The sequence below is a fragment of the Streptomyces sp. KL109B genome (genome assembly GCF_030766935.1).
In the GTDB taxonomy this organism is placed as follows: domain Bacteria; phylum Actinomycetota; class Actinomycetes; order Streptomycetales; family Streptomycetaceae; genus Streptomyces.
The window spans coordinates 1-230,686 of the sequence record NZ_JASERL010000002.1; the positions used below are offsets into that span (position 1 = coordinate 1).

Annotated in this window: 181 protein-coding genes, 1 tRNA gene, 6 pseudogenes and 1 riboswitch (1 of these 189 cut by a window edge); of the genes and pseudogenes, 86 read left to right on the top strand and 102 right to left on the bottom strand. The window is 70.9% G+C overall.

From position 1 onward, the window contains the following. Together RBJ65_RS06085 and fabV are read left to right on the top strand one after the other, a co-directional pair. A partial coding sequence (locus tag RBJ65_RS06085) for a beta-ketoacyl reductase (RefSeq protein WP_306332114.1) occupies nucleotides 1-1,884 on the top strand: 1,884 nt, incomplete at its 5' end. Further along, nucleotides 1,871-3,070: an enoyl-[acyl-carrier-protein] reductase FabV gene (gene fabV, locus RBJ65_RS06090; RefSeq protein WP_306316693.1), complete on the top strand. Its 1,200-nt coding sequence runs from the start codon at nucleotides 1,871-1,873 to the stop codon at nucleotides 3,068-3,070. The genes RBJ65_RS06085 and fabV, both read left to right, overlap by 14 nt. Before the next feature lie 75 nt (nucleotides 3,071-3,145). Here the strand turns inward: fabV and RBJ65_RS06095 are convergent, their stop codons facing one another. Beyond that, complete coding sequence (locus RBJ65_RS06095; protein WP_306316692.1) at nucleotides 3,146-3,985, bottom strand: NAD(P)H-binding protein; 840 nt, start codon at nucleotides 3,983-3,985, stop codon at nucleotides 3,146-3,148. Between the two features lie 234 nt (nucleotides 3,986-4,219). On the opposite strand from RBJ65_RS06095, the gene RBJ65_RS06100 reads away from it, so the two are divergent. Both RBJ65_RS06100 and RBJ65_RS06105 read left to right on the top strand, forming a co-directional pair. Then, entirely contained in the window at nucleotides 4,220-6,013 is a 1,794-nt protein-coding gene (locus tag RBJ65_RS06100; protein ID WP_306316691.1) for an ABC transporter ATP-binding protein, read from the top strand. Continuing rightward, nucleotides 6,010-7,926: an ABC transporter ATP-binding protein gene (locus RBJ65_RS06105; RefSeq protein ID WP_306316690.1), complete on the top strand. Its 1,917-nt coding sequence runs from the start codon at nucleotides 6,010-6,012 to the stop codon at nucleotides 7,924-7,926. Before RBJ65_RS06100 ends, RBJ65_RS06105 begins: the two co-directional genes overlap by 4 nt. A gap of 356 nt (nucleotides 7,927-8,282) precedes the next feature. On the opposite strand, the pseudogene RBJ65_RS06110 reads toward RBJ65_RS06105, so the two are convergent. Both RBJ65_RS06110 and RBJ65_RS06115 read right to left on the bottom strand, forming a co-directional pair. Continuing rightward, nucleotides 8,283-8,519: pseudogene (locus RBJ65_RS06110) on the bottom strand (transposase family protein); the annotation flags it as partial. Nucleotides 8,520-8,586: 67 nt separating this feature from the next. After that, nucleotides 8,587-9,033, bottom strand: a complete 447-nt coding sequence (locus RBJ65_RS06115) for a DUF3500 domain-containing protein (protein ID WP_306332126.1) — start codon at nucleotides 9,031-9,033, stop codon at nucleotides 8,587-8,589. Between the two features lie 82 nt (nucleotides 9,034-9,115). Between RBJ65_RS06115 and RBJ65_RS06120 the strand changes: the two are divergent. The 6 genes and pseudogenes from RBJ65_RS06120 to RBJ65_RS06145 all read left to right on the top strand — a co-directional run bounded on the left by RBJ65_RS06120 (nucleotide 9,116) and on the right by RBJ65_RS06145 (nucleotide 18,745). After that, a pseudogene (locus RBJ65_RS06120) lies at nucleotides 9,116-10,217 on the top strand (integrase core domain-containing protein). Nucleotides 10,218-10,766: 549 nt separating this feature from the next. Then, nucleotides 10,767-15,488: a DUF6531 domain-containing protein gene (locus tag RBJ65_RS06125; RefSeq protein ID WP_306316688.1), complete on the top strand. Its 4,722-nt coding sequence runs from the start codon at nucleotides 10,767-10,769 to the stop codon at nucleotides 15,486-15,488. Between the two features lie 32 nt (nucleotides 15,489-15,520). After that, the gene (locus RBJ65_RS06130; protein ID WP_306316687.1) at nucleotides 15,521-16,270 is read left to right on the top strand and encodes a hypothetical protein; all 750 of its coding nucleotides are present in this window, start codon (nucleotides 15,521-15,523) and stop codon (nucleotides 16,268-16,270) included. Next, complete coding sequence (locus RBJ65_RS06135; protein ID WP_306316686.1) at nucleotides 16,267-16,614, top strand: hypothetical protein; 348 nt, start codon at nucleotides 16,267-16,269, stop codon at nucleotides 16,612-16,614. The genes RBJ65_RS06130 and RBJ65_RS06135 overlap by 4 nt, the downstream gene beginning before the upstream one ends. Nucleotides 16,615-17,038: 424 nt before the next feature. Beyond that, nucleotides 17,039-18,136 (top strand): integrase core domain-containing protein, encoded by a 1,098-nt coding sequence (locus RBJ65_RS06140; protein ID WP_306316685.1) that lies wholly within the window; start codon nucleotides 17,039-17,041, stop codon nucleotides 18,134-18,136. A 72-nt stretch (nucleotides 18,137-18,208) separates the two neighbouring features. Further along, nucleotides 18,209-18,745 carry a hypothetical protein gene (locus tag RBJ65_RS06145; RefSeq protein ID WP_306316684.1) on the top strand — a complete coding sequence of 179 codons (537 nt, stop codon included), beginning with the start codon at nucleotides 18,209-18,211 and terminating at the stop codon, nucleotides 18,743-18,745. 773 nt (nucleotides 18,746-19,518) lie between these two features. Here the strand turns inward: RBJ65_RS06145 and RBJ65_RS06150 are convergent. The 4 genes from RBJ65_RS06150 to RBJ65_RS06165 all read right to left on the bottom strand — a co-directional run bounded on the left by RBJ65_RS06150 (nucleotide 19,519) and on the right by RBJ65_RS06165 (nucleotide 27,135). After that, complete coding sequence (locus RBJ65_RS06150; protein ID WP_306316683.1) at nucleotides 19,519-20,022, bottom strand: RHS repeat-associated core domain-containing protein; 504 nt, start codon at nucleotides 20,020-20,022, stop codon at nucleotides 19,519-19,521. Beyond that, complete coding sequence (locus RBJ65_RS06155; protein ID WP_306316682.1) at nucleotides 20,006-20,545, bottom strand: hypothetical protein; 540 nt, start codon at nucleotides 20,543-20,545, stop codon at nucleotides 20,006-20,008. The genes RBJ65_RS06150 and RBJ65_RS06155 overlap by 17 nt, the downstream gene beginning before the upstream one ends. A 76-nt stretch (nucleotides 20,546-20,621) precedes the next feature. Continuing rightward, complete coding sequence (locus RBJ65_RS06160; protein WP_306316681.1) at nucleotides 20,622-20,855, bottom strand: hypothetical protein; 234 nt, start codon at nucleotides 20,853-20,855, stop codon at nucleotides 20,622-20,624. 37 nt (nucleotides 20,856-20,892) lie between these two features. Next, nucleotides 20,893-27,135 carry an RHS repeat domain-containing protein gene (locus RBJ65_RS06165; RefSeq protein WP_306316680.1) on the bottom strand — a complete coding sequence of 2,081 codons (6,243 nt, stop codon included), beginning with the start codon at nucleotides 27,133-27,135 and terminating at the stop codon, nucleotides 20,893-20,895. 435 nt (nucleotides 27,136-27,570) lie between these two features. On the opposite strand from RBJ65_RS06165, the gene RBJ65_RS06170 reads away from it, so the two are divergent. Next, a complete protein-coding gene (locus RBJ65_RS06170) occupies nucleotides 27,571-30,663 on the top strand; it encodes an FG-GAP-like repeat-containing protein (protein ID WP_372341176.1) in 3,093 nt (1,030 codons plus the stop codon). A gap of 115 nt (nucleotides 30,664-30,778) precedes the next feature. Here the strand turns inward: RBJ65_RS06170 and RBJ65_RS06175 are convergent. Further along, a pseudogene (locus RBJ65_RS06175) lies at nucleotides 30,779-31,139 on the bottom strand (transporter); the annotation flags it as partial. On the opposite strand from RBJ65_RS06175, the gene RBJ65_RS42065 reads away from it, so the two are divergent. Then, entirely contained in the window at nucleotides 31,117-31,419 is a 303-nt protein-coding gene (locus RBJ65_RS42065) for a histidine phosphatase family protein (protein WP_372341182.1), read from the top strand. The pseudogene RBJ65_RS06175 and the gene RBJ65_RS42065 sit on opposite strands and share 23 nt — an antisense overlap. Here RBJ65_RS42065 and RBJ65_RS06185 read toward each other — a convergent pair. Together RBJ65_RS06185 and RBJ65_RS06190 are read right to left on the bottom strand one after the other, a co-directional pair. Next, complete coding sequence (locus tag RBJ65_RS06185) at nucleotides 31,338-32,216, bottom strand: phosphotransferase family protein (protein WP_306332115.1); 879 nt, start codon at nucleotides 32,214-32,216, stop codon at nucleotides 31,338-31,340. The two genes, RBJ65_RS42065 and RBJ65_RS06185, sit on opposite strands and share 82 nt — an antisense overlap. Nucleotides 32,217-32,417: 201 nt before the next feature. Continuing rightward, complete coding sequence (locus RBJ65_RS06190; protein ID WP_306316735.1) at nucleotides 32,418-33,728, bottom strand: AAA family ATPase; 1,311 nt, start codon at nucleotides 33,726-33,728, stop codon at nucleotides 32,418-32,420. 155 nt (nucleotides 33,729-33,883) lie between these two features. Between RBJ65_RS06190 and RBJ65_RS06195 the strand changes: the two genes are divergently transcribed. The 3 genes from RBJ65_RS06195 (at nucleotide 33,884) to RBJ65_RS06205 (ending at nucleotide 35,979) form a co-directional block, all read left to right on the top strand. Beyond that, the gene (locus RBJ65_RS06195) at nucleotides 33,884-34,753 is read left to right on the top strand and encodes a hypothetical protein (protein WP_306316677.1); all 870 of its coding nucleotides are present in this window, start codon (nucleotides 33,884-33,886) and stop codon (nucleotides 34,751-34,753) included. Between the two features lie 13 nt (nucleotides 34,754-34,766). Then, nucleotides 34,767-35,240, top strand: coding sequence for a hypothetical protein (locus tag RBJ65_RS06200; RefSeq protein ID WP_306316676.1), 474 nt, complete (start codon nucleotides 34,767-34,769; stop codon nucleotides 35,238-35,240). A gap of 154 nt (nucleotides 35,241-35,394) precedes the next feature. Further along, nucleotides 35,395-35,979, top strand: coding sequence for an HD family hydrolase (locus RBJ65_RS06205; RefSeq protein ID WP_306316675.1), 585 nt, complete (start codon nucleotides 35,395-35,397; stop codon nucleotides 35,977-35,979). Between the two features lie 730 nt (nucleotides 35,980-36,709). Here the strand turns inward: RBJ65_RS06205 and RBJ65_RS06210 are convergent. Then, a tRNA-Pro gene (locus RBJ65_RS06210) sits at nucleotides 36,710-36,783 on the bottom strand. 137 nt (nucleotides 36,784-36,920) lie between these two features. Here RBJ65_RS06210 and RBJ65_RS06215 point away from each other — a divergent pair. Further along, a complete protein-coding gene (locus RBJ65_RS06215; RefSeq protein ID WP_372341175.1) occupies nucleotides 36,921-37,652 on the top strand; it encodes a transketolase in 732 nt (243 codons plus the stop codon). Between the two features lie 55 nt (nucleotides 37,653-37,707). Then, nucleotides 37,708-38,658 carry a transketolase family protein gene (locus tag RBJ65_RS06220; RefSeq protein ID WP_306316674.1) on the top strand — a complete coding sequence of 317 codons (951 nt, stop codon included), beginning with the start codon at nucleotides 37,708-37,710 and terminating at the stop codon, nucleotides 38,656-38,658. Here the strand turns inward: RBJ65_RS06220 and RBJ65_RS06225 are convergent. The 8 genes from RBJ65_RS06225 to tdh all read right to left on the bottom strand — a co-directional run bounded on the left by RBJ65_RS06225 (nucleotide 38,591) and on the right by tdh (nucleotide 46,269). Beyond that, nucleotides 38,591-40,105: an MFS transporter gene (locus RBJ65_RS06225; RefSeq protein ID WP_306316673.1), complete on the bottom strand. Its 1,515-nt coding sequence runs from the start codon at nucleotides 40,103-40,105 to the stop codon at nucleotides 38,591-38,593. The two genes, RBJ65_RS06220 and RBJ65_RS06225, sit on opposite strands and share 68 nt — an antisense overlap. A 101-nt stretch (nucleotides 40,106-40,206) precedes the next feature. Further along, nucleotides 40,207-40,566 carry an MmcQ/YjbR family DNA-binding protein gene (locus RBJ65_RS06230; RefSeq protein WP_306316672.1) on the bottom strand — a complete coding sequence of 120 codons (360 nt, stop codon included), beginning with the start codon at nucleotides 40,564-40,566 and terminating at the stop codon, nucleotides 40,207-40,209. Nucleotides 40,567-40,621: 55 nt separating this feature from the next. After that, nucleotides 40,622-41,578 (bottom strand): alpha/beta fold hydrolase, encoded by a 957-nt coding sequence (locus tag RBJ65_RS06235; protein ID WP_306316671.1) that lies wholly within the window; start codon nucleotides 41,576-41,578, stop codon nucleotides 40,622-40,624. A 121-nt stretch (nucleotides 41,579-41,699) separates the two neighbouring features. Continuing rightward, entirely contained in the window at nucleotides 41,700-42,263 is a 564-nt protein-coding gene (locus tag RBJ65_RS06240; protein ID WP_306316733.1) for a GNAT family N-acetyltransferase, read from the bottom strand. Between the two features lie 32 nt (nucleotides 42,264-42,295). After that, nucleotides 42,296-42,886 carry a helix-turn-helix domain-containing protein gene (locus tag RBJ65_RS06245; protein WP_306316670.1) on the bottom strand — a complete coding sequence of 197 codons (591 nt, stop codon included), beginning with the start codon at nucleotides 42,884-42,886 and terminating at the stop codon, nucleotides 42,296-42,298. Between the two features lie 134 nt (nucleotides 42,887-43,020). Beyond that, nucleotides 43,021-43,923: a LysR family transcriptional regulator gene (locus RBJ65_RS06250; RefSeq protein WP_306316669.1), complete on the bottom strand. Its 903-nt coding sequence runs from the start codon at nucleotides 43,921-43,923 to the stop codon at nucleotides 43,021-43,023. Between the two features lie 45 nt (nucleotides 43,924-43,968). Beyond that, nucleotides 43,969-45,165, bottom strand: a complete 1,197-nt coding sequence (locus RBJ65_RS06255; RefSeq protein WP_306316668.1) for a glycine C-acetyltransferase — start codon at nucleotides 45,163-45,165, stop codon at nucleotides 43,969-43,971. Between the two features lie 72 nt (nucleotides 45,166-45,237). Further along, nucleotides 45,238-46,269, bottom strand: a complete 1,032-nt coding sequence (tdh, locus tag RBJ65_RS06260) for an L-threonine 3-dehydrogenase (RefSeq protein ID WP_306316732.1) — start codon at nucleotides 46,267-46,269, stop codon at nucleotides 45,238-45,240. A 322-nt stretch (nucleotides 46,270-46,591) separates the two neighbouring features. Between tdh and RBJ65_RS06265 the strand changes: the two genes are divergently transcribed. Beyond that, on the top strand, nucleotides 46,592-48,022 hold the full coding sequence (locus tag RBJ65_RS06265) for an amino acid permease (RefSeq protein ID WP_306316667.1): 1,431 nt from the start codon (nucleotides 46,592-46,594) through the stop codon (nucleotides 48,020-48,022). A 31-nt stretch (nucleotides 48,023-48,053) separates the two neighbouring features. Here the strand turns inward: RBJ65_RS06265 and RBJ65_RS06270 are convergent, their stop codons facing one another. The 5 genes from RBJ65_RS06270 to RBJ65_RS06290 form a co-directional block, all read right to left on the bottom strand. Further along, nucleotides 48,054-48,635 (bottom strand): GAF domain-containing protein, encoded by a 582-nt coding sequence (locus tag RBJ65_RS06270; protein WP_306316666.1) that lies wholly within the window; start codon nucleotides 48,633-48,635, stop codon nucleotides 48,054-48,056. Continuing rightward, entirely contained in the window at nucleotides 48,632-49,228 is a 597-nt protein-coding gene (locus RBJ65_RS06275; protein ID WP_306316665.1) for an ATP/GTP-binding protein, read from the bottom strand. Before RBJ65_RS06275 ends, RBJ65_RS06270 begins: the two co-directional genes overlap by 4 nt. After that, nucleotides 49,206-49,577 (bottom strand): DUF742 domain-containing protein, encoded by a 372-nt coding sequence (locus RBJ65_RS06280; RefSeq protein WP_306316664.1) that lies wholly within the window; start codon nucleotides 49,575-49,577, stop codon nucleotides 49,206-49,208. The genes RBJ65_RS06275 and RBJ65_RS06280 overlap by 23 nt, the downstream gene beginning before the upstream one ends. A gap of 2 nt (nucleotides 49,578-49,579) precedes the next feature. Beyond that, complete coding sequence (locus RBJ65_RS06285) at nucleotides 49,580-50,014, bottom strand: roadblock/LC7 domain-containing protein (protein ID WP_306316663.1); 435 nt, start codon at nucleotides 50,012-50,014, stop codon at nucleotides 49,580-49,582. 248 nt (nucleotides 50,015-50,262) lie between these two features. Then, nucleotides 50,263-52,308 (bottom strand): sensor histidine kinase KdpD, encoded by a 2,046-nt coding sequence (locus RBJ65_RS06290; protein WP_306316662.1) that lies wholly within the window; start codon nucleotides 52,306-52,308, stop codon nucleotides 50,263-50,265. Nucleotides 52,309-52,645: 337 nt separating this feature from the next. Here RBJ65_RS06290 and RBJ65_RS06295 point away from each other — a divergent pair, with 337 nt between their 5' ends. Continuing rightward, the gene (locus RBJ65_RS06295) at nucleotides 52,646-53,293 is read left to right on the top strand and encodes a bifunctional 2-polyprenyl-6-hydroxyphenol methylase/3-demethylubiquinol 3-O-methyltransferase UbiG (protein ID WP_306316661.1); all 648 of its coding nucleotides are present in this window, start codon (nucleotides 52,646-52,648) and stop codon (nucleotides 53,291-53,293) included. A gap of 504 nt (nucleotides 53,294-53,797) precedes the next feature. Here the strand turns inward: RBJ65_RS06295 and RBJ65_RS06300 are convergent. Next, the gene (locus RBJ65_RS06300; RefSeq protein WP_306316660.1) at nucleotides 53,798-54,973 is read right to left on the bottom strand and encodes an MBL fold metallo-hydrolase; all 1,176 of its coding nucleotides are present in this window, start codon (nucleotides 54,971-54,973) and stop codon (nucleotides 53,798-53,800) included. Nucleotides 54,974-55,233: 260 nt separating this feature from the next. Here RBJ65_RS06300 and RBJ65_RS06305 point away from each other — a divergent pair, with 260 nt between their 5' ends. From RBJ65_RS06305 to RBJ65_RS06320, 4 genes are read left to right on the top strand one after another with little or no spacing between them, the layout of a single operon-like run. Then, nucleotides 55,234-56,391, top strand: a complete 1,158-nt coding sequence (locus RBJ65_RS06305; RefSeq protein ID WP_306316659.1) for an acyl-CoA dehydrogenase family protein — start codon at nucleotides 55,234-55,236, stop codon at nucleotides 56,389-56,391. Further along, nucleotides 56,388-58,142, top strand: a complete 1,755-nt coding sequence (locus RBJ65_RS06310; RefSeq protein WP_306316658.1) for a thiamine pyrophosphate-dependent enzyme — start codon at nucleotides 56,388-56,390, stop codon at nucleotides 58,140-58,142. The genes RBJ65_RS06305 and RBJ65_RS06310 overlap by 4 nt, the downstream gene beginning before the upstream one ends. Next, nucleotides 58,139-59,356: a glutamate dehydrogenase gene (locus RBJ65_RS06315; protein ID WP_306316657.1), complete on the top strand. Its 1,218-nt coding sequence runs from the start codon at nucleotides 58,139-58,141 to the stop codon at nucleotides 59,354-59,356. Before RBJ65_RS06310 ends, RBJ65_RS06315 begins: the two co-directional genes overlap by 4 nt. Further along, entirely contained in the window at nucleotides 59,353-61,503 is a 2,151-nt protein-coding gene (locus RBJ65_RS06320; protein ID WP_306316655.1) for an acetate--CoA ligase family protein, read from the top strand. Before RBJ65_RS06315 ends, RBJ65_RS06320 begins: the two co-directional genes overlap by 4 nt. A 31-nt stretch (nucleotides 61,504-61,534) precedes the next feature. On the opposite strand, the gene RBJ65_RS06325 is transcribed toward RBJ65_RS06320, so the two are convergent. Further along, on the bottom strand, nucleotides 61,535-63,106 hold the full coding sequence (locus RBJ65_RS06325; RefSeq protein ID WP_306316654.1) for an APC family permease: 1,572 nt from the start codon (nucleotides 63,104-63,106) through the stop codon (nucleotides 61,535-61,537). A gap of 204 nt (nucleotides 63,107-63,310) precedes the next feature. Between RBJ65_RS06325 and RBJ65_RS06330 the strand changes: the two genes are divergently transcribed. Beyond that, nucleotides 63,311-63,931 carry a TetR/AcrR family transcriptional regulator gene (locus RBJ65_RS06330; protein ID WP_306316653.1) on the top strand — a complete coding sequence of 207 codons (621 nt, stop codon included), beginning with the start codon at nucleotides 63,311-63,313 and terminating at the stop codon, nucleotides 63,929-63,931. Nucleotides 63,932-64,126: 195 nt separating this feature from the next. On the opposite strand, the gene RBJ65_RS06335 is transcribed toward RBJ65_RS06330, so the two are convergent. Further along, nucleotides 64,127-64,954 (bottom strand): SGNH/GDSL hydrolase family protein, encoded by an 828-nt coding sequence (locus RBJ65_RS06335; RefSeq protein WP_306316652.1) that lies wholly within the window; start codon nucleotides 64,952-64,954, stop codon nucleotides 64,127-64,129. A 174-nt stretch (nucleotides 64,955-65,128) separates the two neighbouring features. Next, nucleotides 65,129-65,929: a peptidoglycan DD-metalloendopeptidase family protein gene (locus tag RBJ65_RS06340; RefSeq protein WP_306316651.1), complete on the bottom strand. Its 801-nt coding sequence runs from the start codon at nucleotides 65,927-65,929 to the stop codon at nucleotides 65,129-65,131. Between the two features lie 4 nt (nucleotides 65,930-65,933). After that, a riboswitch (cyclic di-AMP (ydaO/yuaA leader) is annotated at nucleotides 65,934-66,103 on the bottom strand. Between the two features lie 384 nt (nucleotides 66,104-66,487). On the opposite strand from RBJ65_RS06340, the gene RBJ65_RS06345 reads away from it, so the two are divergent. Continuing rightward, nucleotides 66,488-67,285, top strand: coding sequence for a tyrosine-protein phosphatase (locus RBJ65_RS06345; protein WP_306316650.1), 798 nt, complete (start codon nucleotides 66,488-66,490; stop codon nucleotides 67,283-67,285). Here RBJ65_RS06345 and RBJ65_RS06350 read toward each other — a convergent pair. Further along, nucleotides 67,216-68,166 carry a DMT family transporter gene (locus tag RBJ65_RS06350; protein WP_306316649.1) on the bottom strand — a complete coding sequence of 317 codons (951 nt, stop codon included), beginning with the start codon at nucleotides 68,164-68,166 and terminating at the stop codon, nucleotides 67,216-67,218. The two genes, RBJ65_RS06345 and RBJ65_RS06350, sit on opposite strands and share 70 nt — an antisense overlap. A gap of 91 nt (nucleotides 68,167-68,257) precedes the next feature. On the opposite strand from RBJ65_RS06350, the gene RBJ65_RS06355 reads away from it, so the two are divergent. Next, nucleotides 68,258-69,187, top strand: a complete 930-nt coding sequence (locus RBJ65_RS06355) for a LysR family transcriptional regulator (protein WP_306316648.1) — start codon at nucleotides 68,258-68,260, stop codon at nucleotides 69,185-69,187. Here the strand turns inward: RBJ65_RS06355 and RBJ65_RS06360 are convergent. The 20 genes from RBJ65_RS06360 to RBJ65_RS06450 all read right to left on the bottom strand — a co-directional run bounded on the left by RBJ65_RS06360 (nucleotide 69,181) and on the right by RBJ65_RS06450 (nucleotide 90,481). After that, nucleotides 69,181-69,360: a DUF6126 family protein gene (locus tag RBJ65_RS06360; RefSeq protein WP_306316647.1), complete on the bottom strand. Its 180-nt coding sequence runs from the start codon at nucleotides 69,358-69,360 to the stop codon at nucleotides 69,181-69,183. The two genes, RBJ65_RS06355 and RBJ65_RS06360, sit on opposite strands and share 7 nt — an antisense overlap. Beyond that, a complete protein-coding gene (locus tag RBJ65_RS06365) occupies nucleotides 69,353-70,045 on the bottom strand; it encodes a helix-turn-helix domain-containing protein (protein WP_306316646.1) in 693 nt (230 codons plus the stop codon). The genes RBJ65_RS06360 and RBJ65_RS06365 overlap by 8 nt, the downstream gene beginning before the upstream one ends. 99 nt (nucleotides 70,046-70,144) lie before the next feature. After that, on the bottom strand, nucleotides 70,145-71,530 hold the full coding sequence (locus RBJ65_RS06370) for an aspartate aminotransferase family protein (RefSeq protein WP_306316645.1): 1,386 nt from the start codon (nucleotides 71,528-71,530) through the stop codon (nucleotides 70,145-70,147). Then, a complete protein-coding gene (dxs, locus tag RBJ65_RS06375) occupies nucleotides 71,527-73,461 on the bottom strand; it encodes a 1-deoxy-D-xylulose-5-phosphate synthase (RefSeq protein WP_306316644.1) in 1,935 nt (644 codons plus the stop codon). The genes RBJ65_RS06370 and dxs overlap by 4 nt, the downstream gene beginning before the upstream one ends. Nucleotides 73,462-73,494: 33 nt before the next feature. Further along, complete coding sequence (ispG, locus tag RBJ65_RS06380) at nucleotides 73,495-74,658, bottom strand: flavodoxin-dependent (E)-4-hydroxy-3-methylbut-2-enyl-diphosphate synthase (RefSeq protein ID WP_306316643.1); 1,164 nt, start codon at nucleotides 74,656-74,658, stop codon at nucleotides 73,495-73,497. 7 nt (nucleotides 74,659-74,665) lie between these two features. Next, nucleotides 74,666-75,688, bottom strand: a complete 1,023-nt coding sequence (hpnH, locus tag RBJ65_RS06385; protein ID WP_306316642.1) for an adenosyl-hopene transferase HpnH — start codon at nucleotides 75,686-75,688, stop codon at nucleotides 74,666-74,668. A gap of 6 nt (nucleotides 75,689-75,694) precedes the next feature. Continuing rightward, on the bottom strand, nucleotides 75,695-76,351 hold the full coding sequence (locus tag RBJ65_RS06390; RefSeq protein ID WP_306316641.1) for a 1-hydroxy-2-methyl-2-butenyl 4-diphosphate reductase: 657 nt from the start codon (nucleotides 76,349-76,351) through the stop codon (nucleotides 75,695-75,697). Beyond that, a complete protein-coding gene (shc, locus tag RBJ65_RS06395) occupies nucleotides 76,351-78,357 on the bottom strand; it encodes a squalene--hopene cyclase (protein WP_306316640.1) in 2,007 nt (668 codons plus the stop codon). The genes RBJ65_RS06390 and shc overlap by 1 nt, the downstream gene beginning before the upstream one ends. Before the next feature lie 101 nt (nucleotides 78,358-78,458). After that, complete coding sequence (locus RBJ65_RS06400; protein ID WP_372341174.1) at nucleotides 78,459-79,526, bottom strand: polyprenyl synthetase family protein; 1,068 nt, start codon at nucleotides 79,524-79,526, stop codon at nucleotides 78,459-78,461. A gap of 89 nt (nucleotides 79,527-79,615) precedes the next feature. After that, complete coding sequence (gene hpnE, locus RBJ65_RS06405) at nucleotides 79,616-81,055, bottom strand: hydroxysqualene dehydroxylase HpnE (RefSeq protein ID WP_306316639.1); 1,440 nt, start codon at nucleotides 81,053-81,055, stop codon at nucleotides 79,616-79,618. Beyond that, nucleotides 81,052-81,225, bottom strand: a complete 174-nt coding sequence (locus RBJ65_RS42070; protein WP_372341173.1) for a DUF6380 family protein — start codon at nucleotides 81,223-81,225, stop codon at nucleotides 81,052-81,054. The genes hpnE and RBJ65_RS42070 overlap by 4 nt, the downstream gene beginning before the upstream one ends. Continuing rightward, the gene (hpnD, locus tag RBJ65_RS06410) at nucleotides 81,225-82,187 is read right to left on the bottom strand and encodes a presqualene diphosphate synthase HpnD (RefSeq protein ID WP_306316638.1); all 963 of its coding nucleotides are present in this window, start codon (nucleotides 82,185-82,187) and stop codon (nucleotides 81,225-81,227) included. The genes RBJ65_RS42070 and hpnD overlap by 1 nt, the downstream gene beginning before the upstream one ends. After that, nucleotides 82,184-83,050, bottom strand: a complete 867-nt coding sequence (gene hpnC, locus RBJ65_RS06415) for a squalene synthase HpnC (RefSeq protein WP_306316637.1) — start codon at nucleotides 83,048-83,050, stop codon at nucleotides 82,184-82,186. Before hpnC ends, hpnD begins: the two co-directional genes overlap by 4 nt. 417 nt (nucleotides 83,051-83,467) lie before the next feature. Beyond that, the gene (locus RBJ65_RS06420; RefSeq protein WP_306316636.1) at nucleotides 83,468-84,253 is read right to left on the bottom strand and encodes an ABC transporter ATP-binding protein; all 786 of its coding nucleotides are present in this window, start codon (nucleotides 84,251-84,253) and stop codon (nucleotides 83,468-83,470) included. Continuing rightward, the gene (locus RBJ65_RS06425) at nucleotides 84,246-85,175 is read right to left on the bottom strand and encodes an ABC transporter permease (RefSeq protein ID WP_306316635.1); all 930 of its coding nucleotides are present in this window, start codon (nucleotides 85,173-85,175) and stop codon (nucleotides 84,246-84,248) included. Before RBJ65_RS06425 ends, RBJ65_RS06420 begins: the two co-directional genes overlap by 8 nt. An 88-nt stretch (nucleotides 85,176-85,263) precedes the next feature. Continuing rightward, nucleotides 85,264-86,136, bottom strand: coding sequence for a glycosyltransferase family 2 protein (locus RBJ65_RS06430; protein ID WP_306316730.1), 873 nt, complete (start codon nucleotides 86,134-86,136; stop codon nucleotides 85,264-85,266). A 17-nt stretch (nucleotides 86,137-86,153) separates the two neighbouring features. Next, nucleotides 86,154-86,933: a CDP-alcohol phosphatidyltransferase family protein gene (locus RBJ65_RS06435; protein ID WP_306316634.1), complete on the bottom strand. Its 780-nt coding sequence runs from the start codon at nucleotides 86,931-86,933 to the stop codon at nucleotides 86,154-86,156. Continuing rightward, complete coding sequence (locus RBJ65_RS06440; RefSeq protein ID WP_306316633.1) at nucleotides 86,911-87,978, bottom strand: iron-containing alcohol dehydrogenase family protein; 1,068 nt, start codon at nucleotides 87,976-87,978, stop codon at nucleotides 86,911-86,913. Before RBJ65_RS06440 ends, RBJ65_RS06435 begins: the two co-directional genes overlap by 23 nt. Next, entirely contained in the window at nucleotides 87,966-88,718 is a 753-nt protein-coding gene (locus RBJ65_RS06445; protein WP_306316632.1) for a phosphocholine cytidylyltransferase family protein, read from the bottom strand. The genes RBJ65_RS06440 and RBJ65_RS06445 overlap by 13 nt, the downstream gene beginning before the upstream one ends. Further along, nucleotides 88,715-90,481, bottom strand: coding sequence for a DUF5941 domain-containing protein (locus tag RBJ65_RS06450; protein ID WP_306316729.1), 1,767 nt, complete (start codon nucleotides 90,479-90,481; stop codon nucleotides 88,715-88,717). Before RBJ65_RS06450 ends, RBJ65_RS06445 begins: the two co-directional genes overlap by 4 nt. Nucleotides 90,482-90,792: 311 nt before the next feature. Between RBJ65_RS06450 and galE the strand changes: the two genes are divergently transcribed. The 4 genes from galE (at nucleotide 90,793) to idi (ending at nucleotide 94,154) form a co-directional block, all read left to right on the top strand. Next, entirely contained in the window at nucleotides 90,793-91,785 is a 993-nt protein-coding gene (gene galE / locus RBJ65_RS06455; protein WP_306316631.1) for a UDP-glucose 4-epimerase GalE, read from the top strand. A 148-nt stretch (nucleotides 91,786-91,933) separates the two neighbouring features. Beyond that, the gene (locus RBJ65_RS06460) at nucleotides 91,934-92,875 is read left to right on the top strand and encodes a cation diffusion facilitator family transporter (RefSeq protein ID WP_306316630.1); all 942 of its coding nucleotides are present in this window, start codon (nucleotides 91,934-91,936) and stop codon (nucleotides 92,873-92,875) included. 13 nt (nucleotides 92,876-92,888) lie between these two features. After that, nucleotides 92,889-93,494, top strand: coding sequence for a GNAT family N-acetyltransferase (locus RBJ65_RS06465; protein WP_306316629.1), 606 nt, complete (start codon nucleotides 92,889-92,891; stop codon nucleotides 93,492-93,494). A 66-nt stretch (nucleotides 93,495-93,560) separates the two neighbouring features. Further along, a complete protein-coding gene (gene idi / locus RBJ65_RS06470) occupies nucleotides 93,561-94,154 on the top strand; it encodes an isopentenyl-diphosphate Delta-isomerase (RefSeq protein ID WP_306316628.1) in 594 nt (197 codons plus the stop codon). On the opposite strand, the gene RBJ65_RS06475 is transcribed toward idi, so the two are convergent. Further along, complete coding sequence (locus RBJ65_RS06475) at nucleotides 94,129-94,656, bottom strand: ATP-binding protein (RefSeq protein ID WP_306316728.1); 528 nt, start codon at nucleotides 94,654-94,656, stop codon at nucleotides 94,129-94,131. The two genes, idi and RBJ65_RS06475, sit on opposite strands and share 26 nt — an antisense overlap. Nucleotides 94,657-94,898: 242 nt before the next feature. Between RBJ65_RS06475 and RBJ65_RS06480 the strand changes: the two genes are divergently transcribed. Then, nucleotides 94,899-95,654 (top strand): enoyl-CoA hydratase/isomerase family protein, encoded by a 756-nt coding sequence (locus RBJ65_RS06480; RefSeq protein WP_306316627.1) that lies wholly within the window; start codon nucleotides 94,899-94,901, stop codon nucleotides 95,652-95,654. Between the two features lie 23 nt (nucleotides 95,655-95,677). Here the strand turns inward: RBJ65_RS06480 and RBJ65_RS06485 are convergent, their stop codons facing one another. Together RBJ65_RS06485 and RBJ65_RS06490 are read right to left on the bottom strand one after the other, a co-directional pair. Beyond that, entirely contained in the window at nucleotides 95,678-96,301 is a 624-nt protein-coding gene (locus RBJ65_RS06485; protein WP_306316626.1) for a DJ-1/PfpI family protein, read from the bottom strand. A gap of 86 nt (nucleotides 96,302-96,387) precedes the next feature. Next, the gene (locus RBJ65_RS06490; RefSeq protein ID WP_306316625.1) at nucleotides 96,388-97,350 is read right to left on the bottom strand and encodes a GlxA family transcriptional regulator; all 963 of its coding nucleotides are present in this window, start codon (nucleotides 97,348-97,350) and stop codon (nucleotides 96,388-96,390) included. Between the two features lie 107 nt (nucleotides 97,351-97,457). Between RBJ65_RS06490 and RBJ65_RS06495 the strand changes: the two genes are divergently transcribed. Together RBJ65_RS06495 and RBJ65_RS06500 are read left to right on the top strand one after the other, a co-directional pair. Continuing rightward, nucleotides 97,458-98,333, top strand: a complete 876-nt coding sequence (locus RBJ65_RS06495; RefSeq protein ID WP_306316624.1) for a hypothetical protein — start codon at nucleotides 97,458-97,460, stop codon at nucleotides 98,331-98,333. A gap of 176 nt (nucleotides 98,334-98,509) precedes the next feature. Then, the gene (locus tag RBJ65_RS06500; protein ID WP_306316623.1) at nucleotides 98,510-100,948 is read left to right on the top strand and encodes a Tex family protein; all 2,439 of its coding nucleotides are present in this window, start codon (nucleotides 98,510-98,512) and stop codon (nucleotides 100,946-100,948) included. A gap of 237 nt (nucleotides 100,949-101,185) precedes the next feature. Here the strand turns inward: RBJ65_RS06500 and RBJ65_RS06505 are convergent, their stop codons facing one another. Both RBJ65_RS06505 and RBJ65_RS06510 read right to left on the bottom strand, forming a co-directional pair. Continuing rightward, nucleotides 101,186-102,826, bottom strand: a complete 1,641-nt coding sequence (locus tag RBJ65_RS06505; protein ID WP_306316622.1) for an ABC-F family ATP-binding cassette domain-containing protein — start codon at nucleotides 102,824-102,826, stop codon at nucleotides 101,186-101,188. A 166-nt stretch (nucleotides 102,827-102,992) separates the two neighbouring features. Beyond that, a complete protein-coding gene (locus RBJ65_RS06510) occupies nucleotides 102,993-104,075 on the bottom strand; it encodes an oxidoreductase (RefSeq protein ID WP_306316621.1) in 1,083 nt (360 codons plus the stop codon). A 76-nt stretch (nucleotides 104,076-104,151) separates the two neighbouring features. Here RBJ65_RS06510 and RBJ65_RS06515 point away from each other — a divergent pair, with 76 nt between their 5' ends. Beyond that, complete coding sequence (locus RBJ65_RS06515) at nucleotides 104,152-105,093, top strand: FAD-dependent oxidoreductase (protein ID WP_306316620.1); 942 nt, start codon at nucleotides 104,152-104,154, stop codon at nucleotides 105,091-105,093. A 123-nt stretch (nucleotides 105,094-105,216) separates the two neighbouring features. Here the strand turns inward: RBJ65_RS06515 and RBJ65_RS06520 are convergent, their stop codons facing one another. The 3 genes from RBJ65_RS06520 to RBJ65_RS06530 are packed head-to-tail and all read right to left on the bottom strand — an operon-like array spanning nucleotide 105,217 to nucleotide 110,267. After that, on the bottom strand, nucleotides 105,217-106,932 hold the full coding sequence (locus RBJ65_RS06520) for a BCCT family transporter (RefSeq protein ID WP_372341172.1): 1,716 nt from the start codon (nucleotides 106,930-106,932) through the stop codon (nucleotides 105,217-105,219). Between the two features lie 39 nt (nucleotides 106,933-106,971). Beyond that, on the bottom strand, nucleotides 106,972-108,270 hold the full coding sequence (locus RBJ65_RS06525) for a M14 family metallocarboxypeptidase (protein ID WP_306316619.1): 1,299 nt from the start codon (nucleotides 108,268-108,270) through the stop codon (nucleotides 106,972-106,974). Beyond that, nucleotides 108,267-110,267, bottom strand: a complete 2,001-nt coding sequence (locus tag RBJ65_RS06530) for a Xaa-Pro dipeptidyl-peptidase (RefSeq protein WP_306316618.1) — start codon at nucleotides 110,265-110,267, stop codon at nucleotides 108,267-108,269. Before RBJ65_RS06530 ends, RBJ65_RS06525 begins: the two co-directional genes overlap by 4 nt. A 216-nt stretch (nucleotides 110,268-110,483) precedes the next feature. On the opposite strand from RBJ65_RS06530, the gene RBJ65_RS06535 reads away from it, so the two are divergent. After that, entirely contained in the window at nucleotides 110,484-111,968 is a 1,485-nt protein-coding gene (locus RBJ65_RS06535) for a M1 family metallopeptidase (protein ID WP_306316617.1), read from the top strand. 36 nt (nucleotides 111,969-112,004) lie between these two features. Here RBJ65_RS06535 and RBJ65_RS06540 read toward each other — a convergent pair whose 3' ends face one another. After that, complete coding sequence (locus tag RBJ65_RS06540; RefSeq protein ID WP_306316616.1) at nucleotides 112,005-113,465, bottom strand: MFS transporter; 1,461 nt, start codon at nucleotides 113,463-113,465, stop codon at nucleotides 112,005-112,007. 207 nt (nucleotides 113,466-113,672) lie between these two features. Between RBJ65_RS06540 and RBJ65_RS06545 the strand changes: the two genes are divergently transcribed. Further along, complete coding sequence (locus RBJ65_RS06545; RefSeq protein WP_306316726.1) at nucleotides 113,673-114,320, top strand: TetR/AcrR family transcriptional regulator; 648 nt, start codon at nucleotides 113,673-113,675, stop codon at nucleotides 114,318-114,320. 122 nt (nucleotides 114,321-114,442) lie between these two features. Here RBJ65_RS06545 and RBJ65_RS06550 read toward each other — a convergent pair whose 3' ends face one another. From RBJ65_RS06550 to RBJ65_RS06565, 4 genes are all read right to left on the bottom strand, one after another. After that, nucleotides 114,443-115,300, bottom strand: a complete 858-nt coding sequence (locus tag RBJ65_RS06550) for an oxygenase MpaB family protein (RefSeq protein ID WP_306316615.1) — start codon at nucleotides 115,298-115,300, stop codon at nucleotides 114,443-114,445. 25 nt (nucleotides 115,301-115,325) lie between these two features. Beyond that, on the bottom strand, nucleotides 115,326-115,595 hold the full coding sequence (locus tag RBJ65_RS06555; protein WP_306316614.1) for a hypothetical protein: 270 nt from the start codon (nucleotides 115,593-115,595) through the stop codon (nucleotides 115,326-115,328). Nucleotides 115,596-115,674: 79 nt separating this feature from the next. Next, complete coding sequence (locus RBJ65_RS06560; protein WP_306316613.1) at nucleotides 115,675-117,147, bottom strand: amino acid permease; 1,473 nt, start codon at nucleotides 117,145-117,147, stop codon at nucleotides 115,675-115,677. A 208-nt stretch (nucleotides 117,148-117,355) separates the two neighbouring features. Beyond that, nucleotides 117,356-118,372, bottom strand: a complete 1,017-nt coding sequence (locus RBJ65_RS06565) for a LysR family transcriptional regulator (protein WP_306316612.1) — start codon at nucleotides 118,370-118,372, stop codon at nucleotides 117,356-117,358. 314 nt (nucleotides 118,373-118,686) lie between these two features. Between RBJ65_RS06565 and RBJ65_RS06570 the strand changes: the two genes are divergently transcribed. The 5 genes from RBJ65_RS06570 to RBJ65_RS06590 all read left to right on the top strand — a co-directional run bounded on the left by RBJ65_RS06570 (nucleotide 118,687) and on the right by RBJ65_RS06590 (nucleotide 122,963). After that, nucleotides 118,687-119,562, top strand: coding sequence for a hypothetical protein (locus RBJ65_RS06570; RefSeq protein ID WP_306316611.1), 876 nt, complete (start codon nucleotides 118,687-118,689; stop codon nucleotides 119,560-119,562). Next, nucleotides 119,559-119,846, top strand: coding sequence for a hypothetical protein (locus RBJ65_RS06575; RefSeq protein WP_306316610.1), 288 nt, complete (start codon nucleotides 119,559-119,561; stop codon nucleotides 119,844-119,846). The genes RBJ65_RS06570 and RBJ65_RS06575 overlap by 4 nt, the downstream gene beginning before the upstream one ends. Next, nucleotides 119,843-120,904, top strand: a complete 1,062-nt coding sequence (locus RBJ65_RS06580) for a fumarylacetoacetate hydrolase family protein (protein WP_306316609.1) — start codon at nucleotides 119,843-119,845, stop codon at nucleotides 120,902-120,904. The genes RBJ65_RS06575 and RBJ65_RS06580 overlap by 4 nt, the downstream gene beginning before the upstream one ends. Beyond that, nucleotides 120,901-122,070, top strand: coding sequence for an FAD-dependent oxidoreductase (locus tag RBJ65_RS06585; protein ID WP_306316608.1), 1,170 nt, complete (start codon nucleotides 120,901-120,903; stop codon nucleotides 122,068-122,070). Before RBJ65_RS06580 ends, RBJ65_RS06585 begins: the two co-directional genes overlap by 4 nt. Nucleotides 122,071-122,228: 158 nt before the next feature. Continuing rightward, complete coding sequence (locus RBJ65_RS06590) at nucleotides 122,229-122,963, top strand: helix-turn-helix domain-containing protein (protein WP_306316607.1); 735 nt, start codon at nucleotides 122,229-122,231, stop codon at nucleotides 122,961-122,963. Between the two features lie 33 nt (nucleotides 122,964-122,996). On the opposite strand, the gene RBJ65_RS06595 is transcribed toward RBJ65_RS06590, so the two are convergent. The 4 genes from RBJ65_RS06595 to RBJ65_RS06610 all read right to left on the bottom strand — a co-directional run bounded on the left by RBJ65_RS06595 (nucleotide 122,997) and on the right by RBJ65_RS06610 (nucleotide 128,819). After that, complete coding sequence (locus tag RBJ65_RS06595) at nucleotides 122,997-125,180, bottom strand: 3-hydroxyacyl-CoA dehydrogenase NAD-binding domain-containing protein (RefSeq protein WP_306316725.1); 2,184 nt, start codon at nucleotides 125,178-125,180, stop codon at nucleotides 122,997-122,999. 44 nt (nucleotides 125,181-125,224) lie between these two features. Next, the gene (locus RBJ65_RS06600; protein WP_306316606.1) at nucleotides 125,225-126,439 is read right to left on the bottom strand and encodes an acetyl-CoA C-acetyltransferase; all 1,215 of its coding nucleotides are present in this window, start codon (nucleotides 126,437-126,439) and stop codon (nucleotides 125,225-125,227) included. A gap of 80 nt (nucleotides 126,440-126,519) precedes the next feature. Further along, complete coding sequence (locus RBJ65_RS06605; protein WP_306316605.1) at nucleotides 126,520-127,662, bottom strand: acyl-CoA dehydrogenase family protein; 1,143 nt, start codon at nucleotides 127,660-127,662, stop codon at nucleotides 126,520-126,522. Between the two features lie 8 nt (nucleotides 127,663-127,670). Then, nucleotides 127,671-128,819, bottom strand: a complete 1,149-nt coding sequence (locus RBJ65_RS06610; RefSeq protein ID WP_306316604.1) for a CaiB/BaiF CoA-transferase family protein — start codon at nucleotides 128,817-128,819, stop codon at nucleotides 127,671-127,673. 175 nt (nucleotides 128,820-128,994) lie between these two features. On the opposite strand from RBJ65_RS06610, the gene RBJ65_RS06615 reads away from it, so the two are divergent. After that, the gene (locus tag RBJ65_RS06615) at nucleotides 128,995-130,176 is read left to right on the top strand and encodes a trans-acting enoyl reductase family protein (RefSeq protein ID WP_306316603.1); all 1,182 of its coding nucleotides are present in this window, start codon (nucleotides 128,995-128,997) and stop codon (nucleotides 130,174-130,176) included. On the opposite strand, the gene RBJ65_RS06620 is transcribed toward RBJ65_RS06615, so the two are convergent. The 5 genes and pseudogenes from RBJ65_RS06620 to tatA form a co-directional block, all read right to left on the bottom strand. Further along, complete coding sequence (locus RBJ65_RS06620) at nucleotides 130,148-130,861, bottom strand: endonuclease V (RefSeq protein WP_306316602.1); 714 nt, start codon at nucleotides 130,859-130,861, stop codon at nucleotides 130,148-130,150. The genes RBJ65_RS06615 and RBJ65_RS06620 overlap by 29 nt on opposite strands. 20 nt (nucleotides 130,862-130,881) lie before the next feature. Further along, nucleotides 130,882-131,946 (bottom strand): acyltransferase family protein, encoded by a 1,065-nt coding sequence (locus RBJ65_RS06625; RefSeq protein ID WP_306316601.1) that lies wholly within the window; start codon nucleotides 131,944-131,946, stop codon nucleotides 130,882-130,884. Beyond that, the gene (locus tag RBJ65_RS06630) at nucleotides 131,943-132,524 is read right to left on the bottom strand and encodes a TerD family protein (RefSeq protein WP_306316600.1); all 582 of its coding nucleotides are present in this window, start codon (nucleotides 132,522-132,524) and stop codon (nucleotides 131,943-131,945) included. Before RBJ65_RS06630 ends, RBJ65_RS06625 begins: the two co-directional genes overlap by 4 nt. Before the next feature lie 47 nt (nucleotides 132,525-132,571). Next, the gene (locus RBJ65_RS06635; protein WP_306316599.1) at nucleotides 132,572-133,147 is read right to left on the bottom strand and encodes a TerD family protein; all 576 of its coding nucleotides are present in this window, start codon (nucleotides 133,145-133,147) and stop codon (nucleotides 132,572-132,574) included. A 64-nt stretch (nucleotides 133,148-133,211) separates the two neighbouring features. Continuing rightward, nucleotides 133,212-133,373, bottom strand: a pseudogene (gene tatA / locus RBJ65_RS06640) (Sec-independent protein translocase subunit TatA); the annotation flags it as partial. A 93-nt stretch (nucleotides 133,374-133,466) separates the two neighbouring features. Here tatA and RBJ65_RS06645 point away from each other — a divergent pair. Further along, the gene (locus tag RBJ65_RS06645) at nucleotides 133,467-134,960 is read left to right on the top strand and encodes an LCP family protein (protein WP_306316597.1); all 1,494 of its coding nucleotides are present in this window, start codon (nucleotides 133,467-133,469) and stop codon (nucleotides 134,958-134,960) included. A 33-nt stretch (nucleotides 134,961-134,993) separates the two neighbouring features. Here RBJ65_RS06645 and mgtA read toward each other — a convergent pair whose 3' ends face one another. The 7 genes from mgtA to RBJ65_RS06680 form a co-directional block, all read right to left on the bottom strand. Beyond that, nucleotides 134,994-137,555 carry a magnesium-translocating P-type ATPase gene (gene mgtA, locus RBJ65_RS06650; protein ID WP_306316596.1) on the bottom strand — a complete coding sequence of 854 codons (2,562 nt, stop codon included), beginning with the start codon at nucleotides 137,553-137,555 and terminating at the stop codon, nucleotides 134,994-134,996. A gap of 10 nt (nucleotides 137,556-137,565) precedes the next feature. Beyond that, complete coding sequence (locus tag RBJ65_RS06655) at nucleotides 137,566-137,928, bottom strand: metalloregulator ArsR/SmtB family transcription factor (RefSeq protein ID WP_306316595.1); 363 nt, start codon at nucleotides 137,926-137,928, stop codon at nucleotides 137,566-137,568. A 176-nt stretch (nucleotides 137,929-138,104) separates the two neighbouring features. After that, nucleotides 138,105-138,650, bottom strand: a complete 546-nt coding sequence (locus tag RBJ65_RS06660; protein ID WP_372341171.1) for an MSMEG_1061 family FMN-dependent PPOX-type flavoprotein — start codon at nucleotides 138,648-138,650, stop codon at nucleotides 138,105-138,107. Nucleotides 138,651-138,702: 52 nt separating this feature from the next. Next, nucleotides 138,703-139,521, bottom strand: a complete 819-nt coding sequence (locus RBJ65_RS06665) for an ABC transporter permease (RefSeq protein WP_306316594.1) — start codon at nucleotides 139,519-139,521, stop codon at nucleotides 138,703-138,705. Nucleotides 139,522-139,549: 28 nt separating this feature from the next. Next, entirely contained in the window at nucleotides 139,550-140,416 is an 867-nt protein-coding gene (locus tag RBJ65_RS06670; protein WP_372341170.1) for an ABC transporter permease, read from the bottom strand. Between the two features lies 1 nt (nucleotide 140,417). After that, nucleotides 140,418-141,632 carry an ABC transporter substrate-binding protein gene (locus RBJ65_RS06675; protein WP_306316593.1) on the bottom strand — a complete coding sequence of 405 codons (1,215 nt, stop codon included), beginning with the start codon at nucleotides 141,630-141,632 and terminating at the stop codon, nucleotides 140,418-140,420. Nucleotides 141,633-141,661: 29 nt separating this feature from the next. After that, nucleotides 141,662-142,762 carry an ABC transporter ATP-binding protein gene (locus RBJ65_RS06680; RefSeq protein ID WP_306316592.1) on the bottom strand — a complete coding sequence of 367 codons (1,101 nt, stop codon included), beginning with the start codon at nucleotides 142,760-142,762 and terminating at the stop codon, nucleotides 141,662-141,664. Between the two features lie 259 nt (nucleotides 142,763-143,021). Here RBJ65_RS06680 and RBJ65_RS06685 point away from each other — a divergent pair, with 259 nt between their 5' ends. The 5 genes from RBJ65_RS06685 (at nucleotide 143,022) to RBJ65_RS06705 (ending at nucleotide 149,569) form a co-directional block, all read left to right on the top strand. After that, nucleotides 143,022-143,381 carry an SsgA family sporulation/cell division regulator gene (locus tag RBJ65_RS06685; protein ID WP_306316722.1) on the top strand — a complete coding sequence of 120 codons (360 nt, stop codon included), beginning with the start codon at nucleotides 143,022-143,024 and terminating at the stop codon, nucleotides 143,379-143,381. Nucleotides 143,382-143,651: 270 nt separating this feature from the next. Next, the gene (locus RBJ65_RS06690) at nucleotides 143,652-145,274 is read left to right on the top strand and encodes an ABC-F family ATP-binding cassette domain-containing protein (RefSeq protein WP_306316591.1); all 1,623 of its coding nucleotides are present in this window, start codon (nucleotides 143,652-143,654) and stop codon (nucleotides 145,272-145,274) included. A 61-nt stretch (nucleotides 145,275-145,335) separates the two neighbouring features. Then, nucleotides 145,336-147,645, top strand: coding sequence for an excinuclease ABC subunit UvrA (locus tag RBJ65_RS06695; RefSeq protein WP_306316590.1), 2,310 nt, complete (start codon nucleotides 145,336-145,338; stop codon nucleotides 147,643-147,645). 75 nt (nucleotides 147,646-147,720) lie between these two features. Then, the gene (ddaH, locus tag RBJ65_RS06700; RefSeq protein WP_306316589.1) at nucleotides 147,721-148,497 is read left to right on the top strand and encodes a dimethylargininase; all 777 of its coding nucleotides are present in this window, start codon (nucleotides 147,721-147,723) and stop codon (nucleotides 148,495-148,497) included. A gap of 94 nt (nucleotides 148,498-148,591) precedes the next feature. After that, nucleotides 148,592-149,569, top strand: coding sequence for an acyl-ACP desaturase (locus RBJ65_RS06705; RefSeq protein WP_306316588.1), 978 nt, complete (start codon nucleotides 148,592-148,594; stop codon nucleotides 149,567-149,569). Nucleotides 149,570-149,615: 46 nt separating this feature from the next. Here RBJ65_RS06705 and RBJ65_RS06710 read toward each other — a convergent pair whose 3' ends face one another. The 3 genes from RBJ65_RS06710 to RBJ65_RS06720 all read right to left on the bottom strand — a co-directional run bounded on the left by RBJ65_RS06710 (nucleotide 149,616) and on the right by RBJ65_RS06720 (nucleotide 154,225). Further along, nucleotides 149,616-152,975 carry a hypothetical protein gene (locus RBJ65_RS06710; protein ID WP_306316587.1) on the bottom strand — a complete coding sequence of 1,120 codons (3,360 nt, stop codon included), beginning with the start codon at nucleotides 152,973-152,975 and terminating at the stop codon, nucleotides 149,616-149,618. A gap of 57 nt (nucleotides 152,976-153,032) precedes the next feature. Beyond that, nucleotides 153,033-153,275, bottom strand: coding sequence for a WhiB family transcriptional regulator (locus tag RBJ65_RS06715; RefSeq protein WP_306316586.1), 243 nt, complete (start codon nucleotides 153,273-153,275; stop codon nucleotides 153,033-153,035). Between the two features lie 158 nt (nucleotides 153,276-153,433). Next, on the bottom strand, nucleotides 153,434-154,225 hold the full coding sequence (locus RBJ65_RS06720) for a VOC family protein (protein ID WP_306316585.1): 792 nt from the start codon (nucleotides 154,223-154,225) through the stop codon (nucleotides 153,434-153,436). A 247-nt stretch (nucleotides 154,226-154,472) separates the two neighbouring features. Between RBJ65_RS06720 and RBJ65_RS06725 the strand changes: the two genes are divergently transcribed. Further along, entirely contained in the window at nucleotides 154,473-155,693 is a 1,221-nt protein-coding gene (locus RBJ65_RS06725; RefSeq protein WP_306316584.1) for a glycoside hydrolase family 64 protein, read from the top strand. Between the two features lie 47 nt (nucleotides 155,694-155,740). Here the strand turns inward: RBJ65_RS06725 and RBJ65_RS06730 are convergent, their stop codons facing one another. From RBJ65_RS06730 to RBJ65_RS06745, 4 genes and pseudogenes are all read right to left on the bottom strand, one after another. Beyond that, nucleotides 155,741-157,327, bottom strand: a complete 1,587-nt coding sequence (locus tag RBJ65_RS06730) for a GMC family oxidoreductase (protein ID WP_306316583.1) — start codon at nucleotides 157,325-157,327, stop codon at nucleotides 155,741-155,743. 196 nt (nucleotides 157,328-157,523) lie between these two features. Further along, nucleotides 157,524-157,919: pseudogene (locus RBJ65_RS06735) on the bottom strand (ABC transporter permease); the annotation flags it as partial. Beyond that, entirely contained in the window at nucleotides 157,916-158,125 is a 210-nt protein-coding gene (locus RBJ65_RS06740; protein ID WP_306316582.1) for a hypothetical protein, read from the bottom strand. The gene RBJ65_RS06740 and the pseudogene RBJ65_RS06735, both read right to left, overlap by 4 nt. 411 nt (nucleotides 158,126-158,536) lie before the next feature. After that, on the bottom strand, nucleotides 158,537-159,967 hold the full coding sequence (locus tag RBJ65_RS06745; protein ID WP_306316581.1) for a cytosine permease: 1,431 nt from the start codon (nucleotides 159,965-159,967) through the stop codon (nucleotides 158,537-158,539). A 71-nt stretch (nucleotides 159,968-160,038) separates the two neighbouring features. On the opposite strand from RBJ65_RS06745, the gene RBJ65_RS06750 reads away from it, so the two are divergent. Both RBJ65_RS06750 and RBJ65_RS06755 read left to right on the top strand, forming a co-directional pair. Next, nucleotides 160,039-160,668, top strand: coding sequence for a TetR/AcrR family transcriptional regulator (locus tag RBJ65_RS06750; RefSeq protein WP_306316721.1), 630 nt, complete (start codon nucleotides 160,039-160,041; stop codon nucleotides 160,666-160,668). 114 nt (nucleotides 160,669-160,782) lie between these two features. Further along, complete coding sequence (locus RBJ65_RS06755; RefSeq protein WP_306316580.1) at nucleotides 160,783-162,408, top strand: amidohydrolase; 1,626 nt, start codon at nucleotides 160,783-160,785, stop codon at nucleotides 162,406-162,408. 6 nt (nucleotides 162,409-162,414) lie between these two features. Here RBJ65_RS06755 and ligD read toward each other — a convergent pair whose 3' ends face one another. Then, nucleotides 162,415-163,482 (bottom strand): non-homologous end-joining DNA ligase, encoded by a 1,068-nt coding sequence (gene ligD / locus RBJ65_RS06760; protein ID WP_306316579.1) that lies wholly within the window; start codon nucleotides 163,480-163,482, stop codon nucleotides 162,415-162,417. A 73-nt stretch (nucleotides 163,483-163,555) separates the two neighbouring features. Between ligD and RBJ65_RS06765 the strand changes: the two genes are divergently transcribed. The 3 genes from RBJ65_RS06765 (at nucleotide 163,556) to RBJ65_RS06775 (ending at nucleotide 167,519) form a co-directional block, all read left to right on the top strand. Next, nucleotides 163,556-164,620 (top strand): ATP-dependent DNA ligase, encoded by a 1,065-nt coding sequence (locus RBJ65_RS06765; protein ID WP_306316578.1) that lies wholly within the window; start codon nucleotides 163,556-163,558, stop codon nucleotides 164,618-164,620. A 141-nt stretch (nucleotides 164,621-164,761) separates the two neighbouring features. Then, nucleotides 164,762-166,555, top strand: a complete 1,794-nt coding sequence (locus RBJ65_RS06770) for an FAD-dependent oxidoreductase (RefSeq protein WP_306316577.1) — start codon at nucleotides 164,762-164,764, stop codon at nucleotides 166,553-166,555. A gap of 49 nt (nucleotides 166,556-166,604) precedes the next feature. Further along, nucleotides 166,605-167,519, top strand: coding sequence for a DUF3048 domain-containing protein (locus RBJ65_RS06775; RefSeq protein ID WP_306316576.1), 915 nt, complete (start codon nucleotides 166,605-166,607; stop codon nucleotides 167,517-167,519). Nucleotides 167,520-167,828: 309 nt separating this feature from the next. On the opposite strand, the gene RBJ65_RS06780 is transcribed toward RBJ65_RS06775, so the two are convergent. Next, nucleotides 167,829-168,299 carry a MarR family winged helix-turn-helix transcriptional regulator gene (locus RBJ65_RS06780; RefSeq protein WP_306316575.1) on the bottom strand — a complete coding sequence of 157 codons (471 nt, stop codon included), beginning with the start codon at nucleotides 168,297-168,299 and terminating at the stop codon, nucleotides 167,829-167,831. A 249-nt stretch (nucleotides 168,300-168,548) separates the two neighbouring features. Here RBJ65_RS06780 and RBJ65_RS06785 point away from each other — a divergent pair, with 249 nt between their 5' ends. The 8 genes from RBJ65_RS06785 to RBJ65_RS06820 all read left to right on the top strand — a co-directional run bounded on the left by RBJ65_RS06785 (nucleotide 168,549) and on the right by RBJ65_RS06820 (nucleotide 176,316). Then, complete coding sequence (locus RBJ65_RS06785) at nucleotides 168,549-169,304, top strand: CoA transferase subunit A (RefSeq protein ID WP_306316574.1); 756 nt, start codon at nucleotides 168,549-168,551, stop codon at nucleotides 169,302-169,304. A gap of 2 nt (nucleotides 169,305-169,306) precedes the next feature. Further along, the gene (locus tag RBJ65_RS06790) at nucleotides 169,307-169,957 is read left to right on the top strand and encodes a CoA transferase subunit B (RefSeq protein ID WP_306316573.1); all 651 of its coding nucleotides are present in this window, start codon (nucleotides 169,307-169,309) and stop codon (nucleotides 169,955-169,957) included. Between the two features lie 11 nt (nucleotides 169,958-169,968). Next, a complete protein-coding gene (locus RBJ65_RS06795; RefSeq protein WP_306316720.1) occupies nucleotides 169,969-171,171 on the top strand; it encodes an acetyl-CoA C-acyltransferase in 1,203 nt (400 codons plus the stop codon). A 15-nt stretch (nucleotides 171,172-171,186) separates the two neighbouring features. Then, the gene (gene pcaH / locus RBJ65_RS06800) at nucleotides 171,187-171,960 is read left to right on the top strand and encodes a protocatechuate 3,4-dioxygenase subunit beta (protein ID WP_306316572.1); all 774 of its coding nucleotides are present in this window, start codon (nucleotides 171,187-171,189) and stop codon (nucleotides 171,958-171,960) included. A gap of 9 nt (nucleotides 171,961-171,969) precedes the next feature. Next, entirely contained in the window at nucleotides 171,970-172,572 is a 603-nt protein-coding gene (gene pcaG, locus RBJ65_RS06805) for a protocatechuate 3,4-dioxygenase subunit alpha (protein WP_306316571.1), read from the top strand. Further along, entirely contained in the window at nucleotides 172,569-173,900 is a 1,332-nt protein-coding gene (gene pcaB / locus RBJ65_RS06810; protein ID WP_306316570.1) for a 3-carboxy-cis,cis-muconate cycloisomerase, read from the top strand. The genes pcaG and pcaB overlap by 4 nt, the downstream gene beginning before the upstream one ends. A gap of 452 nt (nucleotides 173,901-174,352) precedes the next feature. Further along, on the top strand, nucleotides 174,353-175,471 hold the full coding sequence (gene pcaD / locus RBJ65_RS06815) for a 3-oxoadipate enol-lactonase (RefSeq protein ID WP_306316569.1): 1,119 nt from the start codon (nucleotides 174,353-174,355) through the stop codon (nucleotides 175,469-175,471). A 29-nt stretch (nucleotides 175,472-175,500) separates the two neighbouring features. Beyond that, a complete protein-coding gene (locus RBJ65_RS06820; protein WP_306316568.1) occupies nucleotides 175,501-176,316 on the top strand; it encodes an SDR family NAD(P)-dependent oxidoreductase in 816 nt (271 codons plus the stop codon). Between the two features lie 86 nt (nucleotides 176,317-176,402). Here RBJ65_RS06820 and RBJ65_RS06825 read toward each other — a convergent pair whose 3' ends face one another. Beyond that, entirely contained in the window at nucleotides 176,403-179,078 is a 2,676-nt protein-coding gene (locus RBJ65_RS06825; protein ID WP_306316567.1) for an AAA family ATPase, read from the bottom strand. Nucleotides 179,079-179,318: 240 nt separating this feature from the next. Between RBJ65_RS06825 and RBJ65_RS06830 the strand changes: the two genes are divergently transcribed. Next, nucleotides 179,319-180,323, top strand: a complete 1,005-nt coding sequence (locus RBJ65_RS06830; protein ID WP_306316566.1) for a DUF2510 domain-containing protein — start codon at nucleotides 179,319-179,321, stop codon at nucleotides 180,321-180,323. Nucleotides 180,324-180,471: 148 nt separating this feature from the next. Here the strand turns inward: RBJ65_RS06830 and RBJ65_RS06835 are convergent, their stop codons facing one another. Continuing rightward, nucleotides 180,472-181,113 carry a TetR/AcrR family transcriptional regulator gene (locus tag RBJ65_RS06835; protein ID WP_306316565.1) on the bottom strand — a complete coding sequence of 214 codons (642 nt, stop codon included), beginning with the start codon at nucleotides 181,111-181,113 and terminating at the stop codon, nucleotides 180,472-180,474. A gap of 102 nt (nucleotides 181,114-181,215) precedes the next feature. On the opposite strand from RBJ65_RS06835, the pseudogene RBJ65_RS06840 reads away from it, so the two are divergent. Both RBJ65_RS06840 and RBJ65_RS06845 read left to right on the top strand, forming a co-directional pair. Further along, a pseudogene (locus RBJ65_RS06840) lies at nucleotides 181,216-181,956 on the top strand (phosphatase PAP2 family protein); the annotation flags it as partial. A 281-nt stretch (nucleotides 181,957-182,237) separates the two neighbouring features. Then, nucleotides 182,238-183,155, top strand: a complete 918-nt coding sequence (locus tag RBJ65_RS06845) for a DMT family transporter (RefSeq protein ID WP_306316563.1) — start codon at nucleotides 182,238-182,240, stop codon at nucleotides 183,153-183,155. Nucleotides 183,156-183,175: 20 nt separating this feature from the next. Here the strand turns inward: RBJ65_RS06845 and RBJ65_RS06850 are convergent, their stop codons facing one another. From RBJ65_RS06850 to tgmA, 4 genes are all read right to left on the bottom strand, one after another. After that, nucleotides 183,176-184,156 carry a phospholipid scramblase-related protein gene (locus RBJ65_RS06850; RefSeq protein WP_306316562.1) on the bottom strand — a complete coding sequence of 327 codons (981 nt, stop codon included), beginning with the start codon at nucleotides 184,154-184,156 and terminating at the stop codon, nucleotides 183,176-183,178. A gap of 28 nt (nucleotides 184,157-184,184) precedes the next feature. Further along, the gene (locus tag RBJ65_RS06855; protein ID WP_306316561.1) at nucleotides 184,185-185,651 is read right to left on the bottom strand and encodes a carboxylesterase/lipase family protein; all 1,467 of its coding nucleotides are present in this window, start codon (nucleotides 185,649-185,651) and stop codon (nucleotides 184,185-184,187) included. Nucleotides 185,652-185,787: 136 nt separating this feature from the next. Further along, on the bottom strand, nucleotides 185,788-186,798 hold the full coding sequence (gene tgmB, locus RBJ65_RS06860) for an ATP-grasp ribosomal peptide maturase (RefSeq protein WP_306316560.1): 1,011 nt from the start codon (nucleotides 186,796-186,798) through the stop codon (nucleotides 185,788-185,790). Nucleotides 186,799-186,812: 14 nt separating this feature from the next. Further along, the gene (tgmA, locus tag RBJ65_RS06865; RefSeq protein ID WP_266715696.1) at nucleotides 186,813-187,004 is read right to left on the bottom strand and encodes a putative ATP-grasp-modified RiPP; all 192 of its coding nucleotides are present in this window, start codon (nucleotides 187,002-187,004) and stop codon (nucleotides 186,813-186,815) included. Between the two features lie 307 nt (nucleotides 187,005-187,311). Between tgmA and RBJ65_RS06870 the strand changes: the two genes are divergently transcribed. From RBJ65_RS06870 to RBJ65_RS06885, 4 genes are all read left to right on the top strand, one after another. After that, a complete protein-coding gene (locus tag RBJ65_RS06870) occupies nucleotides 187,312-188,166 on the top strand; it encodes a hypothetical protein (RefSeq protein WP_306316558.1) in 855 nt (284 codons plus the stop codon). A 234-nt stretch (nucleotides 188,167-188,400) separates the two neighbouring features. After that, the gene (locus RBJ65_RS06875) at nucleotides 188,401-189,762 is read left to right on the top strand and encodes an MFS transporter (RefSeq protein WP_306316557.1); all 1,362 of its coding nucleotides are present in this window, start codon (nucleotides 188,401-188,403) and stop codon (nucleotides 189,760-189,762) included. Nucleotides 189,763-189,847: 85 nt separating this feature from the next. After that, nucleotides 189,848-190,648, top strand: coding sequence for a thioesterase family protein (locus tag RBJ65_RS06880; RefSeq protein ID WP_306316556.1), 801 nt, complete (start codon nucleotides 189,848-189,850; stop codon nucleotides 190,646-190,648). A 58-nt stretch (nucleotides 190,649-190,706) separates the two neighbouring features. After that, the gene (locus RBJ65_RS06885; RefSeq protein WP_306316555.1) at nucleotides 190,707-191,981 is read left to right on the top strand and encodes an MFS transporter; all 1,275 of its coding nucleotides are present in this window, start codon (nucleotides 190,707-190,709) and stop codon (nucleotides 191,979-191,981) included. Nucleotides 191,982-191,996: 15 nt separating this feature from the next. Here the strand turns inward: RBJ65_RS06885 and RBJ65_RS06890 are convergent, their stop codons facing one another. Further along, entirely contained in the window at nucleotides 191,997-192,872 is an 876-nt protein-coding gene (locus tag RBJ65_RS06890; protein WP_306316554.1) for an FkbM family methyltransferase, read from the bottom strand. Between the two features lie 185 nt (nucleotides 192,873-193,057). Between RBJ65_RS06890 and RBJ65_RS06895 the strand changes: the two genes are divergently transcribed. After that, the gene (locus tag RBJ65_RS06895; RefSeq protein ID WP_306316553.1) at nucleotides 193,058-195,130 is read left to right on the top strand and encodes a glycosyltransferase; all 2,073 of its coding nucleotides are present in this window, start codon (nucleotides 193,058-193,060) and stop codon (nucleotides 195,128-195,130) included. A 21-nt stretch (nucleotides 195,131-195,151) separates the two neighbouring features. Here RBJ65_RS06895 and RBJ65_RS06900 read toward each other — a convergent pair whose 3' ends face one another. From RBJ65_RS06900 to RBJ65_RS06910, 3 genes are all read right to left on the bottom strand, one after another. Continuing rightward, entirely contained in the window at nucleotides 195,152-195,847 is a 696-nt protein-coding gene (locus RBJ65_RS06900) for a DUF2470 domain-containing protein (protein WP_306316552.1), read from the bottom strand. Nucleotides 195,848-195,941: 94 nt separating this feature from the next. Further along, a complete protein-coding gene (gene yicI / locus RBJ65_RS06905) occupies nucleotides 195,942-198,161 on the bottom strand; it encodes an alpha-xylosidase (RefSeq protein WP_306316551.1) in 2,220 nt (739 codons plus the stop codon). After that, nucleotides 198,158-200,980, bottom strand: a complete 2,823-nt coding sequence (locus RBJ65_RS06910) for a glycoside hydrolase family 3 C-terminal domain-containing protein (RefSeq protein ID WP_306316550.1) — start codon at nucleotides 200,978-200,980, stop codon at nucleotides 198,158-198,160. The genes yicI and RBJ65_RS06910 overlap by 4 nt, the downstream gene beginning before the upstream one ends. Nucleotides 200,981-201,213: 233 nt before the next feature. Here RBJ65_RS06910 and RBJ65_RS06915 point away from each other — a divergent pair, with 233 nt between their 5' ends. The 6 genes from RBJ65_RS06915 to RBJ65_RS06940 are packed head-to-tail and all read left to right on the top strand — an operon-like array spanning nucleotide 201,214 to nucleotide 209,809. Next, the gene (locus tag RBJ65_RS06915) at nucleotides 201,214-202,905 is read left to right on the top strand and encodes an extracellular solute-binding protein (RefSeq protein WP_306316549.1); all 1,692 of its coding nucleotides are present in this window, start codon (nucleotides 201,214-201,216) and stop codon (nucleotides 202,903-202,905) included. Continuing rightward, nucleotides 202,905-203,948, top strand: coding sequence for a sugar ABC transporter permease (locus RBJ65_RS06920; RefSeq protein WP_306316548.1), 1,044 nt, complete (start codon nucleotides 202,905-202,907; stop codon nucleotides 203,946-203,948). The genes RBJ65_RS06915 and RBJ65_RS06920 overlap by 1 nt, the downstream gene beginning before the upstream one ends. Then, nucleotides 203,945-204,868: a carbohydrate ABC transporter permease gene (locus RBJ65_RS06925; RefSeq protein WP_306316547.1), complete on the top strand. Its 924-nt coding sequence runs from the start codon at nucleotides 203,945-203,947 to the stop codon at nucleotides 204,866-204,868. The genes RBJ65_RS06920 and RBJ65_RS06925 overlap by 4 nt, the downstream gene beginning before the upstream one ends. After that, the gene (locus RBJ65_RS06930; protein ID WP_306316546.1) at nucleotides 204,865-206,862 is read left to right on the top strand and encodes a beta-galactosidase; all 1,998 of its coding nucleotides are present in this window, start codon (nucleotides 204,865-204,867) and stop codon (nucleotides 206,860-206,862) included. The genes RBJ65_RS06925 and RBJ65_RS06930 overlap by 4 nt, the downstream gene beginning before the upstream one ends. After that, nucleotides 206,862-209,072 (top strand): glycoside hydrolase N-terminal domain-containing protein, encoded by a 2,211-nt coding sequence (locus tag RBJ65_RS06935; protein WP_306316719.1) that lies wholly within the window; start codon nucleotides 206,862-206,864, stop codon nucleotides 209,070-209,072. The genes RBJ65_RS06930 and RBJ65_RS06935 overlap by 1 nt, the downstream gene beginning before the upstream one ends. Nucleotides 209,073-209,092: 20 nt before the next feature. After that, a complete protein-coding gene (locus RBJ65_RS06940; protein WP_306316545.1) occupies nucleotides 209,093-209,809 on the top strand; it encodes a hypothetical protein in 717 nt (238 codons plus the stop codon). Here the strand turns inward: RBJ65_RS06940 and RBJ65_RS06945 are convergent. From RBJ65_RS06945 to RBJ65_RS06960, 4 genes are all read right to left on the bottom strand, one after another. Further along, complete coding sequence (locus RBJ65_RS06945) at nucleotides 209,790-210,668, bottom strand: alpha/beta hydrolase (protein WP_306316544.1); 879 nt, start codon at nucleotides 210,666-210,668, stop codon at nucleotides 209,790-209,792. The two genes, RBJ65_RS06940 and RBJ65_RS06945, sit on opposite strands and share 20 nt — an antisense overlap. A 28-nt stretch (nucleotides 210,669-210,696) precedes the next feature. Next, nucleotides 210,697-211,713: a LacI family DNA-binding transcriptional regulator gene (locus RBJ65_RS06950; protein ID WP_306316543.1), complete on the bottom strand. Its 1,017-nt coding sequence runs from the start codon at nucleotides 211,711-211,713 to the stop codon at nucleotides 210,697-210,699. A gap of 148 nt (nucleotides 211,714-211,861) precedes the next feature. After that, nucleotides 211,862-212,503 (bottom strand): hypothetical protein, encoded by a 642-nt coding sequence (locus tag RBJ65_RS06955; protein ID WP_306316542.1) that lies wholly within the window; start codon nucleotides 212,501-212,503, stop codon nucleotides 211,862-211,864. Beyond that, nucleotides 212,500-213,204 (bottom strand): hypothetical protein, encoded by a 705-nt coding sequence (locus RBJ65_RS06960; protein ID WP_306316541.1) that lies wholly within the window; start codon nucleotides 213,202-213,204, stop codon nucleotides 212,500-212,502. The genes RBJ65_RS06955 and RBJ65_RS06960 overlap by 4 nt, the downstream gene beginning before the upstream one ends. A gap of 184 nt (nucleotides 213,205-213,388) precedes the next feature. Here RBJ65_RS06960 and RBJ65_RS06965 point away from each other — a divergent pair, with 184 nt between their 5' ends. From RBJ65_RS06965 to RBJ65_RS07000, 8 genes are all read left to right on the top strand, one after another. Beyond that, the gene (locus tag RBJ65_RS06965) at nucleotides 213,389-214,921 is read left to right on the top strand and encodes a carboxylesterase/lipase family protein (protein WP_306316540.1); all 1,533 of its coding nucleotides are present in this window, start codon (nucleotides 213,389-213,391) and stop codon (nucleotides 214,919-214,921) included. A gap of 391 nt (nucleotides 214,922-215,312) precedes the next feature. Next, nucleotides 215,313-215,534: a type A2 lantipeptide gene (locus tag RBJ65_RS06970; protein ID WP_306316539.1), complete on the top strand. Its 222-nt coding sequence runs from the start codon at nucleotides 215,313-215,315 to the stop codon at nucleotides 215,532-215,534. Between the two features lie 145 nt (nucleotides 215,535-215,679). Beyond that, a complete protein-coding gene (locus RBJ65_RS06975; RefSeq protein WP_306316538.1) occupies nucleotides 215,680-216,477 on the top strand; it encodes a DUF2118 domain-containing protein in 798 nt (265 codons plus the stop codon). Then, nucleotides 216,474-218,705, top strand: coding sequence for an NHLP family bacteriocin export ABC transporter peptidase/permease/ATPase subunit (locus tag RBJ65_RS06980; protein WP_372341169.1), 2,232 nt, complete (start codon nucleotides 216,474-216,476; stop codon nucleotides 218,703-218,705). The genes RBJ65_RS06975 and RBJ65_RS06980 overlap by 4 nt, the downstream gene beginning before the upstream one ends. An 8-nt stretch (nucleotides 218,706-218,713) precedes the next feature. Beyond that, nucleotides 218,714-221,518 (top strand): NHLP bacteriocin export ABC transporter permease/ATPase subunit, encoded by a 2,805-nt coding sequence (locus RBJ65_RS06985; protein WP_306316537.1) that lies wholly within the window; start codon nucleotides 218,714-218,716, stop codon nucleotides 221,516-221,518. Nucleotides 221,519-221,639: 121 nt separating this feature from the next. After that, entirely contained in the window at nucleotides 221,640-222,698 is a 1,059-nt protein-coding gene (locus RBJ65_RS06990) for a hypothetical protein (protein WP_306316536.1), read from the top strand. A 69-nt stretch (nucleotides 222,699-222,767) separates the two neighbouring features. After that, a complete protein-coding gene (locus tag RBJ65_RS06995) occupies nucleotides 222,768-223,544 on the top strand; it encodes a hypothetical protein (RefSeq protein WP_306316535.1) in 777 nt (258 codons plus the stop codon). A 58-nt stretch (nucleotides 223,545-223,602) separates the two neighbouring features. Continuing rightward, nucleotides 223,603-225,048, top strand: a complete 1,446-nt coding sequence (locus tag RBJ65_RS07000; protein WP_306316534.1) for an amidase — start codon at nucleotides 223,603-223,605, stop codon at nucleotides 225,046-225,048. 15 nt (nucleotides 225,049-225,063) lie between these two features. Here the strand turns inward: RBJ65_RS07000 and RBJ65_RS07005 are convergent, their stop codons facing one another. Further along, nucleotides 225,064-226,320 carry a lipase family protein gene (locus tag RBJ65_RS07005; RefSeq protein WP_306316533.1) on the bottom strand — a complete coding sequence of 419 codons (1,257 nt, stop codon included), beginning with the start codon at nucleotides 226,318-226,320 and terminating at the stop codon, nucleotides 225,064-225,066. A 301-nt stretch (nucleotides 226,321-226,621) separates the two neighbouring features. On the opposite strand from RBJ65_RS07005, the gene RBJ65_RS07010 reads away from it, so the two are divergent. Together RBJ65_RS07010 and RBJ65_RS07015 are read left to right on the top strand one after the other, a co-directional pair. Then, entirely contained in the window at nucleotides 226,622-229,498 is a 2,877-nt protein-coding gene (locus RBJ65_RS07010; RefSeq protein WP_306316532.1) for a peroxidase family protein, read from the top strand. Then, a protein-coding gene (locus RBJ65_RS07015) for a hypothetical protein (RefSeq protein ID WP_306316531.1) crosses the window boundary here: on the top strand, nucleotides 229,485-230,686 show its 5' portion. 196 nt of this gene lie beyond the right edge of the window; 1,202 of the gene's 1,398 nt are visible here — the first part of the coding sequence; its start codon is at nucleotides 229,485-229,487; its stop codon lies off the right edge, out of view. The genes RBJ65_RS07010 and RBJ65_RS07015 overlap by 14 nt, the downstream gene beginning before the upstream one ends.

The following is a 230,686-nucleotide window of genomic DNA, read 5'->3' on the forward strand; positions in this document are numbered from 1 at the left end:
CACGCCGTGCGCCCCGAAGGCCTCCGGCTGGCGACAACGTGGCGCGGAGTCGCCGTGCACGCGGTCGGCGCGTCTGCCCTGCGGGTGCGGATCGGCCCGGACCGCGACGGGTTGGTGTCGGTGACGCTGGCCGACGCCGTGGGCGATCCGGTCGCCGAGTTCACCGTCGGCACCACGCCCGTCGAACCCGGGCAGCTGCGCGCCGCCGGGGTCGTACAACTCGGCGTGCTCCACCGTGAGGCATGGGTCGACCACCTCGTGAAGGCGTCACCCCGGAAGGCGCACTGGGCCGTCGTGGGAGCGGATCCGCTCCGCGCCGCGGCGGGGCTGACGGACGCGGGCGTGTACGTCCGGGCATATCCGGGACTCGACGCCCTGGCCGAAGCGGGCGGGGACTCGCCCGACTATCTGCTGCTCACCGTGTCGGCGGGCGCGGAGGTCGTCGACGCCGTGCGGGAGACACTGAGCCGGCTGAACGAGGTGCCTTCGGCCGAGAGGCTCACCACGACGAACGTGGTGTTCCTGACCACCGCCGCCGTGCCGGCCTTCGACCCTGCCGACTCCGACCTCGCGGGCGCCGCGGTGTGGGGGCTCGTACGGTCCGCGCAGGCGGAGAACCCCGGACGGTTCGTCCTCGCCGACATCGACACCGATGAGGCGTCCTGGCGTGCGCTGCCGCGGGCCGTCATGTCCGGCGAGCCGCAGATGGCCCTGCGCGAGGGCCGGGTCAAGGTGCCACGGCTCGCTCCGGGTACACCGGCGGGTACGACGGAGCGGTTCGCCGGCCACGAAGGCACCGTGCTGGTCACCGGCGGGACCACACCCAGGGGCGAGCGACTGGCGCGGCATCTCGTCGCCGTGCACGGGGTACGGCATCTGCTGTTCATCGGCGCCGAAACCCCCGAGCCCGCCGCGGAACTCACCGCGCTGGGCGCCACCGTCACCACCGCGGCGTGCGATCCGGTGGACCCCGCGGCGCTGCGGGAACTGATCGGCCGTCTGCCCGCGAAGCGTCCGCTGACCATGGCCGTACACGTACCGCAGGCTCCGCCGCCCACCAGGATCCTGTCCGCGCCGCCGTCCCAGGCCCCGGACCCGCTCGCCGAGGCAGTGGGTGCGGCGGTCGCTGCCGCGGAGGTCCTCGACCAGGAGATCGGGGAGGCCGCCCTCGTCCTGTGCTCGTCGCTCGCCGGAACCGTCGGTGGTTCCGGTCTCGCCGCCACTGCCGCGTCGGCGGCCGCGCTGGACGCGCTGGCCCGACGACGCCGGGCACGTGGCGCCCCCGCGCTGTCGCTGGCTTGGGGGCCCTGGACGGTGGACGACGCACGGTCCCGTGGCGAGAACGCGGGAGTGGGCGTACTGGGGGTGCGGGAGGCCGGAGCGCTGTTCGACACCGCCTGCCGCGCGGACGAACCCGTGTGGATCCCGGCCAGGCTGGATCTGGCCGAGCTGACCAGGCGGGCCGAGGCCGGGGAAGCGCCGCCGCCGCTGTTCAGGTCGCTGGTCAGGACCAACGGCAAGCGCACGGCGAGCGGCGGCGCGGTCCCGGTCACAGCACTGCGGCAACGGCTCGCGTCGATGGCCGAGGCCGAACAGGACCGGACGCTGTCCACCCTGATCACCGCACAGATCTCGGCGGTGCTCGGTCTTGAGCCGGCCGACGTGGTGCAGCCGAACCAGATTCTGCTCGACTTCGGCTTCGACTCGCTGTCCATCCTGACCCTGCGGAACCGCCTCGACTCGGCGACCGGTGTGCGTCTGGACACCACGTCGATGTCCCACCGCTCGACACCGGACGACCTGGTCCAGCACTTCAAGCAGGCACTGCTCGACAACCGATCCGGAAGAGGAGTCGATAATGCGCCCGCCGATGACACAGTCTGAGCGCGTCGTGGAACCGACAGGACGTGGCCATCTTCTCCTCGACGCGCATCCAGTCGGATGCTTCCGCAGCGTGGAGCTGATGCGGGCCGAGGTGTCGACCCAGGAGAAGCCACCGGCCCGGCGGCCGACGGCGCTGATCATCGGAGCGAGTTCGGGCTACGGTCTGGCGAGCACGATCGCCGGGCTGGTGCGGTACGGCATCGATGGCGTGGGGATCGGCCTCGAACGGTCGGCCGGACATCGCAGCGCGAGCGCCGGGTGGTACCGCACGGTCGCCGCCGACGCGATCGCCCGCGAACTCGGGTCGGACTTCTCGTTCCGCAACGCCGACGCCTTCGCCGACACCACGAAGACCGAGGCGCTGGATCTGTTGGCTGAGCGGTTCGGCGGTGTGGACTACCTGATCTACAGCGTCGCCGCACCCCGGCGCACCGACCCGCGGAGCGGCACGACCCATCAGTCGGTGCTCAAGCCGCTCGGCTCTGCGCACACCACCCGGAACCTGGAGTTCGCCGACGACGGAGCCGCACGGGTGCGGGAGGTCACCGTCGCCCCGGCGACCGAGGCCGAGGCGGCCGCGACCGTAGAGGTCATGGGCGGCGAGGACTGGTCCCGCTGGATCACGGCACTGGCCGGGCGCGGGCTGCTGCGGACCGGTTTCCGCACGGTCGCCCTCACGTACATCGGGTCGCCGCTGACCTCGGCGATCTACCGCAGGGGCACGATCGGCGCCGCCAAGGCCCACCTGGAGTCCACCGCGCGCGTCCTGACCGAGCGGCTGGCCGCGGTGGACGGCCGCGCCTTCACCTCGGTGAACGGGGCCCTGGTCACCCCGGCGCTGACCGCCATCCCGGGCATCCCGCTCTACGTGAGTCTGCTCCGCGGCGTTCTCGGCGACCGCTTCCCGTCCCCCGTGGCGCAATCGCTCGACCTGTGGCATCAGCTCACCGCGCGCCGGCCCGACGTGGACGACTCCGGCCGCATCCGCCTCGATCGCTGGGAGCTGTCCGAGCCGGTCCAGGCGGCGGTCGCCGAACGGTGGCGGTCGACCACGCCCGGGTCCGGGGCCGCGCTGGCCGACACCGCGTGGTTCCGGACCCAGTGCCGAGCCCTGTACGGCTTCGACGTGCCCGGTGTCGACTACACCGTCCCGGTCGAGACCGACCTGCCCTGGCCGGGGTGGTAGACACCGGAGTCCGCCCATGGGCATCCCCGTTCCCCTCGGCCGACCACCGCCCGGCGGTCAGCCGAGGAGAACGGCTCAGCGGAAGTCGTCGGCATGGTCGGCGGCCCACTGCGCGAACGTGTGCGAGGGCCTCCCGGTGACCCTTTCGACGATGACGGAGACCGGGGCCGGAACCCCGTCGGCCGCGGCCCACATGCGCAGCAGGGCTTCGGCCACATTCGACGGCGCCTTCTCGGCGAACTCCTCCCGCGCCTGCTCGACAGAGACCGTCTCCACCCGGATCGGGCGCCCGAGTGCCTCACCGATGTGTTCCACCTGGCGCCGCAGCGTCAACGACTCGGCCCCGTGGACGGTGTACGCCTGTTGGGAGTGGCCTGGCTCGGTCAGCGCGGTCACGGCGAGCGCGGCCATGTCCTTCTCATGGACGGGTGCGTTCTGCGCTTCCGGGTACGGAAGGCGCACGACACCCTCCCCGCGGATCGACTCCCCCCACCACCAACGGGCGTTGGTGGCGAACATGCCCGGCCTGATGAACGTCCAGTCCAGCCCGGATCGTTCGACGGCCAGCTCGACCGTCCGGTGCATCCGGGCTATCGGGTTCTGTTCGGAGGTGGCCATCACGACCGCCACCGACGACAGCAGGACCACCTGCCGGACACCGGCGGACCGCGCCGCCTCGACGAAGGCCTCGATCTCCTCGGGTTTGGCGTACAGGAACACCTTGTCGGCACCCGCCAAGGCTGCGGGCAGGGTCTCGGGGCGCTCCAAATCGGCCTGGACGACGTCCAACGTGGCCGGGAAACCGCCCGCTTCCGGGTCCCTGCTGGTGCCCCTGACCTTCTCGCCGGCAGCCAGCAGACCAGCAGCGACATTGCGGCCGACGTTTCCACGTGCTCCGAAGACAACGGTAACCATGATCCGACCTCCGCGTGCGGTTTTCGGGGTCCGCTCATCGACCTCCGACCGGCGACCGAGGCTGGCACGGGTCGCCGGAAAACACAAACCGCGTACGTCGTACCTTCTTTTGCTATCCTCGATCCGTGGGGCTCACCCGTGAACCATCGAACACGCCCTGTTCCACGTGCAGTTGATGCTGCCCGAGCAGGCCGAGTGGGTCGCCCACGAGGGCACGCGAAGAGGGGAATTCAGGTGACCAAGACGTATCCACCGCCCAGCGCGGCGATCGACCCCGACCCGAGCAGGTCCTGGTTACGACGAGCGTGGCCACTGGTCCGGGCACACCGGTGGATGTTCAGCGCGGCCCTGGTGATGTCCGGGGCCAGCATGTTGGTGGCCGTACAGGTGCCGAGGCTGATCCAGGACGCGGTGGACAACTCGATCGTGTCGGGCAGGGTGCCGCTGTCGCACTACATGTGGTGGCTGGTCGGGATGACGGTGATCATGCTGGTCGTCGGCTACCTGTCGAAACAGCTGCTCTTCCGGGCCGCTGCCAGGATCGAGTACGACCTGCGCAACATCGCGTACGAGCACCTGACCGCCATGTCGTTCCCGTTCTACGACCGGATGCAGAGCGGGCAGCTCATCTCCCGCGCCAACTCCGACATCCGCGCGGTGCAGATGTATCTGGCGTTCGCTCCGTACCTGCTGGTGCAGTCCGGTATCTCGCTGGTGTCGTTCGCGTACATGCTGGCAATCGACGTGCCGCTGGCCATCTTGGCCATGCTGCCGATGCCGCTGATGTTCGTGGCCAGTCGACGCATGCAACGTTCCCTGTTTCCCGTGTCCTGGCTGGTCCAGGCCCGGCTGGCCGATGTCGCGACCGTGGTGGACGAGAACGTCAACGGCGTGCGCGTGGTCAAGTCGTTCGCGGCCGAGCGGTGCCAGCTCGCCTCGTTGCAGAAGGCCGCGACGAGTGTCGCCTGGGCGAACGTGAAGGATGCCGATCTGCGCGCGCGGTGGACGCCCCTGGTGCAGAACCTGCCCCGCGTCGGCATGGCGATCGTGCTGCTGTACGGCGGATACCTGGTCATTCACGGTGATCTGGGCGTCGGCGCGATCCTGGCCTTCAACGCCTATCTCCTGATGCTCCAGGTTCCGTTCCAGGTGATCGGCAACCTGATCATGCTGGGACAGCGGTCGTCGGCCGCGGCCAAGCGGCTGTACGAGGTGCTGGACGAGAAGCCGGAGATCGCGGACGCCCCGGGCGCGCGGGAGGCCACCGGGCCGCGCGGTGACGTCCGGTTCGAGGACGTCACCTTCGGATACGGCGACGGTCCCGACGTGCTGAAGGGGTTCTCGCTCCGGCTCCGCCCCGGCGAGACCGTGGCGCTGGTCGGCCGGACCGGCACCGGGAAGTCCACCGCGGCCAGACTGCTGCCGCGTTTCTACGACGTGCGCGCCGGCTCCGTCAGCGTGGACGGGCACGATGTGCGGGACCTGACCCTGCGCAGCCTGCGGGACGCCGTCGGCGTCGTACTGGACGAGCCCTTCCTGTTCTCGGCGTCGGTCCGCGACAACATCGCCTACGGGCGGCCGGACGCGGACATCACCGACATCGAGCGGGTGGCCCGGCTGGCCGGGGCCCACGAGTTCATCACCGAACTGTCCGAGGGCTACGAGACCGTCATCGGTGAACGCGGCTACACGCTGTCCGGCGGGCAACGGCAGCGCATCGCGATCGCCCGGACGCTGCTGGTAAATCCGCCGGTGCTGGTGCTCGACGACGCGACCAGCGCCATCGACGTCCAGGTGGAGCAGGAGATCCACGCCGGGCTGCGGTCCCTGTTCGCCGGCCGGACGACGCTGATCGTCGCGCACCGGTTGTCCACCATCAGTCTCGCCGACCGCGTGGTGCTGCTGGACGGCGGCCGGATCGTCGCGGACGGCACGCACAAGGAACTGCTCGCGAGCACGCCGCTGTACGCGGAAGTGCTGGCGCAGGCCGACGAGAGCATCGAGGAACTGGGGAGTGTGGGCCGATGACGTCTCCCACGGGAGGTGGCGCCGCGTTCAACGGAGGCGGCAAGGCCACCGCGGCAGGTCTGCCCTTCGCCGGAGTGCCGCCGGAGATGCAGGCGAGCGTCGACACGTTGCTGAAGACGGAGCCGGAGCATCCCGAGCCCGAGGTCGTGTTCGAGCACGGTCGGCCCGATCCCGACGGTGCCCGGCTGAGTCTGCGGCGGCTGATCCGCCCGTACTGGCCAGTCGTGCTGCTGGGCGGCGTGTTCGTGGCCTTGGAGGCGCTGACGCTCCAGGCCGGTCCGAAGCTGACCCAGATCGGCATCGACGACGGCATCACGGCGAAGGACTTCGGCACACTGGTCCTGGTCGCGATCGCGTACCTGGTCAGTGTGGCGGTCACCGGCGCCGCGCAGGCCGCGCGGGTCAAGGTGACCGGGCGGATCGCCGCGTGGGTGATGAACGACCTGCGGGTCCGGGTCTTCACCCAGTTGCAGCGGCTCTCGCTGAACTTCTACACCAACGAGAAGTCCGGCGTGATCATGACCCGGATGACCAGCGACATCGAGAACCTCCAGGCGTTGCTGCAGGACGGCCTGGCACAGTTCGCCGTCCAGGGCCTGACCATGGTCGTTGTCACGGTGGTGCTGTTCACCTTCGACGTACGGCTGGCACTGATCACCGTCGTACTGGTCGTGCCCGTCCTGACCGCACTGTCCGTGTGGTTCCACCGGGCGTCCGCCAAGGGCTATGTGCGGGTGCGGGACACCATCGCCGCTGTCATCGCCGACCTCTCCGAGAGCCTGCAGGGAGTGCGCATCGTCACGGCGCACAACCGGCAGCGGCACAACACCGAACAACACCGACAGGTCACGGGCACGTACTACGACGCCAATGTCCGCACCGGACGAATCAACTCGATCTATACGCCGAGTACCCAGGTCATCGGTGTCGCGGGGCAGCTCGCTCTGCTGGCCATCGGCGCCGGCATGGTCGCCGACGGAGAGCTGACCATCGGCGAGTTGGTCGCGTTCCTCCTATCCCTGGGCGCCTTCTTCCAGCCCATCCAGCAATTGGTGCAGCTCTACAACACGTACCAGCAGGGCCAGTCGTCGATCGTGAAGCTCAGGGAGCTCCTGAGCACGCGGGCGGAGGTCGAGGAGGCTCCTGGAGCCGTCGACCTGCCGAAGGTCGAGGGCGAGATCGTCTTCGAGGACGTCACGTTCGGCTATGTTCCCGACCGGCCGGTGATCTCCGAGGTGTCGCTGGACATCCGGGCCGGTGAGACCGTGGCGTTCGTCGGCCCCACCGGCGCCGGCAAGTCCACCCTCGCCAAACTGGTCACCCGGTTCTACGACCCGACATCCGGCCGGATCCTCATCGACGGACGCGACCTCCGGGACGTGCGGATGGAGTCCCTCCGGCGGCAGATCGGCGTCGTTCCGCAGGAACCCTTCCTGTTCGCCGGGCCGCTCCGCGACAACATCCGTTTCGCCGCCCCGGACGCCTCCGAAGGCCGGGTCAAGGAGGCGCTGCGAGTGGTCGGCCTGGTCGACGTGCTCAAGCGGCTGCCCCACGGCCTCGACACGGTCGTCCAGGAGCGGGGCCAGTCACTGTCCTCCGGCGAACGGCAACTCGTCGCCCTGGCACGGGCCTTCCTGGCCCAGCCCCGGGTGCTGGTCCTGGACGAGGCCACGTCCAACCTGGACCTCCAGTCCGAGACCAAGATCGAGCAGGCCCTGGACGTGCTACTGGAGGGCCGCACCGCGATCCTGATCGCGCACCGGCTCTCCACTGCGATGAAGGCAGACCGCATCGTCGTCTTCGACGAGGGCCGCGTCGTCGAAGTTGGTTCGCACGACCAGCTCCTCGCCGCCAACGGCAAATACACCCAGATGTTTGCCGTGTGGACCGATCAGGCCGCCGAAGCCCACTGAGGAGCCTCGCGAGTCCCGCTCCCGGCCGCCGTGTTGGTGTCCCGTATTCGTGCGGGCCGGGCATGTGTGAGGTCGAACTGGCAGCGCTGACAGCGCAGTCGGTGAACACCCTGGTGGAGCGGGTGAGCGCGGGGGTGGACCTGGTTGCGGTGCGGCATCAGCGGCGGCACCCACGTTGCGCCGAGTGATCGAGGCGATCGCCGAAGTGCCGTGGGTGCCGGAAACTGGTCCACCGCTGGTGACACGATCGGAAGCTTCAAAAAACGCGGAGATTCTCGTGCTGCGACACCGACTCGCAGTGCCGCGCCGTCAAGTCGCCCGGCCGGTTCGTCACCCCCGGGCACGGTGAGGGGTTTTCATCCTGACGCGGCAGTGAGGTGAAGGGCGAGGACGGCCTTCACGATCGCGGTGACGCGGTTGGTGCTGCAGCGCGGCTTCCGAAGCGGGCGCCAGCCCCTGAGAACCGCCATGGCCTGCTCGCCGACGCAGCGGATCTTGGCGTGGGTGGTGTGGTGACGCCGCTGCCACCGCTTGAGCCGGCGCCCCTTGAACGGGACCCGGGCGTTGCGGGCCGCGCCTCGATACGCCATGTCCGCCCAGCAGTTGAGGCCCGCCTAGACGAGGGCGCCGATGATGCCGTGGTCGCGGGCCGCCGTCAGGTCACGCGTCGCACCGGGCAACGCGTGCGAAGCCCGGGTCCAGCAGCTTCTGCTTCTGTGCCGCGGTCATCTTCGAGCCGGGCAGCCCCGCGTAGGCGAGCTCGAGGTTGTCCTGACCGGCGCCCGCGACCATGTCCGTTCCACTCTTCTCCTTCTTGGAGTCGATGACCTCGGCACGCTGCGCCTTGGTCAACGAACGGATCATCGCGAGTCCGGCCTTGGTCTCCGGCTTGCAGAGATGGATCTTCTCGCCCTTGTACGTGATCTTCGTCGGCTCGGAACCCATGAACGTCGGCGTCATGACGACCTGGTCGCCCAGCACGAAGTAGTTGATGGCGACGTGGTGGCCCTCGTACTGGAAGCCCCACGGCTTGGTGGTCGACTGGGTGCCCATGAAGGTGAAGAAGTACGCGCCCTCGGTGAGGATCTTCCTGTTGCCGCCGTTCAGGCCTGTGGGTGCCGAATATTACGTCGGTGCAGTTCAGCCTTGCTGTCGCGCCAACGGCAAGGGTCGGCAATGATCACTGGCCATGCTCGTACGCCTGGCCTGCATCGCCGTCTCCCACGCCTTCACCGCCCTGAGGCTGATCCCTATGAGCGACCACGACAAGGACGCCGAGATCCTCGCGCTCCGTCACCAGTTCGCCGTCCTGCAACGCCGACTCGGCAACCAACGCCCCGGCTTTCAGAAGGCCGACCGCGCCTTCCTGGCCGCACTCCTCGCCCCGCTGCCACGAGCCGCCCTGCGCCGGCTCCGACTCATCGTCTCCCCGGACACCGTCCTGCGCTGGCACCGCGACTTCATGAACAGCCGTCATGCCCGTCTCAGCCGCGAACGGCGTCCTGGCCGCCCCCGCACAATCGCTTCCGTCCGCCGCCTCATACTCCGCCTCGCCAAGGAGAACCCCACCTGGGGCTACCGGCGCATCCACGGCGAACTCGCACTCCTCGGCATCAAACTGGCACCCTCCGCCGTCTGGGAAATCCTCAAGGCCGAAGGCATCGATCCCGCGACCCAACGCTCGAACGTCACCTGGGCCACCTTCCTTCACTCCCAGGCCGAAGCCATCCTCGCGATGGACTTCATCGAGACCATCGCCCTCACCGGGCAGCGCCAGTACATCCTTCGCCGCCATCCACCACGCCCGCCGAGGCGTCCGTGTACTCGGCACCACCGCCCACCCCACCCACGCCTGGGTCACCCAGGTGATCAAGAACCTGGTCACGGACCTCGAAGACGCCGGACAGCTCACCACCATCAAGTTCATAATCCGCGACCGCGACGCGAAATACCCCGCCGCCATCGACGAGATCCTTTCTCAGGCCGGGATCCGCACCGTGCTCACCGCCGTTCGCACGCCACGCATGAACGCAATCACGGAACGCTGGGTTCGCAGCCTGCGCCGTGAACTCCTCGACCGCACCCTGCTCTGGAACGAAGCCCACCTGCGGCGAGCGCTCCACGAGTACGAGCAGCACTACAACCATCACCGCACCCACCGCACACTTCAGGCTGCCGCACCTCTCCGAGTTGTACCGGAACCGCTCAACCCACCACAGATCAAGCATCTTCACGTTCGCCGACACGATCGTCTCGGCGGCGTACTCCACGAGTACCAACATGCTTCCTGACCTGCATGGAGATAATTGTCGGCACGTACACGCTCCCAGTGGGAGCGTGGGAGCAACAGAAAAAGGGCCGTTCGAAAACGGCCCTTCACCTGCGACGTTCGATCGTTCGAACTTGTCGGGACGACAGGATTTGAACCTGCGACCCCTTGATCCTCAGCTCGACGGAAGTCGCTGACTACTTACTACGGTACGCGCCTTTAGCGAGCCGCCAATCCTCGTCGCGTTCCTGAGGTGACATGGCCTCTCAACCGGCATCGCATCCGCTGGGCGCCGTTACCCCACGACAGACGCTGTTGCCTGACTCTGCCAGCAGTAGAAGGCTCTTGAGCCCGACCAGCGGCCACTGGCTACACCGTCCGCGCAAGCTTCGCGTCCGCCGGACGGATCCCGGACCGTACACGTTTTACAGTCACGGCGTTCGTTCGACCTCACCTGACCAGGTGAGCCAAAGCTTTGAACGTTCCCCCATCGAACACTTATGCTCACGAGTGTCTAGTGGTGTTCCATTGACGGCACTTGACGAAGTGCCAGGCGGGGGAGAGTCGCAGCATGGGAGTGGTGCTTCCGGGGTGGGCGGATGAGCTGCTGGACCTGATCGGCGTGTCCTGGCCGAATGTCGACGAGGACGACTACCGACAGATGGCGGATTCCTTCCGGGAGTTCGCGGATGACATCGCCGACGGCACCACGACGGCGCACCAGGGCATCCAGTCACTTGTCGCGTCTTCCGGCGGCTCGATCGCCGTCGAAGCTCTGGATGCGCACTGGCAGAAGATCCGGGGCAAACACCTGGAGAAGCTGGCCGAGTGCGGTCGGTTGACAGCCAACGCGCTGGATGGTGTGGCGCTGGTCATCGAGGGCGCCAAGGGCGCGGCCGTGGTCCAGTTGGGCATCCTCGCAGCGGAGGTTGCCGCGGCTCAGGCGGCCGCACCACTGACGCTAGGGCTCTCGGAGTTGGGGGCGCTCGGGGCCACACAGGCCACCCGAATAGTACTCAAGCGGCTGTTCAAGGAAGCCGGTGAGCAGGCCGCCGAGCAGGTCGTCGGGATGGCTCTGGCTCCCGTGGAGCAAGCCTTGGGTGCCATGGTCGGGGATCTGGTGGTCCAACTGGGCAGCAATGCTATGGGAGTTCAGGACGGCGTCGACCTGAAACAGGCGGCTCAGGCCGGCAAGGGCGGTTTGAGTGAGGGAGCGGCTGCGGCCAAGGGGCAGATGCAACTGCTCAGCGCCGGCGGAGATGGCGGCACGAGCGGCGGCGGCTCGTTCGTCTTCGAACCCGACGAGTACGACCGGACGACCACCAGCCTGGCGAGCGCGGGAGGCACGTTCCGGAACCGCGCCGGTGGCAGGATCAGCACTGCCAGGGGCCACTACGGGCGTACGAAGGGCAAGGACGCGATCGCGGACACGGCGAACGCGGTGCTGGACCAGGTGATCGACGGTATCGAGGAGGCCGTCAAGAAGAGCGCCAAGCACCTCGACGACAACATGACACGCGGCCTGAAGCAGATGGCCAAGAACCATCGGGACAACGACCGCGCTCTCGCTGACCACTTCGACGGCCTGCGCAAGGGCGACAAGGGGCCCTCGGGCTCCCCCGGTTCCAGCCCGAGCGTCTCCCTGAACTCGGCCGGACCTCGAACGGGGCGCAACGGTAGCGATGCACCGGCACCCTTGCGCGAAGGGGCGGGCCATGACGGACTCGCCGCCGCCCAACCCGCGAACGGCCGCTGCATGGGCGGCGATCCCATCGACCTGATCTCCGGCGAGATGATCCTCGCCGAGACCGACGTCGCCCTGCCCGGATTGCTGCCGCTGGTCGTTGAGCGCACACATGTCTCGTCGTACCGCTGCGGCCAATGGTTCGGCCGTTCCTGGGCATCCACGCTCGATCAACGCCTCGAAGCCGACGGCGACGGGCTCGTCCTGGCTACCGCCGACGGCATGCTGCTGCTCTACCCGGTGCCCCAGCCGGACAGGCCGGTCGTGCCGGAGCACGGCCCTCGTTGGCCGTTGACCTGGGACGGCACACCGGGCGGGGAAATGCACGTCACCGACCCCACCACCGGCCACACGCTTCACTTCGCGCCCCTCACCCCGCCCGCGCCCGCGCCCGGTACAGCTCCGACCGGGCGGATCACCCTGCCGCTGTCAGGGATGTCCGATCGCAACGGCCACAGCATGGAGGTCGACCGAGCGCCGGACGGCACGCCCGTCGAGGTCTCGCACAGCGGCGGTTACCGGATCGCCGTCGACACCGACGAGCAGCGGGTCACCTGCCTGCGCCTGCTGGGCACCGAAGACGGAGGGACCGAGGGAACGGTCCTGCGCCGCTACGGGTACGACGTACACGGAGACCTCGTCGAGGTCGTCGACGCCATGGGCCACTCGGCCCACTTCACCTACGACGGCAACGGGCGCATCGTCGAACGCACCGACCGCAACGGCGGCTGGTACCGATGGGAGTACGACAACGCGGACCGCTGTGTCCGCGGCACCGGCGCGGACGGCTACCTTTCCTGCACTCTCGACTACGACCCCACCGGCCGCGCGAATCGCTACACAGACTCCCTGGGCCACACCACCACCTACCGCTACAACTCGCAGCGGCGGCTGACCGGTTGGACCGACGCCGAGGGCAACACCACCCACCGCGTCTGGGAGGGTCCCGACCGCCTGGTCTCCGCCAGCGACGCCCTGGGACGCACGACCCGCTACGAGTACGACGAGTCCGGGAACACGACCGCCGTCATACGCTCCGACGGGCACGCCATGCGCGCCTCCTACAACGCCCTCGGTCTGCCTGTCGCCGTCATCGAGGAGGACGGCGCCACCTGGCACTACACCTACGACGAGCGGGGCAACCGGCTCTCGGTCACCGACCCGGCCGGTGCTGTCACGCACTACGCCTACGACGCCCACGGCAGCCCCACCGCGATCACCGACGCCCTCGGACACACCCGTCGGATCTCGACCGACGCGGCCGGCCTGCCCCTGGCCCTCACCGACCCCCTCGGCCACACGACCACAGCCGAGCGGGACGCCTTCGGCCGCGTGCGTACTGTTACCGACGCCACCGGCCGCATCGAGCGCTTCGGCTGGACGGCCGAGGGCAAACCGGCCTGGCGCGAGTTGCCCGACGGGGCCCTGGAGACCTGGGAGTGGGACGCCGAGGGCAACCTCGTGGCCACCACCGACCGGGCCGGCCACACCTCCCGGTTCACCTTCACCCACTTCCACCTGCCCACCTCCCGCACCACCCCCGACGGCGCCAGCCACACCTTCCGTCACGACACCGAACTACGCCTGGCCCGCGTCGAAGGCCCCGACGGGAACACCTGGGAGTACGCCTACGACGCGGCGGGCCGCCTGATCCGCGAGCGGGACTTCGCCGGCCGCACCCTCACCTACCGCCCCGACCCGACCGGCGCACTGGCCGCCCGCACCAACGGCGCAGGCGAAACCACCACGTACGTCAGGGACGTTCTCGGCCGCCCCGTCGAGGAGCACTCCGCCGACGGCATCAGCACCTTCACCTACGACCTCGCCGGCAGCCTGCTGCGCTCCGCCAACGCCGCCACCACCGTGGAACACACCTACGACGCCGCGGGCCGCAAGCTGTCCGAGACGATCAACGGCCGCACCACCACCTGGACGTACGACGTCCTCGGCCGCCGCACCCAGCGGCGCACCCCGTCCGGAACCGTCTCCACCTGGACCTACGATGCGGCTGGCCGCCCCACCGCCCTGGACACCGCGGGCCACCGGATCGACTTCGCCTTCGACGCCGTGGGCCGCGAGGTGCTGCGCGGTCTGGGCCCCGGCCTCGACCTCGCTCATGACTGGGACACGAACGGCCGCCTCGGCGCCCAACACCTGACCCACGGCGGGCAGCTGCTCGAACAGCGGCAGTACCACTACCGCGCGGACGGATTCCTCAGCGAGATCCGCGACTTGACCGGCCACAGCCGCCGCTTCGACCTGACCCCCGCCGGCCGGATCGCCACCGTCCACGGCAGCGACTGGAGCGAGTCGTACGCCTATGATCCCGCCGGCAACCTCACCCGCGCGGCCCTGCCCACCTCCAGTACGGACGACACCGTCCGCGAGTACAGCGGCAACCGGCTGCACCGCTCGGGCCGTTCGACCTACGAATACGACGCGGGCGGTCGACTCGTCCGCCGCCACACCCGGCTGCTGAACGGTCAGCGCAAGACCAGCACCTACACCTGGAGCGGCGACGACCGACTGATCGGCACCGTCACCGCCGACGGCACACATTGGGCCTACACATACGACGCGGCGGGCCGCCGCACCGCCAAGCGGCGGCTCGATACCGAGGGACGTATCGCCGACGAGACCGTCTTCGTCTGGGACGGCACCCGGCTGTCCGAACAGATCTCCTCCACCGGCACCGCCACCACCTGGGACTACCACTGCGGCACGCACCGCCCGCTCACCCAACTCGACCGCCGTCCCGACGCCGCCCCTCGCTTCCACGCCGTCGTCACCGACCTGTCCGGCGCGCCCGCCGAACTCGTCGCCCCGGACGGCACGATCACCTGGCGCATGCGGACCACCGTCTGGGGACTCCCCCTGCCCGGCTCCACCGACAACGCCGGCACCGACTGCCCGCTGCGCTTCCCCGGCCAGTACGCGGACGCCGAGACCGGCTGGCACTTCAACTACTTCCGGCACTACGACCCGGAAAACGCCCGCTACGTCACCCACGACCCGCTGGGACTTTCGGCGGACCCCAACGACTACGCCTACGTCGACAACCCCTTCACGATCGCCGACCCGCTCGGCCTCATGCCGGCCATCCACGGCCCGAACGGCCGGTGGGCGCGTGACCCCAACGCACCGGCCATCCAGCACAACCGCGACACCGAATACCCCAGCAGTTACCGCCAGTCCACACACGACGCACTCGCGGCGCAGTGGACGATGGAAGGGCAGCAGCAGGGCGGCGTCCCCGTCTACCCGGCCGGCCACGCCAGCGCAGGTCAGCGCATCCCCCGCGACGAGCTGAACTGGTTCGACTCCAACGGAAACCCGGTCCCCAGCGACCAGCTCACCTACGAGCATCTGCACCCGGTCGTCGACCACTGGAACCAGACCGGGTACAACAGCGACCGCCCCACCCGCAACGACTTCTACAACGACACGAATAACCTGGAGCCCATGACCCGCAGCCAGAACTCCGCCGGCGGCGGGCGGATGCAGTCGACCTACCGCCAGGACACCGGACCGAACTACTCGTGCTCCTGACTCGGTAGAGCACCAGAGAAGAGAGACAGACCATGGACCTGACGTCGAAGGTGGCCGCCCAACCGGGCGCCGAGCCCATCGAAGACCTGCCCGACGCCTGGCACTGGTCGCGCATGATCTTCAACTTCGACGCCATCCTCAGCCCCGACCACCAGCACCTCCTCGAGATGCGCGTCATGGGCCGCTACGACGCCTCACTGGCCCGCACCGTCCTCGCCTTCGCCCGCACCCACAGCGACCGCATCACGCAGAGCGGCAAACCGCTCATCGTCCTGGACGGATTCACCTGCCCCGGCTGGAAGTTCGACACCGTCGCCGCCGTCGCCCCCAGCGTCCACGATAACCACGCCCAGGACGACGCCGACCTCCACCAGGCAACCTGGACCCTCTTCCCCGGCTACGGCTGCGAGTTCTCAGGAACGGAAACCCAGGACGAGGCCGTCCACATGTTCAGCCGCGCCCTGCAACCCACCAAACTCGACCGCGAGCCGAGCCCCTTCCTGCGCATGCGCTACGACAACACCCGCACGCGCAGCCACAGCATCGGCCCCGACCGCGGCCTCGCCCCACTGTCCGTCCTGCTCCACGAACTGTCACTCCTGAACAACGCGCCCGGCAGCTGGGTCGAATGGGAGAACCGCCACGGCGACATCCACAAGGCCACAGCCGAGACCCCCACCACCCTCACCCTGCACAACACCACCGGCGAACACCCCATCACCACCAAGGACCTGCTCACTCTCGCCGAGGACAGTATCGTCCGCGCCGACCACAGCTCATGAGCAGGATCCGTGCGAAGGCCTGGAGCGGCGACCAGTGGGACGACCCCGATCAGGAGACGCTCTACGACCTCCTGAGCGAACTCAACCTCGTCCACCGCTTCCTGATCATCGAGCGGGCCGACTCCCCCGACCCCGCACAGCATTACATCCAGGTGTACCTCGATGACGACCACAGCTGCCTCATCGAATACCGCGACGGCGGCCCGCAGGCCCACTACCGGGCCCGTATCCCACCCCCGTACGCCCTGCACGGACACGACATCGCCGCCGACGTCGTCAACAACTGGTCCCGCGACGAAGGAGACTGGCGAACCGCCCTGCCGTGGAGTCGCGTGACCACCTGAGCCGTCCGACCCCATTTGGGACCCAGGTGGGAGGCCGTCCGAGAATAGCCCCTCACCTGCGACGTTCCACGGCGTGCCGATCGAAGCCTCATCACTGCTGAAAAACTGGCAATCGTCGGGCAGGGGTCTGCTGCACCATCGCGACCCAGCTGAACAGACTTGCTCTGTAGATGGGGCGGAAAGGTGCAGGGCTGCCCCCACGGACGGTCCCCGCCTCCTTGTCTCGCCACGTCGCACCGTGCGCTCCGTCAAGGGATCCGCGCAGGTCACATGCCGTGCGACACCGTGGTCGTGACGTTGCCCCTGCCGAAAACTGATCCGTCCTGGTCAGGGCCAGTGTGCGGAGTCTGAGGCATGGCAGCTGTGGCTGATGACGCCGGGGGCTCTCGCCCGGCTGACGAGAGCCCCGGCATAGTGATCCACCATGCTGCTCAGACTGACCTACCTTGGTGTAGCGAACACGTTTGCGATGCTGCGCCTGCTACCGATGAGAAATCGGGACAAGGTCGTCGAGATCCTCGCCCTGCGCCACCAGATCACGGCCCTGGAGCGCCAACTCGGCAAGGAAAAGGTGCGATTCAGCCCAAGCGATCGGGCGTTCGTAGCGGCACTGCTGCACCGAACCCCGCGAGATGTGCTGCGCAGGCTGCGTCTACTGGTCCGGCCGGACACGGTCCTACGCTGGCACCGCAACCTGGTCACACGCCGCCACGCTGCCGCCTCTCGACCGAAGCGCCCGGGCCGGCCGCGCACCGTGCACTCCATCCGTGCTCTAGTCCTGCGCCTCACTCGGGAGAACCCCCGCTGGGGGTACCGGCGCATTCACGGCGAACTGCTGGTCCTCGGAGTGAAGGTGGCCGCCTCCACCGTCTGGGAAATCCTGCGGGAAGCCGCGATCGACCCTGCACCCGAACGAAGCTCGAGCACCTGGGCAGACTTCCTGCGCTCGCAGGCCGAGGCCCTGCTGGCCTGCGACTTCCTGGAGACGATCACCTTGTCCGGGGCACGCCTGTACGTCTTCGCGGTCATCGAGCACGGCACCCGCCGGGTTCGGGTCATGGGCGCGACCGCACACCCGACCGCCTCCTGGGTGGCGCAGGCCGCGAAGAACCTTGTCATGGACCTCGAAGATGCCGACTGCAGGGCTAAGTTCTTGATCCGGGACCGGGACGGCAAGTTTCCCGATTTGTTCGATGTTGTCCTGCGCGATGCGGGGATCAGGGTCGTACTCAGCGGCGTCCAGATGCCGAGAATGAACGCAACCATGGAAAGGTGGGTGCAAACCTGCCGACACGAACTCCTGGATCGCACCTTGATCTGGAACCAGCACCATCTCCGCCATGCCCTGCGGGAGTTCGAAGACTTCTACAACTCTCATCGGCCCCACCAGGGCCTCGCGAACGCCCGCCCACTGCGCCCCGCACCTGTACCAGCCGCCGATCCAGAGGAGCTCGCACGCCTGGACATACGAAGACGTGCACGCCTCGGCGGCATCCTGCACGAATACCACCACGCCGCATGACCTGCACGGACGGGGTTTTCGGCAGGCACACCGGCGCATGAGCCCACTACCGCCCCATCCACAGGACTCGATATGACGGACCTGGAACGTCTCGCTTCCTTTCCCGCGACGGGGCGGCCGGGGACGGTGTTCAACGACTGGGCCACCGCCGAGTCCGCCCTCCGAGTCAGGTTCCCGCCCACGTTCAAACGCTTCCTGGACGTCCTCGGCGGAGCCAAGTTCGACGACTTCCTCCTGGTCTACCTCGCAGGAGCCCACAACAAGAACGTGGACCTGCTGACCCAGACCACGCACACCCGGGCCAGCGTGACCAGGACCACGAGCCGCCGGCACATCCACGAACTGCTCGCCGAACGCGGCGTCGAGCCAACACAGCTCATCAGGTGGGGCGGCACGGACAACGCGGACATGTGCTTCCTCATCCCGCACCCCGACCCGTGCGCCTGGGCGGTACTGGTCGTGGAGGGACGGGGCAACGACTACGACCTCTTCGAGGGCCCGGTCGAGAGCTACCTCCTTCGGGTCATGTGCGGCGACTTTGTCAGCTCGGTCTTCCCCGATGACTTCCCCGACGCATGCCCCTTCTACGAACGACGCACCGGCATCTGAGCAGGACTCCCCGCCCAGCCACCGAACCGTAGGGACAAGAGCCGATGATGTACCACCTCCTCGCCGCCGAGTCCCGCGGCAGCGACACCGTCGCCGCGCCCACCCAAATCACGAATGACCAGGGAGTTCCTCAGATCCATCGCAAGACACCCTTGAGGCATCGCACCGTCTTAGAGCGGAGTGAAGCTTCTCGGACCCAAGCTCGTTCCCGCTCAACACTTTCCCGCGTGACACCTGCCTCGCCCTGCCCGTTTTCCGCTGGCGTCATATTTCCACACGTCAGGCGCCAGCCCACTCGGGCCAGGGACACATTGAGTTCACGAGCGGCATCATACTGAGATACCCATTGGTCGTCTCCGCAGGCGACCGGAGGGTTGCTCCAGAATTTTGTCGTACGAGGGTATTTCTTTCTCATGGTGACCGACTCTGCTTCACTCGTTGCCTGGTGGCATATTTTGTCGAGACCCTAGAAGAGCCAATCTCTCGCCGTTCTCCCCATGTGCTCCACGGCAGCTCTACCAAGCCCGGAGCGTGGGGTTCCGGCGAGCGGGAACCCTGCCTTTGGGCCGAGTGCGAAGCACCCTCCGACTCCTCGACCACACATGGCGCCAGCCAGGATTCCGGTGCCTTCCGCTTTCGCGGTACCCACCACATACTTCCCCATCCCCTGCGTGACCTTGTCCTTAACGTTATGCCATGCGTCGCTCCAGTTCCCTTTTCTGATGCTGCCGAATATTCCATCCTTCTTGCGTTTCGCTTCGCCCTCACCTTTTCTACTTTGCAGCTTGAGCCTTGCGTTCTGCGGCTGCTCGCGCTTCGGCCCGCCATGCGTTGCGCATCGTCTTTTTGTAGTAGCTGGTCCTCCGGTAGGCGGCATACCGCTTGTTGTCGTAGGCGAGTTTCCGCTTGTACTTCTTGGTGGTGCGTCCGTGGCTGTCGCGGTAGCCCCACTTCTGGTAAGCGTGCTTCTGGGCGGTGGTGTTGCCGAAGCCCAGGCCGGTGAAGTCGTCATAGAACATCCGGCCGTCCGGGTCGGAGGCGGTGACGGGCCGGCTGTTGGCGTAGGCGTAGGCGTTCATCTGGAGCGGGTCGTTGAGGTCCAGGACCGGGTCAACCGAGAGGAAACGTCCGGTGGTTGGATCGTACTCGCGGGCGCCGAGGTGGGTCAGGCCGGTCGGGTCCGTGGTGCCGCCGACGAAGCCGCGGGCGCCGGGCAGGGTCTCGGCGTCCTCGGAGCGCGGGGCGCCGAAGGCGTGATCCTCACACCCCGAGCACACCGGCCGCGACCCAACACGCGATCGAACCCACCAGGCAGCAGGTCGAGGGAATGGGATGGGTGAGTCGACGCTCGACGGAGCCACCGGACCTGCCGCGCCGTTCTTTGACTGTTTTTCGGACCACTTCGGCGGCCCGCCCACTTGAATTGACGAAGCCATCGATAACGGATCCACCGAAAGCCGTCGAATAGACTTCACCCCCGTCATCGAGGGCCATATTGAGCGACGCCCCACCCCCACCGCGCACTTCCTTGACGGCACCATACGGAATTTTGTATGTCAGAACCGGGTTGACCACAGTCAAGTTGTTCGCATTCAATTCGATTCGCGACCCCCAAATACGCGCCATCAGGGTTATGACACCCAGGCACGCCCCCAGTCCGGCCATGGGTCCACCTTCAAGGTTGTACGTCAAAGAGATTGCAAGCCCTGCCGCCAGCGACCCGAAAAGCAGTACAGAGATCCACTTGGCAACCTTGAAAGACTTTCTCTGCAACACCGGGTGATCGCCACCACTTTTCATGCGAGCCTCCCTTCCCCCCCCCCATAAGGCGAGACCCCCCGAGCGATACTCGGAGGGTACAGTCAGCTAACCATTATCACCCAAGGCGGATCAGCTCTGAAATAACCATGTAACCCGGGGCAACGACAAAGAAGACACCCAGCAACTTGATTACGCGACGTGTCTCCCGTCCACCGTCCTTGACGAAGAAAGTCGCCACTCCTTTGTAGTCAAAAAAGAAAGCCAACCCGAGCAGAATGAACGGTACCGAGATAGCGACCACACCGAGAAGCTGCATTTCATTCCACCAGGCGCCCCGCGAACCCGCCACAGGGCGCCCCTTTCGCTACATTTTACCGAAATGTTGACTAGTTGGTGTACGGGGGGAAGTTAAGACCCTGGTCCGAGCTGTAGGTCCCTCCTATCAGTACCGGTCCTTGCAGCGCAGTCCCCCTTCCTCCAGCCCAGCCAAATTGGTAGTAGTTACCTCCCGATACCCTCTTCCCCCAAGCGGCCGATCCGCCACGGTACCCGTTGGCTACCGTGACATTAGCCAACTGGTACGCCTGATCGCTGGGCACGGCAGTATTAATACCGGCCGACATGCCGGCATAGTTTCCGGCTCTCCCAGGAATAATGCTGCGGGACCCTCCGAATGTGAACCCTCCACTCAATCCGAAAGATAGCACGCCCCTCTGGAAGCCAAGGTTGAGACAAACGTGCAAGCAGGCAGAACCACTCACGTACCCGTGATCCCACAGGTACCCCGGAGCGCGCATCATGGCATAGGCAAGCAGCCTTCCCCCTGGGGACAGATGATTCCAGATATTGTTCTTTATCGAAGATAAGATACTCTCCTTCTTTTGGCGGGCCTTGTCAGCGTCCCTCTTTAGCTTTCCGGGCTGGGCCTTGTGTCGCGGTGCAGCCTTCCACGCCTGACGCATCGTCTTTTTGTAGTAGCTGGTCTTCCGGTAGGTGGCATACCGCTTGTTGTCGTAGGCGAGTTTCCGCTTGTACTTCTTGGTGGTGCGTCCGTGGCTGTCGCGGTAGCCCCACTTCTGGTAAGCGTGCTTCTGGGCGGTGGTGTTACCGAAGCCCAGGCCGGTGAAGTCGTCGTAGAACATCCGGCCGTCCGGGTCGGAGGCGGTGACGGGCCGGCTGTTGGCGTAGACGTAGGCGTTCATCTGGAGCGGGTCGTTGAGGTCCAGGACCGGGTCGACGGACACGAAGCGGCCCAGGTTCGGGTCGTACTCGCGAGCCCCAAGATGGATCAGCCCAGTCGGATCCTCGGTGCCGCCGACGAAGCCGCGCGTTCCGGGCATCGTCTCGGATTCCTCGGAGCGCGGGGCGCCGAAGGGGAGTTGGCGGCGGCGGGTGACGGCGAGGGTGGTCATGGCGACGGCGGTCATGGCCGTGCCCTGGTGGTCGGAGATGAGGTAGGAGAAGCCGCTGCTGGTGCGGACGGCGACGGTGTCGCTTCCGTGGTTGTAGTAGCGGGTGCCGGTCTTGGCGCCGCTCGCGGTGACCTTGAGTTCGTTGTCGCCGGGCAGCGTGAGGGTCTGGCTGCCGTCGGCGTCCTTGGCGATCAGGCGTTCGCCGTCCGCGTCGTACTTGTAGCTGGTGGTCTTGCCGTTCTCGGTGAGCGACGCGAGGTGGCCTTCGTCGTCCCAGGTGAGGTTCTGGGTGGTGGCGCCGATGGTGCGGGTCTTGGTGTTGCCGGCGGCGTCGTAGTCGAAGGTGCTCTTCCGTCCGTCGTCGGCGCCGCCGCTGACGGTGGCGCTCTGGACGGCGTGCGGGCGGGCGCTGCCCGCGTCCGGGTTGGTGTAGGTGGTGGTGGCGCCGGTGGTGTGGTCGGCGAGCTGGGTGCGGTTGCCGACCGTGTCGTAGCGGTAGGATTGCCAGTACGGTTCCGGTCCGCCAACAGTGGTGTCGGACGGGGCGGTTGAGCAGTCGGTCTTGGCGGTCCAGGCTTCGGTCAGGCGGCGCAGCGCGTCGTTGGTGAAGCACTGGGTGTCGGTGGTCTTGGCGGCGTCCTGGCCGCTGGTGGTGGTGATGCTGGTGACGTTGCCGGACGGGTCGAAGCCGTACTTGATGTCGTCGATGCGCTGCGGTGCCAGGTCGCGGTCGGTGGTCAGGCCGGTCTCGTTGCCGGTGACCTCGTCGTAGGTCTCGGTCTTGTAGACCTTCTTGCCGAGGGTGCCGTACTCGGTGCGCTTCGGGCGGGAGAAGACGTCGTAGGCGGTCGAGTTGACGAGGGTGATGGAGCCTGCGGTGGTGGTCTGCGGGAGGTTGCCCTCTCCGTAGACGGTCGTCTGGCGTTCGCTGGGAAGGTTGCCGATGGCGGGGTGTTTGATCCATTCCTGCTGGCCGGTGTACGTGTTGTAGCCGTACGACCAGGCATACGTGCCGGCGAGTGCCCCGGCCTCGGCGGGGATGGTGACGGTGCTGGAGGTGGGCTGGTAGGCGGCGTTGTAGCCGGTGACGGCGGAGGTGTACTCCTTGCCGTCGATGTAGCGGATGCTGCTGGTGGGCTGGCCCTTGGCGACGGTGTCGTAGGTCCACTTGGCGAGCGTGGTGTCGCCCTTGCGCAGCGTGGTCTTGCGGCCCGGATCGTCGTAGTCGGTGGTCAGTGTGGTGCCTCGGGCATCGGTGACCGTGGCCGCGTTGCCGACCTTGTCGTACGTGGTGGTGGACTTGCCCTTGTCCGGGTCGTCGGCGGTGACCTGCTGGCCGCGGGCGTCGAAGCCGTAGGACCACTTGTTGCCGGCCGGGTCGGTGACCGTGTCGGGCTCGTCGTACTTGCCGTAGGTGTAGGTGGTCTTCTGTGAGGCGGTGCGGGCCGCGTCGGTGTACTCGAGGCGTTCGGTCGTGCGCCCCTTCGCGTCGGTGATCGTGGTGGTGGCGGTGCCGCCCTTGGGGGGCGTCACGGTGGTGCGGTCGCCGTCGTAGGCCGTCTTCGTGCGCCACTTCTCGTCTCCGTACGAGCGGGTGATCGCGTCCGTGACCTGGCCGCGTCCGTCGTACAGGCTCTCCGTCATGGACGGCACCGTGTTGTCCGCGGCGGTGGTGAGCGCGGCGGATGGGGCGCCGTCGGCGTAGTACGCGGCGTACTGCTTCTCGGCTTCGCCGCGCGTGTTGTACTTCGTCTCCGACACGATGCGGTTGGCGGTGCCGATGGCCGGGGCCTGGGTCTCGCGCTCGCGCAGCAGCCCGTCGTAGAGCTGGTAGGTGGTGGCGTAGGCGCCGTTGTACTGCAGTGACTTGGTGGCCACCGCGTTCGCCGCGGACTGGGAGATGGTGTAGGTGAACTCGGTGGAGGGCTGGCCGGCGTGGTCGGTCTTGGACCAGCCCGGATTCCACACCTTCAGCACCCGGCCGAGGCCGTCGAGGACGGCGTCGGTGCGCTTGCCGTTGGCGTCGATCTCGGCGGTCGCGGTGCCCCGGGCGGGATCGTACTCGGTGGTGGTGCTCTGGTTGAGCGGGTTGGTCTCGGTCTTGGAGGTCGGGGCCTCGATCGTCGCCGGGGTGTAGGCCGTGGTGGTGGTGTGGCCGGCGGCGTCGGTGTCGGTCAGCTCACGGCCGTGGATGTCGTAGGTGTTCTTGGCCGTGGTGAGGTAGCCGGTGCCCTGGTCGTCCTGCTCGTCCAGGCGCGTCACGTCGCCCTTGGTGGGGGCGGTGTCCAGGCTGGTGGCGCTGTCGTAGTAGTGGCGGGCGACGGAGATGAGGTCGTCGGGCAGGGTCGGTGTCTTGTCGCAGGCGACGGCGACGACCCTGGTCTCCTTGACCAGGTCGAGCATGTTCTTGTCGGCGTTGGAGGCGTACGAGGTGGTGGTGCACTCCTCGTCGCCGCTCTTGGCGGTGTCGCCGAGGTCGGACTCGGTCAGCTCCTGGCCGTTGCCGTCGAAGGTGCGGTCGGTCTGGGTGGCGCGCCAGCCGGTACCGACGGCGGTGCGGGTCTTCTCGCTCTGGGTGCCGGTGGCGTAGGCGTGCCGGTCGGACAGGCCGCTGCGGGACTCGGTGGCGGTGGCCGCCGAGCGCCAATAGGTGTAGCTGGTGGTCGACTTCAGGGCGCCGCCGTCGCCGTCGAAGACGGCTTCCTCGCGCGGCATGCCCGCCAGTGCCTCGTTGTCGGTGGCCGCGATGCCTTCGTGGTCCTTGACCTCGGCGCCGTCGATGCCGCGGAAGAAGCGGGACTCGGTCAGGGTCTGCTTACCCTCGGCGGGGGCGCCGGTGCGGGTCTGGACCCGGCCGTATCCCTTGCGGTCGCCGTAGGTGAGGTTCTTGGCCTTGGTGAACTCGTCCTCGTCCTTGCCCCAGGCCAGGCCGTCCAGATAGCTGTAGTCGGTTTCCTTGACGGGGGCCCCGCCGGTGTTGTCCGCCTCCAGGACCTGCGTGACGACGTAGGAGTGGAACCAGTCCAGGTAGGGCTCGTAGTCGGCGGCCGGGGCGTTTGGCGGGGACCACTTCACCGGGTAGCAGCGGCGGGTGTTGGACGACGGGGACGGGACGTCGCCGGCCTTGCAGTCCGGAGCCGAGTAGGTGACACCGATGGTGCCGCCGGTCTCGGTGTCGATGCCGTAGACGCGGTAGCGCACCAGCGGCGGCACCGGGTCGGGGTCACCGCCGGTGGTGGCGCCTTCGACGCGGTTGGCCAGCTGCTGGCCCTTAAAGGTGACGGCGGGCATGGTCACGTCGCCGGTGCCGGTGTGCCCGGTGCGGGTGATCGACGCGAGCCACAGCGCCGGGTCCGACCCGTCCCCGGTGGCGGGGAACTGCTGGGACAGCGCCCAGGAGTCAACCGGCTTGTAGGCGCCGCCGGTGAGGATCGAGGTGTCGACCTTGGTGAGGCGCTTGCGGGTGAAGAAGGTCGGCGAGTAGCGGTCCTTGCACTCCGTGCCCGAGGCGCAGTAGCGGTCGAAGGGGACGTCGGGCCAGTTCTTGGCGTGCGCGGAATCGAAGGTTGCGCAGTCGGACAGGCAGCGTTCGGAGACGGTGAAGTCGACCCGGCCCGCGGCCTTTTGGCCGTACACGGTGTCGGAGCGCAGGCCGTAGTCGATGTGGTCGAGGTAGGAGCCGCGGTCGTAGACCGTGGCGGTCGAGGCGCCGGTGTCCGGGTTGACGTTGCGGCCGTAGTAGTTGGTCTCCTTGTTCCAGTACAGGGCCATCGCGTCGCTGTGCGGGTTGACGACGTAGTCCAGGTTCCAGCGCCATGCCTGCTGGCACCACGAGTCCTTGTAGGCGTCTGCGTGGCACGGCTCGCCGGACTGGTTGCCGAAGACCGGGACGGTCTCGGTGGACTTGGTCTCCGTCTTGCCGTCGGCCCAGCCGGGCAGCCGGTTGTAGCCGAAGTAGTAGCGGGTGCCGTCGGGGGTGGTCACGCGCCAGTACTCGCCGTTGTTGTCGCCGTTGCCGCGGTCGGTGTCGGTCAGCTTGTCGACCTTCGTGCCGTCGTCGTCCTCCAGGTGCCAGGCGCCGGTCCTGTCGTCGTGGATCAGGGTGTTGGACTGGCCGTTCAGGTTCAGGACGGCGTTGTCCTTCTTCCAGCACAGGTCGCCGCTCTTGTCGGTGCCGTTGCTGTCCGTGGTGTCGTCCGAGCAGGAGACGTACTGCCGCTCGACGTAGCCGGGGCTCATCGACCAGCCGTCACCGATCCAGTTGGCCTGGTTGTTGGTGGCCGCGGTGCGGCCGTCCACCGACTGCGAGCTGTAGGACAGGCTCAGATCCGGCTGTACGTCGCCCGGCACCTCGGGAGCGTCGAGGTCGTAGGACCAGGAGAAGCCGCCGCTGGAGCCGCCGGCCGACCACGTGGCCGACGGCGAGAGCGAGCCGGCCTTGAAGTCGCCGCCGGCTCCGGACGCCTCGGCGGTCGCGGCGAGCAGCACGGTGCCCTCACTCGCGCTCAGGCCGCTCACGGAGCGGGCGGACTTCGGCGCCACGGTGACAGGAGCGGAAGTGGCGGACGCGGAGTTCGCGGCCGCGGTCTCGTCGGCCGCGGCGAGCGCGACAGGGGCGGACAGGGTGCCGTCCGTGGCGTCGTTGTCGGTCCGCAGCCTCTTCCCTGCGCGGCAGTCGGTCTTCGTCGGCGTGCTCAACGCGCAGGCCGGCAGCTGCTTGAGCGTCAGGCGTGAGGCCCAGTCACCACCGTAGGCGTGGCGGAAGTCCGCGTAATCGACCTGCACGTCGACCGGCCCCTTGGCCCCGTCGAGGGATCGGACAGCGACCAACACCCCTTTGACACCAACGGTCTTGGCGGCCTTCTGGTCGAGCACCTGGACCTGGACCTTCGACGGCCCCGCTGCCTCGTGTCCCTTCCCCGCTCTGCCCTGGACACGCACCGGCAGGTCACCGGCGGTGGCCGCGGCCTTGGCGGGAACGTTGACGGTGGCCGTACCCACCTCGGGCCAGGCGACCTTCGGATCGCGCCGCCACGGGTGGCGGGCCGCCTCGTCGGGCCGGGAGACGCCGTGCTTCTTCACCTTGGCCGTGCGCACAGGGTCCGGATTGCCCAACTTGGCGAGCGACAACTCGGCCGCGGCGGCGACCGGGCCGCCCAGCAGACCGGCCACGAGGTACGCCACCAGCGTCATCGCCAGCAGACGCGCGGCCCGCACACGTCTCGCAACCGTGCGATTCGAACGGCGGACAAGCTTCTTCCGCGAAACGGACATCAATTCCCCCCACGACACACAACACACTCAGGTGAAGATCCGGTGGAAGTTAACACCGAGCACCGCGAAAGCGGAATGCCTGCAAGCTGAATTAATCGATACGTGACACGGAAAGGGAGCGCACCGCAACAAGAAGGAAAGGATCTTCGGCTTACGCGCAACCTTTGCACCCTCTCGACCGTCTTCAATCACTCAAGACTCGCCTGACGTGCGGATCTTCACGATCACCTGACGCATGATCAAATCCGGGCCGCTCGCAGGACGTGCAACGCACCGCCGAAAACTTGACCTTGCACAGCCCCCGAAGTCACTCCTGCCGCCCCACATCCGGACTGTATGGTGCGCGCAACGATGTGTAGGTTCCGTAAAGGAAGCAGAATGAAACTCGATCCGAGACGGCGTCGCGGGCGCAGAGCCTGGCGCCGCGGAACAATAGCCGCAATCACGGCGTTCGGCCTGGCCACGCCCTTGATCCTCGCGCTGCCGACGGCCTCCGCCGCGCCCGCTGCCGCGACGGGCGCCGCGGGCACGACCGGTCAGTACTCCCCCGAGGAGAGCAAGGCGCTCACGCAGGCCGAGGAGACCGGCGACCGGGTCGAGGTGCTGTCCCACCGCACCGAGGCGTCCCAGGTGTTCGCCAACCCGTCGGGTACCTTGACCGAGGACCGGTACGCGACCGCGCAGTGGGCGCGCAAGGGCACCAAGCTCGTCGACATCGACACGACGTTGGTGAAGAGCTCCGACGGCACGATCAGTCCGAAGGCGACCGGTGTGGGTATGGAGTTCTCCGGCGGGGGCGAGGGCCCGCTGGCGACCGTCACCCGCGACGGCCGCAGCATCTCGCTGGCCTGGCCAACCTCCCTGCCTGCGCCGACGATCGACGCCGACACCGTCACCTACCCCGACGTGCTGCCCGACGTCGACCTGAAACTCCGCGCCGGCGCCTCCGGCTTCGCCCAACTCCTCGTCGTCAAGACCGCCGAGGCGGCAGCGAACCCGAAGCTGAAGGACGTCTCGTACAAGATGTCCGCCGATGGCGTCGACGTCGCGACCGACACGGCAGGCAACCTGAGCGCGAAGAACCCGGGCGGCCAGGAGCTGTTCACCGCGCCGACCCCGCGCATGTGGGACAGCTCCACGAACCAGACCACCACCCGCCTGGCGACCCTCGCCGCGACCGACGAGCCCGCTCAGGCCGCGCCCGGAGGCGAGTTCGAGCCCGCCGCCGGCGCCAAGCAGGCCGCGATGCCCATCTCCGTGAGCGACGACACCCTCAAACTCACCCCCGACCAGGCCCTGTTGACCGGCGCGAAGACCAAGTACCCGGTATACATCGACCCCTACGTCGAGGGCTCGCGCTACTCCTGGACCATCGCCTACAAGAAGTACCCGACCACCTCGTACTTCAACGGCGCCGGCTGGGGCGGCGGCACCACCACGACCGCGCGCGCCGGATACGAGAACGAGACGAACGGCCTGGCCCGCTCCTACTTCCGCATGAACACCAAGAACCTGTGGAGCACCAACAAGCAGGTCATCAAGTCCACGTTCCGCATCAAGAACACCTGGTCGTGGTCGTGCACGTCCAAGCCGGTCGACCTGTACCGCACCGCCACGATCGGCTCGTCGACCACCTGGAACAACCAGCCCGACAAGCGCGAGAAGCTCGACTCGGTCAACGACTCCAAGGGCTGGAGCGGCGACTGCCCGGCAGGCAACCTCGCCTTCGACGTCACCGGTGCCGCCAAGGACGCCGCAGCCGGCAAGTGGAACACCATTTCGCTGCTGCTGCAGGCCAACAACGAGTCGGACGTGTACGGCTGGAAGAAGTTCGACGCCAAGTCCGCGGTCATGTCCACCGAGTACAACACCGTGCCCGACGACCCCAGCGGCCTGGACACCATCCCCTCCACCAAGAACAGCTCCGGCTGCGGCGACGTGGCACCCTACGGCCTGATCGGCAACACCGACATCTACCTGACCGCCAAGGTCGGCGACAGGGACGGCGGCAGCGTCACTGCCCGCTTCCACCTCTGGGCCACCGGCCACCACGACGACGGCCCCGGCGTCTTCTTCGACCAGACCGTCTCCGTCACCTCCGGCACCGTCGCCAAAATCAAAGTCCCCAAGACCACCCTCAGCCAGTACGTGAGCACGGCCGACGGCAACTTCTCCTGGAAGGCCCAGGCCGACGACGGCAAGGCCACCTCCGACTGGACCCCCACCCTCGGCGCCTCCGGCTGCCGCTTCGTCTTCGACCCCAACCGGCCCAGCACCCCACCCGGCATCACCTCAAGCCAGTTCCCCAACGGCAGCGACGGCTGGCCCGCCATCACCGGCTCCGTACGCAGCGAAGGCTCCTTCGCCCTCTCCAGCGGCGGCGTCACCGATGTCACCAAGTACGAGTACTGGACCGACACCGACCCCACCGTCCGCACCGCCACCCCCAGCACGGCGGGTGCCGGCGTCACGGTGAAGTTCACCCCCACCAGCTCCGGCACCAACCACCTCTACGCGCGCAGCCTCGACAAGGCCGGCAACAAGTCCGACACCGCCGACTACCTCTTCTACGCCAACGGCCTCAAGACAGCCGACAAGCCCGGAGACATCAACGGCGACGGCAACCCCGACATGTACGGCATCGACAAGGACGGCGTCCTCAACCGCTTCTACGGAGCCGGCGACGGCACCCTCACCAAGGCCGCCAGCCCCGCCTCCAGCGCCAACTGGGGCGGCCTGAAAGTCACCCATCGCGGCGACTGGACCGGTGACGGCTACGAGGACGTCCTCGCCTACGGCCATGACACGAACACAAACGCCGACCACATCCTGCTCCTGCCCAACAACGGCTACGGCTTCGCCTGCAGCAACTGCGAAGGAACCGAAAGAGACGGCCGCGAACTCACCGTCTACGACGAGGCCAACAACCACTGGCAGGGCGCCGACCAAGTACTCGCCATCGGCGACGTCGACGGCCCCCTCGACGTCGACAACGACGGCACCGACGACATCCCCGGCTACCCCGACCTCCTCGTCAAGCAAGGTGACCTGCTCTGGCTCTACTTCGGAGCCCCGGACAACCGCCTCGACAGCGACCGCGACCCCATCCTCATCGGCCAGGACAGCTGGTCCGACACGGACCTCATCGCTCCTGGAAACGGCTGGGGCGACGAGCGCGTAGACCTCGTCGCACGCGACCGGACCTCCGGTGACCTCTACCAGTTCACCGGCACCAGCGACGACGGCGACGGCCTCGCCGACCAGTCCGCCAAGGTCAAGACCGGTTGGGGCTTCACCAAAACCAACGCCCCACTGCTCACCTCCCCCGGAGACGCCGACAACGACGGATCGCCCGACCTCTGGAGCACATTCAGCACAGGCCACATCTGGTACTTCCCCCGCCTCAACAAGGGCGACCTGCCGTACAAGGACTACGGCGACGGATGGGCCAGCTACCAAGCCATCAGCTGACCAACCCATCCATGGGGCTGGCCGCGCGGCATCTATGTCGCGCAGCCAGCCCCTGCTCAGGCAATGCAGGGCGCGTCGCCCGTTCGACCGACGCGACGCCGCCAGCAACAAGCGGTCAGGCCGCCGCGTAGCCGGCCCGGAACAGCTCCCGCGCCCGCTCCACATCCTTCGGCGTACGCAACTGCACCTCCAGATCACCCGTGATGCCCCAGACCCGGCACATCACGGCTGAGCCCCGACACGAGTTCGACATCCCGCGGATCGACCTTCAGGTAGACCAGCAACTTGCTGCGCTGCGGTGGACGCAGACAGGCGAAGTTCCGCAGTCGCTGATACGCCCGGTACTGCTTGCGCTCAATCCGGTTGGCCCCGTCCTCGAGCCCGAGCAGCGCCTCGTCGACCGCAATCGCCAACTCCACCGTCGACGCGCCCTGCACGCCGGACGCCACCCGGGTGACCACCCTCCGACGCACCCGGTTGAGCGCTGCGCCACTCGCACAAGCCCGCGGACTACAGGCGCTGGTGCGTGACGGAATCCGTGAAGTCTCTGCCGGCCGCTGGGAGGGCGCGAGTGACCACGCCTCCCACACCGCAGTCCTAAAAGGGGGTGGCTCTTCTGTAGGGACCTCGCCAGTTACGGTGCCCACGCACAGCGCGCGTCCCGCGAGTTCGCATCAGAGGTGTGCTTCCGTCCACCTGGTGTGCCGCTCGCGCAAGTCGACGGCCGACAGGTCGCCGCGCCCGAGGTCGTGGTAGTTGGGAAGCCAGGTCTCGACGCTGCGGTAGGAGTTGCTGAGTGCGAACAGGTCCCACAGGGCGGCATCGGCCACCGCGACTCCCGCCGCCGCCTCGTACGCGGTCAGGAAGGTCTCGGCGGTGTCCGGGCCGTGCAGTAGGGCCAGATCTAGCCGGCACCAGCTGACGTCGAAGCCGCGCGGCGCGAGGGACGCCCCCGACCAGTCGACCACGCCGGTGAGCGCCTGCTGCTGCCACAGGACATTGCCCGACCAGAAGTCGTAGTGCGTCAGCACCCGCTGCTGCTCGGCGAGCCGATGGCCGTGCGCCGCCACCACCGGCGCCGCGGGGCCCCGGTCGCCGGCCCGTGCTGATGAGGCCAGGGCCGCGTCTGTGCCGTCGCGCAACCCGGACAGCCGTGCGGTGGGCGTGGAGTGGATGCGCGCCAGCACACGGCCGAGCTGGGTGGCGGCCTTTGCGGGCGGGACGTTCGTGATGTCGGCGGTGCCGGGGATGCGCGTGATCAACACGGCGGGTGCGCCGTAGCGACTCCCGTCGGGGTCGGCGTCGACCAGTCGTGGTGCCCAGCCGTCCAGGCCGTCCAGCGCCGTCAGGACGCCCGCCTCGTAGCCGGGTGCCGGGTCACCCGGCGGGAAGCGCCGCAGCACCAATTCCTGCTCCGGCGGCCCGATGTGCAGCAGGTGCGTCGTGGCATGGGTCCCGCCGGCAAGCCTGCGCACACAACGCGCTGTCGCGCCGGGAGCGACGGCACGGGCGGCCTGACCGAGGGCGGATGGCGGAGGTGTCTCGATCACCATGGCATCCTCCGTGATCCACCTGCGGAACGCACACCCCTTTGCATATGAGTGCAGCTCGCCTGCAGCAAGACCGCCTTGGCAGGTCGCTCCTGCCGACGATCGTTTGCCGGACCGCCGTGTCCAGGTTTCGGGTCCGGGAGGCGACGATGGCGGCGTGGCCGAAGCAAGCTCCCTGCAGGAGGGCTGCGCCCAACGGAGTTGCTAACGCAGGCCGTGGAGCCGTTGGACGAGCGGTTCCTCGCGCTGACCGTCCCGGACGACACCTGGTTCTCCGAGCTCCCCGCCGGATCGGCGTCGCGTCGTTCTCCTGGCGGGACCCGGGCCTGGTGGTGGCATCGCCGCCCCGACCCGCTGCCTTGGTAGCGCGCGAGTTCGGACGCCGCAGGCCGCAGATGTGCCGTCCAGAACTGGGCCGCACGCGATCCGCGCCGTGTGCTCGTCAGCGGCCGCCGCGTCCGGCGTGGCCGCAGCCTCCGCAGAACCCGCCGTGCGCGCAGGCGCACGAGCAGGATGTCGCCCGTCGGTAGGGATGGTGTCTTTCACCGATCCCGGCGGACGGTAGGGGGAGTTCGGTGACGGAGCGGTCGCGAGCGCACCACACTGCTCGACGAGGCAGCCCGCCGTACCCACTACGAGGTTGCGGGCGATCCGCACCGCCGTCCGGTTGATCTTCAGCTGGGTGGCGAGCTCGTAGTCGGAGCTCACCTGGACCTGCACGCTGAACCGGCTCGCGAGGGCCTCGGTGAGGATCGCGCCGTGCACGCCCGGGTTGTGTCCCGCGATCACGTAGAAGCCGTCGGCGGCGGTGATCGTCTCGCCCTTGTGGGCCTTGACCTGGATCTGGCGGCGGCCGTCCATCGCCGGGTAGAGCGCGGCCAGCACCTTCGGGGAGATCAGGGTCGCGTCGTCGAGGAGGAGGGCACGGCCCTCGGTCATGGCGGTGATCAGCGGGCCGTAGACGAAGGTGTATCCGCCCGCCGGGTCCTGGGTGTACTCGCCGATCAGGTCGCCGACCGTGGTGTCCCCGTCGCCCGCCACCGTGATCAGGTCCTCGAAGGCGGCCTCGATCAGGGAGGTCTTGCCCGTGCCCGGCGGCCCGTACAGGAGGACCGGGATCCCCGCCTCCCGCAGGCGCCGCAGGGCCTCGACGTCGGGCAGGCTCGCCAGCGAACGCGGGTGGTACGTCTGCCCGTTGGGCCGCACGACCGGCCCGGCGGGCGCGGACGGGGGTACCGCCTGCAGGGCCGGGGCCGTTGGGCCGCCCGGCGGCGCGGGCTTCTTCGAGCGCGGAGCGGCCGGGGGCCGGGCGGGGGCGGGCACGTGCTGGGCGGCGGCCTGTGTGGTGGCCGTGGCCCGGTACATGCGGGGCTTGTCCTGGGATCGTTCGGCCTCGCCCCGGGCGACCAGGGTCTCGCAGGCGTTGCCGACCGCGCCGCCCGAGTGCCCGAGGATCCTGGCCAGTTCGGTGACGGTGTACTCGCCTGCCGGGCTGACGGCGAGGATGTGTGCGATCCGGGCACGGAGTTCACCGGGGCGGGCCTTGCCTCCCCCGGACGGGGCGGGGGCGGGTGCGGACGTCGAGCTGGGCCGCCGCCCCCGCAACAACCAGCACGGCAGCAGGCACCCCCTTGGCGTGGGAGGACACCTCACACGCGGCGACCTTGCGCATGGCCACCAGCTCGTTTCGGAGGCTGGACGCCACCGTCGCGTCCAGAGACCTCGCCGAGTCGATGAAGACCCACCTTCACCTCATCCAGGCCATCGCGAGCGAAGCACCCGACAACGCCCACCGCGCACGCATGGCGTCCGTCGGGTCCGAAGCCGCCTCGTTCGCGGCGTGGCTGTCCTGGGACATGGCCGATCACGGGTCGGCACGACGCTGGTACGGGTCATCGATCAAAGCAGCGCACGGTTCCGGCGACACACTCCTGGCCGCATACCAGACCGGCAGCCTCGCGTCGTTCGAGGCCGAGACCGGCAACCCCCACCAGGCCCTGCGCCTGATCACACAGGCACGGCACGCGCTCGGACGGAACCTGTCACCGCTCGCCGCCGCATGGCTCTCCTCCATCGAGGCCGTCGCACACGCCTCCAACCACCAACACCACTCCTGCGAGCGGGCGTTGAAGGCCTGCGAACACAGCGCCGCGCAGATCCCCGACGCCGATCCCGTCGCCTGGCCATGGATCTTCGCCTTCGACGAGCGAAAGACCGCAGCATGCCGCATCACCTGCACGGCCCGACTGGGCCGCCCCCTCCATGCCCGGATCGGCGAACAGGAGATCGCCACCGCCCTGAGCGGCAACCACGACAAGCAACGCGCCCTGCTCACCCTCGACATGGCCACCGGCTACCTGACCGCCAAGGAAGTCGACACCGCCTTTACGCTGGCCGCCCGCTCACTCACCGAAGGCATCCGCCTGCGCTCCGGCAAAATCATCGAACGGGCCCGCTCGCTGCGCCGCACCTACTCCACACCCCGCCCACCGAGCGTCGTACGCGACTTCGACGACCAACTCCACACCACCTACCTGTAGGAGAACACCAGTCATGCGTGTCGGGATCACAGGACACCGCGGCCTGCCCCAGCCCGTCGAAGACCAGGTCCGTGCCCTCCTCCTGGAGCACGCCCACACCTACTCCGCCCGCGACATCGTCGCCATCAGCTGCCTCGCCGACGGCCCCGACACCTGGTGGGCCCAGACCGTGCTCACCGCAGGCGGCCAGCTCGAAGTCGTCACCCCGGCAACCGAATACCGGGACGGCCTGCCCGAGTGGCACCACTCCGACTACGACGACCTGATGAAACGCGCCAGGCACGTGCACCACACCGGGCTCAAGGAATCGACCCCCGAAGCCCATCAGGCCGGAAGCGAAATCCTCGTCGGCCTCTCGGACCGCCTCGTCGCTGTCTGGGACGGCCTGCCGGCCCGCGGCCACGGAGGCACCGCAGACGTCGTGGCGTACGCGGAACGGGTCGGCGTGCCGGTCACCGTCGTCTGGCCGACCGGGGCGACTCGGTAGCGTCAGTAGCGCCCCCAGCGTCTTCTCGGACGTCCTGCACGAGCGGCTCACCGTGATGCTGGAAAGCGGACAGCTGTCGCCGCGCGGCCGGCGGGAGCTGGAGAACATCGAGTACGCGATCCGCCTCGCCGAGGCGTGAAAGGGGAGCCCGACCGTGGCAGAGGACCTGACCGCAGTAGCCCGGTTCGTATTCGAGGCCGGAACGCTCAAGCACACCAAGCGCTCCGGCTGGTGGATGGCCGGCATCCGCGACCCCGAGTCGGTCGCCGAACACTCCTGGCGCACCTCCCTGCTCGCCTCCGTCATCGCCACCCTCGAAGGCGCCGACCCGGCACGCGCCGCGTTCCTCGCCGTCTGGCACGACACCGGCGAGACCCGCACCGGCGACGTCAACCACCTCGGCAAGAAGTACACGACCGGCGAGGCCGACCCGCAGGACATCGCCGCCGACCAGGTCGCCGACATGCCCGAAATCCTCGCCGACACGGTGCGCGACCTCATCGCCGAATACGAAGCCAAGCAATCCCCCGAAGCGGTCTGCGCCCGCGACGCCGACAAACTCGAGTGCATGATCCAGGGCATCGAATACAAGGCCCAGGGCTACGCGAACGCGCAACGCTGGATCGACAACAGCCGCGGCCGCCTCACCACCAAGACCGCCCACGCACTCGCGGACGCGATCCTGGAAACCGACTCCCTGGACTGGCTCCGCACCATCCTCGGAGAAAAGAAGGCCTGACACCCCCACTCCCGCAACAGCACCTCCAACGCGCTGCCGGACGCTCCTCGCCACCGCGCACCACCACCACGCCGGCAACGGAGCGTTCCATGACGCCCGAGCAACAGGCCCCGCCGCGCCCCCTACACTCCCCGCCCCGACCCCACTTCGCTCCACACCCACTCACCACACAAGCCGCGCGCCACCCCGCCCCCGGACTCCGCCAGCTTCCGCCAACCTCGCGGAACCTCCCCCAACACCACCCCACAACGCCTCGCCACTCCCAGGGCCACCCGCACGTCCCCCAACACCCCCGTACCGCTCCCACCCGCGTTCAACATCTCCATGCAGCCCCCAACATCCACCACCCCAAAACCCACATACCGCCCGATACCGAATCGGAAATGGGGTCAAGAATTCGCATGCCCCCATAACCCGGATTCCGGTTATGGGCTCACCGCTCCCGACCCCACTCCCACTGGGAGCGCCCACGACCAGCAGGAAGAGCGGAAGCCCTTAACCGAAAGAGCACCCATACGACGGGGAGCCACAGGCCACAAACCGGACACGGATGTGAACGTACGCGCAAGGAACCGAATATGTGCGCATCGGGTCGAGTGGGAGCAAACAGACAAGGGGACAGTGGGAGCCCGCTCCCACTCTTCACGCTCCCAGTGGGAGCGTGGGAGCAACAGAAAAAGGGCCGTTCGGAAACGGCCCTTCACCTGCGACGTTCGATCGTTCGAACTTGTCGGGACGACAGGATTTGAACCTGCGACCCCTTGACCCCCAGTCAAGTGCGCTACCAAGCTGCGCCACGTCCCGGTACCCGTTGACCTGGGGTTTCCCCCTGGCCGAACGCGCAGAGAAACCATACCGCACTCGGGGCGGTGGTCGCGCATCCCTTTCGGTGGACCGGGACGGTTGACCTCAAGCTTGGTTGAGGTTGCACGGTGGTTGGCATGACGACCACAGCGGACGACATCGCCAACGAAGCCGCCGTCGACAGGCACGGCTACCGCTACGAGGATCTGCCTCGGCTCATGAGCGTGATGACCGGGGACGAGAAGCACGGGACCGCCGCCACCTCGACGCTCGATGTGTTGTGGGTGCTGTACGACCGTGTGCTGCGCGTCGGGCCGGAGAGCATCGATCGGCCCGAGCGTGATCGGTTTCTGTTGTCCAAGGGGCACGGGCCGATGGCGTACTACGCCGTACTCACGGCCAAGGGGTTCGTGCCGGAGGAGTGGCTGAGCGGGTTCGGGGGGTACGAGTCGCGGCTCGGGCACCATCCGGATCGGATGCTCGTGCCGGGCGTGGAGATCGGGAGCGGGTCGCTTGGGCATGGGCTGCCGATGGCCGTCGGTACCGTGCTGGGGCTGCGGGCCCAGGGGCTGGAGGATCCGGCCGTGTGGGTTCTGGTCGGGGATGCCGAGCTCGACGAGGGCAGCAATCACGAGGCCATCGCCTACGCCGGGGCCGTCGGCCTCGAACGGCTGCACACCGTCGTCGTCGACAACCTGTCCGCCACCTACGGCAGGGCCGGAGGCATCGCCGCCCGGTTCGAGGCCGCCGGGTGGTCGACGGTGAGCGTCGACGGACGTGATCACGAGGCGCTGTACCGGGCCTTCACCGCGCCGCATCCGGGGCGGCCGCACGTCGTCGTCGCCCGTGTCGAGCCCAGGATTGCGTGAGCCACCACCTACCAGCCACCTCCATACCTCTCCCACCTCTGGAAGGAAGACGTTCATGGACACCATGCGTGATCGGTTCGCTCCCGTTCTCACTCAGGTCCTCGACGAGGATCCCCGCGTCGCCGTCGTGCTCGCCGAGATCGGGGTCGCGCAGTTCGCCGGGGCCGCGCGGCGGCATCCGGAGCGAGTGATCAATGTCGGGATTCGGGAGCAGTTGCTCGTCGGGGTCGGGGCGGGGCTCGCGCTCGCCGGGATGCGGCCGGTGATGCACACCTTCGCGAGCTTTCTCGTTGAACGGCCCTTTGAGCAGGTGAAGTTGGACTTCGGGCATCAGGGGGTCGGGGGTGTGCTGGTGAGTGCGGGGGCTTCGTACGACGTGTCGTCGGGGGGCTTTACGCACATGGCGCCCGGGGATGTGGCGCTGCTCGACACCCTCGACGGGTGGGGTGTGCAGGTGCCGGGGCATCCTGACGAAGCCGAGACTCTGCTGCGGCGGGCCGTCGGGGACGGGGACGAGCGGGTGTATGTGCGGCTGTCCGTGCAGGGGAATCGGGAGGCGCTGCCCGTGGACGGGGCGAGTTTCCTGCCGGTCCGGGAAGGGCGGCGCGGGGTCGTCGTCGCCGTGGGGCCGATGCTGGACAACGTGCTCGCCGCCACCGAGGGGCTCGATGTCAGCGTGTTGTACGCGACCACGGTGCGGCCCTTCGACGCGCGTGCGCTGCGGCGGGCCGTGGGCGGTACGAGTGGGGCGGCCGATGTCGTGGTCGTCGAGCCGTATCTCGCCGGGACCTCCACCGGCGCCGCCAATGAGGCGCTCGTCGATCTCCCGCACCGGGTGCTCGGGCTCGGTGTCGGGCGGCGGGAGCTGCGGCGTTACGGGAGCGTAGAGGAGCATGTCGTCGGACATGGGCTCGAACCGGCGACGCTGCGGGAGCGGATCAGCGCGTTTCTGCTCGCCCGTGGCGCCGACCCGGCCGTCGATCCGGCCGCCCTTCCGGCGGCCTAGGCGGGTGGACCCGCGGGGCGTGCGGGGCGTGCGGAGCATGCGAGGTGTGCGGGGGCCGCTGCGCCGCGTCCGCGCGGACCAGGTCTCGGATCGCCGGGACCGAGATCAGGGTCGTCGCCACCATGAGCGTGACCACCCCGCCCGTCAGAAGTACCTCGTGCGTGCCGAACGCGGCCGCCGCCGGGCCGGACAGCGCCTGGCCGACCGGCTGCATGGCGATGGAGCCGGCGACCTCGTAGGCGTGGATGCGGTTGAGGACCTCGCGCGGGACCTGGGTCTGGACGCTCGTCGCCCACATCACGCCCCAGAACGACATGCCGGCCCCCGCCACCGCGCAGCCCGCCATCATCCACGGCACGCCCAGGCCCGCGCCCGCCGTCGCCGGGAACAGCGCGAAGCCGAACAGGGCCAGGGCGCCCGCGCGCAGCATCCGGCGCGGGCGCACCCGCAGGGCCAGCAGGCCGCCGATGACGGTGCCCGCCCCGAGGGCCGAGTTCACGAGGCCGTACGCGCGCGGGCCGTACTCCTGGGTCACCTGCACGGCGACCAGCGGGACCGCCGGGCCCCACGCGCCGATCATGAGGACGCACCAGACCGCTATGACGCCCCAGAGCCATCTTCGGGATCTGAACTCCCGCCAGCCCTCGACGAGTTCGGAGCGGAAGGCCCCGCGGGCAGGCGCGGGCGCGAGCGGGGGCGTGGGCTGCCCCTTCCCGGTGACGACGCCTGTCGTCGCCGTACGTACGACGGGTGGCAGGCGGAGCAGGAGCAGGCACAGGGCGCTGATCCCGTACGTCGCCGCGTGTGCCGCGAAGACCAGGCCCGGTGAGGCCAGCGCGACCAGCATGCCCGCCACCGCGGGGCCCGCCAGTTGCGCGCCGGACTCGGCCACCCGGACCGCTCCGTTGGCCGCCTGGACGTCGGATGCCAGGCGGGGCACGGTGCCGGCGACGCCGGGCTGGAAGATCGCCGAGGCCGCGCCGTTGATCGCGCCGATGACGCAGATCTGCCAGAGCACGACGTGCCCCGTGAAGAACATGACCGCCGCGAGGGACTGCGTGATCAGGCGCGCCACATCGGCGCCCGTCATCAGCAGGCGGGTGTTGAACCGGTCCGCCAGTACCCCGCCGAAGATGACGAGACCGGCGAAGCAGGCCACGGACGAGGCCATGGCGAGGCCGACCGCGCCCGCCCCGTGTCCGTACCGCAGCAGGCCCGCCGCGAGCGCCACCGGGAGCATGCTGTCGCCCAGCTTGGCGACGCCCCTCGCGGTGAAGAAGAGGGCGAAGTCGCGGGTCCAGATGGAGCGTCGAGGCACGCTTCCGGCCCGCCCGGCGCCGGCCGCCCGCCCGGCGCCGGCCGCCCGCCCCGTGCCGACCGCCCGCCCGGTGCCAGCCGCCCCCTCGGCGTCGGCCGCTCCCTCGGCGTCGGCCGCTCCCTCGCCCATCCACGCTCCCCGTCCGCCGTCCCCCGTGTCGCGCCGCGCCGCACGGCGCGCCTTCGCGAGCGGATCGTGCCACACGGCATCGCGGCGGCCCCAGCGATTTTCTATCCCGCACGGGGACGACCCAACTCCGGGTGGCTGTCCAGGAGTCGGGTCGGGGCCGCCTGGCGCCAGGAGTCGGCGAGGATGTCGCGCAGCTCGTCCCCGTCGTCGAGCGCCGCGAGGCGGACGCGTACCCAGGCGAAGGACGCTTCGTGGTCGGCGACCCAGAACTTCTCCGGCTCGGCGAGGACGAGTTCGTCGCGCTCCTCCTTCGGGCAGCGCACCGCTATCGACGTCTCTTCCTCGGGAAGCGTGGCGAACATCTTGCCCGCGACCCGGAACGTGGGCATGCTCCAGGCGACCTTCTCGGTCGTGTCCGGCAGGGACAGGGCTACGGTGCGTACATCCTCGGCGTCCAGCATGCAACGAACCGTAGCCAACGCCACTGACAATGGCCGGTATCGGCGGGCCGCCCGCTCACGGCACGCGCTTGTCCAGCCACGCGGTGAGGTCCGCCTGCACCTCGTCGCGGTTGGTCTCGTTGAGGATCTCGTGGCGGGCGCCCTCGTACCCCTTCCAGGTCAGGTCCGTGACGCCCAAGTAGCGGAAGTCCTCGAGGAGTTCGTGGACGAGGGTCATCCGCTGGTTGCACGGGTCCTCGGTGCCGACCGCGACGTGGATCGGCAGGTCCGCCGGGATGCGCGCGAGGTTCGCGGGGTCGTTGATCCGGCGCACGGCGCGGACCCAGTCCAGGGACAGGCCCGCCGAGAAGTCGAAGCCGCAGCGCTCGTCGGCGACGTACTTGTCGACCTCCGCCTCGTCCCGCGAGAGCCACTCGAAGCCGGTGCGGTGCTCGTACGGGTCGTTGAAGGAGGAGAAGAGGTTGCCGACGTACGGGGACATCGCCGCCCGGCCGCCGTTCGCGACCTGTGCCTCCAGGGCCGCCGTGTCGCCCTCGTTGTCGGCGCCGGGCAGGGAGCGGAAGGTGCCGGAGAGGATCAGGCCGACGAGGTCGTCCGCGTACCGCTGCGCGTAGTCGCGCGCGAGCATCGAGCCGAGGCTGTGGCCGAGCAGGACGAACGGGACGTTCGGGTGGAGGGCGCGGGCCTGGTCGCCGATCGCCTTGAGGTCGTCGACGATCGACACCCAGGCGTCGGTGTTCGCCGGGTCGCCGTCGTCGGTGACTCCGTAGCCGCCCGTGGACTGGGCGGTGGCGCCGTGGCCGCGATGGTCGGAGGCGATGACTCCGTAGCCGTGGGAGGCAAGGTGGCGGGCGAACCGGTCGTAGCGCTGGCCGTGTTCGGCCGCGCCGTGGGCGATCTGTACGAAGGCGCGGGGCCTGCCGCCGTCGGGCAGCCAGGTGTACGTGGCCACGGCGGCGCCGTCGCCGGTGCTGAGCGCGCTCGTCGTGTACGTAGGGTCGGTGGCGGTCATCTGGCGGCTCCCTCTCGGTCGGTCCTGACGGCCCTGACGGTCCTGCGGGCGGTGCGGGTGCGTGCACGGGTACGCGTGCGCGTGCGCGCGCTGGCGTGCATCTCCCCCGCACCGTAGAGCCTCATTCCTGTCGATCACCGGCCGGCTTCGCGGGTTCGAGGCGCTTGCAGAACAAGGTCGTCGGGCGCAGCACGCCCGCCGGGTCGGCGGCGTAGTCCGGGATGACGCCGGTCTGCTCCCAGCCCGCCTTGCGGTAGAAGTCCTCGGCGGGGCTGCCGGTCTCCGTGTCGAGGACCAGCAGCGTGATCCCCTCATCGGCGGCGGCCCGCTCGGCGGTCGCTAGCAGGGTGCGGCCGAGGCCGGTGCCGCGGGCGTTGCCGTGCACCATCAGTTTCACCACTTCGGCGCGGTGGCGGCCGTTGGGCTTGTCCACGAAGGCGAGCGAGATCGTTCCCAGGCAGCGGCCCGTCTCCTCCTTGTCGACCGCCACCCATACGGCCATGCCGCCGCGTTCCACGGACGGTCCTACGTAGTCGCGCCACCAGGCCGTCGCTTCATGGGGCGTGAGTCCGTGGAGGAAGCCGAGGGAGCTGCCTCCACGGACGACGTCCACGAGGAGGTTCCCCAACTCATCTACGTAGGAGGGGAATTCCGAGGGTGTCAGGCGGGTGCAGGTGAGTGTCATGGGATTCATAGGAGTCATGGGAGTCATGGGAGTCATGGGAGCACCACCAGCAGCGCGTACCGTACGGGCTCGGGGCCCGGGCAGTGGAAGTGGGTGGGGCCCCAGAGGCGGAAGCGGAGGCAGTCGCCCGTCTCCAGGTGGTGTGTCGTGCCCTGGACGGTGAGGTCGAGGAGGCCGTCGAGCACCCAGATGTGCTGTTCGAGGCCGGGGACCGGCGGGCGGTCGTAGGCGATGTCGGCGTAGGGCTCCAGGGTGCCCTCGACGACCTCGCCGCGGAGTCCGGCCAGCGGCGGGGAGACGGAGCGGCGCGCGAAGCCGGTCGAGTCGTCGCGCCAGTGGGGCTGCTCGGCGGCGCGTACGACCTGGGCGGGGGCGGACTCGACCTCGCTCAGGAGTTGCGACATGGTCCGCCCGTAGACCGCGCAGAGGCGGTTGAGGAGGGTGGCGGTGGGGCTGATCTCGGCGCGCTCGGCCCGCGACAGGGTGGATCGGCTCACGCCGCTGCGGTCGGCCAACTCGCCCAGGGACCAGCCCTGTTCGGCCCGCAGCTCGGCGAGACGCGCGCCGAGGCGGGCGTCCACCGGGTCCGGCGCCGAACCGCCACCGACACCGCCACCACCCACGCCACCACTAGCGCTACCGCCACCGCTACCGGCGTTGCCGCCGCCGTCTCCGCCGCGTGGCACACCACTCTCACGTCTCATATTCGGCACCGTATCCCAAATATGAAACGCGAAGTGTGCGCGGGTGGCGCCGATCAGCCCTCCGCGGCCTCCCCCAGCGCCTCCAACACCGGCCTGATCAGCGGATGTTCCTCCGCCCCGTGCCGCACCGCCGCGAAGACCTTCCGGGCCGGGGCCGCCCCGTCGACCGGGCGGACGACGACCCGGGTCAGGTCGACCCCGTGCAGGGCCGAGCGCGGGACGAGGGCCACCCCCGCGCCCGCGGAGGCGAGGGCGACGACGGCGCGGAAGTCGTCCGAAGAGTGCTCGAACTGCGGGGCGAAACCGGCGTGTTCGCAGGCGAGGACGACGACGTCGTGGCACGGGTTGCCGGGGTAGGGGCCGATCCACGTGTCCTTGGCCAGCTCGGCGACCGGCACCCACTCCGCGCCCGCGAGGCGGTGCGTGTCCGGGAGGACGGCGTCGAACGGCTCCGCGTACAGCGGCACGCGCGTGATCCGGTCGTCGTCGGCGCCCGGCGCGCCCCGGTACTCGACGGCGACCGCCACATCGATCTGCCGGTCGAGCAGCATCGGCAGGCTGGCGTCGCCCTCGGCGTCCTGGACGCGGACGCGGATGCCGGGCGCCGCCTTCGACAGCAGGGCGAGCGCGGGGCCCACGACGAGGCCGATGCCGGTCGCGAAGGAGGCGAGCGTCACCGTGCCCGCCGCACCGGTGCTGTACGCCGCCAACTCGGCCTCGGCCTGCTCCAGCTGGGCGAGGACCGCGTTGGTGTGCGTGAGCAGGATCTCGCCCGCCGTCGTCAGGCGGACGCCACGCGCGCCGCGCTCGACCAGCTTGTGGCCCGTCTCCTGCTCAAGGGCGGTGAGCTGCTGCGAGACCGCCGAGGGGGTCAGATACAGCGCGGCGGCCGCAGCCGTCACCGTGCGGTGGTCGGCCACCGCACGGAGGATGTGCAGCCGCCGCGCTTCGATCATGGGGCGATTCTCCCAAACGGGTCCGACAGTCTCCCCTACGGGCGGTCAACCCAGTTCCGCCCGCGCCCCCACGAACGCGTCCACCGCCCGGTTCACGTCCTCCGTGGAGTGCGCCGCCGACAGTTGGACGCGGATGCGGGCCTGGCCCTGCGGGACCACCGGGTACGAGAAGCCGATCACGTAGACGCCGCGCTCCAGGAGGAGTTCGGCCATGCGGGCCGCTACGGAGGCGTCGCCGATCATCACCGGGACGATCGCGTGGTCGCCGGGGAGGATGTCGAAGCCCTCCTCGGCCATCCGCGTGCGGAACAGCTTCGTATGGGCGGCAAGGCGTTCCCGCAGGTCGCCGGCCGATTCGAGGAGGTCGAGGACCTTCAGTGAGGCCGCCGCGATCACCGGGGCGAGGCTGTTCGAGAACAGGTACGGGCGCGAACGCTGGCGCAGCAGCGCGACGATCTCCGCGCGCGCCGCCACGTAGCCACCGGACGCCCCGCCGAGGGCCTTGCCGAGGGTGCCGGTGATGATGTCGACGCGGTCCATGACGCCGTGCAGTTCGGGGGTGCCGCGGCCGCCGGGGCCGACGAAGCCGACCGCGTGCGAGTCGTCGACCATGACCATCGCGTCGTAGCGCTCGGCGAGGTCGCAGATGTCGGCGAGCGGCGCTACGTAGCCGTCCATGGAGAAGACGCCGTCGGTGACGATCAGCTTCCTGCGGGCGCCCCCTTCGTGCGCGGCCTTCAACTGGGCTTCCAGGTCGGCCATGTCGCGGTTGGCGTACCGGAAGCGCCGCGCCTTGCTGAGCCGGATGCCGTCGATGATCGAGGCGTGGTTGAGGGCGTCGGAGATCACCGCGTCCTCGGCGCCGAGGAGGGTCTCGAAGACGCCGCCGTTGGCGTCGAAGCAGGACGAGTAGAGGATCGTGTCCTCCTGGCCGAGGAAGGCCGAGAGGCGCGCCTCCAGCTCCTTGTGGACCTCCTGGGTGCCGCAGATGAAGCGGACGGAGGCCATGCCGTAGCCCCAGCGGTCGAGGGCCGCGTGCCCTGCCGCGATCACCTCGGGGTGGTCGGCGAGGCCCAGGTAGTTGTTCGCGCAGAAGTTGAGCACCTCGCCGGGGCGACCGCCCGCCGTGACGTCGACGCTGGCGGACTGCGGGGTGCCGATGACCCGCTCGGGCTTGTGCAGGCCCGCGGCGACGATCTCGTCGAGGGTGGCCTGGAGGTCGGCGCGTACGTTGTCGAACATGGCGTAGGTCCTTATGGGGGTGGGGAGTTCGGGCCGGAGCAGGGCGCGGGGAGGGGCCGGGAGGGGGCCGGGTCAGGTGGTCTCCCAGTCGAGGATGACCTTGCCGCCGCGGCCGCTCGCCGCGTCGTCGAACGCCGCGTCGAAGTCGGTGTACGCGTAGCGGCCGGTGATCACCGGGGAGAGGTCGAGGCCGCCCTCCAGGAGGACCGACATCGCGTACCAGGTCTCGAACATCTCGCGGCCGTAGATGCCCTTGATCGTGATCATCGACGTGACGATCCGCGCCCAGTCGACGGGGAACTCCTCGGACGGCAGGCCGAGCATGGCGATCTTGCCGCCGTGGGTCATGTTCGCGAGCATGTCGCGCATCGCCACGGGGTTGCCGGACATCTCCAGGCCGACGTCGAAGCCCTCGCGCAGGCCGAGTTCGCGCTGCCCGTCGGCGATGGTGGACTCCGCCACGTTCAGCGCGAGGCTCACGCCGGTCTTCCGCGCAAGGTCCAGGCGCTCGTCGCTGACGTCCGTGACGACGACGTTGCGCGCGCCCGCGTGCTTGGCGACGGCGGCGGCCATCAGGCCGATCGGCCCGGCCCCCGTGATCAGCACGTCCTCGCCGACCAGCGGGAAGGACAGGGCGGTGTGCACGGCGTTGCCGAACGGGTCGAAGATCGCGGCCACATCGAGGTCCACGGGGACGCGGTGCACCCATACGTTCGACGCGGGCAGCGCCACGTACTCGGCGAACGCCCCGTCACGGCCGACGCCGAGGCCGACGGTCGCGCGGCACAAGTGGCGGCGCCCGGCAAGGCAGTTGCGGCACTTGCCGCACACGAGGTGGCCCTCGCCGCTGACCGTGTCGCCCACGGCGATGTCGCTCACGTCGCGGCCGGCCCCGACGACCTCGCCGACGAACTCGTGGCCCACGACCAGCGGCGCGCTGATGGTGGACCGCGCCCAGCCGTCCCAGCCGCGGATGTGCAGGTCGGTGCCGCAGATCCCGGTGCGCAGGACCTTGATCAGTACGTCACCGGGGCCGACGTCGGGCTCGGGAACGTCCGTCAGCCACAGGCCCGGTTCGGCCTTCTCCTTGACCAGCGCCTTCAACGGTTGGGCTCCTGTCGTCGCGTACGCGGGCAGCACGAACCGGCCCGCGTACGAGGGAAGAGTGGTGGTGAGAGTGGTGCGGACGTGGTCCGCCGCCACCACAGACTCTTCCGCACCTGGCGGGCCGGGTCCATCGAGGTTTTCTTAAGCGGCGCCCCAGGTTTCCTACAGGCCCGCCAACGCCCCGCCCTCGCCACCAAGGCCCCACTGCCCGCTCAACGAACGGAGTGTCCGAATAACGGACGAGCGACGCACGCCGTCCCACTTGGTCGCATACTGTCGCCGCACTTCCACCCGTCTCAGACAGCGAACAGGCACGACCATGACACGGACCTCCGTCACGGACCGGCCGCAGGCCGGATCCGACGTCGGCGCCACGCCGCCCGACGTCGAGTCCAGCGACCCCGGCACGCAACTCGGCCACGGCCTCAAGCAGCGGCACCTTTCGATGATCGCCCTTGGCGGCGTCATCGGCGCGGGCCTCTTCGTAGGGTCGGGTGCGGGGATCGCCGCCGCGGGGCCCGCGGTCGTCCTGCTCTTCGCGGGCGCCGGTTTCGTCGTCATGCTGCTGATGCGGATGCTCGGCGAGATGTCCGCCGCCCGCCCGGCCACCGGCTCGTTCTCCGTGCACGCCGAGCGGGAGCTCGGCGCCTGGGCGGGGGCGACGTCCGGCTGGATGTACTGGGTCATGCTGACGTGTGGCGTGGCCGCGGAGGCGACGGCGGCGGGGCAGATCATGCATGGCTGGGTGCCGTTCCTGCCCGCCTACGGGTGGGTCGCCGTCTTCATGGTGTTCTTCTGCCTGAGCAACCTGGCGGCCGTGCGCAACTTCGGCGAATTCGAATTCTTCTTCTCCGCCCTTAAGGTCGTCGCGATCTGTGCCTTCCTGGTGCTCGGCGTCCTGGGCATCTTCGGCGTCTTCGGTGACGCCCCCGGCACGTCCAACCTCACCGGCCAGGGCGGCTTCTTCCCCACCGGCACCTCGGGGTTGATCGCCGGTCTGCTCACCGCCGTCTTCGCGTACGGCGGCCTGGAGACGGTGTCCATCGCCGCCGCCGAGTCCGACAAGCCGCGCGAGAACGTCGCACGCGCCGTGCGCACCGCCGTGTGGCGCATCGCGCTCTTCTACGTAGGGTCGATGGCGCTCGTCGTCGCCCTGGTGCCGTGGAACGACCCGAACGTCGCCGCCGACGGCCCGTACGTCACCGTGCTCAACGAGTTCGGCATCCCGGCCGCCGGCACCATCATGCAGGCCGTCATCCTCGTCGCCCTGCTGTCGGCGATGAACGCCAACATCTACGGCTCGTCCCGCATGGCCTACTCGCTCGTCTCGCGCGGTCTCGGCCCGCGCTTCCTGGGCCGGGTGCACCGCCGGGTACCGGTGGCCGCGGTGCTCGCGTCCTGCCTCTTCGGCTTCTTCGCGGTGTTCGCCGGGGTCTGGTGGCCCGACACGGTGTTCACCTGGCTGATGAACACGACCGGTGTCGCCATCCTCGTCGGCTGGGTGTTCATCTGCCTCGCCCAGCTGAAGATGCGCCGCCGTCTGGAGCGCGAGTCGCCCGAGCTGCTCACCGTGAAGATGTGGGGCTTCCCGTACCTGACGTGGCTCGCCCTGGCGGCCATCGCGGGCGTCTTCGTAGTGATGGCCTCCACCGCGGACGGCCGCGACCAACTGTTCGTCTCCGCGATCCTGGTGGTCGCGCTGGCGGTGGGCGGTTACGTCAAGCAGCGCCGGGACGCGGCACGCGGCTGACGGCCGTTGGCCGTGATCAGGTCGCGGGGGCTCACTGCAGCAAGTCGCCCCGCCCCCGCACCAGTTCCATCAGCTCACCCGCCATCGACTTGATCGTCGCGAGCCCCGCCCTTCCCCAGGGGCGGGGCTCCGTCGCGACCACGCACACGGTGCCGAGGGCGAGCCCCGTACGGTCGTCGATCAAAGGCGCTCCCAAGTAGGAGCGAATTCCGATCTCGTCGACTACGGGGTTGCCCGCGAAGCGCGGGTAGTCGCACACGTCTTCAAGGACGAGCGCTTTGCGCCGCACGACTACATGCGGGCAGTAACCGTGATCGCGCGCCATGTAGCGGGCCACTTCGCTCTCGGTCGACCCGGCGGCCACCGCGCCCAGTTCCTCGCCCCGGTGGTCGCCGTCGGGGGTGTGCAGTCCGGCGAAGAACTGCCGGTTCTCGTCGATGAAGTTCACCATCGCGTACGGGGCGCCCGTCACGTCGGCGAGCCGGTCCGCGAAGCGGTCGAAGACCGGCTCGGGGCGCTGCCCGAGGTCGAGTCCGCGCAATCGGCGGCCCCGCTCGGCCCCCTCCTTGTCCTGCGGGGTGAGCAGCAGCCGCCTGGTCGCGTCGTACGTCACGTGTGCGCTCCGAAACCGGTGGTCGCGGGGGCGTGCGCCAGCAGGTGCCGTACGAGGGTGAGCAGCGTCTGGATGCCGGAGCTGGAGATGCGCGCGTCGCAGCGCACGACAGGCACCGCGGGGTCCAGGTCGATGGCGGCGCGCACCTCCTCGGGCTCGTAGCGGTAGGAGCCGTCGAACTCGTTGACCGCCACGATGAAGCCCATGCCGCGCTCCTCGAAGAAGTCGACGGCGGCGAAGCAGTCCTCCAGGCGGCGGGTGTCCGCGAGGATGACCGCTCCGAGGGCGCCCTCGGACAGTTCGTCCCACATGAACCAGAAGCGCTCCTGGCCCGGCGTGCCGAACAGATAGAGCACGTGCTCGGGGTCCAGGGTGATCCGCCCGAAGTCCATCGCGACCGTCGTCTCGACCTTGTTCTCGATGCCGTCGAGGTCGTCGGTGGCCGCGCTGACCGTGGTGAGCAGCTCTTCCGTGCTGAGCGGAGCGATTTCGCTGACGGCCCCTACGAAGGTCGTCTTGCCGACCCCGAACCCGCCCGCGACCAAGATCTTCAGTGCTGTGGGGAAAGGGTCAGAGCTGTCGTCGTAGTCCATCGAGCACTGCCTCCAGTAGGGACCGGTCAGTGGGGTTGTCGTGGAACGTGGGGGGCTTGGTGGTGGCCGCTCCGCAGTCGACGAGGTCGGAGAGGAGCACCTTGGTCACGGCCGCCGGGAGCAGGAGGCGGCCGGCGATCTCCGCGACCGAAGTGGGCTGAGCGCACAGGTCGAGCGCCTGGCTGTGTTCCGGGCCCAGGTAGCCGAGGGGGGTCGCCCCGGTGGCCATGACCTGGGTGAGCAGATCCATCGACGTGCTCGGCCGGGTGCGTCCGTTGCTGATCGTGTACGGACGCACGAGCCGGCCCGCGGCGCCGTCGAGCCATGGCCCGTCCTGCGGGGCCGCCACCGTCAATTCCTCATCGCCGTGGGCTCGGCGGAGGGCTGCCGGGGCGCTGTCATCAGGTAGGGGCGCACGCTCTTGACGAGCATGGCCATCTCGTAGCCGAGGACGGCCGCGTCGGCGTCGCGCCCGGCGAGGACCGCGAGACAGGTTCCGGAGCCCGCGGTCGACACGAACAGCAGCGCCGAGTCGAGTTCCACCACCACCTGCCGTACGTCGCCGCCGTCGGCGAACCGGACGCCCGCGCTGCGCCCGAGCGAGTAGAGGCCGGAGGCGAGGGCCGCCATGTGGTCGGCGCTGTCGGCGTCGAGCCCGTGCACGGACTTGACGAGGCCGTCGGAGGACAGGAGCACGGCGCTGTTGGTGTGGGGAACGCGCTGGACGAGGCCGCTCATCAGCCAGTCGAGATCGGACACATGACCCGTCGGCACATCGCTCGACATGGGGGATCGACTCCTTGGTGGACTGCTGGGTGTGGTGCTCGGAGGTGGGGGGAACGGCGGGTGCGGGTGCGGGTGTTGTGGGTGCGGCTGCTGCGGATGCGGGAACGGGCTTTCGGGCGGGTACGCGCGCGTGGCCGGGTGCGGGTGGGTACGCGCGCGTGGGTGCGTGTGCGGGGGTGGGAGCGGGGGTGACCGGGGGTGCGTACGTGTACGGGGGCGGGGCGACCGCGTGTGCGGCGTCACCGTGGTCATGCGCGGGCACCGCCCTCTTCCCCGCGTCCGACGGCCCGCTCGGATCCGGTGCGCGGCTCGGTGCGGTGCGGGAGGTCGCGGCGGGGTGGCGGCTCGTGGTGCGGCTCGTGCGTGGACTCGTCGCCGGGGGCGCGCGGTTCGGCCTTTTCGGCGAGCGTGATGCCGCGCTGGAAGGCGGCCATGAGGCCGGGGTCGTGGACGACCGCGGGGGTGTCCTCGTGGCGCTGGGCGGGGCCGCCGCGCAGCTGGGGGGCGATGTGCTCCTGGGCCCTGCGGCGCGGCAGTTGGGGGCGGCGGTTCAGGGTGCCGCGCACGGCGGTCTCGGGCGGGGCGGCGGAGGGCTCGGCGTCCGCCGCGGCCGCGGCCCCGGCCGCGCGGTCCTCGGGGCGGATGCCGGGGACGGCGTCGGCGGGGGTGGGGCGGGGGTCGCCCGCGATGCGCTGCGGGAGAGGGGCGCCGGTCGGCGTGCCCGTGGGCGGCGTTCCGGTCGGCGTGCCCGTGGGCGGCGTTCCGGTCGGCGTGCCCGTGGGCGGCGCACCGGTCGGCGTACCCATGGGCGGCGTGCCCGTGTGCGGCTGGCGGGGTACCGCGGCGACGGCTCCGTGGGGTGCGACCGGCGGGGTGGATGAAGTGGGCGCGGGCGCGGGGGTGTTGGGCGGCGCGGGCCGCGATCCGTTGGCGTTCGCGCCGGACGGCGGCGGGGACGTCGGGATCGGCCCTGTCCGGTGGCCGTTCGCGGCCGCCGCCTGGTCACCGCCGAGCACGCTGTTGGCGGTCGCCGCGGCCGCGGCCTTGCGTACGCGCGGCGTGCGCACGCCCGCGCCGCCGGTGTCGCCGTCCCCGCCGAGCAGGTCCTGGGGCAGCACGAGGACCGCCTGCACTCCCCCGTAGATATTGGTCTGCAGCCGCACCGTGATGCCGTGCCGCCGCGCGAGCTGCGAGACCACGAAGAGGCCGATGCGCCCGTCCGCGAGGAGGCTGGCCACGTTGACCTGGTCGGGGTCGGCGAGCAGCGCGTTCATCTTGTTCTGCTCGGTGACCGGCATGCCGAGGCCGCGGTCCTCCACCTCGACGGCGAGCCCGGAGGTCACCTGGTTGGCGCGGAGCAGGACTTGGGTGTGCGGGGCGGAGAACACCGTGGCGTTCTCGACGAGTTCGGCGAGCAGGTGGATGCAGTCGGCGACGGCGTGCCCGCGCAGGGTGCCGTCGATCGGCGGCACGAGCTTGACCCGCGAGTACTGCTCGACCTCGGCGATCGCGGAGCGCATCACCTCGGTCATGGACACGGGGTGGCTCCACTGGCGGCGCGAGACGGCGCCGCCGAGCACGGCGAGGTTCTCGGCGTGCCTGCGGGTGCGGGTGGCGAGGTGGTCTACGTGAAAGAGGCCCTTGAGCAGGTCGGGGTCCTCGACCTGGTTCTCCAGTTCGTCGAGGAGGTTGATCTCCCGGTGCACGAGCGACTGCAGCCGCCGGGCGAGGTTCACGAACACCTCGACCTTCTGCCGGCTGCCGGCCTGGCTGGACAGCTGGGTGGCCTGGACGACGGCGGTGACGGCGACGTCGTGGGTGCGCGCGAGGTCGACGGCGAGCCGGTCGAAGTCGTCGCCTCCGGGCGCGCCGATGGCGGGGGTGCGGCGCCGCGGCGGTTCCTCGCCCTTGCGCAACTGCTCGACGAGGGTGCGCAGTTCGGCCTGTCCGCGGGCGCTGGTCTGACGCAGGGCGAGCAGCCGGTCGCGTACGAGGGCGGCGGCGCGGCCCGCGGCGACGGCGGCGATCACGATGCCCGCGAGGGTCACGAGGCAGGCCCCGCCGAGCACCGCCCACAGGGTGAGGCTGGGGCGCACACCCGTGTGCCGGACGGCGAACAGCACGGCGGCGCTGGCACCGAGGGCCACCGCCAGCGGCGGGAGGATGGCGATGCGCAGGAGTTGGGAGCGTATGTGGGTCTCGGTCGGGTGCGGTGCGGCCCGCCCGCCCGGCCTGCCGTGCCGACCGCCTTCGCGACGGTCTGCGCGGGCGGCCGGCTGGCGAAGCTGGGACATTCGGCGACCTCGTCCTCGGGGTTCGGGAGTTGGAGGAGACGTTGGAGGAGACAGCGGGCAGCGCGACCGGGCGTCGCACGGCGAGCACACACGGTAGTCGCCAGCGGCACATGCGCGAGGGGCAGTTGACAAACTCCGGCGGGCGAGGTCCCGCTCTGGTATGAGCCCTCGTACCCGCGAGCGATTACACGTCCGTGACGCTCCCGCACGCCCGTTCGCCGCGTTTTACGTTTTGCGCTTTCCGCAAAGAAGTTTGCCTGTACGCGCGCGTGGAGCGACCTTGGCGTCGACGGATGTCACGGACAAGAGACACGGACGAGAGACGGGACCCAGCACCATGGACACCGACACCGACACTGACACCGGCACCGGCACCGGCACGGCCCAGGAATGGGACGCGCGCTACCGCAGCCGCGAGCAGCTCTTCAGCGGAAACCCGAACGGCGTGCTCGTCACCGAGGTCGAAGGGCTGCCGCCGGGCCAGGCGCTCGACGTCGGCTGCGGCGAGGGCGGCGACGCGCTGTGGTTGGCCGGGCACGGCTGGCGGGTCACGGCGGTCGACGTCTCCGAGGTGGCCCTGCGCCGCGCGGCGGCGGCCGGGGCGGAGGTCTCGGACCGGGTCGCGTGGGCGCGGGCCGACCTGGCGACCACGCCGCCGCCCGCGGCCGCCTTCGACCTGGTGAGCATCCAGTACTTCCCGCTGCTGCGCAGCGCGGGCGAGGAGGCGCTGCGCGCGCTGGTCGCGGCGGTGGCCCCCGGCGGCACGCTGCTCTTCGTGACGCACGCCCTGGCGGATCTGACGGAACACCCGGAGGACAGCGCGGAGTTCGACCCCGCCGACTACTACTGGGCGGACGACCTCGCCGCCGTCCTCGACGACTCCTGGGAGATCCAGGTCAACGAAACCCGCCCCCGCACCGCCCCGGCTCCCTCCGGAACCCACCACCACCGGGACACGGTCCTGCGGGCGCTGCGGACGGCGTGAGCCGGGGGCGCTGCCGCTCCACCACGGCCCCGGCGGCCCCGGCGACCCGGCTCCCGTCGCCCGCTCACCCGGCCCACGACCGGCACCGCTCCAACGCCGCCGGAGGCCCCCGGCGCATCCGAGGTCAGCACCGCCCCAGCACACGCCACCCGTCAGCACCGCCCCAGCACACACCGCCCGTCAGCACTCCCCCTGCGCGCCGCCGACCAGCGGCCCTCCAGCACACCGCCCGTCAGCACACCCCCTGCACGCCACCAACCAGCGCCCCTCCAGCACGCCACCCGTCAGCACACCCTCAGCGCGCCGCCGACCAGAGCTCCCATCGCGCCGCTGGTCGGCACCCCTCCAGCACGCCACCGGTCAGCACTGCCCCAGCGCACCCCCAGCACGCCACCGGTCAGCACTGCTCCAGCGCACCACCAGCCAGCGCCCCCATCGCGCCGCCGGTCAGCACTCCCCCACCACGCCGCCGACCGACACCCCTCCAGCCCCCAGCCCCCAGCCTCACCGCTCCTCGACGAGCGCCAGGTCCGGCACCTCCACATCCGCCGCCCCCGCGACCGGCCACCCGCCCCGCGGCACCGCCGCGACCGCTCGCCACCACTGCTCCGTGGGCAGCTGCTCGGCGCCGGGCTCGAAGGGCTCGCCGGGGCGCGGCAGCGCGAGGCGCGAGGCGGATCGGCGGGCCGCGGTGACGGTGCCCTCGCCGGGTTCCGTCCAGGCGTGCGGCGCCAGATTGAACGTCCCCCAGTGGATCGGCAGCATCGGCCCGGACGCGGGCCCGCCCTGGAGGTCGAGGTGGGCGCGCATGCCCTCCTCTGGGGTCATGTGGATGTCGGGCCAGTACTCCGAGTACGCCCCGATCTGGATCATGGTCACATCGAACGGGCCGTGCTCGGCGCCGATGTCCTTGAAGCCCGCGAAGTAGCCGGTGTCGCCACTGTGGAAGACGCGATGCTCGGGCCCCGCGGCCACCCAGGACGCCCACAGGGTGTGCTGTGCGTTGCGCAGGCCCCGGCCACAGAAGTGGCGGGCGGGCGTCGCCGTCAGCGTCACTCCGCCGACCTTCGTCGACTCGTGCCAGTCCAGCTCGCGCAGCCGGTCCGCCGGCACGCCCCAGTGCTCCAGGTGCGCGCCGACGCCGAGCGGCACCGCGAACACGGTGTCCGTGTGGGCGAGCGCCTTGATGGTGGGCATGTCCAGGTGGTCGTAGTGGTCATGGCTGATGACCACCACATCGACCGGCCCGAGCGCGGCGAGCGGCAGCGGCACCGGGTGCAGCCGCTTGGGCCCCGCGAAGGGGAACGGCGAACAGCGCTCACCCCACACCGGGTCGAACAGCACCCGCACCCCGTCGATCTCGGCGAGGACGCTGGAGTGCCCCATCCATGTGACGCGCAGGCCGCTCGCGGGCGGCTTCGCCAGGTCGGCGAGGGTCGTGGCGTGCACGGGAACGGTGCCCGTGGGGGCCCTGCGGGCGCGCTCCTCCTTGCGGAAGTAGACCTTCGCGAACTCCAGCATCGAGCCGTCGGGCCTGGTGCGCGCGCCCTCCGGGTTCTGGAAGGAACCGTCCGCGAAGTTCGGCGACCGGCGGATCCGGTCCAGGCGCGCCCCTGTGGGCTCGGCGCCAAAGGCATCGGGCTGGAGTGAGCGCAGCCCGGAAGTCAGGGAACGTGACACGGCGCCTCCCGTTTGATCGATCAGTGCTTTCCATTATGTGCGGACCCACTGACAACGCGCTCGGCCCCTCCCGTGTGCCCGTTTTTCCGGCCCTTCTGCCCCCTCCCCGCCCCCTCCCCGCCTTTTCCCCGTCATCTCCGCGCCATCACCCGACGACCTCCCCCGCAAACTGATCCATCATTCAGTAGGGATTCGATTGACAGCACTCTCGGCGACTCCGGATACTGACCCGTGATTCAGTAAAGCCATCTGGAGGCACCGTGTCGGAACTCCCCACCGAACTGGTCCCGCTCACCCCTGAACAGCACGCCGTCGTCGACCTCGCCCGGACCTTCGCCGCCGAGGAGATCCGGCCACGCGCGCGCGGCGTCGACGAGGCCGACGTCGAGACCCCCTGGGATCTGTGGCGCAAGGCGGCCGAGGTCGGCATCACCGGGTTCATGCTCCCGGAGGAGCTCGGTGGCGGCGGGTTCACCGACGTGTTCACGCAGGTCCTCGTGCAGGAGGAGCTGTGCGTCGGCGACCTCGGCATCGGCAATCTGCTCTGCTCGAACGGCTTCTTCGCCGACCCGGTGCTCGCCCTCGGCACCAAGGAGCAGCAGCGCGCCTGGCTCGGCCCGCTCGCGGGCGCCGACACCCCGATGACGGCGCTCGCGACCACCGAACCCGGCGCGGGCTCGGACGCCGCGTCGATCAAGACGACGGCCCGCCGCACCGACGGCGGCTACGTACTCAACGGCCAGAAGGCGTGGATCTCGAACGCGGGCGAGGCCGACCGCTACGTGGTGTTCGCCAAGACCGACCCGGCCCAGCGCTCGCGCGGCGTGAGCGCCTTCCTGCTCCGCAAGGACACCGAAGGTGTCACCTTCGGTGAGCCGATGCGCAAGATGGGGCAGCGCGCCATCGTGTGCCGGGAGGTCTTCTTCTCCGACGCGTTCGTCCCCGAGGAGAACCGGCTCGGCGACGAGGGGCAGGGCTTCGTCGGCCTGATGCGCACCTTCGACATCTCGCGGGTCGTCCTGGGCGCCGCCGCGACCGGTGTCGCCCGCGCCGCCTACGAGTACGCGCGCGACTACGCGCGCACGCGTGAACAGTTCGGCAAGCCGATCGTCGAGCACCAGGCGGTCGCGTTCCGCCTCGCCGACATGCGCACCCGCATCGAGCAGTCGCGCCTGATGACGTGGCGCGCGGCCCGCCGCCTGGACGCGGGCCTGACCGCCACCACGGAGGCGGCGATGGCGAAGCTCACCGCTTCGGAGACGGCCGCGTACTGCACCTGGGCGGCCGTGCAGACGCTGGGCGGCTGGGGCTACTCGCGCGAGTTCCCGGTCGAACAGTGGATGCGCGACGCCAAGTTGGAGGAGATCGAGGAGGGCACCTCCGACATCATGCGCCTGATCATCGCGAGGTCACTGTGACGTCCCACCACGCATCCGCCGCAGCCGCACGTCCCCGCGCCGACGCGCGACCTGAACCGGACCGACTCACCGGCGGCGAGGCCCTCGTACGCGCCCTCGCCGCGCACGGCGTCACCCGCGCCTTCGGCATCCCGGGCACCCACAACCTGGAGATCTACCGCCACCTGCCCGCCTACGGTGTCGCGCACGTGGCGCCGCGCCACGAACAGGGCGCCGGTTACGCGGCGGACGCGTACGCGCGCGTGACGGGCACGCCCGGCGTCGCGATCACGACCACGGGGCCCGCGCTCCTGAACATCGCGGCGGCCGTCGGCCAGGCGTACTCGGACAGCGTGCCGCTGCTCGTGATCTCGCCCGGAATGCCGCTGCGCCACCCGCGCCAGTCCACCGGTCTGCTGCACGAAATGCGCAGCCAGAGCGAGGCGTTGCGGAATGTGGCGGCGTTCAGCCACCGGGTCTCGTCGGTGGCGGAGATCGGCGCGGCGGTGGCGCGCGCGTTCACGCTGTTCCGCGAGGAACGGCCGCGCCCCGCGCACATCGAGATCCCGCTCGACCTCCTGGAGGCGACGGAGGCCGCGGGCCCGCTGCGCGTCGCACCACCGGCCGCACCACGCCTCCCCGAAGCCGCACAGCTCACCGAGGCCGCCGCCCTCCTCGCCCGCGCGGAGCGCCCGGCCCTGGTCCTCGGCGGCGGAGCCCGCGGCGCGGCGCCCCAATGCCTCGCCCTGGCCGAGAAGTTGGCCGCTCCCGTGGCCACTACGGCGAACGGCAAGGCGATCGTCGACGAGCACCACCCGCTCTCCCTCGGCGTGAGCCTGCACAGCCCGGCGGTCCAGAAGTGGCTCACGACCCGCGACGTGGTCCTCGCGGTCGGCACGGAGCTGGCCGAGTCCGATACCTGGACGACCGAACTACCGCCCTTCCATGGACAGTTGATCCGCGTGGACCTCGATCCGGCGCAGATGTACGCGGCCGTGCCCGCGGACGTCCCCCTGGTCGGCGACGCGAAGGCCACCCTGGAGGCCCTCATCGCCACCGCCCCGGGCCCCGTCCCGCACCACACGCCCACCCCGCCCAACACGCCCACCCCGCACCACACGCCCGCCACCACCGAGACCACCGCCGACGCCACCACCGAAGCCACCACCGAGACCACCGCCGACGCCACCACCGAAGCCGCCGCCCTCAAGGCGACCCGCGACGACGAGTCCCGGGCCCGCGACGCCCACTGGCTGCCCTACCTGGAGGCGATCCGCGGCGTCCTCGACCCGGACGCCGTCGTCACCTCCGACAGCGCCCAGTGCTGCTACTACGGCGCGCTGCCCCACCTCACCCAGGGCCCGCACGCCCGCTACCTCCACCCCACCGGCTTCGGCACCCTCGGCTACGCCCTGCCCGCCGCGATCGGCGCTGCGGCAGCCCACCCGGACCGCCAGGTCGTGGCGCTCAGCGGCGACGGCGGCCTGCAGTTCTCCATCCAGGAGCTGGCCACGGCCGCCGAGCTGCGAAGGCCCCTCGCCGTCGTCGTGTTCGACAACTCCGGCTACGGCGAGATCCGCGACGAGATGAAGGCCCGCGGCGACGCACCGCTCGCGGTCGACCACGCGCGCGTGGACCTGCCCGCCCTCGCCCGCGCCTACGGAGGACACGGCGCGACGGCGCACACCCCCGAAGAGCTCGGCAAGCTGCTGACCACCGCCCTGACCACCCCTGCCCCCACCCTGATCGTCGTCCCTGAGGAGTCCGCATGACCTCCGCCCCCACGCCCGCGACCACCGCCACGCCCCCGACGGCCCCGCTCACCCAGCTCACCTGGACCGACCACGCCACCGGCCGCCACGGCTACTTGGTGATCGACCGCCTGGTGCGCGGCGTCTCCAGTGGCGGCCTGCGCATGCGGGCCGGCTGCACCCTGGAGGAGGTCACGGGCCTCGCGCGCGGCATGTCGATGAAGGAGGCGCTGCACTACAACCCTCAGGGGCGTTACATCCCGCTGGGCGGCGCCAAGGGCGGCATCGACTGCGACCCGCGGGACCCGGAGGCGTACGGCATCCTGGTGCGCTACCTGAAGGCGATGCGCCCGTACATCGAGTCCTTCTGGACGACGGGCGAGGACCTCGGCCTCACGCAGGACCTGGTCGACAAGGCGGCGGCCGAGGCGGGCCTGGTCTCGTCGATCCAGGCCGTGTACCCGCTCCTGGACGACGAGGAGACGGCGCGGCAGCGCCTCGCGGACGCCTTCGCCGTGGACGTCGACGGCATCGGCCTGGACGAGCTGGTGGGCGGCTGCGGTGTCGCGGAGGCCGTCCTCGTCGCGCTCGACCGCGCCCAAGTCCCGTACGAGGGCACCCGTGTGTCCCTTCAGGGGCTCGGCACGATGGGCGGCGCCACGGCCCGCTTCCTCGCGCGCGCGGGGCTCAGGGTCGTCGCGGTGGCCGACCTGAAGGGCACGATTACCAACGACGAAGGACTCGACGTGGAGGCGCTGCTCGCGGCCCGCGACGCCTACGGCACGGTGGACCGCGAGCGGTTGCGCCCCGAGGACCGTGAACTGCCGGGCGACGCCTGGCTGTCGGCCGAAGCGGACGTGCTGGTCCCGGCCGCGGTCTCGTACGCGATCGACGCGTCGAACCAGGAGCGGATCACGGCCCGCTGGGTGGTCGAGGCGGCGAACATGCCGGTCCTCAAGGACGCGGAGGAACTCCTCACCCGGCGTGGCGTCACCGTCCTGCCGGACGTGGTCGTGAACTCCGGGACGAACGCCTGGTGGTGGTGGACCCTGTTCGGCGACATCGGCGCGGACGCGGACGAGGCGTTCGCCTACACGCGGCGCTCCATGCGCTCCCTGATCGACCAGATGCTCGCCCGCGCGGAGGGCGACGGCACGACCCCGAGGGCCGCCGCGCACGCCATCGTCGCCGACCGGCTGCCGATCCTGGCCGAGAGGTTCGGGTGGTACAGGTGACCACCTCGACATGCCTGGACGCGCTGTACGACCCGGCGTCCGTCGCGGTCGTCGGCGCGTCCGACAACCCGGAGAAGTGGGGCTACTGGCTGGCGACGGGCGCCCTGACGGGCCGCGAACGCCGCACGGTGCAGTTGGTCAACCACAAGGGAGGCCACCTACAGGGCGAGCCGTTCCTCCCGGCCCTCTCCTCCCTGTCCACCCCGCCCGAGCACGTGGTGGTCGCGGTCCCGCCCCACCAGGTGCGCCCGGTGGTCCAGGAGGGCCTCGACACGGGCGCCCGCTGTTTCACCGTGATCACGTCGGGCGCGGCCGAGGAGCACGAACTGGCGCACCTGGTGACCTCCCGTGGCGCCCGCCTCCTCGGCCCCAACTGCATGGGCATCGTCGACACGACGAGCCAACTGCGCCTCAGCTGGGGCGACTTCCCGACCGGCGGCCTCGGCCTGGTCTCGCAGAGCGGCAACCTGGCCCTGGAGATCGGCCGCCACCTCGCCCGCGCGGGAGGCGGCTTCTCCCGCTTCGTGTCGCTCGGCAACCAACGCGACATCGACGCCGCCGACGCCCTCGAATCCCTGATCGCCCACGAGCCCACGAGAGCGATCGCGGCGTACGTCGAGGACTTCCGGGACGGCCGCCGCCTCGCGGACGTCCTGGCGGCCGCTCACGCCGCGGGAAAGCCGGTCCTGCTCCTGACGGTCGGCCGCAGCGCCGCAGCGGGCCGCGCCGCCGCCTCTCACACCGGCTCCCTGGTCAGCCCGCACGCCACCGTGGCCGCGGTCTGCCGCGACGCGGGCGCCCTCCTCCTGGACTCGGCCGGCGAACTCGTCGACACGGCCCTCCACTTGACCTCCCGCACAACCCCTCTTGTACGTCGCCGCCCCCACCCCCCACGCCACGAAACGCCCCCACCCCAACCCCCCGACCACCCCAGCGCCTCCCCCACCACCCCACCGCACCGGATAGCCGTGATCGGGGACAGCGGCGGCCAAGGAGCCCTCGCCGCCGACGCGTTCGCCGCGCACGGCTTCGACGTGCCCGCGCTCGCCCCGGCCACGGTCGAGTCCCTGGGCGCACACCTGCCCGCGGCCGCGGGCCGGGCCAACCCGGTCGACCTGGCGGGCGCGGGCGAGCGCGACCTGGCCAACTACGCGCGCGTGGCAGCCACGTTGCTGCACAGCGGCGACGCCGACACGGTGGTCCTCACCGGCTACTTCGGGGACTACGCCACCGCGAACCCGGCCCAGGCCGGCCGCGAGTGCGAGATCGCGCGATCCCTCGCGGACGCCGCCGACGCCTCGGGGCGCGCCCTGCTCGTGCACACGATGGCCCGCGACACCCCGGCCCTCGCGGTCCTCAGGAAGCGCGGCATCCCGGTCCACGAGCGCGTCGAGCAGGCGGCGACGGCCCTCGCGGGCGCCGTCCGCCTCACCTCGGCACAGCCGTACCTGCCGCCCACTCGCACCACGCCCCCGGCGGCGTACGAGATCGAGGACGGCGGTTACGAACGCGTCCGTGAGCTGCTGGCGTCCTACGGAGTCGCGTTCCCCACCGCCGAGTTCGTGACGGACGCGGACGCGGCGGCGGAGGCCGCCCACCGCACGGGCTACCCCCTGGTCCTGAAGGCGATGGGGCTCGCCCACAAGACGGAGGCCGGTGGTGTGGCGCTCGGCATCGCGGACGAGGCCGCCCTGCGCACCGCGTTCGCCCGCATGCGGGAGGCGACGGGTGCGGAGCGCTACGCGGTCGAGGCGATGGCCACGCCCCCGTACGCGCGTGAACTCATCGTCGGCGTACGGAGGGACGCGGCCTTCGGCCCGGTCGTGATGGTCGGGGCGGGCGGCGTCACGGCCGAACTCGACGCCGACACGGCACTCGCCCTGGCGCCGCTCACCCCACCACGCGCGCGTGCCCTGCTCCTCGAACTCCGCCACGCACCCCTCCTCACCGGCTGGCGCGGCACACCACCGGTCCACCTGGAGGCAGCGGCGGCAGCGATCTGCGCGCTGTCCCAGGCGGCCACGGACCACCCGGAACTGACCGACCTGGAGGTCAACCCCCTCCTGGTCCACCCGGGCGGCGCCATCGCCCTGGACGCCCACGCAGTCACCTCAACCCCCGGCAATTGGAGCCCCTCCGGCGATTGAGGAGCGGGGTCCGGGGCAGAGCCCTGCGGCCTCAACCACTCTGCCCGGAACCGCCGGAGGCCTTCCGTCCCTTGGCTCCGGCCGCGTAGAACACCAACCCGACCACGACGAACAACAACAGCGGCAGCACCTGGCTGAGGGTGTACGGCAACCGCTGCCCGGCGAACGACTCGGGCAGCGAGTCCGCCGCATTCCCCGCCGTGCCGAACCAACCCACCCCGAAACCGGGCCAGATGAGCACGACCACGGTGAACGCCACGAACCCGGTGGCCAGCGCGCTCACGATCCACGCCCCGACGCGGCCGCCGGGCACGGCGTAGGGCCGCGACTGGTCCGGGTACTTGCGCCGCAGTACGTAGAGGCTCGGGAACGTGATGACGTACGAGATGAACGTCGTGCTGATGGTGAGCCCGAGCCCCGCGGCGAAGTACTTCTCGCCGTCGCCGCCGGTCAGGTTCAGCGCGACCACGAACAGGATCGAACCCAGCACCGCGGACAGGATGTTGACCCGCACCGGAGTGCCGTACTTCTCGGAGATGCGGCCCAGCCAGGCCGGTCCCGCGCCGTCCGCGCACGCGACGGCCTGCGCGCGGTGCGCGCCCATCGCCCAGGTGACACCGGAGGTGAGCAGGCCGATGATGAGGCCGGCCGCGGCGACGCCGCCGAACACGGACCCGAGGCCGGTGAGCGTCACCGTGCCGTCCGCCGCGATCGAGCCTCCGTAGACGGTGAACACGGCCTTGCAGGCGTCGATGAAGCCGCCCAGGCTGCCGATCTCCTGGCTGGGCAGAACGAAGAGGATGCCGAGGATCGGGCCTCCGTAGAGGAGCACGGCGGCGAGGCCGGAGCGCAGGATCGACAGGGGGATGTCGCGGCGCGGGTTCTTCATCTCCTCGGCGGCGGAGCTGGGCAGTTCGAAGCCTACGTAGTTGAAGATGAGCACAGGGACGAGCGCGACGAAGCCCGCATACGTAGGCGTGAATTCGCCGGCCGGTAGGGCGTGTACGCCATGTTCGGCGGCGTAGACGACGACGGAAACGAGGAAGAAGCCCAGCAGTACGACGCGCGCGACGGCGCCCGCGATGGGCACCCACTTGCCGATGCGTACGGACTGCACGATCGCGAGCGCGCCGCCCCAGATGAAGACGAACCCGGCGACGTACTTCCACACCCCTGGCAGCGGCGTGAAGAACTCCTCCCAGGTGGTCAGCGCGATGATGCACAGACTGCCGCCCACCCAGACCGGGTTGGAGATCCAGTAGAGGAGCTGGTTGACGCCCGCGACGAGCCGGCCGAACGCGAGTCGCGTCCAGACGTACGGGCCTCCCTGCACGGGAAACGACGAGCCGAGCTCGGCCACGAGCAGCCCGTACGGGAGGAAGAAGACGACGGCCAGAATGACCATCCAGGTCAGGCCCTGCGGGCCCTGTGCGGCGACGGAGCCGATGGTGTCGAGGCCGACGAGCGTGCAGATGAGGAAGAACAGCACGTCGAGCCGGCGCAGGTCCTTGCGCAGCCGTGAACGCTGCTCGCCCCAGCCTTCGGAGAGGTCGGGCTCTCCCCCGGCGGGCGGGGTCGGCGAAAGGGATGGCGCTTGGGTCACGATTGCTCCTGGCGAGAACAGAACGAAGACGAAAACAGCACTACAGGGTCTTGCTCGGGCCGCGCTTACCCCCGACCGGCCGAGTTATTGACTGAATGGCCAGTCAGTAGTGGAACGTGATGGGACTGTGACCTGTGCGGCGGGTACGCGTCAAGAGGCGTGCGCGGGAAGGAGTCGGCGCGCAAGAACAACTAGGCTTGCGGCGTGACCAGAGTCCGGTTGAGCGTGGCCGAGCGGCGCGAGGCGCTGCTGGTGGCCGCCATCGAACAGATCGAGGCGCGCGGGGTGGCCGCCGTGCGCATCGCCGACGTGGCGTCCGCGCTCGGCGTGAGCAACGCGCTGGTGCTGTACCACTTCTCGACGAAGGAGAAGCTCGTCGCGGCGGCGTTCGCGCACGCCGCGGAGGGCGACCTGGCCCATCTGCGCAAGCTGCTCGGCCGCCGCACGACGGCCCTGAAGCGGCTGCGCGCGGCGGTGCGCTGGTACGCGCCGACGGGGCAGGCCAAGGGCTGGCGGCTGTGGATCGAGGGCTGGTCGGCGGCGCTGCGCGAGCCCGCGCTGCGGGAGGTCACGCGCGACCTCGACCGGCAGTGGAAGGCGGCGCTCGCGGAGGTGGTCGCCGAGGGCGTGGCGGCGGGCGAGTTCAGCTGCCCCGACCCGATGGCGACGGCGCTGCGCCTGACGGCGCTGCTCGACGGGCTCGCCGTACAGATGACGGCGTACGACGGTGGCGCGTCACGGACCCGTACGCAGGAGTGGGTGGACGAGGCGCTCGCCCGCGAACTGGGCCTGGAGCGCGCCGAGTTGACGGGGGCGGGACGCTGACGGAAGTCCGTCAGCGCCGCCGTACCGCCGAGGGAGAGGGCGTCAGGGCGCCGAGCGGGAGGACGCCGGCCCACCCGCACCCCGAAGAGCCTCGGCCGTCCTCCAGGGCCCACCCGCGCCCCGAAGAGCCTCGGCCGTCCTCCAGGGCGCACGTCCGCCGCGCGGAAGGGCGTCAGCCGGCCGCCCCGAGTGGTGTCAGGACGCCGATTCCAGGTGCGCCTTGACGGCGTGCGGGTCCACGAAGCCCTTCGCCTGCACCCGGTCGCCGGAGGACTCGCCGCGCAGTCGGCGCCCGATCCACGGCACCAGGAACTCGCGCGCCCAGTGGATGTCGTCGCGCCGCACCTCGAACGTGCCGCGCGGCGGCAGCGGCGGCCACGCCTGCTCGGGGTCGGCCGGGACCTCCATGCCGAGCACCTGGCCCGCGCGCAGCGCGACCCGGGTGTGACCCTCGGGCGAGAGGTGGAGGCGGTCCTCGTCCCAGGCCCTGCGGTCCTGGATGGACTTGAGGGACCACAGGTCGAGCATCAGGGCGCCGTGCCGGTCGGCGATCGCCCGCACATGCATGTTGTACGTGGCGATCTTGCCGCGCAGGTGCTTGAGCACGGCCACGTCACGGGTGTCGAAACCGGTGGCCACCATGACGGTGCCGGCCGCGCCGGCGAGCTTGGCCACGGCCTTCTCGAAGCGCTCGGCGACATCGTCCGGGTCGGTGCCGGGCCGGATGATGTCGTTGCCGCCGGCGACCAGGGTGACCAGGTCGGGGGCGAGCTCGACGGCCTTCGGCACCTGGTCCGCGACGACCTGGTCGAGGAGCTTTCCGCGCACGGCCAGATTCGCGTACCGGAAGGTGTCCTCGGGCACGCGGTCGTCCAGGAGGACGGCGAGCCGGTCGGCCCAACCCGCGAAGTTCCCGTCGGGACCGGGGTCACCGACGCCTTCGGTGAAACTGTCGCCCACGGCCGCGTAGGACCGGATCGTGCCGATGTGTGAGTCCGTGAGTGCTCTCGATTCGTTTGCCACGACCACGTATTTTCGCTCGCGAAAAGTGGCCTACGCCACCGTAAGTAGGGGTTGACGCGTGGTGAGATACCCCACTCGCCACCTGGGGAATAACCGCGCAAACGCGTCCGGCGCCCGGGGAGGGCCCCGGGCGCCGGACGGAACGCGAGCGTTCGAGCGCTATGCCATGTCGGCTCAGGCGTCCACGCCGTGCTGGCTCAGGTACGCGATCGGGTCGATGTCCGAGCCGTAGTCGGCGGTCGTGCGGACCTCGAAGTGGAGGTGCGGGCCGGTGACGTTGCCGGTCGCGCCGGACTTGGCGATCTCCTGGCCCGCGGTCACCTTGGCGCCCTCGGAGACGCTGATCGAGGACAGGTGGGCGTACTCGGAGAAGTGGCCGTCGGCGTGCTCGATGACGATCTCGTTGCCGTACGCGCCGCCGTCGCCGGCGGAGACGACGGTGCCGTCGGCGATCGACTTCACCGCGGTGCCGGTGGGCACCGAGAAGTCGGCGCCGGTGTGGCTGCCGCTGGACCACATGGAGCCGGAGGAGCCGTAGCCGTGGCCGGAGGCGCCGTCGACCGGCTTCACGTAGTCGGCGTCGCTGGTCGAGGCGCTCGCCTGGGTGGTGGCCGCGGCGTCCGTGCCCGTGGTCGCGGAGCCGCTGTCGGCCGCGCCGCCGAGGTCGAGCTTCATGCCGATCTTGATGTGGTCGGCATCGGAGCCGACGACGTCCTTGTTGCCCTCGTACAGCTTCTTCCAGCCGCCGTCGACGTCCTGCGCCTTGGCGATCTTCGAGAGCGTGTCACCGGCCTTGACGGTGTACGTGGTGTTCGCGGTGCTCGCGGCGTCGGCGGCACCGCCGGACGTCGCGGCCTGGGCGCCGGTGGCGCCCATCAGCGGGAGCGCGAGCGCGGCTCCACCGGCGGAGGCGATGGCGGCGACGCGGGCAATGCGCTGCGAGGTCGAAAGACGCTGCTTTCCCTTTGCGGGCATGGTGAATTCCTCTCCGTCGCCTACGAGGTGAGCTGTCGGGTTCGGGCTGGAGATGCCCGGCCGGGCCCGGAGTGCGGGCCCGGCTTCACCCCAAGCCGCTTCGGGAAATCCCCTACGCGGCGTCTTGCGTGTGGGTCCCCCGCTCCTGCCGTAACGGGTAGTCGAAAGGAATCCGGGCGGCGGCAGGACTAGGCGTTCCGTCCGGATTGATTGGTGACCGTAGGCGAACCGGATTGGCGACGCCAAACGCCGAATTCGCCGACGGCGGCAATTCCTTGGATTTCTGAGGCTCCCCTGTGTAACCCTGCGTCGACATTCCTCGCTTTACCAACGCCATACCTTCGGGGATTACTGGGCCGACAATCCAGGCCGAGCGCCACGCAGCGTCACGAACATGACGCCGCTCACGCACACGCCAACAACCCCCTCCCATCTATGAACAGTTGGGATTGAACCCCACAAAACGGACAGATGGTTGCCCGTGGAACCGATGTCGTATCGTCAGGAGCGCGCCCGCACGGCGACCCAACGCCGGTGCACCAATTGGGAGGAGCCCCTGTGACGCAGCACGCACCGTCCACCGAGCCCGAGCTGACCGGAGTGCGCAACTTCCGAGACGTGGGCGGCCTTCCCACCGTGGACGGCCGGCGCGTGCGCCAGGGCGTGTTGTTCCGCAGCGGCCACCTCGCCCACGCCACGGCCGAGGACGCGACGTTCCTCTCCTCTCTCGGTCTGCACACGGTCTTCGACTTCCGTAACGCCGCGGACCAGAAGCTGGAGGGCGCGGACGTCGAGCTGCCCGGCGTGCGCAATCTGAACCTGCCGCTCAACGACCCGGCCGACGGCGCCGAGTTCTGGGCCATGGTCCGCGACGGCGACATCGAGCAGCTGCGCTCGATCCTGTCCGAGGGCCGCGCGGCGGGCCGGCTCGTCGACTCCTACCGCACCATGATCAAGGAGCGCACCGCCGAGCACAGCCGCGTGCTGCACTCCCTCGCCGAGGACAGCCTGCCCGCGCTGATGCACTGCGCGGCGGGCAAGGACCGCGCGGGCCTGTCCATCGCGGTGACGCTGCTCGCGGTGGGCGTGGAGCGCGAGGCCATCGAGGCGGACTACCTCAAGTCGAACGAGAAGCACCGCCGCTACAAGGTGCACCGCTCCGCCGCCTCCAAGGACGCCTACTCCGACGAGGTCATGGAACTGCTCAGCCCGCTCTTCGACGCCCGCGTCGAGTACCTGAACGCGGGCCTCGAAACCATCGACGAGCAGTGGGGCAGCACGGACCGCTACCTCGAAGAGGGCCTGAGCCTCTCCGCGGCAACCCGCGAACGCCTCCGCGAGCGCCTGCTGGTCTGATCGTCCGCGCGGCGGCGTCGACCGGCCCCCGCCTGCCAGGCGCCGCCCGCCGCCGCGGCGACGATCATGCCCATCGCCAGGATCTCCCCGCCGCCGAGCGCCTCGCCGAGCCCCACCCAGGCGAGCACCGCGGCCACCGCGGGCTCCAGGCTCAGCAGGATCCCGTAACTCCGCTGCGGGATCCTGCGCAGGACCGCGTAGTCGGACGCGTACGGGATCGCCGTACCGGTCATGGCCATCACAAAGCCCAGAAGCAGGACACGGCCGTCGAGGATCCGGCCCGGTTCACCGGCCGAGACGAACAGCACGAGCAGCACGGCGGCGCCGATCGCGGTGGACAGCGCGAGCCCGTCGGCCCGCGGGAACAGCGCGCCCGTGCGCGCGGTGAGCACGATGTAGAGGCCCCAGCAGACGGCGTTGACGACCGCGATCAGCAGGCCGAGCGGATCGATGTCCGCGAGATCGCCGACGGGGCTCAGCAGGAGGACACCCGCGTACGCCAGCGCGGGCCACACGAGTTGGCCGCTACGCCGGGTCCGCACGACGGCGACGGTGATCGGGCCGAGGAAGCCGACCGCCGTCGCGGTACCGACGGGGATCCGGGCCGCGGCCCCGTACAGCGTGAGGTTCATCGTCGCGGTGACCACGCCCAGGAGCAGCACCACGCCCCACTGCCGAGCCGAGTACGTACGCGGGCGCGGCCTCGTCAGAGCCCACAGCACGACCGCGGAGAAGGCGCTGCGCAGGAACGTGACACCGATGACGCCTCCGGCCGCGAAGAGCGTCTTGGCCAGCACGGTTCCCGTCTGCAGCGACAGCATCGACAGCAGGACGAGGCCGATCCAGGGCAGCCGGGTCGAGAGGTTTGATGAGCCGGTCATGGTGCTGTTCTACGGCTCGTGATCCATCGAGTCCAACGATTCTTTTCGATGCTTTCAATCGACTCTCTCGATACGAAGGTAGGGTGCGACTGTGGACACGCGCCTGCTGACGACGTTCGAGACGGTCGCCGAGAGACTCAGCTTCACCCGGGCCGCGGTCGACCTCGGCTACGTCCAGTCGACGGTGACGGCGCAGATCAAGACGCTGGAGACGGAGCTCGGCGTCCGGCTCTTCGAGCGGCTCGGCCGCAGGATCCTGCTCACCGACGCGGGGCGGGAGCTGCACGCCGCGGCGCCCGAGCTGCTGCGGCACGTGGAGCGGACCCGCGATGCCGTGGTCACGGCGGGCGACCCCCACCGCGCGCAGCGTGGAACGCTCGGGCTCGCCGCCCCCGAGAGCCTGTGCTCGACCCATCTGCCCGCCGTGCTGAAGGCGTTCCAGGACCGCTACCCACAGGTGACGGTCGTCTTCCGGCCCTCGGGACGCCAGGGGGTGCTCGACGACCTCGCCTCAGGGCGGATCGACGTCGGATTCCTGCTGGAACGGTCCGTCGAGGTGCCGGGGATCGAGGCGGTGGAGATGCGCCGGGAGCCGTTTGTGCTCGTGGCCGCGCCGTCCCACGCGCTGGTCGGCTCGGGCCGGGTCCGTGCCGCCGACCTCGCGTCGCACACGGTGCTGCTCCTGGACAGCGGCTGCGCTCAACGACACCTCATGGACGAGGAGTTGCGCCCCGAGCGGACGCGGCCGCGGACCATCGAGTTCACCACGATGGAACCGGTGAAGCGGTCCGCCGCCGCGGGCCTCGGTGTCGCCCTTCTCCCCGCCGCCACTGTCGAGGGGGAGCTCGCACGCGGCGAACTGGTGGCACTCCCCTTCACATCGAAGTCGGCGAAGTCAGCAACGCCGTCGAAGCCCTCGCTGCGCGTGTTCTCCGTCCGCAACCGGGCCCGCCGCACCGGCCCCCTCGTCAGCCTGCTCCTCGACCTCGCCGCCGAGCACTGGGGCACGCCCCCTCACTGATTCCCGCCCAGCGTGAACAGCAGATAGATGAACGCGGCCAGCGCATGCCCCGCGAAGACGTACACCAGTACCCGCACGAGGATGCCGCGCGGCATCTTGTCCTCGATCTGGCGGCGGGCGGGGGCGGGTACGGGGCCCGGGGTGGGCTCGGTCGTGTCGGCCGACTCAGCCATGACGCGCCTCCTTTGCCAGTCCCGCTACTCCCGCCAGTCCTCCCGGTCCCCCCGAAGGGCCGAGGCACAGCGCCGCCGTCGGGCTCTGCAGCAGGGTGTGTACGAAGAGGAACTCGACGCCGCCCGGGTCGACGGCGGCGATCCGGTGCGGGGTGAGCGAGTCGAAGTGGGAGCTGTCCCCGGGATCGAGCCGGTACGAGGTGTCCCCGAGCCGCAGGCGCAGCCGCCCCGACAGGACGTACAGCCACTCCTCCCCCGGGTGCACGCGGACGACGTCGCCCTGGGACCCGTACGGCGCGTGGACCCGCAGCGCCTGCATGCCGCGCCCCGGCGAACCGGCCTGCCGGTACGTCCAGCCCCCGGCCTCGGTCGGCTCCATCGTGCCGCTCCGCACGACCGCGTCCCGGTCGGCGGGGGTCTCGCCGAGCAGTTCGGATACGGTCGTACCGTAGATACGGGCGAGTGACAGCAGCATCGGCAGCGAGGGCTGACGCTGCCCGGTCTCCAGGCGCGAGAGGTGTGCCGGTGACAGGCCGGCGGACGCGGCGGCGGCCTCCAGGGTGAGGGCGGCGCGGCGGCGCAGTTCGCGGAGTTGGGGCGCGACGGCGGGAAGCTCCGGGGGTTCCGGAACCTCCGCGCCATCGGCCTCGTCCGCCGGATCGGGCGATGAGTGGGCAGGGCTCATGCTGTCGATTCAGCCAGAGCTGTGCCCCTCCGGCAACTTTCTTGCCTCAGAGGCAAAAGCCGCGAGAAGCAGGAGCCGCCGGAGACACAGCAGGCGGCCTCAGCGGTTGGCCACCGCCTGCTTGATCAGCGTCTTGCTGAAGTCCCACATCAGCCCACCCCCACTGTGCGCGTCGTCCATGACCGCCGTGAACGCCTCCACGAACCGCTCGACGTCGCCCTCGTCGACGACGAGCGGCGGGATCAGCTTGATGACCTCCAGGTGGTCCCCGGAGACCTGCGTCAGGATCCGATGCTTCTGAAGCAGCGGAACCACGACCATCTGCGCGAAAAGCCCCTTCCTCGCGGCCTGCAACATGGTCCAACGGCTGCGCAGCTTCAGCGACTTGGGACGCCCGAACTCGATGCCGATCATCAGCCCGCGCCCGCGCACATCGCTCAACAACTCGTACCGGTCGATGAGTTCGGCGAGCCGCGACTTCAACAGCTCACCCATCGCACGCGCGTTGGCGACGACCTCCTCGTCCTCCATCACCGAAAGGACCGCGAGCCCCGCCGCCATCGCCTGCGCGTTGGACCCGAAGCTCGCCGAGTGGACGAGGACCCGGTCCATGGACGAGTAGACCTTCTTGAAGATCCAGTCCTTGCCGAGGGTGGCGCCGACCGGTACATATCCGCCCGACAGCGCCTTCGCCACGCACACCAGGTCCGGCTCGACACCGTCCTCGTGCTGGTAGGCGTAGAAGTCGCCGGTCCTGCCGAGCCCGGTCTGCACCTCGTCCGCGATGAGCAGCGCCTTGTGCGCCCGCAACAGCTCCTGCGCTGCCCGCAGATAGCCGGGCGGCGCCTCGTACACACCCTTGCCCTGGATGGGTTCGACGATGAGTCCCGCGACGTCGCCCTTCTTCAACTCCCTTGCCAGCGCGTCGAGATCGCCCATCGGTACGGCGGTGTCGGGCAGCAGCGGGGCGAACCCGTCCCGAAAACCGTCCTCGCCGTTCACCGAAAGCGACCCGGTCGTCAGGCCGTGGAAGGCGTGCGCGCAGTACAGCACGCGCGGCCTCCCAGTGGCGTACCGCGCGAACTTCAGCGCCGTCTCCACCGCCTCCGTACCGCTGTTGCCGAAGAACACGCGGTCCAGGTGCGGGCTGTGCGCCACCAGTTTCTCGGCGAGCAGGCCCGGCAGCGGCTGGCAGTCGAAGCGGGTCAGGTCGGCGAGCGAGGCGTCGAGTACGTCGTGCAGCGCCTTGCGTACGACGGGGTGGTGCCGGCCGAGGCCCATGACACCGAAACCGGCGAGCATGTCCAGGTAGTCATTGCCTTCGGCGTCCCAGAAGTGTGCGCCCTCGGCCCGCTCGTAGACCTTGTCGAAGCCGATGGTGTGCAGCATCTTCGGCAGTTGATGGTTGAGGTACTTGGTGTGCAGCTCGTACCGTTCGGCGCCGCGCTCGGCGAGCAGTGTGCCGAGGTCGAACTCCTTGCTCATGCGTTGATCTCCTTGCCGGACTCGTCGAGCCCCTTGCCGGACCCGTCGAGCCCCTTGCCCGCGGCCACACTGAGACTCGCCGCGATCCGCCCCGCGATCTCCACGGGCGTCAGCCCGATGTCGGCCAGCACCTCGCCCCGTTTGGCGTGCGCCAGGAACTGGTCCGGGATGCCGAACCGCCGTACGGGGACGTCGACTTCGGCCTCTCCGAGGGCGAGCGCCACCGCCGAACCGACTCCCGCCGCCTTGCTGTTGTCCTCGACGACGGCGACCAGCTCGTGCTCGGCTGCCAGCGGCGCCAGGTCCGGGTCGACGGGCTTGACCCAACGCGGGTCCACCACCGTGCAGTTGATGCCGCGCTCCGCCAGCAGCTCGGCGGCCTGCAGGCACACCGGCGCCATGACACCAACCGACACGAGCAGCACCCGGGGGGTGTCCGAAGCCTTGTGCAGTACGTCGATGCCACCGATCCGGTCGACCGCCGCGATCGGCGCGCCCACCGACTCCTTCGGGAACCGCAGCACGGTCGGCGCGTCGTCGACGGCGACCGCTTCCCGTAGCTGGGCCCGGAGTTGGTCCGCGTCGCGCGGGGCGGCGATCCGCAGGCCCGGTACGACCTGGAGCACAGACATGTCCCACATGCCGTTGTGCGAGGGCCCGTCGGCGCCGGTGACCCCGGCCCGGTCGAGTACGAAGGTCACCCCGCACTTGTGCAGCGCGACGTCCATCAGCAGCTGGTCGAAGGCCCGGTTCAGGAACGTCGCGTACACCGCAACCACCGGATGCAGCCCGCCTGTTGCCAGCCCCGCCGCCGAGACCGCCGCGTGCTGCTCCGCGATGCCGACGTCCCACACCCGGTCGGGGAACTCCTCCGCGAACTTGGTGAGCCCCACCGGGTGCAGCATCGCGGCGGTGATCGCGACGACGTCCTCGCGCTCGCGCCCGACGCGTACGATCTCGTCGCCGAACACCGAGGTCCAGGAAGGCCCGTTGGACGGCGCGAGCGGCTCGCAGGTGAGCGGGTCCATGACGCCGACCGTATGAAAGCGGTCGGCCTCGTCCGCGAGCGCGGGCTCGTAGCCGCGCCCCTTCTCCGTCAGACAGTGCACGAGTACCGGTCCGTGGAAGCGTTTCGCGCGCCGCAGCGCCGACTCGACCGCGCCCACGTCGTGGCCGTCGATGGGCCCTACGTACTTGAGCCCCAGGTCCTCGAACATGCCCTGCGGCGCGAACGCGTCCTTGAAGCCCTTCTTCGCTCCGTGCAGCGACTCGTACACGGTGTGCCCGACGACGGGCGTGCGAAGGAGTACGTCCTTGCCCCAGGCGAGCACCTTCTCGTAGCCGTCGGTCGTCCTCAGTGTCGCCAGGTGGTTCGCGAGGCCGCCGATGGTGGGTGCGTAGGAGCGTTCGTTGTCGTTGACGACGATGATGAGCGGCCGGTCCTTCGCGGCCGCGATGTTGTTCAGTGCCTCCCAGGCCATGCCGCCGGTGAGCGCGCCGTCGCCGATGACGGCGACGGTGTGCCCGCGTTCGCCCTGCACCTGGCGTGCCTTGGCGAGGCCGTCGGCCCAGCCGAGTGCCGTGGAGGCGTGCGAGTTCTCCACGACGTCGTGCTCGGACTCCTCGCGCGAGGGGTAGCCGGAGAGGCCGCCCTTGCCGCGCAGCTTCGAGAAGTCCTGGCGGCCCGTCAGAAGCTTGTGTACGTAGCTCTGGTGGCCGGTGTCCCACACGAGGCGGTCGACCGGTGATTCGAAGACCCGGTGCAGCGCGATGGACAGTTCCACCACGCCCAGGTTCGGCCCGAGGTGTCCCCCCGTCCTCGCGACCGCGTGAATGAGGAACTCCCTGACCTCATGGGCCAGTTCGGCGAGCTCCTCCTCGCTCAGTGCCTTCAGGTCGCGCGGCCCCCGGATCGTTTCCAGAATCGTCACGCTTGAGCCCCCTTCCCGTCCGTACCAAAGAACTCAGCTCACGGTGACGTCGGGCGCTCCCGACGCGACGCCGTCCTGCTCCATCTGTTCGGCGATCTTCATCGCCTCGTCGATCAGCGTCTCGACGATCTTCGACTCGGGGACGGTCTTGATGACCTCTCCCTTGACGAAGATCTGGCCCTTGCCATTGCCGGACGCCACCCCGAGGTCCGCCTCGCGGGCCTCCCCCGGGCCGTTCACCACACACCCCATGACGGCCACCCGCAGCGGCACTTCCATGCCGTCGAGCCCGGCGGTCACCTCGTCGGCGAGCTTGTAGACATCGACCTGCGCGCGCCCGCAGGACGGGCACGACACGATCTCCAGGCGGCGGGGTTTCAGGCCGAGCGACTCCAGGATCTGGTTGCCGACCTTGACCTCCTCCACCGGCGGCGCGGACAGCGAGACACGGATGGTGTCCCCGATGCCCTCGCTGAGCAACGCCCCAAAGGCGACAGCGGACTTGACGGTCCCCTGGAAGGCGGGACCGGCCTCCGTGACACCCAGGTGCAGCGGGTAGTCGCAGGCCGCGGCGAGCTGCCGATAGGCGTTCACCATCACCACGGGGTCGTTGTGCTTGACCGAGATCTTGATGTCCCGGAAGCCGTGCTCCTCGAAGAGCGATGCCTCCCACAGGGCGCTCTCCACCAGCGCTTCCGGGGTGGCCTTGCCGTACTTCTGAAGCAGCCGCTTGTCGAGCGAACCGGCGTTGACCCCGATCCGGATCGGGGTACCCGCCTCCGACGCGGCCCGCGCGATCTGCTTCACCTTGTCGTCGAACTGCTTGATGTTGCCCGGGTTCACGCGCACCGCCGCACACCCGGCGTCAATGGCCGCGAACACGTACTTCGGCTGGAAGTGGATGTCCGCGATCACGGGGATCTGCGACTTGCGGGCGATGGTCGCGAGCGCGTCCGCGTCGTCCTGGGTCGGGCACGCGACGCGCACGATCTGGCAGCCGGAGGCGGTCAGTTCGGCGATCTGCTGCAGCGTCGCGCCGATGTCGGACGTACGCGTCGTGGTCATCGACTGTACGGATACGGGGGCGCCGCCTCCCACGGCCACCGGTCCGACCTGGATCTGACGGCTGACTCGCCGTTCAGCGATGGGTCGGACCGGCACCTCGGGGAGGCCCAATGAGACAGGCTCTCCGTTCATGACACGCTCACCCTCGGTTCCCGGCGACGGTCTCGGACATGGCCCGGATGGACTCCTTGAGCGAGCCCATCGTGGCGAGCACGGCCGTCGGCTCGTAGCCGCAGTGCGCCATGCAGTTGTCGCAGCGCGGGTCCTTGCCGCGCCCGTACGCGTCCCAGTCGGTCTTCTCGATGAGCTCCTTGTACGTGGGCACGTACCCGTCCGCCATCAGGTAGCAGGGCTTCTGCCAGCCGAACAGCGAGTAGTTGGGGATGGCCCACGCGGTGCACGGGAAGTCGACCTTGCCCTCGAGGAAGTCGAGGAACAGCGGCGAGTGGTTGAGCCGCCAGCGCCGCCTGTTGCCGCCCGTGAACGCCTTCTTGAACAGTTCACGGGTCTGCGTGACCCCCAGGAAGTGGTCCTGGTCGGGCGCCTTCTCGTAGGCGTACGCGGGCGAGATCATCATCTCGTCGACCTTGAGGTCGTCGTTGAGGTAGTTGAGCACCTCGATGATGTTCTGCGGGGTGTCGGTGTTGAAGAAGGTCGAGTTCGTGGTGACCCGGAAGCCGCGCCGCTTGGCCTCCTTGATCGCCTCGACCGCCTCGTCGAAGACACCCTCCTTGGCGACGGACTCGTCGTGCCGCTCGCGCATGCCGTCGATGTGCACGGTGAACGCGAAGAACGGCGAGGGCTTGAACTTGTCCATCTTCTTGCGCAGCAGCATGGCGTTGGTGCACAGGAAGACATACTTCTTCTTGGCCACCAACTGCCGCACGATCTCATCGATCTGAGGGTGCATCAGCGGCTCGCCGCCGGCGATGGACACCATCGGCGCACCGGATTCCAGGACGGCGCCGACGGCCTGGGCGACCGGCATGCGCTGCTTGAGCACCCCGGCCGGGTGCTGGATCTTCCCGCAGCCCTCGCACTTGAGGTTGCAGGCGAAGAGGGGTTCCAATTCGACGATCAGCGGAAACTTGTCCCGCCTGCGGATCTTCTGTTCAGCGAGATATGTCGCAACCTTGATGGACTGACGAAGCGGCATGGCCATCTGGGCTCACCTCCGAGGGAGCAGCAAAGAACGGTGCCATTCAAAAAAGGCTGGAAGGACGGCACGAAGGACGCGGAATGCCGATAGTCCACCGCGCACCGTGCCGATCCTGACGAGTTCATGTTCCGGGGCGTCAACGACCACCCGTACGGCGGCAACCGGCCGCGTGGCCGAGCCGCCCGCCGCCCGCAGCGTCGCGGCCGACTCCATGTCGACGGCGATCGCTCCGGTGGCCAGCAGGTCACCGCGCTCGTGACCGCGCACCACATGGTCCGAGCCGGTCAGCGGCCCGGTGTGCACGGTGCGCCCTGGCACGGCCCTGACCAGCTCCTTGACCAGGAGGTCCGGGTCCACGCACGGCGTGCTGCCGTGCCCGTCCCGGGTCTCCTCGGCCACGACCAGGTCACCGGGGTGCATGCCGGGCGCGAGGCCCGCGCAGAACCCGGTGGCGAGCACGGCCGCGTCGCGCAGCACGGGGTCGACCAGCGCACGCGTCACGGCGCGCTCGGCGGCCTTCGGGCCCATGCCCGTACGCAGCACGGTCACGGGGCTCGGCGCCCCGGCCCGGCTGCCGCTGCGCAGCGCGAGGTGCTCGATGCCGAGCGCACAGGCGACCAGCAGCGGCGCGGTCTCCGGCGGACGGGCCGCCGGCGATGCGGTCATCAGCTCCCCTTGGTGGCGGGGCCCGTGTCACTGAACGGCTCGCCGTTGACGTACCGGCCGAGCGCGGTCAGCGGGAACACCTGCCGGTACAGGTGGTAGTTGATCGAGAAGTCCCAGGGGAAGCCGGTACCGGTGAAGTACGGTTCGTCCCAGGTCCCGTCCTCGGTCTGGGTCTCGGCCAGGAAGCCGATGCCGCGCTCGACGGCCTTCGACTCCCGCTCCCCCGCCGCGAGCAGCGCGAGCAGCGCCCACCCGGTCTGCGATGCGGTGGAGACGCCGTGCCCCTTCCAGTCCTCGTAGCGGTACGAGCGCAGGTCCTCGCCCCAGCCGCCGTCCTCGTTCTGCACGGACTCCAGCCAGTTGACGGCCCGTCGGATCGCGGGGTGCGAGGCGGGGAAACCGGCCGCTGTCAGGGCGGGCACCACCGACCCTGTTCCGTATACGTAGTTGACACCCCAGCGGCCGAACCAGGAGCCGTTCGCCTCCTGTTCGGCGAGGAGCCACTCGATGCCGCGCCGGGTGCGCGGGTCGCTCGTGCGGCCCTCGACGGCGAGCATCTCGACGACGTGCCCGGTGACATCGGCGGACGGCGGGTCGATGACCTCGCCGAAGTCGCAGAACGGCAGCCGGTTGGGGAACGGGCTGGTGTTGTCGACGTCGAAGGCGCCCCACGCGCCGTTCTTCGACTGCATCCCGAGGTTCCAGCGCACGCCGCGCTCGATGGCCTTCTCGGCGCGCACCTTGTCGGGGAGTTTCACCCGGCGCAGCGCGAGCACGACCTCGGCGGTGTCGTCGATGTCGGGGTAGTTGTCGTTCTCGAACTCGAAGGCCCAGCCGCCGGGTTCGAGCGCGGGCTTGCGTACGGACCAGTCGCCGGGGCGGTCGATCTGCTCGGCGATCATCCACTCGGCGGCCTTGACCAGCGCGGGGTGGTCGGCGGGCAGTCCGGCGTCGGCGAGCGCGATCGTCGCGAGACATGTGTCCCACACGGGTGACTGGCAGGCCTCGATCATCCGGGCGCCGTCCTCGCGCCACACGGCGAATCGGTCGAGGGACTCCAACCCGGCCTTCAGGACCGGGTGCTGAAGGTCGTAGCCGAGGAGGTGGAGAGCGATGACGGAGTAGACGGCGGGTGGCTGGATGCCGCCCCAGCAGCCGTCGTTCTCCTGGCGCTCGATGATCCAGCGGGCCGCCGAGTTGATGGCTGCCTTGCGGAGCCGCTTCAGGGCCACCTTGTGGTAGCCGTGCATGATCTTGTCGAGCCGCTCGAACGCGCCGTCCCAACTCGCCACGGGGGCAAGGGGCTTGGCGGGGTTCGGGTCGCGCGGGTCGGTGTGCAGCTCGTCCAGCGGGAACGGCGCGGGGCGCACCGGGCGCTTCGCGGACACGACGGTGAGCGGCACGATCGTCTGCCGGGCCCAGCAGCCGAAGTCGTAGATGTTGAGCGGCATCCACTTGGGGAAGTAGATGAGCTCCGGCGGGAGTTCGGGGAGGTCGTCCCACTTCCACCAGCCGAACAGGGCCAGCCAGATCCGGGTGAACACGCGGGACTCGGCGATGCCGCCGCGCTCGCGGATCCACGCGGAGGCCTTGGCCATGTGCGCGTCGTCCGGGGAGTCACCGGCCAGGCGCAGCGCGACGTACGCCTCGATGGTGGTGGACAGTTCGCCGGGTCCGCCGTAGAAGGTGGCCCAGGTGCCGTCCGCGCGCTGCTCGCCGCGGATGAAGAGCGCGGCGGCGTCGGTGGTCTTCTTGTCCCTGATGCCGAGGAACTGGCGCAGCAGCAGGTCTTCGGCGTCCATCGTCACATTGGTGTCGAGGTCGCCCTTCCACCAGCCCCGGTCGTCCTGCCGCGCGAGCAGGAAGTCCGTGGCGCGCTGTATGGCTCGTCCGGCGGCGGCCGGTGTCCCGGCCGCCCCGGGGGTAGTTTCGGTCAGTTGGGCAGTGGTGGCCGAGGTCGCCTGCGGGGCCGTGGCTCCGGTGCTTCCGTCGGTCGTCGCTGTCATGGCTATCCCTTCATGCAGTGATTCTGATGCTGGGTAACCGTCGGCCGGGGCCCTGGCGGGACACCGGCCGGCGACTGCGAGTCATATGCGGCCGATAGTGATCATCTCTTTCGCACTACTACGAAGTCGGCGAGCGCCACGAACTGGGCGCGCACCGTGGCTGACATCTGGACGGAGTCCAGGGCTTCGAGGGCGACGGCGTACTGCCGGCGCGCTTCTTCGGCGGTCCAATCGCGCCCGCCGGCCTCCTCGATGAGGGCGGCGCGGGCGGCGAAGTCCGCTTCGGTGAAGGCGTCGAAGTCAACGTCCTTGGCGTCGGCGGCGAGGAGTTCACCGAGCCGCTCGGAGGCCGGGCCGCCCGCACCGAGCGCGGCGACGACCGGGAGGGACTTCTTGCGCTGACGCAGGTCGCTCCAGGTCTGCTTGCCGGTGGACTCGGGGTCGCCCCAGATGCCGAGGAGGTCGTCGACGGCCTGGAAGGCGAGGCCGAGGTGGTAGCCGTACTTCTCCAGGGCGTCGGCGGTCGCGTCGTCGGCGCCGCCGAGGACCGCGCCGATGGAGGAGGCGCAGGCGAGCAGGGCGCCCGTCTTGTTGCCCTCCATCTCCAGGCACTCCACGACGCTGACGCGCTCGCGGTGCTCGAAGCCGATGTCCTGGGCCTGGCCGTCGATCAGGGCGCGGGTCGCCGTGGTGAGGCGGCGCGCGGCGCGGCCCGCGTCGACGGTCTCCAGCTCCAGGATGATCTCGTTGGCGAGGGCGAACAGGGCGTCGCCGACGAGGATCGCCTGCGCGGGACCGTGCACCTTCCACACGGTGTCCCGGTGGCGGCGCTGCTCGTCGCCGTCCATCAGGTCGTCGTGCAGCAGCGAGAAGTTGTGGACGAGCTCGACCGCGACGGCGCCCGGCACGCCGACCTCCGGGTCGGCGCCCGCGGCCTGCGCGGACAGCACGGCAAGGGCGGGGCGCACGGCCTTGCCGCCGTCGCCGTCGGCCGGGTTGCCTTCGGCGTCGATCCAGCCGAAGTGGTAGGCGGCGACGGTGTCCATCGGGGGTGCCAGGCGGTCCACCGCCGCCTTGAGCACGGGGGTGGCCAGGGTTCGGCCGCGCTCCAAAAGCGCGGTCACGTCCACCGCGTCGGCAGCCTCTTGGGCCGAGGGCACAGGTGGCACAGTCTCTCCTTGTGTAACCGGATTCACCGTTGTCGGCTCTTCCACCGTGGGAAGTTCGCTGGTCGCGTCGGCCGTGCGCGGTTCGTACGTCACGCCGCCTCCCGGAACAGATGGCCGCGGGGGCGGCCGAGGGCGGCGAGCGCGGCGTCGGCGGCACTGGTGCCGCTGCGGACAGCGCTTTCCATGGTCGCGGGCCACCCGGTGGCGGTCCACGCGCCGGCCAGGTACAGGCCGGGGGCATTGGTGCGGGCCGAGGGCCGCAGTGCGCCGACTCCGGGGGTCGGCGCGAAGGTCGCCGTCCGCTCCCGGGTGACGAAGAAGTCGTGGATGGTGGCCCCGCGCGCGGCGGGCAACAGCCGCTCAAGCTCCGGGACATAGCGCTTACGAAGGGTGGCCACGGGCGCGTCGATCTCGTCCTGCGCGGCCGACTGGGAGACGGCGAGGTACTGGCCACTGGTGAGACCGGAAGCCTCGGTCCGGTCGAAGACCCACTGCACCGGCGAACCGAGCGCCGTGAAGAACGGCCGCTTGACGACCTTGCGGTCGTACACCACATGCAAGTTGAGGATCGGAGCGGTGCCGATGTCGAGCAACCGCTGCTTGTCGTCCAGCGCCTGGTCCGGCAGCAGCCCGTGCGCCTCGCGCTGCGGCACGGCGAGCACGACGGCGTCGGCCCGCAGCACCTCCCCGCAGCCGTCCGGGCCCTCGGGAACCTCCACGGCCCAACGCCCGTTGTCCGTACGGGAGATGGAGGTGACGCGTGTACGGAGTCCGGTGCGTACGCCCGAGGAGTCGAGCGCCTTGCGGGCGAGAGTGTCGTGGAGTTCACCGAGGGGCACCTTCGCCCACCCGATGTCGGCGGCGCCCGGTTCGGACAGCAGCCCGGTCTTGAACACCATGGCGGCGAGGCCCAGCGAGGAGTCCCCCGCCACCGCGTTCAGGGTCGCGACGCCGACGAGGTCCCACAGCGCCTCGATGGCCCGCTGTGTCTGCCCGTGCTCGGCCAGCCAGGAGCCGAAGTCCCGCTTGTCGAGCGCCGGATCGGCGGGATCGAGCCCCTTGAGGGCGAGCGCGGCACGGCCGACGTTGGCGCGCTCGGCGAGCGTCAGATGCGGGTACGTGGCGAGGCTCTTCGCCAGATGCAGCGGCACCGGCAGCGCGGTGCGCCGCAGCCGGCCGAGCCGGTTCCTGTCGGCGTCGAGTACGGGCACGTCGAGTCGTTCCTGCAGGGGTGCGAGCGAGGTCGCGTCGACGCGGTCGAGGAACCAGCGGTAGGCGGTGCAGCAGCGCAGGTACACGTGCTGGCCGTTGTCGACGGTGAGGTTGCCGCGCTTGAAGGAGAACGCGAGGCCGCCGAGCCGGGGCCGTCCTTCGAGGAGGGTGACGTCCATGCCGCCGTCGGCGAGGGCGAGCGCGGACGTGATGCCTGCGAGCCCACCGCCGACGACCACCGCGGTGGGCCTCGTTCGGGCCGCGGCGGCGTCCGCTTCCGCGTCGCGCACGTCGGTTGACGTGATCCCGTCGCTCATGCGCCCTCCCCCTGGGTGGTGCCTTCGGTGGTGCGTACGGCCTGCGTGGGGCCGGGTTCGACGGGTGTGACGAACACGCGGCCGACCGTTGCATGCAGGGACGCCGGGCCGCCCCGGAGGGTTGCCCGCCGTTTCGGCCTTGACGTGTCGATCCGGCCCGCGATGTCCATCAGGCGCGCCTCCTGGCGGCGCCGCGGGTGGTGCCGCGCACGACGGTGCGGGCGTCGAGCCCCGACAGTCCGCGCACGGCGACGTACGCCTTCTCGTGTCCGGGCAGCGAGACCCGGCCGCGGAGCACGGCCTCGGGGTCGCGCTCGATGCGGTCGAGGAGGCGGCGGTAGATGCCGGCCATGGCGGCGACGCAGGCGCCGGAGCGGCGGTCGAGCATGGGAAGCAGCCGGTAGCCCTCGGCGAACAGGGCGCGGGCGCGCCGGACTTCGAAGTGGACCAGGCCCGCGAAGTCCGAACCGGCCGGCGGCGTCGGGCCGTGGAATCCGGCGGAGCAGCCGAACTTGGCGAGGTCGTCGGCGGGCAGGTAGGTGCGCCCGTCCATGGCGTCCTCGCGAACGTCCCGCAGGATGTTGGTGAGTTGGAGTGCGAGCCCGAGCGTGTCCGCCAGCTCCGGCGCCCGCTCGACGCCGCGCGCCCCCGGTTCCGTACCGAAGACGCCGAGGGAGACCCGGCCGATGGCGCCCGCGACGCAGCGGCAGTAGACCTTCAGGTCGTCCCAGGTCTCGTAGGACTCGCCGCGCAGGTCCATCAGGACGCCGTCGATCAGCTCGTCGAGCCCGCCCAGCGGGATCGGGAAGCGGCTCGCGGCGTCGGCGAGGGCGACGGCCACCGGGTCGGTGTCGTCCTCCTCGACCTTGCCGTCCTGGACGCGGCCGAGCAGCGCCCTGGTCTCGTCGAGCCGGTGCGCCTTGATGTCCGGCTCAAGCGTGCCGTCGCCGATGTCGTCGACGCGGCGCGAGAACGCGTACACCGCCGACATCGCGCGCCGCTTCGGGGCCGGAAGCAGCCGGATCCCGTAGGCGAAGTTGCGGGCCTGCTGCCCGGTGACGGTCTCGCAGTAGCTGTATGCGGCGAGCACCGGCGCCGACACGGTCTGGTCTGACTCCACGGTCTTGCTCACCCCTCTCCTCGCAGAGTCGCTCCCACCTCGCGCAGCAATCGCGCCTTGGTGGGTTTGGGTGGTCCCGGAAGCACGTCGTACGACACGGCGGTGATCGCGTGGACCGCCGCCTTCCCCCCAGCGACGAACCCTGCCAGCAGCAGCTTCAGCCTGCCGTGGACGCTACCCACCAGGGGGGTGCCTTCATTCAGCAGCTTCAGGGCGCGTTCCGCCTCGTACGCGACCAGCGCGCGCACCGATGCGCCCGCGCTCGGCGCGGCCAGGTCGGCCTCGTCGACGTGGAACCTCTTCAGGTCCTCGGCCGGCAGGTAGATCCGGTCGCGGCCCAGGTCCTCGGCCACGTCCTGGAGGTGCTCGACGATCTGGAGGCCGGTGCAGACGGCGTCCGAGAGGCGGATCCGCTCGGGGGTCGCGGTGTCGGTGATCGCGAGGACCAGGCGGCCGACCGGGTTGGCGGACAGCTCGCAGTAGGCGAGCAGGTCGTCGTACGTCTCGTAGCGCGTGACCAGCTGGTCCTGGCGGTTCGCGGCGATCAGGCCGAGGAACGGCTCGGGGGTGAGCGAGCGGCGCCGGACGGTGGGCCGCAGGGCCTTCAGGAGGGGGTGCCGCGGCGTCCCGTCGAAGACCTGCTCCAGGTCGGCCTCGAAGGCGTCCAGCATCGCGAGCCGGTCGTGGGCCCGATCGGGTGACACGCCCAGGTGCCCGGCGTCCGCGCCGCCGGGGGCGAGGTCGCCGTCGCCGATGTCGTCGACGAGGCGCGCGAAGCCGTACACGGCCATCAGGTCGTCGCGCCAGGCGCGCGGCAGGAAGAAGGGGGCCACGGGGAAGTTCTCATCGGCCGCCTTGTCGAGGGTGGCGGTCACCGGATGCGGCCCGCTTCTCCGACGACGGCCAAAGCCCCGCGGAGCTGGAGAGTTTCCATAGCCATTGCCGTCACAACTCCCGTTCTACACTGCGGACCCAATACATCTCATTTCGGACACGCCGCCCGGGCGCCCGCCCGGCCGCCCAACCCTGCCAGGGGTCGGGATGTCGCGCCTTATCGCCCCACATGCCGCGATTGAGGCCGGTACAGCTTACGTTGTACAACGGCCGCCCTCGCGTCGGGGTGTTCTGCACATCACAACAACACACCGATTGACGCCAAGATTCCTACAGGGCAAGGAAGTTGACCTCCCCTTGACCGTGATCGCCAATTACTTGGTGTCTACAGGCATATCAGAGGCCCCACCGGACGGAAGCCGGTGGGGCCTCATATGACGTGGTCCAGGAGAGGGCGGTTACTTGCCCGTGAACTTCTCGTACTCCTTGAGTACCTCGGCCGTCGGACCGTCCATACGCAGTTCCCCGCGCTCCAGCCACAGGACGCGGTCGCAGGTGTCGCGGATGGACTTGTTGTTGTGACTCACCAGGAAGACCGTGCCGGCCTCCTTGCGCAGCTCGCGGATGCGGGCCTCGGAGCGCTTCTGGAACTTCTTGTCACCCGTCGCGAGCGCCTCGTCGATCATCAGCACGTCGTGGTCCTTGGCGGCCGCGATCGAGAAGCGCAGGCGGGCCGACATGCCGGAGGAGTACGTCCGCATCGGCAGCGTGATGAAGTCGCCCTTCTCGTTGATGCCGGAGAAGTCGACGATGTCCTGGTAGCGCGACTTGACCTCCTCGCGGGACATGCCCATGGCCAGGCCGCCGAGGATCACGTTCCGCTCGCCCGTGAGGTCGTTCATCAGGGCCGCGTTCACGCCGAGCAGCGAGGGCTGGCCGTCGGTGTAGACCTTGCCCTTCTCGGCGGGCAGCAGGCCGGCGATGGCGCGCAGCAGGGTCGACTTGCCGGAGCCGTTCGTGCCGATGAGGCCGATGGCCTCGCCGCGGTACGCGGTGAACGTGACGCCCTTGACGGCGTGCACCTTGCGCACGCCGCGCTCCTCGCCGCGCTTGAGCATGCGGCTCAGCGCGGAGGTCGCGCTGCCCTTGCCGGCCCGCGTGCCGTTGACGCGGTACACGATGTGCAGCTCGTCGGCGATGACCGTGGGGACGCGGGCGTCGGTGATGGTTTCGGTGTCAGCCACGGCCGTACCGCTCCTCTGCCTTCCAGAAGTAGACGAAGCCGAGCGCCGCGACGAGCACGGCCCAGCCAAGGGCCACGGCCCAGACGTGCGGCGGCAGGTTCTCGGAGCCGTAGCCGTCGATGAGCGCGAAGCGCATCAGGTCCATGAAGATCGCGGCCGGGTTCCACTGCAGGACGTCCGCGATCCACGTCGGCTTGCCCTCCAGCATGATCGGGATGGAGAACATGACGCCGGACGCGTACATCCACGTACGCAGGATGAACGGCATCAGCTGCGCGAGGTCCGGGGTCTTCGAACCCGCTCGCGCCATGATCAGCGCGAGGCCCACGTTGAACAGGAACTGCAGCGCGAGGATCACCGGGATCAGCAGCCACGACAGGCTCGGGTAGCTGCCGAAGACGCATGCGACGACGACGAGCACGATCATCGAGTACAGCAGCTGCTGGAGCTGTTGCAGCGCGAAGGAGATGGGCAGCGAGGCACGCGGGAAGTGCAGCGCGCGCACCAGGCCCAGGTTGCCCGAGATCGCCCGCACGCCCGACATCACCGAGGACTGCGTGAACGTGAAGACGAAGACGCCCGTCACCAGGAACGGGATGAAGACGTCCTGTCCCATGCCCTTGTCGGTGCCGAGCAGCTTGCCGAAGATCAAGTAGTAGACCGCCGCGTTCAGCAGCGGCGTCGCCACCTGCCACACCTGGCCGAGCTTGGCCTGGCTGTACTGGGCGGTCAGCTTCGCCCGCGAGAACGCGAGGATGAAGTGCCGCCGGCCCCACAACTGCCGTGCGTACTCGACCAGACCGGGGCGGGCCCCGCTGACGGACAAGCCGTACTTGTCGGCGAGCTCCCGCGGGGAGAGCCCGTCGTCGGGCGACGGAGCCGCGCTCACGGCGACTCCGGCGTCATGCGTTGTCTCACTCACAAGAGGAACTTTCGTCTTCAAAAGCGCGACCTGGGCGGGCATGGCGAAAGGCCGGGAAGGGCAGCCATGCCGTCAAGGTACGAGCTTGTCAGATGACAGGGGGTCGGCCCAGTCGGGTCAGCCGCCACACGGTACGCCACTTCATGGGGCGCCTGGGGCCGCAGGGGGTCGTCCAGCCTTCCTTGAAGCCGCCGAGCCAGGCCCGCAACGCCGGGCCCGAAGGCCGCCGGGCCAGCGTCAACAGCAGCCAGACGCCGAGGTAGACCGGCACCAGGAGCGCGGGCAGATTGCGGCGGGCCAGCCAGACGCGGTTGCGGGCGACCATGCGGTGGTAGACCGCGTGCCGGGACGGCGCCGTGGTCGGGTGGTGCAGGACCATGTCGGCGCGGTAGTCGATCATCCAGCCCGCGTCGAGGGCACGCCAGGCGAGGTCGGTCTCCTCGTGGGCGTAGAAGAACTCGGCCGGCAGCGGTCCGGCCTCGGCGATGACCCGCGTACGGACGGCGTTGGCGCCGCCGAGGAACGTGGTCACGCGCGAGGAGCGCATCGGGTCGGCGGCGCGCAGCCGCGGCACGTGGCGGCGCTGCGTCTCGCCGGTGTCCGGGTCCGCGATGCGGAAGCTGACGATGCCGAGCCTGGGGTCGTCGGCGAATGCCTCGCGGCACTTGTTCGCCGTGTCCGTCAGCGGAAGGAGGCCGTCGTCGTCCAGGAACATCAGGATGTCGACGTCCGAGCCGGAGGGGCCGAACGCCTCGATGCCTACGTTGCGTCCGCCCGGGATGCCGAGGTTCTCCGGCAGCTCGATCGTCCGTACGCCCTCGGGCACGTCCGGGACCGGGGAGCCGTTGCCGACCACGACCACCTCGACCGGGTCGCCGTCCTGCTTGGCGACCGAGTCGAGGAGGGCGCGCAGCTCGGCCGGCCGGTTGCCCATGGTGATGACAACCGCGCCGACCTTCAACTGCCCTGTGCCGCCGCTCACTTGAGCCTGCTCGAAGCGAGGATCGACACGAGGTGGAGCAGGGTCTGGAGGAGCGCGATGCCCGCCAGGACGGCCACACCCAGGCGCGAGAAGAACAGGTCGCCCCGGATCTGGTCCACGATCGCGAGGACCAGGATGAGGAGCGTCGCCTCGATGCCCAGGATGAGCCGGTGGAACTTCAGCATGGCGGCGGCCTTGCGGGCCGTGGCCATGCCGGAGGAGCGCATCTCGGACGCGGACTCCTTGACCTGCTCCTTGCCGCCGGCCGCGCGGGCCAGGCCCACGAGGTCCGTCTCGGCCTTGATCAGGATGGCGCCGAGCGCGGCGAGCGTGCCGAGGAAGGCCCACAGCCAGTCGATCCGCCCGGTGCCGAACAGGTCGGCGGCGCGCAGCCCGAAGCCGACCAGGACGGCGGCGTCGGTGAGGTACGCGCCGACCCGGTCCATCCAGACCCCGGTCAGCGAGTACTGCTTGCGCCACCGCGCGACCTCGCCGTCGACGCAGTCGAGCAGCAGGTACAGCTGCACCGCGACGATGCCGAGGACCGCGCCCCAGATGCCCGGCACGAGCAGCGCCGGAGCCGCGAGGACGCCGCAGACGGTCATCAGGTAGGTCAGCTGGTTGGGCGAGACCTTGGTGTTCACCAGGTGGCGGTCCACACGCAGCGAGACCTCGCGCATGTAGAGCCGGCCCATCCAGTGCTCACCGCTCCTGCGGTCCTTCACCCCTGCGGGGTGAACGACCGGGCGGAGTTCAGCTACCGATGGCTTTTGCATAGTCGGCGTAGGCGTCCCTGATCTGATCGGTGGAGAGGTTCAGGTGCTCGAGGATCGTGTAGCGGCCCGGACGGGTCTGCGGAGCGAACTCCACGACCTTGACGAACTCCTCCACGGTGAAGCCGATCTCCTCCGGCAGCACGGGCAGGCCGTGCCGGCGCAGCACCTGCGCCATGTACACGGACTGGTCGCGGGCACCGCGCAGGTGCATCGCGAACGCCGCGCCCAGGCCGCACTGCTCGCCGTGGCTCGCCGCGCGCTTGGGGTAGAGGAGGTCGAAGGCGTGGTTGATCTCGTGGCAGGCGCCGGAGGCCGGACGCGAGTCGCCCGAGACCGACATGGCGATACCGGTGAGGACCAGGCCCTCGGCCAGCACCTGGAGGAAGTCGTCGTCGCCGACGCCGCCGGGGTGCCGCAGGACCGCCTCGCCCGCCTGGCGTGCCATGGCGGCGGCCAGGCCGTCGATGTCCTCGCCGCGCTCGCGGGCGCCCAGCTCCCAGTCCGCGACGGCGGAAATGTTGGAGAGGGCGTCACCGATGCCGGAGCGCACGAAGCGCACCGGGGCCTCACGGATGATGTCGAGGTCGATGACGACGCCGATCGGGTTCGGCACACCGTACGAGCCGCGGCCCGCGTCGTTGTCGAGGGTCGCGACGGGCGAGCACAGGCCGTCGTGCGACAGGTTCGTCGCGACGGCGACCAGTGGCACGCCCACGCGGGACGCCGCGAACTTGGCGCAGTCGATGATCTTGCCGCCGCCGAGGCCGACCAGGGCGTCGTAGCGCCCGGCCTTCTTGACGTCGTCGGCGAGCTTGATCGCGTCGTCGATGGTGCCGCCGCCGACCTCGAACCACTCGGCGCGGGGCAGCGAGGGCTCAAGGCGGGCCTTGAGGGCGGCGCCCGAGCCACCGCTGATCGCGATGGCCAGGCGGCCCGTGGACGACGAGATCCGCTGGTCGGCGAGGACCTTGGCCAGGTCGTCGAGCGCCCCGGACCGAATGTCGACGACGACCGGCGAAGGGATGAGTCTCGTCAGTACTGGCACGCGATCTCCCGCCCCTTGGCCAGGTCGTCGTGGTTGTCGATCTCGACCCACGCCACGTCGCCGATCGGGGCGACGTCGATCTTGAAGCCGCGGTTCACGAGCTCCTGGTAGCCGTCCTCGTAGTACAGCTGCGGGTCGCGCTCGTACGTGGCCTTCAGGGCGTCGGCCAGCTCGTCGGCGGCCTCGCCCTCGATGAGGGTGACGCCGATGTACTCGCCGGTGGCCTCGGACGGGTCCATCAGCTTCGTGATCTTCTGCATGCCCTTGTCGTCGTCGACGACGACCTTCATCTCCTCGTCGCCGAGGTCCTTGACCGTGTCGAGCGCCAGGATGATCTTCTTGCCGTCACCGCGGGCGGCGAGCAGCGTCTTCTCGACGGAGACCGGGTGCACGGTGTCGCCGTTGGCGAGGATCACCGAGTGCTTCATGGCGTCGCGGCCGCACCACAGGGAGTAGGCGTTGTTCCACTTCTCGGCGACGTCGTTCTCGATGAGCGTGAGCTTCAGGCCGTACTTCGCCTCGAGCGCGTCCTTGCGCTCGTAGACGACCTCCTTGCGGTAGCCGACGATGATGCCGACCTCGGTGAGGCCGATCTCGGCGAAGTTCTTGAGCGTGAGGTCGAGTACGGAGAGCTCGTTCTCGGTCCCCTCGCCCACGACGGGCACGAGCGCCTTGGGGAGCGTCTCGGTGTAGGGACGGAGCCGGCTGCCGGCGCCGGCGGCCAGGACGAGGCCGATCATGCGGGTTCTCCTTCATCGTGTACGGCGGGCTCTCCGCGACGAGCGGAGAGGACCCAGAAGCGGATGCTCTCGACGAGCACCACGAGTGCCACGGCCACGGCGAGCACCGTGAGCGCGAGGGTGAAATCTGTGGGGGTGAGCAGCGCGGCGAGGACCGTGACCACGAGAGTCCGGCCTTCGTGCCCGCCGATCGCCCGCACCAGCCAGTGCGGGGAGGCCCCGGCGTTGCCGCGGATGCGGTACACCGTGTCGTAATGATGGTAGGCGACCGCCGACACCAGGCCGAAGGCCGCGGGCAGGGCGCCCTGGACGTCGGCGCGGGCGGCGAGGAAGAGGATCGTGAGGTACTCGGCGGCCCGGAAGATCGGGGGGACCAGCCAGTCGAGCGCGCCCTTGAGGGGGCGGGCGACGGCGAGGCCCGACGTGACGCAGTACACGGCCGCGGCCACGATCGGCCAGGCGGAGCCGAAGTCCGTGAGCGCGCTCACAGCGACGACCGCGGCGGCGCCGACGGCGGCGACGACCGGGGCGGTCGCCGTCTTGCCGACCTTCGCGACCAGTTCGGCGATCGGTCCGGAGTCGGCGAGGTCGCGCAGCGCCTGTGCGGCGCGGTCGGTACGCCGTGCCTTGCGGGTCAGCGAGCGCAGGACGCGGCCCGCCGTGGTGTAGCAGGCGGCGAGCGCGCAGCCGATGAGCAGCATGTAGAAGGTGATGCGCGGCGTCGTGAACGCGGTGAACAGCGCGATCAGCGCCCAGCGTTCACCGATCGGCAGCACTATCATCCGGCGCGCCCAGACGGTCCAGCCGACGGAGTCGAGCTTGCCGGACAGGGACGCGGTGGGGCTGGTGTTGGCCTCGGCGTCGTGGTTCGCCTCGTTGAACGAGAAGTCGATCACGTGCCGGCCGGTCTGGAGCACCATCGCGCCGAGCGCGAGGGCCCATACGTCGTCGCCGCTCGCGTTGGCGGCGCCGAGCGCGAGGCCCGCGTAGTAGGCGTACTCCTTGGCCCGGTCGAACGTCGCGTCCAGCCAGGCGCCCATCGTCGAGTACTGGAGCGAGTAGCGGGCGAGCTGCCCGTCGGTGCAGTCCAGGACGAAGGAGGCGAGCAGCAGCACGCCCGCCGCGACGAACCCGACGCGTGTGCCGGTGGCCGCGCACGCCGCCGCGATCACGGCGACGAGCAGCGAAGCGGTGGTGACGTGGTTCGGGGTCAGGCCCCGGCGCGCGCACCAGCGCGCGATGTACCGGGAGTACGGGCTGATGCAGTAGGTGGTGAAGAAGCCGTCGCGCGCCTTGACCGCCGTACGCAGCCGGATCGCCTCGTCGTCGACGGCGGCGAGCGCCTGCCGGGCCTCGTTGCGGGCCTGCGGGTCGGCGGGCACCGCGGCGACGAGCTCGCCGAGCTCGGGGCGGTGCACGTCGGTGCCGTCGATCTCCAGGCTCTTGGCGACGACCTCGGGGTCGACGCCGGTCCGCGCGACGGCGCGGGTCAGGGCCTGGCGGGCGGCGGGCTGCGCGGTGAGCGCGCCCGGGATCGCCGACGCGGGAAAGCGCGGGTCGGTCAGGCCGAGGCGCAGGGCGTGGACATGGCCCACGAACCCCGCGTCGACGACCGCGACCCGCTGGTCGCCGGGGACGGCCGCGAGCGCCGCCTCGGCGTCCGCGGGGTCCGGGGCGGTCCGCACGTCGAAGCCGAGCGCCCGCAGATCGCCCTCGAGGGACGATCCGGGAACCGGCTGACCGGTGACGATGGCGGTCGACAGACGAACTCACTCCTTGGGTGCCGACGCGGGAGGGCGCCGGGCTCATGCATGGTGGATCATCCGGCACGGCCCCTGGAATGGGGCGGCCGGGCGGCATGTCGGCAGAGGCTATCGGATGGCGCAACCGGGCGTTCGCTGCCCGTTTACCGACCGATTGGCCCCTGTCCGCGCGGTCCGCGCTGCGCCGACCGCGCGCTCATCATTGACGATCAAGTACGCGCGCCACAAACCAGGGGCGGCCTTGATCCGTAACCGGCGGTAGCCCGCGGGGCGGCCGGGGAACGCCGGATCCGGTCTTAGGGTGGTGCGCCATGACGTGGCTGATCACCGGCGGAGCCGGATACATCGGCGCCCATGTGGCGCGGGCTATGACGGATGCGGGCGAGCGGGTCGTCGTCCTCGACAACGTGACGTCGGGGGTGCCCGCGCGGCTGCCCGAGTCGATCCCCCTCGTACGCGGCTCCGCCCTCGACACCGAGCTCGTGGCGCGGGTGTGCGCCGAGCACGAGGTGACGGGTGTCGTTCATCTCGCCGCGCACAAGCAGGTCGGCGAATCCGTCGAGAAGCCCGAGCTGTACTACCGGGACAACGTGGGCGGGCTCGCCGCCCTCCTGGAGACGGTCGCGGCGGCCGGGGTTCGCCGCTTCGTGTTCTCTTCGTCGGCCGCGGTGTACGGCAACCCGGACATCCCCGTGACGGATCTCATCACCGAGTCGACGCCCACCGCGCCGGTGAACCCGTACGGCGAGACGAAGCTCGCGGGCGAGTGGCTGGTGCGGGCGGCCGGGCAGGCGCACGGCATGGCGACGGTCTGCCTGCGCTACTTCAACGTGGCCGGCGCCGCAGCGCCCGAGCTCGCGGACATCGGCGTCTACAACGTGATCCCGATGGTCTTCGACCGGCTCACGCGCGGCGAGGCCCCGCGGATCTTCGGCGACGACTACCCGACCGCCGACGGCACCTGCGTACGTGACTACATTCACGTCGCCGACCTCGCCGAGGCCCACCTCGCGGCGGCCCGCCGGCTGTCCGCGTCCGACGCGGGCGGCGACCTGACGCTGAACATCGGCACCGGGCAGGGCGCCTCCGTGCGCGAGCTGATCGACGTGATCGCGGACGTGTCCGGAGACCGCACCCCCGCGCTCGTCGAGCCGCGCCGCCCCGGCGACGCCCCGCGCGCGGTCGGCTCCTCGGCGCTCGCCGAGCGGGAGCTGGGCTGGAAGGCGCAGCGCGGCGTACGCGAGATGGTCGAATCGGCGTGGGCCGGCTGGTGCCTGCGGCACCCGGAGGCCGCCGCGAAGTGACCTTGTCGGCGCCCTGACCTGCGTACACGCCGCGCACCGTTTCCGCAGGTCAGGGCACATGACAACGGTGTTCAGCACCATGTTTGCGGATACCCCCTCCCCGTAGTTCACTGTGATCGCAAGCACAGCGGCGGACAGGGGGTTTTCGATGGGCCTCGGGCACGATCACGACCACGGGCACAGCCACGGGCCGACGACCGGGACGGCCGCGGCCGCGCACCGGGGGCGGCTGCGGATCGCGCTGTCGATCACGATGACCGTGATGGTGGTGGAGATCGTCGGCGGTCTCCTCGCCGACTCGCTCGCGCTGATCGCCGACGCCGCCCACATGGCGACGGACGCGCTCGGCCTCGCGATGGCCCTGATCGCGATCCACTTCGCCAACCGCCCGGCCAGCGACCAGCGCACCTTCGGCTACGCGCGCGCCGAGATCCTCGCCGCGCTCGCCAACTGTCTGCTGCTGCTCGGCGTCGGCGGCTATGTCCTGTACGAGGCGATCGAGCGGTTCATCGAGCCGGCCGAGACGGCGGGCGGGCAGACGATCGTCTTCGGCCTGATCGGCCTGGTGGCGAACATGATTTCGCTGTCCCTCCTTGTGAAGGGGCAGCAGGAGAGCCTGAACGTGCGGGGCGCCTTCCTTGAGGTGGCCGCCGACGCCCTCGGTTCCCTCGCGGTGCTGATCTCCGCGGCGATCATCCTGACCACGGGCTGGCAGCCCGCCGACCCGATCGCCTCGCTCGTGATCGGCCTCATGATCGTGCCGCGCACCGTGAAGCTGCTGCGCGAGACGCTGAACGTGCTGCTCGAATCGGCCCCCAAGGGCGTCGACATGGCGCAGGTCAGGGCGCACATACTGGCGCTGCCCGGCGTCGAGGACGTGCACGACCTGCACGCGTGGACGATCACTTCAGGGATGCCGGTGCTCTCGGCGCACGTGGTGGTCAGCCCGGATGTGCTGGGCTCGATCGGCCACGAGAAGATGCTGCACGAACTACAGGGCTGCCTCGGCGATCACTTCGACGTGGAGCACTGCACCTTCCAGCTGGAGCCGACGGGCCACGCGGAGCACGAAGCGCGGCTCTGTCACTGACAGGGGTTTTACGTTGACCGAGCACACCGAGAACGCCGACGCCACGCGGGGGACGCCGGGTCCCACGGACGGGTGGCACACGCGGCCCGAGACCTCCTCCGACCGGGCTGCCGTGCACGCCGTCAACGCCGCCGCCTTCCCCACCGAGGCCGAGGCCGATCTCGTGGACGCCCTGCGCGCCGACGAGGACGCGTGGCTGGAGGGCCTGTCGTACGTGGCCGAGGACGCGGACGGCACCGTCGTGGCGTACGCGCTGATCACCCGCTGCACCGTCGACGGCGCGCCGGCCGCGGCCCTCGCTCCCTGCGCGGTGCTGCCGCGGCACCAGCGCACGGGCGCGGGCTCGGCCGTCGTACGCGCGGTGCTTGAGGCGGCACGCGCGCGTGGCGAGCGCATGGTGCTGGTGCTCGGACACCCGGAGTACTACCCGCGGTTCGGCTTCACGCCTGCTTCGGGGTACGGCATCCGGCCCGGTTTCGAGGTGCCGGACGAGGCGATGATGGCGCTCGTCCTGGACGGGGCCCAGCGCGAGGGCCCGGGGGCGGACCTGGCCGGAAGCGACGATTCCGCCCCACTCCCGCGGGGCACGATCACCTACCCGGCCGCGTTCGGCGTCTGACCGTCGCGGGGGAACTGTCCGCCTCGTACGGCAGACTTGGTTCGAGGACCGAAACGAAGGATGGGTATGCCGATCACACCTGCCCCCACGACGAACAGCTCGTCGAACGGCACCGCGGAAGCGATCTTGCTGGAACTCGTCGACGAGGACGGCAGGACGATCGGCACGGCGGAGAAGCTCGCGGCGCACCAGCCGCCCGGGCAGCTGCACAGAGCGTTCTCCGTGTTCCTCTTCGACGAGCAGGGCCGGCTGCTGCTGCAGCAGCGGGCGCTCGGCAAGTACCACTCCCCCGGCGTCTGGTCGAACACCTGCTGCGGCCACCCGTACCCCGGCGAGGCCCCCTTCGCGGCGGCCGCCCGGCGCACCTACGAGGAGCTCGGCGTCTCGCCCTCGCTGATGGCCGAGGCCGGCACGGTGCGCTACAACCACCCGGACCCGGACTCGGGCCTGGTGGAGCAGGAGTACAACCACCTCTACGTGGGTCTGGTGCAGGCAGCGCTGAACCCCGACCCGGAGGAGGTCGGGGCGACGGTGTTCGTGACGGCCGACGAGCTGGCCGCGCGGCACTCCGAGGACCCGTTCTCGGCGTGGTTCATGACGGTCCTCGACGCGGCGCTGCCCGCGATCAAGGAACTTACGGGCCAGGCGGCGGGCTGGTAGCGGTCTCGGGCTTGAGGGGCAGGGCGGCCCAGATCACCTTGCCCCCGCTCGCGGTGTTCGTGACCTCGCAGACGCCGCCCGCCTCCGCGGTGATCTCGCGGACGAGCAGCAGGCCGCGGCCGCCGGTCTGACCGCTGGTGGCCTCCAGTGCCGTGGGTTTGTAGGGGTGTTCGTCCTCCACGGACACCCGCACCCACTCGGGCCCGACGGCGACCTCCACGGCGAGCATCGGCGAGACGACGGCGGCGTGCTTCACCGCGTTCGTGACGAGTTCGGAGACGATCACGAGCAGCCCGTGCACCAGGTCGTCCGGGGCGGGCACCCCTTGCCGGGAGAGCAGTTCGCGCACCGCGCGGCGGGCCTGCGGCACGGAGGCGTCGACCGCCTGGGTCGTGAACCGCCAGACCCCCTCGTACGGAAGCGGCCCGTCCGCCGGACGATCCGGGGGCGCTCCCCCGCCGCCCTGAGGACGTGGGCGGGATCCCCACCCGTGGTCGCTCATTGTCAGGTCGCCGCCCTTACGCTCGATTGTCACCACGCTTCGAGTGTTGGGAATCACCTGCTCCGGGCCGCCGTACTGACCAGAAGTCAGCGTGTATCGACGGGATTTGATCGACATTGCCCGTACGGGCCTGATCGTCGATCACTCCCACTCCCATTCCGCCCGACTTGCACCCTCTTCAGCTTGTTGTACGAGCTGCCCGACACGCCGACGACGTTCTCGGCCCGGATAGCATCCGCCGCATGCCTTCCGTGTCTCCGCCGCAGATCAGGCACGTCGTCGCCGACGGTGTCGCCACAGTGGTCATCGATCACCCCGCCAAGCGCAACGCCATGACCGACGCCATGTGGGCGTCCCTGCCGCCGCTCCTCGAACGGCTCGCGGCCGATCCAGGGGTGCGGGTGCTCGTGCTGACCGGGGCCGGGGACACGTTCTGCGCGGGGGCCGACATATCGACACTTCGAGAGGGCGCGGCGCAGGGGCTCGCGGTCGCGGCGGAGGACGCGCTCGCCGCGTTTCCGAAGCCGACGCTGGCCGTGGTGCGCGGCTACTGCGTGGGCGGCGGCTGCCAGTTGGCGGCGGCGTGCGATCTGCGGTTCGCCGCGCAGGGGGCGCGGTTCGGGGTGACGCCGGCCAAGCTCGGGATCGTGTACCCGGCGTCGTCGACGCGCCGGCTCGCCGCGCTGGTGGGTCCCGCGACCGCCAAGTACCTGTTGTTCGGCGGCGAGTTGATCGGGAGTGAGCGGGCGCTGCGGACCGGGCTCGTGGACGAGGTGCTGCCCGAGGCCGAACTCGGCGAGCGGGTCGCCGAGTTCACCCGGACCCTCGCCGCCCGCTCGCAGCTGACGCAGGCCGCCGCGAAGGAGTTCGTGGACGGGCGCACGGACCGGGAGGCGCACTGGGCCGAGCAGGCGCGCGCCGGCGCGGAGACCGCGGAGGGTGTCGCGGCGTTCCTGGAGCGGCGCGCGCCGCGCTTCGCATGGACCGTAGGGGGCTGAGAGTCAGGGGGCCGGGAGCCCGGTCAGCCGGCCTGATTGCGGAACATCTCCACGAGGTGGGCGGGGGCCTTGTCCGGGGAGCCGGCGTCGTAGGGCGGCTGCGGGTCGTACTCGGTCATCAGCTGGATGGCCTGGGCGGTCTCGTCGCCCGCGATCCGGCCCGCGAGCGCGAGACCCATGTCGATGCCGGAGGAGACGCCGGCCGCGGTGACGTACTTGCCGTCGAACACCACGCGCCGCCCGGTCGACTTGGAGCCGAGCCGTTCCAGCTCCGGCAGGGCGAGCCAGTGCGAGGTGGCCTCGCGACCCTCGATCAGGCCGGCCGCGGCGAGCGCGAGGGAGCCGGTGCACACGGACGTCGTCCAGGTGGTGCTCGCGTCGACGGCGCGCAGCCACTCCAACAGCGGCCCGTTCCGCGTCTGTTGGCTCTGGTCGGGGCCGCCGGGCACGACGACCACGTCCGGGGCGCGGACCTCGTCGAAGGTCTTGTCGGCGACGAGCGCGAGCCGCCCGCTGTCGTCCCGCACGGGCCCGGTTTGCTCGGCGACGAGGACGACGTCGACGCCAGGTATGCCGCCGAGGGTCTGGTAGGGGCCGATGGCGTCGAGGGCGGTGAACCGTTCGTAGAGGGCGATGGCGATCTGCATGGCGGGCCTTTCGGAGGGTTCGGAGGGTCGGGTGGGTGCTGGTGACGTGCTCGTGGCGTGCTCGTGGCGTGCTCGTGGCGTGCTGGTCAGGGGCCCACGGGGGCGTGGAAGCGGCGTCGGTACTCGGCCGGTGAGGTGCCGATGGTCTTGAGGAAGGCGCGGCGCATCGCCTCCGGGGTGCCGTAGCCGCTGGAGCGGGAGATCTCCTCGACGCCGCCCGTGGTGTCCTCCAGGAGGCGACGGGCGTGCTCGACGCGGACACGCTCGACGTACCGGCCCGGGGTCAGGCCCGTCTCCGTGCGGAAGGCGCGGGCGAAGTGGCGCGGGGAGAGGCGGGCGCGGCTCGCGAGCGCGGGGACGGAGAGGTCCGCCCCGGGGTGCTCGGCGATCCACCGCTGCACCTCGCTCAGCGGCTCGCTGCGGGCCGTCTGCGCGGCGAGCTGGGTGCTGAACTGGGCCTGGTTCGCGGGGCGCCGCAGGAACACGACGAGGGCGCGGGCGATCTCAAGCGCCAGGTCCCTGCCGTGGTCCTCCTCCACGAGGGCGAGCGCGAGGTCGATGCCCGCGGTCACGCCCGCCGACGTCGCCACCGGTCCGTCCCGTACGTAGACGGGGTCGGCGTCCACCGCCACGTCCGGGTACTTGCGGGCGAGCGTGTCGCAGAACGCCCAGTGCGTCGTGGCCCGGCGACCGTCCAGGAGCCCGGCCCGCGCCAGCAGGAACGCGCCGGTGCACACCGAGACGGTGCGGCTGACGTGCGGGGCGTGCTCGCGCAGCCAGGCGATGAGCCGTGGGTCCGGGTCGCGCGTGCCGTCGCCGCCGGGGACGACGAGCGTGTGCGCGGGCGGCGCGTCGGCGAGGGCGTGGTCGGGGGTCAGGGTGAGACCGCTCGACGTACGGACCGGGGCGCCGTCGTACGAAGCCGTCAGGACCCGGTACGACGCCTCGCCCGCGCCGGAGAAGACCTCTACGGGGCCCGTGACATCGAGGCTCTGCACCTGCTCGAAGAGGAGGACAAGGACGGTGCGCGGCGACGTCATGGCAGCCATTCTTCGGGCCGCGCGAGGGTGGCTGCAATGACGAATCCCCCACCTTTCCTGCCATGGTCCGGTGGCCCGGGCTGACCCCCGTACCGACTGGTCGGTAACGTAACGGCATGACTTCAGACCCCCGCCTGCGCGCCGCCCGTCACTGCCACAACGTGCTCAACCCGTTCCACTCGACGCACTACTTCTCGCCCGACCTCGGCAAGGAACTGGCGGACATCGGCGTGACGGACGCGAGCGCCGTCTATCTCGCGGCGCGGTCCGCGCCCATGGGGGCCGTCGGCGCGGGGGCCGTGACCGCGACGTTCTACAACTTCAAGCACGAGCTGGTGGCCCGGCACGTGCCCGCCGTGTGGGAGACCGTGTCGCCGGAGGCGGTCCTCGCGGCACGCGCGCGTGCCGTCGACGCGACGCTGCGCCGCCTCATCGGCGCGGAGGCGCTCGCCTCCAAGGAGATGGCCGAGGCCGCCGAACTCGCCCTGCGCGCCACGGAGGCCTGCACCCGGCACGCCCGCCCCCTGTACGCCGCCCACGCCGATCTCGACGTCCCGGAGGCGCCGCACATGGCGTACTGGCACGCGGCGACGCTGCTGCGCGAGCACCGGGGCGACGGGCACATCGCGGCGCTGCTCGGCGCCGAACTCGACCCGGTCGAAGCCCTCGTGAGCCATGTCGCGACCGGCAAGGGCATGGCTCCGAAGTGGCTGCTGGCCACGCGTGGGTGGGACCGGGCCGAGTACGACGCGGCGGCGGAGCGGCTTCGCGCGCGTGGACTGCTCACCGGGGACGAGGAGTTGACGCTCACGGAGGCGGGCGTCGCGCTGCGCGCGGAGCTGGAGCACCGTACGGATGTGCTCGACCGTGCGCCCTACGAGCACCTCGGGGAGGCGGGTGTGGCGCGGCTCAGCGAGTTGGCGACGACGTTCCTGGGCGCGGCGATGGGGAACGGGGCGTTTCCCGCGGACCTCATCGGCAAGGCGGCGTAGCGGTCGACCGTGGGTACCGTCGCGGGGCGCTGCCCCGGACCCCGCGCCTCAATCGCCGGCGGGGCTTGATATGCCGAACCGGCGTCACGGGCGCCGGCGAGGCTTGGTTGCCCGGTTGTCGGTGCCACCTGCCACAATTGCGGCGCAACCTCAGTCGACATAGGCGGTACGGGATCGTGGCGACACCCACAGTTGGCACCACTGCTGGATCCGGGCTCGGGTCCATCGAGAGCAGGATTGCCGAGGAACTCGGCGTACGGGAGCGGCAGGTGAAGGCCGCGGTCGAGCTGCTTGACGGCGGCTCGACGGTGCCCTTCATCGCCCGCTACCGCAAGGAGGCGACGGAGTCCCTCGACGATGCCCAGCTGCGCACCCTGGAGGAGCGGCTGCGGTATCTGCGCGAGCTGGAGGAGCGGCGCACGGCCGTCCTCGACTCGGTGCGCGAGCAGGGCAAGCTGACCTCGGACCTTGAGGCGCAGATCCGCGCCGCCGACACCAAGGCGCGCCTGGAGGACATCTACCTGCCCTTCAAGCCGAAGCGCCGCACCAAGGCGCAGATCGCCCGCGAGGCGGGGCTTGAGCCGCTGGCGGAGGGGCTGCTCGGCGACCCGTCGGTGGAGCCGCAGGCCGCCGCGGCCGCGTTCGTGGACGCCGACAAGGGCGTCGCCGACGCGCAGGCCGCGCTCGACGGGGCCCGCGCGATCCTCACCGAGCGCTTCTCCGAGGACGCCGACCTGATCGGTGAGCTGCGTGAGCGCATGTGGGGGCGCGGCCGGCTCTCGGCGAAGGTGAAGTCCGGCAAGGAGGACGCGGGCGCCAAGTTCGCCGACTACTTCGACTTCGCGGAGCCCTTCACCGAGCTGCCCTCGCACCGCGTGCTCGCGATGCTGCGCGGCGAGAAGGAGGACGTGCTGGAGCTCGTCCTGGAGCCGGAGGAGCCGGTCGAGGACGGTGCCGCGGGCGCTGCGTCCTCGTACGAGCCGATCATCGCCGACCGGTTCGGGATCCGTAACGAGGGGCGGGCCGCCGACAAGTGGCTCGCCGACACGGTCCGTTGGGCCTGGCGTACGCGCGTCCTGGTGCACCTCGGGCTCGACCTGCGCACGCGCCTGCGGACGGCCGCAGAGGACGAGGCGGTCAAGGTGTTCGCGGCGAACCTGCGGGACCTGCTGCTTGCCGCCCCGGCGGGCACGCGCGCGACGCTGGGGCTCGACCCCGGTTTCCGTACGGGTGTGAAGGTCGCGGTCGTCGACGCGACGGGCAAGGTCGTCGCCACGGACGTCATTCACCCGCATGTCCCCGCCAACCGGTGGGACGAGGCGATCGGCAAGCTGGCGAAGCTCGCGCGCGAGCACTCCGTCGACCTCGTCGCGATCGGCAACGGCACGGCGTCCCGTGAGACCGACAAGCTCGCCGGTGAACTCATCTCCAAGCACCCGGAGTTGAAGCTCACCAAGGTGATGGTGAGCGAGGCGGGCGCCTCGGTGTACTCGGCGTCGGCCTTCGCCTCGCAGGAGCTGCCCGACATGGACGTCTCGCTGCGCGGGGCCGTCTCCATCGCGCGGCGGCTGCAGGATCCGCTGGCGGAGCTCGTGAAGATCGATCCGAAGTCGATCGGGGTCGGGCAGTACCAGCACGACCTGAGCGAGGTGAAGCTGTCGCGTTCGCTGGACGCGGTCGTCGAGGACTGTGTGAACGGGGTGGGTGTTGATGTGAACACCGCGTCCGCGCCGCTCCTCGCGCGCGTGTCGGGGATTGGCTCCGGGCTGGCCGAGAACATCGTGGCGCACCGCGACTCCAACGGTCCTTTCACCAACCGCAAGGGCCTCAAGGACGTGGCGCGGCTCGGCCCGAAGGCGTACGAGCAGTGTGCGGGCTTCCTGCGGATCCGGGGCGGGGACGACCCGTTGGACGCGTCGTCCGTGCACCCGGAGGCGTACCCGGTGGTGCGCAGGATGGCGAAGTCGACGGGGGGCGAGGTCGCGTCGCTGGTCGGCGACGCGGGGGCGCTGCGCTCGCTGAAGGCGGCGGACTACGTGGACGACACGTTCGGTCTGCCGACCGTCACCGACATCCTGAAGGAGCTGGAGAAGCCGGGGCGTGACCCGCGGCCCGCCTTCAAGACGGCCACCTTCAAGGAGGGCGTCGAGAAGCTCTCCGACCTGGAGGCCGGGATGGTGCTGGAGGGCGTCGTCACGAATGTGGCCGCCTTCGGGGCGTTCATCGATGTGGGTGTGCACCAGGACGGGTTGGCGCATGTCTCGGCGCTTTCCCGTACGTTCGTCAAGGATCCGCGGGACGTGGTCAAGCCCGGCGACATCGTCAAGGTGAAGGTCCTGGACGTCGACGTGCCGCGCAAGCGGATTTCGCTGACGCTGCGGCTGGACGACGAGAAGGCCTCCGGCGGGGGCGGGGGGCGTGGGGATCGCGGTGAGCGGGGTCCGCGCGGTGACCGGGGTGACCGGGGTGACCGGGGTGGCGATCGGAAGCCGCCGCGGCAGTCGCGGCAGGGGGGTGCCTCCGGCGGGGGCAAGGGGGGCGGCAAGGGTCGTCCTGCGGCGGCGCCGACGAATTCGGCGATGGCGGATGCGTTGAGGAAGGCCGGGTTGGCCTAGGGCGTCGGGGTTGAGGGGGGGCGGGGGCTGTACGGTCTGGCGGGGTTGGAGTTGCGCAGTTCCCCGCGCCCCCAGACATGGCCTCGGCCACAGGGGGCGGGGCCGCACCCGTTGTGCGGTGCGGCGGGGTTGGGGTTGCGCAGTTCCCCGCGCCCCCAGACATGGCCTCGGCCACGGGGGGCGGGGCCGCACCCGTTGTGCGGTGCGGCGGGGTTGGGCGCGCAGTTCCCCGCGCCGCTAGAAGGCCTCCGTCAGTTTGCCCTCGGTCAGTTCCAGGTGTCTCGTCGTTTGGATCGTGGTGAGCATGTGGCGGTCGTGGGTGACGAGGAGGAGGGTGCCCTCGTAGGTCGACAGGGCTGATTCGAGTTGTTCGATCGCCGGGAGGTCGAGGTGGTTGGTCGGCTCGTCGAGGACCAGGAGGTTGACGCCGCGGCCCTGGAGGAGGGCGAGGGCGGCGCGGGTGCGTTCGCCTGGGGAGAGCGTCGCCGCGGGCCGCAGGACGTGGTCCGCCTTCAGGGCGAACTTGGCGAGCAGCGTGCGGACTTCGGCCGGTTCCATGGTGGGGACGGCCGCGCCGAACGCTTCGAGGAGGGTTTCCGGGCCGTGGAAGAGGGCGCGGGCCTGGTCGATTTCGCCGATCACGACGCCCGAACCGAGTGCCGCATGCCCCGACTCCAGTGGGACACGGCCGAGCAACGCCGCGAGCAGGGTCGACTTTCCGGAGCCGTTCGCGCCGGTGATCGCGACGCGGTCCGCCCAGTCGATCTGGAGGGTGACCGGGCCGAAGGTGAAGTCGCCGCGTTGTAGGCAGGCGTCTCGGAGGGAGGCCACGACCGCGCCGGAGCGTGGCGCCGACGCGATCTCCATGCGTAGCTCCCACTCCTTTCGGGGCTCGTCGACGACGTCGAGGCGTTCGATCATCTTCTGGGTCTGGCGGGCCTTCGCGGCCTGTTTCTCGCTCGCCTCGCTGCGGAACTTGCGGCCGATCTTGTCGCTGTCGGTGGCCTTGCGGCGCGCGTTCTTGACGCCCTTGTCCATCCAGGTGCGCTGCATCTGGGCGCGGCCTTCGAGGGCCGCCTTCTTGTCGGCGTACTCCTCGTACTCCTCGCGCGCGTGGCGGCGTGCCACCTCGCGCTCCTCCAAGTAGGCGGCGTATCCGCCTCCGTAGAGGTTGATCTGCTGCTGGGCGAGGTCGAGTTCGAGGACCTTGATGACGGTGCGGGTGAGGAACTCGCGGTCGTGGCTGACGACGACGGTGCCGGCGCGCAGGCCGCGTACGAAGGTCTCCAGGCGGTCGAGGCCGTCGAGGTCGAGGTCGTTGGTCGGCTCGTCGAGGAGGAAGACGTCGTAGCGGGAGAGGAGCAGGGAGGCGAGGCCGGCGCGGGCGGCCTGGCCGCCGGAGAGGGAGGTCATGGTGTGGTCGAGGCCGACGGCCAGGCCGAGTTGGTCCGCGACCTCGTCGGCTCGCTCGTCGAGGTCGGCGCCGCCGAGGTGCAGCCAGCGGTCGAGGCTGGTGGCGTACGCGTCGTCGGCGCCGGGTGCGCCGTCGACCAGGCCCTGGGTCGCCTCGTCCATGGCGTGCTGCGCCGCGGCCACGCCGGTGCGGCGGGCCAGGAACTCGCGGATCGTCTCGCCGGGGCGGCGGTCCGGTTCCTGCGGGAGGTGGCCGACGGTGGCGGTCGGCGGGGAGAGGCGGACCTCGCCCTCCTCGGGGGTGGCGAGGCCGGCGAGGAGGCGCAGGAGGGTGGACTTTCCGGCTCCGTTGGCGCCGACGAGGCCGATGACGTCGCCGGGGGCGACGACGAGGTCGAGCCCCGAGAAGAGCGAGCGGTCACCGTGGCCTGCGGCGAGCTTCTTGGCTACGAGGGTTGCGGTCATCAGGGGGTTGATCCTAGTTGGCGCCCACCCGTCCTGTTGCGATCGTCCGGGCCGCGCCCTGGGGCTCTGCCCCAGACCCCGCTGCTCAATCGCCGCAGGGGCTTGATGGGGGCAACGTTCCGCAGGGGCCTGACGGGAGCAGCATGTCCGCAGGGGCTTGATGGGGTCAGCGTTCCATGCGGGTCACCAGCACGCTCCCCGTCGTACGAGCCACCAGGAAGGACTCGCCGCGGGTCGCCTTCTTGTCGAGGGGGATGCGGTGGCGGCCCGTTTCCAGGACCGCGTCGAAGACTTCGTGGGTGTGGCTGCGGTAGAGGCGGTCGATGCGGTACGCCGTGAGGCGGACGCGGCAGGTGGAGGTGACCTCGACGCCCGCCTCGCCGTCGGCGGCGATGAGCCGGGTGAGACGGCGCTGCTCCAGCGGGCCCCGTTCCAGGGCGCTCTCGATCTGGGCGACGAGGAGCGGGATGATCGGGGCGAGGCCGTCGACGTAGGCGATGTCCGCCCCGGCGCGCTCGAACTCGTGGCGTACCGCCGCCCGTTGTTCCGGCTCCACCGCGCGGCCGAAGGCCACCACCGCGTACGTACGCAGCTCCTCCGGTGGCACGCCGGTGGCATCGTGCGTGATGTCCGCGCCGACGCCGATCGTGCGCAGCGCCGCCGCGAGCCTGGCGAGGACGGCGACCCGGGCGCCGATCAGCAGCACCTTGCGGCGCGGAGTGGGCCCCTCGGCCCCGTCCAGGAGCCGGCCGAGCTCCGCCCGGTAATCGGCGCCGCGGAAGCGGAACGGGCCGATGCCGTGGTAGCCGTTCAGCTCCAGGTCGACCTCCTCGGTCGTCTGCCAGGCGAAGTCCCGCCAGACGTAGTCCCCACCACCGCCCTCGACGCCACCCGCACCACCCTCGGCGTCGTCCGCGCCGCCCCCACCGTCCCGTTCGATCACCGCCGTCACCGCCCCGCACTCGATCCCCTCGCACTCCGGGCACCCGTAGATCACGCAGCGGCCGCCCGGCAGCGGCGCCTCCGCCTCCAGGAGGAGGCACCTGACGTGGTGCGCGAAGATCGCGGGCGGGATGTCGGCGGCGAGCGGTGACACCGCGTCCAGGTCGGAGAGGTGGAAGAGCAGGGGGCGGCCGTCGACGATGAAGTCCACGAAATCCCGGTGGACTTGATAGTCGCCGTCCGCGAGGACGCCACCGGCGCGCATCGCCGGTGCCAGGCCGAAGGTCGCGTACTCGTCGGCAGACATGCAGTGAGTATCCCCACCCCGCACCCGCCCTGAGCGCGGCATGACGCATTCCGCCGGTGTCGGTTAGCGTCCAGGGATGATCAGTGACAGCGGCAGTGAAGTGATCGTGGTCGGCGGCGGGGTCATCGGGATGAGCACCGCCCTTGAACTCGCGCGGCTCGGGCACCCGGTCCGCGTGTGGTCACGGGACGCCGCCGAGCGGACGACGTCGGCGGTCGCGGGCGGGCTGTGGTGGCCGTACCGGATCGACCCGATCGAGAAGGTGGGGGCGTGGTCGCTGCGCTCGCTGCGGCGGTACGAGGAGTGGGCGGGGCGGGCCGAGGAGACCGGGGTACGACTCGTCGACGGCGTGCACGGGGATTCGCGGCTCGACGGGCTCGGGTCGTGGGCCGGTGAGGTGGCGGGGATGCGCGACACCCCGGAGGGGCTCGCGGCGCGCCTGCCGCTGATCGACATGCCGGCCCATCTGGCGTGGCTGCGCGGCGAGTTGGAGGCGGCGGGCGTCACCGTCGAGGCGCGTACCGTGGGCTCGCTCGGCGAGGCCATCGACGCCGCGCCGACCGTCGTGAACTGCACGGGGCTCGCCGCCCGCGAGCTCGTACCGGATGATTCCGTGCGCCCGGTGCGCGGGCAGTTGGTGATCGTCGAGAACCCGGGGGTCGATACGTGGTTCACCACCGCCGATCCGGCCTCGTCCGCCACGACGTACTTCCTGCCGCAGCCCGGCCGCCTCCTGCTCGGCGGCACCGCGCAGGAGGACGACTGGTCCCTCGAACCGGATCCGGCGACCGCCGAGGAGATCGTGAAGCGCTGTGCGCGGGTGCGCCAGGAGATCGCGGGGGCGCGGATCCTCGACCACCGGGTGGGGTTGCGACCGGCCCGCCCCGCCGTGCGTATCGAGCGCGAAGTCACGGACAACGGGCGGGTGTTGGTGCACAACTACGGGCACGGCGGCGCCGGTGTGACGGTCGCGTGGGGCTGCGCCGAGGAGGCGGCCCGGCTGGCCGTCGCGGGGTGAACGCACCTACGGGTGGGGGGTGTGGTCCGGACCGGACCACACCCCCCACCCGTAGAACACCGGACGTCAGTCCTCGTGCCGGACGTCAGTCCTCGTGCCGGACGTCAGTCCTCGTGCCGGACCTCAGTCCTCGTGATGCTTGCCGATCGGGTCGCCCTCGGTCTCCAGGCTGCTGCCGGGGCCGATGCGGATCTCGAACTCGCCGCCGTACTTCTCGTGTCCGGCGACGACCGCCTGCTCGACGACCTCGATGCCCATCTCGCCGCGGACCATGAGCGGGTCACGGCGCAGATCGCGCAGCAGCGCCCAGCACATACCGATCATGACGATGACGAACGGCACCGCCACGAGGATCGTCAGGTTCTGCAGGCCGGTGAGCGCGTCCCCGGAACCGTTGCCGATCATCAGCATGATCGCGGCGACGGCGCCCGTGACGACACCCCAGAAGATGACGACGAACTTGCCGGGTTCGAGGGCGCCCTTCTGCGACAGGGTCCCCATGACGATCGACGCGGCGTCCGCGCCCGACACGAAGAAGATGCCGACGAGAATCATCACGAGCAGGCCCGTGACCGTGGCCAACGGGTACTCCTGGAGCACGCCGAAGAGCTGCGTCTCCGGGGTGTCCGCGCCGGCCAGCTTGCCGTCGTCCTTCAGGCTCATCGCGGTGGTGCCGAAGATCGCGAACCAGATCAGGCTGACGGTCGAGGGCACGAGGATGACGCCGCCGACGAACTGACGGATCGTACGGCCCTTGCTGATGCGCGCGATGAACATGCCGACGAACGGCGACCAGGAGATCCACCACGCCCAGTAGAAGACCGTCCAGCTGCTCAGCCAGTCGGCGACTCCCTTGCCGCTGGAGGCCTCGGTGCGGCCGATCAGCTGCGGGAAGTTCTGCAGGTACGCGCCGATGGAGGTCGGCAGCTCGTCGAGCATCAGGATCGTCGGGCCCGCGAAGAAGACGAAGACCACGAGGAACAGCGCGAGCACCATGTTGGTGTTCGACAGCCACTGGATGCCCTTCTCCACACCGGAGACGGCGGAGGCGACGAACGCGACGGTCAGGACCGCGATGATCGCGACGAGCAGTCCGGTGCTCGCGTGGTCCATCCAGTCGGCCGCCTCCATGCCGGCGCCGATCTGCAGGGCACCGAGGCCGAGCGAGGCCGCGGAGCCGAACAGCGTCGCGAAGATCGCGATGATGTCGATGACCCGGCCCCACGTGCCGTGCGCCTTCTCCTCGCCGATGAGCGGGACGAAGACGGACGAGATGGTCTGCCGCCTGCGTCGCCGGAACGTGCTGTAGGCGATGGCGAGTCCGACGACCGCGTAGATCGCCCACGGGTGCAGCGTCCAGTGGAACAGCGTGGTGGCCAGGGCGATCTCCATGCCCTCGGCCGAGTCCGCCGGGTCGGTGCCCGGCGGCGGCGTCGTGAAGTGCGCGAGCGGCTCGCTCACTCCGTAGAACATGAGGCCGATGCCCATGCCCGCACTGAACATCATCGCGATCCAGGAGACCGTACGGAACTCCGGTTCCTCGCCCTCCTTGCCGAGGGGGATCTTCCCGTAGCGGCTCATGGCGAGCCAGAGGGCGAAGACCACGAAGCCTGTCGCGGCGAGCACGAACGCCCAACCGCCGTTGTGCATCAGGCCGTTGAGCAGCGTATTGGAGACGCTCTCCAGGTTGTCTGTGGCTGCGGCGCCCCAGACCACGAAGGCCAGAGTGAGCACGGCGGTGACGCCGAACACGATCCGGTCCGTGGCGGGGCCCCGCTCGCCGGTCGCTCCCTCCTCGGGGACGGGTGCGTCGCTGGGGGTTTTCTGAGGGCTTGTCACCCACTACGACCTACCACACCTGACACTCCCGTAACCCGATCAGCAGCGTGTGTCGGGATCTCCTTCCGTCAAGTGGTACGTCGCGCGCGCGTCGAGGAGCAGGGCGACCAGGGCCCGCTCGGACTGCCGCAGCGGTACGTAGGCGCCGTCGCCGGACTTCCGCACGGTGATGCCGTGCAGCGCCAACTCGTCCTTGACCTCGGCGTATTGGGCCTCGCTCAGCCGGTATCCGCAGGGCGGATCCTTGATGACCTCGGCTGCTTCGGCGGGGTCGTTGTCGACGCCGCCGACGTAGATCGGCCCGCTGTCGGCGAAGCCCTTGGCGCGGGCCGCCGTCGTCGCCGCCTCGATCGCGCCGAGCCGCTCGGACGTGTACCGGAAGAGGCCGCCGAGCGCCGCGAGTTGGGAGTCGCGGCGCCGCTGGTTGACGAGCGCCGGATCGTCCTCCTCGGCCGGGGTGCCGGGGTCGACGCGGCTCTCGATGAGCAGCCCGACGGAGTTCTTGACGCCGGACGCATTGCGCAGGATGCGCTCCTGCCCGTCCCCCGCGGTCTGCTTGATCGGGTCGCCGGTCTCCGGGTCGGTCCAGATGCCGTACGTGCCGGTGGAGTACCCGGCCGCGTTCGCGGCGGGCCGCACGTGGTCGAGCGAGAGCGTCTCGGCCTCGTCGTGGACGGCGGCGTCGGTGTTGAGGTTGCGGGGCCAGAGGTCGAAGAGGTCCTTGTCGTAGTACTTCGGAGTGGCCCCGTACTCGTGCAGGTCGTAGATGACGTCGGGCCTGCGGTCGCGGATGACGGCGGCCATGGCGCGCGCCTCGGCGGTCTTGAGGGCGATGTGGTCGCGGTTGATGTCGATGCCGTCGGAGTTGCCGCGGGTGTCGGCGGCGTTGCCGTCGGGGTTGGCGGTGGGCACGACGAGGAGGGTCGTACGGGACAGGAAGCGCTGCGTCGCCCTGTCCTTGGCGTAGGCGAGGTCGCGGATCTTGGTCAGGCAGGCCTCGCGTCCTGAGGGTTCGTCGCCGTGCTGGGAGCAGACGAGCAGCACGGTGTTGGCGGTGCGGTGCTGTCCGATCGTCACGAGGTTCAGCGGGCGCCCCTGCTTCGTCTCGCCGATCCGGGAGACGGACACGGCGTCGGAGGCCTTGTCGACCGTCGCGAGGAGGTCCTTCTCCTCGGGCTGGCTGGTCCAGCGGGCGCCGTCGGTCTCCTCGAAGCCGGTACGGGGCAGGGTGCTGTCGGCGCCCGCCGGGGCCGCCACCACGAGGGGCGCGGTGAGGGTCGCTGCGGCGGTGGCCAGGGCGAGGGTGCGCGGGCGCGCTCGGGTGGAACGTGCGCTCATCGGTTGCTGCCTCCCGGTATGGGGCGGTCGAGGCGGTAGGGCTGTACGCCGTCGGCCGCGGGCTTCTGGGGGGTGGCGGTGGCCGAGCCGGAGGTCGCGGCCGCGAAGGCGGCGGGACCGCCGACGACGGGGACGCGGGCCGCGCTGCGACCGAGGTCGAGGCTGAGGGTCGGCTTGGTGGACGGCGGGTCGATCAGATCCTTGTCGGTGCCGGCGACGATGAGGGCGAGCCGGTGGCCCTTCGGGACGACGTGGTCGCTGGCGGCCAGGTCGATGGTGAGGGTGTACGGCTTGCCGGGCGTCAGCGCGGTGCCGTGCTCCGGGTTCGCGTACGTGCCGAGGTCGGCCCAACCGCGGCTGAACACGGTCGAGTTGACGTCGGTGGTCGCGGTCGGCGTGTTCAGGAAGCAGGAGCTGTCGCCGGTGGTGCTCGGCCCCCAGCAGCTGCGTTCGGTGCCGGTCGTGATGCCCTCGCCCGCGCCCGCGTAGTCGCGGATGGTGGCGGGTCCGAGGTCGACGAGGACGGCGCTGAGGTGGGCGGTGGACGTCGTCGGGGTCGCGGTGACCGTCACCTTCGAGGAGCCGGAAAGGCGCAGGTCCTTGCCGAGCGGGCGGCTGATGAACCCGGCCTTCTCCGGGGTCGACCGCTCGATCCGGTCGGCCCAGTCGAGCTCGCCGAGCGCCGGATCGTCGGTGAACGTCTCCTTGCCGGAGCCGGACTTGAGGCCGAGGGTGCCGACGCCCGCCTTGTCGCCCTTGGCGGGGCGCAGCGCGGTGGTGTCGGTGGCGCGCGGCGGCCAGACCTTGTCGGTGGTCCAGCGGTCGGGGGCGCGCTCGATGTCGGCCATCGGCTCGCGGTCGATTCCGTTGTCGTAGCCGAGGAGTTCGTGGTCGAACCAGCGGTGCAGGGTGTCGACCCAGTCGGCGCGGCGGAAGTCGAAGGGGTCGACATGGCCGGTCTGGGCGAGCCAGATCTTGCGGTCGACGCCGTTCTCGGCGAGGGCGTCCCACCACTGGCCGAAGTGCTTGGCGCGGACGTTCAGGTCCTGCATTCCGTGCACGACGAAGACGCTGGCGCGGACGTTGTCGGCGTCCTTGACGTAGTCGCGCTCCTGCCAGAGGCCGGTCCAGTCGCCGGTTCTTGGCGCTTCGTCGACAAGTCGTTTCTGTACGGCGGCGCAGCGTTCACGTGCCGCCGGGCTCTCGACGTAGTCGGAAAGCCACTCGGGGCCCGAGTCGTAGAGCGGGGCGCCCTGCTGGAAGTAGTAGTCGTACCAGGAGGAGATGCCACCGATGGGGACGATGGTCTCCAGGCCCTCGACGCCGGTCGCGGCGACGCCGTTGGCGACGGTGCCGTCGTAGCTCTTGCCGATCATGCCGGTGCGGCCGTTGGTCCAGTCCGCTTTCGCGCGTTCGGTGCCGGTGCGGGTGGTGTAGCCCTTGGCGCGGCCGTTCAGCCAGTCGACGACGGCCTTCGCGGAGCCGATGTCGTAGGCCCCGCCGACGTCCACGCAGCCGTCGGAGCGGTTGGTGCCGAGCAGGTCGACGCCGACGAACGCGTAGCCGCGCGGCACGAAGTAGTTGTCGTAGAAGAGCGGCATCTGTACGACGTTGCCGTCCGCGTCGTACGTCTTCTTCTGGCTCTCGTTGCCGCGCCCGCAGCAGGAGTAGTACGGGCTGGCGTCCATGATCACGGGGACCTTGCGGCCCTGGGTGTCGAGTTCGCGGGGGCGGACGATGTCGACGGCGACCCGGTCGGTCCTGCCGTTGTCGTCCCCGTCGAGGCGGGTGTCGACCCAGACGGATTCGCGGATCGCGTCGGCGTAGGAGTAGACGGGCTTGGATTCGGCCGCCGGTTTGGCGGGTCCCGCCGGGGCGGCCGATGCGGTGGTGCCGGTGGCGACGAGGGCGGACAGCAGGGCGGTGACGACCGCGACCGCGAGGGTTCTCCAGCGGTGCGGCGATCTGTGGTGGCTGCGTCTGTCTGGTATCGGCATGGCGCGGAAGGTACACCGGTCAATTGCCGTGCGACAGAGGGCCGTAGGCACAATCGACAGGTCCGTGGTACGCCAAGACACATGTCGGCCGGATGACGATCGTGTGGCTGGTGCGGCCATGGACAGGGGCGGGGCCCGAGGTGCTGAATAGGCTGCTGAGTGGTTCCGCACTGTCGGTTCCGAACTGTCGTGACACCCCTACGACTTGGAGTTCTCGTGCAGCGCAGATATCGCAGACTCGTCGTCCCCGGCGCGTTCGCGGCCGCCCTCCTGCTGGCGATCCCGGCGTCGGCCGCCGACTTCGAACCAGGGGCCGCGGGCATCGGCGACCCCTACTACCCGACGTACGGGAACGGCGGCTACGACGTCTCCCATTACGACCTGCGCCTCAAGTACCAGCCGAAGACGGACCAGTTGGAGGGCACGGCGACGATCCTCGCCTCCTCCACGCAGGACCTGTCGCGCTTCGACCTCGACTTCGGGCTCACCGCGAGCGAGGTCCTGGTCAACGGGAAGCGGGCGAAGTTCGCGAAGTCGGGCGAGCAGGAGCTGGAGGTGACCCCGGCGGCCGGGCTGCCGAAGGGCACGCCGTTCACGGTCGTCGTGAAGTACGCGGGCAAGCCGACCGACGTGGAGCTGTGGGGCTTCACGTCGCCGCAGCGCACCCCGGACGGCATCGTCCTCGCCAACGAGGCGGAGTCGGCGGCCTGGTGGTTCCCCTCCAACGACCACCCGCTCGACAAGGCCACGTACGACGTGTCGGTCGCGGTGCCGGACGGTACGCAGGCGATCTCCAACGGGACCTTGCAGTCGCAGAGTTCGAAGCTGGGGTGGACGCGGTTCAACTGGCGGTCGAGCCATCCGCAGGCGACGTATCTGGCGACGCTCGCGGTCGGCAAGTTCGACATCACCACCGACAGGACCGCGGACGGGCTGCCCGTCATCAACGCGTACAGCAAGGACCTCGGCGCGAACGAGGGCGCGGCGAAGGCGAGCGTGGAGCGGACGACCGAGGTCGCCGAGTGGCTGGAGTCGGTCTACGGGAAGTATCCGTTCGAGGCGCTGGGCGGGTACGTACCGAACGTGCCGTCCGGCTTCGCGCTCGAGACGCAGACGCGGCCGTTCTATTCCCCGAAGCAGTTCGCGAGCGGGTCCAACGTGTCCGTTGTGGTACACGAGTTGGCGCACCAGTGGTACGGCGACAGTGTCTCCGTGCGCGGGTGGAAGGACATCTGGATCAACGAAGGGTTCGCCCGGTACGCGCAGTGGCTGTGGTCGGAGAAGGAGGGCGAGGGCACGGCGCAGGAGCTCGCCGACTACGCGTACGAGCAGCATCCGGCGGACGACGCGTTCTGGACGGTGAAGCCGGGGGATCCGGGGGCGGAGAACCAGTTCGCGGCGGCCGTGTACGACCGGGGGGCGATGGCGATTCAGGCGTTGCGCAACGCGGTGGGCGAGAAGGACTTCTTCGCGATTTTGAAGGGGTGGCCGCTGCAGCACGCGTACGGCAACGCGAGCGTCTCCGACTTCCGGGCGTACGCGGAGAAGGTGTCCGGGAAGCCGTTGGGCGAGCTGTTCGACACGTGGCTGTACGAGCCGTCGAAGCCGGCCGCGCCTGCCGCGAGGGCGGCGACGGAGCCGGTTCAGCCCAAGTCGTGGAAGCGGATCGCCGCCACGAACGGGGTGCACGGCGAGCACTGAGAGGTCACGGCTCAGCGCTCGCCCGCACCGGACGCCTCAGGCCGGTTCTTCGGTGGCGTGCGAGTTCGTGAGGGTGAGCGCGCCGCCCGCCGCGATCAGCCCGACGATGACGGCGAGTACGGCGTAGGTGATGCGCTCGCCGTGGAAGAAGGACTGCACGAGGTCGCTGCTCCAGACGCCCGCGGGCAGCTGGGTGGTGACCAGTGCGGCGATCAGGGTGCCGACGACGGCGGTGCCGACGCTGGTGCCGACCTCCTGGGCGGTGTCGTTGAGCGCGGTGCCGATCGAGGTGCGGTTCTCCGGCATCGCCTCGACCAGGGCGATGGCGCAGATGGTCATGACCGTGCGCAGCCCGATGGTCATCACGACCATGCAGGCCGCGATGACGGCGTACCCGTGGTCGACGCCCCAGGCGAGGCCGGCCAGCGCCACGGTCAGGCAGGCCGCGCCGACGAGGCAGGCGACGCGGTGGCCGAACCTCTTGGCGAGCCACTCCGAGAGCGGCGTCGCCGCGATCATGGTCAGGATGAGCGGCAGGTTCGCCAGGCCGGCCCGCACGGGGCTCCACCCGTAGGCGTACTGGAAGTGCAGGATCAGCCCGAACATCACGCCGGCCATCGCGACGGACGTGCCGATCTGCGCGAGGGCGGCGCCGCGCACGGTGCCGTTCGAGAAGATCTTGAGGTCCAGCATGGGGGCCTTGCTGCGGCGCTCGTGCCCCACGAACGCGAGGCCCGCGACTGCCGCGCCCAGGACCGAGCCGAGCGTGGCAGCGGAGAGCCAGCCGTGCTCGACGCCGCTGGTCAGCGCGTAGCAGGCCAGGCCGATGGTGAGCACGCTCAGGACGGCGCCCGGCAGGTCGAGCCGGTCGTCGGTGAGGTCCTCGCGCCGGTCGGGCGCGACACCGAACCGCACGCCGATCGCCGCGATGAGCGCGATCGGCGCGTTGATCAGCAGCAGCCACTGCCAGCTGACGTGGGCGAGCGCGGTGCCGCCGAGCAGCGGGCCGAGGATGAACCCGGACATGCCGACGACGATCATCAGGGTCATCGCGCGCATCCGCAGCGCCTGGTCGTCGAAGAGGCGGAAGACGAGCGAGTTGGTGATGGGGGCCATGGCCGCGGCGGCGACGCCGAGTCCGGCCCGCAGGGCGATGAGCTGCCCGGTGGAGTCGACAGCGACGACGGCGAGGCTCAACACGCCGAAGACGGCGAGGCCGACGAGCAGGACGCGGCGGCGCCCGAGTCGGTCGGCCATGGATCCCGCCGTGAGCAGCAGGCCGCCGAACGTCAGTGAGTAGGCGCTGGTGACCCATTGCAGGGCGGTCGTGCCGCTGCCGAGGTCGCGGCCGATGGTGGGCAGCGCGATCGAGAGCAGCGTGTTGTCGACCATCTCGACGAAGAAGGCCAGGCAGAGAGCGGCCAGCGGGATCCATGCAGCCCGCAGGGATGTGTAGGTCCGGGTGGAAACGGGCCCGGTTTCGGTGGTGGCAGTCATGACCGGCCTCCTTTCTGAACGGTGAACGCCGTCGAGAGTCGAACGGCGCTCGATCATAGAACATGGTTCGATGTTCGAACGTGGTTCTACTGTAGAACCATGTTCGATGTGGAGGCAAGTTGTGCTTGGATGGATGTCATGACACCCCCGCCGACCCGCTCCGCCGCCGCAGCGTCCTCCCGGGGGCGCCGACGCGCTTCGCACTCGATGGAGGCCGTGCTCGACGCGGCCGTGGCCGTGCTCGACGAGGCCGGTGGGTCCGCGCTGACGTTCCGCGCCCTCGCCGCCCGGCTCGGCACGGGCGTCGGCACGATCTACTGGTACGTCCAGAACAAGGACGAGCTCCTCGACCGCGCCACCGACCACGCGATCGGCGGTGTCCTTGCCACCGTGGAGGAGCTGCCGGACAGCGACGACGCCGTCGCCGACCTGCGCGCGATGGCCGTCACGCTGTTCGACGCGATCGTGGACCGGCCGTGGCTGTCCGCGTACTTCATGCGCAACACCGACGTGCAGGGCAACTCGCTGCGGCTGTACGACAGGCTCGGGCGGCAGACGTTGCGGCTCGGCCTCACGACGCGGCAGCGGTTCCACGCCGTTTCGGCGATCACGGGTGTGGTGGTCGGTACGGCGGCCGATCTGGGGATGGAGATTCCCCAGCGGCTGCTGGACGGGGAGGTGGACCGGGAGGCGTACCTCGGGCAGTTCGCCGAGACGTGGCGGTCGCTCGACGCGGAGGAGTTCCCGTTCGTGCGTCAGGTCGCCGACGAGTTCGCGGTCCATGACGACCGGGAGCAGTTTCTCGCCGCGCTTGATCTGACCTTGGCGGGGTTGCGGCTTCAGGCCGGGGCCTGAGTTCGGCGTGCCGTGGTTGCGGTCGCGGGGCTCTGCCCCGGGCCCCGCGCCTCAATCGCCGGCGGGGCTTGAATTGCCGAACCGACGTTACGGGCGCGGGGCTCTGCCCCGGGCCCCGCTGCTCAATCGCCGCAGGGGCTTGAATTGGCGGGGCTTGATCTGGCCCGGCGTGCCAGTGGCAGGTAGCGGAAGCGTTCCGGGAGGCGTGGTGCTGTCCACCGCACCAGTAGCGCGAAGCGCCGCAAGCGCCGTTCCTGGCGTGGGGTCCACGGGAGGCCGATGGCGTCCCGTGCCTCCGGTGGGAGGAGGCCGGTGGAGAGGAAGCTCATGGTGCGGGTGATGGCCGGGCGGAGGAGTGGCCAAAGGGGGCTCAGGAACGGGTGGTGGCCCGGTGGCGGCGGGAGGGGGCGGTTCTTCGCCGTCAGCTCGTCCACCACCGCGTTCCGCTCGACCTCCTCGCTCAGCATCTTGCGGTAGTACGGCCAGAACTCCGCGGTCGTCTGGGGCATGTCCCGGTCGTGGATGCCGAGGATGCGGCCGACCATCAGCCACTCCGCGTAGAACCGCTCGTCCTCCTCCGGTGTGAACGGGGTGGCGAAGTAGCGCCGGGCGTAGCGGGAGACGGGGTAGCCGGTGGCGTGGACCCAGGCGTAGTAGGCGGGGGTGAGGGCGTGGTAGCGGCGGCCGTGCGGGTCGGTGCCCTGGATGGTGCGGTGGAGGCGGCGCAGCCTGCGGCCCTCCTCGGCCGCGGCCTCGCCGCCGTAGACCCAGAGCATGACCGAGGTCAGTGAGCGTGCGCCGCGGCCCCAGGGGTCGGTGCGGAACACCGAGTGGTCGTCGACGCCGGCGCCGACGGCGGGGTGCGCGACCTGGAGCACGAACGCGGCGGGGAGCGCGAGCAGGGCGCGGATGTCGCCCGCCGTCTCCCAGAGGATGCCGCCGGGCGGGGGTGGAGGCGGGTCCGGGGCGTGCTGCTTCATACAGCAAGGGTGCCTCAGCGATCTCCTACGACTCGTCCCCGTACCGCTTCGCCAGGTCCGAGGCCAGTTCGGAGACGCAGGTGCACAGGTCGGTGATGGCCGCTGTCGCGGTCGGTGCCGACCGGCAGGGGACCACCTGGGCCGGGAGTGGGGTCGCGGCTGGGGGTGTCTTGGGTGGGGGCGGGGTGGTGGGTGGGCGGCGGCGGGCGGTGGTGAACAGGGCCGCCGCCACCGCCGCGGCGAGTGCGGCCAACTGCCCGACCTTGACATGCACGTCCCACGGAACCAGCGCCATGCCTGTGTCCTACCCGCATGGCACGGGGCCCCAACGCGCCGTGTGCGTCGGGGCCCCGTGGGGAGGGAGAGGAGGTGGCTCAGTCGCCGTCGGTGACCTTCGTCAGTTCCTGCGACGCCACGCGGTCGACATTGCGGCGCACGCGGAACCAGCCGATGAAGAGCAGCACCGCGATGACCGGGATCAGCATGAGCGTCTTGCGGCCGGTCTCCGCGTCGTTCCACATCAGTGCGAGCACGGCGAGGAAGAAGACGATGGTGACGATCTCGGTGACCGGGGAGAACGGGAGGCGGAACTTCGGGCGCTCGACCAGGCCCTGCTTGGACCGGCGGACGAACGCCAGGTGCGCGACCATGATCATGATCCAGGTGCCGATGATGCCGATCGAGGAGACCTCGATGACGATGTCGAAGGCCTCGGCCGGGAGCAGGTAGTTCAGGCCGACGCCCAGGACGCCGACGCCCGCGGTGAGCAGGATGCCGCCGAAGGGGACCTGGTTCTTGTTCATCTTGGCGGTGAACTTCGGGGCGGAGCCCGCCATGGCCATGGAGCGCAGGATGCGGCCCGTGGAGTAGAGGCCGGAGTTCAGCGAGGACATGGCGGCGGTGAGGACCACCAGGTTCATGATGTCGCCGACGCCGCCGACGCCCAGCTTCGAGAACAGCGTCACGAAGGGGCTCTCGCCGGAGCTGTACGTCGTGGCGGGCAGCAGCAGCGCGAGCAGCAGCACCGAACCGCAGTAGAACAGGCCGACGCGCCACATGATCGAGTTCACGGCGCGCGGGACGACCTTCTGCGGCTCGGCGGTCTCGCCCGCCGCGACGCCGACCAGTTCGAGGGCCGCGTACGCGAAGACGACACCTTGCATCACGAGGACCACGGCCATGGTGCCGCTCGGCATCCAGCCGCCGTTGTCCGTGATCAGGTGCAGGCCTGGTGTGTGGCCGTCGATGGGGTGCTGCGTGGCGACGAGGAAGATGCCCACGAACAGGAAGGCCACGAGGGTGGCCACCTTGATGATCGAGAACCAGAACTCCATCTCGCCGAAGTACTTCACGGAGACGAGGTTCACGGCGAGCACGACCGCGAGCGCGATCAGCGCGAGCACCCACTGCGGGATGCTCGTGAAGGCGCTCCAGTACTGGGTGTAGAGCGCGACCGCGGTGATGTCCGCGATGCCCGTCATCGACCAGTTCAGGAAGTACATCCAGCCGGCGACGTAGGCGCCCTTCTCACCGAGGAACTCGCGCGCGTACGACACGAAGGAACCGGATGAGGGCCGGTAGACGACCATTTCGCCGAGGGCGCGCACGACGAAGTACGCGAAGACCCCGCAGATCAGATAGGCGAAGACGAGGGCGGGGCCCGCGTCGTGCAGCCGGCCGCCGGCACCGAGGAAGAGTCCGGTGCCGATCGCGCCGCCGATGGCGATCATGTTGATGTGGCGGCTCTTGAGGGCCTTGCTGTAGCCGGCGTCGCCCGCGTCGGCGGGCGCCTGGGAGGCATCTGTGCGCGATGCGTCCGTGGCCGTGTTGACGGCGTCCTTGCTCACGAGAGGGGTTCCACTCTGTGGTGCCCGGCGACGTGGGGGCCGCCGGGGTCCGGAACGTGCATCGGCCCGCATCGCCCCTGACAGCGTGCGGACCGTCGGTGCACCTTCCCCGAAGATCCCCCCGGATGCGGTGGCGGAGATCACATAGCGGCGCTTCTCACATGGCGACACACCCCTGGACGTGCAACCGGAGGGGGCGTATAGGGCGTCACGCGGTCGGGAGCTCCTCGGGTGGGGCCTTCTTCATCGCCTCGGCGGCCGCCCGGCGCAGCGCGCCACGGAACCAGCGGTGTCCGGGGTCGTTCGTTTCACTGGCGTCCCAGTACAGCGACAGCAGATGCTCGTTGATGGCGAGCGGACTCGGCAGGATCCGGATGCCGGGCGTGCCGGCGAGCCGCTCCGCCATCCGTCCCGGGACGAAGGCGATGCGGTCGGTGCCGGCGACCAGCAGGGGCACGGACTGGAAGCTGTCGACGGAGACCTCGATGCGGGGTTCCCTTCCCAGGGTCCGGAATTGACGCATCGGTGGGGCGCTCGAGTTCAGGGACGGGCCGAAGGGGGAAACCCAGGGCAGCTTCGCCACGTCCTCGTTGGTGACCGCCTCCCCCACCGGCGCCGCGCTGCCGACGACGCACACCCAGTGGTCCCGGAGGAGCCGGACGCTCGGATGTCCGCGTATGAAGTCCGGGGGCAGGACCACCCCGTCGGAGTGCCGCAGCAGATCCTCGAAGTCGCCACTCGTGCGCGGGCTCAGCTGTTCCAGGCACAGCCGGACGGCCGGGGCCTCCCGTCGCAGCAGGGGGACGAGCGTCGAACTCAGCACCGCCAGAGAGTAGTCGGAGAGCGCGAGCGTGAACTCGCGGTCGCTCGTCGCCGCGTCGAACGGGTCCTCAAAGACGCGTTCCGCGGCATCGAACGCCTCGTCCGCCCGCTCCAGCAGCCCACGGGCGAAGGGCGTGAGCTCGTACGTCCTTCCGACGCGCACGAGCAGTTCGTCGCCGAAGCGTCGGCGCAGCCGGGCCAGCGCGTTGCTCGCCGCCGACTGCGTGAGGCCGACCGTCTCCCCGGCGCGCGTCACGTTGCGCTCGCGCAGGAGCGCCCGCAGCACCGGCAGCGAGACCAGGTCCTGGCTGCGGAGCAGGCTGTGGTGCTGCGGGGCGCCCGCGGCGGGGGCCGGGGAGGGGGTGCAGTGGGCCGTGGAGGGGGAGTTCGGGTCCGAGGTCATGCGGGCTCCCTCCGCGGTTCCGAGGTTCTGATGTGCCGGTCTGATGTGCCGGTCCGGTGTGCCGGTCCGGTGTGCCGGTCCGGTGTGCCGGTCATCATCCAACACGGTGATGCACCGGCCCAGTTCGGCGGGCGGTGGCACGCTGATCGCGTCGGCCCGCCCCGGCGAACCATTCAGCGGATCCATGGCTGCGATGCCCGATGTCCGTTTCCCCGCGGCCGCCGTCACCGCCCACGATGGCAGCGATCCCATCCCCACCCGCGGGCGGCCGTGCTGTGCCGTTCCGCGGATACGACCTGCCAAGAGGAGGCGATATGGCCACCGTTGTCCAAGTGTTGTGCGTTCCTCACGACCCGACGTTGCCGGGCGTCGCGGCCCGCGCCGCTGACGCGCCCGAGCCGTTGCGGCGCACACTCGGCCACTTCCACACCTTGCGGACCCGCCTGGCCGAGGCCCGCCCCGATGTACTCGTCGTCGCTTCTGGCGACCACTTCAACCAGTGGTTCTACGACAACATGCCGACCTTCTCCATCGGCAAGGCCGTGCGGGCCCGGGGTCCTTTCCCGCACGAGGAGGAGCTGTTCGGCGTCGGGGCCTACGACACCGCGCTGGAGGGCGACGTCGCCCGGCACCTGCTGCGCCAGGGCCTGCGGCGCGGCATCGACTTCTCCTACAGCGACGACTTCCTCCTCGACCACGGGTTCACCGTCCCGCTGACCTTCCTCCGCCCCGAACAGGACCTGCCCGTGGTGCCGATCTTCACCAACGTGATGGCGCCGCCGGTGCCGCCGGGCCGGCGCTTCTACGAACTCGGCGCCGCGGTCGTCGAGATGATCGAGGCGCACCCCGCGGACCTGCGCGTCGCGGTCATCGCGAGCGGCCATCTGTCCAACGCCATCGGCTCCCCCGCGATGGCGGACTTCGTCACGCGGCCCGAGCAGCCCTGGGACCGGCGGGTGTGGGACCAGATCACCCGCGGCGACACGGACACCCTGGTGGCGGAGAGCAGCTACGAGGCGCTGGCCAAGGTCGGCAGCGGAACGCCCGGTTTCCTGGACTACGTCTTCGCCCTCGGCGCCGTCGGCGGCGATGTGCCGCACTACGCGCGCAAGGTCGCCAGCACCTTCGGACCACCGGCCGGGTTCCTCGCCTGGGACACCGCCACGGGCGCCGCGGGGGTCGCGTCATGAGCCGCTTCGCCACCAGTCACGTGATGTGGGAGATCACCCGCGACCGGGGGCTCGCCGAGCGGTTCACGGCGGATCCGGACGCCGTCCTCGCCGGCCGGGATCTGACCGAGGCCGAGCGGACCGCGCTGGCCGCGGCCGATCTGCGCGCGCTCTTCCAGGCCGGCGTCCACCCCTTCGTCCTCTATCACTTCGCCCTGCGCCTGGCCGGCGGCTTCAGCATGCCGTTCATGGAGCGGTACCTCGGCCAACTGCGGGGCCTGACCGTAGGGAGTCTCGACACATGACCACCCACTCCGCCCTGTCCTCCCAGGCAGCACCCGAACCCACCGATCCGGCGACGGGTCTACGGACCGGGACCTTTGCCGTCGGCACCTTCGAGGAGTCCGGCCGCGCGTTCCCGGCGCTCGTGCACCCCGACGGGAGCGTCGTCGACCTGTCCGACCGGTTCAGGGACCTGCACGAGGTCTTCGACGACTGGGCGCGCAACTTCGAACTGCTCGGTGACATCGCCGCCACGTCGGCCGCCGCCACCCGGCGCCTCGCGGACCTGCGCCCCCTCCCGCCGCTGGCCCGCCCGAACATGCTGCTGTCGGGGTCGAACTACAAGACCCACGTCGCCCAGATGCTGACGAAGAACGAGTTCAACCAGCACAACCGGCGCCCCGGCGAGAGCGACGAGGACTTCTTCGCCCGCAACTACGCGATGATGGAGCGCCGCGCCCGCGAGGGCACCCCGTTCCTCTGGGCGGGCCTGCACTCCTCACTGGCCGGCGCGCACGACGACGTGATCCTGCCCGTGCTCGGCGAACAGCCCGACTGGGAGCTGGAGTTGGGCATCGTTCTCGGCGGTACCGGCCGACTGCTCGACCTGGACGAGGCGCGGCACCTCATCGCGGGCTACACGGTCGTCAACGACCTCGGCACCGTCGACCTCTTCCGCCGCACCGATGTGCCCTTCGGCTACGACTGGGTGGGCAAGCACCAGCCGACGTTCAAGCCGGCCGGTCCGTTCATCGTGCCCGCCCCGTTCGTGACCCTCGACGACACCGTACGGATCCGGCTCTCGGTCAACGGCGAGGTGATGCAGGACTGGCCCGTCAACGACTACATCTTCGACCCGGCGCAGGTCGTCGCCTACGCCTCCGAGCGGGTGCGGCTCACCCCCGGCGACCTCGTGTGCATGGGCTCCCCGCCCGGGAACGGCGCCCACCACGGCCGCTTCCTCAAGGACGGTGACGTCATGGACGCCGAGATCACCTACCTCGGCCGGCAGCGCAACCGGTGCTTCGCCGAGGACGCGGGCGGCCGGACGCCCACCTTCGGGCACTGGAAGAACCAGTGAGGGGCCGCGACGGCGGTACGCGGCCCGGGGCCACGCCCGCGATCGGCAACGCGCTCGTCGTCGGCGGCGGCATCGCGGGACTCAGCGCCGCGACCGCCCTGGGCCGCCGCGGTATCGCCTGCGACGTGCTCGAACTGCGCGACGCCCCGGCAGGCGCGGCCATCACGCTGCAGAACCGGGCCATCGACGCCCTCGACGAGCTGGGCCTGCTCGACCGGATCCGCGCCGAGGGACGGGCGCGGAGCCAGGCGGACATCTTCCGCTACTTCGACGCGGCAGGCGCCCCGGTACCGACACCGGCCGTGCCGCCCCCGGCCGAGGGCGCGCTGCCCCAGGCGGTCGTCATCCACCGGGCCGCGCTGGCCCGGGTGCTGCGGGACGGCGCCGAGGCCGCGGGCGCCGTGGTGCGCACCGGCACCACTCTCACCGCTCTGACGACGCACGACGGCGGCGCCACCGTGCGCCTCACCGACGGCACGGAGCGCACCTACGACCTGGTGATCGGCGCGGACGGGGTGCGCTCCGCGACCCGGCGGCACGTGTTCGGCGACGAGGTCCGGCCGCGGTACACCGGCACCACGATGTTCCGCTGGGTCGTCGACGGCGTCCCCGACGTCGGCCCGCCGGGGTTCTACCAGTCCGATGGCATCCTCAACGTGCTCCTCCGGCTCCGTGACGGCGGCCTGTACCTGGCCACCGGCAGGGACTACCCGGCCAGGCCGGGCCGCTTGAGCCAGGAAGCGGCCCGCCGCGTCGTCGCGGAGAACCTCGACGCCTTCTCCGCTCCGCTGCCGCGGGCGCTGCGCGAACGGCTCGGCGGCGGCACCCGGATCGTGGTCAACGACTACGACGGGCTGCTCGCGCCCGACCCCTGGTACCGGGGACGGGCACTCCTCATCGGCGACGCCGCCCACGCGACCAGCGCCTATCTGGCGTCGGGCGGTGGCATGGCCATCGAGGACGCCGTCGTGCTCGCGCGGGAACTCGCGGGCGGCGGCAGCGCCGAGGACGCGCTGCGGCGGTTCATGAGGCGCCGCTACGAACGCGTCCAGCTCGTCGTGGAGACCAGTTTCCAGCTGGGCGACATGCACCGGGCGGGCGCCCCGGTGGCGCGACAGAACGCCGTGCGCGCACGGGCTCTGGAGGCCCTCAAGGCGCCGTACTGATGCGCGTATCAATGTGCGTACCGATGTACCCCAGTTCATGACGGACGCATGACAGTCCCGGTGTGCCAGCAATAGTGTTGAACCTGTTGGGTACGGTTCCGCCGAGCCGCCGCGCACGGCGGAACCGTACGAGAACCCGAGCGACCGGCGAGGCGGAGATGACGACGGACACCGAGGACGCTGAGAGCACCGGCACGGTGGCGTCGGCCCCCACGCTGACCGTCGACGAACTGGCGGCCCACGCCGGTGTCACGGTGCGCACCATCCGCTTCTACAGCACGCGGGGCCTGCTGCCGCCGCCGGTGATCGGCCCGCGGCGGGTGGGGCACTACGGTCCTGAGCACGTCGCGCGGCTCGCGCTGATCGAGGAGTTGCAGCACCAGGGCATGACGCTGGCCGCGATCGAGCGCTACCTGGAGCAGCTGCCGGCCGATCTGAGCGCGCAGGACCTGGCCATCCACCGCGCGGTGGTGGCGAGTTGGGCCCCGGACGCGGTCGAGACGCTCTCGCGTGAGGAGTTGGAGCAGCGGGCGGGGCGGGCGCTGACCGACGCGGATCTGGAGCGCCTCGCCACGATGGACGTACTGGAGCAGCAGGCCGGGGACGCGTTCCGCTGCGACACCGGGCAGCTGCGGCTCGGCGTCCAACTCCTCGACGTACCACTGTCGTTGGACGCGATCCTCGCCTCCCGCGAGGTGCTCGTGGAGCATTCGCGGGGTGCGGCGCAGGAGTTGGCGCGGCTGTTCACCACCGAGGTGGCGCAGAGGGCCGAGCAGGACGTGAAGTCGCTGTCGGCCCATATGCAACCGCTGGTGATTCAGGCGCTGTTGACCGCGTTCCAGCGGTCTTTGAAGGAGGAGCTGCGGGAGGCGTTCCGTACGACGGAGCGTTGAACGGAACGCCTCCCGCACACATCCGGACCGGCGTCAGTCCTTGAACGTCTCGCCCTTCTCCGCCTTCTCCACCAGCAGCGCGGGCGGCAGGAACCGGTCGCCGTAGCACTCCGCCAGCTCGCGGGCGCGCGCGACGAATCCGGCCGGGCCGCCCTCGTAGCCGTTGATGTACTGGAGCACGCCGCCGGTCCAGCCGGGGAAGCCGATGCCGAAGATGGAGCCGATGTTGGCGTCCGCGACGGACGTCAGCACGCCTTCCTCGATCAGGCGCACCGTGTCGAGGGACTCGGAGAAGAGCATCCGCTCCTTCATGTCCTCGAACGGGATCTCCGTGCCGGGCTTGGTGAAGTGCTCGCGCAGGCCGGGCCACAGGCCCGCGCGCTTGCCGTCCTCGCCGTACTCGTAGAAGCCCGCTCCCCCGCTGCGGCCAGGACGCCCGAACTCGTCGACCATGCGGTCGACGACGGCCTCCGCCGGGTGCTCCTCCCACGTGCCGCCGGCCTCGACGATCGCGGCCTTCGTCTCCTCGCGGATCTTGCGGGGCAGCGTGAGGGTCAGCTCGTCCATCAGGGAGAGCACCTTCGCCGGGTAGCCGGCCTGGCCCGCCGCCTGCTCGACCGACGCGGGCTCGACGCCCTCGCCGACCATGGCGACGCCCTCGTTGATGAAGTGGCCGATGACGCGGGACGTGAAGAAGCCGCGGCTGTCGTTGACGACGATCGGCGTCTTGCTGATCTGGCGGACCAGGTCGAAGGCGCGGGCCAGGGCCTCGTCGCCGGTGCGCTCGCCCTTGATGATCTCGACGAGCGGCATCTTGTCGACGGGCGAGAAGAAGTGCAGGCCGATGAAGTCGGCCTGCCGCTCGACGCCTTCGGCGAGGGTGGTGATCGGGAGCGTGGAGGTGTTGGAGCAGAGCAGGGCGTCCGGCTCGACGATGTCCTGGATCTCCTGGAACACCTTGTGCTTGAGCGACGGGTCCTCGAAGACGGCCTCGATGACGGCGTCGCAGCCCGCCACGGCCTGCGGGTCGGAGGCGGGCGTGATGCGGGCCAGGAGCGCGTCGGCCTTCTCCTGCGACGTCCGGCCGCGCTTCACCGCCTTCGCGCACAGCTTCTCGGAGTAGCCCTTGCCCTTGGCCGCGGCCTCGTCCGATACGTCCTTGAGGACGACCTCGATGCCCGCGCGGGCGCAGGAGTAGGCGATGCCCGCGCCCATCATCCCGGCGCCGAGGACGGCGACCTTGCGGACCTTCTTCGGCTCGATGCCCTTGGGGCGGTTGGCGCCGGAGTTCACGGCCTGGAGGTCGAAGAAGAACGCCTGGATCATGTTCTTCGCCGTCTGGCCCGTGACCAGCTCGGTGAAGTAGCGGGCCTCGATGGCGAGGGCGTTCTCGAAGTCGACCTGGGAGCCCTCGACGGCGGCCGCGAGGATGTTGCGCGGGGCCGGGTAGGGGGCGCCGTTCAGCTGCTTGCGCAGGTTGGCCGGGAAGGCGGGGAGGTTCGCGGCGAGCTTGGGGCTTGCCGGGGTGCCGCCGGGGATGCGGTAGCCGGGCTTGTCCCAGGGCTGCTGCGACTCCGGGTTGGCGTCGATGAAGGCGCGGGCCTTCTCGATCATCTCCTCGCGGGTGGCGGCCAGTTCGTGGATCAGGCCGTTCTCCAGGGCGCGCTTCGGGTTGTACTGGGTGCCCTGGAGCAGCACCTTGAGGAGCGCGTCGGCGATGCCCATCAGGCGTACGGTGCGGGTGACGCCGCCGCCCGCGGGGAGCAGGCCGAGCGTGACCTCGGGGAGGCCGATCTTCGAGCCCGGCGCGTCGAGCGCGACGCGGTGGTGGCTCGCGAGGGCGATCTCGTAACCGCCGCCCAGGGCCGCGCCGTTGACGGCCGCGACGACCGGCTTGCCGAGGGTCTCGATGCGGCGCAGCGAGTTCTTGATGCCGGTGCCGGTCTCGAAGACGGACTGGGCGTCCCCGGGGCCCGCCTTCATCATGTCCTTGAGGTCACCGCCCGCGAAGAAGGTCTTCTTGGCGGAGGTGTAGATGAACCCGCGGATGGAGTCGGGGTTCGCGGAGAGTTCCGCTTCCGCGCGGTCGGCGATCGCGGCGATGGACTCCTTGAACGCCTGGTTCATGGTGTTCGCGGACTGGTTGGGGTCGTCGAGGACGAGCGTGACGATGCCGGTCTCGTCCTGTTCCCAACGGATGGTGGAACTCGTCGACAGGTCAGTCATCTTGGGTGCTCCGTAAGGGGGTTGAGGCCGGGTGGTCAGACGCGCTCGACGACGGTGGCGATGCCCATGCCGCCGCCCACGCACAGCGTGGCGAGGCCGTAGCGCTTGTCCTGACGCTCCAGTTCGTCGACGAGGGTGCCGAGGATCATCGCGCCGGTGGCGCCGAGCGGGTGGCCGAGGGCGATGGCGCCGCCGTTGACGTTGACCTTGTCGAGCGACAGGCCCATGTCCTTCACGAAGCGCAGCACGACCGCCGCGAACGCCTCGTTGATCTCGACGAGGTCGATGTCGTCGATGGTGAGACCGGCCTTGGCGAGCGCCTTGCGGGAGGCGGGCGCGGGCCCGGTGAGCATGATGGTCGGCTCGGATCCTGAGACCGCGACGGAGACGATGCGGGCGCGCGGCGTCAGCTCGTAGCGCTCCCCCACCTCGCGCGAGCCGATGGCGACGAGCGAGGCGCCGTCGACGATGCCGGAGGAGTTGCCCGCGTGGTGCACGTGGTCGATCTTCTCGACCCAGTGGTACTTCTGCAGCGCGACCGCGTCGAAGCCGCCGAGGTCGCCGATGTCCTTGAACGACGGCTTCAGCTTGCCGAGCGAGTCGGCGGTGGTGCCGGGGCGCAGGTGCTCGTCGTGGTCGAGGACGGTGAGCCCGCTGCGGTCCTTGACCGGCACGATCGAGCGCGCGAACCGGCCGTCCTTCACCGCGGCGGCGGCCCGCTCCTGCGACATGGCGGCGTACTCGTCCACGTCCTGCCGCGAGAAGCCCTCGATGGTGGCGATGAGGTCGGCGCCGATGCCCTGCGGCACGAACCCGGTCTCGTACGCGGTCATCGGGTCCATCGCCCAGGCGCCGCCGTCCGAGCCCATCGGGACGCGCGACATCGACTCGACGCCACCGGCGAGGACGAGGTCCTCCCAACCCGAACGGACCTTCATCGCCGCCAGGTTGACGGCTTCGAGGCCCGAGGCACAGAAGCGGTTCTCCTGCACGCCGGCCACCGTGTCGGGCAGCCCGGCGGCGATCGCGGCGATGCGCGCGATGTCGGAGCCCTGGTCGCCGATCGGTCCCACGACGCCGAGCACGATGTCGTCGATGGCGGCCGGGTCGAGGTCGGGGAAGCGGCCGCGCAGCTCGTGGATCAGGCCGACGACCAGGTCGATCGGCTTGGTGCCGTGCAGGGAGCCGTTGGCCTTGCCGCGGCCGCGCGGGGTGCGGATCGCGTCGTATACGTACGCGTCTGTGGTCACGGGAGGTGCCTTTCGAAGAGGGGCCGTACGAAGAGAGGAGCGGTACGAGGAGAGAGGGGCGGCAGGACGAGAAGGGTCGGTCAGGACAGCAGTGAGCGGCCGATGATCTCCTTCATGATCTCGGTCGTGCCGCCGTAGATGGTCTGGATGCGTCCGTCGGTGAACGCCTTCGCGACGCGGTACTCGGTCATGTACCCGTATCCGCCGTGCAGTTGGAGGCAGCGGTCGGCGACCTTCTTCTGCAGTTCGGTCGCCCACCACTTCGCCATGGAGGCGTGCACGGCGTCGAGCGTTCCGTCCGAGTGGTCCTCGATACAACGGTCGAGGAACGTGCGGGTGACGGCGCACTCGGTGGCCATCTCGGCGATCTCGAAGCGGATGTGCTGCTTCGCGGCGAGCGGGCGCCCGAAGGCCGTGCGCTCCTTGACGTACTCCGTGGTGATCTCAAGCAGGTGCTCGGCGGCGGCGATCGCGGCGACGGCGATGCCCATGCGCTCCTGCGCGAGGTTCGTCATGAGGTGGATGAACGCGCCGTTCAGCTCGCCGAGGAGGTTCTCCTTCGGGACGCGGACGTCGTTGAAGAACAGCTCGGCGGTGTCCTGGGCCTTCTGGCCGATCTTGTCCAGGTTGCGGCCGCGCTCGAAGCCCTCCATGCCGCGCTCGACGACCAGGAGGGAGAGGCCGTGCGCGCCGCCCTCGGGGGTCGTCTTGGCGACGACGATGACGAGGTCGGCGAGGATGCCGTTCGAGATGAAGGTCTTCGAGCCGTTCAGCAGCCAGTGGTCGCCCTTGTCCTCGGCGGTGGTCCTGATGCCCTGGAGGTCCGATCCGGCGCCGGGTTCGGTCATGGCGATGGCCGTGATGGTCGAGCCCTCGCAGAAGCCGGGCAGCCAGCGCCGCTTCTGCTCCTCGGTGCCGAGCGAGGTGAGGTACGGGCCGATGATGTCGTTGTGCAGGCCGACGGCGAGGCCCGCGGCGCCCGCGCGCGTGAACTCCTCGGCGAGGACGGCCGGGTAGCGGAAGTCGGCGTTGCCGCCGCCCCCGTACTCCTCGGGCACGGCGATCCCGAGCAGGCCCTGGCGCCCGGCGGCGAGCCACGCCTCGCGGGAGACGATGCCGTCCTTCTCCCACTGCTCGTAGTGCGGCGTCACCTCCTTGGCGAGGAAGGTGCGCACGGTCTCGCGGAACGCCTCGTGCTCGGCGCTGAACAGGCGTCGTTCCATGCTCGCGATCAACTGCCTTTCTTTTCGGTGTTGTTCAAATCCGGTACGTCCCAGTCGAGGGCGACGTCGGCCGTGTCGGCGCCCGGCTGGGCGGGGCCCGAACGGACGCTGGTGGGGGTGTCGGAGAAGCGGGGCGCGGGGGCCGGCTGGGTGAGGCCGCCGTGGTCGACGAAGGTGCCGCGGGCGGCGAGGTGCGGGTGGTGCGGGGCCTCGCCGAGGGAGAGCACGGGCGCCACGCAGGCGTCGGAGCCCTCGAAGACGGCCGTCCACTCGTCCCGCGTACGTTCCTTGAAGCGCGCGGCGACGGCCGTACGCAGCTCGTCCCAGCGCCCGAGGTCGCCCCGGGCGTCGGCGAGTTCGCCGAGGCCGAGCAGTTCGCCGAACTCGGCGTAGAACTGCTGCTCAAGAGCGCCGACCGCCATGTACTGCCCGTCGGCCGTCTCGTACGTTCCGTAGAACGGGGCGCCGCCGTCGAGGAGGTTGGCGGCGCGCCGGTCCTGCCAGCCGCCGGCCGCGAGCATGCCGTGGATCATCGTGCTGAGGTGGGCGGTGCCGTCGACGATCGCGGCGTCGACGACCTGGCCCGCGCCGGTGTCGCGGGCGTTGTGCAGGGCGGCGAGGATGCCGACGACGAGGTAGAGGGAGCCGCCCGCGTAGTCGCCGAGCAGGTTCGCCGGGGCGACGGGCGGGCGGTCCGGGTCGCCGGTCATGCCGAGGGCGCCGGTGAGCGCGATGTAGCCGATGTCGTGTCCCGCGCGCTGGGCGAGCGGGCCCTCCTGGCCCCAGCCGGTCATCCGGCCGTAGACCAGCTTCGGGTTGCGGGCGCGGCAGTCGTCCGGGCCGACGCCGAGCCGTTCGGCGACGCCGGGGCGGTTGCCCTCGATCAACACGTCGGCGCGCGCGGCGAGTTGCAGCACCCGGTCGGGACCGTCGGCCGCCTTCAGGTCGATGACGACGGAGCGCTTGTTGCGGTTCGTGATGTCGTACTCGGGGCTGACCCCGAGCTTGCTGCCGCCGGGCCTGTCGACGCGTACGACGTCGGCGCCGAGGTCGGCGAGGAGCATCGCGGCGAAGGGGCCGGGGCCGATCCCGGCGAGCTCCACCACGCGCACCCCGGCGAGTGGGCCGCGGTTGTTGTTCGTGTCTGCTACTGCCATCCCGGCACGCCCCCAGCTTGTGACACAACTGATGTAACACCAGTGATGCTATGAAGCGGATCCGGTCGGCACAAGCCCCTGGCGAGCAAGCGCTTAGCCAATTTCCGACCGGGGCGGCTGGAGCGGGGCTCGATGAACTAGCCTCGGCCACCGGCATCGGTGGGTAAGGGGTGGCATGAACGAGGAGAGCAGGACGTACGACGTGGTGCTGTTCGGGGCGACGGGCTTCGTGGGGGTGCTCACGGCCGAGTACCTCGCGGCTCATGCGCCCGAAGGGCTGCGGTGGGCGATCGCCGGGCGGGACACCACGCGGCTCGAACGGCTGCGGGAGCGGCTGACCGAGATCAATCCGGAGTGCGCGGTGCTTCCGCTGGTGCGCGCGGACGTCGCCGACCGGGCGTCGCTGCGCGAACTCGCCGTCAACGCGCGCGTGGTGGCGACGACCGTGGGCCCGTACCTGGAGTACGGCGAGGGGCTCGTCGCCGCGTGCGCGGAGGCGGGCACCGACTATGTGGACCTGACCGGTGAGCCGGAGTTCGTGGACCAGATGTATGTGCGGCACGACGCCGCCGCACGCGACACGGGCGCCCGCATCGTGCACGCCTGCGGGTTCGACTCGGTGCCGCACGACCTGGGCGCGTACTTCACCGTGAAGCAGCTGCCGGAGGGCGTGCCGCTGCGCGTCGACGGCTTCGTACGGTCGAACGCGACGTTCTCCGGCGGCACCTTCAACTCCGCGCTCAACCAGTTCTCGCGGGCGCGGCAGATGGTCGCCGCGCAGCAGGAGCGGCGCCGCCACGAGCCCCGCCCGACCGAGCGCACGGCGTACGCGCCGACCGGCACGCCGCGCTTCGCCAAGGAGGTCGGCGCGTGGGCGCTGCCGCTGCCGACGATCGACCCGCGGATCGTGCAGCGTTCGGCGCGGGCCGTGGCCCGCTACGGCCCCGACTTCCGGTACCGGCACTACGCGGCGGTGAAGACGCTGCCGTTCGCGGTGGGCGGCGTCGTGGGGATGGGCGCCTTGTTCGGCGCCGCCCAAGTGCCGCCCGTGCGGCGGTGGTTGGGCGGACGGTTGAAGCCGGGTGACGGTCCGGACGAGGCACGTCGGGCGAAGAGCTGGTTCTCGGTGCGGTTCGTGGGCGAGGGCGGTGGGCGCCGCGTCTACACGGAGGTGTCCGGCGGCGACCCCGGCTACGACGAGACCGCGAAGATGCTCGCCGAGTCCGCGATGTGCCTCGCCCTGGACGAACTCCCGGACACCGCGGGGCAGGTGACGACCGCTGCCGCGATGGGCGACGCGCTCATCGAGCGGCTGACGAGGGCCGGGATCACGTTCCGGGTCGCGGCGGAACGCTGACCGCGGCGAGCGCGTCCCGGCACAGGCGGTCGGCCTTCCTGGTCGTCTCCGGGATGCGGTAGCGCGGTGTGAGCGACAACGCGTGCGCGCACGCGTTGTCGAGCGAGACCCGGTGGCCCACGGACACGTACACCGGTTTCACGCCGTCCTGGGTGCGCAGCGCGCGGCCGACCTCCTCGGCGCCGTCGAGGAGGGCCGCCGCGCTCCCCCGCCGGGTGCCCAACTCGCCGTGGGAGAAGGCGAAGGGGTTCTTCGCGACGCCCATGGTGGGCAGCCCGGTGAGCACGCCCAGGTGGCTCGCGAGGCCGAAGCGGCGCGGGTGAGCGAGGCCGTAGCCGTCGCAGACGACGAGCCCGGGGTCGGCGGTCAGCGCCTCCAGCGCGCCGAGGACCGCCGGGATCTCGCGGAAGGCCAGCAGCCCGGGTACGTAGGGGAAGGCGAGTTCCCCGACGGCCGTCGCCTCCTCGACCACGGCGAGCGTCGCCGCGTCCAGGACGACGGCGGCCGCGGCGACGACGCCCCGCTCGTCGTCGTACGCGACATCGATCCCGGTGACCGTTCCGGAGCCGGGCGGTGGTCCGGACTCGTCGCGTACGACGCGGTCGCGCAGCGCGTCCTGCACGCCGCGCGCCGTCTCCTCGTCGCTCGGCCAGCCGGCGGGGAACCCCGAGATCGTCGTCACCATGGGGCGACCCTAGAACACGGTCAAGGCCGGGCCGTGTCGGGCGTGTTCCGCTGGAACGCCCACTCCATCCTCGGTTCCATCACGCACCGGAACACGCGTCGCACGGGTGATGTGCACAGCGCCGTGATCACGGTGGCGGCGATCAGTGTCACCACGATCTCGCCCCACGGCGTGTGCACCCAGGCCGGCTCGTACCAGTCCCAGTAGCGGGAGCCCTTCGCGAGGAAGCCGTGCAGCAGGTAGCCGTACAGGGTGCCCGCGCCGAGCGCCGTGAACCAGAGCGTCCGTCCCGGCACCCATGCGAAGAAGCACGCGACCAGGATCGCCGAGCAGCCGAACATGGCGAGCGTCATGACCACCCCGGTCCACCCGGGCGCGCCCAACTCCTGTGCGCTGTCCCGGCGGTAGAACCACGCGGTGTTCATCCGCGGCACCGCCCAGTACGCGAACACCAGCGCCGCCGCGAACACCGGCACCGACAGGACGCGCACCTCCTTGCGGCGCACCAGCCGGAAGTGCTCCGGCTTCAGGCACAGGCCCAGCACGAAGAACGGCAGGAACTGCAGGACGCGTTGGAGGTCCAGGTCGTCGCCGATGCTCGGCGACACCGAGGCGAGGGCCGCGATGGCGAGCGCCAACGGCAGCGGCCGGCGCAGCACCTTCCACAGGGGCGTGGTCAGGCGCCAGACGAAGAGCGCGATCAGGAACCACGTCAGGTACCAGGGGTCGAGCAGGCTGATCGGGTAGTCCGGGTCGTCGCCCGCCGTCCGCTTGAAGAGGGTGTAGGCGACCTCGAAGACGACGTACGGCACGGCGACGCCCGTGATCAGGCGCTTCAGCCGTCCCGGGCCCGCGTCGAACGACCGGGAGAAGTAGCCGGAGATGACGATGAACGCCGGCATGTGGAAGGCGTACACGATGAGGTAGAGGGCGGACGCCGCCCTGCTGTCGTCGCGCAGCGGCTCCCACGCGTGGCCCATCGCGACGAGCACGATCGCCAGGTACTTGGCGTTGTCGTAGAACGCGTCGCGGGCCTTGACCGGCCGCGCCGCCGCGTGGGGCGGCGCGGCGACGGTCGCGCTCACAGGTGGCGGCTGATCGCGGGCATCAGGTCCTGGAAGGTCCGGCCGCCGGCCGGCTCCCCGATCGCTCTCAACTTCCAGCCCGCGCCGTCCCGTTGGACCTTGGCCATGATCTGCGCGGTGTGGCTGCCGCCGCCGGTGAGGGTGTACCGGGCGAGTTCGTCGCCGGTGGTCTCGTCGACGAGGCGGCAGTACGCGCTGCCCACTTCGGCGAAGGTCTGCCCGGTGAACGAGTTCACGGTGAAGACGATCTGGTCCACCTCGGGCGGCACGCGGCGCAGGTCGACGGCGATGGACTCGTCGTCGGCCTGCCCGGTGCCGCCCACGAGGTTGTCCCCGCTGTGCCGCACCGAGCCGTCGTCGCTGACCAGGTGGCGGAAGAAGACGACGTCGACGTAGCTCGGCCCCGCGAAGAGCACGGCCGAGGCGTCGAGGTCGATCTCGCGGGTGCCGGTCAGCTTCGCGAGGAAGCCCTTGCGGGGCGCGGCCTGCCAGCCGAGGCCCATGCGGACGACGGTGAGCGCGTCGCCGGTGTCCTTGCTGAGACTGATCTGCTGGCCCTTGGCCAGGTTCACGGACATGCGCGGTGCTTTCTGGTCGGGCGGGAACGGGAAGAGGTGCGGGCGCGTCAGACGTTCACGCCGAAGTCCTGCGCGATGCCGGCAAGACCCGAGGCGTAGCCCTGTCCGACGGCCCGGAACTTCCACTCCGCGCCGTGCCGGTACAGCTCGCCGAACACCATCGCGGTCTCGGTGGAGGCGTCCTCGGTCAGGTCGTAGCGGGCGATCTCTGCGCCGCCCGCCTGGTTCACGACGCGGATGAAGGCGCCCCGGACCTGGCCGAAGCTCTGGCCGCGCGATTCGGCGTCGTGGATCGACACCGGGAAGACGATCTTGGCGACCTCGGCGGGCACGGCCGCGAGGTTCACCTTGACGCTCTCGTCGTCGCCCTCGCCCTCACCGGTGAGGTTGTCCCCGGTGTGCTCGACCGCGCCCTCGGGGCTTGTGAGGTTGTTGTAGAAGACGAAGTGCTGGTCGGAGAGCACCTTCCCGGACGCGTCGCACAGCAGGGCGCTCGCGTCGAGGTCGTAATCGGCGCCCGTCGTCGTGCGCACGTCCCAGCCCAGGCCGACCGTCACCGCGGTCAGGCCCGGCGCCTCCTTGCTGAGCGAGACGTTGCCACCCTTGCCCAGGGAAACTCCCACAGCTGTTACCTCCACATCGGATCCATCATTTCGAACAGTTGCGCAATGCTTAAAGTGGTGTGCCGGAGCCGTCGCTCTCCTTCATGGCCTTCGTCTCGCTCTTGAGAATGCGCAAAGACTTGCCAAGGGAGCGTGCCGTGTCCGGCAGCTTCTTCGACCCGAAGAGCACGATGATCACGAGCCCGACGATCAACAGATGCCAGGGCTCCAGTGCGTTGCGGAACACGGCGTCCACCTCCGGTCACAGACTGACTTGCTACATTGCGCAACTGTATAACCATCGGGTGGACCGACAGCAAGGCAGGGGTGGACAGGAAGCATGGGGCGACGGCGCAAACGCAGCCGACTGCGGATCACACTCATCACAGGGTTGGCGTGCCTCGTCCTGGTCACGGCCGGCGCCGGGTGGCTGTATCTGAAGCTGAACGGCGACATCGACACGTTCGGCGCGAACGGCCTGTCCAAGAACCGGCCCGACGCCGACTCCTCCAAGGGCGAGAACGTCCTCGTCATCGGCACCGACGCCCGCACCGGCGGCAACAGCGAGCTGGGCGGCGGCGACAAGGACGACATCGGCCGCTCGGACACCGCGTTCCTGCTGCACGTCTACGCCGACCACAAGCACGCCGTCGGCGTCTCGATCCCGCGCGACACTCTGGTCACGATCCCGCCGTGCAGGCTCCCCGACGGTACGTGGAGCAGCACACGGACCGACGTGATGTTCAACGCCGCCTATTCGACGGGCGAGACCGCCGAGGGCAATCCGGCGTGCACCCAGAACACCGTGGAGAAACTCACGGGGCTGCGCGTCGACCACACCGTCGTCGTCGACTTCAAGGGCTTCTCCGAACTCACCGACGTGGTCGGCGGGGTGCAGGTCTGCCTGCCGAACGACGTCTACCAGAACGACCTCAACCCGAAGCGGCCCACCCAGGGCAAGCGCCTCTTCAAGAAGGGCGAGCAGACGGTCTCCGGGCAGCGGGCGCTCGACTACGTACGCATCCGGCACGGCATCGGCGACGGCTCCGACATCGGCCGCATCCAGCGCCAGCAGTCCTTCGTCTCCAGCCTCGTCAAGAAGATCAAGACCGACGGCTTCACCCCGACCAAGCTGCTGCCGCTCGCCGACGCCGCCACGAAGTCGATGACCGTCGACCCCGGCCTCGGCTCCGCCGACAAGCTCCTCGCGTTCGCCATGTCACTGAAGAACGTCGACCTGCACAACACGCAGTTCATCACCGTCCCCTGGGAGTACGAGGGTGATCGCGTCGCCGTCGTGCAGCCGGACGCGAACGCGTTGTGGGCGGCGCTCAAGGAGGACCGGACGCTGGACGGGCGGGACGCGAGCGGGAAGGGCGGGAACGGCGGGAAGAAGGGCGGCGGCAAGAGCGAGGTGCGGGCATCACCTTCGCCCAGCGCCACCGAAGAGGTCTCCGGCGAAGGTGTCTCCGTCGCCGTCTACAACGGCACCACCACCCCCGGCCTCGCCGCCGACGCCGCCGCGGCCCTCACCGGCCACGACTTCGCCGTGTCGGCGACGGGCAACGCCGCCGACCGGAACCGGGCCACCACCACCATCACGTACGGCCCCGGCGACAAGACTCACGCCACCGCCGTCGCCCGGCTCTTCCCGGACGCGGAAGTGACCGAGGGCACAGGCCCCGGCGTCAGCGTGGTGCTCGGCGCGGACTACACCCCGGGCAGCGCGGCCTCACCGCAGGCGAGCCCGACCCCGACGAAGGTGCCCTCCGGCGTCGCCGGCACCGCACGCTCGGCCGACGACGACATCTGCTCCCACCTGTCCTACGGGTGACCGGTCGGCCCTACGAGTGACCGCCCGGCGGCTCTACGCCTGACCGGCCCGCCGTCGCAGCAGCACGAGCGCCAGCGCGTACGCCGCGAGGATCGCCGCGAGCAGCGGGTAGTAGAGCGGCGGCAGGCCGGAGACGCCGAGCCAGGGGCCGAGCGGGGTCAGCGGCAGCAGCACGCCGATCGCGGCGAGGCCCGTCGCGGCCCAGCGCACGGGGCCCGGCGCCCGGCCCTCGGCGGCGTGCCTGCCGGTGCGCAGCAGGAGCATCACGAGGGCCTGGGTGAGCAGGTTCTCGGTGAACCACCCGGCGTGGAAGCCCTGTTGGTCGCCGAGGTCGAGGGAGCCGGGCAGGCACAGGGCGAGCGCCCCGAAGGTCGCGATGTCGGCGAGTGCGCCAAGCGCGCCGAAGCCGGTGATGAAGCGCAGGAAGGGCCGGGGCCGCAGCACGGTGGGGCGGCGCAGCGCGGACGGGCGTGGCCGGTCGAAGGCGAGGGCGAGTTGGGCGGCGTCGAAGCACAGGTTCTGGACGAGGACCTGCGGCGGCAGCATCGGCAGGAACGGCAGGAGCAGGCCCGCGGCGAGCATCGCGATCACGTTGCCGAGGTTGGAGGAGAGCGTGATCCGCAGGTACGAGGCGATGTTGGCGCTGGAGTGCCGGCCCGCCACGACGGCGTGTTCAAGCGCCGTGAGGTCCTTGTCGGCGAGCACGACGTGCGCGCTCTCGCGGGCGACGTCGACGCCTCCTGCCGGGCACACGCCGACGTCGGCGGCGCGCAGGGCGGGCAGGTCGTTGACGCCGTCGCCGAGGAATCCGGCGGTGTGGCCGCACCCGCGCAGGGCGGTGATGACGCGGGCCTTGTGTTCGGGGGTGCAGCGGGCGAAGACCGTGGTGCGGTCGGCCAGTTCGCCGAGCCGCTCGTCGGTGAGGTGCTCGATGTCCGCGCCGTCGACGACCTCGCCGGGCTCGATGCCGACGTCCCGGCACACGCGCGTGGCGGTGGCCGGGTGGTCGCCGGTGAGGACCTTGACGGTGACGCCGCGTTCGCCGAGGGCGCGGACGGCGGCGTGGGCGGTGTCGGCCGGGGCGTCGGTGAAGGCGACGTAGCCGCGGAAGGTGAGGCCGCGTTCGTCGGCCGGGGTGTAGGCGCGGGTGCGGGCGGTGCGCCGTGCGGTGGCGACGGCGAGCAGGCGGACGCCTTCGCCCGCGAGGTCGTCGGCCCGCTTGCGCAGCCCGTCGCGCTCCTCCTCGTCGAGCGCGCACCGCTCCAGGACCTCGGCGACGGCGCCCTTCACGGCGAGGACGTGCTCGCCCCACGTGCCGGGTTCCCTGACGACGGCCGTGGCCAGGCGGCGTACGGGGTCGAAGGGCAGCGCCTCCACTCCGTCGTACGCCTCCCAGTCCTCGGGCCCGGTCGCCGCGAGCAGCGCCTCGTCGAGGGGGTCGGGGTCGGTGAGTTCGGCGGTCTGGAGGGTCCACCAGGCGGCGGCGCCCGCCCAGTGCAGGGCGTCCGGGTCCGTGCGGTCGGGGTCGACGGCGGGCCGGTCGCGGGTGAGGGTGCCGGTCTTGTCGACGCACAGCACGTCGACGGCGCCGAGGTCGTGCAGGGCGGGCAGGCGGCGGACGATGACGCCGTGCGCGCGGGCCAGCAGGGTGGCGCCGCGGGCCAGGCAGATGGTGACGATGACCGGCAGCATCTCCGGGGTGAGGCCGACGGCGACGGCCACCGCGAACGGCAGGGTTTCGAGCCCACGGCCGCGCACCGCCGCGTTCGCCATCAACACCAGCGGCGGCGTCAGCAGCATGAAGCGGATCAGCACCCACGAGATGCCGTGCACGCTGCGGTCGAAGGCGCTCTCCGGGCGGCGCTGCCGGGCGCCGTGCACGGCGGCGAACCGGGTGTCGGAGCCGGTCGCGAGGACGACCGCGGTGCCGCTGCCGGAGGCGACGCTGCTGCCCTGGAAGACGAGGTGCCCCTCGCCTTCGCCGTCCGGCACCTCGGCCGGTTCCTTCGGCACGGGCGCGGACTCCCCGGTCAGCGGCGCCTGGTGCACGGTGAGTCCGCGCGCCTTGAGCAGGCGCACGTCGGCGGGGACCAGGGCGCCGGGGGCGAGCCGCACCACGTCGCCCGGCACGAGGTCGTCGACCGGGATCTCGCGGATCCGGGGTTCGGCGCCGGGGTCGTCCCTGCGCTGGACGCTCGCGGTGCCGGCGACCATGTCGCGCAGCGCGGCGCCCGCCCGGTCGGCGCGGTACTCGCCGTGCGCGCGCAGCACGCTGCTGACGACGACCAGGGCGAGGATGACGCAGGCCGTGCCCCAGGAGGCGACGAGCGCGGAGACGAGTCCGAGGCAGAACAGGACCGTGGTGAACGGGTCGCGCAGGCTGCGCCACATCCGCAGCGGCCACGACGGCTGCCGGGCGGTGGGCAGCGTATTGCCGCCGTGCCGGGCGAGGCGGGCCTCGGCCTCTTCGGTGGTCAGCCCGCGCGGGCCGGTGTCGAGGGCGCGCAGGGTCTGGAGGGCGGTGGGGCCGCCGGGCGGGGTGTGCGGTCGCGGTCCGGGAACGCCGGCCTCTGCGGCCGTGTCGGGTACGGCCACGGGCCGGCCTTCAGGCCCCCGCGCCACGCAGGCGGCGCACCGGCGCCTTCGCCTGCCCGGCGCGCTCGGCGAGCTGGCCGATCATGAGGTGGACGACGCTCACGACCTCGGGGTCGTCGACGTAGTACACCTGTCGGCGGCCCTCGCGGCGGGAGCGTACGAGACCCGCGAGCTTCAGCTTGGTCAGGTGCTGGCTGACGGCGGGCAGCGCGCCGCCCACCCGCTCGGCGAGACCGCTGACATCGCTCTCGCCCTGCGCGAGGGCCCACACCATGTGCAGCCGCACCGGCGACGCCAGCAGGGCGAACGCCTCGGCCGCCTCGGCGAGCACGTCGGCCGACGGATCCTCGAACCGCCCCGCCTCTGCGACCACTGCCGTGCTCCTGTTTCTGTTCCGCGCCGTGCGCTCCGCTTTCGTACCGGGCAAGTCTAGGTGGTCGTTGGGTTGCGCCCCCGGGGCTCTGCCCCGGACCCCGCTGCTCAATCGCCGCAGGGGCTTGAATGGCTCACCCGGCGCAGGGGCTTGAATGGGTCACCCGGCGCAGGGGCTCAGGACGCCCATGTCTCAGGGCTCCACAGCCCCGCGCGGTTCAGGGACTGCGGGCAGTGCAGGTAGATCTCGTCGATGTCGAGGAGCAGGGCGAGGTGCGGGGGCTGCCCCTTGACCGCCATGTCGGCGAAGAAGGGGGCGTCGGTGAGGATGCGGGCCCTGCCGTTGATCCGCAGTACGTCCTTGGCGCCGGGTATCAGGAACAGCAGCCCGGCGTGCGGGTTCCGGAGGATGTTGTGGAAGCTGTCGCCGCGCCGGTTGCCGGGGCGGTCCGGCAGGGCGATGGTGCGCTCGTCGACGACGTGCGCGAAGCCGGGGGCGTCGCCGCGCGGGGAGGTGTCGCAGTTGCCTTCGGCGTCGGCGGTGGAGACCAGGCAGAACGGCGAGCGGGCCAGCAGCCCCCGGTCCTTGTCGGTGAGTTCGGCGTGCACCTTGTCGATCACGATGGGCCATGGTTCGCCGAGGATCTCGCGCAGCTGGTCCGCGGAGCGCAACTCCTCGTAGCGGGTGTCAGTGGCGTGCGTGGCGTGCGTGACGTGCGACAAGCCGACTCCTGGGTCCGGGGAGGTTGATCCCCGCACCTTATACGACGTCAAGTTAGGGTGCCCTTACAGGCCCTGTCGCGTCCGACGACAGGCGCTGCGCCACGTACACCGGGATCACGGACAGCAGGACGAGCACGACGGCCACCACGTTGACGACGGGGGCCTGTTGAGGCCGTGCCATGTTGGAGAAGATCCAGATGGGCAGGGTCTGCACGCCCGCGCCCGCCGTGAACGTCGTCACCACGATCTCGTCGAAGGACAGCGCGAACGCGAGCAACCCGCCCGCCGCGAGCGCCGAGCGCGTCAGCGGGAACGTGATGTCGCGGAACGTACGGAAGGTGTTCGCGCCGAGGTCCATCGCCGCCTCCTCGTACGAGCCGGACAGCCTGCGAAGGCGGGCCGCCACGTTGTTGAAGACGACCACGACGCAGAACGTGGCGTGGCCGACGATCACCGTGAACAGGCCGAGCCCGATGCCGATCGGTTCGAGGACCGTGCGGAACGCGGTGTTGAGGGCGACGCCGGTGATGATGCCGGGCAGCGCGATCGGCAGGACGACCGCGAAGGAGATCGCCTCCCGGCCGAAGAAGCGGTACCGGGACACCGCGAACGCGACGAGCGTGCCGAGGACGAGGGCGATCGCCGTGGCCCCGATCCCCGCCTTCACCGACGTCCACAGCGCGTCCCGCACCCCCGCGCTGTGGAAGGCGGCGCGCCACCAGTCGAAGGTGAGCCCTGGCGGCGGCCAGCCCGAACTCCGGTCCGGGTTCACGGAGTTCACGACGACCAGGAGCAGCGGTACGTAGATGACGGCGAAGCCGAGCACGGCGGCGGCGCGGAGCGCGATGCGGGCGGGGCGGGACAGGTGCACGGCCGTGGGTCCCTTCAGAAGCTGCTGATCAGAGACTGCTGAGCGCGCCCGTGCGGCGCACCGCCAGCAGATAGAGGACGATGACCACGACCGGGACGGTGCCGAGCGCGGCGGCGAGCGGCAGGTCGAGCGTGATGTTGGAGTAGACGAGGTTCCCGATCAACTGCGTTTTGCCGCCCACGATTTGGACCGCGATGTAGTCGCCGAGGCTCAGCGAGAACGTGAACACCGAGCCCGCCGCGACGGACGGCAGGACGAGCGGGAGCAGCACCGTACGGAAGGTGCGCCAACTGCGCGCGCCCAGGTCGGCGGAGGCGTCGAGCATGCTGTCGGGGACGCGTTCGAGCCCGGCGTGGATCGGCAGGATCATGTACGGCAGCCAGAGGTACGTCAGGACGAGCACGGTCGCGAAGAGCCCATACCCGGGCGCGCCCACCCCGAACGGCTTCAACAGCCAGTCCAGCAGGCCCCCTTGGGCGAGCATGACCCGCCACGCGTACGCCTTGACGAGATAGCTCGCCCACAGCGGCATGAGGATCGCGACCACGAGCAGCGGCCGCCACCGGGGCCGTGCGACCCGCGCCGTGTAGAAGGCGATCGGGAACGCGATGACGACGCACAGTGCGGTGACCCCAAGGGCAACTCCCACGCTCCGCAAGGCCACTTGGCGGTACACGTCCGTCGTGAACAGCGCCTTGAAGTTGTCGAGCGTCCACGTGCGCACGATGTCCGAGGTGAACGGGTCCGTGGTCCACAGGCCGGAGAGGAAGAGGACCGCGAGCGAGCCGAGGTAGGCGACGACCAGCCACGTCAGGGGCGCGGCGAGCAGCAGGGTCAGGCGGAGCCGGGGGCTGCGGTGCAGCACCCCGGCGGCCCTGTTCGAGGTCAGCGGCACGTCACCCCTTGATCTCCGTCCACGCCTGCACCCACTTCGAGTACGGCACGCACTTGGTGTCGGTGCGGCCGTCGAGGCACTGCGGGATGGGCGTGGTCCAGAAGTGGACCTTCTTCCAGTACGCGGCGTCGTCGGCGTGGAAGGTGGCGCAGTGCTTCGGGTCGCTGGTCTCGTCGCAGGCCTTGGAGTTGGCGGGGGCCTCGCCGAAGTACTCGGCGACCTGGGCGTTCACCTTCGGCGAGACGATCCAGTCGAGCCATTTGTAGGCGCAGTTGGGGTGCTCGGCCTTGGCGGACACCATCCAGGTGTCGGACCAGCCGGTGGAGCCCTCCTTCGGCAGGACGGCCTTCACGGGGGCCTTCTCGCCCTGCGCGGTGTTCGCGATGACCTGCCAGCTGGTGCCGACGACGGAGTCGCCGCTCTTGAACGCGGAGACCTCCTTCAGATAGTCGCTCCAGTATTCGCCGACGTTCGCGTTCTGTTTCTTCAACAGGCTTACGGCCGCGTCGAATTGCTTCTGGTCGAGTGCGTACGGGTCCTTGATGCCGAGGCCGGGCCGGGTCTTCATCAGGTAGAGCGCGGCGTCGGCGATGTAGATCGGCGAGTCGTAGGCGGTGACGTGGCCCTTGTGCTGCCCGGCGTCGTCGAAGACGGCCTTCCAGGAGTCGGGCGCGGGCTTCACCTTGTCCGTGCGGTACATGAGGAGGTTGGCGCCGCGGCCGTGCGGGATGCCGTACGCGACGTTCTTCACGGAGTTCCAGGGCTGCTTCTTCAACCCCGGGAAGATGTCCTTGTAGTTGGGCACCAGCTCGGTGTTGACCGGGGCCGCGTCGCCGGAGGCGATGAGGCGCAGGGAGGCGTCGCCGGACGCGGAGACGGCGTCGTACTGGCCCGTCTTCATCAGGTTGACCATCTCGTCGGAGGTTCCGGCGACCTTGGTGGAGACCTGGCAGCCGGTCTGCTTCTCGAAGGGGTGGACCCAGTCGACCTTCGGGTCGTTGGAGCCGTCCTCGGCGTAGCCGGCCCAGGCGATCAGATTGACCTTGCCCTCGGTCTTGCCGAGGGACTTCGGGGCGGACATCTTCGGCGGGGTGAAGCCCTGGCCGCCGGGCGCGCCCTTCGCTCCGCCGCCGTCGTCGTCGGATGAGCCGCAGGCGGTGGCGAGCAGCAGCCCGCCGAGCGCGGCGCTGGCCATCAGGGTCCGGGTTGCGCGCACGTGAAACACTCCCTGGTCGTCGGGGTGACTCAACTTGGCTGGTGCAGAGGGACGTTGTGCCGTCGGTGCCAGCGCAGCAGGACGCGGGAGCCGGGCGGCGCGGGCGCCTGGGCCGGGCCGTCGTCCACTCCGTCGGCGTCGCCTGTTCCGGTGTTCTGCCGTACGACGACGAAGCGCACGCCCGCGTCGGTGTCGACGACGACGCGGGTGCTGTCCCCCAGGTACACGGCGTCGGTCACGGTGCCGGGGACCTCGCTGTGGCCCTCGCTCTGGCCGTCGCGATCCTGCTCCGCTTCGGGGGCGAGGAGGCGGATCTTCTCCGGTCTGATGCCGAACGTCCCTGGTTTCCCCACGATCCGCTCGGCGGCGGCTCCGCTGAGCGTGTTGGAGGTGCCGACGAAGGACGCGACGAACGCGGAGGCCGGGTTCTCGTACAGCTCCCTCGGCGTGCCGACCTGCTCGACGCGGCCCGCGTTCATGACGGCGACGCGGTCGCTGAGCGCGAGGGCCTCGGCCTGGTCGTGGGTGACGAGGACGAAGGTGATGCCGACCTCGCGCTGCAACTCCTTCAGCTCGACCTGCATCTGCTCGCGCAGCTTGAGGTCGAGCGCACCGAGGGGTTCGTCGAGCAGCAGGACACGCGGGCGCACCACCAACGCCCGCGCGAGGGCGACGCGTTGGCGCTGGCCGCCGGAGAGTTGGCCGGGTCTGCGCGTGCCGAAGTCGTCGAGGCGTACGGAGGCGAGCGCGGCGCGGGCCCGTTCGGCCTGCTCCCTGCGCGGGACGCCGCGCACCTTCAGGCCGTACGCGACGTTCTGCTCGACGTTCATGTGCGGGAACAGGGCGTAGTCCTGGAAGACGGTCGTGACATCGCGCTCGAAGGGCGCGCGCCGGGTCACGTCCTCGCCCGCGAGGTGCACGGCGCCACCGGACGGGGTCTCGAAGCCGGCGACGAGCCGCAGCACGGTCGTCTTCCCGGAGCCGGAGGGCCCGAGCAGCGAGAAGAACTCGCCCTCGCCGACGTCGAGTTCGATGCCGTCGACGGCGCGCACCGCGCCGAACGACTTGCGCAGCCCGCGAAGACCGATCGCGGCGGTGCCGTGGCCACTGGCCGTCTCGCCCGTTCCCATAGCCGTAGATCATGCACACTTCAACGGCAGTCACAAGGGTGCGTCGTATGTCACCGCGGTCCGCCTGGTTGAAACCGGTGACAGAGGTCACTCGAATTTCGGCCGCCTTGAGGCGCACGGATTCCGTCATTCCGCCGTCTATTCAAGTGGGGCCGTGCAGCGGTCCCACCGTCCAGCCGTCCGTCACGTCACAAGGGAGCAGGCGTTGTCCGTCATCGAGCAAGCCGTCGAGGCCCGTCTCGTCGCCGCCGCGCCGCGCATGGCGCACATCCCGGCGACTCTGCGTTACGACGTGAACGATCCGTTCGCCGTGCGCATGTCCTTCCCGGCCCCTGCGACCCTCGAAGGCGTCCCGGTGAGCTGGACCTTCGCCCGTGAGCTGCTCACCGTCGGGGTGACGGACCCGGCGGGGGCGGGCGACGTACGGGTGAAGCCGTACGGGTACGACCGCACGGTCCTGGAGTTCCACGCCGTGGAGGGGACCGCGATCGTGCACGTCCGCACCGGCGAGCTGCGCCGCTTCCTGGCGGAGACCACGGACCTGGTGCCGGTCGGCGACGAGGCGGCGCACGTGGATGTGGACGGCGACCTGGACGAGCTGCTGCGGGACGCCTGCTGAACCAAGGCGTTAATTCCTTTGACGGTCCCGGAAGGGGCTCGTACCTTGGTCGACGGTTCTGTTGCCGTCGATTGGGGAAGGACGTTGCTCGACTGAGGTCCTGAGACACCGCGCATCGCACGACACGCCTTCGCGTGTCCGTGCCGTCGTGTGTGCCGACCTCGGTTTTCCCTCCCGAGCCGTCCTCCCGCAGCGAGCCTTCTGTGCCCCCGCGGTGTCTCGAACGCGTTGCATCCCACCGTTCACACCGAGCAACCGCGAGGCCGCCTCATGTCACATCCCCATCCCTCTTCGCACTCCGTCCCCGCCTCCGTCGCCTGCACGGCCCTCGACTTCGCGTGGCCCGACGGCACCGTCGTCTTCGACGGCCTCCAGGTCTCCTTCGGCCCCGGCCGCACGGGCCTGATCGGCGTCAACGGCTCGGGGAAGTCCACCCTGCTGAAGCTCGTCGCCGGTGAGCTGGCCCCGGCGGAGGGCGGCGTCCGGGTCTCCGGCGAGGTCGGCTATCTGCCGCAGAACGTCACGCTCGACACGGCCCTCCGCGTCGACGAGGCCCTCGGCATCGCCGGCACCCGTGCCGCCCTGCACGCCATCGAGTCCGGCGACGTACGCGAGGAGCACTTCACGGCGGTCGGCGACGACTGGGACGTCGAGGAGCGGGCCGCGGCCATGCTCGGCGAGCTCGGCCTCGGCCACATCGGCCTCGACCGCACCATCGGCGAGGTCTCCGGCGGCGAGTCCGTACTCCTTCGCCTGGCCGCACTCCTCCTGCGCCGCCCCGACGTGCTGCTGCTCGACGAGCCGACGAACAACCTCGACCTGCGCGCCCGACAACGCCTGTACGCCGCCGTGGAGGGCTGGTCCGGAGTCATGATCGTGGTCAGCCACGACCGTGAACTCCTCGACCGCGTCGACCAGATCGCCGACCTGAGGGACGGCGAGGTCACCTGGTACGGCGGGAACTTCTCCGCGTACGAGGAGATCCTCGCCGCCGAACAGGAGGCGGCGGAGCGGATGGTGCGGGTCGCCGAGTCCGACTGGAGGAAGCAGAAGCGTGAACTGACCGAGGCCCACGTCGCGTTGGCGCGGCGCAAGCGGTACGGGCAGAAGATGTACGACATCAAGCGCGAGCCGAGAGCGGTGATGAAACTGCGCAAACGCTCGGCCCAGGTCTCCGCGGGCAAGCACCGCATCCTGCACGAGGAGAAGGTCGCAGAGGCCAAGGAGCGCCTCGACGAGGCGGTGGAGGCGGTGCGGGACGACGACGAGATCCGCGTCGACCTGCCGTTCACCGCCGTGCCGCCGGGCCGCTCCGTGCTGTCCCTGCACAACGTCACGACGGCCTACGGGGCGCGCCTGGCGGGCGAGTTCGAGCTGCGCGGCCCCGAGCGGATCGCGCTGCTCGGCCGCAACGGCTCGGGCAAGACGACGCTGCTGCGCACCATCGCGGGCGAGCTGGCGCCGGTCGACGGCGCGGTGGAGACGCACGTACCGTCGCGTTTCCTGCCGCAGCGGCTCGACGTCCTGGACGACGGGCTGAGCGTCGCAGGGAACGTGGCCCGGTTCGCGCCGGACGCCACGAACAACCGGGTGCGGGCGCGGCTCGCCCGCTTCCTGTTCAAGGGGGCGCGGGCGGACCAGCTCGCGGGGACGCTGTCCGGCGGCGAACGGTTCCGTGCGACGCTCGCCGCGCTGATGCTCGCGGAGCCCGCCCCGCAGCTGCTGATGCTGGACGAGCCGACGAACAACCTGGACCTCGCGAGCGTGGCCCAGCTGACGTCGGCCCTGGAGTCGTACGAGGGGGCGCTGATCGTGGCGAGCCACGACATGCCGTTCCTGGAGTCGATCGGGATCACGCGCTGGGTCGACCTCGACGCCGAGTCCGACACGTAGGAAGAAAACGGGCAGGAATACCCGACATAAGTTGTCGGGTATTCCGCCTAGCGTCGCCGGCATGAGGCACACGAACTACCTGCACATCGTCGGCGCCCGCGAGAACAACCTCCAGAACGTCACCCTCCGCATCCCGAAGAACCAGCTCACCGTCTTCACGGGCGTGAGCGGTTCCGGGAAGTCCTCGGTCGTCTTCGACACCATCGCCGTGGAGTCGCAGCGGCAGCTCAACGAGACGTACACGTGGTTCGTCCGCAACCGGCTGCCGAAGTTCGAGAAGCCGCACGCGGACGCCCTGGAGGAGCTGACGCCCGCGATCGTCGTCGACCAGAAGCCGATCGGCGGGCACTCGCGGTCCACGGTCGGCACCATGACCGACGTGTACTCGGTGATCCGCGTGCTGTTCTCGCGGCACGGGACGCCGAGCGCGGGGCCCGCGACGGCGTACTCGTTCAACGACCCGAGCGGGATGTGCCCGGAGTGCGACGGGCTCGGGCGCACGGTGCGGCCCGATTACGACCGCATCCTCGACCCTGCGAAGTCGCTCGCGGGCGGCGCGATCCTGTTCCCGCCGTTCGCGGTCGGCACCTGGCAGGGGCAGACGTACACCGAGACCCCCGACCTCGACACCACCAGGCCGGTGGGGGAATTCAGCGCAGCCGAGCGGGAGTTCCTGATGCGCGGGCGGGGCGCGAAGGTGAACGTCGCGAACACCGGCGGCCGCCGCGACATCGACTTCGAGGGGCTCGCCGACCGCTTCGAGCGCCTCTACCTCAACCGGGACCTGTCGACGCTCAGCCAGCGCACCCGCGACCTCGTCGACCGGTATCTGACGGAGGTCACCTGCCCGGTGTGCGCAGGGGCGCGCCTGAACGCCGCCGCGCTCGCCACCCGCGTCGAGGGCCTGGGCATCGCCGAGTGCACGCGCATGGAGGTCAGCGAGCTGATCCCCGTACTGCGCCGCATCGAGGACCCGGTGGCCGGGCCGATCGCCGAGGCCGCCGTCACCGCCCTCGAACGCATCGAGGCGATCGGCCTCGGCTACCTCAGCCTGGACCGGGAGACGTCCACGGTGTCCGGCGGCGAGGGCCAGCGCCTGAAGACCGTACGGCACCTGGGTTCGAGCCTGACCGGGATGACGTACATCTTCGACGAGCCGAGCGTCGGCCTGCACCCGCGCGACGTGGGACGCCTCAACGATCTTCTCCTCCGCCTGCGCGACAAGGGGAACACCGTCCTCGTCGTCGAGCACGACCCGGATGTCATCGCCGTCGCTGACCACGTCGTCGACATGGGACCGCGCGGCGGCGCGGACGGCGGGCACGTCGTCTTCGAGGGCACGCCGAAGGCCCTGCGCGACGCGGACACCCTCACCGGCCGCTGCCTGCGCCGCACCGGCGGCGTGAAGGCGGACCCGCGCCCGGCGACCGGCCACATGACGATCGAGGACGCCCGGCTGCACAACCTCAAGAACGTCACCGTCCGCGTGCCGACCGGAGTGCTCACGGCGGTCACCGGCGTCGCGGGCTCCGGCAAGAGCTCCCTGGTCTCGGGGGCGTTCTGCGCCGCGCGCCCCGAGGCGGTGGTCGTCGACCAGTCCTCCATCGGGATCTCGGGGCGCTCCACCCCGGCGACGTACCTCGGGATCATGGACACCGTACGGAAGGTGTTCGCGCGCGAGACGGGCACGAAGCCGGGCCTGTTCAGCTTCAACTCGGACGGGGCGTGCGAGCGCTGCGAGGGGCGAGGCGTGATCTACAGCGATCTCGCGTTCATGGATCCGGTGACGACCGTGTGCGAGGCGTGCGGCGGGCGCCGCTTCAACGAGCGGGTGCTCGGCCTGACGGTGCGCGGGCGCTCGGTCGCGGACGTGCTCGACATGACGGCCGCGCAGGCCCTCGACTACTTCGCCGACCTCGACGACAAGGGCGTACGCCGCCGGCTGCGCGCCCTGCACGAGGTCGGTCTCACCTATCTCACGCTCGGCCAGCCGCTGAGCACCCTCTCCGGCGGCGAACGCCAGCGCATCAAACTGGCCACGCAACTCCACCGCACAGCGGCGACCTATGTCCTGGACGAGCCGACGACCGGCCTCCACATGGCGGACGTGGACGGACTCGTGGCGCTGCTCGACCGGCTCGTCGACGCGGGCAACTCCGTGGTGGTCGTCGAGCACAACCTCGATGTGGTCCGGCGGGCGGACTGGATCATCGATCTGGGGCCTGAGGGCGGCCGGCACGGCGGCGAGGTCCTGTTCGAGGGCACACCGGCCCAACTCCTCGACGCGGAGGGCTCGTTCACGGCCGAGCACCTGCGGCGGGCCGTCGCGGGGGCCGACGGGCCGAGTGAGGAGGCGGTGACGGCCGCGTAACAGGGGATTCCGCGACACGTGTCGCCCTGTGCATGATGTGCGCCGTCACCCCATTTCGTCGCCATGGAGTACGCCGTGCCCAGCAAGAAGGCCCTCGTCCGCCGCCCCGGCCCGCGCCTCGCGGACGGGCTCGTCACCCATATCGAGCGGACCCCCGTCGACGTCGACAAGGCGCAGGAGCAGTGGAGGGGGTACGTCGACGCGCTGGAGTCGCACGGCTGGGAGACGTTCCTGGTGGAGCCGGTCGACCTGTGCGCGGACGCGGTGTTCGTGGAGGACGCCGTGGTGGTGTTCCGGAACGTGGCACTCATCACCCGGTCCGGCGCGGAGTCGCGGCGCCCGGAGACGCCGGGGGTCGAGGAGGCGGTGGCGCGGCTCGGCTGCTCCGTGAACTGGGTGTGGGAACCGGGCACCCTTGACGGCGGCGACGTACTGAAGATCGGCGACACGATCTACGTAGGGCGCGGTGGGCGCACCAACGCGGCGGGCGTGCACCAGTTGCGCGCCGTCTTCGAGCCGCTCGGCGCGCGCGTGGTCGCGGTTCCGCTCAGCAAGGTGCTGCACCTGAAGTCGGCGGTGACGGCGCTCCCCGACGGCACGGTGATCGGCCACCCGCCGCTGGTGGAGCACGCGTCCCTCTTCCCGAGCTTCCTCCCCGTCCCCGAGGAATCGGGGGCGCACGTGGTCCTCCTCGGCGGCGACCGCCTGCTCATGGCCGACAGCGCGCCGAAGTCGGCGGAGCTCTTCTCGGACCTGGGATACGAGCCGGTTCTGGTGGACATCTCCGAATTCGAGAAGCTGGAGGGCTGTGTGACCTGCCTCTCAGTTCGGCTGCGAGAGCTCCACACGTAACCACGGCCTTTATGGGGCACTTAACCTACGGCAACGTAACCTACGACACCGTAGGTATCTCCGCTCGCACCATCTCCGTCCCCCAGGAGCTTCCGTGACCGTCATCTCCCCCCGCCTCGGCTCGTCGACCACATGGACCGACGCCCGCCTGCTCTACGCGCTGGAAGAAGTCGTCGAGCAGGAGCTCAACAGGCACCTCAAGGTCGCCAAGGACTGGATGCCGCACGACTACGTGCCGTGGTCGGACGCCCGCAACTTCCCGCAGTTCTTCGAGGACGGCGAGGAGTGGTCCAAGGAGCAGTCCAAGGTCACCGAGATCGGCCGCACCGCCCTCATCGTCAACCTCCTCACCGAGGACAACCTCCCCAGCTACCACCACGAGATCGCCTCGCTGTTCGGCCGCGACGGCGCGTGGGGCACGTGGGTGCACCGCTGGACGGCGGAGGAGGGGCGGCACGGCATCGTGATGCGCGACTACCTGCTCGCCTCGCGCGCCGTCGACCCCGACAAGCTCGAAGCGTTCCGCATGTCGCACATGAGCGAGGGCTTCGAGTCGGACAACCGGCACTCGATGCTGCACTCGGTCGCCTACGTCTCCTTCCAGGAGCTGGCCACCCGCATCTCGCACCGCAACACAGGACACCAGTCCGGGGACCCGGTCTGCGACCGCATGCTCTCCCGTATCGCCACGGACGAGAACCTGCACATGGTCTTCTACCGCAACCTCCTCAAGGCCGCCTTCGAGATCGCCCCCGACCTCACGATGCAGGCCGTCCGCGACGTCGTCGTCAACTTCCGGATGCCGGGACACGGCATCCCCGGCTTCGAGCGCGCGGCGGCGCAGATGGCGATCGGCGAGGTCTACAACCTCCGCATCCACCACGACGACGTCCTCTCCCCCGTCCTCCGCTTCCTGAAGGTCATGGAGATCGACGGCCTCGGCCCCGAGGGCATCAAGGCCCAGGAGGAACTGGGCCTGTACATGAACGGCCTGGACAGCGAGGCGTCGAAGTTCGACGAGAAGCTGGCGGCCCGGAAGGCGCGGATGGCGGCGCGGGCGGCCGGCGCCTGATGTCTGACACCTGACGCCCGGCGGGGTCCCCTTGCGGCGCGCCGCGTCAGGCCGTGGCGACCCGCACCGCCGCGTCCCGGACGTCCGGACACGGGTGCCCGCGCAGCGCCGCCAGCTCGGCGCGCCACGGCGCGGGCCACGCGGACCGCTCCCCCGCGGCCACCGTGATCGCCCACGCGAAGAGGCCCTCCGTGTGGGCGTCGGCCTCGCGCAGTGCCCGCGCCACCCGGTCGAGCCCCTCCGGCAGCACTTCCTCGCGGCGCAGCCGCGCGCGCAGGGAGTCGGCCGTGCGGGCGGCGAGGGCGGGGCGGTCGGCGTGCAGCAAAGCCAGTTCCCGCAGTGCGGGCTCCGGCGCCGCGGGGTCGAGCGCGCCGAGCAGCACCTGCGCGGCCGACGGTACGAACGCGTCCCGCTCGGCGAGCAACTGGGCCACGGTGCGGGCGGCGGGGCGCAGCGTCGGGTCGTGGGGCGCGCGGTCGGCCAGCAGCCGGGCGACATACTCGACGCGGCGGTGCGCGGGACGGTCCTGTTCATCGCCCGCGTCCGGCTCGGGCCCGTGACCCATGAGGGCGGTCAGCGCGGCGCACAGCACGCCCGTCCCTTCGGGTGTGCGGGCGGCCTCCTTCACCAGGCCCTCCGCCGCGTGGTGCCACAACTGCGGGGCCCCGCGCGGCACATCGCCGAGGGCGCGGGCGAACACCTGTGGCGCCCGCGGCGACCAGACCGCCCAACCGCCGAGGGCGGCGAGGGCGGTGGCCGCGAGTTCGTCGTCGTCCGTGTCGGCCACGGCGGCGACGAGCTCCGCGTAGCGGGCCCGGTGGGCCGGGGCGACGTAGAGCGGCGCGCGGCGCAGGGCGGCGTTGCGCAGTACGGCCTCGCGTCCCGGGCTCGCCGCGTCCGTGAGGATCTCCCAGGCGGGTTCCTCGGCGAGGAGTTCCTGCGCGGCGAAGGCGACACAGGTGGCGCGTACGTCGCGGTGGGTGTCCTCGGCCGCGTAGGCGCGGGCGAGCAGGCGGGCCGCTTGTGGCGCGGGGAGGCGGAGCGCGGCGAGACGGACGCCTTCCTTGCGGCTGGTGACCTTCTTGCCGGGGGCGGTCAGCAACTCCGTGAGCATCGGGGCGAGTTGGGACGGCGCTACGTGCCGTGACGCCTGCGCCGCCGCGTACACGGCGACCCTGGCGCGGTCGCCGCCCGCATGGCCGAGCAGCGACGCGAGGTCGTCGCCGCTGCGGCCGAGCACACCGAGGGCCGCCTCGGCGAGGGTGACATCGGAGGACTCGGCCCACTCCTGGGCCAGGGCGCGACCCCCTTCCGGCACGTCGGCGGCGCTCCGGATGGCGTCGACGCGCCGCCAGTACCGGAGCCCGGCGTCATCGACGATGCACCGCAACTGCCTTACGTAGGACCGCTGTTGGCGCGGCAGCCAGCGCCGCACCGCCGCCGCCCCGCCCACCGGGAACGCCCAGGCGCTCTTGGCCGTCAGGAACCGCCCGTACGGCGGCTCGTCGGCGAGGAAGCGGTCGAGGAGGTCGGTGCGCCGATACGCCACCACGCCGGCCACCCACGGGAGCCGCACGGCGGACGGCTCCAGGTCGAGGACGTGCGCGACCCGTTCGTCGCGGGTCGCGCGCGGTTCGAGCCACAGCCGGATCGCCTCCTGGGCCGTGTCGTCGTCGCCGTGCTCGACGGCGCGCCGCAGCCACTCCTGAAGCTCCGTCATCCCCGCGGCCCGGTGCTCGGCGCCGCGGGCCAGCGCGAGGGCGAGGCGGTAGTCGTTCTTCTCGGCCTCGGCGGCGATGCGGGGGCGGACCGCCTCGTACACCTGGTGTTCCTGGCCGCGGCGCAGCCTGCTGCCGAAGCGGCCGAGGTGGTCGCCGCGGTAGTGGTCGTACAGCGCGGCGAGGACGTCCAACGCCCAGTCGACGCCGGCGCGCTCCGGCCGTCCGGCGTGTTCGCACAGCACGTTGACCGCGAGCCGGTACAGCGCGCCGCCCGTTGACGAGGAGCGGTCGCGTGCCTGTACGGCGTCGGTGACCAGGCGTCCGAGGTGCGGCAGCGCGTCCGTCGACCAGAACGCGGGGCGCACGTCGTCGGCGAGGGCGCACAGCGCGGCGCCGCGCACCGGGTCCTGCTCATTGCGCAGCCGCTCCGCCAAGTCCGCGACCAGCTCCGTCAGTTGACCGGCGTCGGCGGCGCGGGCGACATTGCGGACCAGCAGCGGCCAGGCCACGGCCCGGTCGTCGGCGAGCGGCCTGCGGGTGGCCGCTCGCAGCGCCTCGCGCGCCTCGCCGGGCGGCAGGTAGGACTCGGCGCGCAGCACGGTCGCCCAGTCGGCGCCGTGCCCCCGGGCCGCATCGGCCGCGCGCCGGGCCACGGCGGCGACGCTCCTGCGCGGCAGCGCGTCGAGGAGCGCGGTGTGGACGCCTTCGTGCGCGGTGCCCCGCCCGGCCATGGCCGTCTCGTACGTGGTCCGGCGCTCGGCCGGTGCCTGCGCGCGCAGCAGCGCCGCGAGGTCGTCGGGGTCCTCCGCGAGCGCGCGAGCGTAGTCGTCGAGTTCCGGGGCCCCGGAGCGGGCGAGGGCGCGCAGCGCGGCGGTGTTCAGCCGGCGGGGTCCTGGCAGCGACGCGCGCCACGGCCCCGTGTACATCCGCAGCACCCGCTCCGGCGCCGCCTTCGCCAACACGCCGACACAGGGCGCGAGTTGGCCCGGGAAGCGGGCGGGCGGGCATGCGTCGAGCAGGTCGAGGACGCGCGACGGTTCGGCCGGGGCGACGGCGACCAGCATCGGCGCGTACCGCTGGAACCACCCGCCACGGGCGTTCGCCGGGACCGCCGCCGCCGACCGCTCGGCGACGTCGAGCAGCACACCGGGGTGCCGCCTGACGAGCGACCGCCACCCCCGCACGGCATGGAGCACCTCCGGCAGGAGCCGCGCCACGACACCCTCCGAGCAACCGGGCAGCAGCCGCGCGGCCTCGACATCGCCCCAGGCCGCTCGCACCTCGTCCACGAGACGGTCGGCGAGCGCCGGGCGGCGGCCGGCCGAAAGGAACCCGAGGATCCCCCGGCGGACGGCCTCGGACGCGTCCCGCAGGGCGGCCTCGAACGCGGCGTCGGGCACGTCGAGTCCCTGCGCCGCCCGGAGCGCGTGCCCCCGTACGAACGGGTCGGGGTCGGCGAGGTGCGAAGCCACCCGGTCGGCGTCCCGCCCGGCGCAGGCGAGCAGCGCGCAGACGCTCCGCTCGTAGGGCCCACCGGCGTTCAGCTCGGCCGTCACGGCCCCGAGTTCGCCGCTCGCGGCCAGTTCCCCGGCCCGCCGAGCGGCCTCCCGTACCCGCTCCGGGTAGGACACGGGATCGAGGTCGGCGAGGAGCCGGGCGGCAGCGGTGTCATACGGATCGGACATGCGACGAGTGTGCCTGCCGACGCCGGGCGCACCCAACGAATATCTCCCCGTCCGGCGTCACGTACGCCGCAGCCGATGTCGCTCCTTCTCCGAGAGTCCGCCCCACACACCGAACCGCTCATCGTGTGTGAGGGCGTACTCGAGGCACAGCTGCCGGATCGGGCACAGCCCGCAGATCGTCTTGGCCTCGCGGACCGAGCTTCCCGGCTCGGGGAAGAAGAACTCGGCACCGGTCTGGGCGCACAGGGCCTGGTCCTGCCAGGTGGGGCCGGCAGGCGTAAGGGTCGTGTTCGCATACATACGGCCACCCTGCCGCCCACCAAAAAACGTTTGATCAACGCTCAATCAACGAACGCCAACCCAAGCCCCGCACCTCAAGCCCCGCCGGCGATTGAGGCGCGGGGTCCGGGGCAGAGCCCCGAGACGCCACGCCCATCACCGGCCACCGACATCCGGCCTCACCCCTGCTCAGGGTCCCCCTTCAACACCGCGAACCCCGCCCCATACGGATCCACCAACTTCGCGATCCGCCCCACCCCGGGAATACTGACCGGCGCGGAGCGCACCGTGCCGCCCAACTCCTGCGCCCGGTCCGCCACCCCGTCCACATCCGAGACGTGGATGTACGGCGTCCAGTGCGGGTCCGCCCCGGCCTCCGCCGGGTCACTGCCCAGGGGGACCATGCCCCCGAACATCGCGTTCTCGTCCGTGCCCGGAGGGTTCACCGTCGTGTACGAACCGCCGGGGAACTCGACGTCGAACGCGCCCCAGTCGAAGACCGAGCCGTAGAACCGCTTCGCCTCCGACACGTCCGGGACGTACAGCTCCACCCAGTTGAGGCTGCCGTCGTCCTTGATGTATTCGAGGCCCTTGTTCTTCCCCGGCTGCCAGATGCCGAAGGGGGCGCCCGCCGGGTCGGTGAAGACGGCCATCCGGCCCAGGTCGAACACGTCCATCGGCCGCAGCAGGACCCCGCCGCCGGCCTGCTCGACGGCCTTCGCCGTGGCGTCCGCGTCCGCGCTCTGGAAGTACACGGTCCAGCCCGGCTCGCCCTGCTCCGCGGTGACGGTCATGGCGCCGCTCACCGTCCTGCCTTCAAGCTGGAACGTTCCGTATCCGCCCGCTTCGGGTCCTGCCGACTGGAACGTCCAGCCGAAGAGGCCGCCGTAGAACGAGATCGCGCCGTCCATGTCGGGGGTGCTGAGGTCCAGCCAGTTCGGCGCGCCGTTCACGAACTCAGTGGTGATCATGCGTCTTGCCCTCCTCGTCGAGGGGTTCTCTTCTCGGACTCCAGAGTCTTCCACCGGGCACTGACAATCGCCGTTCCAGCCCGCTGACCTGGGCTGGTCCAGACCGGCGCCGCACACCAGTCCGTCTTCAACAGTTGAACGCAAACAAATCTTGAGAGCGCTCTCTGCCCAAAGTATTGACGCCTCTGTTCACCCTCGCCACAGTAGGGCTCCCCCCCACACCCCCCACATTCAGGGAGTGCCCATCGTGATCTCGCGCAGAATATTTCTCGCCAGTGCCGGAGCGGGCCTCGCCACCACCGCGGCGGCGCTGACCGTGCCCTCCTGGACCGCGGGCGCCGCCCCGGCCACCTGTGAACTGGCCCTGGAGAACAAGTCGTTGACCGGCACGGTGCACGCGTACGTCACCGGTCACGAGAACGGGACCGGCAACTGGGTGCTGCTGCGCTCCGACGGCAGCGTCTACCACCCGGAGTCGCCGAGCGCCCCGCAGACCCCACTGCCCGTCGACTGCGCCATCCCGCTCGGCGCCCCCGGTTCGGCGCCGAAGGTCGTGACGCTGCCTCAGATGTACGGCGCCCGGGTCTACTTCGTCCGCGACGACACGCTCGACTTCTTCCTCAACCCCGGCCCCTCGCTCGTCGAGCCGGCCTTCGCCACGAAGGAGGACGCGAACTACGGCAAGACCTGGTCGTTCTGCGAATTCACCTTCAACGCCGACCAGTTGTACGCCAACATCAGCTACGTAGACCTGGTGACGGCCCTCCCCATCGGCCTGAAGCTGGAGGGCGACGCCACGCACACCGTCGCCCCGCTCCCGGACGGCGCCGTCGACAAGATCGCCGCGGATCTCGCGGCGCAGGCCGCCAAGGACGGGCAGCCCTGGGACAAGCTCGCCATCAAGGGCGGGGACGGGAAGGTGCTGCGCGTGATCTCCCCGCAGAACCTCATGGCGCCGTACTTCGACCGGCCGGACGAGATGCCGTTCCGCGACGTGTGGGGCGGCTACATCGACAAGGTGTGGGAGAAGTACGCCTCGACTGACCTCACCATCGACCTACAGGGCGGGCGCGGCGTGTTCACCGGCCGGGTCAGCGGCGACACCCTCACCTTCAACGGCGGTCACACCTTCGCCAAGCCCGCGTCGAAGGACGTCTTCACCTGCAACCACGGGCCGTTCGCCAACAACCCGGCCGACTCCGACGACAAGAAGGGCATCCTGTCCCGCCTCGCCGCCGGCTTCAACCGCAGCATCATGCTGACGCACACCTCACAGCCCAACGGCCTCACCTCGGCCGACTACTACCAGGACGCCACGACCAACCACTGGTCGCGCATCGTGCACGCCAACTCCCCCATCGGCTACGCGTTCCCGTACGACGACGTACAGGCCGACGGGCAGCCGGACGTGTCCGGCGCGGCGCACGACGGCAGTCCGCGCCGGTTCACGGTGAGCGTGGGCTCGTAACGCGTGGGCTCAGGGTTCGTGGGCCCGTAACTCCCCTTGCGGGCCCACTATTTGGTGGCGTCCTCGCGGATCAGGTCGGCGGCCCGCTCCGCGAGGGCGACCGTCGGCGCGTGCGTGTGGCCGCGCGTGATGCGCGGCATCACGGAGGCGTCGACGACGCGCAGGCCCTCGGTGCCGCGCACCCGGAGCCGGGGGTCGGTGACGGAGCCCTCGTCGGAGCCCATCCGGCAGGTGCCGACCGGGTGGTAGAGGGTCTCTGCGCCCGCGCGCACGGCGCGGGTCAGCGCCTCGTCGTCGACGACACCCGGGTAGCCGGCCATCGGCTCGGTGTGGTGCCCGGCGAGGGCGCTGTCGGCGAGCAGTTCCTCCGCTCGCCGCACACCGGCGACCAGCGTGCGCACATCGCCCTCGTGCGCCAGGTAGTCCGGGTCGATCCGCACCCCGGAGTCGCGGCCCGTCGGGGTGATCCGGCCCTCGCTCTCGGGCTGGAGCAGGATCACGCCGACCGTGAGCCCGTGCTCGGTCGGCGCCTCCAGGCCGTGGTTCACGAACGGGACCGGCGCGTACACCAACTCGATGTCGGGCGCGGTCAGTTCGGGCCTGGTGGCGAGGAAGGCGACGGCCTCGCCGACGTTCGAGGTGAGCGGTCCGCGCCCGCCGAGCAGGAAGCGGGCGATGTTGGCGGGCGAGTCGGCGCCGGTGAGCGTGATGGGCTTCGCGGCGCGGACGGTGACCGCGTAGGAGAGGTGGTCCTGGAGGTGGCGGCCGACGTCGAGGGATTCGACGAGGGTGTCGATGCCCGCCTCGGCGAGGGTCTCCGGGTCGCCGATGCCCGCCTGTTGCAGCAGTTGCGGCGAGTTGACGGCACCGGCGGAGAGGATGACCTCGCGGGTGGCGCGCAGGGTGCCCGCCGGGATCCCGGAGGCGACGACGCCCGCGGCGCGGGTGCCGTCGAAGTCGATGCGGGCGACGCGGGCGCCGGTGTAGATGTCGAGGTTGGGGCGGCGCGCGGCGGGCTTGAGGTAGCCGTCGGCGGCGCTCCAGCGGCGGCCCTTGTACTGGTTGAGCGGGGTGAGGGCGAAGCCGGAGTGGTCGGCCTGGTTCAACTCGTCGAGTTCGCGCAGCCCTTGGGAGCGGCAGGCGTCGAGGAACGCGGTGGTGGTCGGGTTCGGGTGGCGCGGCGGCGAGATGTGCAGCGGGCCCTGCGCCCCGTACACGGAGTCGGCGCGCGCGGCGCCCTGCCAGTGCTCGGCGCGCTGGAAGTAGCGTACGAACTCGTCGTACGACCAGGGGGATCCGGCGACCTCGCCCCACGCGTCGTAGTCGGCGCGGTGGCCGCGCACCCACATCATGGCGTTGATGGCGGAGGAGCCGCCGAGGGTGTGTCCGCGCGGCCAGTACAACTCGCGGTCGTTCAGGGCGGCTTGCTTGGTGGTCGAGTAGTCCCAGTCGTACGGCGTCTTGAAGAGCTTGGGGAACGCGGCCGGGATCTTGATCTCGGTCTTGTTGTCGCGCGGCCCGGACTCGACGAGGGCGACCTTGACGGAGGGGTCCTCGGAAAGCCGCCCGGCAAGCACGCAGCCGGCGGATCCGGCTCCGACGATGACGTAGTCGTACGTACGGTCCTTGCTCAACGCGACTCCTCGGTGTTCCAGGCCACATACGGGTGGCACCGATGCTCTACTCCCCGGTAAGCGCTGTCCAGGGCCCGTTGTGCGGGATGCGGGGGGATCACGTCACGAGGCGGTCACGTTCCGCTGCCGCGCACTCCGAGGTCGGCGAGCAGGCGGCGGCGGTGCGCGCGGCACAGCTCGGCCACGAGGTCCTGCACACCATGAACAGCGGTACGAGGGCGAGGAACGGGATGCTGCGCAGGGTTTGCAGGGAGGAGTCGAGGAGTTCGTCGCCGAGCCGGGTGAAGCCCGTGACGACACCGAGGGTGAGTCCGGCGGTGAGGCCGATGACGAGCCCAGATCCGGAGCGGGTGAGGGAGGCGGCGAGGGCGTCGGGGAGTTGTCTGTTGCCCCACAACTCCCTTACGGCGTCGAGGACTTCGGCCGGTTGGGCGAGCACGTCCCGGGTGAGCAGGCCGGTCGCCGATGCGGCCCACCAGGCGGCGAGCAGGGCGAACGGTCCGAGGGCGCGCAGGGTGAGGGCGAGTCCGCGGCGGCGGGGGCGGACGCGCGGCGGGCGGGGTGACTCAAGGGTGGTGACCGGCGCGGTCACTTGAGTTTCCGCACGTCGAGGACGTGGCGCGCGATGTCGACCTTCTTCTCGGTGACCTTCTGTTCGGCGTAGAACGCGGCCACCTTCTCGAATCGGCGCAGCTCCGCGCGGCCGATCGGCTCGACGGTGGCCGCGCGCCGCATGATGTCGAGCTGCGCGGTCCGCGCCCGCCCGGCGACGGCCTGCGGGCCGGCGTCGGTGTTCACGTTGAGGTACGCGGCCGGGTAGCGCCGCTCCTTGGCGCTGCCGGAGTGGAGGGGTGACGGATATGCCGCCCTCTCCGTCCGCCTCCCCCTCGGTGTCCGCGCACCCGGCGAGCGGGACGAGGGCCGATGCCGCCAGGAGCGCCACGAGCGGCGTCCGGGCGGCGATGACGTTCGGTGTGCGCATGCGGGGTCCTCGCGTACGACGACGGCTGCGGGCCCGGGAGGGAACGGGCGCGGCCGGACGCCGGAGCGGGGAGGCGGGGCCGCGCCGTTCCCACCTTCACCCTGACGCTCGTTCAACTTCCGCTGACAGGGCGCCAATCGGGAGCGCGTGATGCACGCGACCGCTTGCGCGAGGATCTCGACGGAGCCGGGTGCTCCCCCGCACGCCGTGCGCCACCGCCGGTGCCGCTATGCGGGCCGCGGTGCCGCGGAGCGCCGCATCGTCAGGGTGTAGCAGGCGCACGACACGAGCATGCCGACCGGCAGTTCGAGGTCGACGTCGCCGAGGGCGGCGGAGATCGGGCCGGTGAAGTAGAGGGTGTTCACGCAGAGGGCGGCCATGGCGGCGCCCGCCACCAAGGAGACCGCGCCCGCCCAGTTGACTCCCCCGCGGTACCAGAAGGGGCTGCCGGGCGACTCGTCGGTGAGCGCGAGCCCGTCGTAGCGGCCCTGGCGCAGCACGATGTCCGTCGCGTAGATCGCCACGCTCGGACCGAGCAGGACGACGGTCAGCGACATGACATTGCTGACGGTGTCGAGGAAGTTCGAGACGAGCAGCCCGTACAGGGTCAGCGCGACGGCGGCCGTGCCGTCGAACAGGACGCTGACGGAGCGGCGGATGCGCAGCCCGACGGCTTGGAGCGCGAGCCCCGCGCTGTACGCGGTCAGGGCGTTGATGGCGATGGTGCCGAGGACGAGGGCGAGCAGGAAGACCGGGGTGAACCAGCCGGGCAGGATCGTCTCCAGGGCCGCCTGCGGGTCGGTCATGTCGACGGTGGTCGCGGCGAGGGCGCCCAGGGCGGAGACCGCCACTCCGGGCAGGAAGCCGCCGAGCGCGGTCCAGCCGACGATCGCCCGCTTCCGCGTCGTGCGCGGCAGATAGCGGGAGAAGTCCGCGCTGGTGGTGTACGAGAGGGGGCCCGACGCGATGAGGGTGACTCCGGCGATGACCGTGGCCCACAAGTCGAGCCCGTTGAGCGGGTGTTGGGGTGCGTAGCCGAGGTCGGCGTGCTGGACGACGACGACCGCCACGACGGCGAAGGCCGCGGCGAGGGCCAGCGTGATCGGCAGGTACAGCTTCATGATCAGCGCGTGGCCGTAGACGCTGATGGTGAGGGTGAGCGCCGCGATGACGACGATGACGACGGTCTTGACCTCAGTGTTCACCGGGATGCCGACCTTCGCGACGAGCGAGAACGCGGCGACGGCGGCGGCCGACAGGTTCAGCGCGAAGTAGCAGACGGAGATCAGCCAGCCGACGATCGCGTTGTTGACGCGGTTGCCGATGACGCCGAAGAGGGCGCGGGTGATGACCTCGCTGGGGGCGCCCGCGGCGGGTCCCGGGACGGAGAGCCAGCCGGTGAGGATCCAGAACAGGTTGCCGACGACCAGGACCGCGAGGGCCTGCCACAGGTTCAGGCCCATGAGAACCAGGGCGCCGCCGACCACCAGGCCCAGGTAGTTGATGCCGCCCGCGGCCCACACCGAGAACAACTCCCGGGGTCTGCCCCGGCGTTCGGAGTCGGGTATGTGGTCGATGCCGTGGGCCTCGACGCGGGTGGCCACCGTCCGGTCGTCGGGTGGCGCTGCTGGGTACGGCTCGCGTTGCGTGGACGCCATGGGGCCCTCCGGGGTGCTGGTCTCGTCCCACCTGCTTGCTTATTGGTCGCACACTCAATAGCGTGACGGGCATGACGTCAAGCGTTGAGCGCAAGCGAATCCGAAAATCTCCGGCGACCAGACGTGCGGAAATCGTTGCGTGCGCCGCTGTGGTTGCGCTTTCCGAAGGTTTGGAGTGCATTACGCTGCGGCGCGTCGGGGAGGATCTGGGCGTTCGGCCCGGGCTCGTCAGCCACTACTTTCCGTCGGTGGAGGAGCTGGTCGCGGAGGCGTTCGGGAGCGCGGCCACCGGAGAGCTCGACGCACTTCTTCCCGCCGAGCCGGCGACCGCCTCTGCTGTCGAGCGGCTCGCCGCGTTTCTCGCACGGACGGCGGGGCCGGCGTGGGACGACATCAGTCGACTGTGGATCAACGCGCGGCATTTGAGCCGGTACCGGCCCTCACTGCGGGCGCGCGTCGAGGAGCAGGAGGCGGCGTGGCGGGGGCGCCTCACGGGGCTCCTGGCGGAGGGCGTGGAGCGGGGGGAGTTCCGCGCCGCGGAGGATCCGGAGGTCGTGGCGATGCGGATTTTGGTCGTGCTGGACGGGCTTGGGGCGAATGCGGGGGCTGACGCCGAGTCTTTGCCGGTAGGTGTTGCGCGGATGGCGTTTCGGCTTGCCGAGCGTGAGCTTGGGCTCCGCGAGGGGGTGTTGGGCGTGTAGCGCCGCGACGGTGTTGCGGTCGCGGGGCGCTGCCCCGGACCCCGCGCCTCAATCGCCGGCGGGGCTCAATTGTCCCGACCGGACCGAACCATTCCGTAAGGAGCAACCCCCACCATGCCCAACCCGCACCTCGTCCTCCACAACGCCCGGTTTCTCGACCCCGCCACCGGCGGCTTCCTTCCGCACACCGCGCTCGCCGTGACCGACGGGGTCATCAGCGCGCTCGGTGACGACCGGGAGGTGCGGGCGGTCGCGGGGAATGGGACCGTCACCGTCGACCTGAAGGGGGCCGTTGTCACGCCGGGGCTCGTCGACGGGCATCTGCATCCCGTGCACGGGGCCGAGCTCACCGCCGGGGTGGACCTCTCCCGGTGCCTGACCCTCGATGACGTACGCCGTGAACTAGCGCACGCGAAACGGGAGTTGACGGACGGGTCCTGGCTGCACGCCTGGGGGCTCGATCCGAATGTGTTCGGGGAGCGGGACGTGGCGGCGGACGCGCTGGCGCCCGTGCTGGACGACGTGCCCGCGTTGCTCCAACTCTTCGACGCCCACTCGATGTTGGCGAGCCCGCGTGCGCTCGAACTCGCGGGGGTGGACGGTCCGCGGGTCTTCGACCAGGCGGCCGAGGTGGTGTGTGACGCCGAGGGGCGGCCGACCGGGCTGCTGTTGGAGGACGCCGCGTGCGAGCTGGTCGAGCGGGCCGCCCCGCGGCCGGGCCGGGCCGAGCGCCGGGAGCGGGTCGCGCGGACGCTGCGGGAGATGGCCGCGAGCGGCCTCACGGGTGGGCACGCCATGGACGCGGGCGGGGACAGCCTTGAGCTGTACGGGGAGTTGGACACGGCCGGGGAGCTGACCGTGCGGCTGCGGGTGGCGCCGTGGTGCCAGCCGGGGGCGGATGCCGACGCCGTGCGTGAGCTCGTCCAACTACAGGCGCGGGGTGGCAAGTTGTGGAGCGTCGACGGGGTGAAGCTGTTCATGGACGGCACCATCGACAACGGCACCGCGTGGCTGGAGCGGCCCGACTGTCACGGGGAGTCGACGCACGCGTTCTGGCCGGAGCCGGCCGCGTACACCGAGGTCGTCGGCGCCCTGCACCGGGCCGGGGTGCCGACCGCGACGCATGCCATCGGGGACGCGGCGGTGCGGCACGCGCTCGACTCCGTGGAGAAGGCGGGAGGCGGGGCCCCCAGTGGCGTACGGCATCGGGTCGAGCACATCGAGACCGTGCCGGACGACACGGTGCGGCGGTTCGCCGAGTTGGGGGTGATCGCGTCGATGCAGCCCACGCACTGCTGCGAGTTCACGCGGGCCGACCACAGCGACAACTGGTCGCGGCGGCTCGGCGAGGAGCGGGCGGGGCGGGCCTGGCGCTGCCGGGACCTGTGGGACGCGGGGGCGACGGTGGTGCTGGGTTCGGACTGGCCGATCGCGCCGTACCCGCCGCTCGGCGTCATGGCGGGGGCCCGGCACCGGCGGCCGAGCCGGGATCTGAGCCTGCCGCCGCACGGCATCGAGCAGGCGCTGACCGGCCTTGAGGCGCTGCGGGCGATGACGGTGAACGCCGCCTACGCCGCCGGTGAGGAGCGGGTCGCGGGGCGGATCGCGGTCGGCTACCGGGCCGACCTCACGGCGTTCGGCGCGGACCCGGCCACCGTACCGGCGACCGAACTCCCGGATGTGCCTGTGCGGTTGACCGTACTCGGCGGGCGGGTGACCCACCGGGGCGAGGACGTGTAGGGCTGGTCAACTGCCGTCGCCCTCCTCGTGCTTGGCGCGGCTCGGCTGGACCCGTTTCGGTTCGCCCGGCATCTTCGGGTATTCGGGCGGATACGGCAGGTCGCCGAGGCCGCGGTCCTTCTCGTCGCGGTCGGCGAGTTCGAGGAGGGCGTCGAGTGCGTACCGCTCCTTGTCCATGTCTGCGTGTACGTCGCCGAGTTCGGCGTACCGCTTCGGCATGGTGCTGATGTCGAAGTCGCGGGGCAGCGCGTCGCCCAGCTCGTCCCAGGTGAGCGGGGCGGAGACGGGCGCGTGCGGGCGGGCGCGGACCGAGTACGCGGAGGCGATGGTGCGGTCGCGGGCCGTCTGGTTGTAGTCGACGAAGATGCGCTCGCCGCGCTCCTCCTTCCACCAGGCCGTGGTGACGAACTCCGGCATTCTGCGCTCCAGTTCGCGGCCGCAGGCGATCGCGGCGCGGCGCACCTCGGTGAATGTCCAGCGCGGTTCGATGGGCACGAAGACGTGCAGGCCGCGCCCGCCGGAGGTCTTGGGCCAGCCGTGCAGTCCGCCGAAGTCGTGGAGTACGGCGCGCAGTTCGCGTGCGGCGTGCACGGCGTCGGCGTAGTCGGTGCCGGGCTGCGGGTCGAGGTCGATGCGGAGTTCGTCGGGGTGGTCGGGGGCGTCACGGCGCACCGGCCAGGGGTGGAAGGTGAGGGTGCCGTACTGGGCGGCCCAGATCACGGCCGCGACCTCGGTCGGGCACATCTCGTCGGCGGTGCGGCCCGAAGGGAAGGTGATCGTGGCGGTCGGGATCCAGTCGGGCAGGTTCTTCGGCGCGCGCTTCTGGTAGAAGGACTCGCCGGTCACGCCCTCGGGGTAGCGCTCCAGGGTGGTGGGGCGGTCGCGCAGGGCGCGCAGGATGCCGTCGCCGACCGCGAGGAAGTACTGCGCGAGATCGAGCTTGGTGTACGTCGCCGCCCCGCCGTCGGGGAAGAACACCTTGTCGGGGCTGGAGAGACGCACCGTCCGCCCACCCGCGTCCAGTTCCACCGCCGCACCCTTGCCTTTGCCGCCCTGTCCACCCTTGCCGCCCATGCGCTCACGTTAGGCCGAAAGAACGTAACGCGCATACCGGGCGATACGGCACCGTAGAGGACAGAATCGGGGCATGGATCTTCCCGTGATGCCGCCGGTCCGGCCCATGCTCGCCAAGTCCGCCGCCAAGATCCCCGCCGGGATGCACTATGAGGCGAAGTGGGACGGCTTCCGGGCGATCGTGTTCAGGGACGGCCCGGAGATCGAGCTCACGAGCCGCACCACCAAGTCTCTGACCAGGTACTTTCCCGAGCTGGTCGAGGCGCTCGCCGAGCGGCTCCCGGAGCGCTGCGTGCTCGACGGGGAGATCGTGATCGCGCGGGACGGGCGCCTCGACTTCGACGCGCTCACCGAGCGGATCCACCCGGCCGCCTCCCGCGTGCGGACCCTCGCCGAGCGAACCCCGGCGTCGTTCGTCGCCTTCGACGTGCTGGCCCTCGGCTCCGAGACCACGGTGGAGCTGCCGCTCGCCGACCGCAGACCGCTGCTCGAACAGGCCCTCGCGGGCGCCTCGGCCCCACTGCACCTGGCCCCGGCGACCACCAGCGCCGAGCTCGCGCAGAGCTGGTTCGAGCGGTTCGAGGGGGCGGGCCTCGACGGCGTCGTCGCCAAGCCGCTCACCCTGCGCTACCGGCAGGACGAGCGCCTCATGTTCAAGATCAAGCACGAGCGGACCGCGGACTGCGTGGTCGCCGGGTACCGCTTCCACAAGAGCGGCCCGGTCGTCGGCTCGCTGCTGCTCGGCCTGTACGACGACGGGGGCACGCTGCAGCACGTCGGGGTGTGCGCGGCGTTCACGATGAAGCGCCGCACCGAACTGGTCGCCGAGCTTGAGCCGCTGCGCATGGCCGCCGACTCGCCCGACCACCCGTGGGCCGCCTGGACGGACGAGGCCGCGCACGAGGGCCGGCGGATGCCGGGCGCCACCAACCGCTGGTCGGGCAAGAAGGACCTGTCGTGGGTGCCGCTGCGCCCGGAGCTCGTGGCGGAGGTGGCGTACGACCACATGGAGAACGGGGCGCGCTTTCGCCACACGGCCCGCTTCCGCCGCTGGCGCCCGGACCGGACCGCGGAGAGCTGTACGTACGCGCAGCTGGAGGAGCCGGTGCGGTTCGACCTGGCGGATGTGCTGCGCTGACGACGTACTGGGCTGACGACGTACTGGGCTGAACACCGGGCACGCGTGTGTCTTCCGTGTCGAGGGTGATCCCCCTATGCTCCGGCGCCCTACCGACTTACCACCGGTAAGCGGAATCCGGGCGAGCGAGGGGGACGCGGCATGGCGGGAACTGGGGTCGGGGCGAGTCGGCGCGGATTCATGGCGGGGGCCGGGGCGGGTGTCGCCGCGGCGGGGCTCTCGGTCGCCGGCGCCCCGCAGGCGGAGGCGCAGGCGCGACAAGCAGCGGGGGCGGGGCGGAAGGTCGCCGTGCTCGGCGGCGGGGTCGCGGGGCTCACCGCGGCGCACGAACTGGCCGAGCGCGGCTTCGCCGTCACCGTCTACGAGCGCCGGGCGCTCGGCGGCAAGGCCCGCAGCATGGACGTACCGGACAGCGCGAAGGGGAACCGGAAGCCGCTGCCCGGCGAGCACGGTTTCCGCTTCATTCCGGGGATCTACCACAACCTCCCCGACACGATGCGCCGCATCCCGTTCCCCGGGAACGCGAACGGCGTGTGGGACAACCTGGTCGCGCCGAACGAGATGATGTTCGCGCGCGGCGGCGGCCGCGAGGACATCCGGCTGCCGCTGCTGTGGCCGGGGAACCCGCCGCCCACGCCCGGCCTCGACGACATCCGGCGCGGCCTCACCGCCGTCCTGGACACCGTCGCCAATCTGCCGCTGAACGAGACCGCGTACTTCGTGAACCGCGTCCTCACCTTCCTGACCAGCTGCGACGAGCGGCGCGACGAGGAGTGGGAGGCCACCGCCTGGTGGGACTTCACACGGGCCGGGCAGATGTCGGAGGACTACCAGCGGATCCTCGCGGTCGGCGTGACCCGCAACATCGTGGCGACGAAGGCCGAGGAGGCGAGTACGCGGACGGTGGGCACGCTGCTCGAAGCGTTCGTCTTCAACCTCCTCGGGCGCGGCGCCGACGGCCCCCTCGACCGCATCCTCGACGCCCCGACGAACGAGGCGTGGATCGACCCGTGGGTGGACCATCTCCGGTCTCTGGGCGTGGAGTTCAGGCTCGGCTGGACGGTACGCGACCTGGGCTACGCCGACGGCCGGATCACGAAGACGGTGATCGAGGACCCGGACGGCGCCCGTCACGACATCACCGCCGACCACTATGTGCAGGCGATGCCGGTGGAGCACGCGCGCGGCACATGGAGCGCCGAACTCAAGGCGGCGGACCCGCAGTTGGCGGAGTGCGACGAGCTGGAGACGGACTGGATGACGGGCATCCAGTTCTATCTGACGGAGCGCCCTGACCTCCTCCACGGGCACTTCAACTGCATCGACTCGCCCTGGTCGTTGACGGGCATCGCGCAGGCCTCGCACTGGCGGCCGGAGCGGGACTTCCCCGCCGACTACGGCGACGGTGTCGCGGTCGACTGTCTGTCCGTGGACATCTCCGAGTGGGACAAGCCCGGGACGCTGTACGGGAAGACGGCGAAGGAGTGCACGCGCGAGGAGGTCGCCAAGGAGGTGTGGGCGCAGCTCAAGGCGGCGCTGAACGACACCGGGAAGACCACCCTGCGCGACAGCACGCTGCACGCGTGGTTCCTCGACCCCGGCGTCGACGGCATCGGCACCCCGCACCCCACCAACGCCGACCAGCTCCTCATCCACCCGGTGGGCACCCTGCACCACCGCCCCTCGGCGCGCACCGCGATCCCGAACCTCTACCTCGCCGGTGACTACGTCGCCGTCCCCATCGACCTGGCGACGATGGAGGGCGCCAACACCTCCGCCCGGATCGCCGTCAACGCCCTTCTGGAGCAGGCGGGTTCGGACGCCGAGCGCTGCACGGTCACGGAGCTGCACCGCGAGCCGGCCCTCGAACTCCTCAAGCGCCAGGACCGCGCCCGCTACCGGATGGGCCTGCCGAACGCGCTCGACCTGGGGTGAGCGGGTGCGCCCGCGCGGGTATGGGGAATCCGTGGACGGGATGGACGGGATGGACGGTGCAGTACGCAGGCGTGCGGTCGTGGCCGGTGCGCTCGGGGTGTTCGCGGCGGCGTGTTCGCCAAGTCGGCTGCCTGGTGGGGGCAGTTCGGAGTCGCCGCGTGCGCCGCTGCTCGCCGTGAAGGTCGACAACGTGGGCCCGGCGCGGCCGCAGACCGGGCTCGACGAGGCGGATCTCGTCTACGTCGAGCAGGTCGAGGCCGGGCTCAGCCGGCTCATGGCGGTGTTCGGCTCGCGGCTTCCGAAGGTGGTCGGGCCGGTGCGCAGTGCGCGCGAGACCGACCTGGAACTGTTGCGCCAGTTCGACCGGCCGACGCTCGCGTACTCGGGGGCGCAGAGTGCGCTGCGTCCTTCGATCGAGGCGGCGCCGCTGCGGGCGGCTCCGCCGGGTGGCGGGTTCGGTGCCGCGTACTTCCGGGGTTCCGGCAGGCCCGCGCCGCACAACTTGTACCTGCGGCCCGCGAAGTTGGGGGAACCCGCGGCGGGGGTGCGGGCGGGAGAGGTGGCCGGGTTCGAGTTCGCGGAGCGGGTGCCGAAGGGTGGGCGGGTGGAGGTGGAGCGTACGGTGCGCTTTCCTGCGGCGCGCTTCACCTTCAACTGGGCGTCGGGCGAGGGCCGTTGGCTGGTGTCGATGGACGGTCGCCCGGCGACGACCGCGGCCGGGGCGCGGCTCGGCGCGCCGTCGGTCGTGATCCAGTACGTCGACGTCCAGTCGTCCCGCTTCCACGACCGCTCCGGCAACGTGTCGCCGCTGTCGCGGACGGTTGGGGAGGGGCGGGCGGTGGTGCTCCGCGATGGGCGGGTGTACGCGGCACGGTGGCGTCGGCCGGGGCCTGCGACCCCGACAACCCTCACGTTGCCGCTGGCGCTGGGCGGCCCGGTCTGGGTCATCTTGACGCCCCGGTGAGTTACGCCCCCGGGGCTCCGCCCCGGACCCCGCGCCTCAATCGCCGGCGAGGCTTGATTACCCGAACCGGCGTTACACCCCGCGCCTCAATCGCCGGCGAGGCTTGAATGGCTCACCTTTCGACACAACCGCGCCCCATCAAGCCCCTGCGGCGATTGAGCAGCGGGGTCCGGGGCGGAGCCCCGATCTTTTCAGCCCGGCCGGCGTTCGAGGCGCGGAGTCCGGGGCGGAACCCGACCCATCAAGCCCCTGCGGCGATTGAGCAGCGGGGTCCGGGGCGGAGCCCCGGTCTTTTGAGGCCCGTCGGCGTCAAGGGGACGTCGTCGCGGGTTCGGCGTCGCCCGGTCGCCGGAGGCTCTCCGTCGCGTCGCAGACCCGTTGGATCACGTCGAAGAAGATCGCGCGCTCGTCGCCGTCCAGCGGGGCGAGGAAGATCTGGTTCATGCGGGCCGTGCGGACGGCGAGTTTCTTGTGCGTGCGCAGACCCGCAGGCGTGAGGTGGAGCAGCCAGCGGCGGCCGTCCTGCGGATCACGGACCTTGTCGATCAGCTCGCGCCGCGTAAGCCGCGTGATCACCTCGGCGATCGTGGAGCGATCGAGCCCGACCCGCTCCCCCACCGTGCGCTGATCGAGCCCCGGCTCGGCCACCAGCGCGTTGAGCACCGCGAACTGCGGCGACGTGATCTCCTCGGAGACCACCGTGTTCCACAGCAGATAGTGCGCCTGCTGCAACCGCCGGGCGAGATGCCCGGGATGGGTGGCCAGATCCACCGCGGCCATGGCGGTCCTCCGTCTGCAGTCGTCAGTCAGTCGTCAGTCATCAGTGGTCGCGCCCGCCGAACACGGCCGTGCACTGAGCAAGGATCCGCCAAGCGCATCCCCCTTGTCGAGTCCATACACGCGTTTCCCTTGGGACTCTTGACGGTTCACACACCCAGTGGCAACGTGAGCCGCACCCAAAAAATGCTCAGTGTGCTGAGCACTTCACGAGCACTTCATGAGCAATTCGCGGAGATGAGGACGGCAGGGATGGACAAGGTTGTCGCCACGGCCGCACAGGCCGTCGCCGACGTGGGCGACGGCGCGTCGCTCGCGGTCGGCGGGTTCGGCTTGAGCGGCGTACCGAACGTTTTGATCAAGGCGCTGTACGAGCAGGGCACCGGAGACCTCTCCGTGGTGTCGAACAACTGCGGCGCCATGGACTCCGGCCTCGCCGTCCTGCTGACCGCGGGGCGGATCTCCCGCGTCACCGGCTCGTACATCGGCGCGAACAAGGAGTTCGCCCGGCAGTACCTGGCCGGTGAGATCGAGGTCGAGATGATCCCGCAGGGCACCCTCGCCGAGCGGCTCCGCTCGGGCGGCGCAGGCATCCCCGCCTTCTACACCCCGGCCGGCGTCGGCACCCAGGTCGCGGACGGCGGCCTCCCCTGGCGCTACGACGGCGAGGGCGGCGTCGCCAAGGCCTCACCGCCCAAGGAGGTGCGGGAGTTCGACGGCGTCGAGTACGTCCTTGAGCGCGGTATTCGGACGGACTTCGCGCTCGTGCGGGCCGCCAAGGGCGACCGGCACGGCAACCTGGTCTTCAACAAGTCCTCCCGGAACTTCAACCCCCTCGCCGCGCAGGCCGGAAAGGTCACCATCGCCGAGGTGGAGGAGCTGGTGGAGCCGGGCGAGATCGAGCCCGACGCCGTACACGTGCCCGGCATCTTCGTACAGCGCGTCGTCGCCCTGACTCCCGAGCAGGCCGTCGACAAGGGGATCGAGAAGCGGACGGTGAGCAACTAGCCATGGCGTGGACGCGAGAGGAAATGGCCGCGCGCGCGGCGCGTGAGCTGCGCGACGGGCAGTACGTGAATCTCGGCATCGGCCTGCCGACCCTCATCCCGAACTACCTCGGCGGCGACGTCGAGGTGATCCTGGAGTCCGAGAACGGGATCCTCGGCACGGGGCCGTACCCCACCGAGGACACCGTCGACCCGGACCTCATCAACGCGGGCAAGGAGACGGTCACCGTCCTGCCCGGCGCCGCGTTCTTCGACTCGGCGCTCTCCTTCGGGATGATCCGCGGCGGCCACATCGACGTCGCCGTGCTGGGCGCCATGCAGGTGTCCGCCAGCGGCGACCTCGCCAACTGGGCCGTACCCGGCAAGATGATCACCGGCATCGGCGGCGCGATGGACCTCGTGCACGGCGCCCGTACCGTCCTGGTCACGATGACGCACACCGCGAAGGACGGCTCCCCGAAGATCGTCGAGGAGTGCTCGCTGCCGCTCACCGGCAAGGGCTGCGTCGACCGGATCATCACCGACCTCGCCGTACTCGACGTGACGGAGCAAGACGGCCTGGAACTGGTCGAGTTGGCGCCGGGTGTCACGGCCGAAGAGGTCGTCGAGAAGACCGCGGCGAAGGTACGCGTACCGGAAGGGGTGCGGAAGTGAGCGCGATGGCAGTGAAGGACGTCTACGTCGTCGATGCCGTACGCAGCCCCATCGGGCGCTACAACGGCGCCCTCGCGGCCGTCCGCCCCGACGACCTCGCCGCCCACGCGATTCGTGAACTCGTCGCGCGTACCCCGGAGTTGGACCCGTCGCGGATCGACGACGTGTACTTCGGCAACGCCAACGGGGCGGGCGAGGAGAACCGCAACGTGGCCCGGATGGCGGGGCTGCTCGCCGGTCTTCCGACGTCCGTGCCGGGTGTCACCGTGAACCGGCTGTGCGCGTCCGGCCTGGAGGCCGTCATCCAGGCGGCCCGCGCCGTCGCGCTCGGCGACGCGTCGATCGCCGTCGCCGGCGGCGTGGAGTCGATGACCCGCGCGCCCTACGTGCTGCCGAAGAACGACAAGCCGTTCCCGGCCGCGAGCACCGAGCTGTTCTCCACCACGCTGGGCTGGCGCATGGTCAACCCGAGGATGGAGCCGCAGTGGACGGTGCCGCTCGGCGAGTCCGCCGAACTCATCGCCGACAAGCACCACATCACGCGTGATGCACAGGACGAGTTCGCGCTCGCCAGCCACCAGAAGGCCGCCGCCGCGCAGAAGAACGGCCTGTTCGACGCCGAGCTCGCGCCCGTCACCGTCCCGCGGCGCAAGGGCGATCCGGTCGTCGTCGACGGCGACGAGTCCGTACGCGCGACCACCACGCTCGAAGCGATGGCGAAGCTCAAGCCGTCCTTCCGCAAGGAAGGTGGCACGGTCACGGCGGGCAACGCCTCGCCGTTGAACGACGGCGCCGCCGCGCTGCTCCTCGTAGACGAGGAGGGTCTGCGGGCCACCGGGCGCGAGCCGCTCGCCCGGATCTCCGCGACGGGTGTCTCGGCGATCGACCCGCACTACTTCGGGCTCGCGCCCGTCGAGGCGACGAACCGGGCACTCGCCAAGGCGGGCAAGGGATTTGACGACCTGTCGACGCTTGAGCTGAACGAGGCGTTCGCCGCGCAGGTGCTCGGCTGCGTCGCCGAATGGCCCGAGTTCGACCCGGCGGTCCTCAACCCGCAGGGCGGCGCCATCGCCCTCGGCCACCCGCTCGGCGCGTCCGGCGCCCGGCTCGCCGGGACGGTCGCCCACCAGCTCGCCCGCAAGGGCTCCGGCGTCGGCGTCGCCACGCTCTGCATCGGCGTGGGCCAGGGCCTCGCGCTCGTCCTGGAACGTTAGGAAGGACCCGTCCCCATGGCTCTCACCCAGCACGACATCGACGCGGAGATCGCCGCCAAGCGCGAGGCCTACTACAAGGGTCTCGCCGAGGGCGCTCCCGTCGAGCACCACCCGCGGCGCGACTACGCCCCGTACCGCTCCTCCGCCCTCCGGCACCCCAAGCAGCCGCCGATCAACATCGACGTCTCCCAGGACCCGGAGCTGGTCGAGCTCGCCGCTCCCGCCTTCGGCGAGCGCGACATCACGAAGATCGACAACGATCTGACGATCCAGCACCCGGGCAAGCCGATCGGCGAGCGCATCACCGTCGAGGGCCGCCTCGTCGACCGCGAGGGACGGCCGCTGCGCGGCCAGCTGATCGAGCTGTGGCAGGCCAACTCGGCAGGCCGCTACGCGCACAAGATCGAGGTGCACGACGCGCCGCTCGACCCGAACTTCACCGGCGTCGGCCGCACGCTGACCGACGGCGACGGCTGGTACAAGTTCACGACCATCCAGCCGGGCCCCTACCCGTGGGCCCAGCACACCAACGCCTGGCGCCCGGCACACATCCACTTCTCCGTCTTCGGCTCGGCGTTCACCCAGCGTCTGGTGACGCAGATGTACTTCCCGAACGACCCACTGTTCCCGTACGACCCGATCCTCCAGTCGGTGACCGACGACGCGGCGCGCCGGCGGCTGATCGCCACGTATGTGCACGAGAAGTCGGTTCCGGAGTTCTCGATGGGCTACCAGTGGGACATCGTCCTCGACGGCCCGGCCGCCACCTGGATGGAAGAAGGGCGCTGACCACCAGCCATGACGAAGATCGACACCAACAACCCCGAGTCCGTGCTTCCCACCCCCTCGCACACGGTCGGCCCCTGGTACGGCTACGCGCTGCCCTTCGAAGGCGGCGGCGACATCGCCCCGACCGGCCACCCGGAGACGGTGGCCGTGCACGGCTACGTCTACGACGGCAACGGCGCCCCGGTCCCCGACGCGTTCGTGGAGATCTGGGGCGCGGACCCTGATGGCGCCCTGTCCACCATCGACGGCTCGATGCGCCGCGAGCCCTTCTCCGGCGGTTATCTGGGCCGCAACGGCGTCGAGTTCACCGGCTGGGGCCGCATCGAGACCGACGCGAACGGGCACTGGGCCGTACGCACCCTGCACCCCGGCGCGCGCGGCGAATCCGCTCCGTACCTCGCCGTCGTCATCTTCTCGCGGGGCCTGCTCCACCACCTCTACACGCGGATCTACTTCGAGGGCGACGAGGGCCTGTCCGGCGACCCGGTGCTGCGGCAGGTCGACGCCGCGCGCCGCGACACGCTGATCGCGCGGCGGCAGGCGGACGGCACGTACCGTTTCGACATCCGCCTTCAGGGCGAGGGCGAGACGGTCTTCCTGGAGTTCACGTGACGTTGTTCGACCCCGGCAGCGAGGACGCGCCCACCGAGCGCACCACCTCCGAACAGGCCTTCCTGCAGGCCCTGTTGGACGCGGAGGCGGGCCTCGCGCGGGCCCAGTCCGCGCTCGGCCTCGCACCCGCTTCGGCAGGTCGGGTGGTTACGGATGCGGCCGTCGCCGAGCGGTTCGACGCGCGGGACCTCGCGCGTCGCGCGCGCGGCGGCGGCAATCCGGTGATCCCGCTGGTGGCGGACCTCACGGCGGCGGTGGCCGAGGAGCACGCGCCGTACGCGGAGTACGTGCACCGGGGCGCGACGAGCCAGGACATCCTGGACTCGGCGCTGATGCTGGTCGCCGCGCGGACACTGGACGTGGTGCTCGACGAACTCGCGGGCATGGAAGGCGTGTTGGCGCGCACGGCACGGGAGCACCGCGACACGGTGATGCCCGGCCGTACGCTCACGCAGCACGCCGTGCCGACGACGTTCGGGCTCAAGGTGGCGGGCTGGCGTTCGCTGGTGCTCGACGCGCGGGACCGGTTGCGGGGTGTGCGCGCGGCGCTGCCGGTGCAACTGGGCGGGGCGGCGGGGACGTTGGCGGCGTTCGGGGCGTACGGGGCGGCGGACCCGTTGGAGCTGGTCGCGGCGTACGCGGGTGAACTCGGCCTTGCAGAGCCGGAGTTGCCGTGGCACGTGTTGCGGACGCCGGTGGCGGATCTGGCAGGAGCGTTGGCCTTCGCGGCGGGGGCGTTCGGGAAGATCGCGGCGGATGTGCTGGTGCTGTCCCGTACGGAGATCGGAGAGTTGGCGGAGGGTGCGGGTGGCGGTTCCTCCGCCATGCCGCACAAGGCGAACCCGGTCCGTGCGACGCTCGTCGCCGCGGCGGCCCGGCGTGCGCCGGCGCTGGCCGCGACGCTGTACGGGTGTGTGGCCGCGGAGGACGAGCGGCCCGCGGGGGCGTGGCATGCGGAGTGGGGGGCGTTGCGGGAGTTGTTGCGGGTGGTGGGGGGTGCGGGGCGGGACGCTGCCGCGATGGTTGGCGGGTTGGTGGTGCGGGCGGATGTGATGTGCGCGCATTTGTCACTGACTGGTGGGGCGATTGTGTCGGAGCGGTTGTCGGTGGAGTTGGGTGGGGTGCTTGGGCGGGGGCCGGCGAAGGAGGTTCTGGGAGCTGCGGCGCGGCGGGCCCGCGAGGAAGGTCGGCCGCTCGCCGACGCGCTGGCGGCTGATCCGGCGCTCGCGTCCGCCGACGGCGGCGTGAATGTATCCGAACTGACCGATCCGTCGCGGTACACGGGGGTCGCGGGGGCGCTCGTGGATCGGGCGTTGGGCCGCCGATGACATGTCCCCCACCCCGCCCCTTCCCGAAATCCCTGCGGGCGCGTGTCAGGGGTGGGGGGGCGGGTGGGGCGGGGCCGCACCGGTGTCCGGGACGCGTCCTCTCCCGGTCCCCCGTGGCTGGGCGCGCAGTTCCCCGCGCCCCTTACGCATGCGGCTTCGCCGCTGCTCCAGGGACGCCCCTGGGACGGCGCACGAAGTGCGCCTTTCAGAGGCGCGGGGAACTGCGCGCCCAGCCACGGACCACCGACACCCAACGACCAGCGCACCCCGTCTCCCCCAGGGGCGCCGGGAACTGCGCGCCCAGCCACGGACCACTGACACCCGACGACCGGCGCACGATCGCCTCCCTCAGGGGCGCGGGGAACTGCGCGCCCAGCCACGGACCACTGACACCCGACGGCCGACGGCCGCCGCCACACGTCCGCTCAAGTCGCCCCCTCTGGAGCCCAACCATGACGACACACCTGAACCACCTCACCGAGGGCGCCCCATCCGCCCCGCCGCTGATCCTCGGCCCCTCCCTCGGGACGAGCCTCGCCCTGTGGGACCGGGTCGCGCCCGAACTCTCGGCCAGCCACCACGTCGTACGGTGGGATCTTCCCGGTCACGGGGGATCGGACGCCGGGCTCATCCAACCCGGCGCCACCGTCGCCGACCTCGCCGACCTCGTACTCGCCCTCGCCGACCACCTCGGCATCGAACGCTTCGCCTACGCCGGCGTCTCCCTCGGCGGCGCCGTCGGCCTGCACCTCGCCGCACACCACCCGGAACGCCTCACCCGCCTCGCCGTCATCTGCTCCTCCGCCCACTTCGGCGGCGCGAAGAACTGGCAGGACCGTGCCGCACTCGTCCGCGAGGAAGGCCTCGCCGGCCTCGCCGACACCGCCCCCTCCCGCTGGTTCACCCCCGGGTTCACCGTCGAACGCCTCGTCCAGGACCACCGCGACGCCACCCCGGAGGGCTACGCCGCCTGCTGCGACGCCCTCGCCGCGTTCGACCTGCGCGACCGCCTCCCCGAGATCACCACCCCCACCCTCCTCATCGCCGGCCGCGAGGACCCCGCCACCCCGCCCGCGCACCTGCGCGAGATCGCCGACGCCGTGCCGGACGCCGAACTCGTCGAGCTGTCCGGCGCCTCCCACCTCGCCCCCGCCGAACGCCCGGAGGCGGTACTCGGCGCGCTGCGCACGCACTTCGGGCAGGCCGCCAAGCGCGGCATGGAGGTGCGCCGCGAGGTACTCGGCGACGCCCACGTCGACCGGGCGCAGTCGCGCCAGACACCGTTCACGGCCCGCTTCCAGGACTTCATCTCGCGCTACGCGTGGGGCGAGATCTGGACCGACCCCACACTCACCCGCCGCGAACGCAGCATGATCACGATGACCGCGCTCGTCGCCCACGGCCACCTCGACGAGTTCGGCATGCATGTGCGCGCCGCCCTGCGCAACGGCCTCACGCCGGACGAGATCGGCGCGGTGGTGCAGCAGTGCGCCGTGTACGTGGGTGTCCCCGCGGCCAATTCGGCGTTCGGCGTCGCCCAGCGCGTACTCACCGAGGAGGGCCTGGCCTGACTCCTCCGGACGTCGCCTAGCCTGGGCGTATGGCCACAATCCTGATCACCGGTGCCACCTCCGGCCTCGGCCGGTACCTCGCCTTCGAGCTGGTCCGCGGCGGGCATGTCGTGCTCGCCCACGGCCGGGACGAGAAACGTACGGACGCGCTCGTCCGGGAGCTGAGCGAGAACAGCGAGAACGGCGGGCGCGCCGAGGGCTTCGTCGCCGACCTCGCCTCCCTTGACCAGGTCCGCGAGCTCGGCGCCCGCGTCGCCGCCGCCCACCCCGACCTCGACGTGCTCGTCAACAACGCGGGCGTCGGCACCGGCGCGCCCGGCTCGGGCCGCGAGCTCAGCGCCGACGGCCACGAGCTGCGGCTCGCCGTGAACCTCCTCGCCCCGGTCGCCCTCACCCGCGCACTGCTGCCCACGCTGCGCGCCAACTCCCCGTCCCGCGTGGTGAATTGCGGGTCACTGGGGCAGTCCCCCATCGACTTCGACGACCTCGACCTCACGCACTCCTACAGCGGCACCGAAGCGTACTGCCGCTCCAAGTTCGCCCTCGCCGCCCACACCTTCTCCCTCGCCCGCGACCTGTCCGGCACCGGCGTCCACGTCAACGTCATCCACCCGGCGACGTACATGGACACGGCGATGGTCCGCGAGGCCGGCGTCGGCCCCCTGAACACCGTCGAGGACGGCGCGGCCGGCGTACTGGCCCTGGCCGTCGGCGAGTTGGGCGGCGAGGCCACAGCCGGCTTCTTCGACGGCGAACAACCGACCCTCGCCCACGCGGACACCTACGACCGCGAAATCCAGGACCACCTCGACACCGAACTCGACCACATCCTGTCCCCCGGGTGACCCATTCAAGCCCCTGCGGCGATTGAGCAGCGGGGTCCGGGGCAGCGCCCCGCGACCGCACCACCGTCGCCGGTGACACCAACCCGCTACCGCAACCCCCGCCCCGTCTCCAAAACCTCCCGCGCCCTGGCCGCGAGGCCATCCGCCCCACACGTACGAGCCAACTGCAACCCCCGATTGAGCTCGGACAGCGACCGCGCAGCGATCCCGTACTCGACACGCGCCACCGCGTGTTCGTACGCGCAGGGTGACGCCTCCAAATACGTCACCGCCTTGGCGTACAGGGTGAGTTGCTTCTGCCCCGACTCCAACGCGGCAGCGCACCGCAACGCCTCACCGATGGCGGTGTCCGTGCCGAAGCGTTCGGCCTGGATGCGGGCCTCGGTGGCGAGTTCGGCGGCGCGGCGCGGGTCGGTGGGGGCGAGGGCGCGGGCGAGGTCGCAGGCCCAGGGCGCCATGATGGTGTTGTGTCCGCCGCGGGCGGTGGCCGCCTTGGCCGCGGTCTCCAGTTCGTTGATGCCCTCCTCGACGCGGCCGACGGCCAGCAGCAGCCGCCCCCGCACCGAGTGCGCGTCCGGCAGAACCACCGTCGACGGGTACGGCGGACCGAAGGAGTACCGCTCGGCGATCTCCATGGCCTCGTCCGCCTTGCCGCGGGCCAGCAGGGTGTCTATGAGCATGCACGCCGCGTCCCAGTGCATGGGCAGCCCGCGCCCGACGCGGTCCGCGAGCCGCAGGCCCTCGCGCAGGAACGCTTCGGCATCGGTGAGCCGACCGCGCCTGCGATGGACGTATCCCACGAAGGCGTGCGCGAGCGCGAGGTGGCCGCCGCTCCAGCCGGCCGTCTCGTACGTGCGCAGCGCTTCGCTGAACATGCTCTCGGCGCGGTCGAGCCGGTCCGCGTACAGGTACGAGACGGTGAGCATGGCGAGGACCTCGAAGCCCCATTCGGGGTCGGTCCAGCCGAGGCCCGGCGCGAGGCGGTTGTTGACCATGGCGCGGTCGCAGCGCTCGACGACCTCCTCCGCGTTCTCCCCGCGGGTCATCGCGTCGAAGGCGCGCAGCATCAGCAGGACCCGCTCCGGGTTGTCGCGGCCCGCGAGCCGGTCGGCGAGTTCGGCGAGGCGGCGGGAGCGGCCGGGGGAGTCCTCCTCGCCGGTGTGGATGCCTTCCCACATGAAGTGCATGGCCTGGAGGCGCAGCCGGGCGTGTCCTGGCGCGAGGCGTTCGGCCTCCTCGTCGATGAGCCGCAGCGCCTCCTCCAACTGGTCGTTGTGGACGAGCGCCTGGGACAGCCGGCACACCGCGTCGACCCGCAGGTCCCCTTCGAGCCCCGGTGTCGTGTCGAGCGCCTCCGTGAGGTGGCCGATGGTGGTGGCGGGCGAGGTGAGGAGCGTGGCGCAGCCCAGTTCGTAGAGGACTTCGGGGCGCAGTTCGGGCAGCGGCGGCTCAAGGAGGGCCCGCTCCAGGCAGCGGCGGGCGGCCTCGGGGGCGCCGACGGCGAGGTGTTCGCCCGCGGCGGCGCGCATTTGCTCGACGAGTTCGATGTCGTCGTCCGGGTGCACTTCGAGGAGGTGCCGGGAGGCCGCGGCGGGGCCGTGCCCGGACGCGGTCACCGCCCAGGCGGCCTGGCCGTGCATGGCGGTGCGGGTGGCGGGCGGGATCGCGTCGTAGACGGCGGAGGCGATCAGCGGGTGCACGAACTCCAGGGTGCTGTCGTCCCCGTACGTGTCGTCGGTGAGGATGCGGGCGGCGACCAGGCGCTCGGCGCAGCGGCCCGCCTGCTCCGGGTTCATGCCGGCGAGCAGCGCGGCGAGGCCCGGTTCGATGCGGGTGCCGAGGATGGCGGCGGCCCAGGCGAACCGGGTGGCCTCGGTGCCGAGCCCTTCGAGCCGGGTGACGAGGCCGCGGCCGCGCGCCGAACTGTTCAGGGCGCGCAGTTCGGCCGCCGAGTCCTCCTCGGGGCGCAGCTCGGCGTCCTGCACCTTGGCCAGCAACTCGACGGTCTCGTACGGGTTTCCGCCGGTGACCGCCCACACCTCGCGGCAGAACGGCTCGTCGGCGTACGCGCCGAGGGTGGCACGGGTGAGGCCCGCGGTGGCGGCGGGGGTGAGGGCGCGCAGCCTGGTGGCGCCGGGGCGGGCGGCGGCGGCCACGGCGTCGAGGCAGGCGGCGGCCCGCGGGTCCTCGGCCTCGCGCTGCGCGACGACGACGAACACCGGCAGGTCGTCGAGGCGTTCGGCGAACGCGGCGAGCCACTCCAGGGTCTCCAGGTCGGCCCAGTGCGCGTCGTCGATGAGCAGCACCAGCGGCCAGTGCAGCCGGGCGAGGCGGGCGGCGGCCGCGACGAGTCCGTCGCGCACGCCCTGCGGGTCGGCCTGCCGCCCGGTGGGCTCGGCGATGCCGAGGGCAGGGCCCGCGATGTCGTACCAGTCGCCGAAGTACTCGCGGGCCTCGTCCTCGGAGAGCGACACGAGGGCGGGCTGCAGGAGTTGGCGTACGACGTTGAAGGGGACGGAGGTGACGGTCTCGCCGCCGCGCGCGGACCACACGGTGGCCCGCCCTGCCGCCATCTCGCGCACGCGGGCGAGCAGCGCGGTCTTGCCGATGCCGGCCTCTCCCTTGTAGACGGTGAGGCTGCCCGAGGCCGCGGAGTCCGCGTACAGGTCGTCGAGGGCGCGGGCCACGACGTCGAGTTCGGGCTCTCGCTCCCAGAGTTGAGGGCCGGAGGGCGCGGCGTCGGCGTGCCGTCCCTGGGTCATCCCGCAGCCTCCTGTAGTCACATGGATTGATCGACGTACCGGTCACGAGACTAGTCGGGGAGCCCTTCGCTTCGTGGGGCCTCGCGACAGCCGGTGACATTTGGTCGGAGATGGGGGTCTCTGGGCCGGAGTTGAGGGCCTCGGAACGCCACGGTAACGATCGCGACCGCAATAACGATCCCGTCGGCAATGCCGCCCCCTCTCATCTCCTTTTCAGCCGCGCCTCATACTGTTCCGTCCATGACGTCGCAGACTCCCGCAGGCTGGTACCCCGATCCGGGGCAGGTGCCAGGCGGCCCGCGCACCGAACGCTGGTGGGACGGCGCCCGCTGGACCGACCAGACCCGCCCCGCCGCCACGACCCCGCCGCCGCCCGAGACGAATCCGGCATACCCCAACTACCCGGGCGATCCGGGGCAGTTGCCGTCCAAGCCGCGCGGCCGGGGGCGAATAGCCATCGCCGCGGGCATCGCGGTCGTGGTGCTCGCGGGCATCGGAACCGGCGTCTACGCGCTCACCTCGGGTGGCGGCGGCGGAAAGAACGAGAAGGCGGACTCCCGCTCGGAGCACCCCGGGAGCCCCGAGGACCCCAAGGACCCCAAGGACCCGAAGGGGCAGGGCGGTCCGGGCGACGGCGAGAGCCCGTCCCCGGACTCGCCCGGGTCCTCCCCTCGCCCGCCACTCGACGAGGGGTACGCCACCGACGTCGGCAACGGCGTCGCGATCCCGGTCATCAAGAACTGGACCGGCACCGACGGCCTGGGCCTCGCCGGCGTCACGGTCGGCCCGTACCCGTGCCCCAACGCCCCGGACCAGAGCTGCGTGAAGGGCGGCGCGACCACGTCGTCGGCGAAGCGCCTCAAGCTCGACGCGAAGGCGCCCGAGGCGGCCGCGAAGGAGGACATCGCCAAGAACGCGAAGTCGTCCTACGGCGGCAAGACCTACGAGGGGATCACGAAGCACAAGGAGCTGTTCTCGAAGGCGGTCACGGTCGCCGGGCAGAAGGGCTACCGGGTGCGCTGGAGCGTGGAGACGAAGTCGGGCGTCGACGCGTGGGTGGAGTCCGTCGCCTTCCGCTCGCCCGCCAACCCGGGCAAGCTCGTCGTGCTGCGCGCCGGCGTGGACGTCCCGCGCACCGCCATGGACAAGGCGAAGGGCCCGGACGCCGGGTCGATCGACAAGATCGTCAAGGGCGTCAAGAAGGCCGAGGTCACCGGCGACGGCGACACCGGCGAGAACGTCTGAGCCCACCCGTCGGGGGAGATTCGGCCGGGCGGGTCCCCCTCCGCTCAAGGAGGAACCCGCCCGGCCGGGGGTGCGCGCCGCCCCCGTCCCCACGGTGCGGCGCGGGCAGACCACCGGCCGGTCATCCCTGCGGCCGGCGGCCTCCCGTTCAGATGGTCCGACCCTCCGGGGTCAGACCGAGCCCCGGAAGCAGCGCGCGCTCCACGAAGCGGACCAGGTACTCCGCGTCGGCGTCGCGCCCTTCCAGGATGGGCCGGCTGCGCATGACTCCGAAGAGCTGCGCCGCCAGGTAGGGCAGTGCGGGATGGTCCGCGGCGATCTCGCCGCGCTCCACCGCGCGCTTCACCATCGCGTCGATCGACGCGAGTTCCGGCTCGATCAGCGCCTCGCGCAGCGCGCCCTTCAGCTCGTCGTCCTGGAGGGCGGCGTGCCCGAGGGCCTGTACGAGGACGGTGTCCGGTCTGGCCTGCGACGCCGCGTTGCGCGCGGCGGCCACGAGGTCCCCCGCGAGCGTACCCGTATCGGCTGTGAAGAACTTGGCGCACCGTCCGGCCCGCAGCGCCGCGGCCACGAGCTGCGGCTTCGTCTTCCACTGCCGGTAGAGCGTGGACTTGCTGCAACAGGCCTGAGCGGCGACGCCCTCCATGGTGAGCGCCCCGTACCCCTGCTCCCGCAGCTGTTCGAGGACCACGTCGAAGAACTCCTGGGCCCGCTCCGGGCTGATCTTCGAGCGGCGCGAGGCGGTGGGTGCGGCCTCGGTGGCCCCGGTGGCCTTGTCTCGCGTCGTCATGGCCCTCACTCCTCGGGTCGGCGGCAGTGTCGATGAGATCACACCGGCCTATCGATACGCCAGTGTACCGGTACGCCACCGTATCGGTACACTGGCGTATCGATGAACGGGAACACACAGGAGCCGCGGCAGCACGGGCAGCACGCCGCCCGGCCACCCCTGATACGCGAGCTGCTGCTGGTCGTGGGGCTTTTCCTCGTCTACAAGCTCGGCCGGCAACTGGCCAACGGCCACACCGCCGAGGCCTTCCACAACGCCGACCGCGTGTGGAGCTTCGAGCGCGCCGCGCACCTCCCCGGCGAGGGCGCGGTGCAGGACGTCCTGCTGAGCAGCGACACCCTCGTCCACGCCGCGAACGTGTATTACGCGTCCGTGCACTTCCCGGCGACGATCGCGCTGCTCGTCTTCCTCTATCTGCGCCGCCCGCGCCACTACCTGTGGACGCGCCGCGCGCTCGCCGCGCTCACGGCGGCGGCGCTCGTGCTGCACCTGACGTTCCCGCTGGCGCCCCCGCGGCTGCTCGCCGCCACGCACCTCGTCGACACGGCGCAGGTCTACGGCCCCTCGGTGTACGCCGCGAAGCCGGCCACGGACACGATGGCCAACCAGTTCGCGGCGATGCCCTCGCTGCACTTCGGCTGGGCCCTGATGGTCGCGATCGGCCTGATCGCCGCGGTCCGCTCGCGGTGGCGCTGGCTGTGGCTCCTTCACCCGCTGGTCACGCTGCTGGTGATCGTCGGCACCGCCAACCACTACTGGCTGGACACGATCGTCGCGACGCTGCTGCTCGGCGCCGCGCTCGCCGTGATCCGCCTGCCGCGCTCGATCGAACCGGCCACCGGCTTCTGGCGCCACCTGTTCCCGGTGCCCGCCCCCGCGACGGCGCCGCACATCGCGGACTTCCACGCCACCCCGACGCCCTGGACGACTCCGGCCGCGGCCACGCTCCGTACGCCGCCGGGCTCGCTCACGGTCGCCGACGTGCTCGACGCGGCGCCCCCGAGACACATCCCGGTCCAGGTGTCACGGACCCCGGGCTCCACGTCGGCCGTGACCTCGGCCGTGACCTCGCCCCAGCCCGTCACCCAGCCCCTCGCCCACCCCGTCGTCACCGGAGCGGCACGATGACCGCCACCCTGCTCGCCGTCGCGCTCTCCCTCGTCTCCGCCGTGGCGTACGCCGCCGCGGCCGTGGCCCAGGAACGGCTCGCCGCGAGGTCGGGGGCGGGCACGTTGCGGCTGCTCGGGACGGGGGCCTGGTGGTGGTCTGTCGGCCTCAACGCCTCGGCCGCGCTGCTGCACGTCGCCGCGCTCAAGTACGGCCCGCTCACCCTGGTCCAGCCCCTGGGCGCGCTCACGCTCGTCGCGGCGGTACCGCTGGGCGCGCGGCTGGCGGGGCGTCGGGTCACGGCGGGCGAATGGCGCGGCACCGCCCTCACCCTCGCGGGCCTCGGCGCCCTCCTCGTCACGGCCTCAGGGCCCGCCCCCGACGACACGCTCTCGCTGCCCGAGGCCCTGGGCGTCGCCGGAGTCACGGCGGCCCTCATCGGCGTGCTCTCCCGCCGCGGCGCGAAGCCGGGCCTGCGCCACGCCACCGCCTCCGGCATCGCATCGGGCGTCGCCTCCGCCCTCACCCAGACCGTGACGGTCGCGGTCACCGACCGCTCGGGCCCGCTGCTCGACGTACGAGTGATCGCGGTCGCCCTCCTGGTCGCGGCCTTCGCCGCGGGCGGCCTCCTCCTGTCCCAGACCGCCTACCGCGGCGGCCTCGGCGCCCCCTTGGCCATGGTCACCCTCGCCAACCCAGTAGCCGCCTCACTCATCGGCCTGGCCCTCCTGGGCGAACACCTCCAGGGCGGAGCGGCCGGCTGGGCCCTCGCAACCCTGGGCGCTCTCCTGGCCACGGCCGGCGTTGTCCTTCTCACACACACCACGACACAGGACACCCCTGCGTCGACCGGGACACCAGGTGAGCCCCATCAAGCCCCTGCGGCGATTGAGCAGCGGGGTCCGGGGCAGAGCCCCGTGCCCGCAACAACGTAGGACCGCAACGGGAGCACGGCTCACCCGAACCCGCGTGAGTCCTGCTTCAACGCCGTGTCAACGGTCAACGCCGTCGCGACAACAAGGCTCAACAACGGCTCCGGCAACTGATAGTGCACCTGCAACACATAGTTGTCGGCCGTCGTGAACATCGTCTTCGCCAGCCCCTCCCACGTCTTCGTGATCCGCGCGACCTCGTTGTCCGCGTGGTCGACGATCGCGAAGTTCCAGGCCCGCCAGTTCTCCGCCTTGATGGCGCCGACCTGCTGCCCGTTCACGTTCATCGCGAAGTTGATCTTCCCGATGGCGTTCTGCTGGACGATCTCTCCGACCGGCGACCCGTCGGGCCGCTCGACGAGCACCTTCGACTTGATGAACTTCGCCGGCCGCGTGAGCACCATGAGCGGCTGCCCGTACGCGTCCCGGATCTCCAGCTTGTGCGTCATGAACTGGTCGACGCTGGCGACGAACCGCAGCGCCTTCTTCATGGCGCTCTGGCCGATCTGGACCACGGATCCCAGCGGATTGCCGTGCTGATCCATGACGCTGTACTCGTTCGTCAGCTCGATCAGCTTGGCCTTCTGGTTCACGACGAGCACCGGCTCGGTGAACAGCGTGCCGCCACCCTGGCCTGCCCCGGCGACCCCGGCCTGCTGCCGCACCTGACGCTGCACCTTCGCGGGATCGGTGTACTGCGGCTGGGGCTGGCCGTACGGCGGCTGCTGGGGCTGGCCGTACTGCGGCTGCGCTTGCTGCTGCGGCTGCGCGAACGGCTGCTGCGGCTGGGGCTGAGCCGGCGCGAACTGCGGCTGCTGCGGCTGCGCTTGCGCTTGTTGTTGCTGCTGCGGCACCTGCGCCTGAGCCGGTGCCTGCGCCTGCACCTGCACCTGCGCGGCATGCGTGTGCTCGGTCCACTGGGCGCCGTCCCACCACCGCAGGGTCTGGGGGGTTCCCTGGGGGTCCGGGTACCAGCCTGCCGGGGTGTTCGAATGCGTCGTCACCGGGGCACACTATCGCGGGCCAGGGGCCTCAGCGCACCCCCTCCCACAGCCCCCTCTCGGCCGCCCGCGGATCCGCCTCGACCCGGCAGTCTCCCGCGTCGAACACCATGGTCGCCCGCTCCCCCGCCGGGTCGTACGCGCCCCACCCCGGATCCCCGGTCGCGGCGAACTCGACCCACGCCCCGTGCATCGCCCGCGCCAACTCCTCCGGAGCGTCCTTGCCCGCCAGCGCGACGTAGTCCGGATCGTCGACGCGGTCGAAGACGAACCCCAGCTCCAGGGCGTGGCACGCGCCCAGCTCCCCGCCGAACTGCGGGGACCGCCACGCGAATTCGTACAGGTACGAGCCGGGCACCGCCTCCGCGAGCCGCACCGCCGGGATCCGCCAGAACCAGTCGGTGACGATGGCGTCGAGGAGTTCCCCGGGGCTCGCCCCGGGCCGGCTCGCCCGGTACCCCGCGAGATCGGCCCCGAAGGCGTCCGCTCCCCGCCGCACCCGTCCCTCGCTGATCGTGGTGAACCGCCCGGTCGGCACCATGTAGAGCCGGTTCTCCTCCCGGTTGCTGCCGACGAGCAGATCCACCCCCGGGTCCACGCCCGCACCCGCGCCGGGCCCCGGCGGCGTCCCGTCCTCCGCGACCGGCTCGAACACCATCCCGTTGAGCGCCGCGTCGCCCCACACCGCCGGGTCGGGGCGCCGCCGGAACTCCTCGGACAACGCGTTCTGCGCGGCGACCAGTTCCGGCAGCGGCACCGCTGCGAACGCCTCGGCCGTGTGCGCCACCCCGAGCCGCTCCGCCGTCCGCTCCCCGATGCGGCGCGCGGTATCAGGTCGTACGAAGTGGTGGCAGGCGCCGCTCTGCAGCACGGCACGCCGGAACAGGCCGCGGGCGGCCGGGTCCACCAGCAGCCGCCCGATGGCCACGGCGCCCGCCGACTCCCCGAACACGGTCACCCGGTCCGGATCCCCGCCGAACGCCGCGATGTTGTCGCGCACCCACTCAAGCGCGGCGATCATGTCGAGCAGCCCCCGGTTGTCGGGCGCCCCGGGAAGGTGCAGGAATCCGTCCACGCCCAGGCGGTAGTTGACGCCGACGAAGACGACTCCGTCGCGGGCGAAGGTGTCGCCGCGGTAGCCGGAGGAGTTCGCGGAGCCGTTGGAGAAGGAGCCGCCGTGCAGCCAGACCATGACGGGGAGGCGGGCGCCCGGTCCCGGCTCGGGGGTCCAGATGTTCAGGTTGAGGCAGTCGGGGCCGTCCTGGCTCGTCTCGGGGATGAGCGCGTCGAAGGGCGGGGCGTACGGGGCCTTGGGCGCGGTCGGCCCGTAGGCCGTCGCGTCCCGTTCGCCGGTCCACGGCTCGGCGGCCTTGGGCGCGGCGAAACGGCGCGGGCCGAACGGGGCGGCGGCGTACGGCACTCCGAGGAAGGCGGCGATGCCGTCCTCGGTGCGGCCGCGCAGGGTTCCCTGCCTGGTGACTGCGGTGGCGTCGGTCATGCGGTGGGGCTCCCTCGGCGCGGTGGTCTACGGGCGGCGGCCTGCGGTCGGCCACTCCTCTCGTACCGCGCCGCCCACCGCCGCGTAAAGATCACGGCGACGTCGTGTCAGCCACACCCGCTGAGCCACATCCCGGTCAGCCACACCCCGCGCCGCCGAGCGCCCGCTCGCCGTCCTCACCGGCGGCGCGTACGGGCCCGAGGGGTTCGCCCGCGAGCCACTGGGCGACGGCGCGGCCGATGGGCTGCCCCGTCTCTATCTCTATGAAGCCGAACTGGCCCGACTGATTGCACTCCAGGAACCACCAGATGCCGTCGGCGTCCTCGGCGAAGTCGAAGGCGCCGTACGCCAATTGGGCCCGCGTCAGGTAGGACCGCACCGCGTCCGCGACGCGCCGGGGCACGGGTGCCGGGCGCCAGGGGCCCGCCGCGGCGTCGAAGCGCACGTCGTCCACGCCCGGCGCGTCGTCGCGGGCGTCCGGCGAGCTCTCCGCGCGCGCGGCGAACAGCCGGTCGCCCACGCAGGTCAGGCGGATGTCCGCGGCCCTGCGCACCCGGCGCTGCAACAGCGTGGGCCCGTTCGCGACGTCCCGGTAGTCCTCGCCCGGGCGCACGCGCGTGGTCGGCACGGCGAGCCCGGCGTCGTCGGGGTGCTTCCCGGAGACCGGCTTCACGATGAGGTCGGGGTAGCGCTCGGCGAACTCGCGGGCGGCGCGCGGGAATGTGGTGATCAGCGTGGCGGGCACCGGGAGGCCGCAGGCGCGCGCCAGCCACAGCTGCCACGGCTTGTGGCGGGCCTGGCGGGCGGAGTCGGGGTGGTTCATCCAGCGCGCCTCGGTGCACCGCAGCATCCCGTACAGGGACTGCGAGGCCTCTTCGGCGAGCCAGGAGGACGTGCCGTGCGCGCGGGAGGCGGCCGCTCCGGGGCGGCGCACCCATATGGAGCGCAGTCCGCCCATGCTGACGACCCGGCCACCGACCGACAGATGGCCGTGGAACGTGCCGTGCGCGAACTCGCCCGACACGCCTACGCCGCCGGGCAGTTCGGCGGGGTCGAGCCGCAGGACGGGGATTCCATTGGCGTTCAATTCGACGACGGCCATGTCGGCCGTCACATCCTGTTCACTCGTCAGGATCAGCACGGTCATTTGCGCTGGGCCGTTCAGTCGTCGAAATGGGTTTTGGAGCCTGCGGTGGAGGTGGTGGCCGCGAACTCCCGCAACACTGCGTAGTCGCGCGCGGCCACTGCGCCGTCGGCCAGCACGTTCAGCTGCAGTGTTGCGTCGTACATGTACGGCGCTCTGACCTCTGCCTCTCGCGTGGGGCGGGCATAGTTCAGTGCGAACGGTCGCATGAGCTCTCCTAGTTGGGGGTGCGCCAAGTCAAGCGCATGGTGACTCTCCGACGTCACACCTCCGGCGGATTTCTCGGTCTCATTTTGGTAAGACGCGTCACACCCGGGAGGAGTTCATTCCGCCACGCTGCGTAATGACACAACGTCAGCCAGGTAATGTCGGGCCAAAGGCGGGGGCTTTGTGGTCACTCCACCTATACGGCGCCTTTACAACCCTTTACATCTTCGGGTACGACCGTACGGCGACAATCCGCCACCCTCCCCGAACGCCCCCTGTGCGCAAGGATCATGGGGCAGGCTGATCTCCATGACCCGGCACACGAGACGCACCGCACTGACCCTCGCCACCGCGCTGGGAGCCCTGGGCGCCCTGACGCTCGGGGCGGCCACGGCGTCCGCGGCAGCCACGGCGACCGCGACGCCCGTCTGGACGGAGACCGGTACCTCACATGTGAACTCGCTGACCGGCAGCCAGGGTTTGGCGTCCCGGGCCGACGGCACTCTCGTGTACCGCGGCCTCGCCTCGGTCCCGCTGTCGCTGCGCGCGGCGGGCTGGACGCATGTGGGAGACCCGGACGTGGCCGGCGGCTACACCTTCGACGCGTATCAGGGAGGGGACACGGCGACGAAGAAGATGTTCGCGCTGACATCTCCGTCGGGTACCCGCACGACCTTTGAACACGCCCTGGACGAGGGCGAGTTGCTCAACAACTCCTTCGCCGCGGTGTCACCCGACACCCAGTGGCTCGTCTCCGGCGAATGGGGCACACGGGACAGTCTCCAGGTCTTCCCCACCCCCGTGTTCAACCCCTCCGCACCCGGCCCCGGCGGCAACCTCCCGCAGGCCGGCCGGATATCCCTCGACAAGCCGGTCACCAACATCCAGGGCTGCGACTTCACGGACGCCACCCACCTCGTGTGCTCCTCCGACGCCGAGACCAAGGAGGTCCTCGACGTCACCCTGGACCGGCCGCTGGACGGCGCCCCGGTCACGGGCCGCGTGACCTCCGCCTTCGCGATCCCCCAACGCAGCGTCTGCAAGGGCACGTTCGAGTCCGAGGGTATCGACTACGACACCGCGCGGGGCACACTGCGCGTGGAGATGGTGCCTCCGGCGCCGTGCCTCGTGACCACGGCGGTCATCGGCTATACGCGGGGGTGATCGGCTCGGGGGCTGCCCGTGACGTGCTTCACGTCCGGTGCGGCCTCGTACGTCGCCTGTGGGGCCGATCCGACAAATCATGGCGGAGTGACGTAGGGTTCTTCGCCGCGGCCGCTGCCGCCCACCCGTGTTCAGCGATGTCCAGGGCGCCGGCGGCCTTTGTCACACCCCTCCCCCACAGACGCGCCGGCCCTGAACGGCGCCCTACTGCCGATCCCGGAACGAGGCACCACCGTGACCGAGACCAGTACCCGTCCCGTCCCCGCGGCCGACCCGCCACCACCCGCACGCTCCCTGTCGGTGAAGCGCCGCCGCTTCCTGACGAAGCTGAGCGTGGTGATCGCGGGCGGCATGTTCATCGACGGGTTCATCCTCGGCAGCACGGGCGTCGTCATGCCGGCGATATCCGAGGACCTGGGCCTGTCCTCCACCGGCGAAGGACTGATCGCCGCGGCCGCGCTGCTCGGCATCTTCCTCGGCGGCCCGATCGGCGGCTATCTGGCCGACCGCTTCGGCCGCAAATCGATGTTCACCATCGACCTCGCCCTGTTCCTGATCTGCTCCGTGGGCCAGTTCTTCGTGACGGAGGCCTGGCAGCTCGTCGTGGTCCGCCTCGTCATGGGCCTGGCGATCGGCGCCGACTACTCGATCGGCTGGCCGCTGCTCGCCGAGTTCGCCCCCGCCCGGCTGCGCGGCCGGCTCCTCGCCGTACAGGAAGTCGCCTGGTACGTCGGCTACCTCATCTCCTACGCGGCGGGGTACGTCCTGATCTCGTCGACGTCCGTCAGCTGGACCGTCGTCCTCGGCCTCAGCACCGTGCCGACCGTCATCGTCCTGCTGCTCCGGCTCGGCACGCCGGAGTCGCCGCGCTGGCTGATGAGCAAGGGCAGGACCGAGGAGGCCACCGCCCTGGCCGACGAGTACCTCGAAGAGGAGGACCAGCGCGACCTGCACACCCCGGCGCCGCGCACCGAGGGCGGCTTCGGCCGGCTCTTCTCCCCCGAGTACCGCAAGGCCACGATCTTCGTCAGCGTCTTCTGGGTCTGCAACGTCACCCCGTACTTCGCCATCGGCGCCTTCGCGCCCACCGTCCTGGAACACCTCGGCATCAAGGACGGCCTGACCGGCGCACTCGCCATCAACGGCCTCGTGGTCATCGGATCGATGGTCTCCGTGCTCCTCATCGAGCGCGTCGGACGGCGCAAGCTGGCCGTCCCGCCGTTCTGGATCTCCACCGTCGCCCTGGTCGTCGTCGCCTTCTTCTCCGGCGCCTCCGCCACCCTCGTCCTCGTCTGCTTCCTCGTCTTCTCCCTGGTCAACGCCGCGTCCACGGCGCTGTCCGGGGTGTACCCGGGCGAGGTGTTCCCGACCGAGATCCGCGGCGCGGGCGTCGGCTTCGCCACCGCGGTCTCCCGGGTCGGCGCGGCGGCGGGCACCTTCCTCCTGCCGCTCTCCGTCGACAGCCTCGGCACCTCCGCGACGATGCTGATCGCGGCCGCCATCAGCCTGATCGGCGGCATCGTCTCGCACCGCCTCGCCCCCGAGACCAAGGGCCTCACCCTGAGCCAGGCCTGCGCGCCGACGCGGTCGGCCTGACGCGGCGAGGACCTGGGACCGGTCGCGTTCAGGATGTGTGAACGGGGGCAGCGGCCACTGCGGCCCGGCCCGTACAACGGTCGGCATGAGCAAGCATGCCGCTTCCCCCGCCTTCTACCGCCGCATCGACGAGGGGCTGTATTCGAGCGGTCCGTCCACCGCGGGGCCATGGAGTCCGACGGCGCAGCACGGCGGCCCGCCTTCCGCGCTCCTGGGTCGAGCCCTGGAGAAGCACGCGGCCCGGGACGGGTTCCGTATCGCCCGCGTCACGCTGGAGCTGCCCCGCCCGGTCCCGGTCGGCGACCTCCAGGTCCACGTCCGGACCCGACGCTCGGGTGGGCGCACCGAGTTGCTGGAGGGTGAGCTGACCGCGGGCGGCAAGGAAGTACTGACCGCACGCGCCTGGAGGGTGGCCGAAAGCCCCGCCACCACTCCACGGCTCCGCCCCACCGCCCCACCCCCTCAACTGCCTCCCCCGCAGCTCGCGCACACGATGACGGGCGCTCACATGGACGGCTACATTTCCGCCATGGAATGGCGCTTCGTCGAGCCAGGCACCGGCTTCGACACCCCCGGCCCCGGCACTGCCTGGGTACGCCAGCGCATCCCCTTGGTGGACGGCGAGGAGGACACTCCCCTGACACGAGCGCTCACCGTCGCCGACAGCAGCTGGGCCGTGGCCTTCGAACTCGACCACCACAAGGGCCTCGTCATCAATACCGACGTCACGCTGGCGCTGCACCGCGCCCCCGTCGGCGAGTGGTTCTGCGTACGCTCGGCGACCGCCGCCAGTCCCCACGGCTCGGGGCTGGCCCTCGGACAACTCGACGACGAGGCCGGGGACTGCGGCCGCGTCCTGCAGACCCTGCTGGTCGCCGACCGCTGACCGCTGAATCCGCCAAACCGCGTGTGAGCAGCGGGTTTCCCGGGTTAGCGTCAGGATCATGACAGAGACGATCACGACCTCGGCGCCGCCGCGGCACCCCGTCCGACAGCTGATGGCCGCCTCCGTCGGCAATGCCGTCGAGTGGTACGACTGGTACGCGTACACGTTCCTGGCGACGTACATCGCCGATCAGGTGTTTCCGAAGGGGGCCGACAACTCGCTCGTGCCGTTGCTGGCCACGTTCGCCGTGTTCGCGGTGGGGTTCTTCATGCGGCCCGTGGGCGGGTTGGTGATGGGGGCGGTCGCCGATCGGCATGGGCGGCGGGCGGCGTTGACCGTGACCATTCTGTTGATGGGTGGCAGTAGCCTGCTGGTCGGCATTACGCCGACGTATGCGTCGGTGGGGGTGCTGGCGCCGGTGATTCTCGTGCTGGCGCGGTTGCTTCAAGGGCTGTCCGTGGGTGGGGAGTTCGCGGCGTCGACGACGTTTCTGGTGGAGTCGGCGGGGCCGGGGCGGCGGGGGCTGTTCTCGTCGTTCCAGTATGTGTCCACGTCCATCGGGCAGTTGATCGCGTCGGGCGTTGCCGCGTTGCTCGTGGGGACGCTCGCCGAGGGGCAGATGGACGGGTGGGGGTGGCGGGTGCCGTTCCTCGCCGGGGCGGTGCTCAGCCTGGTCGGATTCTGGATTCGGCAGGGGGCGCAGGAGACGCGGAGCGAGGTGCACGAGCGGCCGGGGCTTTTCGACGCGCTCAAGCAGTACCCGCGGCAGTCGTTGCTGATCTGCGGGATCACGGCGGGTGGCACGCTCGCGTACTACACGTGGACCTCGTACCTGCCGACGTACGCGGAGTTGAACACCGGGATCGACAAGTCGCAGGCGCTGACCGTGGGGACGATCTCGTTGGCGTTCTTCGCGGCGTTGCAGCCCGTCGGCGGGATGATCTCCGATCGGTTCGGGCGGAAGCCGTTGCTCTTGTTCTTCGGGCTCGGGTTCGCGCTGCTGAGTGTGCCGTTGCTGCACCTCATCTCGGGGTCGTTCGGGTCGTTGTTGTTCGCGCAGTGTGCCGGGATGGTGCTGCTCACCGGCTTTACGTCGATCTCGGCCGCCGTGAACGCGGAGGTGTTCCCGGCGCGGGTGCGGGCGGCCGGGATCGGGTTCCCGTACTCGCTGACGGTGGCGCTGTTCGGCGGCACCGCCCCGTACATGGGCACGCTGTTCAAGGACCTGGGGCACAGCGGTCTTTTCCCGTGGTACGTCGCCGTGCTGTGCCTGCTGTCGTCCGTGGTGTATCTGCGGCTTCCGGAGAGCGCGCACCGGGAGCTGGAGCGCTGAGCCGGGCGGGCCCGGTCAGCCTCCGCTTCCCGGGCCCGCGGCCGCGCGCATCAGCACGCAGTCGAACTCGAGCACCCGCCCGGTGCTCTTCTCCCTGGTCACCGGGTACATGCCGGTGACCTCGAAGCCGCCCCTCTCGTACGCGGCGAGGGCCTCGTCCATCCTCGGGCTGCCCTCGTAGATCCGTAGCAGGGCGACCTCTGACTGCATGCCCACGAACTCCGCGATGCGCTCCCCGGCCCCGGCGAACACCTCGAGGTCATAGCCCTGGGTGTCCATCTTCAGGTAGGGCCGCGGATCGCGGATTCCGTCGAGGGCCCGGTCCATGAGGCCGTCGAGCCGGCACACCCGGATCTCCTCCGTGGCGCCCTTCGTGAACCGCTGGTAGCGCGCGTTCCCGTAGTCGCTGGGTGGCAGGAGCGAGCTCAGGGTCTGCCAGTCGACGTGCATCGGCTGGACGGTGTCCACTCGGCCGAGGCCGCAGGGGATCACCTGCCAGTCCGGGTCGTTCTCCGCGTGCCGCCGCAGCCGCTTCACGAATCCCGGGACCGGTTCGAACGACACGATCCGGCCCCCGTACCCGAATTCCCGCAGCCGCCTTCCGTACTGCCCGACATTGGCCCCCACGTCGAATACGCAATTCACACGGTAGTGCTCCAGCATCGCGGCCACATGGCGTGCCCCGAGATAGTCGGCGGCGGCCTTCTGGAAGCCGTGTTCCTGCGTACGTGAACGCTCCGGGTCGAGCACGAGATGCGCGCTCTTCGCGAGCGGCGTCGCGACCCATTGACGTCTGCCGCGTGCGAGGACCGCCGCGCCTGGGGCGAGGTCGAGGACCTGGGTTCCGGTCCGGGCGAGGGCTTTGAGGAGGGTCCTGTGGACGGTTGGCATAACAGCACCCTCGCAAGCCTGCGAGAGGGGCTCCGCCCGCGTTGCGCCGATGCCCGGCGGTTCTCACTCCAAAGAGTCCCGTTCCCCACTGCCGACTGCCCTCCGCGCGCGGGACTCCTCCGCTCATCACAGAATTTTGTCAGAAACACGAGGCCCCATCTGGTTCATTCACGCGGGAGCACGCAGTGAAGATCAAGTTCCTGATGTACAGCGCCGACGCACAGGCGGGTACGGCTGTGGCCACGCAGACCCTCGCCAACCGTCTCGCGGAGCGCCACGACGTCGAATTGGTCGGCGCTTTCCGGCTCAAGGACTCTCCCCCGCTGCGCTACGCCCCCGGCGTCCGGGTCCGCGGTCTGGTCGACGCGCGGCGGCACTCCCCCGGATTCGAGCTCGACCAGCCGCATCACTGTGAGCCGTCCCGGCACTGCGGGGACTGGAAGCCGGACGCCCCGCACCGTTACAGCCTGCTCGTCGAGCGGCGGGTAGCCGAATTCCTCGCGGCCACCGACGCCGATGTGGTCGTCGCCACCACGCCCGGCACCGTCGCCCTGCTCGGCGCGCTGGGCAGCGACGACTACGTGAAGGTCGGTCAGGCGCACACCCACTTCCACCACCAGTCGAAGAGCTCACGGGAGTCCCTGGACGCGGCCATTCCCCGCCTCGACGCCTTCATCTCCGTGACGCGGCGCGACGCGGAGACGCACCGCGAGCACTACGGGCTGATCCGTACGCACTTCGAGGCGATCCCGAACGCCGTGCCGGGCACCACGCTGCGCGCCGATGTCCAGACGTCGAGGATCGTCACCGCCGCGGGCCGGTTCGTCGGCTGGAAGCGGTTCGATGTCACGGTGCGGGCCTTCGCCAAGGCAGCGGCGGACCATCCGGACTGGCAGCTGCGGATCTTCGGGAGGGGCGAAGGGGAACGGAAACTGCGCGCTCTGGTCCACGAGTTGGGCGTGTACGAGAAGGTGCTCCTCATGGGTCACACCAAGGCCCTGCGCGAGGAGTTGGCCAAGGCGGCGATCCACACCTCGTCCTCGCGTGACGAGACCTTCGGGCTGACCATCGTGGAGGCCATGGCCTGCGGGGTGCCCGTGCTGAGCACCGCGGGTCCGCACGGCCCCAGCGAGATCATCTCGCCGGATGTGGACGGTGTGCTGTCCCCGGTCGACGACGTGGACCTGTTCGCCGGGCAGCTGTCGCGCCTGATGGGCGACCCGGAGCTGCGCGCCAGGCTCGGCGCCCGCGCCCTGACGGCGGCCGAGCGCTACGACCCCGCGGAGCAGGCCGAGCGTTACCAGCGGCTGTTCGACTGGCTGGCGGCGAGCCGGTGCTTCCGGCCCGGGGCGGAGGCCGTCGTCACCTCGGGCGGCACTCTGCGGCTGACGTTTCCCGAGTGCGACGTGCCGGGCGAGTCACTGACGCTGCGGTGCGTGCGGGCGCGTACGAAGGGCACGGAGACCCGTTCCTTCACCGCGGAGCCGGGGGCGTCCTCGCCGCGCGGTGTCACCTTCCTCGTGCCCGCGTCGGAGCCGCTGCCCACGGGCACCTGGAAGGTCTTTCTGCACCGTGTGGACGACGGTGTCACCCGGCCGGTGACGGCCACCACCCTCCAGCAGCCGGTGACCGCCACGGCCCGCCCGACCGATGGCCCGGTCTCGTACCGGCGCTACGGACGGTCCGGTGACGGTCAACTGGTCGTCCACTCACGGGAGTTGACCTCGCACGCCGAGGTGGAGCACGTCGGCGTGACGGAGTCCGGACTGCGGGTCACGCTGTCCGTGCACGGGGAGGCCGCACGCGAGCTGACCGGCACTCCGGTGCGGCTCGTCGTACGCGGCAGGCGGGCCAAGGAGGTTCGCGTCACCGCGCCCGGGACGCCGTACCGGGAGCACATGGACCTCGACCTTTCGTGGCAGGCGCTCGCGGACGCGGCGGTCGCCACGGACGACACCTGGGACCTGTACGTCGAGCGGGAAGGGCACCCCCTGCTGCGCGTCGCGCGGCACGGCGACGACCTCGGCGACAAGGCGAGGATCTTCGACTACCCCGCGGCGTCGGTCACGGCCGCCACGGGCGATCACGTGTCCCTGAAGTGCTACTACACGACCCACAACTCTCTGTCGATCAAGGCTCAGGCGCCCCCTCGCCCCAAGGCGAGGCCGGCGCCGCACCCGCCGCTCGCGCGCAGATGCCTGCGCCGCATCCGGCGCACCGTCAAGGCGGCGCTGCCCGCGCGGGCCCGCCGCCGCTGACGCGAGCCGCTCGCAAGGGGTTCAGCGGTGCGCCCGCGCCGCCGCGACGTCGAGGAGTTCCTGGATGCGGTGGCCCACTTCGTGGGGGCCGAGGGCGTGGGTGTGGAAGTCGATGCGGACGTCGTCGTGCGTCCACTCGCGTTCGAGGCGCAGCACGAGGCCCCTGCGGTCGAGGCGTACGGGGCGGATGTCCACGACGTCGCTCAGGTCCAATTCGCCGACGAGTTCGGCGAGTTGGACGAGGAGGTCGGCGTGGCCCGTGTCCAGGTGCGAGAGCAGTTCCGCCTCGACCCCGGCCAGCGGGTCGGGGGCCGCCGCGGCGAGTTCGGTCATGTCGAGCACGCGCACCGTGTCGTCCTCGGAGAACGCGACCCGCGCCGGCCGGAACACCAGGGTGTCGGGGCCGGCGGTCGCCAGGCGCCCGCTGAGCGCGATGCGGGCCCGCACCCGGTCGCGTACGACGACGGGGGCCACGTCGGTGAACTCCGCGTACGCGGCGAGGCCCGAGTGCGGGGCCGTGGCGAGCGCCGCGGTGAGCCGGGCGTCCGCGGGATCGAGCAGGACGAGGCGGGCCGCGGCGTCCACCGCGTAGAGCCCGACGCAGTCGAGCCGTTGCCGGGGGTCGGTCGTGGTCAGCGTGAGGGTGTCGGCCGCGGCGAGGATCGTCCGCGCCCGCTCGGCGGGGGTGAGCTCCGGGTGCGCCACTGGGTTGACCATCTCCACTCCAAACTTAGGTAAGGCTCACCTTACTCACGTGATCGGCGTGGTGTCACCCCAGGGGCCTCCACAGCTCATGGACCCACCCCCATGCCTACAACTCCCGTACCTCGTAAGGAAGCCCGGTCCCGGCCACCTCCACCACCGCCCCCTGGCTCAATCGGTACGTCGCGGCCGCGCCACCGCCCCGACCAGGGACGGTCACCGTCGTCTCCGCTTCCTCCCTCGCCCCCGGAGCCATGAGGAGGGTCAGCCCGTCGAGCCAGTCGCCGTCCGGGCGGGACTCGTCCGCGCCCATCGGGACGACCGCGCCGGGACGCACGTACAGGGGGAGGCTGTCGAAGCCGTGGGTTTCGCGGCGCCAGGCCGGGCCCTCGACCCGCTCGCCCGTGAGCAGATGCGTCCACGTGCCCTCGGGGACGTAGAACTCCACGTCGCCCTCCGCAGTGAACACCGGCGCCACCAGGAGGTCGGGGCCGAGCATGTACTGGCGGTCGAGGGTGCGGGCCGTCGGGTCGTCGGGAAATTCGAGGACCATCGGGCGCATCACCGGGATGCCCGTGCGGTGGGCCTCGACCGCGGCACCGTACAGGTACGGCATGAGGCGGTGCTTGAGCCGTGTGAACTGCCTTGTCACGTCGACCGCCTCCTCGCCGAACTCCCACGGCACGCGGTACGAGACGTTGCCGTGCAGGCGGCTGTGGGAGGAGAGGAGGCCGAAGGCGAGCCAGCGTTTGAAGACGGCCGGGTCGGGGGTGCCCTCGAAGCCGCCGATGTCGTGCGACCAGAAGCCGAAGCCGGACAGGGACAGGGAGAGGCCGCCGCGCAGGGACTCGGCCATGGCGCCGAACGAGGCGAAGCAGTCGCCGCCCCAGTGCACCGGGAACTGCTGGCCGCCGGCCGTCGCCGAGCGCGCGAAGACGACGGCCTCGCCGCTGCCGCGCTCCTTCTCGAGGAGTTCGAAGACGGTGCGGTTGTAGAGGTGGGTGTAGTAGTTGTGCATGCGCTCCGGGTCGGAGCCGTCGTGCCAGGCGACGTCGGTGGGGACGCGCTCGCCGAAGTCCGTCTTGAAGGTGTCGACGCCCATCGCCAGGAGGGCCCGCAGCTTGCCCGCGTACCACTCGCGGGCCGCCGGGTTCGTGAAGTCGACGAGCGCCATGCCCGCCTGCCAGCGGTCCCACTGCCAGATGTCGCCGTCCGGGGTCCGCACCAAGTAGCCCTGCCGGGCGGCCTCTTGGAACAGGGCGGACTTCTGGGCGATGTACGGGTTGATCCACACGGAGAGGCGCAGTCCGCGTTCCTTGAGGCGGGCCAGCATGCCCGCCGCGTCGGGGAATGCCTCCTCGTCCCAGGCGAAGTCGGACCACTGGTACTCGCGCATCCAGAAGCAGTCGAAGTGGAAGACGCTCAGCGGGATGTCGCGTTCGGCCATGCCGTCCACGAACCGTGTCACCGTCGCCTCGTCGTAGCGCGTGCAGAAGGACGTGGTCAGCCACAGGCCGAAGGACCAGGCCGGCGGCAGCGCCGGGCGGCCGGTGAGGGCGGTGTAGCGGCGCAGGACGTCCTTCGGGGTGGGGCCCGCGACGACGTAGAACTCGATCGACTGGTCCTCGACGCTGAACTGGAGCTGTCCGACCGACTCGGAGCCGATCTCGTAGGAGACCTTGCCGGGGTGGTTGACGAGGACGCCGTAGCCGCGTGAGGAGAGGTGGAACGGGACGTTCTTGTAGGCCTGTTCGCTGCTGGTGCCGCCGTCGGCCTGCCAGATGTCGACGGTCTGGCCGTTCTTGACGAAGGGCGTGAAGCGTTCGCCGAGGCCGTAGATGTGTTCGCCGACGCCGAGGGCGAGTTGCGCGACCATGTGGTGGGCGCCGTCGGGGGTGGTGGCGAAGGCGGCGCCGCGGCGGTCGACTGCCGTGAGCTGCTTGCCGGTTGTGGCGTCCGTGAAGGTCAGGGACCACTCCCCTGTTGTGTCGAGGCGGGCGCTCAGTGGGCCCGTGGTGAGTTCGACGACGCCGTCGTCGCGGGTGACGTGCGCGCCGTTTCCGCCCTCCGTCGGCTGGAGTTCGAAGTCGGGGCCGCGGTGCCGCTTGCCGGCGTGGTGGGTGAGGCGGACGCCGATGACACCCTCGGCGGGCGAGAAGCAATCAACCGTGAGGAGCGGGGAGTTGAGGGTGTCGCCGCGTTCGCGCACCTGGCGTACGGCGGCGTACGCGGTGAAGCGGTCGCGTTCGGTGCGGAGGTCGCGCACCTCGGTGGCGTACGCGGCCCGCACGCCCTCCCGCATCAGCCAATAGCCGTCGGTGAACTTCATTCGATGGTCCCCCGTGAGGTGAAGGTGAGCCGGGCGAGGCGGACCCCGCCGAGCAGCCGGACGCGCAGGTCGCGCACTCCCGTGGCGGTGAAGTCGGCCTCCACGGTGACGTATTCGTACGGGCCGCCGGTCGCGGGGACCTCGACGCGAAGGTTCCCGTCCACGAGCTCCACGGCTCCCTCGCCCGCGATGTCGAGGTGGACTGCCGAGACCCCGGCCTCGCCGAAGTCGCAGTTCCTGTAGTGGAGTTCGCCGCTGCCGGTGACGGCGTCGCCGTGGGTCTTCGTGCGGTCGACGATCTCGATGCCGCCGCTGTGGTCGTCGTACGTCGCCGCGTCCAGGCCCTCCGTGCGCACAGGGCGTGGCACGGGGGTTTCGCCGTCCATGTGAAGCGTGACCGCGCGCCGGATGTCCGCGCTGGACGCGCCGACGAGTAGTTCGTACGTGCCGTCGGCCACGCTCCAGCGGCCGCGTGCCACGTCCCAGTGGCCGAACTCGGCGACCGGCACGCGGAAGACGACGTGTTCGGACGCGCCCGCCGCGAGTCCGAGGCGCCGGTGGGCGAGGAGTTGGCGGCGCGGGCGCGGCACGGCGGCGTCCACCGCGCGCATGTACAGCTGCGCCACCTCGTCGGCCGCGCGCGGCCCCGTGTTCGTGACGGTGAAGGCGACCTCCACGGCGGCCTCGTCCGGGCGGGTCACGGTGAGGTCGTCGTAGCCGAACTCCGTGTAGGACAGGCCGTGTCCGAAGGCGTAGAGCGGTGCGCCCTCGAAGTAGAGGTAGGTCTGGCGGGAGCCGATGATGTCGTAGTCGAGGATGTCGGGCAGGTCGGTGTCGGCCGCGTACCAGGTCTGCGGGAGCCGGCCCGCCGGGCTGATGTCACCGGCGAGGGCGCGGGCGAGCGCGCGGCCCGCCGCCTGGCCGCCGTGCGCGGTCCACAGCAGGGCGGGCAGTTCGGCGTCCGCTTCGGGCACCGCGTACGGGTACGAGGAGACGAGCGCGAGGGCCGTGCGCGGGTTGGCGGTGCGGGCCGCGCGCCACAACGCGTCCTGCTGGGGCGGGAGTTCGAGGGTCGTGCGGTCCTCGGTCTCGCGGCCGTTGATGTGCGGGTCGTTGCCCGCGACGACGAGCACGACGTCCGATGCCGCGGCGGCGCGGGCGACGGCTTCGGTGCCGCGCTCGACGACATCGACCTCGAAAACGGTGCCCCGGTCGGCAACCCGCACGCCGTCGGCGGCGACTGACACGTACCGACCCGTTCCGGCGTGCTTGAGGAGGTGACCGTTCCCGTGCGGTTCGAGCGTGTACGTCTCCTGGACGACCCAGCCGCCGGGCCGCTCGGCGGAGGCGCGTACGTATCCGTCGTCGGCGACCGACAGGTAGCGGCCGTCGGGAGCGCGGAGGGTCAGGACGCCTTCTCCCCAGTCCACGAGGGCGAGTTCGGTGCCTTCGGCGGGCGACACGTACAGCGGGGGCAGGTCGGTGCGGCCCGCGATCAGCGCCGGGTCGAGCGCCACCTCGGCCGTGTGCGCCGCGTCTTCGGTGGCCTCCGGAACCCGCAGCCAGCCGCCCTCCGCGCACCGCAGCCGCACCCGGTCCACGCCCTCCGCGTACGTGACGTGCTCCGCGCCGAACCGCTCCCGCAGCCCTTCGAGGGGTGTCGAGCGGCGGATGAGGGTGCCGCTGTACCAGTCCGTCCTGCACTCGTCGGCGAGCAGGCCGACCACCGCGATCCGGGTGCCTTCGGCGAGCGGCAGCAGGCCGTCGTTCTTGAGCAGCACGAGCGCCTGCTCGGCGGCCTCCTGGGCGAGCGCGCGGTGGGCGTCGGTGTCGAACTCCGCGTCGACGTCGAGGAGTTCGGGCTCCTCGAACTCGCCGAGCCGCGCCCGTACGTCGAGCTGTCTGCGCACGGCCGCGTCGATGTCGGCGTCGGGGATCAGCCCCTGGTCGTACGCGCGCCGCAGCCGCCCCACGATCGTCGAGGAGTCCGTGCCGTGGTCGGTGAAGCTGTCGACGCCCGCGTGCAGGGCGGCGGCGACGGCCTCCTCGTGGGTGGCGAAGTAGTGCTCGGAGTCGACGAGGTTGCTGGGTGCGCCCGCGTCGGAGCAGACGAGGAGTTCCTGCTCGGTCCAGGTGCGCAACTCCTCGCGCAGATAGGGCGATACGTGGTTGGGGCGGCCGTTGACGAGGTTGTAGGCGGGCATGACGCCGGCCACGGCGCCCGCCTCGACGGGCCGGCGGAACGCCCGCAGGTCGTACTCGTGCAGGACGCGGGGGCGTACGGAGGCGTTGGAGGTGTCGCGGTCCGTCTCGTTGTTGTGGGCGAGCCAGTGCTTGAGGACCGGGGCGGTGCGCCAGTACGTGGGGTGGTCGCCGCGCAGGCCGCGGGTGTAGGCGGTGGCGATGGCGGCGGTGAGGTGGGGGTCCTCGGAGTAGCCCTCCTCGTTGCGGCCCCACAGCGGGTTGCGCAGCGGATTCACCACGGGCGCCCACACGTTGAGGCCGACCCGGTCGTCGCGCTCGCGCATCGCGCGGGCCTCCTTCGACACCGCGTCGCCGATGCGGCGGAGCAGCTCGTCGTTCCAGGTGGCGCCGAGGCCGACGGCCTGCGGGAAGACGGTGGCCGGGCCCATCCAGGCGACGCCGTGCAGGGCCTCCTGTCCGGTGCGGAACGCGGCGAGGCCGAGGTGTTCGACGCCGGGCGTGAACTGGTGCAGGAGCGCGAGGCGTTCGTCGAGCGAGAGCCGGTCGAGCAGCTCGTCGACGCGCTTGCCTCCGGCCGCTGCGTACTCGGGGCGGTTCGGGGATCCGTCGGTCACAGGCACGTCCCTTGGCGAAGGAGGCGGAGGTGAGGGAAAGACATCTTCGAGGACATCTTCGAAGCGCTTCGATGCTGGTCAGTCGACCGCACACGTGTCAAGTGGTCGACAGCGTCCGGCTGTTCAGGAATTCAACGCACACGTCTTGTGGCCGTGGGAGCGCTCCCTTAACCTCTCGGCAACATCGAAGCGCTTCGACATGTTCCTCTGCGCTGTCCCGAAGGGTTGCTCCCATGACGCCGAATTCCCCCTCCCCCACCGCCCCCAGCCGGAGAAGCTTCCTCGCCTCGACGGCGGTCGCCGCCGTCGCGGTGGCCGGCGGCGCGCCCCTGCTCACCGCGTGCGGCGGCACCGCCGAGACGGGCGAGGGGACGACCTCGGGGAAGTCGGCGAAGAAGCTGCTGCCGACGTTCGCGGCGCGCTCCATCGTGACGCCCGACATCGCGTCGAAGAACGGCTCCTGCGCGGGCTACACCGCCAAGGTCGACCTGGCCAAGCTGGAGACGTCCGTGCCGAAGAAGCTCGGCACGGGCGCCAAGGTGAAGGTCATGGCCCCGTACTGGGGCCCGCCGCCGAAGGACGACTGCGAGTACTACACGGCGATGAACAAGGCCTCCGGCGTCGAGGTCAGCTGGCAGAACCAGGACGGCAACACCTACGGCGAGAAGATCGGCGCCGTGCTGGCGTCCAGCTCGCTGCCGGACGTCATGGTGGTGCCCGGCTGGGAGCTGTCAGGGAAGATCCCCTCCGCGCTGGTCGCGAAGATGATGGACCTCGGCCCCTACCTGGCGGGCAGCAAGGTGCGCGACTACCCGAACCTCGCGGCGATCCCGGAGGACGCCTGGCGGCGCGGCATCTTCGGCGGCAAGCTGCGCGGCATCCCGTACCCGTACTCGTACCTCCCGAACATCGCGCCCTTCTACCGCAAGGACCTCTTCGAGAAGAAGGGCTACGAAGTCCCCACGTCCGCGCAGGAGTTCTTCGACCTGGCCAAGGAGATGACCAGCAAGAAGGCGGGGGTGTACGGCTGCGACGACATGAAGTGGGCGGCCTTCAACATCTTCGGTTCGCTCGGCGGCAGCGAGAAGGCGCTCGGCTGGAAGCTGGAGGGCAGCAAGCTCGTCAAGCGCCTGGAGACCGACGAATACCTGGAGGCCCTGGAATGGACGCGGAAGCTGTACGCGGCCGGGGTCGTGCACCCGGAGGCGAAGGCGCAGACCGGTGACGGGCTGCTCCGCTTCACCAGCGGCAAGGTCATGATGTGCAACGCCGACATCGCCTACTGGTACGGCAAGAGCGCCGAGATGCAGGGCAGCAAGGCGTTCCCCGACTTCGAGATGGCCGCGATGGACTACTTCGGGCACGACGGCGGCGACCCGAAGCTGTACGCGGGCACCCCGGCCAACGTGTGGGCGTTCGTCCGCAAGGACGCGTCCAAGGAGGTCGTGAAGAACGCGCTCGCCGCCGCCAACTACGCCGCCGCGCCCGTCGGCACCAAGGAGCACATGCTCACGTACTACGGCGAGGAGGGCACCCACTTCACCGTCAAGGACGGCGTGCCGACGAAGACCAAGAAGGGCAACGCGCAGACGGTCTCCACCTGGCAGATGCTGTCGGGCCCGGCCCCCTTCTTCGCCTATCCCGACCTCCCCGAGATCACCAAGGCGATGTGCGAGTGGCAGCAGCGGATGGGCGCCTTCGTCACGAAGTCGCCGTTCTACGGCATGACGATCGTCGAGCCCACCCGGTACGCCACGCTTGAGGACAAGTTCGAGCAGCTGGAGGACGACTTCGTCCGCGGCAACAAGAAGCTCTCCGACGTGCAGCAGGCGATCAGCGACTGGAAGTCGAAGGGCGGCGACAAGCTGCGCGACTGGTACAAGAAGCTGCTCGACGAGAACGGCGCGAACGGCGGCGCCTCCTGATGGCGCTGCACACCCATCGCCCGCCCCGGGCCGCCACCGCCGACGACAAGGCGGCCCGGGGCGGGCCCCGTCCCCGTACGCGTAGGAAGGCGAGCGGGAAGACCGGCCGGGACGGCGGTGTCACCTGGCGGATCCGGCTGCGCCGCGACCGCGCGCTCGTCCTGATGACCGTGCCCGTGATCGTCCTGCTCCTGGTCTTCAACTACCTGCCGCTGCTCGGCAACGTCGTCGCCTTCCAGGACTACAACCCGTACGTCTCCACCAACGGCGTCACCGCGATCCTGCACTCGCCGATGGTGGGCCTCGAACAGTTCCAGAAGATGATCGAGGACTCCGACTTCTGGAACGCGCTCCAGAACACCCTGGTCCTGTTCGTCATCCAACTGCTGCTGTTCTTCCCGGTGCCGATCGCGCTGGCGCTCCTCATCAACAGCGTGATCAGGCCGCGGGTGCGGGCCCTTTCGCAGGCGATCCTCTACCTGCCGCACTTCTTCTCCTGGGTGCTCGTCGTCACCGTCTTCCAGCAGATGTTCGGCGGGGCCGGGCTGATCGCGCAGATCCTCCAGGACCACGGCGTCGACGGCTTCGACCTGATGACGGACGCCGGGATCTTCAAGTACCTGCTGACGGCGCAGATGGTCTGGAAGGACGCCGGCTGGGGCATCATCGTGTTCCTCGCCGCGCTGGCCTCCGTCAGCCCCGAGCTGTACGAGGCGGCGGCGATGGACGGCGCGAACCGCTGGCGCCGCATGTGGCACGTCACGCTGCCCGCCCTGCGCCCGGTGATCGCGCTGCTGCTGGTGCTGCGGGTCGGTGACGCGCTGACCGTCGGCTTCGAGCAGATCCTGCTGCAGCGCAAGGCGGTGGGCGCGGGCGCCTCCGAAGTGCTCGACACGTACGTGTGGAGCACCGGCATCCAGAACGGCGACTTCAGCTACGCGGCGGCGGTCGGCCTGGTGAAGGGCGTGGTCGGGGTGTGTCTGGTGCTCGCGGCCAATAAGTTCGCGCATCTTCTCGGCGAGCAGGGGGTCTACAAGAAATGAGCGTCACCGTAGAGCGTGCGCGTTTGCGGGCGCCCGAGCGGCCCGTGTGGGAGGAGCCGCCGACGCGGGCCGGCCTCGGCGCCAAGGGGCTGCTGCTGATCGTGTGCTGTGTCGCGGTGCTCGGGCCGCTGTGGGTGGTGGTCGTGACGAGCCTGTCGCCGCGGCACGTCATCGACTCCGCGGGCGGCCTCGTGGTCTGGCCCGAGGGCATCACGTTCGTCAATTACAAGGAGCTGCTCGGCGGTGGGCAGGTCAGCCGGGCGATGCTGGTCTCGCTCGGGGTGACCGGCGTCGGCACGGTGTTCTCGATGGGGGTGTCGATCCTCGCCGCGTACGGTCTTTCCCGGCCGGGGTCCTTCGCGCACCGGGCGCTGCTGATGGCGCTGATGACGACGATGTTCTTCAGCGCGGGCCTCATCCCGACGTATCTGCTGGTGCAGACGCTCGGCCTGACCGACACCTACCTCGCGCTGATCCTGCCGAGCGCGGTGAGTGTCTTCAACATCCTGGTGCTGCGCGGCTTCTTCATGAACATCTCCGGGGAGCTCACGGACAGCGCCCGCATCGACGGGGCCGGCGACCTCCGCATCCTCTGGACGATCGTGATGCCGCTGTCCCGCGCCGTGATCGCCGTCATCTCCCTCTTCTACGCGGTGGCGTACTGGAGCGCCTGGTTCAACGCGATGATCTACATCGACGACCCGACGAAGCTGCCGTTGCAGAACGTGCTGATGCAGCTCGTGCAGAAGAACTCGGCGCTGCCGACGGGCCTGAGCCAGGCGGTCAACGCCGGTGAACTCTCCGCCCTGGGCCTTCAGATGGCGATGATGGTGCTCGCGCTCGCCCCGGTCGCGTTCGCGTCGCCGTTCGTCCAGCGGCACTTCAAGAAGGGGATGCTGATCGGGGCGGTGAAGGGGTGAGCGGCGCGGCGCCGGGTGGGCGGCTGTTGTTCGGCGGTGACTACAACCCCGAGCAGTGGCCGGAGGAGGTGTGGGCCGAGGACGTCCGGCTGATGAAGGAGGCCGGGGTCAACTCGGTCACCGTCGGCGTGTTCGCGTGGGCGAAGCTCGAACCACGGCCGGGGGCGCGCGAGTTCGGCTGGCTCGACCGGCTCCTCGACCTGCTGCACGCGCACGGCATCGGCGTCGTCCTCGCCACCCCGACCGCGTCCCCGCCGCCCTGGCTCGGCCGCCTCCACCCGGAGACGCTGCCGCGCGACGAGGACGGGCACGTGGTGTGGTGGGGCTCGCGCCAGCACTTCGCGCACTCCTCCCCCACGTACCGCCGCTACGCCGCCGCCATCACGGAGGACCTGGCGAAGCGCTACGGCCGGCACCCGGCGCTGCGCATGTGGCACATCAACAACGAGTACTGCACCTTCGACCACGGCGACGAGGCCGCGCGCGCCTTCCGCGACTGGCTGCGCGCGAAGTACGCGACCCTCGACGCGCTCAACACGGCCTGGGGCACGGCCTTTTGGGGCCAGCGCGTCGAGACGTGGGACGAGGCGATCCCGCCGCGCCGCGCCCAGTACCTGCGCGGCCCGACGCAGCTCCTCGACTTCCGCCGCTTCACCTCGGACGCGCTCCTGGAGTGCTACGTCGCCGAGCGCGACCTCGTCCGCCGCCACACGCCCGCCCGCATCCCGGTGACGACGAACTTCATGCCGCTGTGGACCGGGCAGGACGCGTGGGAGTGGGCGCGGCACGAGGACGTCGTGTCGGTCGACGTGTACCCGGATCCGCGGGACCCGCTGTGCGGGCAGTACAACGCGATGCTCGCCGACATGACGCGCGGTCAGGCGGGCGGCCGGCCGTGGATGGTGATGGAGCAGGCGGCGGGCGCGGTGAACTTCCGCCCGCTCAACTCGCCGAAGCCGCCCGGCCTGAACCGCCTGTTGTCCCTCCAGTCCGTGGCGCGCGGCGCCGACGCCGTCTGCTACTTCCAGTGGCGGGCCTCCCGGCAAGGCGCGGAGAAATTCCACTCGGCGATGCTCGGGCACGCGGGCGCGGCGGGGCGGTCGTTCGCCGAGGTCAAGCGGATCGGCGCGGAACTGGGCGAGTTGGCGGGCGCGGTCGCCGGTACCGCCGTCGGCGGCGCCGGTGTCGCCGTGCTGCACGACTGGCACGCGTGGTGGGCGGGCGGCCAGGACGGGCGTCCTTCGGCGCACGTCGCGTACGAGGAGGTGCTGCGGGCCTGGCACCGGGCGCTGTGGGAGGCGCACCTGACGACGGACTTCGCGCATCCCGAACACGACCTGGCCGCCTACAAGTTGGTGGTCGTCCCGCAGCTCTATCTACTCACGAACGCGGCGATCGACAACCTGGTCGCGTATGTGCGCGGCGGCGGGTCCCTGGTGTGCGGCTTCTTCACGGGGGTCGCCGACGCCGACGACCGGGTGCGCCCCGGCGGCATGGACGCCCGGCTGCGTGAGCTGCTCGGCATCCGCACGCTGCACGAGTGGTGGCCGCTGGATCCCGAAGAAACCATTGACTGCGGCGAGTTCACCGGCACGCTGTGGTCGGAGGAGCTGACGGCGGCGGCCGACGCCGAGGTGACGGCCGCGTACCGGGGCGGCGAGCTCGACGGGCTCCCGGCGGCGCTGCGCCGCGGCCGGGCCCGCTATCTCTCCACGCTCCCGCGCCCCCGGGCCCTGCGGGCGCTGCTCGCGGACGCGGCCCTCGAAGCGGGCGTACGGCCTCCACTGACCGGCCTCCCCGCAGGAGTGGAGGCCGTACGTCGCGGGGAGCTGCTGTTCCTGCTGAACCACGGACGGCGGGAGGTGACGGTGCCGGTGCCGCTCGCGGACGGCGGCCGTGACCTGTTGTCGGGGGCGCGGGTCGAGGGGGCGGTGACGCTCGGGCGGTTCGGCGTGGCCGTGCTCGCGCCGGGTGCGGCTGCGGGGTCCCGGTGATCCCCGAGCATCCGCACGGCACGTGGGAGGCCGCGCCCGCGACCCGCTGGGAGGACGGCTACCTCAGCGGCAACGGGCGGCACGGGGCCCTCGCCTTCGGCGATCCGCACGACGACCGGGTGATCGTCACCCACCACGACCTGGTCCGCCCCGACGGCGGCCCGCTCCCCCTGCCACCCGCCCTCGCCCACCAACTACCCCTCCTCCAGGACCAGTTGCTCGCGGGTGACGTGACGGCGGCCGAGCGGTTCACGGACGGGCGTCCGCTGCGCCGGGTCCCCGCGTTCCACCCGGCGTTCCAGGTGCGCTTCGTGCGGGACGACGTGGTGTGGCGCGGCTACCGGCGCGCGGTCGACTTCGCGACGGGGGTGTGCGAGGCGCGGTGCGGCGGCTGGTCGTCGAGGGTGTTCGTGTCGCGGGCGGACGACGTGGTCGTGCGGTACGTGACCGGGACCCGCCTCGACGGGGAGGTGTCGCTCGACCCGCGCCTGAGCGGCGTCCCCGGCGGCCTCGGCGTCGGCCGCAGCGTCGTCCTCACCCCGGACGGCGCCCGGCTCACCCTGCACTGCCGCTACCCGGAAAGCGACCTCGGCTACAGCGGGGTGACGCTCGCGCTGGTCGAGGGCGGGCGCGTGTCGGTGGGCGGGGCGGGGCTGCGGGTGACCGGGGCGAGCGGGCTCCTGCTGCTGACGCGGGTGCGTCGGCACGTCGGGGAGCTGGACACGGCGTGCGAGGCGAGCGCGCTGGCGGACGTACTGGAACACGCCGCCTCGATCGAGGCCGCCTACGCCAACCTCCTCTCCCGCCACACCGCCCTGCACCGCCCCGCCTACGAACGCGTCACCCTCGACCTCGCCGCCCCGCGCCACCAACGCGGCCTGCCCGGCAGCGAGTTGCTGGCGCAACCGCACTCCCCCGCGCTCCTTGAGCGGCTGTTCGCGGCCGGCCGTTACCACCTGCTCAGTTCGTCGGGGGCGCTGCCGCCCCGGCTGACCGGGCTGTGGACCGGCGAGTGGGACACGGCCTGGTCGGGGGCGTTCACCACGGACGCGAACCTGAACCTTCAGACGTCATCCGCCGTGGCTTGTGCGCTGCCCGAGACGCTCGACGCCCACGCGGCGCTCATCCAGGGCCAGTTGGCGCACTGGCGGGACAACGCGCGGCTGATCTTCGGGGCGCGCGGCATCGTCGCGCCCGCTCACACGGACGGCGAGTCGGGACACGCGTACCACTATCAGCGCGCGTACCCGATGCACCTGTGGACGGCGGGCGCCGACTGGCTGCTCACGCCACTCCTTGAGCAGGCCGACGCGAGCGGCGAGCGGCCCGCGTGGCTCGCGGCGGCCGTCACCGAACTCGCGCTGTTCTACGAGGACTTCCTCACCCGGACGGGCCCCGACGGGCGGATCGCGATCGTGCCCTCGTACTCCCCTGAGAACCGTCCGGTGAACGCGAGTTGGGGCACCGTCAACGCCACCATGGACATCGCGGCGGCCCGGCACGCCCTGCGCACCGCCGCCGCCTGGCACCCGGGCCCCGACGGCGAACGCTGGGCCGCGCTCGCCGACCGGCTCCCCGACTACCGGGTCAACGAGGAGGGGGCGCTCGCCGAGTGGGCGTGGCCGGGCCTCGCGGACGCGTACGACCACCGGCACCTCAGCCATCTGTACCCGGTGTGGCCGCACCACGACATCAACCCGTACGACACCCCGGAGCGGGCGAAGGCGGCGCGGCGGGCGCTGGAGCTGCGGGGCGCCGAGAACGACTCCGCGCACGGGCATCTGCACCACGCCCTGATCGCGGCCCGGCTGCGTGACGCGCCGCGCGTCGCCGACTGTCTGCGCCACGTCCTGACCGGCGACTACTTCCACGCCGCCCTGATGAGCGCGCACTATCCGCGCCGCGACGTCTACAACGCGGACGCGGCCCACACGCTGCCCGCGCTCGTCACGGAGGCGCTGCTCCAGTCCACGCCCGACCGGCTCGTCCTGCTGCCCGCCCTGCCCGCCGACTGGCGGCGCGGTGCGGTGCGCGGCCTTCGCACCCGGTTCGGCGCGCGGGTGGATCTGCGGTGGGGCGGCGGCCGGTGCACGGCTCTCGTCCGTCCGGAGCGGGACGCGGACGTCGACCTCAGGACTCCGGCGGGCGGCGACGGGCGACTGCGCCTGACCGCCGGGGAGGACCACGAAATCACCCTCCGTACACGCTAGTTCAAGGAGAGGAACACACCATGGCACCCTCCACGAGACGCGCCTTCCTCGGCGCTTCCCTCGGCGCCTCCCTCACGGCCGGGGCGCTGGTCGGTCTCGCGTCCGCGCCCGCGCGGGCCGCGGTCTGGTCCTCGTCCGAGCAGTGGGGCAACTACACCACATCGGACGGCTACATCCTCTACAACAACATCTGGGGCTCCGGCGCGGGCCCGCAGTCGATCTGGGCCAACTCCTCGTCGAACTGGGGCGTTTGGGCCAACCACCCGAACACCGGCGGCATCAAGTCCTACCCGAACGCCAAGAAGGTCGTGAACCGGAGGATCAGCGCGCTGTCCTCCCTCACCAGCGCCTACAACGTGACCGTGCCGGCCGCGGGCGCGTACAACACCTCGTACGACATCTGGGACAGCGCGTACGACCACGAGGTCATGCTCTGGATGAACTACAACGGAGCCGTCGGCCCGCTCGGCACCTCGCAGGGGACGCTCACGCTCGGCGGGCACACGTGGAACGTCTACAAGGGGAACAACGGCGCCAACGAGGTGTACTCGTTCCTGCGGACCTCCGACTCCGCGTCCGGCACCGTGAACATCCTGCCGATCCTCAAGTGGATCAGGGACACCAAGCGCTGGTGGGGCGATGTGACGATAGGGGACGTCCAGTTCGGCTACGAGATCACCTCGTCGTCCGGCGGCCTCGACTTCAGGACCAACAGCTTCAGCGTGTCGAGCGGCTGACCTCGTCCGCGAGCTCCGCGAGCACCCGTGCCGCGGGCGCCGGGTCGACCAGCCACTTCAGGTGGGAGCTGTCGAGGGTGCGGACGCGGTACGGGTTGTCGGGGGTCAGCGCGTCGCCCTCGCGGATCAGCCGGTCCTGGAGCGCGGGCGGCAGGCTCGTGTCGCGCGCGAGGCGTACGTACGTCTTCGGGATGCGGCCCCAAGTGTCGGCCTGTGCGCGGTCGTTGTCGGTTCCGACGTCGAGGTTCTCGTCGGGCTGGAAGGTGTTGAGGAACGTACGGAACTCGTCGTCGGTGCCGTCGGCGAGGAAGGCCGCCCGGAACGCGTCGAGCGCCTTGGCGTCGGCGGTGCGGAAGTTGACGCGCAGCAGGCCCAGTCGGGCCGGGTCGCCCGCCGCCGCGAGGCCGAGCGAGGCGGCGTCGACGGAGGCCATCTCCGGCTGTGCGTAGTAGTCGCCGACGAGGAGGTCGACCGGGCACCAGGACGACACGTAGACGATGTGGTCGATCAGGTCGGGGCGCCGGTTGGCGGCGGCCGTGGCGGTGACGCCGCCGCGGCTGTGCGAGACGAGGACGACGGGCCCGTTCTCCTTGGCGCGCTCCAGGACGCCGATCAGGTGCGCGGCGTTGTCGGCGAGCGTGACTCCCTTGATCGCGCCGGGAGTCGAGGCGAGCCCCTCGGGGTCCTGCGGGGCCTGGTACGCGGCCGGGTAGGTGGCGGCGAAGCCGTGGCCCGGCAGGTCGACGGCGACGGAGCGGTGGCCGAGGAGGCCCAGTTCGGCCTGGAGCGGCGCGAAGGAGAAGGAGTTGGCGAACGCTCCGTGGACGAGGACGTACGTGGGGTGCACGGGCACGCTCACTTTCTCGGGCCGACCTGGTACGCCGATCCTATGCGGCGGGCGGAGCCTGCGCCGCGCTCTCACGGATCGTCAACTCGGGGGCGAGGAGGACGACTTCCTCGGCCTCGCCGCGGCCCTCGATCTGCGCGACGACCTGCTCGACGGCGCGCCGCCCCATCTCCTGCGCGGGCACGGCGACCGAGGTGAGCGGCACGGACGCGTGCCGGGCGACCTGCTCGGGGCAGACCGCGACGACCGACACGTCCTCGGGGACGGCGCGGCCCGACTGACGCAGGAGGGCGAGCAGCGGGTCGGTGGCCGCCTCGTTCTGCACGACGAACGCGCTGGTTCCGGGGCGCTCGTCGAAGACGCGGGAGAGGGTCGCGGAGACGGAGGCGTAACTGCCCTCGCAGGGGCGGTGCAGGAGGCGCAGGCCGAGTTCGGCGCTGCGTTCGCGCAGGCCCGTGAGCGTGCGCTCGGCGAAGCCCGTGCGGCGTTCGTAGACGGCGGCGGCCTCCCCGATGACGGCGATCTCGCGGTGCCCGAGGCCCGCCAGGTGCTCGGCGCACAGCGCGCCCGCCGCCGCGAAGTCCAGGTCCACGCAGTGCAGTCCCGTGGTGTCCGTGGGCAGGCCGATGAGGACGGCGGGGCGGCTCGCGGTGCGGAGCAACGGCAGCCGCTCGTCGTCGAGTTCGACGTCCATCACGATCACGGCGTCGGCGAGCGCGCTGCCCTCTATGCGGCGCACCGCCTGCGCGCCCTCCTCGCCGGTGAGCAGGAGGATGTCGTAGCCGTGGGTGCGGGCGGCGGTGGCGACGGCCGTCGCGATCTCCATGATCACGGGTACGTACATGTCGGTGCGCAGCGGCACCATCAGGGCGATGATGTTGGATTTGCTGCTGGCGAGGGCGCGGGCCCCGGCGTTGGGGTGGTAGCCGAGCTTGCGGACGCTGGTCTCGACGCGCTCACGGGTGGCCGCGGAGATGGACCGCTTGCCGCTGAGGACATAGCTGACGGTGCTGGCGGAGACTCCGGCGTGTTTCGCGACCTCTGCGAGCGTGACCATGTCGTTCTCCTGAAGCCGAGTCCGAAGGGTGGGAGCGCGCCGGCGTCGGCGGAGCCCCGGTCTTCCCACTCCCGTCGTTCGGCATGCCGACCCTATGATTCGCGCGGGGTGCCTGTCCAGAAGTCAGTCGAAGCGCTTCGACAGTCCTTTACGTAGCCGTGAACGCTGTCGGCCCGGCCACCGCCACCGCGATCACCAGGCCCAGGGCCAGCACCAGGACGCCGACCGGCACCCCGCGGGACGGCGGGCCGACGGCGCCCAGGGCGTCCGGGTCGAGGCGTTCGGCGCGGGCCCACCACAGGGTCGGCGGGTTGTTGGGCAGCACGGCCCGCCAGGGCTGCTCGGGGTCGTACTCGACGACGGCGCGGTCGCGGCCGCGGCCCGACAGGCTCTGGAGGTCGAGCGGGTGGCGCACCTGGACGTGGAACGCGGGCGCGTCCTCGGGCACCACGACGAGGTCGAACAGGAACTCGCTGTGCGGCGCGCGCGGGTCGAGCGCCGGGCGGTCGCTTCCCTTGTGCACGGCCCGTACGCCACGCACAAGAGCGGGGGCGTGGGCGCGCGGCCCGCCCGGACGCAGGGGCGCGGCGCGGGCGCCGTCCGCGTCCTCCTCCACCAGCCGACCGAGGAGGACGAGCGCGAGGGCGGACAGGGTCAGCCCGAGCAGGAACAGCCACAGCGGGCCGCCGAACGCGCCGAACAGCGCCAGGCCGAAGGCGCCCCCGGTGAAGAGGGCACCCAGCAGGGCGGGCACGGACAGCAGTCGGCGCAGCGAAGTCGGCAGGCTCATCGCAGGCGTGGCCCCTTCCGGCGGGGGACGACGACGCGCAGCCGCGCGGCGTCGCCGGGGCGGGCACGGTCGTAGGCGGCGAGTACGGGACGGGTCAGGGCGATCCGGTCGACGACCGTGGGGACCTCGTGGCGGACGCCCTTGGCGTCGCGGAAGACGGCCGTGACCTCGCCGCGGCCACCGCCCACCGAGCTCCAGCCCCGCAACTCGGCCTCCGCGGTGGCGTATCGGGGCGACAGCCTGCGCAGGCCCGCGGTGCGGCGCAGACTGAACCAGCCGCCCCAGAGGGCGGCGACGAGGCCCGCGCCCGCGAGGATCCAGAGGACGGTGAGCCAGGTGGAGACGGGGAACCGGACGAACGCGGAGAACAGCACCCCCATGTCCGTGCTCCGCTCGACGCGGCCGTCCGCCAGCGCCCGATAGCAGCCCACCAGCGCGGCGACCGCCCCGAGAGCGACGCTCACCCCGGCCGTCGCGCGGCGCAGGGCCCGCCCCGACACCAGCCCGAACAGCACGCCCGCACCGAGGCCGAGGACGCCCGCGCCCGAGGCGAACTGGTCGCTGGCGCAGCCCTCGATGTCGCAGACCCAGGTGACGGTCGAGGCGTCGTACGTGCTCGTGTACCACAGCAGCCACAGCTGTACGCCGAGCAGCGCGCAGGCAAGGCCGCGCAGCGCGCGCCCGAAGTTCTTCCAGCTCACCCGGTTGTTCAGCCCCCGCGGTCGATACAGGTCGCGATGCCCCCGTCGGTTCGCGCTCCCGACCCGGACAATATCGGTGCATACGGCACCCTGTCCGTGATCCAGAACACGTGCGGCCGCGGCGCCGCCGGTCACACGTGTCATCGTGGAGCGTTGTCCCGGCCGACCTCGAGGAAGGACACGCATGACCGACGCCACCGCCACCCCCTCCCCCACCGCCCCGATACCCACCGCTGCGGGCCGGGTCCGCGGACTCGTGGAGGGCGGGCTCAGTGTCTTCCGCGGCATCCCGTACGCCCAACCCCCGGTCGGACCGCTGCACTTGGCGGCCCCGGCGCCCGCGCTGCCGTGGGACGGCGTGCGGGACGCGTTCGCGTTCGGGCCGCCGCCCCCGCAGTCCCTCGCCGGCGGTCTCGCGGCCCGCCCGGTCGCCGAGGGCGACGACTGGCTGACGGTGAACGTGTGGACGCCTGAGCCCGGCGCGACGGGCCTGCCGGTGATGGTCTACGTGTACGGAGGCGCGTACATCACCGGGTCCGCGGACGGGCCGCACTACGACGGCTCGGCGCTCGCCGCCCGGGGCGCGGTCGTCGTGACCCTCAACTACCGGGTCGGCGCCGAGGGCTTCGGCGTCTTCGACGGCGCGCCCGCCAACCGGGGGCTGCTCGACCAGGTGGCCGCGCTGCGCTGGGTGCGGGAGAACATCGCGGCGTTCGGCGGCGCCCCGGACCGGGTCACCGTGTTCGGGGAGTCGGCGGGCGCGGGCTCGGTGGCGTCGCTGCTGGCGATGCCGTCGGCGGCGGGGCTCGTGCGGCGCGCGGTCGCGCAGAGCGTGCCGGGGACGTTCTTCTCGCTCGGCCTCGCACGCGACATCGGCGCGGCGATCGCGGAGCGGCTCGGGGTGCCGGGCGCGCGGGCCGCCGAACTCGCGGCGTGCGCGCCGAAGGCGTTGCGCGATGCCACGGACGACCTCATTCGCGGCCTTGCGTCGTACGCGGACCGCTGGGGGCGCGTCGCCCACACGATGACGCCGTTCTCGCCGGTGGTCGACGGGGAGGTGCTGCCGAGCACGCCCTGGGAGGCGCTCGCGGGCGGCGCCGCGCTCGACGTCGAACTCCTGGTGGGGCACAACCGTGACGAGTACCGGCTGTTCACCGTCATGGCGGGCGCCTACGGGAAGACGACCGAGGAAGCGGCGGCCGAGGCACTGCGCCGGTTCGGTCCCGGCCCCGACGCCGAGGCCGGCTACCGGGCCGCGTACCCGTCGGCGAGCCCGACCGACCTCCATGAACTGGTGATGTCCGACTGGCTGTTCCGGATGCCGTCGCTGCGGCTCGCGGAGGCGCACGCGGCGGGCGGCGGCACCGCGTACGCGTACGAGCTGAGCTGGGGGGCGCCCGGCGCGGGCGGCTCCATGGGCGCCTGCCACGCCCTGGACGTGCCGCTCGTCCTCGGCACGCTCGACTCCGACTTCGGCGGCCTCTTCCTCGGCGGCGCCGAACTCCCGGCCGAGGCCGTGGCGCTGTCGGAGGAGATGGGCGCGGCGTGGACCGCGTTCGCGAAGGGCGCGGGCCCGGGGTGGGCGCCGTTCACCGCCGGGGAGCGCACGACGCGGGTCTTCGACGCGCCGTCGCGCACGGCGGCGTACCCGGAGGAGGCGTCCCGGCTGCTGTGGGAGGGCTTCGAGTTCGCGCCACTGGACCTGGAGCGCTCGTAGGCCCCGGGGCCCGTCGCCGGGTGCCGGAAACCTGCACACCGAATACGCAGGGCGGTCACGGTGCTTCGCGAAAAAACATTGCCTGATACAAGCACCGCGCGCCATTGATGCGCGAGTGTCCGGCTTTGCCATTGGGCGACACAGGGAGTTCACAAACCTCTCCGTGAAGAATGTGAAGGACATGCCATCCGCCTGTGAACACCCCGGCACATGGCGGTAATTGACCTCGCGGATCCCCTATGAATGGACGCCGTCCGATTAGCTGTGCGACGCGTCAACATGCTTTGATCCTCCGCATCGCACGACGTCGGCAGGGATTCGCAGCCACCGATTTCCGCGCGTCCCGCGAATTTGAAATACCCGGACATACCCATGAGAAGGGCGGCTCACCATGAGCAACCACATTGAGACCGTTGAGATCTCCGACGCCGAGCTCGACAACGTCTCCGGCGGTCTCGTCGGCGGCCTCGTCGGCCAGGTCACCGGCACGGTCGACGGCATCGCCCCGGTTTCGGGCACCGTCTCCTCCGTCACGAACACGGTCGAGGGCCTGACCGGCGTCAACGCCGGCGCCGTCACCGGCCTCGTCGGCGGTGTGACCTCCGGCCTCTGAGCCGGACCGATCCTCTCTGGATCACCGCGCCGCCTCCTGACGGGCGGCGCACCCCAAGCCTCGGGACCTTCCGGTCCCGGGGCTTTCGGGGCGTCCGGACCCGATTCACGGGCCGGGCGTTGAAGCAACGTAAGGGAAAGACCCCGTGCAGTTCCGCCAACAGGCCCTCTCCAAGCTGCAGTCGCCGGAGGAGCTCGATCTGCCGGTGCGCCTCGCGCGGCCGCAAGGACTGCTCGTGCTCGCCGTCACCGTCGTCGTGATGGTCGCCGCCTGCGTCTGGGCCGTGACCGGCACGGTGTCGTCGACGCTCAAGGCGGACGGCATCCTCACGTACGCGCAGGGCAGTTACGTCCTCCAGACCCCCGTCACCGGGCAGGTCACCGGCCTGTACGTGAAGGAGGGGCAGCGGGTGCGCGCGGGCGCGCCGATCCTCAAGGTGCAGACGGAGCGCGGCAATCGGGCGGTGCGGGCGATCGACGCGGGCCGCGTCACGGCGCTCGTCGCGCGCATCGGCTCCGTCGTCACGACCGGCTCCGACGTGGCGACCGTCGAGAAGACCGGCTCGACCCGCGATCCCTTGCTCGCGATGCTGTACGTGCCCGCCACCAGCGCGGGCAACGTGGACGCGGGCTCCGACGTCGACCTGACCGTCCCGCAGGCGCAGCAGTACGGCGTGCTGCGCGGCACCGTGCAGCAGGTGGGCCGCGCCGCCGAGACGAAGCGGCAGGTCACCGACTTCATCGGGGACAGCTCGCTGGCCGGTCAGTTCACGAAGGGCGGGGCGCGGGTCCCGGTCCTCGTGAAGCTGAAGAAGGCGGACACCAGGTCCGGGTACGCCTGGTCGACCGAAGGCGGGCCGCCCTACCCCCTCGCCTCCATGACGCTCGCCTCCGGCTCCGTGCACCTCGCCGATCAGCGCCCGATGGATTGGCTGAAGCCGTGACCCAGACCTCCCTGCCGCCCGCGGGCCACCGCCCCGACCGGCGTCGCGCCCGCCCCGCTCCCCCGCCGAAGAAGGCCGGGAAGAAGGTGCGTACGCCCACGGTGCTCCAGATGGAGGCCGTGGAGTGCGGCGCCGCGGCGCTCGCGATGATCCTCGCGCACCACGGCCGGCACGTCCCGCTGGAGGAGCTGCGCATCGCGTGCGGCGTCTCCCGCGACGGCTCGCGCGCCTCCAACATCCTGAAGGCGGCGCGCAGTTACGGCATGACCGCCAAGGGCATGCAGATGGAGCCGGCGGCCCTCGCCGAGGTGCAGGGCCCGGCGATCCTGTTCTGGGAGTTCAACCACTACGTCGTCTACGAGGGCATGACCCGCCGCTTCGGGCGGCGCGGCGTGTCCGTGAACGACCCCGACAAGGGCCGCCGCTTCGTGCCGATGGAGGACTTCGACACGAGCTTCACCGGTGTCGTGCTCGTCCTGGAGCCGGGTGACGACTTCCGTACGGGCGGCCGCAAGCCGGGCGTCATGAAGGCGCTGCCCGCACGCCTGCGCGGCACCACCGGCACGATGCTGGTGGCGCTGCTCGCGAGCCTGCTGCTCGTGGGCGTGGGCGCGGCGGTGCCCGCGCTCAGCAAGACGTACATCGACCTGTTCCTCATCGGCGACCAGACCTCGCTGCTCGGCGCGCTGTTCGCGTCGATGGGCGCGATGGTGGCGCTGACCGCCGTCCTGACGTGGCTGCAACAGGCGAATCTGCTGCGCGGCCGCATCATCTCCTCGACGCTGAGCAGCGCCCGCTTCTTCGGGCATCTGCTGCGCCTTCCCGTGACCTTCTTCGCGCAGCGCAGCCCCGCCGACCTCGTGCAGCGCCTCCAGTCCAACGACGCGGTCGCCGAGACCCTGGCCCGCGACCTGACGGCGGCGGGCGTCGACGGGATCGTGGTGCTGCTGTACGCGGCGCTCCTTTACACCTACGACCCGCAGCTGACGGGCGTCGGCGTCGGGATCGCGCTCCTGAACGTGGTGGCGATGCGGGTCGTCGTACGGCTGCGGGCGACGGGCACCCAGAAGCTGCGCGCGGACACGGCCCGCCTGACCAACACCTCGTACACCGGCCTCCAGCTCATCGAGACGATGAAGGCGACCGGCGGCGAGAACGGCTACTTCCGGCGGTGGGCGGGACAGCACGCGACGACGCTGGAGGAGCAGCAGAAGCTCGGCGTGCCGAGCGCCTGGCTCGGCATCGTGGCCCCCACCCTGGCGACGCTGAACAGCGCGCTGATCCTGTGGATCGGCGGCATGCGCGCGGTCGAGGGCCACTTGTCGGTTGGTCTCCTTGTCGCCTTCCAGGCCCTCGTGACCCGCTTCACCGCGCCGCTGACCCGCCTGAACGGCGTCGCGGGCCGCATCCAGGACTTCGCCGCCGACGTGGCGCGCCTGAAGGACGTGGAGAACTTCCCCGTCGACCAGCTGTACGCGCGCCCCGAGCAGGTGCAGAGCACGCGCCGGCTTCGCGGCCACATCGAGCTGGACGGCATCACGTTCGGCTACAGCCCGCTCGACAAGCCGCTCCTGTCGGGCTTCTCGCTGACGGTGGGGCCGGGGCAGCAGGTCGCGCTCGTGGGCGGGTCCGGCAGTGGGAAGTCGACCGTGTCGAGGCTGATCTCGGGGCTCTACGCGCCCTGGGAGGGCGTCATCCGGATCGACGACCGGCGCCTCGACGACATCCCGCGCGGCGCCCTCGCGGCGTCCGTCTCCTTCGTCGACCAGGACGTGTTCCTCTTCGAGGGCACGGTCCGCGACAACGTCGCGCTGTGGGACCCGTCGATCTCCGACGAGGCGGTCGAGGAGGCGCTGCGCGACGCGTGCCTGTACGACGTGGTGGCGCGGCGGCCCGGTGGGGTGCGCGGCAGGGTCGAGCAGGACGGCCGGAACTTCTCCGGTGGCCAGCGCCAGCGCCTGGAGATCGCGCGGGCGCTGGTGCGAAGGCCCAGCATTTTGGTCCTCGACGAGGTGACCAGCGCCCTCGACGCCGAGACCGAGCAGACGGTCATGGACAACATCCGGCGGCGCGGCTGCGCCTGCGTCGTCATCGCGCACCGCCTCAGCACCGTGCGCGACAGCGACGAGATCGTGGTCCTCGACCACGGGCAGGTCGTCGAGCGCGGCCGCCACGAGCAGTTGGTGCGGGCCGGTGGGCCGTACGCCGACCTGGTCAGGGAGCACTGAGTACTGACATGACCGACATCGCACCGGAGTTCAACTCCTCGGACCAGGTCGTCGCCGCGTTCGGCGGGCTCGGCGCGCCCGTCGACTGCACGGATCTGCGCAGCCTTCCGCTTGAGGGCCCGCACGTGCTGTGGCTCGTCGCGGGCGGCACCCTCGACCTGTTCGCGGTCGACGCGCACCAGCAGGGACACTGGCACTTCCTGGGCCGACTCGAACCGGGCACGCTGCTGCTCGGCCCGGTCGAGGGCACCCAGCACACGCTGGTGGGGCGGCCGTTGAGCGGCTGCCAGGTCCGCCGGATACCGCTGCGGGAGCTGCCGTACGCGCCGCCCGAGTACGACGGCTCGTACGGCTGGAGCCTGCTGGAGGAGGCGTTCGCGCTCGGCGTGGGCCGCGGCCAGCAGATCCTCTTCGAGGCGCCCCTTGAGAGCCGTACGGTCGAGGACTCCCTCGTCGGCGACGAGGACGTGCTGTGGCCCCAACTCGCGCCCGGCAGCGTGCAGTACGGGTCCGCCTACGCCGCCGACGCCGCCGCCGATCTGCTGGTCGACGCGGGCCTGTGGCAGCGGATGGTCAACCAGCAGTGGCGGCTCCTGTCCACGCTCGACCGCTGGATCGAGCGCCTGGAGAGCGCGCACGAGGACCGCGCCGCCGCCGGTATCCGGGCGGGCGAGGCGGTGCGCGAGCAGGCCGACCGCACGCTGCTCGCCTCCATGGGCACCCGGCGCGGCCGCCGGAACTCGGCGGACACCGGGGCCGACGCGACGTACGCCGCCTGCAAGGTGGTCGCCGACGCGGCGGGCATCCGGCTCGTCGACCCCGACCACGTGGGCGCGGTCAGCGACCGCCTCGACCCGGTCGAGCAGCTCGCCACGGCCTCCCGGCTGCGCACCCGCCCGGTACGCCTGGCCGGTGACTGGTGGCGCCGCGACGCGGGCCCGCTGGTCGGCTACCGGGCCGCGTCCGGGGCGCCGGTCGCGCTGCTGTGGCGGCGCGGCGGCTACGAAGTGGTGAGCGCGGCGGGCGACCGGCGCACCCGCGTCGACGAGGACAACGCGGGTGACTTCGAGGAACGGGCGATCATGCTGTACCGCCCGCTGCCCGAGGGCCGGCTGACGCCGCTGCGCCTGATGCGGTTCAGCCTGCAGGCGATGAAGACGGACGTGCGCAGGCTGCTCCTGGCGGGCCTGGTCACGGTCGGCCTCGGCTCGCTGGTGCCGATCGCGACGGGCCAGGTCCTCGGCACGTACGTGCCGAACGCGCAGACGGACCTCATCACGCAGGTGTCCCTCGCGGTGGTGGTCACGAGTGTGGTGACGGCGGCGTTCATGCTGCTCCAGAACCTCACGGTGCTGCGCATCGAGGGACGGGTCGAGAGCGTGCTCCAACCGGCCGTCTGGGACCGCCTGTTGCGCCTGCCGACCCGCTTCTTCGCGGCCCGTTCGACGGGTGAGCTGGCGAGCGCGGCGATGGGCATCAGCTCGATCCGGCGGCTGCTGTCCGGCGTCGGCCCGATCGTCGTCCAGTCGACGACGGTCGGCGCGATGAACCTGGTCCTGCTCCTGCTCTACAGCGTGCCGCTGGCGATGGCGGCGCTCGGCATGCTCGTCCTGGTGGCAGGCATCTTCCTCACACTCGGCCTGCTCGAACTGCGCTGGCAGCGGCGCCTGGTGAAGCTCGGCAACAAGCTCAACAACCAGGCGTTCCAGACGCTGCGCGGGCTGCCGAAGCTGCGGGTCGCGGGCGCGGAGAGCTTCGCGTACGCGGCGTGGGCGAAGGAGTTCGCCCGCACCCGGGAGCTGCAACGCAGGGCGGGCCGCATCAAGAACGCCACGACGGTCCTCAACTCGGTGTATCTGCCGCTGTGCTCGCTGGTGATGTTCATGCTGCTCGCCGGTCCCGCGCGCGGCAGCATGTCCGCGGCGTCCTTCCTCACCTTCAACACGTCGGTGACGATGCTCCTCACGGCCGTCACACAGCTGACGGGCGCACTGATCTCGGCGGCGGCGGTCCTCCCGATGTTCGAGCAGATCAAGCCGGTGCTCGACGAGAAGCCCGAGGTCCGCGAAGCGGCGACACAACCCGGCGAGCTGACCGGCGCCCTGGAGGCCCGCGGCCTCTCCTTCCGCTACACGGACGACGGCCCGCTCGTCCTCGACGACGTCAACGTGTCGATCGAGCCCGGCGAGTTCGTGGCGGTCGTCGGCGAGAGCGGCTGCGGCAAGTCCACGCTCCTGCGCCTCCTGATCGGCTTCGACACCCCGGTGTCCGGGAGTGTCCTGTACGACGGCCAGGACCTCGCGGCCCTCGACCAGGCGGCCGTCCGCCGCCAGTGCGGAGTGGTGCTCCAGAACGCCCAACCCCTCACCGGCTCCATCTACGAGTGCATCTGCGGCGCCGAGGCCTTCACGCAGGAGGAGGCGATGGCGGCGGCCGAGATGGCGGGCCTCGCCGAGGACATCAAGCGGATGCCGATGGGCCTGCACACGATGATCTCCGGCGGCGGCGCGGTCTCCGGCGGCCAGCGCCAACGCCTGATGATCGCCCAGGCGTTGATCCGCCGCCCCCGCATCCTCTTCTTCGACGAGGCGACGAGCGCGCTCGACAACGAGACCCAGCGCATCGTCATCGACAGCACGAAGGCCCTCCGGGCGTCCCGGGTCGTCATCGCGCACCGCCTGTCGACGGTGATGGACGCGGACCGGGTGATCGTGATGTCCGGCGGCCGGGTCGTCCAACAGGGCTCGCCCGCTGAGCTGTTGGCGGATACGGGTGGGCGGTTGCACGAGTTGGTGCGGCGGCAGATGGCGTGAGACGGGCGGCTCGCCGGGAGCGGGCGGGCGTTGCCGGAAGGGGGCGGACGTTAGCCGGGATCTGGCGGACGTTGCCCGGGAGCGGGCGGGCGTTGTCAGTGGTGGACGCCATACTCGCGCCATGACCTTGACGGAGCGCACCCTCAGACGGGCCTGGCACGACCTGGCCAAGGGCACCGACCTGCTCGACGACGCCATGCTGCCGCCCATCGGCACCTCGCCCGAGGAGTACGGGCGGCAGGTGCCCAGCGGCGAGGGGCTGTTCCTCGTCCTGGACACGGCCGGGACGGTGCACGGCCACATAGGCCCCTACCGTGAGGTCTTCGCCACCCGGGACCTCGACGAGGTGCTGTACTTCGCCGCCGAGGACGCGATACGCGGCATCGCCGCACACATCGCGAGCCGCTCGCCCGGTACGGGCCCGGTGGCCAATCTGGTCACGGGCCAGGCGCAGTTGATGGACCGCGTCGGCCCGGCCTGGGGGCGCCGTTTCCGCGGCGGCGGCGCGGCGGACGTCCGGCCGGAGGCACCCTGCGGGCTCGATCCGTACGAGGGGTTCGCATGGATCGCCGGCGGCTGGCGTGACCAGGACCCGTACACCCACCTCACGTTCTTCCGCGGCGAAGGCGTCACTCCCGAGGCCATCGCGCTGGCCCATGGCGCCGACCCCGCGCAGGTCGCCGCCGGGACCCGGCTTGCCGAGCTGCGCGACATGGACGGCGGCGCGAAGGATTACTGGGACCTCGTCTGGCAGACCTGCTGCTTCGGGCGGTCGGGCGACTGGGTGTTCCTGCTGCACCACGAGACACCGCCCGGCGTCGGGGACCTGCGCGCGGCCCTCGACGGGATCGGCGTGCGGGAGAGCGTGCACCTGAGCGCCGCCTCCGCGAAGGCCATCTACACCTTCGACTACCTGCGCGACGGCCGGCGCGTCGACGACGACTGGGGAATCCTCGAACTCATCTGGTACGAGCGCGGGCGGGCGCCCTACTTCCGGGGCGGCCAACTCGACTTCGTGAACCGCGCCGTGCGCCGCGCCGAACTCGACCACCCGGAGGTCACCGACAAGTTCGCGCTGTACTTCCACGCCCTGCAGACCGCCTTCGGACTCGGGCTGCCGCGCCGGGACATCGAGGAGGGGTCCGTCCACGCCGCATTGTGGGCCCGCCGCGACGGCTGACACCCTGCGCAGGGGTGCTGTTCGCTGTCGCGCCGCTGTTGATCGACTACCGAGGAGGCTCGTCGTCCGATGAACGATCAGCACAACCGGCAGCGCCCGCTGCGCGTGGGCATGCTCACCCCGTCGTCCAACACCTGCCTGGAACCCGTGACGTACGGGCTGCTCCAGGGCGCGCCGCCGGGACTCGCCACCGTGCACTTCGCGCGGGTGCCGGTCACGCGGATCGCGCTGGACTCCGGCAGTGACGCGCAGTTCGACCGGGGGCCGATGCTGGCGGCGGCGCGGCAGTTGGCCGACGCGAAGGTGGACGTGCTGGTGTGGAACGGGACGTCGGGGTCCTGGCTCGGTGTCGAACGGGACCGTGTCCTGGCGGAGGCGCTCAGCGTCGAGACCGGTGCCCCGGCGACCACGTCGACGCTCGCGCTGCTCGACGCCTGCGCCGCCTATGAGGTGACCCGGCTCGGGCTCGCGCTGCCGTACACCAGCGACGTCGCCGACGCGATCGTGGCCACGTACGCGAAGGAGGGCCTGGAGTGCGTGCTCGCGGAGCCGTTCGGGGAGCACGACAACGAGGCGTTCGCGCGGATACCGGCCGCCGACGTGGCCCGCCAGATCGAGGAGGCGGCGAGCGGCGGGGCGCAGGCCGTGGCCGTGGTGTGCACGAACGTGTACGGGGCCTTCGAGGTCGAGCGGCTCGAAGGGGCCCTGGGTATTCCGGTGTTCGACTCGGTGAGCGCGACGCTGTGGCTGGCGCTTGGGTTGGCCGGGGCGCGGGCTTCGTGGTCGGGGTACGGGCGGCTGCTGCGCGAGGGTGGGCTGCGGGGGCACGGCGGCGGTTCGGCATAGTGGGTCGCGGCACACCGCGGCCACCAGCGGCGAGCCACCCCGACGGAAAGGCCCCCACGTGCACCACCCCACCGACGCCGACGCGCTCTGCCGGCTGTCCGCCACCGAGACCGCCGCACTGATCCGCTCGCGGGAGCTGTCGCCCGTCGAGGTCACGGAGGCGGTGCTCGACCGGATGGCGGCCGTGGACGGGGAGCTGGGAGCGTTCTGCACGCCGACCCCCGAGCTGGCGCGGGAGGCCGCTCGGCGGGTCGCGGACGACATCGTGGCGGGGCGGGAGACCGGGCCGCTCGCCGGGGTGCCGATGGGCGTCAAGGATCTGATTTCCACCAAGGGCATTCGGACGACGTCGGGCTCGCGCGCGTACGCGGACTTCGTGCCGGACGAGGACGATGTCGTGGTGGAGCGGTCGGTGGCGGCGGGCGCGGTCGTCCTCGGCAAGACCAACGCCACGGAGTTCGGCTACAGCGCGACGGGGCACAATCCGCTGTTCCCGCCGACCCGCAACCCGTGGGACCTCGCGCTCACGCCGGGCGGTTCCAGCGCGGGCTCCGCGGCGGCCGTCGCGGCGGGGCTCGGGCCCGTGGCACTCGGCAGCGACGGCGGCGGCTCGGTGCGGGTGCCGGCCGCGCTGTGCGGGATCTTCGGGTTCAAGGCGTCGATGGGGCGGGTGCCGGTGTATCCGGGGTGCCGCGACGAACGGTATCCGGGGGTCTCCGGCTGGGAGTCGATCGAGCACATCGGGCCGCTCACCCGCACCGTCGCCGACGCCGCGCTGATGCTGTCCGTGCTCGCGGGGCCCGACCCGCGCGACCGGCACTCCATCCCGTGCGCGGACGTGGACTGGACCGGGCGTCGGCCCGTCGGCCGGCTGCGTGTCGCGTACAGCCCGGACCTGAACGGGCGCGTCGCGGTCGATCCCGAGGTGCGGCGGGCGGTGGACGCGGCGGCGAAGGTGCTTGAGCGCGACCTGGGGGCCGACGTCGAGGAAGTCGACCTCCAACTACCCGACTACAGCCGGGCGTTCGGGGCGATCGTCGCCGCCGAGACCGACCTGACGGGCATGCGGGCCATGGCCGACCGGCTCGGCTCCGACATGTCCCCGCACCTGACCGCTCTCCTGCGCACCCCGTGGACCGCCGAGCAGTTCACCGACGCCAACATGGTGCGCAAGGCCGTCGTGAACCGGGTGGCGCGGCTGATGGCGACGTACGACCTGATCCTCACGCCCACGACCACCGTGCCCGCCTTCCCGGTAGGCGTGCAGGGGCCTGAGCTGATCGACGGGCGGATGGTGTCCACGGACCACTGGACGTCGTTCGCGGGGCTCGCCAACCTCACCGGCCAGCCCGCCGCCTCCCTCCCGGCGGGCCGCACCGAGGGCGGGCTCCCCATCGGCGTACAGCTCATCGGCAGGCACCTCGCGGACGGCGCGCTCCTCGACGTGTGCGCGGCCTACGAGGAGGCGGCCCCGTGGCGGGAGGCGTGGCCGACATCGATCTGAGCAGCGACGCGACGCCTACCGCACGTCCCCGTACTCGCTCAACACCCCCGGCGGAGCAAGCGCGTTGACGTAATGCGCAGGACCGTGGTCGTCGAAGGAGTACTTGAACGGCAGCGTGCGCGTCAGCGCGAGCCGTGCCGCGAAGAAGGCGAGCGGGGCGACGACGGCGAGTCCGGCGAGGCTGTCCATCTGGGGGTACGGCAGGGCGGGGTCCACGCGCTCCACCCAGCCCTCCTCCCGGGCCCGGCCCGGGATCGCCGTCATGCGGCGCGCGCGGCGCAGCGGGTTCGCACCGGTGAGCAAGTCGCCGGGGAGCGCGGCCAGTTCGGCCGCCGCGTCCGCCGCCATCGTGAACGCGGAGTCGACGGCACCGCGCGGCCTGCGGAAGTGGAACTCGCGGCCGAACGGGGCATAAGGCCCGACGGGTCGCGGCGGCAGCGCGGGCACCACGTCGCGGTCGTAGATGTAGCGCAGGAGCCGGTCCCGTAGGAAATAGGTGTCGTTGCTGTCGACCGTGCTCTCGCAGGCGCGCGCCAGGTCGGGGCCGCCGAGCATGGGCTGCCCGAACGTGTAAACGGCGCGCAGGCGGCGGGCGATGTGGGCGTAGCGCGGTTCGTGGACGAGGGTGACCGCCATCAGCGCCGCCATGGCCGCGCCGAGGCTGTGCCCGGTGATGTAGAGGGCTTCGAGGCCGTCTCCGCGGGTGCCCTTCTCGTCGGGGTCGATGGATTCGCCGCGTACGGCGCGTTCCAGGGCCTGGAGGATGAGGTAGCGGGTGGCGCGCATGTTGCGGTAGAAGCCGGCGTGCACCTCGTATTCGCCGTCGCCGAGGTCGACGGCGAGGGTTTCGGGGCGGACGTCGGCGTCGGTGAGGATGCTGATGATGTCCTCGGGCTGGGTGCCCCGGTAGCAGAGGATCGCGGTGCGGCGCTCCTCGTCCTGGATCAGGTAGGCGGCGGAGGCGATGTAGAGCGCGTCGACGCGCTGTTCGAAGACGCGGACGCGGTTGCGTTCCAGGCCGAGCCGGGTCGCCATCATGGCGACGGTTTCGGCGTCGCCGCCCTGCTCGTGACCGGCGTACGCGTACGCGGCGAGGGTCGCCATGGTGTGCGGGAGCACGCCCGCCGGGTCCGGGTGCTCCTTATCCTCGCTGAGCAGCCGCGGCAGTTCCGGGTGGACGGGAAACGTCGTCCTGCCCTGCTCGACGAAGGTGGGTTCCTTGAGGGGCCGCAGGTCGGCGAAGGCCGGTCCGTGCACGATCGTGTGCCGCATGACACCTCCCAGGACGGAGGCTGTGCAGCACACCATCGGGTCCCGGCGGCGTCAAGGCGTCGTCGATCGGCCACGCGCGGGCCCGGCGGATGGGGCGGGAGGGGTTCCGGCGACGTACGGGGCGGGCCCGCCTGCGGCTCCCCGGCCACTGACAGGGGCAATTCCCTTTGTACGTACGGGAGTTCGCGCGCGCATACATGGCGGGAACGGGCGCTGTGGCGGGTCCGAGCGCGCCGATAGCGTCGCTGCCCCTCCCCCTGCACGAACCTTCCCCACGTACCTTCGACAGGGACGGCAACCGATGGCCGAGAACGCACGTCAGCCACAGTACGAGCGGTACGAGGGCGGCAGTCCCGAGGCGGAACGCCTCGTGTTCGAGCGCCTTGCCCGCGAGATCATGAAGGTTCAGGTCGCGAACCGGCGGGCCAGTGGCGCCCAGGGTTTCGAGCGCGCCTTCCACGCGAAGGCCGCGCTCGGCGTGGAGAACGCCCGCCTGCGGTTCAACGACGACCTTCCGGCCGCGCTGCGCGCCGGCTTCGCCCAGCCGGGCGCCGAGTACTCGGCGACGGTGCGGCTGTCCAACGCGAGCGGCATGCGCGGCCCCGACGGGGCGCCCGATCTGCACGGTGTCGCGGTGCGGGTGCGGACCACGTCCGAGGAGAGCCACGATCTGCTCGCCACCTCCTTCCCGGTGTCGCACGCGGCGAACGCCCGTGAGTTCGTGGCGTTCGCCAAGGCGATGGCCGGGGCCCGCAATCCGTTGCAGAAGGCGTTCGGCCTGTTCGTGAAGCTGCCGCTGGCCGTGGGGCTCGGCACCGCGAACCGGATGCGCCGCAACGTCCAGGCCGCGACCCGGAAGACCGTCAACAGCCTTGCACAGGAGACGTATTGGAGCCGCGGCGCGATGCTGTGGGGCGAGGCGGGACCGGTCCGCTTCCTGCTGCGGCCCGCCGTGGGCGGCGGCCCAGAGCCGCGCCCCGACCGGCGTGACCCGAACTTCCTGCACAAGGAACTCGCGTACCGGCTCTCGCGCGGCGACGTCGCCTTCGACCTGTGCGTGCAGCGCTACGTCGACGAGCGGCGCACGCCCGTGGAGAACAGCGCGGTGGACTGGAAGGAGGCGATCACCCCGCCGATCCCCGTGGCGCGGCTGACCATTCCGGGCCAGGACATCACGACGGCGGAGGCCCGTTCGGCGGCCCGCCGGATCGAGGAGCTGTCCTTCAACCCCTGGTACACGACGGAGGAGTTCAGGCCGCTCGGCAACATCAACCGGGCCCGCAAGTCGGCGTACCACGCGAGCAGTGCGCAGCGCCACGGCACCCGCTTCACGCCGCACGAACCGCTCAGGAACCGGGTGCTCGGCGCGCCCGTGAGCCTCGCGTTCCGGCTCCTGAACCGCTATGTCCCGTGGCACAAGCTGCCTTTGGAGCTGAGCCTGCTCAACCTCGTGTTCCTGCGGAAGGCGCTGCGCAAGCTGAACCTGATCGACACCGACGTACAGGAAGCGCCGCCGAAGGCGGAGTCGGTGCCGGTGCCGATCGACGAGCGGCTGCGTACCGAGCGGTCCTACGACGGCACGTACAACGATCTGTCGGAGCCGAAGATGGGCGCGGTGGGCGCGGCGTTCGGCCGCAACCTCAAGCCCGTGTACCGGCCCGACCTGTTCGACACTCCGAACCCGGTGACGGTCAGCCGCAGCCTCCTGGCCCGGGAGAGCTTCGTCCCGGCGACGTCGCTGAACATCCTCGCCGCGGCGTGGATCCAGTTCCAGGTGCACGACTGGGTGAACCACCGCCGGTACAAGCCGGGTGACAAGGCGGTCGAGGTGCCGCTGCCGCCCGGTGGCGGGACGTGGGTCAACTCCCCCGGCGGGCCGGAGGAGAACGTGATGCGGTTCGCCGAGAACGAGGGCATCGAACTGCCCGGCGACGTGCCGCCGGTCCTGTTCGGGAACACCGCGTCGCACTGGTGGGACGGCTCCGAGGTGTACGGCGGCGACGAGCAGACGGCGAAACTGCTGCGCGAACCCGAGGGCGGGGCACGCCTGTTGCTCGACGGTGGGCACATTCCGATCGACCGCACCGGCATCCCGATCACCGGGTTCAAGGACAACTGGTGGATGGGGCTCAGCGCGATGCACACGCTGTTCGCGCGCGAGCACAACGCGGTGTGCGACGCGCTGCGCTCCGAGTACCCGTCGATGAGCGAGGAGCGGATCTACCACACGGCCCGCCTGGTCGTCTCCGCGCTGATCGCGAAGATTCATACGGTGGAGTGGACGCCTGCGATCCTCGCGACGAAGGCCATCGACATCGGCCTGCGCACCAACTGGGAGGGCCCGCCCAGGAATTGGCTGAACCAGCTGGGCCTTTGGCTCCTCGAATCGCACTCGCTGACCGGCATCCCGAAGACGATGCCGGACCACCACTCCGCCCCGTACTCGCTGACCGAGGACTTCGTCACCGTCTACCGGATGCACCCGCTGATCCCCGACGACTACGAGCTGCGCGAGCACCACTTCGGGCAGCGCCTCGAAACGCTCGGCTTCAACGACATCCAGGGCGCCGCCGCCGAGAGCCAGATCCGCAAGACGGGCCTCGCGAACTCCCTGTACTCGTTCGGCATCGCGCACCCGGGCGCGATCACGCTGCACAACTTCCCGAAGTCGCTGACCCACTTCCAGCGCGAGGGCGAGATCATCGACCTGTCGGTGGTCGACCTCGTACGCACCCGCAGGCGCGGCGTGCCCCGCTACAACGACTTCCGGGCGGGCCTGCACAAGGAGCGCATCCAGCGCTTCGAGGACCTGACGCAGGAGCCGGAGACGCTCGCGCGCCTCAAGGAGGTGTACCGGGACGTCGACGAGATCGACACCGTCGTCGGCCTGTTCGCGGAGAACCCGCCCACCGGGTTCGGCTTCTCCGACACCGCGTTCCGGATCTTCATCCTGATGGCGACGCGGCGGCTCCAGAGCGACCGCTTCCTCACCGTCGACTACCGGCCGGAGATCTATACGCCGCTCGGCATGGACTGGGTGGAGAAGGGCGGTATGAAGTCCGTGATCCTGCGGCACTGCCCGGACCTCGCGAGCCTGCTGCCGCGCGACGCGAGCGCGTTCGCGCCCTGGCGTCCGGTGCCGCCGGCGGAGAACGGGGGCACGCATGACGCAGGCTGAGGAAGGGCCGGGCTTGTCGGGCCACAAGGGCCTCGACGACCTGCTGACCCGCCCGCTCCTGACGACGGTCTGGCGCCGCCGCACCCACCGCGTCTCGCGCGGTGCGTCGGTGCCGGCAGGGTCGATGAGCTACCGCTCGCCGCACGAGCCGAAGCCGCTCAGCGAGCTGGAGGAGGCCCTCCTCATCGCGGTCACCGGCTCGACGGGCCTGACGATGCCGGACCGCCCCTTCGAGGACCCCCGCGACGGCAAGCCCATCATGTCCAAGCCGAACCTGACGATGACGGGCCGCACGGCGGGCAGCCCCGACAACGCGCAGGGCACGTACTTCTTCCTGATCAACGACAGCGGTACGTACTTCCTGCGCAAGCTGCCCGCCGCCCCGCACGAGCCGTTCACCGCCGAGGCCCTGGTGGAGCGGGCCGAGCAGTCCAAGGTGAAGGTCCTCGACCACCGCCTGGACGTCGCCGAGGGGCTGCGCGACTTCCCGGCGTACCTGGACTCGAACCGCTTCCTGTCGAACCTCCCCGGCACGACGGTGCTGTTCCCGGTGGTCGACCTCTCGCACCAGTACATCAACGCGCTCATGTACCTGCTCACGCAGCCCGACGGGGCGCGCCCGACCCTCGTCGACGACCGGAACCTCTACCGTCCGGCGGGCGTCAAGAAGTGGCTCGACAACGGGTTCCTGAACAAGGACCTGAAGCTGCCGCTCGGCGCGCTCGGCCCGATGCGCACCCAGATCGAGGCGGATCTCCTCCTCCAGACCGTGATGCTGACGGCGGAGGCGATGGGCCTCGGCGCCTGGATCCACGCGTCGCTCAACCCACCCATCGCGCTCGGCGACCCCAAGTTCAACAAGACGTACGGGAAGATGCTCGGCTTCACGTTCGTCACGCCGCGCTGGCGCCTCGCCGACCTGTGGCGCTGGCACGTCCCACTCCCGAAGTACGCCAACCTGCGCTCGCACCCGGTGGGCCTGGCCGACCCCGCGACCGGCGAACCACTGATCGCGGCTGCCTGTCCACCGGCCCACGCCTCCATGTCGGACGCGGTCGACGCGATCATCGACGCGAAGTTCGGCACGGGCGGCGTCTACGGAGACAAGGACGTCTTCTCCCGCATCTACAAGGAGGACTACGGCCAGCGCTATCTCGCCGAGGCCAGCGAGTACGACGAGCGCGTCAT

What these genes read in the sequence shown, in the direction of transcription:
- RBJ65_RS06460 (WP_306316630.1), top strand. Translation starts at nt 91,934, where the DNA reads ATGGGCCTCGGGCACGATCACGACCACGGGCACAGCCACGGGCCGACG.
- RBJ65_RS06745 (WP_306316581.1), bottom strand. Translation starts at nt 159,967, where the DNA reads ATGGCGTCCACGCAACGCGAGCCGTACCCAGCAGCGCCACCCGACGAC.
- RBJ65_RS06555 (WP_306316614.1), bottom strand. Translation starts at nt 115,595, where the DNA reads ATGGCGCTGGTTCCGTGGGACGTGCATGTCAAGGTCGGGCAGTTGGCC.
- RBJ65_RS06605 (WP_306316605.1), bottom strand. Translation starts at nt 127,662, where the DNA reads ATGGAACGACGCCTGTTCAGCGCCGAGCACGAGGCGTTCCGCGAGACC.
- RBJ65_RS06255 (WP_306316668.1), bottom strand. Translation starts at nt 45,165, where the DNA reads ATGTTCGACAACGTACGCGCCGACCTCCAGGCCACCCTCGACGAGATC.
- RBJ65_RS06995 (WP_306316535.1), top strand. Translation starts at nt 222,768, where the DNA reads ATGAACGATCAGCACAACCGGCAGCGCCCGCTGCGCGTGGGCATGCTC.
- RBJ65_RS06620 (WP_306316602.1), bottom strand. Translation starts at nt 130,861, where the DNA reads ATGGTGACGACGATCTCGGGGTTCCCCGCCGGCTGGCCGAGCGACGAG.
- RBJ65_RS06505 (WP_306316622.1), bottom strand. Translation starts at nt 102,826, where the DNA reads ATGACCGCAACCCTCGTAGCCAAGAAGCTCGCCGCAGGCCACGGTGAC.
- RBJ65_RS06775 (WP_306316576.1), top strand. Translation starts at nt 166,605, where the DNA reads ATGGACGGTGCAGTACGCAGGCGTGCGGTCGTGGCCGGTGCGCTCGGG.
- RBJ65_RS06575 (WP_306316610.1), top strand. Translation starts at nt 119,559, where the DNA reads ATGAGCCGCTTCGCCACCAGTCACGTGATGTGGGAGATCACCCGCGAC.
- tgmA (WP_266715696.1), bottom strand. Translation starts at nt 187,004, where the DNA reads ATGCGACCGTTCGCACTGAACTATGCCCGCCCCACGCGAGAGGCAGAG.
- RBJ65_RS06765 (WP_306316578.1), top strand. Translation starts at nt 163,556, where the DNA reads ATGGATCTTCCCGTGATGCCGCCGGTCCGGCCCATGCTCGCCAAGTCC.
- RBJ65_RS06285 (WP_306316663.1), bottom strand. Translation starts at nt 50,014, where the DNA reads ATGTCGAGCGATGTGCCGACGGGTCATGTGTCCGATCTCGACTGGCTG.
- RBJ65_RS06590 (WP_306316607.1), top strand. Translation starts at nt 122,229, where the DNA reads ATGACGACGGACACCGAGGACGCTGAGAGCACCGGCACGGTGGCGTCG.
- RBJ65_RS06525 (WP_306316619.1), bottom strand. Translation starts at nt 108,270, where the DNA reads ATGAGCGCACGTTCCACCCGAGCGCGCCCGCGCACCCTCGCCCTGGCC.
- RBJ65_RS06570 (WP_306316611.1), top strand. Translation starts at nt 118,687, where the DNA reads ATGGCCACCGTTGTCCAAGTGTTGTGCGTTCCTCACGACCCGACGTTG.
- RBJ65_RS06630 (WP_306316600.1), bottom strand. Translation starts at nt 132,524, where the DNA reads ATGTCCGTGAACCTGGCCAAGGGCCAGCAGATCAGTCTCAGCAAGGAC.
- RBJ65_RS06825 (WP_306316567.1), bottom strand. Translation starts at nt 179,078, where the DNA reads ATGACCCAGGGACGGCACGCCGACGCCGCGCCCTCCGGCCCTCAACTC.
- RBJ65_RS06970 (WP_306316539.1), top strand. Translation starts at nt 215,313, where the DNA reads ATGAGCAACCACATTGAGACCGTTGAGATCTCCGACGCCGAGCTCGAC.
- RBJ65_RS06295 (WP_306316661.1), top strand. Translation starts at nt 52,646, where the DNA reads ATGGACACCGACACCGACACTGACACCGGCACCGGCACCGGCACGGCC.
- RBJ65_RS06845 (WP_306316563.1), top strand. Translation starts at nt 182,238, where the DNA reads ATGACCGCCACCCTGCTCGCCGTCGCGCTCTCCCTCGTCTCCGCCGTG.
- RBJ65_RS06550 (WP_306316615.1), bottom strand. Translation starts at nt 115,300, where the DNA reads ATGAAGCAGCACGCCCCGGACCCGCCTCCACCCCCGCCCGGCGGCATC.
- RBJ65_RS06170 (WP_372341176.1), top strand. Translation starts at nt 27,571, where the DNA reads ATGAAACTCGATCCGAGACGGCGTCGCGGGCGCAGAGCCTGGCGCCGC.
- RBJ65_RS06680 (WP_306316592.1), bottom strand. Translation starts at nt 142,762, where the DNA reads ATGGGAACGGGCGAGACGGCCAGTGGCCACGGCACCGCCGCGATCGGT.
- ispG (WP_306316643.1), bottom strand. Translation starts at nt 74,658, where the DNA reads ATGAACGGAGAGCCTGTCTCATTGGGCCTCCCCGAGGTGCCGGTCCGA.
- RBJ65_RS06870 (WP_306316558.1), top strand. Translation starts at nt 187,312, where the DNA reads ATGACCCGGCACACGAGACGCACCGCACTGACCCTCGCCACCGCGCTG.
- RBJ65_RS42070 (WP_372341173.1), bottom strand. Translation starts at nt 81,225, where the DNA reads ATGGACATCGCGGGCCGGATCGACACGTCAAGGCCGAAACGGCGGGCA.
- RBJ65_RS06315 (WP_306316657.1), top strand. Translation starts at nt 58,139, where the DNA reads ATGACCTCCGCCCCCACGCCCGCGACCACCGCCACGCCCCCGACGGCC.
- RBJ65_RS06265 (WP_306316667.1), top strand. Translation starts at nt 46,592, where the DNA reads ATGACACGGACCTCCGTCACGGACCGGCCGCAGGCCGGATCCGACGTC.
- RBJ65_RS06755 (WP_306316580.1), top strand. Translation starts at nt 160,783, where the DNA reads ATGCCCAACCCGCACCTCGTCCTCCACAACGCCCGGTTTCTCGACCCC.
- RBJ65_RS06690 (WP_306316591.1), top strand. Translation starts at nt 143,652, where the DNA reads ATGTCACATCCCCATCCCTCTTCGCACTCCGTCCCCGCCTCCGTCGCC.
- RBJ65_RS06685 (WP_306316722.1), top strand. Translation starts at nt 143,022, where the DNA reads ATGGCGCACATCCCGGCGACTCTGCGTTACGACGTGAACGATCCGTTC.
- RBJ65_RS06615 (WP_306316603.1), top strand. Translation starts at nt 128,995, where the DNA reads ATGAACGAGGAGAGCAGGACGTACGACGTGGTGCTGTTCGGGGCGACG.
- RBJ65_RS06495 (WP_306316624.1), top strand. Translation starts at nt 97,458, where the DNA reads ATGACTTCAGACCCCCGCCTGCGCGCCGCCCGTCACTGCCACAACGTG.
- RBJ65_RS06490 (WP_306316625.1), bottom strand. Translation starts at nt 97,350, where the DNA reads ATGGCTGCCATGACGTCGCCGCGCACCGTCCTTGTCCTCCTCTTCGAG.
- RBJ65_RS06275 (WP_306316665.1), bottom strand. Translation starts at nt 49,228, where the DNA reads ATGGACTACGACGACAGCTCTGACCCTTTCCCCACAGCACTGAAGATC.
- RBJ65_RS06855 (WP_306316561.1), bottom strand. Translation starts at nt 185,651, where the DNA reads ATGACCGACGCCACCGCAGTCACCAGGCAGGGAACCCTGCGCGGCCGC.
- RBJ65_RS06790 (WP_306316573.1), top strand. Translation starts at nt 169,307, where the DNA reads ATGGCGTGGACGCGAGAGGAAATGGCCGCGCGCGCGGCGCGTGAGCTG.
- RBJ65_RS06780 (WP_306316575.1), bottom strand. Translation starts at nt 168,299, where the DNA reads ATGGCCGCGGTGGATCTGGCCACCCATCCCGGGCATCTCGCCCGGCGG.
- RBJ65_RS06250 (WP_306316669.1), bottom strand. Translation starts at nt 43,923, where the DNA reads ATGATCGAAGCGCGGCGGCTGCACATCCTCCGTGCGGTGGCCGACCAC.
- RBJ65_RS06445 (WP_306316632.1), bottom strand. Translation starts at nt 88,718, where the DNA reads ATGATCGGCCTCGTCCTGGCCGCCGGCGCCGGCAGCCGGCTCCGTCCC.
- RBJ65_RS06940 (WP_306316545.1), top strand. Translation starts at nt 209,093, where the DNA reads ATGGCACCCTCCACGAGACGCGCCTTCCTCGGCGCTTCCCTCGGCGCC.
- RBJ65_RS06835 (WP_306316565.1), bottom strand. Translation starts at nt 181,113, where the DNA reads ATGACGACGCGAGACAAGGCCACCGGGGCCACCGAGGCCGCACCCACC.
- RBJ65_RS06155 (WP_306316682.1), bottom strand. Translation starts at nt 20,545, where the DNA reads ATGAAAAGTGGTGGCGATCACCCGGTGTTGCAGAGAAAGTCTTTCAAG.
- RBJ65_RS06220 (WP_306316674.1), top strand. Translation starts at nt 37,708, where the DNA reads ATGGACACCATGCGTGATCGGTTCGCTCCCGTTCTCACTCAGGTCCTC.
- RBJ65_RS06545 (WP_306316726.1), top strand. Translation starts at nt 113,673, where the DNA reads ATGGAGGCCGTGCTCGACGCGGCCGTGGCCGTGCTCGACGAGGCCGGT.
- RBJ65_RS06950 (WP_306316543.1), bottom strand. Translation starts at nt 211,713, where the DNA reads ATGGTCACGCTCGCAGAGGTCGCGAAACACGCCGGAGTCTCCGCCAGC.
- pcaG (WP_306316571.1), top strand. Translation starts at nt 171,970, where the DNA reads ATGACGAAGATCGACACCAACAACCCCGAGTCCGTGCTTCCCACCCCC.
- yicI (WP_306316551.1), bottom strand. Translation starts at nt 198,161, where the DNA reads ATGAAGTTCACCGACGGCTATTGGCTGATGCGGGAGGGCGTGCGGGCC.
- RBJ65_RS06580 (WP_306316609.1), top strand. Translation starts at nt 119,843, where the DNA reads ATGACCACCCACTCCGCCCTGTCCTCCCAGGCAGCACCCGAACCCACC.
- RBJ65_RS06125 (WP_306316688.1), top strand. Translation starts at nt 10,767, where the DNA reads ATGGGAGTGGTGCTTCCGGGGTGGGCGGATGAGCTGCTGGACCTGATC.
- RBJ65_RS06715 (WP_306316586.1), bottom strand. Translation starts at nt 153,275, where the DNA reads ATGTATGCGAACACGACCCTTACGCCTGCCGGCCCCACCTGGCAGGAC.
- RBJ65_RS06565 (WP_306316612.1), bottom strand. Translation starts at nt 118,372, where the DNA reads ATGACCTCGGACCCGAACTCCCCCTCCACGGCCCACTGCACCCCCTCC.
- RBJ65_RS06435 (WP_306316634.1), bottom strand. Translation starts at nt 86,933, where the DNA reads ATGCAAAAGCCATCGGTAGCTGAACTCCGCCCGGTCGTTCACCCCGCA.
- RBJ65_RS06365 (WP_306316646.1), bottom strand. Translation starts at nt 70,045, where the DNA reads ATGAGCCCTGCCCACTCATCGCCCGATCCGGCGGACGAGGCCGATGGC.
- RBJ65_RS06985 (WP_306316537.1), top strand. Translation starts at nt 218,714, where the DNA reads ATGACCGACATCGCACCGGAGTTCAACTCCTCGGACCAGGTCGTCGCC.
- RBJ65_RS06645 (WP_306316597.1), top strand. Translation starts at nt 133,467, where the DNA reads ATGGGGCGACGGCGCAAACGCAGCCGACTGCGGATCACACTCATCACA.
- RBJ65_RS06370 (WP_306316645.1), bottom strand. Translation starts at nt 71,530, where the DNA reads ATGAGCAAGGAGTTCGACCTCGGCACACTGCTCGCCGAGCGCGGCGCC.
- RBJ65_RS06830 (WP_306316566.1), top strand. Translation starts at nt 179,319, where the DNA reads ATGACGTCGCAGACTCCCGCAGGCTGGTACCCCGATCCGGGGCAGGTG.
- pcaH (WP_306316572.1), top strand. Translation starts at nt 171,187, where the DNA reads ATGGCTCTCACCCAGCACGACATCGACGCGGAGATCGCCGCCAAGCGC.
- galE (WP_306316631.1), top strand. Translation starts at nt 90,793, where the DNA reads ATGACGTGGCTGATCACCGGCGGAGCCGGATACATCGGCGCCCATGTG.
- RBJ65_RS06200 (WP_306316676.1), top strand. Translation starts at nt 34,767, where the DNA reads ATGCGTGTCGGGATCACAGGACACCGCGGCCTGCCCCAGCCCGTCGAA.
- hpnH (WP_306316642.1), bottom strand. Translation starts at nt 75,688, where the DNA reads ATGGCCATGCCGCTTCGTCAGTCCATCAAGGTTGCGACATATCTCGCT.
- RBJ65_RS06185 (WP_306332115.1), bottom strand. Translation starts at nt 32,216, where the DNA reads ATGGTGATCGAGACACCTCCGCCATCCGCCCTCGGTCAGGCCGCCCGT.
- RBJ65_RS06540 (WP_306316616.1), bottom strand. Translation starts at nt 113,465, where the DNA reads ATGACTGCCACCACCGAAACCGGGCCCGTTTCCACCCGGACCTACACA.
- RBJ65_RS06290 (WP_306316662.1), bottom strand. Translation starts at nt 52,308, where the DNA reads ATGTCCCAGCTTCGCCAGCCGGCCGCCCGCGCAGACCGTCGCGAAGGC.
- RBJ65_RS06880 (WP_306316556.1), top strand. Translation starts at nt 189,848, where the DNA reads ATGAGCAAGCATGCCGCTTCCCCCGCCTTCTACCGCCGCATCGACGAG.
- RBJ65_RS06105 (WP_306316690.1), top strand. Translation starts at nt 6,010, where the DNA reads ATGACGTCTCCCACGGGAGGTGGCGCCGCGTTCAACGGAGGCGGCAAG.
- RBJ65_RS06770 (WP_306316577.1), top strand. Translation starts at nt 164,762, where the DNA reads ATGGCGGGAACTGGGGTCGGGGCGAGTCGGCGCGGATTCATGGCGGGG.
- RBJ65_RS06340 (WP_306316651.1), bottom strand. Translation starts at nt 65,929, where the DNA reads ATGCCCGCAAAGGGAAAGCAGCGTCTTTCGACCTCGCAGCGCATTGCC.
- RBJ65_RS06720 (WP_306316585.1), bottom strand. Translation starts at nt 154,225, where the DNA reads ATGATCACCACTGAGTTCGTGAACGGCGCGCCGAACTGGCTGGACCTC.
- RBJ65_RS06225 (WP_306316673.1), bottom strand. Translation starts at nt 40,105, where the DNA reads ATGGGCGAGGGAGCGGCCGACGCCGAGGGAGCGGCCGACGCCGAGGGG.
- RBJ65_RS06920 (WP_306316548.1), top strand. Translation starts at nt 202,905, where the DNA reads ATGGCGCTGCACACCCATCGCCCGCCCCGGGCCGCCACCGCCGACGAC.
- RBJ65_RS06480 (WP_306316627.1), top strand. Translation starts at nt 94,899, where the DNA reads ATGCCTTCCGTGTCTCCGCCGCAGATCAGGCACGTCGTCGCCGACGGT.
- RBJ65_RS06360 (WP_306316647.1), bottom strand. Translation starts at nt 69,360, where the DNA reads ATGGCTGAGTCGGCCGACACGACCGAGCCCACCCCGGGCCCCGTACCC.
- RBJ65_RS06750 (WP_306316721.1), top strand. Translation starts at nt 160,039, where the DNA reads ATGACGTCAAGCGTTGAGCGCAAGCGAATCCGAAAATCTCCGGCGACC.
- hpnE (WP_306316639.1), bottom strand. Translation starts at nt 81,055, where the DNA reads ATGAGCGACGGGATCACGTCAACCGACGTGCGCGACGCGGAAGCGGAC.
- RBJ65_RS06515 (WP_306316620.1), top strand. Translation starts at nt 104,152, where the DNA reads ATGATCAGTGACAGCGGCAGTGAAGTGATCGTGGTCGGCGGCGGGGTC.
- RBJ65_RS06785 (WP_306316574.1), top strand. Translation starts at nt 168,549, where the DNA reads ATGGACAAGGTTGTCGCCACGGCCGCACAGGCCGTCGCCGACGTGGGC.
- idi (WP_306316628.1), top strand. Translation starts at nt 93,561, where the DNA reads ATGCCGATCACACCTGCCCCCACGACGAACAGCTCGTCGAACGGCACC.
- RBJ65_RS06885 (WP_306316555.1), top strand. Translation starts at nt 190,707, where the DNA reads ATGACAGAGACGATCACGACCTCGGCGCCGCCGCGGCACCCCGTCCGA.
- tgmB (WP_306316560.1), bottom strand. Translation starts at nt 186,798, where the DNA reads ATGACCGTGCTGATCCTGACGAGTGAACAGGATGTGACGGCCGACATG.
- RBJ65_RS06965 (WP_306316540.1), top strand. Translation starts at nt 213,389, where the DNA reads ATGACCGACGCCACCGCCACCCCCTCCCCCACCGCCCCGATACCCACC.
- RBJ65_RS06140 (WP_306316685.1), top strand. Translation starts at nt 17,039, where the DNA reads ATGCTGCTCAGACTGACCTACCTTGGTGTAGCGAACACGTTTGCGATG.
- RBJ65_RS06145 (WP_306316684.1), top strand. Translation starts at nt 18,209, where the DNA reads ATGACGGACCTGGAACGTCTCGCTTCCTTTCCCGCGACGGGGCGGCCG.
- RBJ65_RS06925 (WP_306316547.1), top strand. Translation starts at nt 203,945, where the DNA reads ATGAGCGTCACCGTAGAGCGTGCGCGTTTGCGGGCGCCCGAGCGGCCC.
- RBJ65_RS06890 (WP_306316554.1), bottom strand. Translation starts at nt 192,872, where the DNA reads ATGCCAACCGTCCACAGGACCCTCCTCAAAGCCCTCGCCCGGACCGGA.
- ligD (WP_306316579.1), bottom strand. Translation starts at nt 163,482, where the DNA reads ATGGGCGGCAAGGGTGGACAGGGCGGCAAAGGCAAGGGTGCGGCGGTG.
- shc (WP_306316640.1), bottom strand. Translation starts at nt 78,357, where the DNA reads ATGACAGCGACGACCGACGGAAGCACCGGAGCCACGGCCCCGCAGGCG.
- RBJ65_RS06235 (WP_306316671.1), bottom strand. Translation starts at nt 41,578, where the DNA reads ATGACCGCCACCGACCCTACGTACACGACGAGCGCGCTCAGCACCGGC.
- RBJ65_RS06095 (WP_306316692.1), bottom strand. Translation starts at nt 3,985, where the DNA reads ATGGTTACCGTTGTCTTCGGAGCACGTGGAAACGTCGGCCGCAATGTC.
- RBJ65_RS06475 (WP_306316728.1), bottom strand. Translation starts at nt 94,656, where the DNA reads ATGAGCGACCACGGGTGGGGATCCCGCCCACGTCCTCAGGGCGGCGGG.
- RBJ65_RS06230 (WP_306316672.1), bottom strand. Translation starts at nt 40,566, where the DNA reads ATGCTGGACGCCGAGGATGTACGCACCGTAGCCCTGTCCCTGCCGGAC.
- RBJ65_RS06915 (WP_306316549.1), top strand. Translation starts at nt 201,214, where the DNA reads ATGACGCCGAATTCCCCCTCCCCCACCGCCCCCAGCCGGAGAAGCTTC.
- RBJ65_RS06610 (WP_306316604.1), bottom strand. Translation starts at nt 128,819, where the DNA reads ATGGCAGTAGCAGACACGAACAACAACCGCGGCCCACTCGCCGGGGTG.
- RBJ65_RS06990 (WP_306316536.1), top strand. Translation starts at nt 221,640, where the DNA reads ATGACCTTGACGGAGCGCACCCTCAGACGGGCCTGGCACGACCTGGCC.
- RBJ65_RS07005 (WP_306316533.1), bottom strand. Translation starts at nt 226,320, where the DNA reads ATGCGGCACACGATCGTGCACGGACCGGCCTTCGCCGACCTGCGGCCC.
- RBJ65_RS06710 (WP_306316587.1), bottom strand. Translation starts at nt 152,975, where the DNA reads ATGTCCGATCCGTATGACACCGCTGCCGCCCGGCTCCTCGCCGACCTC.
- RBJ65_RS06900 (WP_306316552.1), bottom strand. Translation starts at nt 195,847, where the DNA reads ATGGTCAACCCAGTGGCGCACCCGGAGCTCACCCCCGCCGAGCGGGCG.
- RBJ65_RS06695 (WP_306316590.1), top strand. Translation starts at nt 145,336, where the DNA reads ATGAGGCACACGAACTACCTGCACATCGTCGGCGCCCGCGAGAACAAC.
- RBJ65_RS06510 (WP_306316621.1), bottom strand. Translation starts at nt 104,075, where the DNA reads ATGTCTGCCGACGAGTACGCGACCTTCGGCCTGGCACCGGCGATGCGC.
- RBJ65_RS06130 (WP_306316687.1), top strand. Translation starts at nt 15,521, where the DNA reads ATGGACCTGACGTCGAAGGTGGCCGCCCAACCGGGCGCCGAGCCCATC.
- fabV (WP_306316693.1), top strand. Translation starts at nt 1,871, where the DNA reads ATGACACAGTCTGAGCGCGTCGTGGAACCGACAGGACGTGGCCATCTT.
- RBJ65_RS06350 (WP_306316649.1), bottom strand. Translation starts at nt 68,166, where the DNA reads ATGACCGGCTCATCAAACCTCTCGACCCGGCTGCCCTGGATCGGCCTC.
- RBJ65_RS06530 (WP_306316618.1), bottom strand. Translation starts at nt 110,267, where the DNA reads ATGCCGATACCAGACAGACGCAGCCACCACAGATCGCCGCACCGCTGG.
- RBJ65_RS07010 (WP_306316532.1), top strand. Translation starts at nt 226,622, where the DNA reads ATGGCCGAGAACGCACGTCAGCCACAGTACGAGCGGTACGAGGGCGGC.
- RBJ65_RS06820 (WP_306316568.1), top strand. Translation starts at nt 175,501, where the DNA reads ATGGCCACAATCCTGATCACCGGTGCCACCTCCGGCCTCGGCCGGTAC.
- RBJ65_RS06215 (WP_372341175.1), top strand. Translation starts at nt 36,921, where the DNA reads ATGACGACCACAGCGGACGACATCGCCAACGAAGCCGCCGTCGACAGG.
- RBJ65_RS06485 (WP_306316626.1), bottom strand. Translation starts at nt 96,301, where the DNA reads ATGCAGATCGCCATCGCCCTCTACGAACGGTTCACCGCCCTCGACGCC.
- RBJ65_RS06955 (WP_306316542.1), bottom strand. Translation starts at nt 212,503, where the DNA reads ATGAGCCTGCCGACTTCGCTGCGCCGACTGCTGTCCGTGCCCGCCCTG.
- RBJ65_RS06195 (WP_306316677.1), top strand. Translation starts at nt 33,884, where the DNA reads ATGGCCACCAGCTCGTTTCGGAGGCTGGACGCCACCGTCGCGTCCAGA.
- RBJ65_RS06240 (WP_306316733.1), bottom strand. Translation starts at nt 42,263, where the DNA reads ATGACACTCACCTGCACCCGCCTGACACCCTCGGAATTCCCCTCCTAC.
- pcaD (WP_306316569.1), top strand. Translation starts at nt 174,353, where the DNA reads ATGACGACACACCTGAACCACCTCACCGAGGGCGCCCCATCCGCCCCG.
- RBJ65_RS06390 (WP_306316641.1), bottom strand. Translation starts at nt 76,351, where the DNA reads ATGACCGCATCGCCGGCGGCCCGTCCGCCGGAGACCGCGCCGCTGCTG.
- RBJ65_RS06135 (WP_306316686.1), top strand. Translation starts at nt 16,267, where the DNA reads ATGAGCAGGATCCGTGCGAAGGCCTGGAGCGGCGACCAGTGGGACGAC.